General features: G+C 60.1%; 223 protein-coding genes and 1 riboswitch (1 of these 224 cut by a window edge). Of the genes, 64 read left to right on the top strand and 159 right to left on the bottom strand.

Annotated features, from left to right (window positions below):
* Together gmd and ACYP2Q_RS05985 are read right to left on the bottom strand one after the other, a co-directional pair.
* Positions 1-842 carry the 5' portion of a GDP-mannose 4,6-dehydratase gene (gene gmd, locus ACYP2Q_RS05990; protein ID WP_008065180.1) on the bottom strand. It extends 190 nt beyond the left edge of the window, so only the first 842 of its 1032 coding nucleotides appear in the window; its start codon is at positions 840-842; the stop codon falls past the left edge of the window.
* 250 nt (positions 843-1092) lie between these two features.
* The gene (locus tag ACYP2Q_RS05985; RefSeq protein WP_459729666.1) at positions 1093-1221 is read right to left on the bottom strand and encodes a hypothetical protein; all 129 of its coding nucleotides are present in this window, start codon (positions 1219-1221) and stop codon (positions 1093-1095) included.
* Between the two features lie 542 nt (positions 1222-1763).
* Here ACYP2Q_RS05985 and ACYP2Q_RS05980 point away from each other — a divergent pair.
* From ACYP2Q_RS05980 to ACYP2Q_RS05940, 9 genes are all read left to right on the top strand, one after another.
* Entirely contained in the window at positions 1764-3125 is a 1362-nt protein-coding gene (locus ACYP2Q_RS05980; RefSeq protein ID WP_459729665.1) for a hypothetical protein, read from the top strand.
* 832 nt (positions 3126-3957) lie between these two features.
* Positions 3958-4758: an ABC transporter permease gene (locus ACYP2Q_RS05975; protein ID WP_459729664.1), complete on the top strand. Its 801-nt coding sequence runs from the start codon at positions 3958-3960 to the stop codon at positions 4756-4758.
* Between the two features lie 12 nt (positions 4759-4770).
* A complete protein-coding gene (locus tag ACYP2Q_RS05970) occupies positions 4771-5514 on the top strand; it encodes an ABC transporter ATP-binding protein (RefSeq protein WP_459729663.1) in 744 nt (247 codons plus the stop codon).
* A gap of 6 nt (positions 5515-5520) precedes the next feature.
* Entirely contained in the window at positions 5521-7347 is a 1827-nt protein-coding gene (locus ACYP2Q_RS05965) for an FkbM family methyltransferase (RefSeq protein ID WP_459729662.1), read from the top strand.
* Entirely contained in the window at positions 7344-7970 is a 627-nt protein-coding gene (locus ACYP2Q_RS05960) for an acetyltransferase (protein WP_459729661.1), read from the top strand. The genes ACYP2Q_RS05965 and ACYP2Q_RS05960 overlap by 4 nt, the downstream gene beginning before the upstream one ends.
* An 11-nt stretch (positions 7971-7981) precedes the next feature.
* Positions 7982-9082: a DegT/DnrJ/EryC1/StrS family aminotransferase gene (locus ACYP2Q_RS05955; RefSeq protein ID WP_459729660.1), complete on the top strand. Its 1101-nt coding sequence runs from the start codon at positions 7982-7984 to the stop codon at positions 9080-9082.
* 2 nt (positions 9083-9084) lie between these two features.
* The gene (locus ACYP2Q_RS05950) at positions 9085-10119 is read left to right on the top strand and encodes a glycosyltransferase family 4 protein (protein WP_459729659.1); all 1035 of its coding nucleotides are present in this window, start codon (positions 9085-9087) and stop codon (positions 10117-10119) included.
* On the top strand, positions 10116-11150 hold the full coding sequence (locus ACYP2Q_RS05945; RefSeq protein ID WP_459729658.1) for a glycosyltransferase family 4 protein: 1035 nt from the start codon (positions 10116-10118) through the stop codon (positions 11148-11150). The genes ACYP2Q_RS05950 and ACYP2Q_RS05945 overlap by 4 nt, the downstream gene beginning before the upstream one ends.
* Positions 11147-12454, top strand: coding sequence for a glycosyltransferase (locus ACYP2Q_RS05940; protein ID WP_459729657.1), 1308 nt, complete (start codon positions 11147-11149; stop codon positions 12452-12454). Before ACYP2Q_RS05945 ends, ACYP2Q_RS05940 begins: the two co-directional genes overlap by 4 nt.
* A gap of 152 nt (positions 12455-12606) precedes the next feature.
* On the opposite strand, the gene ACYP2Q_RS05935 is transcribed toward ACYP2Q_RS05940, so the two are convergent.
* The 18 genes from ACYP2Q_RS05935 to mtnA all read right to left on the bottom strand — a co-directional run bounded on the left by ACYP2Q_RS05935 (position 12607) and on the right by mtnA (position 37182).
* Positions 12607-13002: a GtrA family protein gene (locus ACYP2Q_RS05935; protein WP_459729656.1), complete on the bottom strand. Its 396-nt coding sequence runs from the start codon at positions 13000-13002 to the stop codon at positions 12607-12609.
* Complete coding sequence (locus ACYP2Q_RS05930; protein ID WP_459729655.1) at positions 12999-13943, bottom strand: glycosyltransferase family 2 protein; 945 nt, start codon at positions 13941-13943, stop codon at positions 12999-13001. The genes ACYP2Q_RS05935 and ACYP2Q_RS05930 overlap by 4 nt, the downstream gene beginning before the upstream one ends.
* Positions 13940-15580 carry a DUF6311 domain-containing protein gene (locus tag ACYP2Q_RS05925; protein ID WP_459729654.1) on the bottom strand — a complete coding sequence of 547 codons (1641 nt, stop codon included), beginning with the start codon at positions 15578-15580 and terminating at the stop codon, positions 13940-13942. Before ACYP2Q_RS05925 ends, ACYP2Q_RS05930 begins: the two co-directional genes overlap by 4 nt.
* Before the next feature lie 43 nt (positions 15581-15623).
* Positions 15624-18158, bottom strand: a complete 2535-nt coding sequence (locus tag ACYP2Q_RS05920) for a glycosyltransferase family 4 protein (protein WP_459729653.1) — start codon at positions 18156-18158, stop codon at positions 15624-15626.
* Positions 18158-19507 (bottom strand): class I SAM-dependent methyltransferase, encoded by a 1350-nt coding sequence (locus ACYP2Q_RS05915; protein WP_459729652.1) that lies wholly within the window; start codon positions 19505-19507, stop codon positions 18158-18160. The genes ACYP2Q_RS05920 and ACYP2Q_RS05915 overlap by 1 nt, the downstream gene beginning before the upstream one ends.
* A gap of 733 nt (positions 19508-20240) precedes the next feature.
* The gene (locus ACYP2Q_RS05910) at positions 20241-21605 is read right to left on the bottom strand and encodes a phosphohexomutase domain-containing protein (RefSeq protein WP_459729651.1); all 1365 of its coding nucleotides are present in this window, start codon (positions 21603-21605) and stop codon (positions 20241-20243) included.
* A 122-nt stretch (positions 21606-21727) separates the two neighbouring features.
* Positions 21728-23170 (bottom strand): mannose-1-phosphate guanylyltransferase/mannose-6-phosphate isomerase, encoded by a 1443-nt coding sequence (locus ACYP2Q_RS05905; RefSeq protein WP_459729650.1) that lies wholly within the window; start codon positions 23168-23170, stop codon positions 21728-21730.
* Positions 23171-23592: 422 nt separating this feature from the next.
* Positions 23593-23832, bottom strand: coding sequence for a LapA family protein (locus tag ACYP2Q_RS05900; protein WP_459729649.1), 240 nt, complete (start codon positions 23830-23832; stop codon positions 23593-23595).
* Positions 23833-23859: 27 nt separating this feature from the next.
* The gene (gene ihfB, locus ACYP2Q_RS05895) at positions 23860-24156 is read right to left on the bottom strand and encodes an integration host factor subunit beta (RefSeq protein WP_002554561.1); all 297 of its coding nucleotides are present in this window, start codon (positions 24154-24156) and stop codon (positions 23860-23862) included.
* Positions 24157-24257: 101 nt separating this feature from the next.
* A complete protein-coding gene (locus tag ACYP2Q_RS05890; RefSeq protein ID WP_459729648.1) occupies positions 24258-24536 on the bottom strand; it encodes a hypothetical protein in 279 nt (92 codons plus the stop codon).
* 215 nt (positions 24537-24751) lie between these two features.
* The gene (rpsA, locus tag ACYP2Q_RS05885) at positions 24752-26449 is read right to left on the bottom strand and encodes a 30S ribosomal protein S1 (RefSeq protein ID WP_046819431.1); all 1698 of its coding nucleotides are present in this window, start codon (positions 26447-26449) and stop codon (positions 24752-24754) included.
* 118 nt (positions 26450-26567) lie between these two features.
* Positions 26568-27257 carry a (d)CMP kinase gene (cmk, locus tag ACYP2Q_RS05880; protein WP_046819430.1) on the bottom strand — a complete coding sequence of 230 codons (690 nt, stop codon included), beginning with the start codon at positions 27255-27257 and terminating at the stop codon, positions 26568-26570.
* Positions 27254-29461: a bifunctional prephenate dehydrogenase/3-phosphoshikimate 1-carboxyvinyltransferase gene (locus tag ACYP2Q_RS05875; protein WP_459730080.1), complete on the bottom strand. Its 2208-nt coding sequence runs from the start codon at positions 29459-29461 to the stop codon at positions 27254-27256. Before ACYP2Q_RS05875 ends, cmk begins: the two co-directional genes overlap by 4 nt.
* Positions 29462-29489: 28 nt before the next feature.
* Complete coding sequence (hisC, locus tag ACYP2Q_RS05870) at positions 29490-30602, bottom strand: histidinol-phosphate transaminase (protein ID WP_459729647.1); 1113 nt, start codon at positions 30600-30602, stop codon at positions 29490-29492.
* 13 nt (positions 30603-30615) lie between these two features.
* Positions 30616-31710: a prephenate dehydratase gene (gene pheA / locus ACYP2Q_RS05865; protein WP_007939916.1), complete on the bottom strand. Its 1095-nt coding sequence runs from the start codon at positions 31708-31710 to the stop codon at positions 30616-30618.
* A complete protein-coding gene (gene serC / locus ACYP2Q_RS05860) occupies positions 31710-32795 on the bottom strand; it encodes a 3-phosphoserine/phosphohydroxythreonine transaminase (protein ID WP_459729646.1) in 1086 nt (361 codons plus the stop codon). Before serC ends, pheA begins: the two co-directional genes overlap by 1 nt.
* A gap of 230 nt (positions 32796-33025) precedes the next feature.
* Positions 33026-35680: a DNA gyrase subunit A gene (gyrA, locus tag ACYP2Q_RS05855; RefSeq protein ID WP_459729645.1), complete on the bottom strand. Its 2655-nt coding sequence runs from the start codon at positions 35678-35680 to the stop codon at positions 33026-33028.
* A 425-nt stretch (positions 35681-36105) separates the two neighbouring features.
* Complete coding sequence (gene mtnA, locus ACYP2Q_RS05850) at positions 36106-37182, bottom strand: S-methyl-5-thioribose-1-phosphate isomerase (RefSeq protein ID WP_459729644.1); 1077 nt, start codon at positions 37180-37182, stop codon at positions 36106-36108.
* A gap of 108 nt (positions 37183-37290) precedes the next feature.
* Here mtnA and ACYP2Q_RS05845 point away from each other — a divergent pair, with 108 nt between their 5' ends.
* The 5 genes from ACYP2Q_RS05845 (at position 37291) to ACYP2Q_RS05825 (ending at position 42192) form a co-directional block, all read left to right on the top strand.
* Positions 37291-38625 carry a TRZ/ATZ family hydrolase gene (locus ACYP2Q_RS05845; protein WP_459729643.1) on the top strand — a complete coding sequence of 445 codons (1335 nt, stop codon included), beginning with the start codon at positions 37291-37293 and terminating at the stop codon, positions 38623-38625.
* 57 nt (positions 38626-38682) lie between these two features.
* Positions 38683-39381, top strand: a complete 699-nt coding sequence (gene ubiG, locus ACYP2Q_RS05840; protein WP_008065228.1) for a bifunctional 2-polyprenyl-6-hydroxyphenol methylase/3-demethylubiquinol 3-O-methyltransferase UbiG — start codon at positions 38683-38685, stop codon at positions 39379-39381.
* Between the two features lie 4 nt (positions 39382-39385).
* On the top strand, positions 39386-40057 hold the full coding sequence (gene mupP, locus ACYP2Q_RS05835) for an N-acetylmuramic acid 6-phosphate phosphatase MupP (RefSeq protein ID WP_459729642.1): 672 nt from the start codon (positions 39386-39388) through the stop codon (positions 40055-40057).
* 107 nt (positions 40058-40164) lie between these two features.
* A complete protein-coding gene (locus tag ACYP2Q_RS05830) occupies positions 40165-40905 on the top strand; it encodes a YciK family oxidoreductase (RefSeq protein ID WP_459729641.1) in 741 nt (246 codons plus the stop codon).
* Positions 40906-41265: 360 nt separating this feature from the next.
* Complete coding sequence (locus ACYP2Q_RS05825) at positions 41266-42192, top strand: GGDEF domain-containing protein (RefSeq protein ID WP_459729640.1); 927 nt, start codon at positions 41266-41268, stop codon at positions 42190-42192.
* A gap of 14 nt (positions 42193-42206) precedes the next feature.
* Here the strand turns inward: ACYP2Q_RS05825 and ACYP2Q_RS05820 are convergent, their stop codons facing one another.
* From ACYP2Q_RS05820 to ACYP2Q_RS05810, 3 genes are all read right to left on the bottom strand, one after another.
* Positions 42207-44081 carry an MFS transporter gene (locus ACYP2Q_RS05820; protein WP_459729639.1) on the bottom strand — a complete coding sequence of 625 codons (1875 nt, stop codon included), beginning with the start codon at positions 44079-44081 and terminating at the stop codon, positions 42207-42209.
* 105 nt (positions 44082-44186) lie between these two features.
* The gene (locus ACYP2Q_RS05815; RefSeq protein WP_459729638.1) at positions 44187-45338 is read right to left on the bottom strand and encodes a TDT family transporter; all 1152 of its coding nucleotides are present in this window, start codon (positions 45336-45338) and stop codon (positions 44187-44189) included.
* A gap of 87 nt (positions 45339-45425) precedes the next feature.
* Positions 45426-46616, bottom strand: coding sequence for an MFS transporter (locus ACYP2Q_RS05810; RefSeq protein ID WP_459729637.1), 1191 nt, complete (start codon positions 46614-46616; stop codon positions 45426-45428).
* Positions 46617-46743: 127 nt separating this feature from the next.
* Between ACYP2Q_RS05810 and ACYP2Q_RS05805 the strand changes: the two genes are divergently transcribed.
* Positions 46744-47280, top strand: a complete 537-nt coding sequence (locus tag ACYP2Q_RS05805) for a TetR/AcrR family transcriptional regulator (RefSeq protein ID WP_459729636.1) — start codon at positions 46744-46746, stop codon at positions 47278-47280.
* 223 nt (positions 47281-47503) lie between these two features.
* Positions 47504-50974: a hybrid sensor histidine kinase/response regulator gene (locus ACYP2Q_RS05800; protein ID WP_459729635.1), complete on the top strand. Its 3471-nt coding sequence runs from the start codon at positions 47504-47506 to the stop codon at positions 50972-50974.
* Positions 50975-51064: 90 nt separating this feature from the next.
* Here ACYP2Q_RS05800 and ACYP2Q_RS05795 read toward each other — a convergent pair whose 3' ends face one another.
* Both ACYP2Q_RS05795 and ACYP2Q_RS05790 read right to left on the bottom strand, forming a co-directional pair.
* A complete protein-coding gene (locus tag ACYP2Q_RS05795; protein WP_459730079.1) occupies positions 51065-52429 on the bottom strand; it encodes a DNA recombination protein RmuC in 1365 nt (454 codons plus the stop codon).
* Positions 52430-52604: 175 nt separating this feature from the next.
* Entirely contained in the window at positions 52605-52928 is a 324-nt protein-coding gene (locus ACYP2Q_RS05790; protein WP_459729634.1) for a sel1 repeat family protein, read from the bottom strand.
* A gap of 990 nt (positions 52929-53918) precedes the next feature.
* Between ACYP2Q_RS05790 and ACYP2Q_RS05785 the strand changes: the two genes are divergently transcribed.
* The 3 genes from ACYP2Q_RS05785 (at position 53919) to ACYP2Q_RS05775 (ending at position 56322) form a co-directional block, all read left to right on the top strand.
* The gene (locus ACYP2Q_RS05785) at positions 53919-54143 is read left to right on the top strand and encodes a hypothetical protein (protein WP_007898912.1); all 225 of its coding nucleotides are present in this window, start codon (positions 53919-53921) and stop codon (positions 54141-54143) included.
* Between the two features lie 263 nt (positions 54144-54406).
* Entirely contained in the window at positions 54407-54889 is a 483-nt protein-coding gene (locus ACYP2Q_RS05780; protein ID WP_046819412.1) for a hypothetical protein, read from the top strand.
* 146 nt (positions 54890-55035) lie between these two features.
* Positions 55036-56322, top strand: a complete 1287-nt coding sequence (locus ACYP2Q_RS05775) for an OmpP1/FadL family transporter (protein ID WP_459729633.1) — start codon at positions 55036-55038, stop codon at positions 56320-56322.
* A gap of 146 nt (positions 56323-56468) precedes the next feature.
* On the opposite strand, the gene ACYP2Q_RS05770 is transcribed toward ACYP2Q_RS05775, so the two are convergent.
* The 14 genes from ACYP2Q_RS05770 to cobO form a co-directional block, all read right to left on the bottom strand.
* Entirely contained in the window at positions 56469-57038 is a 570-nt protein-coding gene (locus ACYP2Q_RS05770) for a glutathione peroxidase (RefSeq protein ID WP_459729632.1), read from the bottom strand.
* Positions 57039-57111: 73 nt separating this feature from the next.
* Positions 57112-57234 (bottom strand): hypothetical protein, encoded by a 123-nt coding sequence (locus ACYP2Q_RS05765; protein WP_459729631.1) that lies wholly within the window; start codon positions 57232-57234, stop codon positions 57112-57114.
* The gene (locus ACYP2Q_RS05760; RefSeq protein WP_459729630.1) at positions 57231-58439 is read right to left on the bottom strand and encodes an MFS transporter; all 1209 of its coding nucleotides are present in this window, start codon (positions 58437-58439) and stop codon (positions 57231-57233) included. Before ACYP2Q_RS05760 ends, ACYP2Q_RS05765 begins: the two co-directional genes overlap by 4 nt.
* Positions 58440-58491: 52 nt before the next feature.
* Positions 58492-58896 carry a MarR family winged helix-turn-helix transcriptional regulator gene (locus ACYP2Q_RS05755; RefSeq protein ID WP_459729629.1) on the bottom strand — a complete coding sequence of 135 codons (405 nt, stop codon included), beginning with the start codon at positions 58894-58896 and terminating at the stop codon, positions 58492-58494.
* Between the two features lie 21 nt (positions 58897-58917).
* Positions 58918-59649 (bottom strand): adenosylcobinamide-GDP ribazoletransferase, encoded by a 732-nt coding sequence (locus ACYP2Q_RS05750; protein WP_459729628.1) that lies wholly within the window; start codon positions 59647-59649, stop codon positions 58918-58920.
* Between the two features lie 2 nt (positions 59650-59651).
* Positions 59652-60227 (bottom strand): alpha-ribazole phosphatase family protein, encoded by a 576-nt coding sequence (gene cobC, locus ACYP2Q_RS05745; protein WP_459729627.1) that lies wholly within the window; start codon positions 60225-60227, stop codon positions 59652-59654.
* Positions 60224-61279 (bottom strand): nicotinate-nucleotide--dimethylbenzimidazole phosphoribosyltransferase, encoded by a 1056-nt coding sequence (gene cobT, locus ACYP2Q_RS05740; protein WP_459729626.1) that lies wholly within the window; start codon positions 61277-61279, stop codon positions 60224-60226. Before cobT ends, cobC begins: the two co-directional genes overlap by 4 nt.
* Positions 61276-61797 (bottom strand): bifunctional adenosylcobinamide kinase/adenosylcobinamide-phosphate guanylyltransferase, encoded by a 522-nt coding sequence (gene cobU, locus ACYP2Q_RS05735; RefSeq protein WP_459729625.1) that lies wholly within the window; start codon positions 61795-61797, stop codon positions 61276-61278. The genes cobT and cobU overlap by 4 nt, the downstream gene beginning before the upstream one ends.
* 120 nt (positions 61798-61917) lie before the next feature.
* Complete coding sequence (locus tag ACYP2Q_RS05730) at positions 61918-63369, bottom strand: cobyric acid synthase (RefSeq protein WP_459729624.1); 1452 nt, start codon at positions 63367-63369, stop codon at positions 61918-61920.
* The gene (gene cobD / locus ACYP2Q_RS05725) at positions 63366-64358 is read right to left on the bottom strand and encodes a threonine-phosphate decarboxylase CobD (RefSeq protein WP_459729623.1); all 993 of its coding nucleotides are present in this window, start codon (positions 64356-64358) and stop codon (positions 63366-63368) included. Before cobD ends, ACYP2Q_RS05730 begins: the two co-directional genes overlap by 4 nt.
* Positions 64351-65259 carry an adenosylcobinamide-phosphate synthase CbiB gene (gene cbiB, locus ACYP2Q_RS05720; RefSeq protein ID WP_459729622.1) on the bottom strand — a complete coding sequence of 303 codons (909 nt, stop codon included), beginning with the start codon at positions 65257-65259 and terminating at the stop codon, positions 64351-64353. The genes cobD and cbiB overlap by 8 nt, the downstream gene beginning before the upstream one ends.
* Complete coding sequence (gene bluB / locus ACYP2Q_RS05715) at positions 65256-65906, bottom strand: 5,6-dimethylbenzimidazole synthase (RefSeq protein ID WP_459729621.1); 651 nt, start codon at positions 65904-65906, stop codon at positions 65256-65258. Before bluB ends, cbiB begins: the two co-directional genes overlap by 4 nt.
* Complete coding sequence (locus tag ACYP2Q_RS05710; RefSeq protein ID WP_459729620.1) at positions 65903-67264, bottom strand: cobyrinate a,c-diamide synthase; 1362 nt, start codon at positions 67262-67264, stop codon at positions 65903-65905. Before ACYP2Q_RS05710 ends, bluB begins: the two co-directional genes overlap by 4 nt.
* Positions 67261-67872: a cob(I)yrinic acid a,c-diamide adenosyltransferase gene (gene cobO, locus ACYP2Q_RS05705; protein WP_459729619.1), complete on the bottom strand. Its 612-nt coding sequence runs from the start codon at positions 67870-67872 to the stop codon at positions 67261-67263. Before cobO ends, ACYP2Q_RS05710 begins: the two co-directional genes overlap by 4 nt.
* Positions 67873-67955: 83 nt before the next feature.
* Positions 67956-68190, bottom strand: a riboswitch (cobalamin riboswitch).
* Between the two features lie 144 nt (positions 68191-68334).
* Here cobO and ACYP2Q_RS05700 point away from each other — a divergent pair.
* Together ACYP2Q_RS05700 and ACYP2Q_RS05695 are read left to right on the top strand one after the other, a co-directional pair.
* Entirely contained in the window at positions 68335-68919 is a 585-nt protein-coding gene (locus ACYP2Q_RS05700) for a hypothetical protein (protein WP_459729618.1), read from the top strand.
* A gap of 67 nt (positions 68920-68986) precedes the next feature.
* Positions 68987-70300, top strand: a complete 1314-nt coding sequence (locus tag ACYP2Q_RS05695; protein ID WP_459729617.1) for a PQQ-dependent sugar dehydrogenase — start codon at positions 68987-68989, stop codon at positions 70298-70300.
* A 131-nt stretch (positions 70301-70431) separates the two neighbouring features.
* Here ACYP2Q_RS05695 and ACYP2Q_RS05690 read toward each other — a convergent pair whose 3' ends face one another.
* From ACYP2Q_RS05690 to ACYP2Q_RS05665, 6 genes are all read right to left on the bottom strand, one after another.
* On the bottom strand, positions 70432-71085 hold the full coding sequence (locus ACYP2Q_RS05690; protein ID WP_459729616.1) for an O-methyltransferase: 654 nt from the start codon (positions 71083-71085) through the stop codon (positions 70432-70434).
* Between the two features lie 18 nt (positions 71086-71103).
* Positions 71104-71640 carry a C40 family peptidase gene (locus ACYP2Q_RS05685; protein WP_459729615.1) on the bottom strand — a complete coding sequence of 179 codons (537 nt, stop codon included), beginning with the start codon at positions 71638-71640 and terminating at the stop codon, positions 71104-71106.
* Between the two features lie 164 nt (positions 71641-71804).
* Positions 71805-72452 carry a C40 family peptidase gene (locus tag ACYP2Q_RS05680; protein ID WP_459729614.1) on the bottom strand — a complete coding sequence of 216 codons (648 nt, stop codon included), beginning with the start codon at positions 72450-72452 and terminating at the stop codon, positions 71805-71807.
* Positions 72453-72679: 227 nt separating this feature from the next.
* Positions 72680-73384: a DnaA regulatory inactivator Hda gene (gene hda, locus ACYP2Q_RS05675; protein WP_008063324.1), complete on the bottom strand. Its 705-nt coding sequence runs from the start codon at positions 73382-73384 to the stop codon at positions 72680-72682.
* 197 nt (positions 73385-73581) lie between these two features.
* Positions 73582-74655: an AI-2E family transporter gene (locus ACYP2Q_RS05670; protein WP_459729613.1), complete on the bottom strand. Its 1074-nt coding sequence runs from the start codon at positions 74653-74655 to the stop codon at positions 73582-73584.
* Positions 74656-74692: 37 nt separating this feature from the next.
* Complete coding sequence (locus tag ACYP2Q_RS05665; protein WP_459729612.1) at positions 74693-75766, bottom strand: DUF2066 domain-containing protein; 1074 nt, start codon at positions 75764-75766, stop codon at positions 74693-74695.
* Positions 75767-76152: 386 nt separating this feature from the next.
* Between ACYP2Q_RS05665 and purM the strand changes: the two genes are divergently transcribed.
* The 5 genes from purM to ACYP2Q_RS05640 all read left to right on the top strand — a co-directional run bounded on the left by purM (position 76153) and on the right by ACYP2Q_RS05640 (position 80068).
* Positions 76153-77211: a phosphoribosylformylglycinamidine cyclo-ligase gene (gene purM / locus ACYP2Q_RS05660; RefSeq protein WP_459729611.1), complete on the top strand. Its 1059-nt coding sequence runs from the start codon at positions 76153-76155 to the stop codon at positions 77209-77211.
* Positions 77211-77861: a phosphoribosylglycinamide formyltransferase gene (gene purN, locus ACYP2Q_RS05655; RefSeq protein ID WP_459729610.1), complete on the top strand. Its 651-nt coding sequence runs from the start codon at positions 77211-77213 to the stop codon at positions 77859-77861. The genes purM and purN overlap by 1 nt, the downstream gene beginning before the upstream one ends.
* A gap of 8 nt (positions 77862-77869) precedes the next feature.
* Positions 77870-78583 carry a DUF3108 domain-containing protein gene (locus tag ACYP2Q_RS05650; RefSeq protein ID WP_459729609.1) on the top strand — a complete coding sequence of 238 codons (714 nt, stop codon included), beginning with the start codon at positions 77870-77872 and terminating at the stop codon, positions 78581-78583.
* Positions 78584-78728: 145 nt separating this feature from the next.
* Positions 78729-79145, top strand: coding sequence for an OsmC family protein (locus ACYP2Q_RS05645; protein ID WP_459729608.1), 417 nt, complete (start codon positions 78729-78731; stop codon positions 79143-79145).
* Positions 79146-79207: 62 nt separating this feature from the next.
* Complete coding sequence (locus ACYP2Q_RS05640) at positions 79208-80068, top strand: pirin family protein (RefSeq protein ID WP_459729607.1); 861 nt, start codon at positions 79208-79210, stop codon at positions 80066-80068.
* A gap of 114 nt (positions 80069-80182) precedes the next feature.
* On the opposite strand, the gene ACYP2Q_RS05635 is transcribed toward ACYP2Q_RS05640, so the two are convergent.
* The 4 genes from ACYP2Q_RS05635 to ACYP2Q_RS05620 all read right to left on the bottom strand — a co-directional run bounded on the left by ACYP2Q_RS05635 (position 80183) and on the right by ACYP2Q_RS05620 (position 83890).
* Complete coding sequence (locus ACYP2Q_RS05635; protein ID WP_274074905.1) at positions 80183-80911, bottom strand: dienelactone hydrolase family protein; 729 nt, start codon at positions 80909-80911, stop codon at positions 80183-80185.
* A gap of 67 nt (positions 80912-80978) precedes the next feature.
* The gene (gene htpG, locus ACYP2Q_RS05630) at positions 80979-82883 is read right to left on the bottom strand and encodes a molecular chaperone HtpG (RefSeq protein ID WP_459729606.1); all 1905 of its coding nucleotides are present in this window, start codon (positions 82881-82883) and stop codon (positions 80979-80981) included.
* Between the two features lie 81 nt (positions 82884-82964).
* Positions 82965-83417, bottom strand: coding sequence for a PaaI family thioesterase (locus tag ACYP2Q_RS05625; RefSeq protein ID WP_459729605.1), 453 nt, complete (start codon positions 83415-83417; stop codon positions 82965-82967).
* Complete coding sequence (locus ACYP2Q_RS05620; RefSeq protein ID WP_459729604.1) at positions 83414-83890, bottom strand: PaaI family thioesterase; 477 nt, start codon at positions 83888-83890, stop codon at positions 83414-83416. Before ACYP2Q_RS05620 ends, ACYP2Q_RS05625 begins: the two co-directional genes overlap by 4 nt.
* A 157-nt stretch (positions 83891-84047) precedes the next feature.
* Here ACYP2Q_RS05620 and ACYP2Q_RS05615 point away from each other — a divergent pair, with 157 nt between their 5' ends.
* On the top strand, positions 84048-84284 hold the full coding sequence (locus ACYP2Q_RS05615; protein WP_034146354.1) for a hypothetical protein: 237 nt from the start codon (positions 84048-84050) through the stop codon (positions 84282-84284).
* Between the two features lie 65 nt (positions 84285-84349).
* Here the strand turns inward: ACYP2Q_RS05615 and ACYP2Q_RS05610 are convergent, their stop codons facing one another.
* From ACYP2Q_RS05610 to sdhC, 12 genes are all read right to left on the bottom strand, one after another.
* Entirely contained in the window at positions 84350-84751 is a 402-nt protein-coding gene (locus ACYP2Q_RS05610; protein WP_459729603.1) for an MAPEG family protein, read from the bottom strand.
* The gene (locus ACYP2Q_RS05605) at positions 84751-85488 is read right to left on the bottom strand and encodes a DUF599 domain-containing protein (RefSeq protein ID WP_180202787.1); all 738 of its coding nucleotides are present in this window, start codon (positions 85486-85488) and stop codon (positions 84751-84753) included. Before ACYP2Q_RS05605 ends, ACYP2Q_RS05610 begins: the two co-directional genes overlap by 1 nt.
* 275 nt (positions 85489-85763) lie before the next feature.
* On the bottom strand, positions 85764-87077 hold the full coding sequence (gene brnQ, locus ACYP2Q_RS05600; protein ID WP_323627666.1) for a branched-chain amino acid transport system II carrier protein: 1314 nt from the start codon (positions 87075-87077) through the stop codon (positions 85764-85766).
* Positions 87078-87466: 389 nt separating this feature from the next.
* On the bottom strand, positions 87467-88348 hold the full coding sequence (sucD, locus tag ACYP2Q_RS05595) for a succinate--CoA ligase subunit alpha (protein WP_003223019.1): 882 nt from the start codon (positions 88346-88348) through the stop codon (positions 87467-87469).
* Complete coding sequence (gene sucC, locus ACYP2Q_RS05590) at positions 88348-89514, bottom strand: ADP-forming succinate--CoA ligase subunit beta (RefSeq protein WP_003223015.1); 1167 nt, start codon at positions 89512-89514, stop codon at positions 88348-88350. Before sucC ends, sucD begins: the two co-directional genes overlap by 1 nt.
* A gap of 196 nt (positions 89515-89710) precedes the next feature.
* Positions 89711-91147 (bottom strand): dihydrolipoyl dehydrogenase, encoded by a 1437-nt coding sequence (gene lpdA / locus ACYP2Q_RS05585; RefSeq protein WP_046819379.1) that lies wholly within the window; start codon positions 91145-91147, stop codon positions 89711-89713.
* A 98-nt stretch (positions 91148-91245) separates the two neighbouring features.
* Positions 91246-92466, bottom strand: a complete 1221-nt coding sequence (gene odhB / locus ACYP2Q_RS05580; RefSeq protein WP_459729602.1) for a 2-oxoglutarate dehydrogenase complex dihydrolipoyllysine-residue succinyltransferase — start codon at positions 92464-92466, stop codon at positions 91246-91248.
* Between the two features lie 42 nt (positions 92467-92508).
* Positions 92509-95340, bottom strand: coding sequence for a 2-oxoglutarate dehydrogenase E1 component (locus tag ACYP2Q_RS05575; RefSeq protein ID WP_459729601.1), 2832 nt, complete (start codon positions 95338-95340; stop codon positions 92509-92511).
* Positions 95341-95601: 261 nt separating this feature from the next.
* On the bottom strand, positions 95602-96306 hold the full coding sequence (locus tag ACYP2Q_RS05570) for a succinate dehydrogenase iron-sulfur subunit (protein ID WP_008063297.1): 705 nt from the start codon (positions 96304-96306) through the stop codon (positions 95602-95604).
* 11 nt (positions 96307-96317) lie between these two features.
* Positions 96318-98090: a succinate dehydrogenase flavoprotein subunit gene (gene sdhA, locus ACYP2Q_RS05565; protein ID WP_459729600.1), complete on the bottom strand. Its 1773-nt coding sequence runs from the start codon at positions 98088-98090 to the stop codon at positions 96318-96320.
* 3 nt (positions 98091-98093) lie between these two features.
* Positions 98094-98462, bottom strand: a complete 369-nt coding sequence (sdhD, locus tag ACYP2Q_RS05560; protein ID WP_034146346.1) for a succinate dehydrogenase, hydrophobic membrane anchor protein — start codon at positions 98460-98462, stop codon at positions 98094-98096.
* Entirely contained in the window at positions 98456-98830 is a 375-nt protein-coding gene (sdhC, locus tag ACYP2Q_RS05555; protein ID WP_016773673.1) for a succinate dehydrogenase, cytochrome b556 subunit, read from the bottom strand. Before sdhC ends, sdhD begins: the two co-directional genes overlap by 7 nt.
* Positions 98831-99193: 363 nt before the next feature.
* Between sdhC and gltA the strand changes: the two genes are divergently transcribed.
* The gene (gene gltA, locus ACYP2Q_RS05550) at positions 99194-100483 is read left to right on the top strand and encodes a citrate synthase (protein ID WP_007977501.1); all 1290 of its coding nucleotides are present in this window, start codon (positions 99194-99196) and stop codon (positions 100481-100483) included.
* A 269-nt stretch (positions 100484-100752) separates the two neighbouring features.
* On the opposite strand, the gene ACYP2Q_RS05545 is transcribed toward gltA, so the two are convergent.
* From ACYP2Q_RS05545 to ACYP2Q_RS05535, 3 genes are all read right to left on the bottom strand, one after another.
* On the bottom strand, positions 100753-102411 hold the full coding sequence (locus tag ACYP2Q_RS05545) for a cation acetate symporter (protein ID WP_459729599.1): 1659 nt from the start codon (positions 102409-102411) through the stop codon (positions 100753-100755).
* Positions 102408-102719 carry a DUF485 domain-containing protein gene (locus ACYP2Q_RS05540; RefSeq protein WP_459729598.1) on the bottom strand — a complete coding sequence of 104 codons (312 nt, stop codon included), beginning with the start codon at positions 102717-102719 and terminating at the stop codon, positions 102408-102410. Before ACYP2Q_RS05540 ends, ACYP2Q_RS05545 begins: the two co-directional genes overlap by 4 nt.
* 238 nt (positions 102720-102957) lie before the next feature.
* Positions 102958-103809 (bottom strand): glycine betaine ABC transporter substrate-binding protein, encoded by an 852-nt coding sequence (locus ACYP2Q_RS05535; protein WP_323608815.1) that lies wholly within the window; start codon positions 103807-103809, stop codon positions 102958-102960.
* 287 nt (positions 103810-104096) lie between these two features.
* On the opposite strand from ACYP2Q_RS05535, the gene ACYP2Q_RS05530 reads away from it, so the two are divergent.
* Positions 104097-105692, top strand: a complete 1596-nt coding sequence (locus ACYP2Q_RS05530) for a glycoside hydrolase family 17 protein (protein WP_459729597.1) — start codon at positions 104097-104099, stop codon at positions 105690-105692.
* A gap of 107 nt (positions 105693-105799) precedes the next feature.
* On the opposite strand, the gene ACYP2Q_RS05525 is transcribed toward ACYP2Q_RS05530, so the two are convergent.
* Positions 105800-106168 (bottom strand): hypothetical protein, encoded by a 369-nt coding sequence (locus ACYP2Q_RS05525; RefSeq protein WP_459729596.1) that lies wholly within the window; start codon positions 106166-106168, stop codon positions 105800-105802.
* A gap of 224 nt (positions 106169-106392) precedes the next feature.
* On the opposite strand from ACYP2Q_RS05525, the gene ACYP2Q_RS05520 reads away from it, so the two are divergent.
* Both ACYP2Q_RS05520 and ACYP2Q_RS05515 read left to right on the top strand, forming a co-directional pair.
* Complete coding sequence (locus tag ACYP2Q_RS05520; RefSeq protein ID WP_459729595.1) at positions 106393-107691, top strand: serine/threonine protein kinase; 1299 nt, start codon at positions 106393-106395, stop codon at positions 107689-107691.
* A complete protein-coding gene (locus tag ACYP2Q_RS05515) occupies positions 107684-108472 on the top strand; it encodes an MlaA family lipoprotein (RefSeq protein WP_459729594.1) in 789 nt (262 codons plus the stop codon). The genes ACYP2Q_RS05520 and ACYP2Q_RS05515 overlap by 8 nt, the downstream gene beginning before the upstream one ends.
* A 132-nt stretch (positions 108473-108604) precedes the next feature.
* Here ACYP2Q_RS05515 and ACYP2Q_RS05510 read toward each other — a convergent pair whose 3' ends face one another.
* A complete protein-coding gene (locus ACYP2Q_RS05510) occupies positions 108605-109519 on the bottom strand; it encodes a DUF808 domain-containing protein (RefSeq protein WP_459729593.1) in 915 nt (304 codons plus the stop codon).
* Between the two features lie 134 nt (positions 109520-109653).
* Between ACYP2Q_RS05510 and ACYP2Q_RS05505 the strand changes: the two genes are divergently transcribed.
* Positions 109654-110259 carry a TetR/AcrR family transcriptional regulator gene (locus ACYP2Q_RS05505; RefSeq protein WP_459729592.1) on the top strand — a complete coding sequence of 202 codons (606 nt, stop codon included), beginning with the start codon at positions 109654-109656 and terminating at the stop codon, positions 110257-110259.
* A gap of 103 nt (positions 110260-110362) precedes the next feature.
* Here ACYP2Q_RS05505 and ACYP2Q_RS05500 read toward each other — a convergent pair whose 3' ends face one another.
* Positions 110363-110803: a GlcG/HbpS family heme-binding protein gene (locus tag ACYP2Q_RS05500; protein ID WP_459729591.1), complete on the bottom strand. Its 441-nt coding sequence runs from the start codon at positions 110801-110803 to the stop codon at positions 110363-110365.
* Between the two features lie 268 nt (positions 110804-111071).
* Between ACYP2Q_RS05500 and gcl the strand changes: the two genes are divergently transcribed.
* From gcl to ACYP2Q_RS05460, 8 genes are all read left to right on the top strand, one after another.
* Positions 111072-112847, top strand: coding sequence for a glyoxylate carboligase (gene gcl / locus ACYP2Q_RS05495; protein WP_459729590.1), 1776 nt, complete (start codon positions 111072-111074; stop codon positions 112845-112847).
* Between the two features lie 138 nt (positions 112848-112985).
* Positions 112986-113768, top strand: coding sequence for a hydroxypyruvate isomerase (hyi, locus tag ACYP2Q_RS05490; protein WP_459729589.1), 783 nt, complete (start codon positions 112986-112988; stop codon positions 113766-113768).
* 153 nt (positions 113769-113921) lie between these two features.
* The gene (locus ACYP2Q_RS05485) at positions 113922-114812 is read left to right on the top strand and encodes a 2-hydroxy-3-oxopropionate reductase (RefSeq protein WP_046819363.1); all 891 of its coding nucleotides are present in this window, start codon (positions 113922-113924) and stop codon (positions 114810-114812) included.
* A 152-nt stretch (positions 114813-114964) separates the two neighbouring features.
* Entirely contained in the window at positions 114965-116245 is a 1281-nt protein-coding gene (locus ACYP2Q_RS05480) for a glycerate kinase type-2 family protein (protein ID WP_459729588.1), read from the top strand.
* Positions 116235-117650, top strand: coding sequence for a pyruvate kinase (pyk, locus tag ACYP2Q_RS05475; protein ID WP_459729587.1), 1416 nt, complete (start codon positions 116235-116237; stop codon positions 117648-117650). Before ACYP2Q_RS05480 ends, pyk begins: the two co-directional genes overlap by 11 nt.
* A 103-nt stretch (positions 117651-117753) precedes the next feature.
* Positions 117754-118668 carry an urea transporter gene (locus ACYP2Q_RS05470; RefSeq protein WP_459729586.1) on the top strand — a complete coding sequence of 305 codons (915 nt, stop codon included), beginning with the start codon at positions 117754-117756 and terminating at the stop codon, positions 118666-118668.
* Positions 118669-118689: 21 nt separating this feature from the next.
* Entirely contained in the window at positions 118690-119514 is an 825-nt protein-coding gene (locus ACYP2Q_RS05465) for an ion transporter (protein ID WP_459729585.1), read from the top strand.
* 104 nt (positions 119515-119618) lie between these two features.
* Positions 119619-120614 carry a sulfate ABC transporter substrate-binding protein gene (locus tag ACYP2Q_RS05460; RefSeq protein WP_459729584.1) on the top strand — a complete coding sequence of 332 codons (996 nt, stop codon included), beginning with the start codon at positions 119619-119621 and terminating at the stop codon, positions 120612-120614.
* 182 nt (positions 120615-120796) lie between these two features.
* Here the strand turns inward: ACYP2Q_RS05460 and ACYP2Q_RS05455 are convergent, their stop codons facing one another.
* Together ACYP2Q_RS05455 and ACYP2Q_RS05450 are read right to left on the bottom strand one after the other, a co-directional pair.
* The gene (locus ACYP2Q_RS05455) at positions 120797-121240 is read right to left on the bottom strand and encodes a hypothetical protein (RefSeq protein ID WP_459729583.1); all 444 of its coding nucleotides are present in this window, start codon (positions 121238-121240) and stop codon (positions 120797-120799) included.
* 98 nt (positions 121241-121338) lie between these two features.
* The gene (locus ACYP2Q_RS05450) at positions 121339-121968 is read right to left on the bottom strand and encodes a hypothetical protein (protein WP_459729582.1); all 630 of its coding nucleotides are present in this window, start codon (positions 121966-121968) and stop codon (positions 121339-121341) included.
* Positions 121969-122202: 234 nt separating this feature from the next.
* On the opposite strand from ACYP2Q_RS05450, the gene ACYP2Q_RS05445 reads away from it, so the two are divergent.
* On the top strand, positions 122203-123408 hold the full coding sequence (locus ACYP2Q_RS05445) for an MFS transporter (protein ID WP_459729581.1): 1206 nt from the start codon (positions 122203-122205) through the stop codon (positions 123406-123408).
* A gap of 57 nt (positions 123409-123465) precedes the next feature.
* Here ACYP2Q_RS05445 and ACYP2Q_RS05440 read toward each other — a convergent pair whose 3' ends face one another.
* The 25 genes from ACYP2Q_RS05440 to ccmA form a co-directional block, all read right to left on the bottom strand.
* The gene (locus ACYP2Q_RS05440; protein WP_459729580.1) at positions 123466-123870 is read right to left on the bottom strand and encodes a type II toxin-antitoxin system HicB family antitoxin; all 405 of its coding nucleotides are present in this window, start codon (positions 123868-123870) and stop codon (positions 123466-123468) included.
* Complete coding sequence (locus ACYP2Q_RS05435; RefSeq protein WP_459729579.1) at positions 123870-124082, bottom strand: type II toxin-antitoxin system HicA family toxin; 213 nt, start codon at positions 124080-124082, stop codon at positions 123870-123872. Before ACYP2Q_RS05435 ends, ACYP2Q_RS05440 begins: the two co-directional genes overlap by 1 nt.
* 129 nt (positions 124083-124211) lie before the next feature.
* Complete coding sequence (gene phnP / locus ACYP2Q_RS05430; protein WP_459729578.1) at positions 124212-124961, bottom strand: phosphonate metabolism protein PhnP; 750 nt, start codon at positions 124959-124961, stop codon at positions 124212-124214.
* Entirely contained in the window at positions 124952-125521 is a 570-nt protein-coding gene (gene phnN / locus ACYP2Q_RS05425; protein ID WP_459729577.1) for a phosphonate metabolism protein/1,5-bisphosphokinase (PRPP-forming) PhnN, read from the bottom strand. The genes phnP and phnN overlap by 10 nt, the downstream gene beginning before the upstream one ends.
* A complete protein-coding gene (locus tag ACYP2Q_RS05420) occupies positions 125521-126666 on the bottom strand; it encodes an alpha-D-ribose 1-methylphosphonate 5-triphosphate diphosphatase (protein ID WP_459729576.1) in 1146 nt (381 codons plus the stop codon). Before ACYP2Q_RS05420 ends, phnN begins: the two co-directional genes overlap by 1 nt.
* A complete protein-coding gene (phnL, locus tag ACYP2Q_RS05415) occupies positions 126656-127375 on the bottom strand; it encodes a phosphonate C-P lyase system protein PhnL (RefSeq protein WP_459729575.1) in 720 nt (239 codons plus the stop codon). The genes ACYP2Q_RS05420 and phnL overlap by 11 nt, the downstream gene beginning before the upstream one ends.
* 28 nt (positions 127376-127403) lie before the next feature.
* Entirely contained in the window at positions 127404-128210 is an 807-nt protein-coding gene (phnK, locus tag ACYP2Q_RS05410) for a phosphonate C-P lyase system protein PhnK (RefSeq protein ID WP_459729573.1), read from the bottom strand.
* The gene (locus ACYP2Q_RS05405) at positions 128207-129079 is read right to left on the bottom strand and encodes an alpha-D-ribose 1-methylphosphonate 5-phosphate C-P-lyase PhnJ (protein ID WP_223595159.1); all 873 of its coding nucleotides are present in this window, start codon (positions 129077-129079) and stop codon (positions 128207-128209) included. The genes phnK and ACYP2Q_RS05405 overlap by 4 nt, the downstream gene beginning before the upstream one ends.
* The gene (locus tag ACYP2Q_RS05400; RefSeq protein ID WP_459729572.1) at positions 129072-130148 is read right to left on the bottom strand and encodes a carbon-phosphorus lyase complex subunit; all 1077 of its coding nucleotides are present in this window, start codon (positions 130146-130148) and stop codon (positions 129072-129074) included. Before ACYP2Q_RS05400 ends, ACYP2Q_RS05405 begins: the two co-directional genes overlap by 8 nt.
* On the bottom strand, positions 130148-130738 hold the full coding sequence (phnH, locus tag ACYP2Q_RS05395) for a phosphonate C-P lyase system protein PhnH (RefSeq protein WP_459729571.1): 591 nt from the start codon (positions 130736-130738) through the stop codon (positions 130148-130150). Before phnH ends, ACYP2Q_RS05400 begins: the two co-directional genes overlap by 1 nt.
* Positions 130738-131187: a phosphonate C-P lyase system protein PhnG gene (gene phnG, locus ACYP2Q_RS05390; RefSeq protein WP_459729570.1), complete on the bottom strand. Its 450-nt coding sequence runs from the start codon at positions 131185-131187 to the stop codon at positions 130738-130740. The genes phnH and phnG overlap by 1 nt, the downstream gene beginning before the upstream one ends.
* A gap of 11 nt (positions 131188-131198) precedes the next feature.
* Positions 131199-131903 carry a phosphonate metabolism transcriptional regulator PhnF gene (gene phnF, locus ACYP2Q_RS05385; RefSeq protein ID WP_459729569.1) on the bottom strand — a complete coding sequence of 235 codons (705 nt, stop codon included), beginning with the start codon at positions 131901-131903 and terminating at the stop codon, positions 131199-131201.
* Between the two features lie 37 nt (positions 131904-131940).
* Positions 131941-132723, bottom strand: a complete 783-nt coding sequence (gene phnE / locus ACYP2Q_RS05380) for a phosphonate ABC transporter, permease protein PhnE (RefSeq protein ID WP_459729568.1) — start codon at positions 132721-132723, stop codon at positions 131941-131943.
* Positions 132724-132789: 66 nt separating this feature from the next.
* Positions 132790-133800: a phosphonate ABC transporter substrate-binding protein gene (phnD, locus tag ACYP2Q_RS05375; protein WP_459729567.1), complete on the bottom strand. Its 1011-nt coding sequence runs from the start codon at positions 133798-133800 to the stop codon at positions 132790-132792.
* A gap of 44 nt (positions 133801-133844) precedes the next feature.
* Positions 133845-134678 carry a phosphonate ABC transporter ATP-binding protein gene (phnC, locus tag ACYP2Q_RS05370; RefSeq protein ID WP_459729566.1) on the bottom strand — a complete coding sequence of 278 codons (834 nt, stop codon included), beginning with the start codon at positions 134676-134678 and terminating at the stop codon, positions 133845-133847.
* Between the two features lie 303 nt (positions 134679-134981).
* A complete protein-coding gene (locus ACYP2Q_RS05365; protein WP_459729565.1) occupies positions 134982-135389 on the bottom strand; it encodes a hypothetical protein in 408 nt (135 codons plus the stop codon).
* Between the two features lie 28 nt (positions 135390-135417).
* Entirely contained in the window at positions 135418-136620 is a 1203-nt protein-coding gene (ccmI, locus tag ACYP2Q_RS05360; RefSeq protein WP_459729564.1) for a c-type cytochrome biogenesis protein CcmI, read from the bottom strand.
* Positions 136617-137087, bottom strand: coding sequence for a cytochrome c-type biogenesis protein (locus tag ACYP2Q_RS05355; RefSeq protein ID WP_459729562.1), 471 nt, complete (start codon positions 137085-137087; stop codon positions 136617-136619). Before ACYP2Q_RS05355 ends, ccmI begins: the two co-directional genes overlap by 4 nt.
* Entirely contained in the window at positions 137084-137620 is a 537-nt protein-coding gene (locus ACYP2Q_RS05350; protein WP_459729561.1) for a DsbE family thiol:disulfide interchange protein, read from the bottom strand. Before ACYP2Q_RS05350 ends, ACYP2Q_RS05355 begins: the two co-directional genes overlap by 4 nt.
* Positions 137617-139605 (bottom strand): heme lyase CcmF/NrfE family subunit, encoded by a 1989-nt coding sequence (locus ACYP2Q_RS05345; RefSeq protein ID WP_459729560.1) that lies wholly within the window; start codon positions 139603-139605, stop codon positions 137617-137619. The genes ACYP2Q_RS05350 and ACYP2Q_RS05345 overlap by 4 nt, the downstream gene beginning before the upstream one ends.
* 3 nt (positions 139606-139608) lie before the next feature.
* Positions 139609-140064, bottom strand: coding sequence for a cytochrome c maturation protein CcmE (gene ccmE, locus ACYP2Q_RS05340; RefSeq protein WP_027621048.1), 456 nt, complete (start codon positions 140062-140064; stop codon positions 139609-139611).
* The gene (ccmD, locus tag ACYP2Q_RS05335) at positions 140061-140237 is read right to left on the bottom strand and encodes a heme exporter protein CcmD (RefSeq protein WP_008055370.1); all 177 of its coding nucleotides are present in this window, start codon (positions 140235-140237) and stop codon (positions 140061-140063) included. Before ccmD ends, ccmE begins: the two co-directional genes overlap by 4 nt.
* Positions 140234-140989, bottom strand: coding sequence for a heme ABC transporter permease (locus ACYP2Q_RS05330; RefSeq protein ID WP_415265340.1), 756 nt, complete (start codon positions 140987-140989; stop codon positions 140234-140236). The genes ccmD and ACYP2Q_RS05330 overlap by 4 nt, the downstream gene beginning before the upstream one ends.
* Before the next feature lie 92 nt (positions 140990-141081).
* Positions 141082-141750 (bottom strand): heme exporter protein CcmB, encoded by a 669-nt coding sequence (gene ccmB, locus ACYP2Q_RS05325; RefSeq protein ID WP_459729559.1) that lies wholly within the window; start codon positions 141748-141750, stop codon positions 141082-141084.
* On the bottom strand, positions 141747-142382 hold the full coding sequence (gene ccmA / locus ACYP2Q_RS05320) for a cytochrome c biogenesis heme-transporting ATPase CcmA (RefSeq protein WP_459729558.1): 636 nt from the start codon (positions 142380-142382) through the stop codon (positions 141747-141749). Before ccmA ends, ccmB begins: the two co-directional genes overlap by 4 nt.
* A gap of 199 nt (positions 142383-142581) precedes the next feature.
* Here ccmA and fliK point away from each other — a divergent pair, with 199 nt between their 5' ends.
* Positions 142582-144150, top strand: coding sequence for a flagellar hook-length control protein FliK (gene fliK / locus ACYP2Q_RS05315; RefSeq protein ID WP_459729557.1), 1569 nt, complete (start codon positions 142582-142584; stop codon positions 144148-144150).
* The gene (locus ACYP2Q_RS05310) at positions 144147-144476 is read left to right on the top strand and encodes an EscU/YscU/HrcU family type III secretion system export apparatus switch protein (RefSeq protein ID WP_459729556.1); all 330 of its coding nucleotides are present in this window, start codon (positions 144147-144149) and stop codon (positions 144474-144476) included. The genes fliK and ACYP2Q_RS05310 overlap by 4 nt, the downstream gene beginning before the upstream one ends.
* 67 nt (positions 144477-144543) lie before the next feature.
* On the opposite strand, the gene ACYP2Q_RS05305 is transcribed toward ACYP2Q_RS05310, so the two are convergent.
* The 50 genes from ACYP2Q_RS05305 to ACYP2Q_RS05060 all read right to left on the bottom strand — a co-directional run bounded on the left by ACYP2Q_RS05305 (position 144544) and on the right by ACYP2Q_RS05060 (position 195825).
* On the bottom strand, positions 144544-144813 hold the full coding sequence (locus ACYP2Q_RS05305) for a hypothetical protein (RefSeq protein ID WP_459729555.1): 270 nt from the start codon (positions 144811-144813) through the stop codon (positions 144544-144546).
* Between the two features lie 297 nt (positions 144814-145110).
* Positions 145111-145506 carry a DUF2802 domain-containing protein gene (locus ACYP2Q_RS05300; protein ID WP_459729554.1) on the bottom strand — a complete coding sequence of 132 codons (396 nt, stop codon included), beginning with the start codon at positions 145504-145506 and terminating at the stop codon, positions 145111-145113.
* The gene (locus tag ACYP2Q_RS05295) at positions 145507-145992 is read right to left on the bottom strand and encodes a chemotaxis protein CheW (RefSeq protein ID WP_007946765.1); all 486 of its coding nucleotides are present in this window, start codon (positions 145990-145992) and stop codon (positions 145507-145509) included.
* Between the two features lie 42 nt (positions 145993-146034).
* On the bottom strand, positions 146035-146901 hold the full coding sequence (locus ACYP2Q_RS05290) for a CheW domain-containing protein (RefSeq protein ID WP_459729553.1): 867 nt from the start codon (positions 146899-146901) through the stop codon (positions 146035-146037).
* Between the two features lie 130 nt (positions 146902-147031).
* The gene (locus ACYP2Q_RS05285) at positions 147032-147820 is read right to left on the bottom strand and encodes a ParA family protein (protein ID WP_459729552.1); all 789 of its coding nucleotides are present in this window, start codon (positions 147818-147820) and stop codon (positions 147032-147034) included.
* Positions 147821-147862: 42 nt separating this feature from the next.
* Entirely contained in the window at positions 147863-148753 is an 891-nt protein-coding gene (motD, locus tag ACYP2Q_RS05280) for a flagellar motor protein MotD (RefSeq protein WP_459729551.1), read from the bottom strand.
* Between the two features lie 15 nt (positions 148754-148768).
* Positions 148769-149509 carry a flagellar motor protein gene (locus ACYP2Q_RS05275; RefSeq protein ID WP_459729550.1) on the bottom strand — a complete coding sequence of 247 codons (741 nt, stop codon included), beginning with the start codon at positions 149507-149509 and terminating at the stop codon, positions 148769-148771.
* Positions 149509-150639, bottom strand: coding sequence for a protein-glutamate methylesterase/protein-glutamine glutaminase (locus tag ACYP2Q_RS05270; protein WP_459729549.1), 1131 nt, complete (start codon positions 150637-150639; stop codon positions 149509-149511). Before ACYP2Q_RS05270 ends, ACYP2Q_RS05275 begins: the two co-directional genes overlap by 1 nt.
* A gap of 49 nt (positions 150640-150688) precedes the next feature.
* Positions 150689-152953 carry a chemotaxis protein CheA gene (locus tag ACYP2Q_RS05265; RefSeq protein ID WP_459729548.1) on the bottom strand — a complete coding sequence of 755 codons (2265 nt, stop codon included), beginning with the start codon at positions 152951-152953 and terminating at the stop codon, positions 150689-150691.
* A gap of 37 nt (positions 152954-152990) precedes the next feature.
* Positions 152991-153779 (bottom strand): protein phosphatase CheZ, encoded by a 789-nt coding sequence (locus ACYP2Q_RS05260; protein WP_459729547.1) that lies wholly within the window; start codon positions 153777-153779, stop codon positions 152991-152993.
* Between the two features lie 19 nt (positions 153780-153798).
* Complete coding sequence (locus ACYP2Q_RS05255) at positions 153799-154170, bottom strand: chemotaxis response regulator CheY (protein WP_162488921.1); 372 nt, start codon at positions 154168-154170, stop codon at positions 153799-153801.
* A gap of 166 nt (positions 154171-154336) precedes the next feature.
* A complete protein-coding gene (gene fliA, locus ACYP2Q_RS05250) occupies positions 154337-155077 on the bottom strand; it encodes an RNA polymerase sigma factor FliA (protein WP_046819336.1) in 741 nt (246 codons plus the stop codon).
* A complete protein-coding gene (fleN, locus tag ACYP2Q_RS05245) occupies positions 155074-155904 on the bottom strand; it encodes a flagellar synthesis regulator FleN (protein WP_007975361.1) in 831 nt (276 codons plus the stop codon). The genes fliA and fleN overlap by 4 nt, the downstream gene beginning before the upstream one ends.
* A gap of 115 nt (positions 155905-156019) precedes the next feature.
* A complete protein-coding gene (gene flhF, locus ACYP2Q_RS05240) occupies positions 156020-157345 on the bottom strand; it encodes a flagellar biosynthesis protein FlhF (RefSeq protein ID WP_459729546.1) in 1326 nt (441 codons plus the stop codon).
* A gap of 11 nt (positions 157346-157356) precedes the next feature.
* Positions 157357-159486 carry a flagellar biosynthesis protein FlhA gene (gene flhA / locus ACYP2Q_RS05235; RefSeq protein WP_046819334.1) on the bottom strand — a complete coding sequence of 710 codons (2130 nt, stop codon included), beginning with the start codon at positions 159484-159486 and terminating at the stop codon, positions 157357-157359.
* A 194-nt stretch (positions 159487-159680) separates the two neighbouring features.
* The gene (gene flhB / locus ACYP2Q_RS05230) at positions 159681-160820 is read right to left on the bottom strand and encodes a flagellar biosynthesis protein FlhB (RefSeq protein ID WP_459729545.1); all 1140 of its coding nucleotides are present in this window, start codon (positions 160818-160820) and stop codon (positions 159681-159683) included.
* 3 nt (positions 160821-160823) lie between these two features.
* A complete protein-coding gene (fliR, locus tag ACYP2Q_RS05225; RefSeq protein ID WP_432669179.1) occupies positions 160824-161609 on the bottom strand; it encodes a flagellar biosynthetic protein FliR in 786 nt (261 codons plus the stop codon).
* A gap of 3 nt (positions 161610-161612) precedes the next feature.
* Complete coding sequence (gene fliQ, locus ACYP2Q_RS05220; RefSeq protein ID WP_007948918.1) at positions 161613-161882, bottom strand: flagellar biosynthesis protein FliQ; 270 nt, start codon at positions 161880-161882, stop codon at positions 161613-161615.
* On the bottom strand, positions 161879-162637 hold the full coding sequence (fliP, locus tag ACYP2Q_RS05215; protein ID WP_459729544.1) for a flagellar type III secretion system pore protein FliP: 759 nt from the start codon (positions 162635-162637) through the stop codon (positions 161879-161881). The genes fliQ and fliP overlap by 4 nt, the downstream gene beginning before the upstream one ends.
* Positions 162637-163089, bottom strand: a complete 453-nt coding sequence (fliO, locus tag ACYP2Q_RS05210) for a flagellar biosynthetic protein FliO (protein WP_459729543.1) — start codon at positions 163087-163089, stop codon at positions 162637-162639. Before fliO ends, fliP begins: the two co-directional genes overlap by 1 nt.
* Positions 163090-163548: a flagellar motor switch protein FliN gene (fliN, locus tag ACYP2Q_RS05205; protein WP_459729541.1), complete on the bottom strand. Its 459-nt coding sequence runs from the start codon at positions 163546-163548 to the stop codon at positions 163090-163092.
* Between the two features lie 64 nt (positions 163549-163612).
* On the bottom strand, positions 163613-164581 hold the full coding sequence (gene fliM, locus ACYP2Q_RS05200) for a flagellar motor switch protein FliM (RefSeq protein ID WP_459729540.1): 969 nt from the start codon (positions 164579-164581) through the stop codon (positions 163613-163615).
* Between the two features lie 9 nt (positions 164582-164590).
* The gene (gene fliL / locus ACYP2Q_RS05195; protein WP_459729539.1) at positions 164591-165091 is read right to left on the bottom strand and encodes a flagellar basal body-associated protein FliL; all 501 of its coding nucleotides are present in this window, start codon (positions 165089-165091) and stop codon (positions 164591-164593) included.
* A gap of 188 nt (positions 165092-165279) precedes the next feature.
* Positions 165280-166572 carry a flagellar hook-length control protein FliK gene (locus tag ACYP2Q_RS05190; RefSeq protein ID WP_459729538.1) on the bottom strand — a complete coding sequence of 431 codons (1293 nt, stop codon included), beginning with the start codon at positions 166570-166572 and terminating at the stop codon, positions 165280-165282.
* 101 nt (positions 166573-166673) lie between these two features.
* Positions 166674-167024 (bottom strand): Hpt domain-containing protein, encoded by a 351-nt coding sequence (locus tag ACYP2Q_RS05185; protein WP_459729537.1) that lies wholly within the window; start codon positions 167022-167024, stop codon positions 166674-166676.
* Between the two features lie 30 nt (positions 167025-167054).
* A complete protein-coding gene (locus tag ACYP2Q_RS05180; protein WP_459730078.1) occupies positions 167055-168761 on the bottom strand; it encodes an ATP-binding SpoIIE family protein phosphatase in 1707 nt (568 codons plus the stop codon).
* A gap of 5 nt (positions 168762-168766) precedes the next feature.
* Positions 168767-169066 (bottom strand): STAS domain-containing protein, encoded by a 300-nt coding sequence (locus tag ACYP2Q_RS05175; protein ID WP_459729536.1) that lies wholly within the window; start codon positions 169064-169066, stop codon positions 168767-168769.
* Positions 169067-169160: 94 nt separating this feature from the next.
* Positions 169161-169610 carry a flagellar export protein FliJ gene (fliJ, locus tag ACYP2Q_RS05170; protein ID WP_046816900.1) on the bottom strand — a complete coding sequence of 150 codons (450 nt, stop codon included), beginning with the start codon at positions 169608-169610 and terminating at the stop codon, positions 169161-169163.
* A 6-nt stretch (positions 169611-169616) separates the two neighbouring features.
* Positions 169617-170975 (bottom strand): flagellar protein export ATPase FliI, encoded by a 1359-nt coding sequence (fliI, locus tag ACYP2Q_RS05165; RefSeq protein WP_046816899.1) that lies wholly within the window; start codon positions 170973-170975, stop codon positions 169617-169619.
* Positions 170965-171747: a flagellar assembly protein FliH gene (gene fliH, locus ACYP2Q_RS05160; RefSeq protein WP_459729535.1), complete on the bottom strand. Its 783-nt coding sequence runs from the start codon at positions 171745-171747 to the stop codon at positions 170965-170967. Before fliH ends, fliI begins: the two co-directional genes overlap by 11 nt.
* A 4-nt stretch (positions 171748-171751) precedes the next feature.
* Positions 171752-172771 carry a flagellar motor switch protein FliG gene (fliG, locus tag ACYP2Q_RS05155; RefSeq protein WP_459729534.1) on the bottom strand — a complete coding sequence of 340 codons (1020 nt, stop codon included), beginning with the start codon at positions 172769-172771 and terminating at the stop codon, positions 171752-171754.
* Positions 172764-174551: a flagellar basal-body MS-ring/collar protein FliF gene (gene fliF / locus ACYP2Q_RS05150; protein ID WP_459729533.1), complete on the bottom strand. Its 1788-nt coding sequence runs from the start codon at positions 174549-174551 to the stop codon at positions 172764-172766. The genes fliG and fliF overlap by 8 nt, the downstream gene beginning before the upstream one ends.
* Positions 174552-174566: 15 nt before the next feature.
* Entirely contained in the window at positions 174567-174896 is a 330-nt protein-coding gene (gene fliE / locus ACYP2Q_RS05145; RefSeq protein WP_459729532.1) for a flagellar hook-basal body complex protein FliE, read from the bottom strand.
* Positions 174897-175010: 114 nt separating this feature from the next.
* A complete protein-coding gene (locus ACYP2Q_RS05140; RefSeq protein WP_459729531.1) occupies positions 175011-176390 on the bottom strand; it encodes a sigma-54-dependent transcriptional regulator in 1380 nt (459 codons plus the stop codon).
* A gap of 5 nt (positions 176391-176395) precedes the next feature.
* Entirely contained in the window at positions 176396-177619 is a 1224-nt protein-coding gene (locus tag ACYP2Q_RS05135; protein ID WP_459729530.1) for a sensor histidine kinase, read from the bottom strand.
* A gap of 112 nt (positions 177620-177731) precedes the next feature.
* Positions 177732-179207 (bottom strand): sigma-54 dependent transcriptional regulator, encoded by a 1476-nt coding sequence (locus ACYP2Q_RS05130; protein ID WP_110746134.1) that lies wholly within the window; start codon positions 179205-179207, stop codon positions 177732-177734.
* Between the two features lie 173 nt (positions 179208-179380).
* Positions 179381-179677: a flagellar protein FliT gene (gene fliT / locus ACYP2Q_RS05125; protein ID WP_459729528.1), complete on the bottom strand. Its 297-nt coding sequence runs from the start codon at positions 179675-179677 to the stop codon at positions 179381-179383.
* A gap of 15 nt (positions 179678-179692) precedes the next feature.
* Complete coding sequence (gene fliS / locus ACYP2Q_RS05120) at positions 179693-180091, bottom strand: flagellar export chaperone FliS (RefSeq protein ID WP_459729527.1); 399 nt, start codon at positions 180089-180091, stop codon at positions 179693-179695.
* 145 nt (positions 180092-180236) lie between these two features.
* Positions 180237-181586 carry a flagellar filament capping protein FliD gene (fliD, locus tag ACYP2Q_RS05115; protein ID WP_459729526.1) on the bottom strand — a complete coding sequence of 450 codons (1350 nt, stop codon included), beginning with the start codon at positions 181584-181586 and terminating at the stop codon, positions 180237-180239.
* 83 nt (positions 181587-181669) lie between these two features.
* Positions 181670-182011, bottom strand: coding sequence for a flagellar protein FlaG (locus ACYP2Q_RS05110; RefSeq protein WP_459729525.1), 342 nt, complete (start codon positions 182009-182011; stop codon positions 181670-181672).
* A gap of 75 nt (positions 182012-182086) precedes the next feature.
* Positions 182087-184147, bottom strand: a complete 2061-nt coding sequence (locus tag ACYP2Q_RS05105; RefSeq protein ID WP_459729524.1) for a flagellin N-terminal helical domain-containing protein — start codon at positions 184145-184147, stop codon at positions 182087-182089.
* A 242-nt stretch (positions 184148-184389) separates the two neighbouring features.
* Positions 184390-185316: a ketoacyl-ACP synthase III gene (locus ACYP2Q_RS05100; protein WP_459729523.1), complete on the bottom strand. Its 927-nt coding sequence runs from the start codon at positions 185314-185316 to the stop codon at positions 184390-184392.
* Positions 185317-185667: 351 nt separating this feature from the next.
* The gene (locus tag ACYP2Q_RS05095; protein ID WP_459729522.1) at positions 185668-187257 is read right to left on the bottom strand and encodes a flagellar hook-associated protein 3; all 1590 of its coding nucleotides are present in this window, start codon (positions 187255-187257) and stop codon (positions 185668-185670) included.
* A gap of 14 nt (positions 187258-187271) precedes the next feature.
* The gene (gene flgK / locus ACYP2Q_RS05090; RefSeq protein WP_459729521.1) at positions 187272-189296 is read right to left on the bottom strand and encodes a flagellar hook-associated protein FlgK; all 2025 of its coding nucleotides are present in this window, start codon (positions 189294-189296) and stop codon (positions 187272-187274) included.
* 16 nt (positions 189297-189312) lie between these two features.
* On the bottom strand, positions 189313-190593 hold the full coding sequence (gene flgJ, locus ACYP2Q_RS05085; RefSeq protein WP_459729520.1) for a flagellar assembly peptidoglycan hydrolase FlgJ: 1281 nt from the start codon (positions 190591-190593) through the stop codon (positions 189313-189315).
* A gap of 11 nt (positions 190594-190604) precedes the next feature.
* Positions 190605-191693, bottom strand: coding sequence for a flagellar basal body P-ring protein FlgI (locus tag ACYP2Q_RS05080; protein WP_459730077.1), 1089 nt, complete (start codon positions 191691-191693; stop codon positions 190605-190607).
* A gap of 27 nt (positions 191694-191720) precedes the next feature.
* Positions 191721-192416: a flagellar basal body L-ring protein FlgH gene (flgH, locus tag ACYP2Q_RS05075; protein WP_459729519.1), complete on the bottom strand. Its 696-nt coding sequence runs from the start codon at positions 192414-192416 to the stop codon at positions 191721-191723.
* A 52-nt stretch (positions 192417-192468) separates the two neighbouring features.
* Entirely contained in the window at positions 192469-193254 is a 786-nt protein-coding gene (gene flgG / locus ACYP2Q_RS05070; RefSeq protein ID WP_008055493.1) for a flagellar basal-body rod protein FlgG, read from the bottom strand.
* A gap of 45 nt (positions 193255-193299) precedes the next feature.
* Positions 193300-194040, bottom strand: a complete 741-nt coding sequence (locus ACYP2Q_RS05065; RefSeq protein WP_459729518.1) for a flagellar basal body rod protein FlgF — start codon at positions 194038-194040, stop codon at positions 193300-193302.
* A gap of 225 nt (positions 194041-194265) precedes the next feature.
* Positions 194266-195825 (bottom strand): sigma-54-dependent transcriptional regulator, encoded by a 1560-nt coding sequence (locus ACYP2Q_RS05060; RefSeq protein ID WP_459729517.1) that lies wholly within the window; start codon positions 195823-195825, stop codon positions 194266-194268.
* 371 nt (positions 195826-196196) lie between these two features.
* Between ACYP2Q_RS05060 and phhA the strand changes: the two genes are divergently transcribed.
* From phhA to ACYP2Q_RS05030, 6 genes are all read left to right on the top strand, one after another.
* Positions 196197-196988, top strand: a complete 792-nt coding sequence (gene phhA, locus ACYP2Q_RS05055) for a phenylalanine 4-monooxygenase (RefSeq protein ID WP_459729516.1) — start codon at positions 196197-196199, stop codon at positions 196986-196988.
* A gap of 105 nt (positions 196989-197093) precedes the next feature.
* Positions 197094-197450 carry a 4a-hydroxytetrahydrobiopterin dehydratase gene (locus ACYP2Q_RS05050; RefSeq protein ID WP_046816880.1) on the top strand — a complete coding sequence of 119 codons (357 nt, stop codon included), beginning with the start codon at positions 197094-197096 and terminating at the stop codon, positions 197448-197450.
* The gene (locus ACYP2Q_RS05045) at positions 197450-198643 is read left to right on the top strand and encodes an amino acid aminotransferase (RefSeq protein ID WP_459729515.1); all 1194 of its coding nucleotides are present in this window, start codon (positions 197450-197452) and stop codon (positions 198641-198643) included. The genes ACYP2Q_RS05050 and ACYP2Q_RS05045 overlap by 1 nt, the downstream gene beginning before the upstream one ends.
* Positions 198644-198903: 260 nt before the next feature.
* The gene (locus ACYP2Q_RS05040) at positions 198904-199035 is read left to right on the top strand and encodes a hypothetical protein (RefSeq protein ID WP_459729514.1); all 132 of its coding nucleotides are present in this window, start codon (positions 198904-198906) and stop codon (positions 199033-199035) included.
* A 73-nt stretch (positions 199036-199108) separates the two neighbouring features.
* Positions 199109-199294, top strand: a complete 186-nt coding sequence (locus ACYP2Q_RS05035) for a hypothetical protein (RefSeq protein WP_459729513.1) — start codon at positions 199109-199111, stop codon at positions 199292-199294.
* 100 nt (positions 199295-199394) lie between these two features.
* Complete coding sequence (locus tag ACYP2Q_RS05030; protein WP_459729512.1) at positions 199395-200594, top strand: MFS transporter; 1200 nt, start codon at positions 199395-199397, stop codon at positions 200592-200594.
* On the opposite strand, the gene arfB is transcribed toward ACYP2Q_RS05030, so the two are convergent.
* The 7 genes from arfB to ACYP2Q_RS04995 all read right to left on the bottom strand — a co-directional run bounded on the left by arfB (position 200591) and on the right by ACYP2Q_RS04995 (position 208175).
* Complete coding sequence (gene arfB, locus ACYP2Q_RS05025; RefSeq protein WP_008055510.1) at positions 200591-201004, bottom strand: alternative ribosome rescue aminoacyl-tRNA hydrolase ArfB; 414 nt, start codon at positions 201002-201004, stop codon at positions 200591-200593. The two genes, ACYP2Q_RS05030 and arfB, sit on opposite strands and share 4 nt — an antisense overlap.
* A 91-nt stretch (positions 201005-201095) precedes the next feature.
* Positions 201096-202508 (bottom strand): amino acid permease, encoded by a 1413-nt coding sequence (locus ACYP2Q_RS05020; RefSeq protein ID WP_459729511.1) that lies wholly within the window; start codon positions 202506-202508, stop codon positions 201096-201098.
* 858 nt (positions 202509-203366) lie between these two features.
* Positions 203367-204587 carry a 23S rRNA pseudouridine(2605) synthase RluB gene (gene rluB, locus ACYP2Q_RS05015; protein WP_459729510.1) on the bottom strand — a complete coding sequence of 407 codons (1221 nt, stop codon included), beginning with the start codon at positions 204585-204587 and terminating at the stop codon, positions 203367-203369.
* A 273-nt stretch (positions 204588-204860) separates the two neighbouring features.
* Positions 204861-205838: an SMC-Scp complex subunit ScpB gene (gene scpB, locus ACYP2Q_RS05010; RefSeq protein WP_459729509.1), complete on the bottom strand. Its 978-nt coding sequence runs from the start codon at positions 205836-205838 to the stop codon at positions 204861-204863.
* Between the two features lie 11 nt (positions 205839-205849).
* Positions 205850-206548, bottom strand: a complete 699-nt coding sequence (locus ACYP2Q_RS05005; protein WP_178134427.1) for a segregation and condensation protein A — start codon at positions 206546-206548, stop codon at positions 205850-205852.
* A 120-nt stretch (positions 206549-206668) separates the two neighbouring features.
* Positions 206669-207298 carry an L-threonylcarbamoyladenylate synthase gene (locus ACYP2Q_RS05000; RefSeq protein ID WP_046816873.1) on the bottom strand — a complete coding sequence of 210 codons (630 nt, stop codon included), beginning with the start codon at positions 207296-207298 and terminating at the stop codon, positions 206669-206671.
* 13 nt (positions 207299-207311) lie between these two features.
* Positions 207312-208175: a PHP domain-containing protein gene (locus ACYP2Q_RS04995; protein ID WP_459729508.1), complete on the bottom strand. Its 864-nt coding sequence runs from the start codon at positions 208173-208175 to the stop codon at positions 207312-207314.
* An 87-nt stretch (positions 208176-208262) separates the two neighbouring features.
* Between ACYP2Q_RS04995 and ACYP2Q_RS04990 the strand changes: the two genes are divergently transcribed.
* The 6 genes from ACYP2Q_RS04990 (at position 208263) to ACYP2Q_RS04965 (ending at position 212571) form a co-directional block, all read left to right on the top strand.
* Complete coding sequence (locus tag ACYP2Q_RS04990; RefSeq protein WP_033041940.1) at positions 208263-208859, top strand: septation protein A; 597 nt, start codon at positions 208263-208265, stop codon at positions 208857-208859.
* Position 208860: 1 nt separating this feature from the next.
* A complete protein-coding gene (locus ACYP2Q_RS04985; protein ID WP_008156126.1) occupies positions 208861-209160 on the top strand; it encodes a YciI family protein in 300 nt (99 codons plus the stop codon).
* Positions 209161-209270: 110 nt separating this feature from the next.
* Positions 209271-209684, top strand: a complete 414-nt coding sequence (locus ACYP2Q_RS04980) for a translation initiation factor 2 (protein ID WP_459729507.1) — start codon at positions 209271-209273, stop codon at positions 209682-209684.
* A 7-nt stretch (positions 209685-209691) separates the two neighbouring features.
* Positions 209692-210369, top strand: a complete 678-nt coding sequence (locus ACYP2Q_RS04975) for a response regulator transcription factor (RefSeq protein WP_459729506.1) — start codon at positions 209692-209694, stop codon at positions 210367-210369.
* Positions 210370-210599: 230 nt separating this feature from the next.
* Entirely contained in the window at positions 210600-211049 is a 450-nt protein-coding gene (locus tag ACYP2Q_RS04970; protein WP_459729505.1) for an LTXXQ domain protein, read from the top strand.
* A gap of 178 nt (positions 211050-211227) precedes the next feature.
* A complete protein-coding gene (locus ACYP2Q_RS04965) occupies positions 211228-212571 on the top strand; it encodes a sensor histidine kinase (protein ID WP_459729504.1) in 1344 nt (447 codons plus the stop codon).
* A gap of 90 nt (positions 212572-212661) precedes the next feature.
* Here the strand turns inward: ACYP2Q_RS04965 and ACYP2Q_RS04960 are convergent, their stop codons facing one another.
* Positions 212662-213222, bottom strand: a complete 561-nt coding sequence (locus ACYP2Q_RS04960) for an NAD(P)H nitroreductase (RefSeq protein ID WP_459729503.1) — start codon at positions 213220-213222, stop codon at positions 212662-212664.
* A gap of 119 nt (positions 213223-213341) precedes the next feature.
* Here ACYP2Q_RS04960 and ACYP2Q_RS04955 point away from each other — a divergent pair, with 119 nt between their 5' ends.
* Positions 213342-214796, top strand: coding sequence for a TrkH family potassium uptake protein (locus tag ACYP2Q_RS04955; RefSeq protein WP_110752672.1), 1455 nt, complete (start codon positions 213342-213344; stop codon positions 214794-214796).
* Here the strand turns inward: ACYP2Q_RS04955 and ACYP2Q_RS04950 are convergent.
* Complete coding sequence (locus ACYP2Q_RS04950) at positions 214753-215814, bottom strand: AraC family transcriptional regulator (protein WP_459729502.1); 1062 nt, start codon at positions 215812-215814, stop codon at positions 214753-214755. The two genes, ACYP2Q_RS04955 and ACYP2Q_RS04950, sit on opposite strands and share 44 nt — an antisense overlap.
* A 161-nt stretch (positions 215815-215975) precedes the next feature.
* Here ACYP2Q_RS04950 and ACYP2Q_RS04945 point away from each other — a divergent pair, with 161 nt between their 5' ends.
* The gene (locus ACYP2Q_RS04945; RefSeq protein ID WP_459729501.1) at positions 215976-216287 is read left to right on the top strand and encodes an Mpo1-like protein; all 312 of its coding nucleotides are present in this window, start codon (positions 215976-215978) and stop codon (positions 216285-216287) included.
* Between the two features lie 18 nt (positions 216288-216305).
* Positions 216306-216878 (top strand): HD domain-containing protein, encoded by a 573-nt coding sequence (locus ACYP2Q_RS04940; protein WP_459729500.1) that lies wholly within the window; start codon positions 216306-216308, stop codon positions 216876-216878.
* Positions 216879-217006: 128 nt separating this feature from the next.
* On the opposite strand, the gene ACYP2Q_RS04935 is transcribed toward ACYP2Q_RS04940, so the two are convergent.
* Positions 217007-217816 carry a UDP-2,3-diacylglucosamine diphosphatase gene (locus ACYP2Q_RS04935; RefSeq protein WP_459729499.1) on the bottom strand — a complete coding sequence of 270 codons (810 nt, stop codon included), beginning with the start codon at positions 217814-217816 and terminating at the stop codon, positions 217007-217009.
* A gap of 150 nt (positions 217817-217966) precedes the next feature.
* Here ACYP2Q_RS04935 and ACYP2Q_RS04930 point away from each other — a divergent pair, with 150 nt between their 5' ends.
* Positions 217967-218725 (top strand): helix-turn-helix transcriptional regulator, encoded by a 759-nt coding sequence (locus tag ACYP2Q_RS04930; protein WP_459729498.1) that lies wholly within the window; start codon positions 217967-217969, stop codon positions 218723-218725.
* Between the two features lie 76 nt (positions 218726-218801).
* Positions 218802-219695, top strand: coding sequence for a DMT family transporter (locus tag ACYP2Q_RS04925; RefSeq protein ID WP_459729497.1), 894 nt, complete (start codon positions 218802-218804; stop codon positions 219693-219695).
* On the opposite strand, the gene ACYP2Q_RS04920 is transcribed toward ACYP2Q_RS04925, so the two are convergent.
* From ACYP2Q_RS04920 to recQ, 4 genes are all read right to left on the bottom strand, one after another.
* Complete coding sequence (locus tag ACYP2Q_RS04920; RefSeq protein ID WP_459729496.1) at positions 219689-219976, bottom strand: Rdx family protein; 288 nt, start codon at positions 219974-219976, stop codon at positions 219689-219691. The two genes, ACYP2Q_RS04925 and ACYP2Q_RS04920, sit on opposite strands and share 7 nt — an antisense overlap.
* Before the next feature lie 50 nt (positions 219977-220026).
* Entirely contained in the window at positions 220027-221196 is a 1170-nt protein-coding gene (locus ACYP2Q_RS04915; RefSeq protein WP_459729495.1) for a FimV/HubP-related protein, read from the bottom strand.
* A 130-nt stretch (positions 221197-221326) separates the two neighbouring features.
* The gene (locus tag ACYP2Q_RS04910; RefSeq protein WP_459729494.1) at positions 221327-221761 is read right to left on the bottom strand and encodes a MarR family transcriptional regulator; all 435 of its coding nucleotides are present in this window, start codon (positions 221759-221761) and stop codon (positions 221327-221329) included.
* 120 nt (positions 221762-221881) lie between these two features.
* The gene (gene recQ, locus ACYP2Q_RS04905; RefSeq protein WP_459729493.1) at positions 221882-224008 is read right to left on the bottom strand and encodes a DNA helicase RecQ; all 2127 of its coding nucleotides are present in this window, start codon (positions 224006-224008) and stop codon (positions 221882-221884) included.
* A 324-nt stretch (positions 224009-224332) separates the two neighbouring features.
* On the opposite strand from recQ, the gene ACYP2Q_RS04900 reads away from it, so the two are divergent.
* The 4 genes from ACYP2Q_RS04900 to lapD all read left to right on the top strand — a co-directional run bounded on the left by ACYP2Q_RS04900 (position 224333) and on the right by lapD (position 228072).
* Positions 224333-224920 (top strand): YecA family protein, encoded by a 588-nt coding sequence (locus tag ACYP2Q_RS04900; protein ID WP_274074808.1) that lies wholly within the window; start codon positions 224333-224335, stop codon positions 224918-224920.
* Between the two features lie 10 nt (positions 224921-224930).
* Positions 224931-225326, top strand: a complete 396-nt coding sequence (locus tag ACYP2Q_RS04895) for a YbaN family protein (RefSeq protein WP_459729492.1) — start codon at positions 224931-224933, stop codon at positions 225324-225326.
* 75 nt (positions 225327-225401) lie between these two features.
* A complete protein-coding gene (lapG, locus tag ACYP2Q_RS04890; protein WP_459729491.1) occupies positions 225402-226109 on the top strand; it encodes a cysteine protease LapG in 708 nt (235 codons plus the stop codon).
* 22 nt (positions 226110-226131) lie between these two features.
* Positions 226132-228072, top strand: a complete 1941-nt coding sequence (gene lapD / locus ACYP2Q_RS04885) for a cyclic di-GMP receptor LapD (protein WP_459729489.1) — start codon at positions 226132-226134, stop codon at positions 228070-228072.
* Positions 228073-228146: 74 nt separating this feature from the next.
* Here the strand turns inward: lapD and ACYP2Q_RS04880 are convergent.
* The coding region (locus ACYP2Q_RS04880) for a type I secretion C-terminal target domain-containing protein (protein ID WP_459729488.1) at positions 228147-230686 on the bottom strand (2540 nt) is incomplete at its 5' end.

The raw sequence follows: 230686 nt of genomic DNA, 5'->3' as shown, positions 1-230686 counted from the left end.
GCATCAGTGCCCTGCTCGTCTTCCGCAGTACCGGCCCAGGAAATGGTGATACCCACTGCCTTGAATGCCATGGAAACGAAGTCGCGAACAGTTTCGGTGCGATTGGTCGCCAACACGAAAGTATCCGGCTCATCGGCCTGCAGCATGCGCCACATACCTTCCACGTACTCCTTGGCAAAACCCCAATCGCGCTTGGCGTCCAGGTTGCCCAACTCCATCTTGTCCATCAGACCCAGTTTGATCTTGGCTACGGAGTCGGTGATTTTGCGAGTTACGAACTCACGGCCACGCAGCGGAGACTCGTGGTTGAACAAGATGCCGCTGGTAGCGAAAATCCCGTATGACTCACGATAGTTGATGGTCATCCAGTGAGCGTAGAGCTTGGCCACGCCATAAGGGCTGCGCGGGTAGAAAGGCGTGCTTTCGATCTGCGGGATAGCTTGCACCTTGCCGAACATCTCGGAGGTAGATGCCTGGTAGAAACGAACCTTCGGATTAACGATACGAATGGCTTCAAGCAGGTTTACCGCACCCAGACCGGTGATTTCCGCGGTAGTGAGCGGCTGCTCGAACGAAACCCCTACGAAGCTCTGCGCTGCAAGGTTATAGACCTCGGTAGCTTCTGTGGTTTGAAGCAGACGGATGCTGGCCGACAGGTCAGTCAGGTCATACTCAACCAAATGCAGATTAGGGTTGGACTGAATGCCCAATTCCTCGATACGCCAGAAATTGACAGAGCTGGTACGACGGTAAGTACCGTATACGGTGTACCCCTTCTCCAGCAGCAGTTCCGCCAGGTAGGCGCCGTCTTGACCTGTAATACCAGTGACAATTGCTTTCATTCGAGCTTCTTAACTCCATTTTCGACGCCGTTAAGGCATGCCAGACCAATTTCATTCCGCGTAGCACGGTGTTGAACAGCGCAGCGAGACCACGCGACCCGTCATCATACAGATTAGAATGGCGCCCCTCGACCTCAACATCAAGATGAACGCCATAAAATATAGCGACGGATCTTTTTCGTCGCCCGGCGTTTAGCCCTGACCAACGCTAGTTCGTCATCGGCCGCCAACGCGCCGAAATAGCGCCTGGTCAGATGGCCGAGACCCGCGGGAGCAAGCCACCCAGCGCAGCGCGCTGCTGCTCGGACGCGCAACGAGCCTTTTTGTAGGTCGAGATGCTGCGCAGATCTTCCAACCGTGGCTTGGGATGCAGCGCCATCAGGTCAACCGAATAATCATTGGCTCTGCACCGCGCTTTCCTGCAGGGGTGCTGCTTGAAACTGACGAACCGATAATCCATGGAACACAAGAGGTAACAAACCCACACTCATTCCTGGCCCATTGACTGGGCGAGCATGTTCGCGAGCTCGCTTCAGGAGGTTTCGCAGCATGCCTAAACAATCCGCCCACTCGCACCAGTGGAAAGTACACGCACAGAAATCCTCCTTCCCCCCCGATTACCGCAGCGAAGAAAATCATTGTAAGGTAAGGTAGGCAGGCGAAATCAACGGAAGACTGCTGAAACCTTCTGCATTACAAATAAATATCACCACGATATTTTTCCGGCCTCAGGTTCAACGCCCTCAATAAACGAATAATTAAACTAAAAACATGACCAACATACCCGAACAAATAAACCTGATCCCAGCGCAATCGAGAGACATTAACTGTCGCCTTCTGATAGCACTTGAAGCTTTCACGATACTCATCTTATCAGCTCTAACTTTCTGGTCCGTTAGACCTTTGGTTGAAGAGTGGGACATGTTCGTAGCCTTCAACAACCGTGGACTCGGCCTTCTCACGGAATTTCTCCCTTCCACTGCGATGCGACCACTGCATTTCACGGCTTTTGCCCTTCAGTGGATTATGGGTCACGGGCAAACTTTCGGGGTAGCTGCGGGCACCGCCGTAATATTGGTGGCGCGCTATTTCGTCACCCGCTGGGCCGTATCTCCACTTTTAATTGGGTATGAGCGCTGGATTATTTCAACGCTCGCTGCAGCGCTTGTATTATGGCCAGGCGTCTGGCTTGGACGTTATGGTCCGGCACAACTAGCTGCTGTTCTTTTTTTTGCGGCCCTGGGCTTTGCAATCCGGTTATCTCACAGATGGTCCATCAAGATGGCTATCGGCTGCGCCACCTCCGTATTGCTACTGTTATCAATGTATCAGGGCTTGGTTTTATGCTTGCTCGCAATACCGCTATTTTCGTTTATGTGGTGCAACAGCGATAATTCACTACTGCCTGATCTCCGAAAGAAAATCATCAATGCATTGCGCCTTTGGGTTACGCTTGGAGTAGGATTTGCCCTGTATGGCGCGTACTGTTTATTTATTTCCAGCAAAATTGGCAGTGACGGCTATGAAGCGACACTGGCAGGCGACGGCGCCAGACTGCTTACCATCGTAGGACTTTTCACCCATATCAAGTCAGCATTTATTACCGCATTCGGAAACTCGCTCCTCCTGCCATTATTTTTATCTATAGCTCTATATTTGAGTAGAGATGCAATAATTCATCTGCCAACATTAAAATCCAAAGCATCCACTTTCGCATTTATCAATTTGCTTGTAATTTCATTACCCCTGTTTTCGCTAATCTACGTTAGCTCATTGCACATTCACGACATCGATCGGGTTCTTTACCCTGTTTCAGTAGCCTTCGTTCTCGTGTGCCTTTCAGTCTTGAGCAGCTTTAGAAAAAACAAAACAATCAAATCAAGCCCAAGCACTGCCTCGGTTGCCGTAATAGTCCTTATAGCCGCCAGCACCTCGATTGCATTCGGAACACGACAATACGGAGAAATACAACAAAGTGTTCTAAGACAGACATTGGTTGCATCTGAAAAAAACAACAACTCGTCGATAGTCATCCGGGACACTACTGGTGTGCTCGGAGATGTCTATACTTTATATGTAGGCGCCCTGAGTAGTGCAATGTCCGCCCTTGGCAAGAGCATCAACGGCACAGTATGCACCCCTATATCGGTTGACCGCATACATCCGGTAGCCCAACGTTTTCCAGTTGTATCCACACCTCGATGTGAAGAGATGCCACCCCCCCCCACGCCCCCCCTCGTTCTAACCGCTCGATGGGAGAACGGGAGCATCATTGTTGAATAGCAAGCCTGACATTTTCCAGTAGCCTAATGAAACCAGACATCCATTTAGGCGAAAATGCTCGCCAAACAGAAGTGTCTGATGAACAGGTAGTGCCATATTTTTTGATGAAGCTCGAGGCCGCAAGGCCTCGTGCTCAATCGAGACTATAGCGCTACCTAATCCTGCAGGTCGCCCGGCGCGCCGGTTGACTGATTCCAGCAGCCACAAGGTACATATCGCAGAGCAGCGCATTCATGCCTTCGCAGCAGAAGTAGAGGATTGCAAGCCTGGAAACGTCACGGACCACTCTGATCACGCTGCCCCATAAAACTTGACCGAAGGGACCGACCTCGTTGATGGTGGCGCGGTTTGCGGCCTCCGCTTAGGTGGTAAGTTTATACCCCCCCAGTTATTCATGACCGTGCGGCAGGCATTGCTATTAATTCCTGCTTTCTTGCTGCTGCTTCCAAAGGCCTCGCCACAGAGGCCGCGCAAACCTTCAAGGCTGGCACCTCCGTCCTCGAGCGCATGTCCAACAGAATGGCAAGTCCCGCAATAGTCTATGCCCGAGAGACCCACATTGTGCCGGAACGCAAAAGTGACGCGCATGACGCGCAGCGATACCGATTCAACAGTGGGACGGAACAGGCTCAAGCCGAAAAAAACCGTTGTGTCGGGGTTCAGGTGGCCCACTACAGCCGGACGCCGGGGACGAATAGTGAATCAGCTGCCGAAGGCGAATCAGACTATGCTGCGAGCAACCGACTGAAAGCTGCAAAGAAAAAACTAGAAAGGGTGACACGCCCTTGCCTCCCACCTAAAATGGCATGTTTTTTATAAACTGGTGTTTTTAATGCGCAATGATTCGGTAAGTATCGCCCTGTCAGACATCATCGCCGCGACAAGGCGATACGCTTTGGTAGGAATGCTTGGCTGGCAAGACGTTCGTCAGCGTTATAGAAGGTCTGCACTGGGGCCGTTCTGGCTGACCATCAGCATGGGCGTGATGATCGGCACCATCGGTGTCGTTTTTGGGCAGATATTCAAATCACCCATCCAGGAGTTCCTACCTTTCCTGGCGGTTGGCATGATTATCTGGAGCTTCATCTCAACCGTCATAATTGATGGATGCTCCGGCTTCATTGCTGCCGAAGGGATCATCAAGCAACTGCCGATTCCCTTATTCACCCACATACTGCGCTTGATTTGGCGAAACATGTTGATTCTGGGTCACAACATCGTGATCTTCCCGCTGGTGCTGCTCGCCGTCGGAAAACCGCTGACGTGGATTGCGCTAGCCAGCCTCCCCGGTTTGGTCCTCGTACTGATAAATTTGGCATGGATCGCATTGCTGCTAGCCGTCTTGTGCGCACGTTATCGCGATCTTCCACAGATTATCGCCAGCCTTTTGCAGGTTGTTTTCTATCTTACACCAATCATGTGGATGCCAAGCTTGCTGCCAGAACGTGCAGGTCTTTATCTGCTAGACCTGAACCCGGCCTATCATCTAATTTCCGTGGTACGCTCGCCGCTTATAGGGGAGATGCCAACCGACAGCAACTGGTGGGTTTCGCTCGGCATGGCCGCCGTTGGATGGCTCATCGCACTCGCAGTCTATGGCCGATACAAGCGCCGTATTGCTTACTGGCTCTAAGAAGAAATATTAATGTCCTCTATTGAATTCAAAAATGTTTGCGTGGACTTTCCGATCTACAACGCCAACGGCCGTTCTCTGAAGAAACGACTGATCCAGGTCGCAACAGGCGGACAACTGGGCTCTGACCAGCAAGGTCGTGTAGTCGTCCGAGCCCTGGAAGACCTGACATTCACATTCAACAAAGGTGATCGTGTCGGTCTGCTCGGACATAACGGCGCTGGTAAAAGCACCCTGTTGCGCTTGCTGAGCAGCGTTTACGCACCCTCTTCGGGCACCGCTCGAATCAATGGTGAAATAGGATCGCTCATCGACATCTCCCTGGGCATCGACCCGGAAGCGACAGGCAGGGAAAACATCTTTCTGCGTGGCGGCCTCCTGGGAATGACCAAGGCCGAAATAGCTGAAAAACTCGATGAAATTATCGAGTTTTCGGAGTTGGGTGATTTCGTGGACATGCCTTTGCGCACTTACTCCACCGGCATGCACTTGCGCCTGGCGTTCGCCGTATCTACCACCGTGAGGCCAGAAATCCTGCTAATGGATGAATGGCTATCGGTAGGCGATGAAGGCTTCAAGCAAAAAGCCGAAGAAAGAATGAATGAGCTTGTGAAGTCGACCAATATTCTGGTCATTGCCAGCCACTCCCGTGAACTGGTCATGCACACTTGCAATCGAGTGCTATGGCTGGAACACGGAAAGATAAAGATGGACGGCGATGTGGAAACAGTTACTGCCGCCTATTTTGGAGCCTAAGCACTGATGAAGACGATAAAACGCGAAAGCATCGATGTCGGCACCGTACTTTCATCTGCCTCCAAAAGAATGCAAAGTGCCAGCGGCATTTTGCCGAAAGAGGACCACTCCGCGGATCTACCCGTAGAGCCTCAAACCGTCGTTGAGAACCCTCAACTCGTCACCGAGAAGCCCCGTGCGCACCGCACCAGAATCAAGGCCGGAACTAAACGAACAATGCGATTTATTGCAAAACACGTTTATAAGTGCTTGAAGCCGCTGGTCAAGCCAATCGCCTTTCGTACTCGCCAATATTTTCTTGCTGGTTTTAACGATGTATCCATCAACTTTGCCCAGCAACAACAAGCAAGCACTCAAGCGCTACTCTCACAATTCGAAGCGCTGGAACACCGGATTGCCTCAATTGCAGCGACCCAGCGACTGACTGCACAGCAATTAGATCAAATCTCACGCACTCAGCAAGAAGTACCTGTTGATCTGCTTCAGCAAATGAAAAGAATTGAAGAACTCGCAAGTGCTCAGCTAGGAGCGCCCGGGGATCTGCTTCAGCAAATCAAAAGAATTGAAGAACTCACCAGTGCTCAACTAGGAACGCCCGGAGATTTGCTTCAGCAAATGAAAAGAATTGAAGAACTCACCAGTGCTCAGCTAGGAGCGCCCGGGGATCTACTTCAACAAATCAAAAGAATTGAAGGACTCATCGGTGCCCAGCTAGAAGTACCCGCCGATCTACTTCAACAAATCAAAAGAATTGAAGAACTCATCGGTGCGCAGCGAGAAGCACCCGCCGATCTGCTTCAGCAGATCAAAAGAATTGAAGAACACATTGGTGCTCAGCTAGAAGCCCCCGTGGATCTGCTTAAGCAATTCAAAAAAATTGAAGAACTCATTGGTGCTCAGCTAGACGCACCCGTGGATCTTCTTCATCAAATCAAAAGAATAGAAGAACTCCTTGGTGCTCAGCTAGACGCACCCACGGATCTGCTTCAGCAAATCAAACGAATCGAAGAATACACTTACGCCTCTGCCCGACGCATCGCCGTGAATTGTGGCCCCGATGAAATAATGATCAGGAGCGAAATCGGTTTTGTTCTTTGCTCAGCAAGCGATCATGCATTGATCTCGATTCTGCTCGAGGCCGGGGAGCTAGAACCCGGCACGCGTAAGCTTATCCAAAAGATACTGAGGCCTGGTGATAGCTATATCGACGTGGGTGCCAACATAGGCATGCACATGCTCGCGGCTGCTCGGGCCATGCAGGGTTCCGGCAAGATAATTGGCTTCGAACCGTTTGGCCCCACGAAAGCCTTGATCGACAAAACGATGTGGATCAATGGATTTTCGAATATCGCTGAAACCCATCAAGTGGCCGTATCGAACAAGTCAGGTTCGCAGTTACTTAATATGGGAGCAACAAGTGGCCACCACTCTCTATTTGAACTTGACACCCCGACAGCCCTTGCAAAACCGCCCGTGCAAGTCGACTTGACCTCACTGGATGAAATCATAGATCCAGATCTTACGATTCACCTTCTGAAAATTGATGCAGAAGGCGCAGAACTGGACGTTATTGATGGAGCCGCACGACTGCTGAATAGCAATCCGCAAATCAAACTAATCGTAGAGCTAGGCCTTTCTCATCTGGAACGAGCAGGCCATACCATTGAAGATTGGCTTGAAAAATTCAGAAAACTGGGTTTCGACTACCAAATCATCGATGCCAATTCCGGTGAACTTGAGGCTTACAGCTTTGAGAAACTCAAAGCTTCGGAATCAGTAAACCTGTTTTTCGCTAAGGCAAAAAACGCCCAATCTAGTGGAACCAAAGCATGAAGAATGAAATCATTGTTCTAGGCGCTGGCGGTCATGCTAAAGTTTGCATTGAGCTGCTAAGGGCACAAGGCGACGTAGTCGCTTTTTGCATCGGCTCCTCCGACAGCTCAGACACTTGCGTGGGCGTCCCAGTACTTAAATCCGATGATCACCTTGAAACACTGAGGAAGGAAGGGTATTGGAAGGTGTTCGTGGCCCTTGGCTCCAACGCGTTGAGAAGTCGACTGGCTCAGGCGGCCATTGACCTGGGCTTCGAGTTAGTCAATGCACTCAGTCCAAGTGCCGTTATTTCCCCGTCCGCCAAGATAGGCAAAGGTGTGGCCGTAATGGCTGGCGCCATTGTGAACGCCGAAGCCTCAATTGGTGACTTGTGCATTATTAATACTGGAGCGACGATTGACCACGACTGTAAAATCGGACGTGCTGTTCATATCGCCCCACAAGCAGCCCTTGCAGGCAATGTAGAGATCGGTAAAGAGTCATTTGTGGGTATCGGTACCAAAATCATTCCAACAATTTGCGTTGGTGAATTCGTGATGATTGGTGCAGGAAGTGTGGTTATTTCGAATGTCAACTCGAAGACCACAGTCGTTGGCGTTCCAGCCAAAACTATTAACACTTGAAGGACGAAGGCATGACACGTATTTCTGTCGCACAACCAAAACTGGCTGGAAACGAACGCAAGTATGTACTCGACTGCCTTGACACCAATTGGATCTCATCAAACGGAAAATACATCGGTGCATTTGAAGAGAGCTTTGCCAAATTCTGTGACGTCAAACATGCAATAGCGACGAATAATGGTACGACTGCACTCCATCTCGCACTGGTAGCTCTGGATTTGCAACCCGGGGATGAAGTCATCATTCCGACCGTTACCTATATCGCCACGGCAAACGCTGTACGTTATTGCGGCGCAATCCCTGTTCTAGTCGACGTCTGCACCGAGACCATGAACATCGACCCACTAGAAATCGAAAGTAAAATAACAAACAAAACCAAGGGCATTATTCCTGTTCATTTGTATGGTCACCCGGCCCAAATGGACCAGGTTAACGAAATCGCTCACAAGCACGGGCTCTGGGTTGTCGAGGATGCTGCAGAAGCACACGGCGCCGAAGTAAATGGCAAGAAAGTCGGCACCTTGGGCACATGTGCCACCTTTAGCTTCTTCGGTAACAAGATTATCACCACTGGTGAGGGTGGGATGGTCACCACCAATGACGATGAGCTGGCAGCAAAGCTTCGACTGCTACGTGGACAAGGAATGGACCCGCATCGTCGCTATTGGTTCCCGGTGGTCGGTTACAACTACCGAATGACGAATATCCAGGCCGCTATTGGCTTGGCTCAAATGGAAAACATCGACACTGCCCTGGCTGAGCGCAACCGACTCGCCGTCTGGTACAATGAGGCACTTCACGACCTGCAAGACAAGATCGTACTTCCAACTCAAGCCAGCTGGGCGAAGCAAGTATTCTGGATGTACAACATTTTCTTGCGCGACGGAGACGAGAATAAGCGCGATACCGTAATGAAGATGCTGGACGATATGGGCATCGAAACGCGGCCGGTGTTCTACCCAATGCACGTACTGCCACCTTACAAAGAAGAAGGCATTTACCCAATTGCAGATCTATGGTCCGGCCGTGGCATTAACTTGCCAACACACCAGGATTTGACTCAGGAAGATATCCTTCGCATTGCGGATAGCTTGAAAAAGGTCCTATTGTAAAAATGAAAATCGCACTGTGTTCTACAATGGTGCCATTTGTTTTCGGCGGAGGCCGAAACATCGTGGATTGGCTTGCGGCCACACTAAAGGAAGCAGGCCACCAAGTTGAAATTGTCTATCTACCAGAGATAGACAACCCCGACACATTGTTTCAGCAGATGATGGCATTCCGCTGGATAGACCTTCAGTCGGCCGATCGGATAATATGCTTCCGACCGCAAGCTCACTTGATTCCGCATCCACATAAAATTCTGTGGTTCATACATCACGTGCGCATTTTTTATGACCTCTGGGACTCCGAGTATCGCCCTTATCCCGACGACGAAAAGTTTCGCGGCTTTCGCGACGCATTGTATTCCGTTGATGATCTAGCTTTGCGTGAAGCAAAAACTGTGTTCACCAACTCGCAAGTTGTATCGGCAAGGCTTAAACATTACAACGGGGTGGATAGCGAAGTTTTGTATCCTCCGGTTTTTCAACCTGAGCGCTACCATTGCTCCGGTCAAAACGATGAAATAGTTTATATATGCCGACTGGAACACCATAAACGCCAGCACTTGCTGGTAGAGGCTATGGCGCTTACCAAGACACCGGTACGATTAAGGCTTTTAGGCTCAAGTGCCGGGGCCGATTATCCCAGGTCGATAGAAGAAAAAATCAACGAAACCGGCCTATCCGGTCGGGTTTTTCTGGAAAATCGTTGGATCACCGAAGAAGAAAAAGTCGAGCAGTTTTCAAAATGTCTAGCGGCCGCCTATTTACCGGTAGACGAAGACTCCTACGGCTATCCTAGCCTGGAAGCCAGCCACTCCTCAAAAGCGATTTTGACCACGACGGATTCTGGCGGAGTTTTGGAACTGGTACAGGATGGTTTCAATGGCCTTATTGCTGATCCGACTCCAGAATCCCTCGCAATAGCAATGGATAAACTTTACCTGAGTCGGGCCAATACTGAAGCCATGGGCATCAATGCCAAACAACGGTTGACTGACTTGAATATTTCCTGGAAACACGTTCTAGAGCGACTCCTAGCATGAAAGTTTTGGTTGTCAACAACATGGCGCCTTTTCTATGGGGTGGTGCCGAGGAACTCGCTGCCAATTTGCAGAAGCAGTTGATAATTGCAGGACACGAGTCCGAAATCTTGCGCATTCCATTTCAATGGGAGCCTTCGACCACGATACCCTCACAGATGTTGATGGCGCGCGCACTTGAGCTGATGAATGTAGATCATGTAATCGCTCTTAAATTCCCGGCCTACTTGATTCAGCACCCACGCAAAACGTTATGGCTTGTGCACCAGTATCGCCAAGCCTACGATCTGTTTGATGTAGGTCAAACAAATCTACCACCTGGGCAAAGTGGGCACGATATTCGCTCCACCATTCAGAATGCAGATAACGAATGCTTTGCCCAGAGCAGGCATATCTACAGCATCTCTGAGAACACCCGCCAGCGCCTTCTGAAATACAACGGGTTTGACTCCACTGTGTTGGTCCCTCCCGTAAATGATCCAGAATCATTCGTTAACGGCACCTACGGCGACTATATTTTCGCTGGCGGTAGAGTCAATAGTATGAAGCGTCAGTATCTGCTCCTGCAGGCTTTAGCCAAGACAGATAAACGCGTCAAATTAATTATTGCCGGGCCACCGGACTCTCCAGCAGATGCGGCGAAATTGATTGATATGGTCCAGGCACTGGGCGTAGCGGACCGCGTTCGCCTGGATTTACGCTTTTTACCACGCGCCACCTACGTTGAGTACGTAAATGGTGCGATGGCTGTTGCCTATATACCATTCGATGAAGAGATGGGGTATGTGACCATGGAAGCTGCTACTGCCTCCAAGGCACTAATCACCACCAATGACAGCGGTGGCGTACTAGCATTGGTCAAGGACCGTGTAACCGGTTGGGTGGCAGAACCTACCGTTGAAAGCCTAGCCGCTGCCATGAGCGCTGTAGTCGCAAGTAAATCCATCACTGTCGAATACGGGGCTGCCGCAAACGCACTCTGGAATAGCCTGGGAGTCAATTGGAATGAAACCATCGAGGCGTTGCTGAAATGAAGTTTCTAATTTTCACCCCAGCCATTCAGACCTCGGCCATTGGCCGAATGACTAGCCTAGTCACACATGCTCTATTATCTCAAAAACATGAAGTCGTTGTTGTACGCACGGAAAAGACCGGCCATCTGGACTCCGCAACACATGACTTCGGCTGCAATATTATTTCTTGGTTAGACACGGCCGAAGTCGAGGCCAATATAGTTCGTGCCGACATCTGCATTCATCAAATTGGAGATAACTACGAATTTCACCAGGGCAATATTGAGTGGCTAGCGCGCTTTAGTGGCATTGTTTGCCTACATGATTTTTACTTGGGCCATCTTTTTTGGGACTGGTCTCAACACAACACCGAGCAGGCTCAAAAAGTACTGAAGACTTATTATTCGGACGAGACCGCGGAGCGCTTTTATAGCGTTAATGGTCATGAAGAATTCATCGAGTTTACCAAAAATCATTCCCCGATGACGGAGTGGGTTTGCTCGATGGCAACCGGCGTTGTAACTCATAGCAACTGGGGTTGCGATAGAGTATTGAGTTCTTGCCCCGGGCCTGTACGAGTAGTGCCCTTGGCTTACAACTCTCCTGGCCTTGCATTAGCTGGAACAAAGCAAAAGCGCTCGCCAACGACCAAGCTCAAGCTGCTGACTATTGGCCATGTGAACCCCAATAAGAGAGTTGAAAGCTGCATCAAGGCCATAGGCGGCAACCCGACGCTTCGAGAGACAGTGTCTTATCGACTGGTCGGGGCCATTCAGCCTGAAATGAAAGTTAAAATCCTCGAACTCGCGCAAAGTCATGGCGTAGACGTCGAGATTTCTGGTGAGGTTGACGCGGACACTTTGGCAAACGCCATCATTGATGCAGACCTGGTAAGCTGCTTGCGCTGGCCTAGCCTGGAGGCGGCATCTGCCTCGGCAATCGAAGCGATGCTTTACGGAAAAACCACAGTTGTCACCAATACAGGTTTTTACAGCGAGCTCCCCGACCAATACGTTTTAAAAATAAACCATGTCAATGAAATTGAAGAGCTTGAAGCAACGCTACTGTCTCTTCATGCAAACCCTGACCTCTTGGAAGTAAAAGGCCAGCAAGCGCAGGAATGGGCAAAATCGACCTTCACGGCTGAAAACTACGCACGTCAATTAGTCGATATGAGCGCCGCCAGCATTAGAACCAGCTCCACCCTGAAGGCGGCATCGTATTACGCCGCCATACTTCATGGTTGGGGTGCTGACACCAGTCTTTTACAAAACAATGAATCACTTGCCCCACTGGCTATCTTTAACGAGTGCTACCAGCACTAATCATCTGCTGTACCTCTAGTTGATCGACGGATGTTGAACCGTCGATCAACTATAAGCAGTCTTCAGCCTTTGAATAACTTACGATCTTGTCTTTCCAGCTGAGGGATAGGCACGTCCATGGGTCCGGCTATCCCGCGATCAAGCCGCCTCAGTCATCGTGCGGGGGCAAATGCCCAGACCTTCATGACCAAGTAGTTCAATACCGGCACCACAAGGATCACCATTACCAAACCAATACTGTAATGCCAACCCAGGTATTCAACTATCGAGGTGATCAGAAGGGTGAGCGCCAAAGATACCAGGGACACGAAAAGGAAGCGCCGGTAACCCAGGAAGCTCACGGGGATCTTGAATGTAAACCGGCTGTTGAGCGTGTAAGACATCAAATTGGCAAATACAAATGCCACACCATTAGCGACAAAGGCTGGTGGCGCGAAGACCTCCATCAATGCAATGACGATACCGGCATGCACTGCTGTGTTCGCTACGCCAACCAGACCGAAGCGTATGAATTCATGGTACTTCGCAGGAATGATCACGTTATTCACTTGATCACGTCACGGACAATATATACCGGCCGATTCTTGGACTCTGCAAAGATCCTGCCCACATACTCGCCGAGAACGCCAATCCCGATCAGCTGCGCACCACTGGCGAACAGCACGGTAATCATGATTGAGGCGTAACCAGGAGTGTCAGCGCCAAAGAACAATGTCTTGATTAACAGATAGCCTGCGTAAAGGAATGACAAAGTTGAGACCGCAAAGCCCAGATAGGTCCACACTCGAAGAGGCACAGAACTGAAGCTAGTAATACCTTCGAGCGCGAAGTTCCACAACTTCCAGGTGTTGAAGCTTGTGGTGCCGTGCTCGCGGGGGGCCACCTTGTACTCCACCGTAGTGGTACGGAAACCTACCCAGGCGAACAGGCCTTTCATGAAGCGGCGGGTCTCAGGCAACGTCTTCAACGCTTCGACCACCTTGCGATCCATCAAGCGAAAATCGCCGACATCGGCCGGGATATCGATGTCGGAAATACGGTTGTGGAATTTGTAGAAGTAGTTGGCACTCAGCTTTTGAATGGCACGGTCGGTTTCACGGTCGACCCGCTTGGCCAGAACCACCTCAGCGCCCTCCTCCCATTTTTCAATGAGTTCAATGACCACTTCCGGTGGATGCTGAAGATCGGAGTCAATCGGAATCACCGCATCACCGGTCGCGAAGTCCAGCCCTGCAGAAATGGCAGCCTCCTTACCGAAATTACGCGACAGGTCGACAATTGTCAGGTATTGGTTTTTCGCTTTGGCCTTGATCAGTTCCTCGTAGGTCTGATCACGGCTTCCGTCGTTAATGGCGATGACTTCAAGATCGTACCGGTCTGCAAGCGGCTCAAACACTTCATTGATTCGATTGAAGAATGCCTGCACGCCCTTTTCTTCGTTGTAAAAAGGAGACACTAGGGAAATTTTGCGTTTTTCTAAAGTTATCATTGAGTTTCACGCACCCGGTGATTTAGACGGCAGATATGGGCAAAGTCGATTTCGGTACATGTTGGCTGATCATTATCAGGAAACAAGGCTTTCACCTGTTCCACTTGCGGATAGTCGCCTTTGACGAACACATACAAGGAGTGGTCCGGTGCTGATGCAGCAATTTCAGCCTTTGTGCTCTCGACGCTACAATTGGAGTTCGCGCGAGATACATAGCCAGTATTGATCTTGATGCCATGCACAACGGCATAGCGCATAGTGGGCATCAAGGTGTTGAGAATCAGCTCGGAACGCCCACAGCGGAACTTTGGAAAGAAGTACAGATACTGAATGTCGCTGGTGACTTGTTCATCCCACGCAGACTGCGTCAATACAAGAGAAGCCGGACGTTTGGCGGTATCGACAAGTCGATGGCGCAGGTTAGTCAGGTCAGCCATTTGCAGCAGCACCAACAAAACCATGCACACCGAAAATAAAACCGGGCTAAGTTTCTTGTACAGGGTCGCGATTGCAAAGATAACGACACAGTATCCGACCGGCCAAAAGAAACGCCCGGAGGCCCGGAACTGGGAAGTGATTCGATCCATGAACGACGGATAGTGAATGGTTACTACTTGGTGGACGCCGTAATAGACGGTGTCGGACAACGCATAGGCAGCAAACAGAAACATTAGCCATGTCAATGCCCGGTGTTGCGAAAAACTCCCCACAGCGGCCTTGCGGTTGAGCACGACGCTCAATGCAAATGCCAGGAGTACGCCGAGGCCGATGTAGTTGAATCCTTCATACTGGCCCGGCATTTCCGGGTCGGGAAAGTTCAGGTATTTTCCGCCGTGAAAGGGCGATAGCAGATTCATCGAATAAATGCCAAAGCCCCCCTCCTTGCCTACTGAAGTCTGATCCATAGGCAGTATGGTAAGGAATAAGCTCGCGCCGATTATCAGGAACGGAATTAGCGCCCGACCCATTTCGGCTGGCTGGAATCTCGCACGATTGCACAGGCAACTGACCACATAGATGGCGCTGGCCATTACAAATAAGTAAATGTTGATATAAAAAGCAACTACCAGCAGCAGTGACCAGGCAATTCGCTGTGGTTCGCTGGTCCTCCTGCACCGGATGTACAGTGCCAAAGAGGATAATAGGATCCAGTGCGACATCAGCGAGATATGGCCCAACCGCGTCGTCAGCGCCGGGAACGTCAGCAAGCACACGACCAAGGCTAGCAAAGCAAGCCATGACTTTATCTGCAGCTCCCGGAGTATCCACCACGCGCATATTGCCTGACCGACGAATGCCAAGGCCACCCAGGCTCCGAAGGGGTTGAATGGAGCAAAACTGGCAGGTACGAAGAGCTTGAGTAAAAGCGCATACAGGGGTATCGCGTCTACAAACGTTGCCCGGGTGCCTTGTGGATAATTGATGCTATCGAAGCTCAGCAGCGGATAGCTGAACGGCGCGCTGAAAAACGCATTGAAACCAGCAAAATATTGAGTGACGTCATCAACTTCGGTCAACCAATAAGAAGAGGTCCCTAAGACGAAACCGGTGGGAAAGTACCGCCAGACAAAAAATAATCCAATCGCCAGAGCCACTGCAAAGCCGGCCCTCCCCGTTGAGTCAAGCTTGAAATCCATAATCAAAAGGTCCTGAAATTCATACTAAATAATGGCTGGCGCGTTAGAACGCGCACTTATCAATCTCGCCAATGAGCTGCTGCGCACTGCCTTTCCAGGTCAGCCAAGGCATTTCTCCGGACTGCGGATGCTGGTTGTGTTCATACAACTTCAGCCATTCGGTCAAGCGATCAGCAATATCCTGCGCAGTGGTCCCCTTGAAGTACCAGGCGAACTCGCCCGCCACTTCATTGAATACAGGCAGATCCCTTGCGATTATAGGAAGCTTGTATTGTGCCGCTTCGATCAATGGCAAGCCAAAGCCTTCGCCATATGAGGCGGCCACCAAGCAGTCGCAGTGGGTATAGAGGTGTTCCAGGTATTCGTCGCTTACCCCTTCGAGCCAGAGTAGCCGTCTTCCCAATTCTGGATGATTTACAAGTCTGGTCGCAAGGTCATCCACCAGCCAGCCATGCTTGCCCACAATGATCAGGTTTGCCTGAACACCAGCAGCCCAAAGCAGCTCAAATGCATCAAGGGTCTGCGCATGCCCTTTGCGGGGCTCCAATGTACCGACCATCAGAAAGTTCGGGGATGCCTCCAGCGACTCGATCCGCAGCGCAGGATTTTCCGGAAAACCAGTGGAAGGCATTGACTGATCAATATCGGCGCCCAGATGGAACGCACCAATACGAAATGGACGCTTGCGTGGTGGCGCATTTTTGTCCAGCCACTTGCCTAGGTCGTCAGCGACTGCATGGGATATACAGATCGCGCCGTCGTACTGGGCTACGGCATGAATCCATTTCATATAGTGCGCTTGCAGACTTTCAACAAAACAGTGAGGAAGCTGCAGAATCAGGAGATCGTAGACCACGAAAAAGATGCTGACCCCATGGGCGCGCATCGTATCAAGGTACGTTTGTTTGTACGGAAGCACGTCCATGAGTAGATCCAGACACAGGTAGACGTCCCCTGCCCGGTAGCTGATCGCCTCGTCGTGGCCTGCTTCGCTAACGTCTTTACCCATGAACATTGTGGTGAAATGCGTCGCGTGGCGGTAAAAAGTCTCCCCCACCTTGGTGTACACGGGCTTGATTTCATAACCTTCGGGAGGATTGTTCAACCATTCCGCCAAAATGCTGCGCACTACTCGCTGAATCCCACTCTTGCCATCATGCTTGCACAACTCCGAGATATCGACGAACAGAGTTGGCTTGCCGGCCAGACCTTGCAGCGAATAATCGATTACCTTGGCTAGCCGCTGAATGTCCACAGCGCCTGTGTGCAGGTGCCCGGTATCCACCAGCGCGTCGATCAGCGCTCGTGTACCGTCTCCTGTTGACCGGGAGGTATCACTGCGATTCTCTAGCCGCTTAAATTTCGCCAAAGCTTGCTCAAACGCCGCTACAGCTGCCTTTCCGGTACGGTCCCAGGAGAAATGTTCTGCGCGCTGCAAGCCATGTGTTACCAGTGCAGCGCTGAAAGTATCGTCTGTCAGCGCCTGACGAAGTTTTCCGGAAATGGCATGGATATCAAACGGGTCGAAGGTCGCCTCTTCCCAGCCAATCACTTCCGGCACGCTGGACGTATTGGCACCAATCACTGGAGCACCACACTTCATGGCCTCAAGCGGTGGCAAGCCAAAACCTTCATGCCATGAGGGGAACACGTACACATTGCACAAATTGTACAGGGCGACCAACTCAGCGTCGGTAATGTAGCCCGTAAACACCAGGTCGGTCTGGCTCAGGCCTTGCTCATGGGCAAGTTTCTGGAAGTTGTAGATGTGGGACTCGGGCATTTTTCCCGCAAACACCAACTGAACATCTTGCAGTTCCGTCTTTATGACGGCGAAGGCCTTGATCAGTTGCGGCAGGTTCTTACGGTCATCGGCGCCACCGGAATACAGCACGAATTTTTGTCGCAGGCCGAATTTTTTATCGAGCGCGTCACGCTCAGCCATGCTGAGAGAAATCGGCCGGAAGACATCGTCCGCCGCAGTGGAGACGTTGACTATGTTCGCGCCGTCCAGCGGCAGCAACGACAACGCTTCTTCTCGGGCGAAATCGGAGATGGAAAGCAGCAAACCGTAATCCTTGAAAGTAGCCACTTTTTCCAGGTAAAGCTTTTTATAGCCGGGGTTGCTGTCCAGATACTGCTTCGGGGTGACCATCGGGATCAGGTCATAGATGGTGGCGCTGACAAGAGCATGAGTGTCCAGTAGAGGACTGCCGATGACCGCATCGTCCACGTAGCCTTCTATCGCGCTGGTGACATGTACAACGTCAGGTTTCAGGTCATCGATACAAGCTTGTCGAATCCGTTGCGCCATTTCTTTTCTGGCAGTGTTTGCTGGATCGTGTTCACAAACAGGCCCTTGGCTATACCACACACGAATGTGGCTTTGCGGCAGTAGCCCGATGAAGGCGGTGCGGATGCTGTCAAGGCTCTCGCCGAGCATACCGTTGAGCACCAGGTAAACTTCATTTTCACCACGATTACGCACGATAGCTTGCGCCAGGGACAAGCTGTAGCGACCAATACCACGGAACTGGTTTTCAGTCTGTGCGCCCTGCATGTCAATTACGATACGCATTATTTCTGGTCCTTAATCATGGCTTCCCTGAGGGCACTCTCGATAGTCCGGCCCCGTTGAGTCAGTGGTGCGTGATCAATCGCACCATCTGGAAGTCCATTGGCAGTCGCTGCCGCAACGGCGTTAAGAGTGCGCTGATGCAAATGACGCAGCTTGGCCAGCAGCCATGGGCTGCGATTCAAGATCGCCATAAGCCGGCGCTGGATTACAGGACGGCGAGCCAGATAGAGCCGAGCGTGGGGAACTGCGCGGAGCAACACTTGGCTCAGCGAAGACCTGCTGGAACGAAATGGCCAGCGGATGGCGCGAACCATGAAGCGGAATGGCGCCGTAATGCGCCACGACGTGCTGCTGCGCACGGCTTCAAGTTGCTGCTCGTACGTAGTGGCGCGCAGTTGCCAGCTGTTTGCATTGCCCAGTGCTTTATTGAGTTCAGCCTGCAATACATCCGTCTTGGCCAGTGCTGAATCCAAGCTGTTTTTGTAACGCTCCTGCATTTGCAGTAGCTGTTCGACTTGAAGACGCTGGATGCTGTCCAATGCTTTCAGGTAATCCGCACGGCCTGTCGACATCTCATCCTCTATTCCTGAAAGTTGGCTTCCCAAAACGCAGTCATCGTGAACTGCCAATGGACCGAACGGTGCGCCATAGGTCGCATCAAACACACAATTGAATACGCGGAGCAGTTCGGGTGGTGCCTGCTTTTGCGCCACGACGGCACAGTCGGGGCGGGTAGTCGACAGCAATTGCCACAAATCAACCTTGCTACTTTCACCCTGTAGCACGGATGCTTCCTGAAAAAGCACGATCCTGGATTTGGCAAAACCACTGTGCTCAGCCAGAAACGACAGCAGCAGGCTCGGCAACGGGCGCTGGTGGGCCGGGTCCATGTAGAAATGGTCGGCACCCACCACCACGCTTTCGACGCTGGGGCTTTCAAGGATCAAAACCCCGGCAGGACGCAGCACCCTCAGCGCTTCAGCGATCAGCTGTTGCAAGACAGGGAATTCAACATGTTCGGCGATTTGGAAGCCGGTTACGGCAACGAGACTGTTATCAGGCAGCTTCTGCAAAGCGCTGAGCGCGTCATCCTTGCGCACTGGCAGCTCCAGCATGCGACATGCTTCAAGCATACCGTCATCGAGATCTACCCCTGAAGGCGCATAGCCCTCGCGACCAAGCAGCTCAAGCCACTCGCCGCGTCCACAACTCAGAGCCAGGATGGGGTAGTCTTGATAAAGCTCTTTCAAAGGCGCAAGAAATGGAAGGTACGCTTCAAGTCGTTGGCTGATCAATTCTCTGGAACCGCGATTCTGCCCTTGAAAAGCTCTCGAAAAACCATAACCCATCAATTGCACTCCACGGCAGGAGGCATCATGGAAAATCCGACAAACGTGCTTTGCGAACTATTGACTACGTTAAACACCTGGATTAAACCCACCCACTCGTAATGTGATAAATGATTGTCCGCTGTATGTATTTCGACGGCCATAGAATACGATCCCGTAGCCGAATTCGTGATCCGCTTCGAGGTCATCAGCTTTGGAGGCCAAATGCTGCGTGTTGTTGCCAAGCACTGGCTGCCCCCCAGCCTGTCCTTGGTCGGATAACCAATGACCACCTCCGGGCTGGCACTGTGCAACCCTTTGCCGATGGGCAAGGAAACGCTTTCTCCGGCCGACAGGTACTCGATACTAACATCACCGCTGTCGAATCGGGTCTGTATGGAGCCGAGGTGCAGCTCGTGCACCGGTATCATTGCGTTCAATTTTTGGCAATCAAGGCGTGTGGAAGACTTCTTTTGTGCTGGAAGTAGCAGTCAGTGATCGACAGCGCTTCGCCCTCGATTAGAATTCCAGGACGAATTGTGCCGTGTCCACGACGAAAACAACATGCCTTGCATGCCACTGGAGTGGGTGTGGACAGGCTCATCGAAATAATCACCTGTCCCACCCCAACGCCCGATGCGCCACATCGGGCGAGGCGACTCACTGAAGTGTTTCCCTAAGCATGTGCGGGTCACCACCTGGCAGGTGCGCCAGGTCGTGTATCGACCATCGAAGAGCGAAGAGCGAAGAGGCATCAGGCCTCTACAATTAGCAACTCGATCTCTTTCAAGCGAGCCCACATCAGGTCCTGATTCCCCTTGGCCTCGACGTTCAGTCGCAACAATGGCTCAGTATTAGAACCCCTCAAGTTGAAACGCCAATCCGCAAACGAGATGCTGATGCCGTCTGTCCTATCGAGCTCAGGATTCTCAGGCAGGTAATGAGCCAATACTTTCTGCAAGGTAGCAGCCACATCTTCAACCCGGTAGTTGATCTCACCGGTGCATGGGTACGCCTCAATACGTTCATCTACCAACTGAGCCAGAGTCTTACCCGTTGTGGACATCAAAGCCGCAACCAACAACCATGGAATCATTCCACTGTCGCAGTACGCAAAGTCACGGAAATAGTGGTGAGCGCTCATCTCCCCACCGTAAACAGCATCCTCGGCCCGCATGCGTTCCTTGATGAAGGCGTGCCCGGTCTTGCTCTGCACCGCAATGCCACCGGCCTGTTGAACTTGTTCGATGGTGTTCCAGGTCAGGCGTGGATCGTGGATGATCTTGCTGCCTGGGTGCTGTTTCAACAGCATCTCTGCCAAGAGACCCACCAGGTAGTACCCTTCGATGAAGCGACCATCGGCATCGAAAAAGAAGCAGCGATCAAAGTCGCCGTCCCAAGCCAGCCCCATATCGCACTGGTTTGCCAGCAACGCCTGGCGCGTCAGCTCGCGGTTTTCCGGAAGCAATGGATTGGGCACGCCGTTAGGAAAGTTTCCATCCGGCTCGTCATTGATAAATACCCACTGAAACGGGAGCTTGGCAGCCAAGGCATGCAATACGGGACCCGCCGCACCGTTGCCCGGGTCTGCGAGGATCTTGAGCGGCTTTAATGTACTCACGTCCACGTAGCCGATGAGATGGTCAATGTAAGCAGTCTTGTCGAAAGCTTCACGAACCAGGCCCGGAGCATCGGCTACGACTCCCAGATCACCGTTTTCCACTCTGACGCGCACTGCATCCAGACCGGTATCACCGCTGATTGGACGGGATTCGGCCTTGACCAGCTTCATGCCGTTATAACCCTTGGGGTTATGGCTGGCGGTGATCATTACACCGCCGTCGACCTTGTAGTGACTGGTGGCGAAGTAGACTTCCTCGGTGCCACAGAGCCCAATGTCGATTACATCGGCACCGGCCTCGGTTATGCCGCGTATCAATGCGGTTGCGAGGGGCGGGCTTTCGAGCCGCATGTCCTGGCCCACAACAAATGTTTTACCTTGCAATTCAGCAACGAGGGCACGCCCTATCCGATAGGCGATTTCTTCATTGAGTTGCGAGGGGACCTGGCCACGGATGTCATAGGCTTTAAAGCATTGCGTCACGATAGGAGGGTACATACTGCTCACTAACTGAAATGTCCAATGCCGCCCGGAGGCGGCAACGGCAAGAATGGACCGCCAGGGCCTGATGCCGCTAGCGCGCTGACCCCGCAAAGCGCGGGATTTCAGGTCCAGTGTCGTTACTTATCGACGCGACCGTAGTTGTCCTCGAAACGAACGATGTCGTCCTCGCCCAGATAATCACCGCTCTGTACTTCGATCAGCACCAGATCAATCACACCCGGGTTTTTCAGGCGGTGTTTGTGACCTGCGCGAATGAAGGTCGATTCATTGGTATGGAGCATCAACTCTTTCTGATCGTTGACGACGACTGCAGTACCGCTGACCACGATCCAGTGCTCACTGCGGTGGTGGTGCATCTGCAGCGACAGGGATGCGCCAGGCTTGACCACGATACGCTTGATCTTGAAGCGCTCACCGTTTTCCAGTGTCGTATAGGTACCCCAGGGACGGTGCACAGTGCGGTGGAGCAAATGTACGGTGTGGCTGGATGCCTTGAGCTGGTTGACGATATGTTTTACGTCTTGTGCGTGATCCTTGTGGGCAATCATCACCGCGTCAGGTGTATCGATCACCAGCAGGTCTTGCACGCCAACCAGCGCAGTCAGGCGCCCTTCACTGTTCACGTAGTTGTTACGCGAGCCGTGGGACAGCACTTCACCTTCAAATCGGTTGCCGTTCTCGTCAGCATCGGTCAATTCACTGACCGCATTCCAGGAGCCGATGTCGCTCCAACCGATATCGCACGGAACGGTAGCTACTTTGGACGAACGTTCCATCAACGCATAATCAATGGAAATATCTGGAACTTCCGCAAACGAGTCTGCATCAAGCGCCAGACAACGGTACTTGTTGGAAGAGGTCAGCCGCGAAACTTCGATCGTTCTGCTAACTGCCTCTACGACTTCCGGAGCATGCTGGCGCAACTCTTCCAGCACCGTGCCCACCCGGAAACAGAACATCCCGGAGTTCCAGAAGTAATTACCTGCGCTGACATAGCTTTGTGCAGTATTCAGATCCGGCTTTTCAACGAAGCGCGCAACCTTCAAACCACCCTTCAGTGGCGCGTCCTTTTGCGCTTCAATGTAACCAAACCCGGTTTCAGGATATGTCGGCTGAATACCGAACGTTACCAGCCAGCCTTCGGCTGCAAGCTTCGTAGCGCTGACCACTGCCTCGGCAAAGGCTTTTTCGTCCTGGATCAGATGGTCGGCAGCCAACACCAGCATCTGCGCATCCGGGCCATGGGTGGCTTCCAGCTGCAGCGCAGCAGCGGCGACGGCAGCCGCTGTATTACGGCCGAAAGGTTCCAGAATATAGCCCTGAGCGAGCTTGGCTTTGTTGACCGCACCGTACTCGTCTTCGGTCTTGAACAGGAGCTCACGGTTGGTCACCGTAAGAATCTCCACAACACCTTCCAGGCATGAAGCGCGCAGGAAGGTTTTCTGGATCAGATTCTGACCATCTGGGAGCTCCATGAACGGCTTGGGATGAGCTTCTCGAGAAACAGGCCACAACCGGCTACCTACTCCACCAGACAAAATTACGGGAATCAGTTCCATGCTCTAAGTCCTTAATCCCCCTTCTGGCAGATGCAACCAGCAAGCGGGGCTCAGTTATGTTTCCAGTCATTCCTGCATCATAGTCTCTAGCAGGATTGACAGCTCTAAGTCGTTCCAAACCTTTTATAGGCTACCCGCAGTCGCTTTTCTGGCGTTCCTGCACGGCTCCTCAACTCTGTGGAGGCTGCTCGGCAATGACGCCCTTCTCAAGAAAAAACAAGTCAACTGAGATCGAAATGTAGCGCCGGACCAGGGTCGAATACTTCTGCTGGCCATTCTACAGCTAGTACTGGGAATTAATAACTCATGCGCCGACAGGAGACAAAAAAATCATTTGAAAACAAATAAATACTACCCCTTCGAGCATCCGAAATTGCAGATCTATCCGACGACGCCATAAGTGATGACTTTGTACAACGCGATCAAACAAGACGCTTGCGCGAGGCTCTGGAGGAGCGTGCCAGCAACCAGCCAATAACCGGACCAATCACCATGCCAGCCAACAACGCAATCACCGTCACCACCGAAACAGGCAGTTGCGGGCCCGCCCATCCCAGGAACAGCAGCGTAACCGATTGCTGGTTCTCGAGAACGAACGCCAGGATTGCCAAAATCAGCAATAGAATGAATACCGCGAGCAATACGCGCTTGAGGTTACGCATCAGCGCCTCCTTGAAGTGCAACTGATATCAAAACCCCTCCTCCTCATCCTCGTTCACACGATCACGCAGTTCCTTACCCGGCTTGAAATGTGGAACGAATTTACCGTCAAGGCTGACGGACTGGCCGGTTTTTGGGTTGCGGCCTACGCGCGGCGCGCGGTAGTGCAAGGAGAAGCTGCCAAAACCACGGATCTCGATACGATCGCCGGTGGCCAGGCATTGGGACATTTGCTCAAGCATGGTCTTGATGGCCAGCTCCACATCCTTGGATGAGAGCAGCCCTTGATGGGTGACAATTCGTTCGATCAACTCCGACTTCGTCATAATTTTCCCTTCTTTTTCAAGCAGCTAGATCAGCGCTTCAAAGGTTTTAGCACGCTCTGACAAATTTGAACAGCCCCATCCCGTACCCTGTTTTTTCTCCTTTACCTGCAAATAACCAGCATCGTCCGCGTGAGAAAGCCCGCAGGATTGAAGCCGAAGAAAAATCCCTCCTCTTCCTTGGCGTCATCTGACCTTGCCACGACTTTATAGCCAGCACCTTTGCATTCTTTGGCTGCGCGCTTTTGACACCGCTCCCATCCCGACCCCAGCCCCGAGCAATCGATCTCGACACCGCTGACCCCACGCACGGCATGCGTTCTTGCACTGGTGGCACACCCTGCCAATGCCAGCACCGCTATGACGACTACGAGCCTTTTCATTCACATCCTTATGCCAGGCACTCTGCCTGACCGTCGTTTACCCCAAGCTAAGACTAGCTGCAAATAAGCGATTGATCCCACTAAAGAAACAGACAGTTTTGGCGAATTAATGTTTCGCGGCTTGCGCACAGAAGATCGTGACCAAGGGACAGGGACCAAATTTCAGGCACAAAAAAGGGCGACCGAAGTCGCCCTTTTTTACAGAAAGTCAGAACTTAGTTCTGTTTTTCCGCTTGTGCAGCACGCAGCAGGTCACCCAGGGTGGTGGCTACTGGAGCATCCGAACCAGCTTGCGGCTTGTCGCGCAGGCTTTGGATGGCTTCTTTCTCTTCTTCAACGTCTTTCGACTTGATCGAGAGCTGGATTACGCGGCTCTTGCGATCAACGCTGATGATCTTGGCTTCTACTTCTTCGCCTTCTTTCAGAACGTTGCGCGCGTCTTCAACGCGGTCACGGCTGATTTCGGAGGCTTTCAGAGTCGCTTCGATATCGTCGGCCAGGGTGATGATGGCGCCTTTGGCGTCAACTTCTTTCACGATGCCCTTAACGATTGCGCCTTTGTCGTTCTCTTGAACGTACTCGGAGAACGGATCGCTTTCCAGTTGCTTGATGCCCAGGGAGATGCGCTCGCGCTCTGGGTCAACCGACAGGATAACGGTGTCCAGCTCGTCGCCCTTCTTGAAACGACGAACAGCTTCTTCGCCAACTTCGTTCCAGGAGATGTCGGACAGGTGAACCAGGCCGTCGATGCCGCCGTCCAGACCAATGAAGATACCGAAATCGGTGATCGACTTGATGGTGCCGGAGATTTTATCGCCCTTGTTGAACTGGCCAGAGAAATCTTCCCATGGGTTAGATTTGCACTGCTTGATGCCCAGGGAGATACGACGACGCTCTTCGTCGATGTCCAGAACCATAACTTCCACTTCGTCGCCGACTTGTACGACTTTCGAAGGGTGGATGTTCTTGTTGGTCCAGTCCATTTCGGAAACGTGTACCAGACCTTCAACGCCTTCTTCCAGCTCAGCGAAGCAGCCGTAGTCGGTCAGGTTGGTTACACGAGCGGTAACGCGAGTGCTTTCTGGGTAACGGGCTTTGATAGCAACCCATGGATCTTCGCCCAGTTGCTTCAGGCCCAGGGAAACACGATTGCGCTCGCGATCGTACTTCAGAACCTTGACATCGATCTCGTCGCCAACGTTGACGATTTCGGAAGGATGCTTGATACGCTTCCAAGCCATGTCGGTAATGTGCAGCAGGCCATCGACGCCACCCAGATCGACGAATGCGCCGTAATCGGTGAGGTTCTTGACGATACCTTTGACTTGCTGGCCTTCCTGCAGGGATTCCAGCAGAGCTTCGCGCTCGGCGGAGTTCTCGGCTTCCAGGACGCTACGACGGGAAACGACAACGTTGTTGCGCTTCTGGTCCAGCTTGATGACCTTGAATTCCAGCTCTTTGCCTTCCAGGTGCGTGGTGTCGCGCACTGGACGGACGTCAACCAGAGAACCTGGCAGGAACGCACGGATGCCGTTAACGTCGACAGTGAAGCCGCCTTTAACCTTACCGTTGATAACGCCCTTGACCACTTCTTCGGCTGCGAAGGCTGCTTCCAGAACAATCCAGCATTCAGCGCGCTTGGCTTTTTCACGGGACAGCTTGGTTTCGCCAAAGCCGTCTTCTACCGAGTCCAGCGCAACGTGAACTTCGTCACCGACGTTGATAGTCAGGTCGCCAGCGTCGTTGTAGAACTGCTCAAGCGGGATGAGTGCTTCAGACTTCAGGCCAGCGTGAACGGTTACCCAGCGAGCTTGGTAATCGATATCAACGATAACACCGGTGATGATGGAGCCTGCCTGAAGGTTCAGGGTTTTTAGGCTTTCTTCAAAGAGTTCCGCAAAGCTTTCGCTCATTTTAATTCCTGTTGATGAGGGCGAAGAATACGCCCATCTCCACACCCCAGACGGTGTGGGTTAGTTTCATTTAGAAGAAGCACCACAGGACTATGACTGGTCCCCTGCAGCCTTCTTGTCACCCGGCGATATCGCGAATGGCGATCTCGCTCATGATGCGTTCCAGCACCTGGTCGATGGATAATTCCGTGGAATCCAGCTGTATGGCGTCAGCCGCCGGCTTGAGCGGGGCTACCGCTCGCTGGGTGTCACGCTCGTCGCGAGCACGTATCTCATCTAGCAGACTAGACAGACTAACACCCTCGACCTTGCCCTTCAACTGCAAATATCGACGACGTGCCCGCTCCTCGGCGCTGGCGGTCAGGAAAATCTTCAGCGGCGCATCCGGAAACACCACCGTGCCCATGTCGCGACCGTCGGCCACCAGGCCCGGCGCTTCCTGGAAAGCACGCTGGCGCTGCAGCAGCGCCTCACGCACCGCGGGCAATGCAGCCACCTGGGAGGCACCCGAGCCGACGCTTTCGGTACGGATCACATCGCTGACTTCGTCACCTTCCAGGATGATGCGCTGCAGTTGACCTTCGGTCGCCGCGATGAACTGCACATCCAGGTGAGCGGCCAGTTTCTTCAGCAGCTCTTCATTGGTCAGGTCGACGCCGTGGTTGTGGGCAGCGAATGCCAACAGGCGGTAGAGCGCACCGGAATCCAGCAGGTTCCAGCCCAGGCGCCTGGCCAGTATCCCGGCTATGGTGCCTTTGCCCGAGCCGCTTGGCCCATCAATGGTAATGACCGGTGCAATGCTCTTCACGACTGAGCCTCTTGGGCAACGCGGATTCCAACCTGCGCGCACAGCGCGAGGAAGTTGGGGAACGAGGTCGCGACGTTGGCGCAGTCATGGATGCGGATCGGCGCAGTGGCGCGCAGCGAGGCAACGCTGAAGGCCATGGCAATCCGATGGTCGCCGTGACCATGGACTTCACCGCCACCGATCGAACCGCCGTCGATGATGATGCCATCCGGGGTCGGTTCACACTTGACGCCAAGCGCCAGCAAGCCGTCCGCCATGACCTGGATCCGGTCCGACTCCTTGACCCGCAGCTCTTCGGCGCCACGCAGCACGGTACGCCCCTCGGCGCAGGCAGCGGCGACGAACAACACCGGGAACTCGTCGATCGCCAACGGAACCAGCGCCTCGGGAATCTCGATACCCTTGAGTTTAGCTGCTCGTACGCGCAGGTCCGCTACCGGCTCTCCGCCGACTTCACGCTGGTTTTCCAGGGTGATGTCTGCGCCCATCAGGCGCAGGATGTCGATCACGCCGGTGCGGGTCGGGTTGATGCCGACGTGCTCCAGCACCAGCTCCGAACCTTCGGCGATCGACGCAGCCACCAGGAAGAACGCCGACGACGAAATGTCGCCCGGCACTTCGATGTGGGTCGCGGCCAGCTTGTTGCCGGACTCGACCGATGCGGTGGCTCCGTCGACGCTGACCGGGTAGCCGAAGCCGCGCAGCATGCGCTCGGTGTGGTCGCGAGTCGGTGCAGGCTCGGTGACGGTGGTCTTGCCTTCGGCGTACAGACCCGCCAGCAGCAGACAGGATTTAACCTGGGCACTGGCCATCGGCATGGTGTAGGTCAGGCCCTTGAGTTTGTTGCCACCACGAATGGTCATCGGCGGACGGCCTTCAGCGGCGGTCTCGATCACGGCGCCCATCTCACGCAGCGGGTTGGCCACGCGATTCATCGGGCGCTTGGACAGCGAAGCGTCACCTGTCAGGGTGCTGTCGAAGTCCTGTGCCGCCAGCAAGCCGGACAACAGGCGCATCGAGGTACCGGAGTTGCCCAGGTAGATCGGGCCCGGCGCTGGTTTCAGGCCATGCAGGCCAACACCGTGAATGGTCACACGACCATGGTGCGGGCCTTCGATGACCACGCCCATGTCACGGAACGCCTGCAGGGTCGCCAGGGCGTCTTCGCCCTCGAGGAAGCCTTCGACTTCGGTGACGCCTTCGGCCAGGGAGCCCAGCATGATCGAACGGTGGGAAATCGACTTGTCACCTGGTACGCGAATCCGACCGGACAGGCGGCCACCAGGTTGAGCCAGGAAAATCAGATCGTTGGAATTCATAGCGTCCACATAGGCCCGACGGGCCAGGATTTTACTGAAATGCTCGCGGGCAACCCGGGCGCGGGTGAAAACGCCCAACAATTGGTGCCCATCCCCTGCATCGACCGCGTCGCGCAAGGCGTCGAGGTCGCTGCGAAATGTATCGAGTGTGCGCAGGACAGCTTCGCGGTTGGCGAGGAAGATGTCATGCCACATGACCGGGTCGCTCCCGGCGATTCTCGTGAAATCGCGGAAACCGCCCGCAGCGTAACGGAAGATCTCAAGATTTTCATTGCGCTTGGCCAGCGAGTCGACCAGGCCAAATGCCAGCAGGTGCGGCAGATGACTGGTGGCCGCCAACACTTCGTCGTGGCGCTCGACCTGCATGTGCTCGACATCGGCGCCCAGCTCGCGCCACAGGCGATCGACCACGGCCAGGGCTTGCGGATCGGTCTGCTCCAGCGGCGTCAGGATCACTTTATGGCGACGGAACAGTTCGCCATTGGAAGCTTCTACCCCGCTCTGCTCGGAACCGGCGATCGGGTGGCCCGGCACGAAACGCGCCGGCATGCCGCCAAAAGCTTCGCACGCCGCACGCACGACATTGCCCTTGGCGCTGCCGACGTCAGTCAGGATCGCTTGCCCCAGATCCATGCTGGCCAAACGGCCGAGCATTTTTTCCATGGCGAGGATCGGCACAGCCAGCTGGATCACGTCGGCGCCCTGGCAAGCCACCGCCAGGTCATCTTCGCAACGATCCACCACGCCCAGCTCAACCGCCAGTTTGCGCGACTGTGGGTCGAGGTCGACCCCGACCACTTCGCGGCACAGGCCACTTTCACGCAAACCCTTGGCAAACGAACCGCCGATCAACCCCAGGCCGACCACCACCAGGCGTCCGATCATGGGCTCAGCAGATTGCAATGCAGTGACATCAACCACGGGCCAGGACCTTGGCCAGCGCCTCGAGGAAGCGGCTGTTTTCCGCCGGCAGGCCAATGGTGATGCGCAGGTGGTTCGGCATGCCGTAGTTGGCCACCGGACGCACGATCACGCCTTCGCGCAGCAGTCCCTGGAAGACCGGGGCCGCCACCTGAGCGAGGTCAACGCAAATGAAGTTGCCTTTGGATGGAATCCAGGCCAGTCCCAGATCACGGAAACCCGCTTCCAGTTGCTGCATGCCGGACTCATTCAAACGACGGCTTTCAGCCAGGTATTCGGCGTCCTGCAGCGCAGCGCAAGCAGCGGCCAAGGCCAGGCTGTTGACGTTGAACGGCTGGCGCACGCGGTTCAGCACATCGGCCACCACGGCGGTGGACAAGCCATAGCCGACGCGCAACGCCGCCAGGCCGTAGGCCTTGGAGAACGTGCGCGAAACCAGCAGGTTCGGGTAAGCCGCGAGGAAGTCCAGGCCGTCCGGCAGGTCGCTGCCTTCGGCGTATTCGATGTAGGCCTCGTCCAGCACCACCAGCACGTGCTCCGGCACGTCCTGGAGGAATTCGTCCAGCGCCTCGGTATCGAACCAGGTCCCGGTCGGGTTGTTCGGGTTGGCGATGAAGACCACACGAGTATTGGCGTCGATGGCCGCGAGCATCGCAGGCAGGTCATGCCCCCAGTCCTTGGCCGGGATCACTTTGGCCTGGGCGCCGACGGCCTGGGTCACGATCGGGTAGACCGCAAACGCATGCTCGCTGAACACCGCGTTGAGGCCCGGCGCCAGGTACGCGCGGGCGACCAGCTCCAGGATGTCGTTGGAACCATTGCCCAACGTCACCTGGCTCAGTTCGACACGGCACTGCTCGGCCAGCAAGGTCTTGAGCGCAAAGCCGTTACCGTCCGGATAACGGGTCAGTTCGGCCAGCGCATCACGGATGGCGGCCAGGGCCTTGGGGCTGGGGCCCATCGGGTTTTCATTGCTTGCCAGCTTGACGATGCTGGCCGGATCGAGATCCAGCTCACGCGCCAGTTCGTCCACGGGCTTGCCCGGAACGTATGGCGAAAGTTGTTGCACGCCCGGCTGTGCCAGAGCGAGGAAATTGCCACTCATTTGCTACCGCCCCTTAGAGAACTGCTTTCGGGTAGGAACCCAGCACTTTGAGTGCCACTGCTTCCTGACTGATCTTTTCCAGCACACCTTTTACCAGCGGATCGCGGTGGTGGCCGACAAAGTCGATGAAGAACACGTAGGTCCATTTGCCGCTGCGCGAGGGACGAGTCTCGATTCGCGTCAGGTCGATGCCGTTGTCATGGAACGGCACCAGCAATTCGTGCAGCGCGCCCGGCTTGTTGCTCATCGAGACGATGATCGACGTCTTGTCGTCGCCGGTCGGCGGCACTTCCTGGTTACCGATCATGAGGAAGCGCGTGGAGTTGTCCGGACGGTCCTCGATCTTCTCGGCCAGACGGGTCAGCCCGTAGAGGCCGGCCGCCATGTCACCGGCAATCGCTGCCGAGTTCCACTCACCCTTGACCCGCTTGGCCGCTTCGGCGTTGCTGGAAACCGCCACGCGCTCGACATTCGGGTAATGGGCGTCCAGCCACTTGCGGCACTGGGCCAGGGACTGGGCATGGGAGTAGATGCGGCTGATGCTGTCGGTCTTGGTGTTTTCGCCAACCAACAGGTGATGGTGAATCCGCAGCTCGACTTCACCGCAGATCACCATGTCGTGCTCAAGGAAGCTGTCGAGGGTGTGGTTGACCGCGCCTTCGGTGGAGTTTTCCACCGGGACCACGCCAAAGTTCACTGCACCGGCCGCCACTTCGCGGAACACTTCGTCGATGGCCGCCATCGGCTTGCTGATCACGGCGTGGCCGAAGTGCTTCATGGCCGCCGCCTGGGTGAAGGTGCCTTCAGGGCCGAGGTACGCCACTTTAAGCGGCTGCTCGAGTGCCAGGCACGAGGACATGATTTCGCGGAACAGCCGCGCCATCTCTTCGTTGCCCAGCGGCCCCTGGTTGCGCTCCATGACTCGCTTGAGCACCTGAGCTTCGCGCTCGGGACGATAGAACACCGGCACTTCGCCTTCGGCCAGCGAGGCCATCTTTACTCGCGCAACTTCCTGGGCGCAACGTGCGCGCTCACTGATCAGCTCCAGGACTTTTTCGTCCAGGGCATCAATGCGCAGGCGCAGTGCCTTGAGTTCTTGCTCAGACATTAGCCGTGTTCCTTCTCGAACTCTGCCATGTACGCCACCAGCGCGTTGATCGCATTGATGTCGACGGCGTTATAGATGGAGGCGCGCATGCCACCCACGGAGCGGTGGCCCTTGAGGTTCAGCAGGCCACGCTCGTCGGCACCGGCCAGGAACGGCTTGTCCAGACGGTCGTCTGCCAGGCGGAACGGCACGTTCATCCACGAGCGGTCCGACTTGTTGATCGGGTTGCTGTAGAGGCCGCTGGCGTCGATGAAGTCGTACAGCGTGCGCTGCTTGACGTCATTGAGCTTGCCGATGGCCTCGACACCGCCCTGCTCCTTGAGCCACTCGAACACCAGGCCGGACAGGTACCAGGCCAGGGTCGGCGGAGTGTTGTACATCGAGCCGTTGTCGGCCGCGACCTTGTAGTCGAGCATGGTCGGGCACTGGGAACGGGCGTGACCCAGCAGGTCTTCACGCACGATGTTGACCACGATGCCGCTCGGGCCGATGTTCTTCTGGGCGCCGGCGTAGATCATGCCGAAGCGCGAGACATCCACAGGACGCGAGAGGATGTCCGAGGACATGTCGGCCACCAATGGCACGTCACCGGTCTCGGGAATCCACTGGAATTCCAGACCGCCGATGGTTTCGTTCGGGGCGTAGTGAACGTAGGCCGCGTCTTTCGACAGCTTCCATTCGTTCTGGCCGGGAATGGCGAAGTAGTCGTACGGCTTGGCGGTGGCGGCAACATTGACGCGGCCAAAGCGCGACGCTTCTTCGATGGCTTTCTGCGACCAGATACCGGTGTCGATATAGTCCGCGCAGCCGTTTTCCGGCAACAGGTTCAGGGGAATCTGGGCAAATTGCTGGCTGGCGCCACCTTGCAGGAACAGCACCTTATAGTTCGAGGGGATATTCAGCAGATCACGCAGATCCTGCTCGGCCTTGGTGGCGATGGACACGAACTCATCGCTGCGATGGCTCATTTCCATGACCGACAGGCCCTTGCCGTGCCAGTCGAGGAGTTCACCCTGGGCGCGCTGCAGGACAGCTTCGGGAAGCGCCGCAGGACCGGCACAGAAGTTATAGGCTCTCTTGCTCACATCCAATCTCGCTCTGATTTGGTGGTATCACGCAATAAATCGCAACATCAATCAACACCCTGTAGGAGCGAGCCTGCTCGCGAAAAACCCGAGGACGCCGCGGGATGCCAGGCCTCCCGCGTTATCGTTAACGTCCATCGCGAGCGAGCTCGCTCCTACAGAAGGGACATAATTATTCAAAGGGACAAACAACAAGGGGGCGAATTTTCATCCGCCCCCTGTTTACCCGCTTATTCCTGTGGTTCTTCGTCAGCGGCGGCGTCGAGTTGCTGGTCCTCGACGATGTCGTCGATCACGACATTGCCTTCGAACCCGGCACCTTCTTCGCCTTCCAGCTCTTCACCTTCGACTTCCGACGGCTCCTGGACCCGCTCCAGGCCGACCAGCGTTTCATCGCTGGCCAGCTTGATCAGGGTCACGCCCTGGGTGTTACGACCCAGGCTGGAGACTTCGTCGACACGGGTACGCACCAGGGTACCCTGGTCGGAAATCAGCATGATCTCCTCGCCATCGAGCACCTGGACCGCGCCGACCAGACGGCCATTACGATCGTTGCTGACCATGGCGATCACGCCCTGGCCGCCACGCTTGTACTCAGGGAACTCGGTGATCGCGGTGCGCTTGCCGTAGCCACGCGCCGAAGCGGTGAGGATCTGGCTGCCTTCTTCCGGGATCAGCATGGAAATCAGCTTCTGCCCTTCCGGCAGACGCATGCCGCGCACACCGCGGGCGGTACGGCCCATGGCGCGAACATCGGATTCCTTGAAGCGAGTGACCTTGCCGCCGTCGGAGAACAGCATGACTTCGCGCTCGCCATCGGTAATGGCCGCGGAAATCAGCACATCGCCTTCGTCCAGCTCCAACGCGATCAGGCCGACGCTGCGTTGACGGCTGAAGGATTCCAGCGGGGTCTTCTTCACGGTGCCGTTGGCGGTGGCCATGAAGATGAAGTGACCTTCGGTGTATTCCTCGACCGGCAGCATGGTGGTGATGTATTCACCGTCATCCAGTGGCAGCAGGTTGACCAGCGGACGACCACGGGCCGCGCGGGATGCTTCAGGGATTTCGTAGGTTTTCAGCCAGTACACCTTGCCCTTGCTGGAGAACAGCAGCAGCGTGGTATGGCTATTGGCAACCAGCAGGTGAGCGATGTAGTCCTCATCCTTGACGCCGGTCGCCGACTTGCCTTTACCGCCACGACGCTGGGCCTGGTACGCAGCCAGTGGCTGGGTCTTGGCATAACCACCGTGGGAGATGGTCACGACGCGATCTTCTTCCGGGATCATGTCGCCCAGGGTCAGGTCGAGACGGGCATCGAGGATCTCGGTGCGACGCACGTCGCCGTATTCGGCGCGGATCACTTCCAGCTCTTCGCGGATCACTTCCATCAGGCGCGTGGCGCTGTTGAGGATGCGGATCAGCTCGCCGATCTGGTTGAGGATCTCTTGATACTCGGCCAGCAGTTTTTCGTGTTCCAGGCCGGTCAGGCGGTGCAGGCGCAGTTCCAGGATGGCCTGGGCCTGCTCTGGCGACAGGAAGTACTTGCCGTCGCGCAGGCCGTATTGCGGGTCGAGGTTTTCCGGACGGCACGAATCGGCGCCGGCACGTTCGACCATCGCAACCACCGCAGTCGATTCCCAAGGCGTGCTGATCAGCGCTTCCTTGGCTTCCGACGGGGTTGGCGAAGCCTTGATCAGGGCGATGACCGGGTCGATGTTCGACAGGGCAACCGCTTGACCTTCCAGGATGTGACCACGTTCGCGCGCCTTGCGCAGTTCGAACACGGTACGGCGGGTAACGACTTCGCGACGGTGGCGGACGAAGGCTTCCAGCAGGTCCTTGAGGTTCAGGATGCGTGGACGGCCGTCGATCAGCGCGACGATGTTGATGCCGAATACCGCCTGCAGCTGGGTCTGGGCGTAGAGGTTATTGAGGATCACCTCAGGCACTTCGCCACGACGCAGCTCGATCACGACGCGCATACCGTCCTTGTCGGACTCGTCGCGCAGTTCGGTGATGCCTTCGAGTTTCTTCTCTTTTACCAGCTCGGCGATCTTCTCGATCAGACGGGCCTTGTTCAGCTGGTAAGGCAGTTCGGTGATGACGATCTGCTGGCGACCACCGACCTTGTCGATGTCTTCGATCATCGAGCGGGCGCGCATGTAAATGCGTCCGCGACCGGTGCGGTAGGCTTCGATGATACCGGCACGACCGTTGATGATCGCGGCGGTCGGGAAGTCCGGACCAGGGATGTATTGCATCAGCTCGTCGACGGTCAGCTCGGGATTGTCGATGAGCGCCAGGCAACCGTCGATGACTTCACCGAGGTTGTGCGGCGGAATGTTGGTCGCCATGCCCACGGCGATACCGCTGGAGCCGTTGACCAGCAGGTTGGGAATACGGGTCGGCATGACCGCCGGGATCATTTCGGTGCCGTCGTAGTTCGGCACCCAGTCCACGGTTTCCTTATGCAGGTCGGCCAGCAGCTCGTGCGCCAGCTTGGTCATGCGCACTTCGGTGTATCGCATGGCCGCGGCGTTGTCGCCGTCCACCGAACCGAAGTTGCCCTGGCCGTCTACCAGCAGGTAGCGCAGGGAGAATGGCTGCGCCATCCGAACGATGGTGTCGTACACCGCGGTATCACCGTGCGGGTGATACTTACCGATCACGTCACCGACAACACGGGCAGATTTCTTGTACGGCTTGTTGAAGTCGTTGCCCAGCTCGCTCATCGCGAACAGCACGCGCCGGTGCACGGGCTTCAAGCCATCGCGCGCATCCGGCAGTGCCCGCCCGACAATTACGCTCATCGCGTAGTCGAGATAGGACTGCTTCAGCTCGTCTTCGATATTGACCGGGAGGATTTCTTTGGCCAGTTCGCCCATGAGAAGCCTGATTCCTTTTTCTGGTGAAACTTCGTCACATCCATATGGGACGAACGAAGCTCGCCGCTGCAGGCTGAGTGCCGTGCACCGACTTACGACAAATCAACGAGTTATGCCATGGATCTGCGCAGTAAAGGTCGCCCCGCGGGACAACCTTGGAAACCGCCGGATGTTATCACAAGAGCCGCCACGCACCTATCCCCCTGATGCGCATGGAGCATAGTTAGTTGACCGATGACAGGCTTGAAGGGGATCTGAGAGGCTTAGAGCCGAGTTGAATGCTGAATTGGGGGTTGATTCAGGCTAATTCACTGGCTTTCAGGGCCTCTTCGCGGGCAAGCCCGCTCCTACAGGGATCTGTGTCGATCACAAACCCTGTGGGAGCCAGCCTGCTGGCGATGGCGTCCTTTCGAACACCACGGCAATCAATGCAGGCGCTTGCGGCACATCAACTGGGTCATCTTCGCCGTATCCGGGCGCTCGACGATGCCTTTTTCGGTGACGATCGCATCGATCAGGTCCGCCGGGGTCACATCGAACACCGGGTTGAACGCATCGACATCGGCGCCGAGCCGCTGGCCGCCCACCTCCAGCAACTCACGCCCGTCCCGCTCCTCGAGCACGATGTCGTCGCCACTGGCCAGGTTCATGTCGATGGTCGAGCTCGGCGCCACCACCATGAAGCGCACGCCGTGGTGCATGGCATTGACCGCCATTTGATAGGTGCCGATCTTGTTGGCCACGTCGCCATTGGCTGTAATGCGGTCCGCGCCGACGACGACCCAGGTGACACCCTTGATCTTCATGATGTGCGCCGCGGCGGAGTCGGCATGCAGGGTCACCGGAATGCCTTCGTTGGCCAGCTCCCAGGCCGTCAGTCGCGAGCCTTGCAGCCATGGACGGGTTTCGCTGGCATACACGCGCTCGACCATGCCCTCGATGAAGGCACCGCGAATCACCCCCAGCGCCGTGCCAAAGCCACCGGTGGCCAGGGCGCCGGTGTTGCAGTGGGTCATGATCGCCTGGGCGTTGCCCTGGTGTTTGCGGATCAGGTCGACACCCAGTTGCGCCATGGTCAGGTTGGCTTCGCGGTCGCTTTCATGAATGGCCAAGGCTTCGGCTTCCAGCATAGCCAACGGGTCCGCGTGTTTTTTCAGGCGATCCAGACGCTCGCGCATGCGACCCAGTGCCCAGAACAGGTTGACCGCGGTCGGACGGGAATCGGCGAGCAGCGCAAAATCCTCCTCCAGCGCCGCCTGCCAGTGGCCGCCCTCGGCAAAACGGGCACGCGCGGCCAGTACAACACCATAGGCGGAACTGATGCCAATGGCGGGCGCGCCGCGCACCACCATCGTGCGTATGGCCTCGGCCACTGCTGCCGCACTGGTGCAGGCGATCCAGGTTTCCTCGAACGGTAGAACACGCTGGTCCAGCAGGTACAGGGTGCCATCACGCCAATCGATGGCCTTCACCTTCTCAGCAGCCAACAGTCGATCGCGCATCAAACACCCCGCAGTCAGAAACAAAAGCCGCCGATTATAGCGATCCCCCGGCGAAGACGCTCGGGTATACTTCGCCATCCTTTACAAAAGCCCTGGAACCGATCCTCGATGCCCAACACTGCCCCTGCGCTCGATCTGTTGTTGCTGCCGACCTGGCTGGTACCCGTCGAACCCGCTGGCGTCGTGCTCAAGGATCATGCCCTGGGCATCCGCGATGGGCGCATCGCCTTCATCGGTCCACGCAGCGCTGCCCTGCAGCTTAACGCAACCGAAGTGCGCGAATTGCCGGACATCCTGCTCAGCCCCGGCCTGGTCAATGCCCATGGGCATGCGGCAATGACCCTGTTCCGCGGCCTGGCCGACGATCTGCCGCTGATGACCTGGCTGGAAAACCACATCTGGCCGGCCGAAGCCAAGTGGGTCGACGAGGATTTCGTCAGCGACGGCACGGACCTGGCCATTGCCGAGCAACTCAAGGGCGGCATCACCTGTTTCTCTGACATGTATTTCTTCCCGAAGGTTGCCAGCGAGCGTGTCCATAACAGCGGCATTCGCGGGCAAATCGCGATTCCGATCCTCGACTTCCCGATCCCGGGCGCCAGCACGGCGGACGAGGCGATCCGCCAGGGCGTCGAGTTGTTTGGCGACCTCAAGCATCATGAGCGCATCAAAATCACCTTCGGCCCCCATGCACCCTACACCGTGGGCGATGAAAACCTGGAGAAAATCCGGGTGATCGCCGAAGAGCTCGACGCGTCGATCCACATGCATGTGCATGAAACCGCCTTCGAAGTGCAGCAGGCGCTCGAACAGCGTGGCGAACGCCCGCTGGCCCGCCTGGCGCGCCTGGGCTTGCTGGGGCCGCGCTTCCAGGCGGTTCATATGACCCAGATCAGCGAGGAAGACCTGGCGATGCTGGTAGAAAGCAACACCCATGTCATTCACTGCCCGGAGTCAAACCTGAAGCTGGCCAGCGGTTTCTGCCCGGTGGAGCGCTTGTGGCAGGCCGGCGTCAACGTGGCCATCGGCACCGACGGCGCCGCCAGCAACAATGACCTGGACCTGCTGGGCGAAACCCGCACCGCCGCCCTGCTGGCCAAGGCCGTCGCGGGCTCGGCCACGGCACTGGGCGCCCACAGCGCCCTGCGCATGGCCACCCTCAACGGTGCACGCGCACTGGGGATCGAAGCCGAGGTGGGCTCGCTGGAAGTCGGCAAGGCCGCCGACATCGTCGCGTTCGACCTCTCGGGCCTGGCCCAGCAGCCGGTCTACGACCCGGTTTCGCAGCTTATATATGCATCCGGTCGCGATTGCGTGAAACACCTATGGGTCGCGGGCAGGCAACTGCTCGACGACCGCCGCCTGACGCGAATGGACGAACAGCAACTCGTCGCCACCGCCAAGGCCTGGGGCCAGCGCATCAGCGGCCGCAAAGAATCGTAAGCCCCCCGGACTCAACCCGGGGCTACAGGATTTTTCAAGTTTTAGAGGACTTAAACCATGAGCAACGTCGACTACGCCGAAATCGCCAAATTCGAAGCCCTGGCCCATCGCTGGTGGGACCGCGAGAGCGAATTCAAACCGCTGCACGACATCAACCCGCTGCGGGTCAACTGGATTGACGAGCGCGTCAACCTGGCTGGCAAGAAAGTCCTCGACGTCGGTTGCGGTGGCGGCATCCTCAGCGAAGCCATGGCCCAACGCGGCGCGACCGTGACTGGCATCGACATGGGTGAAGCGCCGCTGGCGGTGGCACAACTGCATCAGCTGGAATCGGGCGTGAACGTCGAGTACCGGCAGATCACCGCCGAAGCCCTGGCCGAGGAAATGCCGGAGCAGTTCGACGTGGTCACCTGCCTGGAAATGCTCGAACACGTTCCGGATCCGTCCTCGGTGATCCGCGCGTGCTTCCGTATGGTCAAGCCGGGCGGCCAGGTGTTCTTCTCCACCATCAACCGCAATCCGAAGGCGTACCTGTTCGCCATCGTCGGTGCCGAATACATCATGAAGTTGTTGCCGCGCGGCACCCACGACTTCAAGAAATTCATCCGCCCTTCCGAGCTCGGTGCCTGGAGCCGCATGGCTGGCCTGACCGTCAAGGACATCATCGGCCTGACGTACAACCCGTTGACCAAGCATTACAAACTGGCGTCCGACGTGGACGTCAACTACATGATCCAGACCCTGCGCGAGGAGTAAGCCGATGCGTATCAGAGCAGTTCTTTTCGACATGGACGGCACCCTGCTCGACACCGCGCCGGACTTCATTGCGATTTGCCAGGCGATGCGTGCCGACCGCGGTTTGCCGCCAATCAACGACAAGCACATCCGCGACGAGATCTCCGGCGGTGCCAAGGCGATGGTCGCCGTGACTTTCGCCATGGACCCGGAGTCGCCGGGTTTCGAGGAGTTGCGCCTGGAGTTCCTCGAGCGCTACCTGGTTGGCTGCGCGGTCCACAGCAAGCTGTTCGACGGCATGGGCGAACTGCTGGCCGACATCGAGAAGGCCAAGCTGATCTGGGGCGTGGTCACCAACAAGCCACTGCGTTTTGCCGAGCCGATCATGCAGCAGCTGGGGCTGGCCGAGCGCTCGGCGCTGCTGATCTGCCCGGATCATGTGAAGAACAGCAAGCCCGACCCGGAGCCGTTGATACTCGCCTGCAAGATGCTCGACCTCGACCCGGCCAGCGTGCTGTTCGTGGGCGATGACCTGCGCGATATCGAATCGGGGCGCGATGCCGGTACCAGGACGGCGGCCGTGACGTTCGGCTACATCCACCCGGACGACAACCCACGGCATTGGGGCGCGGACGTGGTGGTCGATCATCCGCTGGAGTTGCGCAAGGTGCTCGATAGCGCCCTTTGTGGCTGCTGAACCGCTTTTGTAGGAGCCCGGCTTGCCGGCGATGGCAATCTGAAGCCGCCATCGCCGGCAAGCCGGGCTCCTACAAGGCCCGCGTATTCTGATTGGTAGAGGTTTTTATGTTTAATTATTCCGCCCGCCCCGATCTGCTCAAGGACCGGGTCATCCTGGTGACCGGCGCTGGCCGTGGCATTGGTGCCGCTGCTGCCAAAACCTACGCCGCCCATGGCGCCACCGTCCTGCTGCTGGGCAAGACCGAAGCCAACCTGACCCAGGTCTACGACGAGATCGAAGCCGCCGGCCATCCGCAACCGGCCGTAATCCCGTTCAACCTGGAAACCGCCCTGCCCCATCAATACGATGAGCTGGCCGCGATGATCGAGAGCGAATTCGGCCACCTCGATGGCGTGCTGCACAATGCGTCGATCATCGGCCCGCGCACCCCGATCGAACAGCTGTCCGGCGAAAACTTCATGCGCGTCATGCAGGTCAACGTCAACGCCATGTTCATGCTGACCAGCACCCTGTTGCCACTGCTCAAGCTGTCCCAGGATGCCTCGGTGGTGTTCACCTCCAGCAGCGTCGGCCGCAAGGGTCGCGCGTATTGGGGCGCTTACGGCGTCTCGAAATTCGCCACCGAAGGCCTGATGCAAACCCTGGCCGACGAAGTCGACAACGTGGCACCAGTACGCTCCAACAGCATCAACCCGGGGGCCACCCGCACCAGCATGCGCGCCCAGGCGTATCCGGGTGAAAACCCGCTGAACAACCCGACACCCGAGGAGATCATGCCGGTCTACCTCTACCTGATGGGGCCGGACAGCACCGGCATCAACGGCCAGGCGTTCAACGCCCAGTAATACCGTACGTCGCATTTGTGCCGCGTCGACTTCCCGACGCGGCGTTGCCGTAACAGTGTCTTTTCAGTCAAACAACCGTCGCAGATTTTCTCTCGCCCAGTTTAGTGCTTATCAACCTATTGATTTAGAAAGGATTTCCTAAAAATTAGGGAAATGGCACGACTTTCGCTCTGAATTTGCCCCGACTAGCTGCGGAAAAGCAGAGGGGGCGATGCCAAATCGCAGATTACTAATCTGCGATAAAGCAGATTAAGCTTGTACGAAATGTCCTACGGGACTGACGGACCAGTATGACGCGCAGCCCAGCACTGCTCGCACCCAGCTTGTAAGACAGCCTTACTGCTCAAGGGCGCACGCCATATGAAACCACCTTCCCAGACCAACGCAATTGACTTCGACAGCGCCAAATTGCAACGCCTGGGTTTTGGTCAGCAGCCCCCGATTCTGGAGAGGCCCGTCAGCGTTGCGCAATTGCGCCAGCAATTGAACCTGCAACTGCAAACCAGCCTTGAGCCGCAACGCATACTCGGGCTGTTCTACCGAGAAATCCAGCGACTGGTACCGCTTGATGCCTTGAGTTACCAGCACAAGAGCAGTGACTTGCGCCTGGAATTCGGCCAGCGGGGCCACCACTCGATCAGCTACAGCCTGAGCCACGAAGGCGAGCACCTGGGCGAACTGGTCTTTCGCCGAAACCAGCGATTCAGCGAGCAAGAACAGGCCAACCTCGAGTCCCTGCTGGCCGCGCTGCTCTACCCGATGCGCAATACCCTGCTGTACCGCGCCGCCACCCAAAGCGCGTTGCGTGACCCGCTGACGGACACCGGCAATCGAATCGCCATGGACCAGACGCTGCAGCGGGAAATCGAACTGGCGCGACGGCATATGCAACCCTTGTCCCTATTGATGCTGGACATCGATCACTTCAAGCAGATCAACGACACCCATGGCCACGGCGCCGGTGATGACGTGCTCAAGGCGGTGGCCGCCTCGATCAAGAATCAATTGCGCAACGTCGACATGGTGTTTCGCTACGGTGGCGAAGAGTTCCTGATCCTGCTGTCCAACACCAGCCGGGAAGCGGCGGCCCTGGTCGGCGAACGGCTGCGATGCGCAGCGCAGACCGAGGATTATCCGGCCGATGGCTGCACGGTTGAGCTGACCGTCAGCCTTGGCTGCTCGACCCTGCTGCCCGGAGAATCCGCGGAGAGCCTGCTGCGCAGGGCCGACAGCGCATTGTATGTGGCCAAGCGCGAGGGGCGTAATCGCTTGACGATGGCGGGGTGATATCCCGGCACAACCTACCGCACCGCGCCACGCAGCTCACCCACCATGGCCTGCAGCCTGGCCGGCTGCGCCGCTTCAACGGCCACCACAGGCCCCGCCACCAACGTCACTCGCGACCACAACCGACGAAACAGCCCCTTGCCCGGATCGCGGCTGAAGAAGCTCCCCCACAAGCCCTGCAATGCCAGGGGAATGACCGGCACCGGGGTTTCCTCGAGGATGCGCGTCAGCCCGCCCTTGAACTCATTGATCTCGCCATCGGCGGTCAATTTGCCCTCGGGAAAGATGCACACCAACTCGCCGTCCTTCAGATATTGGGCGATGCGCTTGAAGGCCTTTTCGTAGATCTGGATGTCTTCCTGACGGCCCGCGATCGGAATCGTCCCGGCGGTGCGAAAGATGAAGTTCAGTACCGGCAAGTTATAGATCTTGTAATACATCACGAAGCGGATCGGCCGACGCACCGCACCGCCAATCAACAAGGCATCGACGAACGACACGTGATTGCACACCAGCAACGCCGCCCCCTCATCGGGAATCAGGTCGAGGTTGCGATGCTCCACGCGGTACATGGAATGGCTGAGCAACCAGATCATGAAACGCATGGTGAACTCGGGCACGATCCTGAAGATGTAGGCGTTGACGCCGATGTTGAGCAACGACACCACCAGGAACAACTGCGGGATCGACAGCTTGGCCATGCTCAGCAGGATGATCGAGACAATCGCCGACACCACCATGAACAGCGCGTTGAGAATGTTGTTGGCGGCAATCACCCGGGCCCGTTCGTGCTCGGCGGTGCGTGACTGGATCAGGGCGTACAGCGGCACGATGTAGAAACCACCGAAAACGCCCAGGCCGAGAATGTCGAGCAACACCAGCCAGGTATGGCCAAAACCGAGAATTTCGATCCAGCCATGGCCGTCGATGCTGTCCGGGATACCACCGGAATGCCACCACAGCAACAAGCCGAAAACAGTCAGGCCGAACGAGCCGAACGGCACCAGGCCGATTTCCACTTTGCGCCCGGAAAGCTTTTCGCAAAGCATCGAACCCACGGCGATGCCCACCGAGAACACCGTCAGGATCAAGGTCACCACGGTTTCGTCGCCGTGCATCCACTCCTTGGCATAGGCCGGGATCTGCGTCAGGTAAATCGCCCCGACAAACCAGAACCATGAGTTGCCGACAATCGAACGCGACACTGCCGGGGTCTGCCCCAGGCCCAGTTTCAGCGTGGCCCAGGACTGGCTGAAGATATTCCAGTTAAGGCGCATCTGCGGCGTGGCCGCGGCCGCCCGCGGGATACCGCGGCTGGCCAGGTAACCGAGTACGGCGATGGCGATGATCGCAGTGGACACGATCGGCGCGTAATGACTGGACGACATCATGATCCCGGCGCCGATGGTCCCGGCCAGGATCGCCAGGAAGGTGCCCATTTCCACCAGGCCGTTGCCACCCACCAGTTCGTCTTCATGCAAGGCCTGGGGCAGGATCGAGTATTTCACCGGCCCGAACAGCGCCGAGTGCGTGCCCATGGCGAACAGCGCCACCAGCATCAACGACAGGTGATCGAACAGGAAACCCGCCGCGCCCACTGCCATGATGGCGATTTCCCCGAGCTTGATCAGGCGGATCAGCGCGTCCTTGGCGAACTTCTCGCCGAACTGCCCGGCCAGCGCCGAGAACAGGAAAAACGGCAGGATGAACAGCAACGCACACAGGTTGACCCAGATCGAACGGTCGCCTTCGATCGACAGCTTGTACAGGATGGCGAGGATCAACGACTGCTTGAAGATGTTGTCATTGAACGCCCCGAGGGACTGGGTCACGAAGAACGGCAGGAACCGCCGGGTGCGCAGCAAGGTGAATTGCGAAGGGTGACTCATCGTCCATGTGTCCCTGAAGCTTGAGAGTGGGTAGCGAGTGGCGTGGATACAGTGATTGGAATGTCGCACGTCGATCCAGGCCACACATTACCTAAACTTTGCCGGTTATTTCTTCAATCCTGCAATGCACGGCGAGACAAACAGCTCGCCGCGCCAGGCACCCTGCACCGTACGCCTGGCGACGATCAGCCACATCACGATCAGCAGGCTCACCAGCACACAACCGAAAACACTGAAAAATGTCAGGTGCAGCGTGCTGGCCAGTTTCAACGTTGCCAGAGAATAGACGCCCAATGGAAAGGTGAAACCCCACCAGCCGAGATTGAAAGGAATGCCGGCGCGCAGATAACGCAGGGTGATCAGCACGGCCATCAGCATCCACCACAGGCCAAAACCCCATAACGTGATCCCGGCGACCAGGCCCAGCCCCGCCGCAATTTCACCGACGCCAGGCAAACCGTTGGCGGCGAAGATTGCCGGCGCATCGGCGCCCAGCAGCAACATGCCCAGGGCACCAGTACCAATCGGCCCGAGCGCCAGCCAGCTCGAAGCAGCCATGTTTTCGTGGGGCAGCTTATGCAGCGCCATGCGCAGCAGCAGAATGGTCAGGATGCTGAATGCCACCGGCAGGGAAAATGCCCAGAGCACGTAGCTGGTCACCAGCATCACCAGTTGCGAGTGGGCATCGACCAGATGCGGCGCCAGCAGGCCTCCGCTGGCCGCCGCCACTTCCGCCGCGACTACCGGCAATAGCCAGACGGCCGTCATCTGGTCAATGCTGTGTTCCTGGCGGGTGAACATCAGGTAGGGGATCAGTACCCCGCACGCCAGCGACATCGCCACATCCAGCCACCACAGCGTCTCGGCCAGGGCAATCACGCCGTCGCCCCAGCGCGGCAAGCCGAACACCAGGAAACCGTTGATGATGGTCGCCAGGCCCATGGGAATCGTGCCGAAAAACATCGAGACCGTGGAGTGACCGAAAATCCGCCGCGCCTCATCGAAAAACAGCGCCCAGCGCGCCGCGTACAGCAGTGAAAACAACAGGAATAGAACGATATTGAACAGCCAGAGGCCTTCGGCAACGGCGTGCAGAACGGGATTGGCGATGGGCAATTGCGCCAGGGCCAGGGCCAGCACGCCGGTGCCCATGGTGGCGGCGAACCAGTTAGGGGTGAACTGGCGAATGACCTCGCGCGGGTGCTGCAAATGGCTGAACGGTTTGATACCGGGCTTGATGGTGTTGGGGCATGTCATGGCGAACTCCTCTTCCTCTGGTGAGGTGGAGTCCATCATAGATCCGGATCGAATATCGATATAACGGGTAATATCTCTAACTGTTATCTATTTTGTAGATAAGCACTCAATTGCCGCACCTTGGCGCCGCGCCATCAGCAAGGCGCCGACGGACAGGATGATCAGCCCCGCACCATAACCATCGGCAGTCGCCACCAGGCCGAAGGTATGGGTCAGGTTCCCGGCCAGGAACGACGGCAGGCAGAACGCAAGGTAACTGAGCGCGTAATACGCCGACATCAATCCGGCCCGCTCATGGGGCAAGGCCAGCGGCACCAGACTGCGCACGGCACCGAGGAATCCGGCACCGAAGCCACAACCGGCGACGAGTGTGCCAAGGAAAAACAGGGGCAGACTGGCACTGTGTACGCCCAGCAGGATCAGCATGATGCCGATTGGCAGCAAGCCTGTGCCCAAGCGCAGCGCCTTGGCGGCGGATTGATTGCGCAAGGTGAAAATCATCAAAGCACCGGTCAAGGTCAAGGCCGCGACCGTTGCTCCGCCAATCAGGTTCGAGGTCGAACCGGTGGCCGTACGCACCAGCGACGGCGCCAGTGATGCGTAGAAACCGCCGAGGGCCCAGGTCGCCACATTGAGCGGCAACACCCGCCACAGGGTCGAGCGCGCTTGCACGGGTACATGCAGTGTCGGGCGCAACGATGCCCATGCCCCGGGCTGTGGCGATACGCTCTCTGGCAAACGCCAGACATACACGGCCTGCAACACAAACAAGGCGAGCAGCAGCCAGTAGGTCAACCGCAGGGGCGCGGGCGCGAACTCCGCCAGCAGGCCACAACCCATGCCGCCCATGGCCATGCCGAGCAAGGGCGCAACGCTATTGATCAGCGGCCCGTGCTGGCGATCGACATCCAGCAAGGTGGCGCTGAGCACGGCTGTCGCCATGCCGGTGGCGAAACCTTGCAGCACCCGGGCACCGATCAGCCAGGCGACGTTATCGGCGTAAATGAACAGCAGCATCGCCACGCTGTTGAGCACGACAGCCGTGAAAATCACCGGCTTGCGCCCCAGGTAATCCGAGAGCGAACCCACCGTAAGCAGCGCGGCCAGCAGGCTGAGGGCATACACACCAAAAATCAGGGTAAGCATGGCGGCGGAAAACTGCAGCTGCTCCTGATACAAGTGATACAAGGGCGTTGGCGCCGTGGAAGCCGCCAGGAAACCGAGCAAGGTGATGGCCAGGAACCACAGGCTTGCACGGTTTGAATGAGAACGCGACATGAGCAATACTCCGCAAAAGCTAATTTTTTGCTTTTGCGGAGTGTGCTACTGGTTTGCGCTTAAAGCAAATTCTTTGTGTTAAGGTCCGATGCATGGCCCTGGGGCTCCGCGAAACAGGAAACATGCGATGACAGCGCCCACTTTACGTCCCGGCGGCCGCAGCGCCCGGGTCCAGGAATCGATCCACACCGCCGTGCGCGAACTGCTCGAAGAGCAGGACCGCGCCAACGTCACCGTGCCGCAGATTGCCGCGCGCGCGGGCGTCACGCCCTCGACCATCTATCGGCGCTGGGGCGATTTGTCGGCGCTGCTGGCAGACGTCGCCCTGGCCCGCCTGCAGCCGGAAACCGAGGCAGCGAATACCGGCAGCCTGGCGGGCGATGTGCGAGCCTGGGCAGATCAATACCTGGACGAGATGAGTTCCGCTCCCGGGCGCAACATGCTGCGCGATGTGCAAGCGAGCCTGAAACCGAGCTATTGCGCGACCATCATTGGTGGGCAACTTCAGGTGATTCTGGATCGCTACCCGGACGAGCCGAAGCCCGGTGTCGATCGGCTGATCAATATGGTCGCGGCGCCTATCGTGTTTCGCATCCTGTTTTCCGAGGCGCCGCTGGAGGGTGACGAGCTGCATCGGTTGATCGAGATTGCGTTGGGTCAATAAAGCCGCCTTCGCGAGCAAGCTCGCTCCTACAAGGGATCGCGGCCCCCTGTAGGAGCGAGCTTGCTCGCGAAGAGGCCCGGTCAGACACCCGAGATCCAAGGCCTTTATCCCTGCGACACCCCGCCACTCCACGACCTTGGTCGACACTGACTAACACCGGCCATCGTGCGAGACTGTCTGTCCGGGCGGGAGGCCCGGGTGTCTTTGGTTGTCTGGAGTTCCCATGTCGCTGTCCAGCGGGCTGATCGCTATCGTCGCCCTGGCCTATATGGCCATCATGTTCGCCATCGCCTTCTACGGTGACCGTCGCAGCGCGCCCTTGCCGCCGCGGGTGCGAGCCTGGGTGTACAGCCTGTCGCTGGCGGTCTACTGCACCAGCTGGACATTCTTCGGTGCGGTGGGTCAGGCCGCCGAACAGCTCTGGTCCTTTCTCCCAATCTACCTCGGGCCGATCCTGTTGTTGATCGGCGCGCCGTGGGTCCTGCAGAAAATGGTGATGATCAGCAAGCAGGAGAACATCACCTCGATTGCCGACTTCATTGCCGCGCGCTATGGCAAATCGCAATCCCTGGCGGTGGTAGTGGCACTGATCTGCCTGGTCGGCGTGCTGCCCTACATTGCGCTGCAGCTCAAGGGCATCGTGCTCGGGGTGAACCTGCTGATCGGTGCTGGCGCCGATGCCATGGGGGTTCGTGCGCAGGACACCGCGCTGGTGGTGTCCCTGGTCCTGGCGCTATTCACCATTGTCTTCGGCACGCGCAACCTCGACGCCACGGAACACCACCGCGGCATGGTGCTGGCGATTGCGTTCGAGTCGCTGGTCAAGCTGTTCGCTTTCCTCGCGGTCGGCGCCTACGTGACCTTCGGCCTGTACGACGGCTTCGACGACCTGTTCGACCAGGCCATGCTCGCCCCGCGCCTGGAAGAATACTGGAAGGAAACGATCAACTGGCCATCCATGGTGGTACAGACCGGCGTGGCCATGATGGCGATCATCTGCCTGCCGCGGCAGTTCCATGTGACCGTGGTCGAGAACATCGACCCGCAGGATCTGCGCCTGGCCAAATGGGTGTTCCCGGCCTACCTGGCCCTGGCGGCCTTGTTCGTGGTGCCGATCGCACTGGCGGGCCAGATGATGCTGCCCAGTTCGGTGCTGCCGGACTCCTTCGTCATCAGCCTGCCGCTGGCCCAGGCTCACCCTGCCCTGGCGCTACTGGCTTTCATCGGCGGCGCATCGGCGGCCACCGGCATGGTGATCGTGGCCAGCGTGGCGCTGTCGACCATGGTCTCCAACGACATGCTGCTGCCCTGGCTGCTGCGCCGCAACAACGCCGAGCGCCCGTTCGAGGTGTTCCGCCAGTGGATGCTGTCGGTGCGCCGGGTCAGCATCGTGGTCATCCTGCTGCTGGCCTACGTCAGTTATCGCCTGCTGGGATCGACCGCCAGCCTGGCGACCATCGGCCAGATCGCCTTCGCCGCCGTGACGCAACTGGCACCGGCGATGCTCGGCGCGCTGTACTGGAAACAGGCCAACCGCCGCGGCGTGTTCGCTGGCCTCGCCGCCGGTACGTTCCTGTGGTTCTACACGCTGATCCTGCCGATCGCCGCCCACAGCCTCGGCTTGTCCCTGAGCAGTTTCCCGGGCCTGGCCTGGTTGCACAGCAACCCGCTGAACCTGCCGATCACCCCGCTGACCCAGGGCGTGGTGCTGTCCCTGGCCGGTAACTTCACGCTGTTCGCCTGGGTCTCGGTGTTGTCTCGCACCCGCGTGTCGGAACACTGGCAGGCAGGCCGCTTCATCGGCCAGGAAATCAGCGCCCGGCCCAGCGCCCGCTCGATGCTCGCGGTACAGATCGACGATCTGCTGCAACTGGCCGCACGCTTCGTCGGTGAAGAACGCGCCCGGCAGAGCTTCATTCGCTTCGCCTACCGCCAGGGCAAAGGCTTCAATCCAAACCAGAATGCCGACGGTGAATGGATCGCTCACACAGAACGCTTGCTCGCCGGTGTGCTGGGGGCTTCATCGACTCGCGCCGTGGTAAAGGCCGCCATTGAAGGCCGGGAAATGCAGCTTGAGGACGTGGTACGCATCGCCGACGAAGCCTCGGAAGTCCTGCAGTTCAACCGCGCGCTGCTGCAAGGGGCGATCGAGAACATCACCCAGGGCATCAGCGTGGTCGACCAGTCACTGAAGCTGGTGGCCTGGAACCGGCGCTACCTGGAACTGTTCAACTACCCGGACGGCCTGATCAGCGTCGGCCGGCCGATTGCCGACATCATCCGCTACAACGCCGAGCGCGGTTTGTGCGGCCCCGGTGAAGCGGAAGTGCACGTCGCCCGCCGCCTGCACTGGATGCGCCAGGGCCGTGCCCACACCTCCGAACGCCTGTTCCCCAACGGCCGGGTGATCGAGTTGATCGGCAACCCGATGCCCGGTGGCGGCTTCGTCATGAGTTTCACCGATATCACCGCGTTCCGCGAAGCCGAGCAGGCGCTGACCGAGGCCAACGAGGGCCTGGAGCAGCGCGTTACCGAGCGCACCCACGAGCTTTCGCAACTCAATGTGGCCCTGACCGAGGCCAAGGGCACCGCCGAGGCCGCGAACCAGTCGAAAACCCGGTTCCTCGCGGCGGTCAGCCATGACCTCATGCAACCGTTGAACGCCGCGCGCCTGTTCTCCGCCGCCCTCTCCCACCAGGACGACGGCTTGTCCACCGAGGCGCAAAAACTGGTCCAGCACCTGGACAGCTCGCTGCGTTCGGCCGAAGACCTGATCAGCGATTTGCTGGATATTTCCCGCCTGGAAAACGGCAAGATCAATCCGGATGTCAAGCCGTTCGCGGTCAATGAGTTGTTCGCCACCTTGGGCGCCGAGTTCAAGGCGCTGGCGCAGGACCAGGGGCTGGAGTTTCGCGTCAGGAGCAGCACGTTGCGCATCGACAGCGACATCAAGCTGTTGCGACGCATCCTGCAGAACTTCCTGACCAACGCTTTCCGCTATGCCAAAGGGGCGATTCTGCTGGGCGTGCGCCGTCGCCAGGGTGAATTGTGCCTGGAAGTCTGGGACCGAGGGCCCGGCATTCCAGAGGACAAGCAGCAAGTGATCTTCGAAGAATTCAAACGCCTCGACAGCCATCAGACCCGCGCCGAGAAAGGCCTTGGGCTGGGGCTGGCGATCGCCGACGGCTTGTGTCGCGTGCTGGGGCACAAGTTGCGGGTGCGGTCGTGGCCGGGGCGCGGCAGCGTGTTCAGCGTCAGCGTGCCCCTGGCCCGCGCACAGGCCGCGCTGCCGGCCAAGGCGGCGCAACTCAATGGCAAGTTGCCCAGCGGCGCCCAAGTGCTGTGCATCGACAATGAAGACAGCATTCTGATCGGCATGAACAGCCTGCTCACCCGCTGGGGGTGCCAGGTCTGGACCGCGCGTAACCGCCAAGAGTGCATGGCCCTGCTCGACGATGGCTTGCGCCCGCAACTGGCGCTGGTGGATTACCACCTGGACGATGGCGAAACCGGCACCGAGTTGATGGCCTGGCTGCGCACCCGACTGGGCGAGCCGGTGCCCGGCGTGGTGATCAGCGCCGACGGACGACCCGAGACGATGGCCCAGGTGCACGCGGCGGGGCTCGACTACCTGGCCAAGCCGGTGAAACCGGCAGCGTTGCGGGCGTTATTGAGTCGGCATTTGCCGTTGTAGGAGCGAGCTTGCTCGCGATGAACCTGAGAGCACCACGGGGTGTCAGGCAACAAGCGTCATCGTTCACGTCCATCGCGAGCAAGCTCGCTCCTACTCTGGTAACTCGACCAACCCGTCCACATCGGTCATCGCCCGTTCCAGCAAATCCGCCGGCAAACTCTTGCTCGCCCGCGCGCCCAGCAACTTGAGCTGTTCGCTGCGGCTGACCAGGTTGCCGCGTCCTTCTGTCAGCTTGTTGCGCGCCGAGCTGTAGGCCTTATCCAGTTGCTGCAAGCGGTTGCCGACTTCGTCCAGATCCTGGATGAACAGCACGAACTTGTCGTACAGCCACCCGGCCCGCTCGGCGATTTCCCGGGCGTTCTGGCTTTGCCGCTCCTGCTTCCACAGGCTGTCGATGACCCGCAGGGTCGCCAGCAGAGTGGTCGGGCTGACGATCACGATGTTGCGGTCGAAGGCTTCCTGGAACAGCGTCGGCTCAGCCTGCAACGCAGCGGAAAACGCCGCTTCGATCGGCACGAACAGCAGGACGAAATCCAGGCTGTGCAAACCGTCGAGGCGCTTGTAGTCCTTGCCGGCCAGGCCTTTGACGTGATTGCGCAACGACAGTACGTGCTGCTTGATGGCGATCTGGCCGATGGCTTCGTCTTCGGCCGCCACGTACTGCTGATAGGCCGTCAGGCTGACTTTGGAGTCGACCACCACCTGCTTGTCGCCCGGCAGGTAGATGATCACGTCCGGCTGGAAACGCTCGCCATCCGGGCCCTTGAGATTGACCTGGGTCTGGTACTCGCGCCCCTTCTCGAGCCCCGCATGCTCAAGCACGCGCTCCAGGATCAACTCGCCCCAATTGCCTTGGGTTTTCTGTCCTTTCAGGGCGCGGGTCAGGTTGGTGGCTTCGTCGCTCAGGCGCAGATTGAGCTGTTGCAGGCGCTCCAGCTCCTTGGCCAGGGAGAAGCGCTCCCGGGCTTCGGCCTGATAACTTTCCTCGACGCGCTTTTCAAAAGACTGGATGCGCTCCTTCAACGGATCGAGCAATTGCCCCAGGCGTTGTTGGCTGGTCTCGGCAAACCGCTGCTCGCGCTCATCGAAGATTTTCCCCGCCAGCTCGGCGAACTGCGCACGCAGCTCGTCTCGCGAGCCCTGCAGGTCGTTGAGGCGCTGCTGATGGCTTTCCTGCTGCTCACGCAGCTCGGCCTTGAGTGACGCGGCCTGGGCGTCGAGGCGGCGCAATTCGACGTCTTTGCCGGCGCGTTCGATGTTCCAGGCATGGGCCGCATCGCGGGCATCGTCGCGCTCGATTTGCAGCAGCTCGACTTCACGTCGCACGGCGGCCAGGTCCGCCTGTTTGGCGGCGTTGGCTTGACCCAGATCGGCGATTTCATCGCGACAGGCCTCGAGCTGCGCATTCAAGCCATCCTGCGCCAGATGCGCCGTGGCCAGGCGCTCTTCCAGCAACGTCGCCTGGGCCTGGGCGGTGCTCGCCCGGCGTTGCAGTTGCCAGGCCAACACCAGCAACGGCAACGCCGCACCCGCCAGCCCCAGCAATGCGCTGGTCAAGTCCATAGCCATAGCCACTCCTGCCATTGAAATAAAGCTTGAAGGTTAACCAAGGCGTCAGGTCTTGGACAGCTCAGTCTTCGATCAGGCCCAGTTCCTGTTGCGCGCGCAAGTCCCCTGCCCGCGCGGCCTGACGCAAGAGATCCTGGCCAATGCGGCGATCCCGGGCATTGCCGCATTCTCGGCACATCAACTGGCCCAGACGGCTCTGTGCCGCGACGATGCCTTCACGGGCCGGTTGCTTGAGCAAACGTCCGGCGATGTGCTTGACGTTCGGGTTTTCGCCCAGGCGCGGGCTGTCCAGCAGCCACTCGGCCACCCGCATCGAAAAGCGCTTGGGCGAGGCAACCTTGGACGAATTGTCGGATGAGCAAGGAGGTGGTGTACGAAACTTCATAAAGCACTGTGGGCAGATCGGAAGGCGCGCCACTCTACTCTCTTTTTCTTACAGGTAAAGCCGAAAAAAACCCGGCACGCCCGTCCTAGAGCAAGCGCTCGGGACAATCCACAGAAGCTGTGGATAACTCAGTGGACAACCGCCATTGAACTCGCGCAAAGGCTTGTGGAACGGGGCCTGCAGTCAAACTGACGATTTTTTCACCAGTTAAAAAAAGCGATGTTTTTCATTGACTTAAATTTTGGTTACAGGCACCCACTGCGTTTGAAGGCTGCATGACAGCGCGGTGACAGTCTGCGCAACTAATGTGCACAACTACCTTTGCGACGGTTATATCGCTGTGCTTTTTCGGCGCATTTTTCTTCGATTGCCGGGGATAACCCCCGCTAAACCCGTGTCCCAGGCTGCTTGCGCCGGGCTGAATGATGATGACCATCGGTCGGATTCCGGGCGATTACGGGGCAGCTCCCAGGCATCGCCAAGTTGCCGGCGGACGACGAAGCCAAGCGAGCATTGCAAGTTTTTTTGGCTGTACACTTCCCTTAACCAGTTCAATCCGTTAGTATCCGCGGCGTTAGTACCAAGCTGAAAGTCAATTCTGGTCGAACAAATCCCCCCGGGACAGCCTTCCAACAGGAAGCCCTCACCGAAAAAGCGGGATCGGCCACCTCGATGGTTTCCAGGTAAATCTTGCGCCAACACAGCCTTTGAATCGAACGCAAAGGGTGTTGCCAGGCTCATTTACTCTGACCGAACCAGCCTGCAAATTGATCAGGATCTTCACCCCGGGCCCAGAACCTTTGCCCTCGATGTGTTGCCTGCCCTCCTAAGTACCTACCTGCCAGCCCAAGCGCGCCAATTATCAGCGCTTCAAACTGGCTGCTTTGTTCCAGTCGGGTTCTTCGTTCGACCAACGGTGGTCGTCGTCACTGGAACGTTTTAATTTTGCACGGCTCTTATCCGTGTCGCTTGTAGGAACACCCAATGACTATGTCTACTCAAATCCACACTCAGGATGCTATCCGCACCCTCACCAATGCCTTTGCACCGATGAACTGCCTGATCATGGCCGCTCGCAAAGGCTGTTTCAGCTTCACCCTGGTCAACGAACACGGCATCGCCCGTCACAGCGAACGCCTGTACCCCGATCAGTACTCCAGCGCCGAGCCGCTGCAGGCGGTGATCGAGCGTACGCGCCAGGCCCTGGTGGCCTGAAACGCCAGCTCGGCTGAAACACCAGAAGCCCCGCCCCGAAAAGCGGGGCTTTTTGTTGCCCGACGTTTCACGATGACTAAGTACGGATAGATATAAGGTTTATAACTCGCAGGCGGAAATATTTTAAAAACAGTCCTTTACGCGGTGAATATGACACTAGACTTCAACTCAAGCGGCCGTGAACCGCTTCCGACGAGCCTGAGTCGATTCACCGCTGCCAAAGCCGTTCAGGTTCGTCGCCAAATTGATGTATCGAGGGTTTTATGGGTATCGCTGCCAGCGAACTGTGCCGTTATGTGATCCGTCCGACCTTGATCTACCTTGGACGCCATAGCGCAACCGCCGAATCCCTGCTGCTAGGCATCGCCGCCAGCCAGTCAGCCCTTGGTTCCGCCCTGCATGACCGCCGTGGACACGGCCTGTACCGAATCGCCGAACCCCGCCACCAGGCGCTTTGGGATCACTACCTGGCACTCGACCCGGAACGCGCGAGCCTGGTTCGGGGCCTGGCCAGCCAGCATGCATTCCTCAGTGGCCCGCACCTGGAATTGACCGTCAACCTGCGTTACGCCACTGCCATCGCCTGGCTGCTGGTCGAAGAACAGAACACCCCCCTCCCCGAAGCAGACGACCTGCTGGGCATGGCCCGAATCTGGCGCCAGACCTTCCAGCCCCAGGGACGCCTGCGAGACTTCACCTGCGCCTGGCAAACCTGTGTATCACCGCTGAATCAGGTCGCCTGCTGAACCCTCTGGATCCAATGATCGCTCAACTTGCAGCGAATCTGGTCGGATTGTCCTACAAAACCGCTCTAAATCAAGCATTACAGCCTATGGCGCTGGGACGAAAATGTTGGTAATTTTCGCCCCGGTGATCACCAGGAGTTCTAATAATGAAAAAAGTAATGCTCAAAACCACCATTAGCCTCGCCGTTGCCATGGCATCCACCCAAATCTTCGCCAGTGGCTTTGCCCTCAACGAACAAAGCATCAGCGGGATGGGGACAGGTTTTGCCGGGCGATCTTCTTCTGCCGACGACGCATCCACCGTATACGGTAACCCTGCCGGTATGTCTCGCCTCAAAGGCCAGCAAATCACTGGCGGTATCGCAGCGATCGATGCCTCGAGCGATATCAGCGATACCAGCGGCCGTTCAACCGGTTCCAACAAAGGCGATATGGTTCCGTTCACTTCAGTACCGATGGGTTTCTACACAAATAAACTCAACGATGAATGGTCTGTTGGTTTTGGTGTCTACGCTCCGTTCGGGCTGATCACCGACTACGAAAGTGGCTATCAGGGTCGCGCATTCGGCAGCAAGAGCGAAGTTAAAGTCATCTCGCTGCAGCCAACTGTCAGCTACGCCTTCAACGACAAGGTATCGATCGGTTTTGGCCCTACCATCAACCGTATTTCCGGCACCCTGGAATCGGACATTGCGCTCCCTGTCCGCGGGACTGGCGACAACAATATCCAGATCAAGGGCGACGATACGGCTTGGGGCTTTACCGCCGGCGTCCTGGTGCAAGCCACCGACACCACCCGCGTGGGCCTGACCTATCACTCGAAAGTGAACTACAAGCTCGACGGCCACACCGAAGTGACTGCCGGCAGCAATGTGCCGCCTCAGCTACTCAAATCCAACCGTTACGATGCGTCGTTGAAGATCGAAACACCTGAGTCCTATGACCTTTCCGTGACTCAGGATATCAACGATGCCTGGAAGCTCTATGCCGGCGCGACCTGGACTCGCTGGAGCCGCCTGAAAGACATCACGGTCAACAACGAAGGCGTAAGCGCACTCAGCGGTGGCGCACTGGCCCCACAAATCGTTGGCACCATCAAGGAAGACCAGAACTGGCATGACACCTGGGCCTACGCCGTGGGTACTTCCTACCAGCTGAACAAGCAGTGGGTACTGCGTACCGGTCTCACCTTTGACCAGTCGCCTACCAACAACACTGATCGTTCGCCACGCATTCCTACCGGCGACCGGACAATCTTCAGTGTCGGTGCGGGCTTCAACCCAACCGACGACTGGACCATCGATGTGGCTTACTCCTACCTCAAGGAAGAATCTGTCACTGTCGCTCGACAAAACGGTCTGGGTCAGTCCTACAACGCCAAGTACGAAAACAGTGCGAACGGTTTCGGCGTTGGTGCCACTTACCGCTTCTGATGATTTGCGGGGAGCCTGAACCCCTCGCCGACCGAATCAAAAAAGCCCCGCTCTCTGGCACAGAGGCGGGGCTTTTTCATTTCAACCCGATAACGCAATACCCGGAGCTGCCGCAGGGTTGCGTCATGTTCGGTAATGAGCGTCGATCAGGGCGTGGCAGCCAACGGCGGCGAAGCCAGCGCTTTCTCCACCGCCGCAATGAAGTCCGGATCATCCGGCTTGGTCAGGCTGGAGAAACTGGCGATCAGCTTGCCCTGGCGATCGACCACGTACTTGTAGAAGTTCCACTTCGGCGCGCTGTCGGCCTGTTTGGCGAGCTCCTTGAACAGAGGCGTTGCATCGTCGCCACGGACTTTCTGCGGCTCGGTCATGGTGAAGGTCACGCCATAGTTCACATAACAGACCTTGGCCGTCTCGGCGCCATCCTTGGACTCCTGCTTGAAGTCATTGGACGGGACACCGATCACCTCCAGGCCCTGCGCCTTGTATCGCTGATTGAGCGCCTCAAGGCTTTTGAACTGTGGGGCAAACCCACAGAAGCTTGCGGTATTGACCACCACCAGCGGCTTGCCGGCGAAGCGCTGGCACAGATCGATGGATTCGTTGGCGCGCAACTTGGGCAACGAACCTTGCAGCAACGCCGGGCAATCGTCTGCCTGGGCCAATCCGGCAAAGACTACCAGTAACGCAGGAACCGCCAGCCAGCGCATCAGCATATCGGTACTTCCTTTGTAGGAGCGAGCTTGCTCGCGATGGACTTCAAGACAACGCGTTTATTCACGCCTCCTTCTAGCACGCCCCCATACCCAACTGCATCAGCGCCAGGCCTCCCTGGTGCCAGCCCCACCATGCCAGCGCCAGCAGCAAGGCGCAGACAGCGCCGAGCATGATCCGCGGCCAGAGACTGTTCATGTCGCACTCATCTGGCTTTGCAGGCGCGCCACTGGCCGCTCACGCACGGGCCAGTTCAGGGCTGCGGCCATCAGGCTCAAGAGAATCGCCACCTGCCAGATCAAGTCGTAGCTCCCCGTCCGGTCATACACCACCCCGCCCAGCCAGCCACCGAGAAACGACCCCAGCTGGTGAAACAGGAACACAATCCCACCAAGCATGGACAGGTTTCGTACGCCGAACAAGGTCGCGACCGTGCCGTTGGTCAAGGGCACGGTCGACAACCACAGCAAACCCATGGCCATCCCGAACAGGTACGCGCTGGTGGTCGTCACCGGCGCCCACAGGAACAGCGCGATCACCACCGCTCGCAACAGGTACAGGGCAGTGAGCAAACGTGGTTTAGACATGCGCCCGCCAAGCCAGCCGGCGGTATAGGTACCAAAGATGTTGAACAGGCCGATCAGCGCCAGCACCGTGGTGCCCACGGTCGCCGGCAGATGTTGATCCACCAGGTAGGCCGGCAGGTGCACGCCAATGAACACCACCTGGAACCCACAGACAAAAAAGCCGAACGCCAACAGCCAGAACCCCGAATGGGAACAGGCCTCGCGCAGCGCTTCAGAGAGGGTTTGCTCGTGGCCGAGCACCGGCAGCGGCTTGTCCTTGAGCATGCCCACCAGCGGCACGATCAGCGCCACCAGCAGCCCCAGCACCAGCAAGGCCGCGGACCAGCCGAGCCAACCGATCAACCCGAGCGTGCCGGGCAGCATGGCGAACTGGCCGAACGAACCGGCGGCGCTGGCGATCCCCATGCCCATGCTGCGTTTTTCCGGCGGCACCGCGCGCCCGACTACGCCGAGGATCACCGAGAAGGACGTGCCGGACAGGCCGATCCCGATCAGCAGGCCGGCGCTCAGGGACAAGGTCACCGCCGAGTCGGAAAGCCCCATGCACACCAACCCCGCCGCGTACAGGACACCGCCGACCAGCACCACTTTCGCCGCGCCGAAGCGGTCGGCCAGGGCGCCGGTGAACGGTTGCGCCAGGCCCCAGATCAGGTTTTGCAGGGCGATGGCGAAGGCGAAGACTTCACGCCCCCAGCCGAACTCCGCGCTCATCGGCGCCAGGAACAGCCCGAAACCGTGCCGCACCCCCAAGGACAACGCCAGGATCAGCGCACTGCCCACCAACACCCAACCGCACGTACGCCACATCGAGGTCATTCTTGTTCTCCGGTCGCGGGTATATACCCGCTTATGATCGTACAAACCGGCTTCATGCCAGTTCGTCCAGCAATTTGAGTAACGTTTCACGCTTTTCCGCGCCGAGGCGATCAATCAATCGCTGTTGCGCCGCCTCCCACGCCGGCAAGGCGGCTGCCAGGCGCTCGGCGCCCGCTTCAGTCAGCAGGACGATGCGATTGCGCATGTCCTCGCCCTCGACCAGCATCACCAGGCCCTCACCTTCCAGCACCCGCAAATTGCGTCCCAGGGTACTGCGATCCAGCCCCATGGCCTCGGCGAGGGTGGAAATACTCGGTTGATCGAGGCGCTGCAGATTGCACAGCAAAGAATACTGGGCAACGTTGATCCCGAAGCCATCGAGAGCGCCGTCGTAATGCCTGCTGACGCCACGGGCGGCGCGACGCAGGTTGATGCATAAACATTGGGAGTCGAGCATGATGCGTGTATATACCCGTGGTTAAATAAGTGCAAGTCCTGCGAGGATCGCAACTTCCAGCAATTCCAGCAACGCCCCCGCCGTGTCTCCCGTCGTGCCGCCCAATCGACGCAGCATCACCTGCCGGAGCCAGACGAAAATCAACGCCGCCAGCACTAGCGCCCAAACACCATTGAGGCCAGCGATCAGTACACACAACAGGCTACTTGCCGCCATCACCTGCTTGCCCGCCAACCGCGGAAGATGATCGGCCAGGGCCTGACCCAAGCCACCGGGACGTACGTAAGACGTGGTGAGGAATAACCCCAGCAATGCGCTGCGGCTGATCAAGGGAACCATAATCAGGGCCAGTGCATGCTGCTGTTCGATCAGCGCAACCAGTGCGGCAAATTTCAACAGCAACACCAACACCAGTGTGACCACTGCGATCGGCCCGCTGCGAGGATCCTTCATGATCGTCAACGTACGCTCACGATCACCGAATCCGCCAAGCCAGGCATCAGCGCTATCGGCCAGACCGTCCAAATGCAGCGCGCCGCTGAGCAGCACCCATACCGCCAGCAACAATGCCGCGTGAAGCAGCAATGGCGTGCCCAGCAACAGCCAGTTCATCCCCCACAGAATCAAGCCGAACAGCAATCCCACCAGCGGGTAAAACAGCAGCGAGCGCCCCAGCTCCTCAGGCGTCGGCATGCCCGGCAGGCGAATGGGCAGGCTGCTGAGAAATTGCAGGGCGATCCAGAATGGCAACATGTTCAGCGCACTTCCCTTAATGCGCCACCGGGCTCGACCGCCAGCGAGAACAGCGCCCCATGCGCCACTTCAACATTCAGCAGTTGCTCCCGTGGCAAGCCCCGGGCATGGGCCAACAACAATCGCATGACCCCGCCATGACTGATCAGCAGCACACGCTCCCCGGCATAGGCCACGTGCAAACGCGCCACCGCCGCCAACACCCGCGCGGAAAAGTCCGCAACCGGCTCGCCTTCAGGCGGGGTAAAGGAATAGGGATCCGCCCAGAACAACCCCAGGGCCTCGGCGTCGGTTTCCATCAGCGCCGCGGCACTCTGCCCTTCCCAGGCACCGAAGTGCAGTTCTTGCAGATGGCTGTCCAGCTCGACCGGCAGTCCTGATTGCACCGCCAGTTCTTCGGCGAATCGCGCACAGCGCTGCAACGGTGAACTGACCAGGCGATCCCAGGGTCCCTGCTGCGCCACCGCTGCGCGCATCTGCGCCCAGCCGGTGTCCGTCAGCGCGTCATCGAGGCTGCCGCGCAAGCCGCCGCCGAGTTCGGTTTCACCGTGGCGCAGCAGATCCAGATGCAAGATCATGCAGGACGATCCGCCACCGCCGCTTCGGCGAACGTCGCCATCTGCCCGTGCAGGTCGCAGGCCAGGCGCAGCAATGGCACGGCCAACGCGGCGCCACTGCCTTCGCCCAGGCGCAACCCGAGGTCCAGCAAGGGTTGGGCATCCAGGGTTTCCAGCACATGGCGATGCCCCGGCTCGGCCCCGCGATGACCGAACAACAGCCATTGCCGGCACGCCGGGTTCAAACGCACCGCCACCAACGCCGCTACGCAGCAAATGAATCCGTCCACCAACACCGCGATGCCGTGTTGGGCGCACGCGAGGTAGGCGCCGACCAGTGCGGCAATTTCAAAACCACCGAGATTGAACAGGGTCTGCAACGCATCGTCACGCTGAGCGCCGTGCAAGGCCAACGCACGCTCGATCACTTGCGCTTTATGACTGACACCCGACGCATCCAGCCCGGTGCCCGGCCCGGTCAGATGCGCTACCGGACAATCGAGCAAGGCACAGGCCAAGGCGCTGGCCGCCGTGGTGTTGCCAATACCCATTTCGCCGCCGATGAACAGTTGCGCACCCATCGCGATGGCCCGCTGCACGCTCTCGCGACCGGCCTGCAACGCACGTTCGCCTTGCGCCACGCTCATTGCCGGCCCCTGCACGAAATTCGCCGTGCCCGGGCCGATGTTGAGGTGACGCACCCCCGCCAAGTTCAACGACGAGGTGATGGTGCCGAGATCGACCACTTCCAGGGAGGCGCCCAAATGCCGCGCCAACACGCTGATCGCCGCACCGCCGTTGACGAAGTTGTGCAGCATCTGCCCCGTGACTTCCTGGGGATAGGCCGAGACTCCCTCGGCCACCACACCATGGTCACCGGCAAAAATCGCGATCCACAACCGTTCAAGGCTTGGCTTGACCTGCCCCTGGAGCCCGGCCAGTTGCACCGCCACCGACTCAAGCTGACCGAGGGAGCCAGCCGGCTTGGTCAGTTGCTGTTGACGGGCTTGCGCCTGCTCGACCGCCTGGGCGTCGATCGGTTGGCACGGGTTCAGCCACCAGGATGGGTTCATAACGCAGTTCCTTTCAAAGTCAGGGGCAGGCCGGCGACGGTCAGGATGACGCGCTGACAACGCTCGGCCAGGGCTTGATGCAGCCAACCGGCTTCATCGACATAGCGGCGAGTCAATTCGCCCAGCGGCACGACACCCATTCCGGTCTCGTTGCTGACAAAAATGATTTCACCCGGCAACGATGCCAGGCATTCGAGCAAGGCTTCGCGCTCGGCGTTCAGGCGCTCGGCATCTTCAAGCATCAGCAGGTTGGTCAGCCACAGCGTCAGGCAATCCACCAGCAGACAACGGTTAGCGCTGGCGTTTTCGCGCAGGACGCGGGCCAGTTCCAACGGCTCTTCGATAAGCGCCCATTCGGCGGGACGGCGGGCGCGATGATGGGCGACCCGTTCGTTCATTTCACCGTCCAGGGGTTGGCTGGTGGCGATGTAGGTCACTTGGAGCTGACTGTCAGTTGCCAGCTTTTCAGCCAGGCGACTCTTGCCGGAGCGGGCGCCGCCGAGGATCAGTTGGAGCATGGTTCATTCCTTCAAATAGGCGGTGAGGCCGATTCCGTCTTCGCGAGCAAGCTCGCTCCTACAGGGAACGCGGTCACCTGTGGGAGCGGGCTTGCCCGCGAAGAGGCCAGCACAGCCACCTCAAATCCCGCAGAGCTCACGCAGCAGCGCGGTATCCAGATGCTTCTCCACCAGATCCGCCAACCGCTCGATATCCCGCTCGCGCAACCCGTGGTAATCCACGTCCTGCACATCCTGCAATCCTGCCCAACGCAACAGCGCACTGCACGCCGCCGGGGATTCGAACAAGCCATGCAGGTAGGTGCCGAAAACCTGCCCGTCAACACTTTGCGCGCCATCGCAGCGCCCGTCGTCCAGCTGCACGGCAGCATGCTCCAGGGCCGGGCCGGTGGTGACGCCAGCGTGGATTTCATAGCCGCTGACCTCAGCATTCTCCAGGGCCAGGCGCCCACGCACGTTGCGCAGTTGCTTGTGCTCTTCGAGCTGCGTCTGGAAGGCCAGCAAGCCCAAACCGGCACTGGAGCCCGGCGCGCCTTCAAGCCCCAGGGGATCATGCACCTGCTCACCGAGCATCTGCAGGCCGCCGCAAATGCCCAGCACTTTTCCACCGTAGCGCAAATGCCGGGAGATCGCGGCATCCCAACCGTTGGCGCACAGGTACGCAAGATCGCTGCGCACGCTTTTCGAGCCCGGGAGAATGATCAGGTCGGCAGATGGAATCGCCTGGCCGGGGCCGATGAATTGCAGGTCCACTTGCGGGTGCAGGCGCAGCGGATCGAAATCGGTGTGGTTGCTGATGCGCGGCAACACCGGCACCACCACTTTCAACAATTGCCCGGTCTTGTCGGCCTGGCGCTGATCGATGCCGTCCTCGGCCTCCAGGTGCAGGTCCATCACATACGGCAGCACGCCGATCACCGGCTTGCCGGTGCGCGCCTCGAGCCAGTCGAGACCGGGTTGCAGCAGCGCGATGTCGCCACGAAAGCGGTTGATGATGAAGCCTTTGACCCGCGCCTGTTCGCTCGGCGACAGCAGCTCCAGGGTGCCGACCAGGTGGGCGAAAACCCCGCCCCGATTGATGTCGGCGATTAGCACCACCGGGCAATCCACCGCTTCGGCAAAGCCCATGTTGGCGATGTCGCCGGCACGAAGGTTGATCTCGGCCGGCGATCCCGCGCCTTCGACCATCACCAGCGGATACGCCGCGCTCAAGCGCTCATGGGAGGCCAGCACCGCTTGCATGGCGATAGCCTTGTAGTCGTGATAGGCCACGGCGTTCATGGTCGTGACCGCACGCCCATGAATGATCACCTGGGCGCCGGTATCGCTGTTGGGCTTGAGCAGCACCGGGTTCATGTCGGTGTGGGGCTCAAGCAAGGCAGCCTGGGCTTGCACCGCTTGCGCGCGCCCGATTTCGCCACCGTCGGCCGTCACCGCGCTGTTGAGCGCCATGTTCTGCGGCTTGAACGGCACCACCCTGACACCCTGGCGCGTCGCCCAGCGGCACAGGGCCGTCACCAGGGTGCTTTTACCGGCGTCGGAGGTGGTGCCCTGCACCATCAGCGTGGTCATGGGTGTTCCTTGGCGAAGGCGTCCAGCGCCGATGCGAGGCGTGCCCAGTCGACTTCATCGCCAGGCAGGCCAAAACGCAGGCTGCTGTTGTGGGTGAACAGGCGCAGCAGAATGCCGCGCCGGGCCATGAAGTCGTGAAGCAGTTCGGCACGCTCGGTGATCAGCCATTGGAACAGGGCGCACCCGCCCTGGGGCTCGAAGCCGTATTGTGTCAACAAGGTGGCCAACCGCGCGCTGGCCTCATCGGCGCGCTCCCGCTGGCGCGTGTGCCCTTCGGTGTCGCGCAGGCACGCCTGGCCCAGCACCCGGGTCGGCCCGCTGACCGCCCACGGCCCGACTTGCTCGGCGAGCAACTTGAGCAGCCTGCGCTCAGCCAGGACAAAACCCAGGCGCACCCCGGCCAGGCCGAAAAACTTGCCAAAGGAGCGCAACACGATCAAGCCGACCTGATGGGCAAACGGCGCCACGCTCAGGTGCGGCGTGTTGTCCATGAAGGCCTCGTCCACCACCAGCCAGCCACCGCGCGGGGCCAGGCGCGAATGCCAGTCGAGCAGGCGCGCGGGCGTCAGGTTCAGCCCTGTCGGGTTGTTCGGGTTGACCACCACCAGCACGTCGAGGCTATCGACGAAAAAGTCGACCTCCTGCTCCAGCACCTCGCGCACGATGTAGCCATTGCGCCGCCATGCCTCGGCGTGCTCGGCATAACAGGGCGACAGTACGCCGACCTTGCCCGCCCTGCGCAAACGCGGCAGCAACTGGATGGCCATCTGCGAGCCGGCCACCGGCAATGCCTGCAGAGTGCCGTAATAGTCGCAGGCTGCCTGCTCCAGGCCGTCATCGGTTTCCGGCAACCGCGCCCAGGCGCGCAGCGGGATGTCCGGCACCGGAAACGGCCAGGGCGCCAGGCCGCTGGACAGGTCGAGCCATTCGGCTTCGTCGATGCCGTAATCGTGCGCCGCCTTGCGCAGTCGTCCGCCGTGTTCAAGCATAAAATTCAGCCCCCACGCACAAAATCAGCAGCCACAACCATACCCCTCGCTGGACCAGCTGCCAGCCGCGGTCGATGGCGTCGGCATCGGCCGGCACGCCCTCGCCCAGCTGCGGGCGCTGATGCAGTTCACCGTGATAAATCGCCGGCCCGCCCAACTCGACCCCCAACGCACCGGCACCCGCCGCCATCACCGGGCCGGCATTCGGGCTATCCCAGGTCGGCCCCTGGGTGCGCCAACATTTCAACGCCAGACGGGTCTTGCCCAGCAGCGCGTAGGTCAACGCCACCAGGCGCGCTGGAATGTAGTTGAGCACGTCGTCGATCTTCGCCGCCGCCCAGCCGAAACGCTCGAAGCGTTCGTTGCGATAGCCCCACATCGCGTCCAGGGTGTTGCTCAAACGATAGAGCACCACGCCCGGCGCACCGGCCACGGCAAACCAGAACAAGGCGGCGAACACTGCGTCACTGCCGTTTTCCAGCACCGATTCGGTGGCGGCGCGGGCGACGGCGGTTTCATCCAGGTCGCTGGTCTTACGGCTGACCAGATAACTCACGCGTTGGCGCGCTTCTTCAAGATTACCGCTGCGCAGGGCCTTGGCCACAGGTTCGACATGCTCGCCGAGGCTGCGCATGCCCAGGGCGCAATAGAGCGCGAGGATCTCGACGACCCAGCCGACGTAGGGTGCCCAGGACAATGCCGTGGCCAACAGGGTCAGTGGCAACACGGCGATCACCCATGCGGTGACCCCATGGCTGCGCCAGCCGCGACCGCCACCGTTGAAACGTTGCTCGATGCGCTCGGCAAATCGGCCGAACGCCACCAGCGGATGCCAGCGTTTGGGTTCACCCAGCAGCGCATCCAGCGCCACTGCGGCGATACTCAACAACGCCACACTCATTGACTCACTCCCCAATAGTTTTCATACAACAGCTCACTCAGCGGACGCGCCTGCGCCCAGCCTTCGAGTACCAGCATCGGCGCCGGATAAAAGGCCTTGACCGGTCCCAGGCAGAGAATCGCCAGGGGCTTGGCACCCGGCGGCAGGCCCAGCAGGTCCGCCAGGGCTTGCGGTTCGAACAGCGAGACCCAGCCCATGCCCAGCCCTTCGGCGCGGGACGCCAGCCAGAGGTTCTGGATTGCGCAGGACAACGAGGCCAGGTCCATTTCCGGCAAGGTCCGACGACCGAAGATATGCCGCTCGCGATCGTCCATCAGCGCGGCGACCAGTACTTCGGCGCAGTCGTTGATGCCCTCGACCTTGAGCTGCATGAATTCGTCGGTGCGCTCACCGAGGGCCTCGGCGGTGCGCACGCGCTCCTGTTCCACCAGGACCTGGATCTGGCTGCGCAAGGCGCGATCGCTGATGCGGATGAAGCGCCAGGGCTGCATCAGGCCGACACTCGGCGCCTGATGCGCGGCTTCGAGCAGGCGCCGTAGCAATTCGGGCTCGACGGTGCCGCCAGCGAAGTGACGCATGTCGCGGCGCTCGGCGATGGCGCGGTAGACCGCATCGCGTTCGGCTTCGCAGAAGGCGTTGTCGGTCATGGCCTCTTCGCTGGCAAGCCAGCTCCTACAGGAGCGAGCTTGCTCGCGATGGCGGCTTCAAGGTCGGGCACAAATAGAGCAGCAATCGCCGATGGATTGGACGGAAAATAAAAATGCACATAAGAGGCCGTCATCCGCCCCTCACGATAAACCGCCTCCGCCCCGCGCCCGCCGTTAGGGCTCAAGCCACGGGCAATCGGTGTCAGTTCGGTGGTGGTCAGAGAATGATGATAAGTGTGCCCACGCAGCGAACCTTCCGGCAGCTCCACCGCTTGCAACGCCAATGCAGCGAGGCGCTTTTGCATCACCGCATCGCCCTTCAACAAGCCGACCAGTTCCGCGCGCGTACCCTCGACATCGGTCAGCGAATCGAGCAGATAAAGCATCCCGCCACATTCCGCCAGCAAGGGTTTGCCCGCCGCGTGGTGCGCGCGGATCGCCGCCAGCATCGAGGTGTTCTGCGACAGCGCTACGTGGTGCAATTCCGGATAACCACCCGGCAGATACAAGCTGTCTGCCTCGGGCAAACCAGCGTCACGGATCGGCGAGAAAAACCGCAGCTCGGCGCCCATCGCCCGCAGCAAATCCAGGCTGGCGCCATAGGTAAACGCAAACGCTTCGTCACGGGCCACGGCAATACGCACGCCAGCCAGAAGCGGTTCGGCCGCGATCACATCCGGCGCGGCGAAGGTCACCGCCGGTGGCAGCGCGACTTCGCAACTGCTGGCCAGGGCGTCGGCCGCCGCATCGAGGCGCACGTCCAGGTCGTTCAACTCGCTGGCCTGCACCAGGCCCAGGTGGCGGCTCGGCAACTCGATCCCGGTTTCCCGGGACAGGGCGCCGTACCAGCGCAGGCCTTCGGTCAGGCTGCCTTCGAGCAGTTGCGCATGGCGCAGGGTGCCCACGCGGTTGGCCAGCACGCCGGCAAACGGCAAGTCCGGCTGATAGCGCGCCAGGCCCAGGGCCAGCGCGCCAAAGGTCTGGGCCATGGCCGTGCCGTCGATCACCCCGAGCACCGGCACGCCGAAATGCCGCGCCAGATCGGCGCTGGACGGCGTTCCGTCGAACAGCCCCATAACGCCTTCGATCAGGATCAGGTCAGCCTCGGCGGCGGCCTCCCACAACAGGCGACGGCTTTCCTGCTCGCCGACCATCCACATGTCCAGTTGATAAACCGGCGCACCACTGGCGCGCTCGAGGATCATCGGGTCGAGAAAATCCGGGCCACACTTGAATACCCGCACCTTGCGGCCCTGGTTGCGATGCAAGCGGGCCAGCGCGGCGGTCACGGTGGTCTTGCCCTGGCCGGAGGCCGGCGCGGCAATCAGTACCGCCGGGCAATGTCGAGGTTGATTCACAGCTCGACGCCTTTTTGCGCCTTGATACCGGCCTGGAAGGCGTGCTTGATCATGCCCATTTCGGTGACGGTGTCAGCCAGTTCGACCATCTCCGGCTTGGCGCCGCGACCGGTGACCACCACATGCTGCATGGGCGGACGCGCCTGCAGATCACTGAGCACCTGATCGAGATCGAGATAGCCGTGCTTGAGGGCGATGTTCAGTTCGTCCAGCACCACCAGGCCGATCGATGGGTCGCGCAGCAGTTGCTGCGACACCGCCCAGGCCGCTTCGGCCGCCGCGATGTCGCGCTGGCGATCCTGGGTCTCCCAGGTGAAGCCCTCGCCCATCACATGAAAACGCACCTGCTCGGGGAAGCGCCGGAAGAACAACTCTTCGCCGGTGCTGTTGCACCCCTTGATGAACTGCACCACACCGCACTGCATGCCGTGCCCCATGGCACGGGCAAGCATGCCGAAGGCCGAGCTGCTCTTGCCTTTGCCGTTGCCGGTCAACACCAGCAGCAGGCCGCATTCGTTCGGGGAATTGGCGATGCGTTCGTCGATCACGGCTTTTTTGCGCAGCATGCGCGCCAGGTGGCGTTCGTCACGATCAGGGGTATCAGACATGGGGGAGCTCTCCGTTGAGGCAGGATTAACGGCGGGCAGGCACAAGAATAGACGGCAAGAAGCCTGGCATCGCCCACCGTGATGCCGCTTGGATGGATCAGGCCGGTCTCCGGGCTCATGAGCGGCGTAATGCCGGACTGCGCGCCTTCCCGCATCAACGATCGACACAGTGGCTTCAGACGCAGTTTTCACTCATTTACCGTTGCGGGGGCAGCGCCGGGATCGCAGGGCTTCATCGACTGAAGCGCTCAACTCACCGGCTTCCCTGTTTCACTCTGTCGACCCAAGTCACAGAGCACCTGAAACAAGCGGCGAAGGTTAGAGGGTTGGGGGTGGAGCGTCAATTGAAGACGCGGTGGCGCAACGAATAACTGCCACCCCTCAATAAAGTGACGTCAATCTTGTGCCACACTCACGGCAGTGATATCAAATAGCCACAACACAATAACAAGGGTGAACCCCATGCAAGGCATGATCATCAGCAATCCGAAACTGGAATTCCTGCGTCCGGTCCTGGAACGCTGGTTCGACTGTATCGACCGCTACAACGCCGTGCGCGGCGACAACGAGACGCCCTACTGGCTCGACGAAAAAGCCAACCTCGGCCTGCTGTCCGCCGCGGCCTGGATGGCCGAGATGATCACCCTGCAACAATCGCCCACCCGTAAACAGACCGAAGAAGGCGAACGCAACGGCCGCGCGGATCTGTTTATCGCCACGCCCGAAGCGCGCGCCTGGCTGCAGACCACGCAACGCTGGCCACGGGTCAACAGCCTGAACCTGACCCAGGCCCTTCTGGACATCACCAGCGACGCGAAAAAAATCAGCTACGCCAGCGACCTGAAAATCGGCTGCCTGTTCGTCGCACCGCACAAGAGCCAGCAAGGTGCTACTCCGGAAGAACTGCAGGACATGGTCGATGACCTGCAAAAGGAGCACAGCTGCGCCGTGGCCTGGTATTTCCCTTATGCCTATCGCAAATTGCGCAACGAAGCCGGTCACTACCACCCCGGTGTTGCCCTGCTGCTCAAGGAAGCTCGCGGCTGAGGTTGAACCATCGGGCCGCCGCGCTTCTCTATGATTTAAGTCACCTCATTCATAGGGAAGGTCAGCAATGCGCACGTCCCAGCTGGTTTTCGTTATCGCGCTGGCGGGAGGGCTCGCCGCCTGTGGCGAATCCGCCCGCCTGCAAGTCACCGACGGCATCGGGCCATCCCCCAAGCTCCCGGAACCCAACAAGACACTGTTTCCGACGATGAACATCGCCCCGGCCATCGGCTGGGCGGACGGCGCCAAACCCGTGGCGGCCAGTGGCACCCAGGTCGGCGCATTTGCCGAGAACCTCGATCACCCGCGCTGGCTGTACGTGCTGCCCAATGGCGACGTGCTGGTCGCCGAAACCAACGCCCCGCCCAAACCCGATGACAACAAAGGCATCAAGGGCTGGATCACCAAGAAAGTCATGGGGCGCGCCGGTGCCTCCGTGCCAAGCCCGAACCGCATCACGCTGCTGCGCGACAGCAACCATGATGGCATCGCCGAAACCCGCACGGTGTTCCTGGAAAACCTCAACTCGCCCTTTGGCATGACCCTGGTCGGTAATGACCTGTACGTGGCCAACACCGACCGACTGTTGCGCTTTCGCTATGTAGAGGGCGACACGGCGATAAAGTCACCACCGATCAAAGTCGTCGACCTGCCAGGTGGGACCCTGAATCACCACTGGACCAAGAACGTCATCGCCAGCAAGGACGGCAGCAAGCTGTACGTGACGGTGGGTTCCAACAGCAACGTCGGTGAAAACGGCCTGGACCAGGAACAAGGACGCGCGGCTATCTGGGAAGTGGACCGTGCCACCGGCAACCACCGGATCTTCGCTTCAGGCCTGCGCAACCCCAACGGCATGGCCTGGGAGCCACAAAGCGGTGCGCTGTGGACGGCCGTCAACGAGCGCGATGAAATCGGCAGCGACCTGGTGCCGGACTACATCACCTCGGTCAAGGATGGCGCCTTCTATGGCTGGCCATTCAGCTATTACGGCCAGCACGTCGATGTTCGCGTCGAACCGCAAAACCCCGGCCTGGTGGCCAAGGCGATTGCCCCGGACTACGCGGTCGGCCCGCACACGGCCTCACTGGGCCTGACGTTTGCCGAAGGCAACACGTTGCCGGCGCAGTTCAAGGAAGGCGCCTTCATCGGCCAGCATGGCTCATGGAACCGCAAGCCGCACAGCGGCTACAAAGTGATATTCGTACCGTTCAGCGCCGGGAAGCCGAGCGGACAACCGGTGGAGGTGCTCAGCGGTTTTTTGAATGACGAGGAAAAGGCCATGGGCCGGCCGGTGGGCGTGGTGATCGATCAGCAAGGGGATTTGCTGGTGGCCGATGATGTGGGGAACAAGGTGTGGCGGGTGTCAGCCGTGCAATGACCTGCACACAAACACCTGTAGGAGCGAGCTTGCTCGCGATGGAGGTCAACGATGACGCGGGGAGCCTGACACCCCGCGGTGCTCTCTGGTTTTTCGCGAGAAAGCTCGCTCCTGCAGGATGCATGCGATCTTTAGCGTTTACGACAGAGCGTCAAGCCATCCCCCAACGGCAACAGCGACAAATCCACCCGCGCGTCATCCTTCAAGGCACGATTAAGCGCCTGGATAGCGCGGGTATCGGCGCTTTCGGGGTTACCCTCAAGCACCCGACCACTCCACAGCGTGTTATCGAATACTGCCAGCCCGCCGGTACGCAACAGCCGTAGCGCATGCTCCAGGTAGGCCGGGTAATTGGCCTTGTCGGCATCGATGAACACCAGGTCGAACTGGCCTGGCTCGTCCAGACTGCCCAGGGTTTCCAGCGCCGGCGCCAATCGCAGATCGATGCGCCCGGACAGACCGGCCTCCTGCCAATAGCGGCGGGCGGTGGCGTTGTAGTCGCCGGGCATGTCACAGCAGATCAGCCCACCGTCATCCGGCAATGCCGCCGCCATGCACAGGGCGCTGTATCCGGTGAAGGTACCGACTTCCAGCACACGCCGTGCGCCGATGAGCTTCACCAGCAAGGCGAGAAACTGCCCCTGTTCCGGAGCCACCTGCCAGCGCGCCATGGGTAGCGCCTGGGTTTCGTCGCGCAAGCGCTTGAGCACTGGCGTTTCGCGCAGGGAAACGTCGAGCAGGTATTGATAGAGCGAATCGTCGAGGTTGAGCGTGCGGGCGGTCATGACAACTCCCTCTGGCGATTACGGATTGCGCGCCAGATGCTCGGGGTGCAGTACACGCTTGGCGCTCAGGTAGGCCCTCTGCCAATAAGCCTTGGACAAGCTGTCGAGCTTGACCGTGCCACCCGTGGCCGGCGCATGGACGAAACGCCCTTCACCGACATAGATCCCGGCATGGCTGACCTGGGAGCCACCATTGGTGGCGAAGAAAATCAGGTCACCGGTTTGCAGGCCTTCCTTGCCGACATTGGCCGCCTGCATGGAAATCATTTCGCGGGTGGTGCGCGGCAGGGAAATTCCGGCAACGTCTCGGTAGACGTAGCCAATCAGGCCACTGCAATCGAATCCGGAGTCCGGTGTATTGCCGCCCCAGCGATAAGGCGTACCGACCAACCCCAACGCGCGAAACAGTACGTCTTCCGCTTCCGGAGAAAAGGCCTGGGCGGGACCGAACACGATGGGTGCGCGCACCACTGGCGCGGGTGGCGGGGTACGGCTGGCGCAAGCGCTGAGCAGCGCTGCGAACAGCATGATTGCGAGGCGGGCCGACATCGTCATAGCAGAGCATCCTGATCAGGGCTGCGGCTTTTTTCTGCGCGAGTGCAGAAAAGAAAACCGCCTGCGGAGTACGCAGGCGGTTTGCCATCATTCATGATCAGAATTTTAGCGCTTATCAGCCAAACTTCAAGTAAGACTTTAAGTTCGCCTCACGAAAAGTACGCTTACTTGCGGGCAGTGACGATTGGAGTCGCTGCAGGCGCCATCGCGAGAGCACGCTTGGCTTCGATGAAGGTCTTGCTCCAGTAGCTGTCGCCCAGGCTATCGATGCGCACACCGCCGCTGCGGCGGCTGCTGGAGTGGATGAACTGGTTGTCGCCCAGGTAGATTCCGGCGTGACTCACACGACCGCGACGACCGTTGGTGGCGAAGAACAACAGGTCGCCTGGCTCGAGCTTGCTGCGCGAAACCAGCGGTGCGTCCACGTTGATCATTTCGCGGGTAGAGCGTGGCAGGTTCATGCCCGCTTCTTCACGGAACAGATAACCGATGAAACCGCTGCAGTCGAAGCCAGCTTCGGAGGTACCGCCGAAACGGTAACGGGTACCGATCAGGGACATGCCGCGTTCGAGGATGCTGTCGGCCAGGACCGGAAGCTGGTACGACTTGCCGTTGGCAAAGCTGGCCAGTTCTTTTTCGGTGGCCGCTTCTTCCTGTTCAAGCGCTTGCTGATAAAGCGCGGAAGACTGGGCGGTAGCGGAATTTTGAACCTGCTGTTGATGTGCTTGCTCGGACACTGGCGTGTGGGCAGCGCAACCGAACAACAGGGTAACGAGTGCGAGGGGCACGAGGGGTGCAAAGCGATTTAGCATGGGCACGACCGTGGCTGATTAATGTCAAGAAGCCGAGACTATGCCCGCTATCATCCTCATTTGCAAATTCAATCGAACTTTTTGTGACTTCTTGGTTTCTCGCTGACATCTAAGCGCTAAAGCCCATTCTAGACACTTACGCAGTCTGCGCTGCGCAGAAAAGCGGATTTTTTGCCGTCCGAAATTTTTGATATATCGCCGCGGGCCTTGGATTTACGGGGCCTTGGCTACCAGCCCAACGTCTCTTTGAGGAACGGGATGGTCAGCTTGCGCTGGGCTTGAAGGGAGGCCTGGTCGAGTTGCTCAAGCAGTTCGAAAAGCGCACTCATGCTGCGGGTACCGCGGGTCAGGATAAAGTGTCCAACTTCGTCGGTCAGGTGCAGGCCGCGACGTGACGCACGCAGTTGCAGGGCGCGCAACTTGTCTTCATCGGAGAGTGGGCGCATCTGGAAGATCAGCGCCAGGGTCAGGCGCGACTTGAGATCCGCCAGCTTTACCGGCAGCTCACGCGGCGAAGTCGATGCGGCGATCAGCAGACGCCGACCACTGTCACGCAGCCGATTGAACAGGTGGAACAACGCCTCTTCCCAGTCAGCCTTGCCTGCCACCGCCTGCAGGTCGTCCAGGCAGACCAGTTCGTATTGCTCGAGGTTGTCGAGAATTTCGATGCCGCGATCCATCAACTCGGCCAGCGGCAGGTACACCGCCGGTTCGCCCATCTGTTCAAAACGCAGGCACGCGGCCTGCAACAGATGCGTGCGCCCTACCCCGTGCTTGCCCCAAAGGTAAATCAGGCTTTCGGTCCAGCCGGCGTCGGCTTCGCACAGACGTTCGACATAGCCGAGTGCAGCGGCATTGGCGCCTGGGTAGTAGTTGATGAAGGTGGCGTCGTCACGCAGACGCACACCTAGGGGCAGCTGAATCGGTTTCATGCTGACTGAACAGTTCCAAAGGAACCGTTAGTGGCCTCTGTGTAAAGTTTGCGAAGTTTATACCCGTGAAGCCGACCGCACAATGCGACAGACCACAAGCAAAATCAAAGGTTTGCGTTAGCGCACCGGTTTTATGACAGATTCTTTGGCGCTGCGGGCAGCCCGCCGGGGTCTACCCGGGCTGCCCGTGACCCCGTCTACAGCTCTGGATCGTCAACACCACTGTACATATCAGAATCCTTATACAAATCATGCACATGGCGCAGCAGCACCATCACGACCGCCGCCACTGGCAACGCCAGTAAAATGCCAGTAAACCCAAAGAGTTCGCCCCCTGCCAGAATCGCGAAGATCACCGCCACCGGGTGCAGGCCGATACGGTCCCCCACCAGCAACGGCGTCAGCACCATGCCCTCCAGAGCCTGACCGACCATGAACACCGCGACGATGCCCATCATGGGATACAACTCGCCACCAAACTGGAACAGGCCGGCAATCAGCGCCGCGCCAATGCCAATGATGAAGCCCATGTACGGCACGATCGCCGCCAGACCGGCAATCATCCCGATCAACAGGCCCAGCTCCAGGCCCACCAACATCAGGCCCGCGGCGTAGATCACGCCCAATGCGACCATCACCAGTAGTTGCCCGCGGACGAAGGCGCCGAGCACTTCATGGCACTCTTCGGCCAGTGACACCGCACGCTCTTCGCGATCGCGCGGCAACAGGCTGCGGATCTTGGCCACCATCAGGTCCCAGTCCCGCAGCAGGTAGAAACTCACCACCGGAATCAGCACCAGGTTCGCCAGCCAGCCAATCAACGCCAAACCCGACGCAGTCGCCTGACTCAACACCACCCCAACGATGTCGGTGGTCTGCCCCATGTGCTCGCTGATCGCCGCCTTGAGTTTGTCGAACTTCCAGAAGCCCTCCGACAAGCCAAACTTCGACTGCGCCCATGGCAATGCCGTGTGCTGCAGCCAATCGAGCATCTGCGGTGCCAGCTCATACAAACGAAACAGCTGCTTGGCGAGCATCGGCACCAACACCAGCAACAGTGTGGTGAAGATCAGGGTGAACAGGGCAAATACCGCAATCACGCCCCAGGTCCGTGACAGGCCGGCCTTTTCCAGCCTGTCCACCAGGGGGTCGAACAGATAGGCCAACAACAACGCCACCAGGAACGGCGTGAGGATCGGGTGCAACAGCCAGACAAACGCGCAGAGCAGGAGCACTCCACCCAACCAGAACCAACGCCGCGTATCGGCCATGAACCACTCCATTGCTTCTATATAAAGAAAGAAAATCCTACCAGCGGAAACGCAATTGCGGCGTCGGGGCCGGCGCAGGCGCGACCGCAGGGGCCGCACCACCTGCTACTGGCTGGACGGGTACCGCGGGCGCCGGTACTGGCACCTGCTCCGCGGCGACTTCCTGCAACCTGGCCAGCGACAACTGCGCGCGCAATTGATCGGTACTGCCGTTGACTCGATAAAGAATCCGGTCGCCATCGACACTTTGCGGACGTCCACCGAAAGGCTCGAGCAAACGCCCAAGACTCGCATAACGCTCCAGATTCATGCCCTGGACTTCCAGCAACTGCGCGGAAGAAGCCCCAGGCTTGGCGACAAATCGCGGCGCCAGTCGCTGGTTCACCGCCAGCATCACCGCGTCCGCCAAAGCGGCTTGATCGGCGCCCTGGGCACTGCCGGCTTCTTTCTGATCGCCCAGCCATAACTGCCACTTGGCTTGCCACTGACCACCCTCTTCCCTGGCATGCACCGCCAGCAAGGCGTCGGCATTGTAACGTTGCGATGCATTGCGCAGTGCCGACGGATCGGCACTTTCCAGATTCGGCGCGGTGGCGACGATTTGTTCGTTCAGGTCCGCCAGCGGTAGACGCAGGGGCAGACCACGGTGCTGCGCGGCGCGGCGCAGGGGTGTCGCCCCGGCCTGGCCATCGCCCACCAGGCTCGCACCCTCGGTGTAGTCGTTCAGCCACCAGCCGAGGATCGACGGCCGATTGGCACCCCACATCGCCAACCCGGCCCGGCGCAAGGCCTGCTCGGTGGTACCGGGGTCGAAATCGACTTTTAACACTTCCGGCGGGCCGGCCTCGAAGCCGTACTGGCTGATGATTTGCTGGGGGTCCTTGCGAATCGCCGCCAGCCCTGGATTCTGCGGCGCCTTGGGATCGCCGGTCAGGCGCAATACCAGCGTATCGAGTGCCCGTTGTGTCGCTTCGTCTCGCTCTTGCGGCGACTGGCCGTTGACCGGTTCGCGCACTTGATAAAGGCCTTTGACGGTTTCAGCCCGGCTTACCTGGCTGGCAAGACTGACCAGTGACAAGCAGCCCACAAACAAGAATTTACAAAAACCCATGGAAGATTCCTGAGGACAAAAGCGGCTGGAACAGACCGCATGAAGACGAACGAGCAAGGCTGTGACCATCGCCCGACGCAAAACATTCACACGCCCTGGGTAAGTTTTCGCACTGTGATAACGATAGACGGTTAATGACGACAACTTGTGCGGGCGAGCAGGATGTCAGTTACAGGGCGTGATAGCGGTTTTTTTTCGGCCGATATGCCCCCTGCCGTCGGCCTGAGGATGGCCGCTGACCGTCAAGCCTGATAAAATCGCGCGCCTTCGCAGACCGGCAACAGCCGGGCACCCTCGAATATCGCGTGAGGCAATCACCTTCGTCGATTTTGGCGGTCCCGCTGGACTCGGTCGTTACCCAGAAATCCCCCCTAAAGGCCTGGATCATGAGCAAGCAACCCTCCCTGAGCTACAAGGACGCCGGTGTAGACATCGACGCCGGTGAAGCATTGGTCGAACGCATCAAGAGCGTCGCCAAGCGCACTGCGCGCCCGGAAGTCATGGGCGGCCTGGGCGGTTTCGGCGCCCTCTGCGAAATCCCGGCCGGCTACAAGCAGCCCGTGCTGGTTTCCGGTACTGACGGCGTCGGCACCAAGCTGCGCCTGGCATTGAACCTGAACAAGCACGACAGCATCGGCATCGACCTGGTTGCCATGTGCGTCAACGACCTGGTGGTGTGCGGCGCCGAGCCGCTGTTCTTCCTCGACTACTACGCCACCGGCAAACTCAACGTCGAAACCGCGACCCAGGTCGTGACCGGCATCGGCGCCGGCTGCGAACTGTCCGGCTGCTCCCTGGTGGGCGGCGAAACCGCTGAAATGCCTGGCATGTACGAAGGCGAAGACTACGACCTGGCCGGCTTCTGCGTCGGCGTCGTGGAAAAATCCGAAATCATCGACGGCTCCAAAGTCGCTGCCGGCGATGCCCTGCTCGCCCTGCCGTCTTCCGGCCCGCACTCCAACGGCTACTCGCTGATCCGCAAGATCATCGAAGTATCCGGTGCCGACATCGAAAACATCCAGCTCGACGGCAAGCCGCTGACCGACCTGCTGATGGCCCCGACCCGCATCTACGTGAAGCCGCTGCTCAAGCTGATCAAGGACACCGGCGCCGTCAAAGCCATGGCCCACATCACCGGTGGCGGCCTGCTGGACAACATCCCGCGCGTTCTGCCAAAAGGCGCACAAGCGGTGGTTGACGTGGCAAGCTGGAACCGCCCTGCGGTGTTCGACTGGCTGCAGGAACAAGGCAACGTCGACGAAAACGAAATGCATCGCGTGCTGAACTGCGGCGTGGGCATGGTCATCTGCGTGGCTCAAGAGCACGTTGAAACCGCGCTGAACGTGCTGCGTGAAGCCGGCGAGCAGCCTTGGGTCATCGGCCAGATCGCTACCGCCGCCGAAGGCGCTGCCCAGGTTGAACTGAAGAACCTCAAGGCTCATTGATGTCTCAGACCTGTGATGTCGTGGTGCTGCTCTCCGGCACCGGAAGTAACTTGCAGGCCTTGATCGACAGCACGCAGACCGGCGACAGCCCGGTCCGCGTCGCTGCGGTGATTTCCAACCGCGCCGATGCCTATGGCCTGCAACGCGCCAGGGACGCGGGTATCGACACCCGCACCCTGGATCACAAGGCTTTCGAGGGCCGCGAGGCCTTCGACGTCGCGCTGATCGAACTGATCGACGCCTTCAATCCCAAACTCGTGGTCCTGGCAGGATTCATGCGCATTCTCAGCGCTGACTTCGTACGCCATTACGCGGGCCGCCTGCTCAATATCCATCCCTCGCTGCTACCCAAATACAAAGGGTTACACACTCATCAGCGCGCGCTGGAAGCCGGTGATGCCGAACACGGCTGCTCCGTACACTTCGTCACCGAGGAACTCGATGGCGGACCACTGGTCGTACAAGCAGTAATACCGGTAGAGTTGCATGACTCGCCGCAGAGTCTGGCGCAGCGGGTCCATGTACAGGAACACCTGATCTACCCCATGGCCGTACGCTGGTTTGCCGAAGGCCGGTTATCCCTCGGCGAACAAGGTGCTTTACTGGATGGACAGTTACTCGCGGCCAGCGGCCACTTGATTCGACCCTAGGAGATTTTATGCGTCGCGCCCTGCTCTTCGCTTGCGCTCTGCTTGCCTTGCCCTTCGCACAGGCTGCAGACCTTCAACCTTTCTCCGCCAGCTACACCGCCGACTGGAAACAGTTGCCCATGAGCGGCACGGCTGAACGCAGCCTGACCAAGCAAGCCAATGGCATCTGGAAGCTTAACTTCAAGGCTTCGATGATGATCGCCAGCCTGTCCGAAGAAAGCACCCTGACCGTCGACAAGGACACCCTGCTGCCCCAGTCCTACCACTTCGAGCGCGGTGGCCTGGGCAAAGCGAAGAAGGCTGACCTGGACTTCGACTGGACCGCCAAGAAGGTCACGGGTACTGATCGCGGTGACGCCGTCAACATCCCGCTCAACCGCGGCATGCTCGACAAATCCACCTACCAACTGGCGCTGCAGCATGACGTGGCCGCCGGCAAGAAAAGCATGAGCTATCAGGTCGTGGACGATGGCGAAGTCGATACCTATGACTTCCGCGTGCTGGGTTCGGAAAAAGTCGACACCAAGGCCGGCCAGATCGACGCGATCAAGGTCGAACGCGTACGCGACCCGACACAAAGCAAGCGCATCACCGTGCTGTGGTTCGCCAAGGATTGGGATTACCTGCTGGTTCGCCTGCAACAGGTCGAGACCGACGGCAAGGAGTACAACATCATGCTCCTGGATGGCACCGTGAACGGCAAGACCGTGAAAGGCAGCTGATCCGCACCTGTTTGAAGAAGCCTCGCGATTGCGGGGCTTTTTTTTGAAGATCTAAAAAACCAGGAACGCACAGCAGGCGCAATGCTCTATACCTTCAAGGTCTTTTTTGATCGAATGCGTTTTCCAGCCGCCTGCGAGGTTTCCCATGACTGTCACCGTCAACACCGTTTCCGCCGAAGGTCTTCGCCACACCGTCCAGATCGATGACCACGAACTCTTTGCCGATGCCCCGCAATCGGCAGGTGGCGAAGGTTCGGCCCCGGAGCCGCACGATTACTTCGATGCCGCGCTGGGCGCCTGCAAGGCCCTGACCTTGAAGATGTACGCAAAGAAAAAGGACATTCCGCTGACCGGTGTTGGTGTGGAGGTCAAACGCGACAACAGTGAAGAGCAGAAAGGTAAATACGCCCTGCATGTGAAACTGACCCTCAAGGGCGTGCTCACTGACGCCCAGCGCGACGAGCTGCACCGGGTGGCCGATCGCTGCCCGGTGCACAAGCTGATGACCACTTCTGAAGTCAGCATCGAAACCCATCTGGCCGAAGGCGCGTTCAGCCAATAGCGGCAAAGGCTACGCAAGCGGGTTATGCTCGAACGCATAACTCGCTCAGTCTGGAACGCACCATGAACACTCCGCTCGTGATCCGCCCCCGCGCAGAAGATGTCGAAGGCCAGCCGATTCTTCGCCCGTTGCCGTCAGCCAAATGCCGCAATGTCGGGCCCTTCGTGTTTTTCGACCATATGCTCGAAACCCGTTATGCACAGGGGACGGGCATGAACATCCGCCAGCATCCGCACATCGGTCTTTCTACGCTCACCTACCTGTTTGAAGGCCAGTTGCAGCACAAGGACAGCATCGGCTCGGACCAGGTGGTCAACGCCGGTGATGTCAGCTGGATGACCGCTGGCAGCGCCATCGCCCATGTCGAGCGCACGCCCGAGGCCCTCAAGGAAAGCGGCTTCACGATGCACGGCTTGCAGATCTGGCTGGCTTCTCCAAAAGACCAGGAACAGGGTCCGGGACTCTACAGCCACCACCCCGCCGCCACGCTGCCGGTCAGCGAAAACCTCGGGGTGAAGATCCGCATGATCGCAGGCTCGGGCTTTTGCCTGGAATCGCCAGTGCCAGTGCTTTCTCCGACCTTGTATGCCGAGTTGAATCTGCAAACGGCGACAACTTTGCTGATTCCCACCGAGCATGAAGAGCGTGCGCTGTATGTGTTGAGCGGCGATGTGCAGCTGGATGGCGAGTCAATTGAGCCGCATTCGCTGGTGGTGTTGCCGCCAGGGGAAGAGATGACGCTGTTCGCCGAGAGCGACAGTCATGCGGTGTTGTTCGGGGGTGCGCCGCTGGATGGGCCACGGCGGATCAACTGGAATTTCGTGGCGAGCGATCCGGCAGCCATCGATGAAGCGCGTCGGCGCTGGGCGGCCGGGGAATGGCCGACGGTGCCGGGGGAAGTTGAGCGGATCGAACTTCCTTAAGGCTTTTTGTGAATTTCACATCGCCTTCGCGAGCAAGCCCGTTCCCACAGTTGACCGCATTCCAATGTGGGAGCGGGCTTGCTCGCGAAGAGGCCGGCACAGGCAGCGACTGAGTCAGCCCTTGAACACTTCATCCAGCAGATTGTGCATCGAAGTGAAGGCCCGGGCGGCGACCTTGGCGTCGTACATCATCATGCCCGGAACATTGGCATGGGGATCGGTGAACGAGTGGAACGCGCCGCCGTAGCTCAGCAGCTGCCAATCCACGCCCGCAGCGTTCATCTCATCTTCAAACGCCGGCAGCTGCTCTTTCGGCACCAACGGATCGGAAGCGCCGTGCAGCACCAATACCGAGCCCTTGATGTTTTTCGCATCGTTGACGTCCGGGGTATCGAGCGTACCGTGGAACGACACCGCCGCCTTCACTGGCGCCCCCGTACGGGCGAACTCCAGCGCGCAGCAACCGCCGAAACAGAAACCGAAGGTTGCCAGTTTCGACGTATCGACAGCGGCCTCACCCTGGCTTTGCAACTGCTCGAACGCCACTTGCATGCGCTTGCGCAGCAATGGCCGGTCATTCTTCAACGGCATCATTGCCGCGCCGGCCTCATCGTTGTTCTGCGGACGAACCGATTGGCCATAGAGGTCCGCGATCAGCACCACGTAACCCTTGGCCGCGACCGACTTGGCGATCTCCTCGGCACCAGCACCGACGCCCATCCAGTTCGGCGCCATCAACAGACCCGGGCGCGGGCCTTTGTGGTCGGCGTCGAACGCCAGGCGGCTTTCGTAGGATTGGCCATCAATCTGATAGGCAACAGAACGTACAGTGATTTGGCTCATTTCTGACTCCTGATTTTTTTACACCAGAATGAAAAAACCCGCCGAAGCGGGTTTTTCTACAACCTTGTTAAGCCGACAGCTCAACCAGCAGCTTGTTCAGACGGCGCACATAGGCCGCCGGGTCTTTCAAGCTGTCGCCGGCCGCCAGGGCCGCCTGGTCGAAAAGGATGTGCGACAGGTCGCCAAAGCGCTCGTCGCTCTGCTCGTTGTCGAGCTTCTCGATCAGTGGGTGAGCCGGGTTGAATTCGAAGATCGGCTTCGAATCCGGAACCTTCTGCCCGCTGGCTTCGAGGATCTGACGCATCTGCAGGCCCAGGTCCTGCTCGCCGATGGCCAGGATCGCCGGGGAATCGGTCAGACGATGGGAGACCCGTACTTCAGCAACGGATTCGCCCAGCGCTGTCTTCAGACGCTCGACCAGACCTTCCTTGGACTTGGCGACTTCTTCCGCAGCTTTCTTGTCCTCTTCCGAGTCCAGGTTGCCCAGGTCCAGGTCACCGCGCGCCACGTCGACAAAGCTCTTGCCGTCGAAATCGCTGAGGTAGCTCATCAGCCACTCGTCGATGCGATCGGTCAGCAGCAGCACTTCGATGCCTTTCTTGCGGAAGACTTCCAGGTGCGGGCTGTTCTTGACCTGCGCGTAGGTTTCGCCGGTCAGGTAGTAGATCTTGTCCTGGCCTTCCTTGGCGCGTGCCAGGTATTCGGCCAGAGCGACAACCTGTTCGCCGTCATCACCGTTGGTCGATGCAAAACGCAGCAGGCCGGCGATTTTCTCTTTGTTGGCGAAATCTTCTGCCGGGCCTTCTTTCATGACCTGGCCGAAGTTTTTCCAGAAACCTTTGTATTGCTCTGGATCGTTCTTCGCCAGTTTTTCCAGCATATCCAGCACGCGCTTGGTCAGCGCCGACTTCATGGAGTCGATGATCGGGTCTTTCTGCAGGATTTCCCGCGACACGTTCAGCGACAGGTCGTTGGAATCGACCACGCCTTTGATGAAGCGCAGGTACAGCGGCAGGAAGGACTCGGCCTGATCCATGACGAACACGCGCTGCACGTACAGCTTCAGGCCTTTCGGCGCTTCACGCTGGTACAGGTCGAATGGCGCACGGGCCGGCACGTACAGCAGCGAGCTGTATTCCAGCTTGCCTTCGACCTTGTTGTGGCTCCAACTCAGCGGGTTTTCGAAGTCATGGGCGATGTGCTTGTAGAACTCCTGGTATTCCTCGTCCTTCACTTCAGTGCGAGGGCGAGTCCACAGGGCGCTGGCGCGGTTGACGGTTTCCCACTCAACGGCTGGTTTCTCTTCACCTTCGGCAGCGGCCGCTTCTTTCGGCAACTCGATCGGCAAGGCGATGTGGTCGGAGTACTTCTTGATGATGTTGCGCAGGCGCCAGCCATCGGCGAACTCGTCTTCACCGGATTTCAGGTGCAGGACGATGCGAGTGCCACGGTCAGCCTTGTCGAGGGTGGCGACTTCGAAATCACCCTCGCCTTTGGACGACCAGTGCACGCCTTCGCTGGCCGGGCTACCGGCGCGACGGCTGAACACGTCGACTTTGTCGGCGACGATGAAGGCGGAGTAAAAACCGACACCGAACTGACCGATCAGGTGCGAATCTTTCTTCTGGTCGCCCGTCAGGTGTTTCATGAAATCAGCGGTGCCGGATTTGGCGATGGTGCCCAGGTGGGTGATCGCGTCTTCGCGGCTCATGCCGATGCCGTTGTCTTCGAGGGTGACGGTCTTGGCGTCCTTGTCGAAGCTCACACGGATTTTCAGTTCAGCGCCGCCTTCCAGCAGCTCTGGCTTGGCCAGGGCTTCGAAACGTAATTTGTCTACGGCGTCAGAGGCGTTCGAGATCAGTTCGCGAAGGAAAATTTCCTTGTTGGAATACAGCGAATGGATCATGAGGTGCAGCAGTTGCTTCACCTCGGTCTGGAAGCCCAGGGTTTCCTTTTGAGTTTCCACACTCATGGTCATCAAACTCCAATCAGATGGCATAAGCCGCGACCATGAGGGTCGGCGGCGGGTTGTCATCAGAGTTGGGGGCAGCATTCAGGATTTCAAGGGCTCATCAAGTTTGAAATGCGCCCGGGCCGTGGCGATGGGTTCCGCTTCGGTGCTTTGCCAGGCGGTAATCGCCACGTTGGCGACCCGGCGACCCTGTCGGCACACCTGGCAGCGGGCCCAGGTATCGCGGAACTGTCCGGCGCGCAGGTAATCGAGGGAGAAGTCGATGATCTTCGGCACGCCCGGCGAACCGGTCGCCACCAGCAGGTGCAGCGCGGCGGACAGCTCCATGAAACCGGCGATCACGCCGCCATGGATAGCCGGCAATAACGGGTTGCCGATGTTGTCCTTGTTGGCCGGCAGGCGAAACAGCAACTCATCCCCCACCCGCGAACATTCGACACCAATCAATCCGGCGTAGGGAATGAGCTTCAACAGCGGCGCGTACTCGCCCTGTTCATGGGTCTGTCGCAGTTGCTCCTTGAATGACTCGCTCACTTCGCACCTCCGGCGATGGCGCCTGCAAAACCCTTGGTCCCCTTGATGCCCTTGCCCATGCGCATGAAAGTGCCCACGACATGGGCAATGGGCTGCTCGGGATCATCCTGATAGGCAAAACCACGGGCGAATATCACGTCAGTGGTCACCCGATAGCACTGGGCGAAGCCGTAGACATCCTTATGAGGTTCGGCGGCGTGCATGTAGTCGATGCGCAGGTCGAGGGTCGGGCACACTTCGAACTCCGGCAGCACACAGAGGGTCGACATGCCGCAAGCGGTGTCCATCAAGGTGGTCAGGGCGCCGCCATGAATCACGCCGCTCTGTGGATTGCCGACGATCTGCGGGCTGTACGGCAGTATCACGGTGAGCCCTTCGGCACTGGCGCTGTGAACGCGCAATCCGAGCACGGAACAATGTCGCAGCGCCGACAGGAACCGTGTCGCACGCTCAAAAACGGGGTTTTCGGCCATGTTGATAAAGACTCTTGTTTAGTAGGCAGTGAAGTAGACGCCCGGGTAAAAGTTCCGTTTTAGAACAAACTTATATATCTGAGCGATTTGAGGAACTTAACCCTGATGGCTGTGCTCTTAAAGCCAGTAGATAATTTTCCATAAGGAGAAACACCCCATGCGTAAGACTTTAGCTATTGCCTTGATGTTGACCGCTTCCCTCGGTCTCGCTGCCTGCGATAAAAAATCCGAGGACAAAGCTCAAGATGCTAACCAACATGCTGAGCAAGCCCAGCAAGACATGAATAAAGCTCAGGATAAAGTGAACGACGCTGCGAAAGAAAATGCCGAAGCCGCCAAAGCTCAGGCTGAATCGAACGAAGCAGCAGCAAAAGAAGCCGCGCCTAAGAACTGATTCAGTTTTTTCGTGTAAAAAGAAACCCGCCAAGTGCGGGTTTTCTTTTGCCTGCGATTTAATGGTTAGAGCAAAATCGTTCGAAAAGTCGGACTAATCATCAGCAACAAGGAACAGATCAAACCCACCAGCCAGACCAGGCTGCGTTGCCAGGCCAGGTCTTTCCAGTAACACAGCAGGTAGAGAACCCGCGCGATCACAAAGATGATCGCCAGGCAGTCGATCAGCCAGCCCGCCGTTTGTGTGGTGTGGGCCATCAACACCCCCGCCGCAAACAATATGAAGGCTTCGAAACTGTTCTGGTGCGCCGCCACCGCGCGCGCACCCAGCCCCGTGAGTTGCGCCTGCTGCTGGCGCGGCAGGTGATTGTTGTAACCGCCCTGCTCTTTCATGGCCGTGGTCACGGGCAGGCGCGCCACATAAATCAGTACGGCACTGATAAACACGCACCAGAATGGAATACTCATCAAGCGGCCTCTTTATTCACCTCGGGCAACGGTGCCTCTGTAGGGGTATAGACCATGACGTCGAGAACGTCGGAGTGAAACTCGCGACGGTAAAGCACGAATACGACGCCGGCACTCATCAACATGAACAACCAGGGACTAACGAACCAGGCCAGCATGGTCATGCCGAAGTAATAGGAGCGCAGGCCGAAGTTGAACTGGTTGGCGGCCATGGAAATAACCCGGGCTGCCCGGTTGGCAAAGGCTTTGCGCTCCTGCTCCGACACATGGCGCTCTCCGACCATGGGTGCCGAACCCACCAGGATGGCGGCGAAGTTGTACTGGCGCATGCACCAGCTGAAGGTAAAGAACGCATAGACGAACACCAGCGCCAGGCACAGCAACTTGATCTCCGACATCCCCTGGGACGCCTGTTGCACCATCGGGATATCCGCCAACAACGACACCGCCCTTTCGGATGCCCCAAGTACCGTGAGAATGCCGGCCAGGATAATCAGGGTGCTGGAGGCGAAAAAAGATGCGTTGCGCTCCAGGTTGCCGATCACGCTGGCATCGGCGATGCGGTTGTCACGCAGCAGCATGCGGCGCATCCAGTCTTCGCGATACAGATGCAGCACACTGGCCAGGCAGGCGGTATCACGGCCTTTCCAGGTCGCATAGCGGGTGTAACCGCCCCAGCAGATGACGAACCAGATGGCAGCGAGGATGTGGATCAGGTTGGCTTGGATGAACGACATGCAGGTCCTTGTGATGGAGTGGCAGGAACACCGGAAACCTGTAGGAGCGAGCTTGCTCGCGAAGGTCGCGAATAATGGCGCGTGTTACCTGGATAAACGCGTCGCTCTCCGGTTCTTCGCGAGCAAGCTCGCTCCTACAGGTGGATTGCGCAGTCTTTCGACGTTAGCGCAGAAGAAAAGACACCGCATCACCCCATAAAAAAATGCCCCGTATCGATTGATACGGGGCATTTCTGTTTTTGCCCGCAGGCCCGCTCGTGGCGGGCCGGCAACGCTTAAGCCAGCGCTTCCTCGCGCTTGCCCAGCAGGCGGTCGCAGACCACGGCGACCACCAGGGTCATCACCGAAGGCACCAGCCACGCCAGGCCTTGCTCGCTGAGCGGCAGGTGGGACAGTTGTGTCGGCATCCAGTCCGCCAGGCCGGCGCCCTTGAGAGCGTCGATCAGGCCGAAGAGGAACGATACCAGCATCACCGGACCGACGATGCGGCCTTGTTCATGCCAGAAGTCCTTGCAGAAGCTCAGGGCCACCAGGGCGATGCACGGCGGGTAGATCGCGGTCAGTACCGGGATCGAGAACGCGATCAGCTTGGTCAGGCCCAGGTTGGACACCAGCAGCGAGAACGCCGCGAGGATGATCACCAGCGTCTTGTAGGACAGTGGCAGCACCCGGCTGAAGTACTCGGCGCAGGCGCAAGTCAGGCCGACCGCCGTGACCAGGCAGGCCAGCGAGATCAGGACGGCAAGGAAACCGCTACCCAGGGAGCCGAAGGTGTGCTGCACGTAGGCGTGCAGCACGGCCGCGCCATTGGTGGCGCCAGCGGCGACTTCATGGCTGCCCGAACCCAGGCGGAACAGGCTGATGTAGACCAGCGCCAGGCCCACGCCGGCAATCAGGCCGGCGATGATCGCGTAACGGGTGATCAACGCCGGCGACTCGACGCCGCGCGAGCGGATGGCATTGACGATGACGATGCCGAACACCAGTGCACCCAGGGTATCCATGGTCAGGTAACCGTTGATGAAGCCCTGGGAGAACGGCGCCGCGACGTATTCAGGCGTGGCATGGCCAATGTCACCCGCAGGCAATGCGAACGCGGCGATGCCGAGCGCGGCCAGGGCGATGATCTTCAGCGGCGCGAGGAAACGTCCGACGGTATCGAGCAAACGGCCCGGGTACAGCGAGATGAAGAACACCACCAGGAAGTACACGGAACTGTAGAGGAACAACGCCAGCGGGCTTTCGCCGGTCAGCGGTGCCAGGCCGACTTCGAACGACACTGTCGCGGTACGTGGCGTGGCGAACAGTGGGCCGACAGCCAGGTAGCACGCCGCAGCGAGCAGGCCACCAGCGATCTTGCCGATCGGGCTGCTCAAGGCATCCATGGCGCCACCGACCTTGGCCAGGGCCACGACGGTCACCACGGGCAGACCGACCGCGGTAATCAGGAAGCCCAGCGCCGCCATCCAGACGTGAGGCCCGGACTGCAAACCGACGATAGGCGGGAAGATGATGTTGCCAGCCCCGACGAACAGGGCAAACGTCATAAAACCAAGTGCCAGGATGTCCTGGCCTTTCAACACTTTCATTAAGGAAATACCACACTACTGAATCGGAATTTAGAGAGGGATTTCCCTATGGGTGAGGGAAATGCTGTCGGTCCGTATGGGACCAACCCTTTTAGCGCGTTGCAGCCTTGTGGGCCGCGGACGCAAAAATGGCGCGTAGCCTAACGAATTTGGGCGGTGAACGCACTGTTAAAGGGCAAACTATCCGATACACGACATTTCCGTGTCGCGTTTACGCATCTAATTTACCTACACCAACCCCTGTAGGAGCTGGCTTGCCAGCGAAGGCGCCATGCCTGACACACCGCGTCGTCCCTTTCGCCGGCAAGCCGGCTCCTACAGATCCAGGAAACGACAAACGCCACCCGAAGGTGGCCTTTGTCTGGTGAAGCGTCAGCTAAGCGCGAGGCTTACTTGACAGCCCAACCAGTCAGCTCGGCCAGGGCCTTGCCGATGTCTGCCAGCGAACGCACGGTTTTAACGCCTGCGTCTTGCAGAGCAGCGAATTTCTCGTCTGCAGTGCCTTTGCCGCCAGAGATGATTGCGCCAGCATGGCCCATGCGCTTGCCCGGAGGAGCAGTCACACCAGCGATGTAGGAAACAACCGGCTTGGTCACGTGTGCCTTGATGTAGGCAGCCGCTTCTTCTTCAGCCGAACCGCCGATCTCACCGATCATCACGATCGCCTCGGTCTTCGGGTCTTCCTGGAACAGCTTCAGGATGTCGATGAAGTTCGAACCCGGGATCGGGTCACCACCGATGCCGACGCAAGTCGACTGACCGAAACCGGCGTCAGTCGTCTGCTTCACAGCTTCGTAGGTCAGGGTGCCGGAACGGGAAACGATACCGACCTTGCCTGGCAAGTGAATGTGACCTGGCATGATGCCGATCTTGCATTCGCCTGGGGTGATCACGCCTGGGCAGTTAGGGCCGATCAGGGTAACACCCAGCTCGTCGCACTTAACTTTAGCGTCCAGCATGTCCAGGGTAGGAATGCCTTCGGTGATGCAGACGATCAGCTTGATGCCGCCGAAAGCAGCTTCCAGGATCGAGTCTTTGCAGAAAGGAGCCGGAACGTAGATCACGCTGGCGGTAGCGCCAGTGGCAGCTACTGCGTCTTTAACGGTGTTGAACACTGGCAGGCCCAGGTGCTCGGTGCCGCCTTTGCCCGGAGTTACACCACCAACCATCTTGGTGCCGTACTCGATGGCTTGCTGGGTGTGGAAACTACCTTGCGAACCGGTAATACCCTGGCAGATAACTTTGGTGTCTTTATTGATCAGGACGCTCATTATTTGCCCTCCGCAGCTTTGACAACTTGTTGAGCAGCGTCGGTCAGGCTGGTAGCAGCGATGATGTTCAAACCGCTTTCTGCCAGTACTTTAGCGCCCAGCTCAGCGTTGTTGCCTTCAAGGCGAACAACAACCGGGATTTTCACGCCGACTTCTTTCACGGCGCCGATGATGCCTTCGGCAATCATGTCGCAACGAACGATGCCGCCGAAGATGTTAACCAGTACTGCAGCGACGTTGGTGTCGGACAGAATGATCTTGAACGCTTCGGTAACGCGTTCCTTGGTTGCACCGCCGCCCACGTCGAGGAAGTTGGCTGGTTTGCCGCCATGCAGGTTGACGATGTCCATGGTACCCATGGCCAGGCCAGCACCGTTGACCATGCAACCGATGTTGCCTTCCAGTGCTACGTAGTTCAGTTCGAACTTGGCAGCGTGCGCTTCGCGCGGATCGTCTTGCGACGGATCGTGGAAAGTCTTCAGCTTAGGCTGACGGTACATGGCGTTGGCGTCGATGTTGATCTTGGCGTCCAGGCAGTGCAGATCGCCGTCAGCCTTGATCACCAGCGGGTTCACTTCCAGCAGGGCCAGATCGTGATCCTGGAACAGTTTGGCCAGACCAACGAAGATCTTGGCGAACTGGGCAACTTGCTTGCCTTCCAGACCCAGTTGGAATGCCAGCTCGCGACCCTGGAATGGCTGAGCGCCAACCAGTGGATCGATAGTGGCCTTCAGAATTTTTTCTGGAGTGTCGTGAGCGATTTTCTCGATGTCCACGCCACCTTCGGTGGAAGCCATGAACACGATGCGACGGCTCGAACGGTCAACGACAGCGCCCAGGTACAGCTCTTTAGCGATATCAGTGCACGATTCAACCAGGATCTTGGTGACTGGCTGACCATTGGCGTCAGTCTGGTAAGTCACCAGACGCTTGCCCAGCCACTGCTGTGCGAAGGCTTTGGCGTCTTCTTTGTTGCGAACCAGCTTTACGCCGCCCGCTTTACCGCGACCACCGGCGTGGACCTGGGCTTTGACAACCCACTCGCTGCCGCCGATTTTGTCGCAAGCTTCTGCTGCTGCTTCCGGGGTGTCTACCGCGTAACCGGTGGAAACTGGCAGGCCGTATTCAGCGAACAGCTGCTTACCCTGATACTCGTGAAGATTCATGCTTATTACCGTCTTCGTTAGGTACTGCGCATTCGGTGCTGCACTTGTTCAAGTGCCGCACCACCTGTGACTGCTGCTTGCGTAGCCTTTCCGGACAACCGGTGCAGCTACGCAAGACTGCGTCCAGCGGATATTCCGCGGTGAGTCTTGCATGCAAGGCTCACGACGGGCCAAACCGCCGTGGTTTCTTATTGTCTTAACGCTTCTTGCGGTTGGCGATGTGGATGGCGCCGCCATTCACTGCCAGAGCAGCTTCGTGCAAGGCTTCAGACAGGGTCGGATGGGAGAAAACCATCATGCCCAGGTCTTCAGCGCTGGTGCCGAATTCCATACCGATCGCGCCCTGCTGAACCAGTTCTGCAGCGCTTGGGCCAATCACGTGGACGCCCAGTACGCGGTCTGTCTTGGCATCAGCGATGACCTTGACGAAACCACCGGTGTCGTTGGCAGCCATGGCACGGCCGGAGGCTGCAAACGGGAAGGTGCCGACGTTAACTTCAACGCCTTCAGCTTTCAAGGCCTGCTCGGTTTTACCCACCCACGCGATTTCCGGGTGAGTATAAATAACCGAAGGGATCAAATCATAGTTCATCTGGGCCTTGTGGCCCTTGATGCGCTCGACAACCATGATGCCTTCTTCGGACGCCTTGTGCGCCAGCATCATGCCGCGAACCACGTCACCAATGGCGTAGACGCCCGGTACAGTGGTGGCGCAGTGATCATCGACGTGCACGAAACCGCGCTCGTCCAAGGTCACGCCGCAGTCGGCAGCCAACAGATCAGTGGTCACTGGACGGCGACCAACGGCTACGATCAGCTTGTCGAAAGTGATGTTCTGCTCGCCCTTGGCATCGGTGTAGTTCACCACGACTTCGTCGCCGTTCACTTTGGAGCCGGTCACGCGAGCGCCCAGCTTGATGTCCAGGCCCTGTTTGGTCAGGGTTTTCAGCGCTTCCTTGGAAACAGCGGCGTCAGCGGCCATCAGGAAGGTGTCCAGGGCTTCCAGGACAGTCACTTCTGCACCCAGACGCGACCAGACCGAACCCAGTTCCAGACCGATCACGCCAGCGCCGATCACGCCCAGACGCTTAGGCACGGTCTGGAATTCCAGTGCGCCAGTCGAATCAACGATCACATTCTGGTCGACCGGAGCCGGTGGAATGTCGATCGGACGCGAACCTGGAGCCAGGATCACGTTTTCGGCCTGGATGATTTCTACCGAGCCGTCTGGCTTGGTGACTTCAACTTGCTTGCCAGCCAGCAGCTTGCCGTGACCTTCAATGGAAGTCACACCGTTGGCTTTGAACAGGGTCGCAACGCCAGAGGTCAGGCCTTTGACGATGGTGGCCTTGCGGCCGACCATTGCTGGCACGTCCATGGTCACGCCAGCGTGATTGATACCGTGGATCGCGAAGCCTTCTTTGGCTTCCTTGTATTTCCAGGAGCTGTCCAGCAGCGCCTTGGATGGAATGCAGCCGACGTTCAGGCAAGTACCGCCCAGAGCCAGTTTGCCTTCCTTGTCGGTGTACTTCTCGATGCAGGCGGTCGAAAGACCCAGCTGTGCGGCCTTGATGGCAGCTACGTAACCGCCAGGGCCTGCGCCGATCACTACTACGTCAAATTTCTGCGACATTCAAAAAATCCTCTTTAGCGAAAAGCTTCAAGCCGCAAGCTGCAAGCCAAGCCGCGGGTTTTCCGCCAGCTCGGGCTTGCAGCTCATGGCCGCTTCTATCAGATATCCAGCAACAGACGAGCCGGATCTTCCAGCAGGTTCTTGATGGTCACCAGGAAAGTCACAGCTTCTTTGCCATCGATCAGACGGTGATCGTAGGACAGTGCCAGGTACATCATCGGGCGGATAACAACCTGGCCGTTGATGGCCATAGGACGCTGGATGATGTTGTGCATGCCCAGGATGGCTGCTTGTGGCGGGTTGACGATCGGGGTCGACATCATCGAACCGAAGGTACCGCCGTTGGTGATGGTGAAGGTACCACCGGTCATTTCGTCCATCGACAGTTTGCCGTCGCGGGCTTTCTTGCCGAAGGTGGCGATGCCGCCTTCGATTTCAGCCAGGCTCATCAGTTCGGCGTTACGCAGAACCGGTACAACCAGGCCGCGATCGCTGGAAACTGCAACGCCGACGTCAGCGTAGCCGTGGTAAACGATGTCGCCGCCGTCGATCGACGCGTTGACAGCCGGGAAGCGTTTCAGTGCTTCGGTAGCTGCTTTCACGAAGAACGACATGAAGCCCAGGCGCACGCCGTTGTGGGACTTCTCGAACAGATCCTTGTACTTCGAACGCAGGGCCATGACTTCGGTCATGTCGACTTCGTTGAAAGTGGTCAGCATCGCCATGTTCGACTGGGCTTCTACCAGGCGCTTGGCCACGGTAGCGCGAACGCGGGTCATCGGAACGCGCTTCTCGATGCGGTCGCCTGCAGCGAACACAGGAGCAGCGGCGGCAGGTGCGGCAGCCTTGGCAGGCGCGGCAGCCGGAGCGGCTTTCTTGGCAGCAACGGCTGCAACCACGTCTTCCTTGGTCACGCGACCGCCTTTGCCGGTGCCGGCAACGGAAGCGATGTTGATGCCGTTTTCTTCAGCCAGCTTGCGCGCAGCCGGTGCAGCAACAGGATCGTCTTCGCCTTCAGCGGCAGGAGCAGCAGCTTGAGCAGCGGCGGCCGGAGCAGCAGCGGCTGGAGCGGCAGCAGCGCCGCCCGCTTCGATGGAACCCAGCACTTCGTCGGACAGGACGGTTTCGCCCTCGCCTTTGACGATAGCGCCCAGCACGCCGTCAGCGGTAGCCAACACTTCCAGTACGACTTTATCGGTTTCGATGTCGACGATCAGTTCGTCGCGCTTGACCGCGTCGCCCGGTTGTTTGTGCCAGGTGGCAACGGTGCCATCGGCAACCGATTCCGGAAAAGTGGGGGCTTTGATTTCGATAGCCATTATCTGTGGGTCCTTAAATTCGGTTTCAGGTGCGCGAAGGCGTTAAACAGTAAAGGCGTCTTGCAGCAGTTTTTCCTGCTGCTCAGCGTGCATCGATGCGTAACCGCATGCCGGTGCAGCAGAAGCCTCACGGCCCGCGTACTCGAGTACGAGAGACTTGTTGAGGTTGCTGATGCTGCGACGCATGTGGTGTTGGCTGCAGTACCACGCACCCTGGTTCATCGGCTCTTCCTGGCACCAGACGGCAGCTTTGACGTTGGTGTAAGGCGCCAGGACTTCTTTCAAGTCGTCCTCAGGGAATGGGTACAGCTGCTCGATACGCACGATGGCGATATCGTCACGGCCTTCGGCACGACGTTTTTCCAGCAGGTCGTAGTAGACCTTGCCGCTACACAGGACAACGCGCTCGACCTTTTTCGGGTCTTGGGCATCGATTTCCGGGATAACGGTCTGGAAGGAACCTTCGGCCAGATCTTCCAGGGTCGAGATGGCCAGCTTGTGGCGCAACAGCGACTTCGGAGTCAGGACTACCAGAGGCTTGCGCAGCGGGCGAATCACCTGACGGCGCAGCAAGTGGTAGATCTGTGCCGGCGTCGTCGGCATGCACACCTGGATGTTGTGCTCGGCGCACAGCTGCAGGTAACGCTCCAGACGAGCCGAGGAGTGCTCCGGCCCCTGACCTTCATAACCGTGCGGCAGCAGCATGGTCAGACCGCACAGACGGCCCCACTTGTGCTCGCCACTGGTAATGAACTGGTCGATAACCACCTGGGCGCCGTTGGCGAAGTCGCCGAACTGGGCTTCCCAGATAACCAGGGCATTTGGCGTGGTGGTCGAGTAACCGTACTCGAACGCCAGCACCGCTTCTTCGGACAGGAACGAGTCGTACAGGTCGAAACGTGGCTGACCGTCGTACAGGTTTTGCAACGGGACGTAGGTGCCCGCGTCCTTCTGGTTGTGCAACACGGCGTGACGGTGCGAGAACGTACCGCGGCCGATGTCCTGGCCAGTCATGCGGATCGGGTGACCTTCGAACGCCAGGGTCGCGTACGCCATGGTTTCGGCGTAACCCCAGTTGATCGGCAGGCCGCCGGCTTGCATCTTCTGACGGTCTTCGTAGATCTTCGCAACCTGGCGCTGAACCACGAAGCCTTCCGGGATTTCCAGCAGCTTGGCGGACAGTTCCTGCAAGGTCTTGAGGTCGAATCGAGTGTCGTGACGCGCGGTCCAGGCGTGGCCCAGGTACGGACGCCAGTCCACGAACAACTCTTTGTTCGGTTCCTTGACCAGGCTTTTCACTACGTGCAGACCGTTGTCCAGCGCGTTGCGGTATTCGTCGACCTTGGCCTGAACACGCTCTGCGTCGAGTACACCGGCCTGGGTCAGGCGATCGGCATACAGCTCACGGGTGGTGCGCTGCTTGGTGATCTGCTGATACATGATCGGCTGGGTGCCGCTTGGCTCGTCGGCCTCGTTGTGGCCGCGACGACGGTAGCAGACCAGGTCGATCACCACGTCACGCTTGAACTGCATGCGGTAGTCGATGGCCAGCTGGGTCACGAACAACACGGCTTCCGGATCATCGCCATTCACATGGAGGATCGGCGCCTGGATCATTTTCGCAACGTCGGTGGCGTACTCGGTGGAACGCGAGTCCAGCGGGTTGCTGATGGTGAAACCAACCTGGTTGTTGATCACGATGTGCACGGTACCGCCGGTCTTGAAACCGCGGGTCTGCGACATCTGGAAGGTTTCCATCACCACGCCTTGACCGGCGAATGCCGCGTCACCGTGGATGGAGATCGGCAGGACCTTCTCACCGGTCAGGTCGTTGCGACGGTCCTGGCGGGCGCGAACCGAACCCTCGACCACCGGGGAAACGATTTCCAGGTGGGACGGGTTGAACGCCATGGCCAGGTGAACTTCACCGCCGGTGGTCATTACGTTGGACGAGAAGCCCTGGTGGTATTTAACGTCACCGGAACCCAGCTCGACCTTCTTCTTGCCTTCGAACTCGTCGAACAGCTCGCGCGGGTTCTTGCCGAAGGTGTTGACCAGCACGTTCAGACGGCCACGGTGGGCCATGCCGATGACGATTTCCTTGGTGCCGTAGGAACCGGAACGCTGGATCAGCTCGTCGAGCATCGGAATCAGGCTCTCGCCGCCTTCCAGGCCGAAACGCTTGGTACCCGGGTATTTGGTGCCCAGGTATTTTTCCAGGCCTTCGCCGGCGGTCACGCGCTCGAGCAGGTGGCTCTTGATGTCGGCGGAGTACGTCGGACGGCCACGCACGCTTTCCAGACGCTGCTGGAACCACTGGCGCTGCTCGGAATCGGTGATATGCGTGAACTCAGCGCCGATGGTGCGGCAATATGTCTGCTGCAACGCTTCGTGAATTTCGCGTAGGCTCGCTTCCTCTTTGCCGATGAACAGGTCGCCGGCACGGAAGGTCGTATCAAGATCGGCATTGGTCAAGCCGTAATGATTGATCGACAGGTCTGCAGGTGCAGGACGCTGCCACAGCCCCAGCGGGTCAAGCTGGGCTGCCTGGTGGCCACGCATACGGTAGGCCTGGATCAATCGCAGCACTTCAACTTGCTTCTTCTCGTGCTCACTGCTCACGCTGCCGGCGGAAACCGGTTGGGCGCGGCGCTGGTTCTTTGCCAGCAAGACGAAATGATCGCGAATTGTGGAGTGCGAAACATCGGTGGCAGAGTTGCCGTCAGCAGGCAACTTCTGGAAGTAGGTGCGCCACTCTTCTGGCACAGCGTTAGGGTCGTGCAGGTAGAGCTCGTAGAGCTCTTCCACATAGGCAGCGTTACTACCGGATAGGTAGGCGCTGTTCCACATGCGCTGCATCACGCTTTCTTGCATGCTTGGTCACCCTCGGTTAGGGGAACACCACCGGTGTCGACACCGAGCAAACTTGCAGAAGTCCGAATGCAGCGACCAAAACAAGCCACTAGGATCACACTGATAGTCCGGGTACCAGCCCGGATGCCCCTGCTTGTCTCATTTCTTCAAAATAAGAGCCGCAGCCTTTTAGGCTGCTGCTCAGGTTAAAACTACGGCGCCGGTTGAAGCCTGCGCCGCAGCATCCACGGGTACAGCGGTCTTGCGGGTACTACAGCTGAATCACACGCCGCTCGAGAGCAGCATGTTACGGATGTGACCGATGGCCTTAGTCGGGTTCAGGCCTTTCGGACATACGTTGACGCAGTTCATGATCCCGCGGCAGCGGAATACGCTGAACGGGTCATCCAGCGAAGCCAGACGCTCGGACGTCTTGGTATCACGGCTGTCTGCCAGGAAGCGATACGCTTGCAGCAGTGCAGCTGGACCCAGGAACTTGTCCGGGTTCCACCAGAAGGACGGGCACGAGGTCGAGCAGCAGGCGCACAGGATGCACTCGTACAGACCGTCGAGCTTTTCACGCTCTTCAGGGGACTGCAGACGCTCGATGGCCGGAGCCGGCGTGTCGTTCTGCAGGTAAGGCTTAACCTTTTCGTATTGCTTGTAGAAGATGCTCATATCGACGACCAGGTCACGGATAACCGGCAAACCTGGCAGAGGACGAACGATCAACTTGTTACCTTTTACAACAGCAGACAGCGGCGTGACGCACGCCAGGCCGTTTTTGCCGTTGATGTTCATGCCGTCGGAACCGCAAACACCTTCACGGCAAGAGCGACGATAGGAGAAACCTTCGTCCTGCTCTTTGATCAGGGCCAGCACGTCCAGCACCATCAGGTCTTTACCACCGGTATCAACCTGGAATTCCTGCATGAACGGCGCAGCGTCCTGATCAGGGTTGTAACGATAAACACTGACTTGCAACATGGCGGCCACCCTTAATAAGTCCGAATCTTAGGTTCAAAAGTCGGAACAGTCTTCGGCGAGAAGTTCACGGCACGCTTGGTCACGCGCTTGTCACCCGGGAAGTACAGGGTGTGGCACAGCCAGTTTTCGTCGTCACGATCTTCGAAGTCTTCACGGGCGTGAGCGCCGCGGGACTCTTTACGTACTTCGGCAGCGATGGCGGTAGCTTCGGCCACTTCCAGCAGGTTCTGCAGTTCCAGAGCTTCGATACGCGCAGTGTTGAACGCCTGCGACTTGTCGTTGATCTTCACGTTGGCGATGCGCTTGCGCAGATCAGCCAGCTGGGCAATACCCTTCTGCATGTATTCGCCGGTACGGAATACACCGAAGTAGTTCTGCATGCAGTTCTGCAGCTCGCGACGCAGGGTTGCCACGTCTTCGCCATCGGTACGCTCGTTCAGGGCGGACAGGCGCGCCAGGGCCGCAGTGATGTCGGCGTCGGTGGCGTCGTCGTATTCGATACCGTCGGTCAGCGCCTTTTCCAGGTGCAGGCCGGCAGCACGGCCGAAGACCACCAGGTCGAGCAGCGAGTTGCCGCCCAGGCGGTTGGCGCCGTGAACCGATACGCAAGCCACTTCGCCTACAGCGAACAGGCCCGGGATGATGGTGTCTACGCCTTCGGCGTCCTGGGTGATCGCCTGACCGTGAATGTTGGTGGCAACGCCGCCCATCATATAGTGGCAGGTCGGAACAACAGGAACCGGAGCAACCACCGGGTCAACGTGAGCGAAAGTCTTCGACAGTTCGCAGATGCCTGGCAGACGGCTGTGCAACACTTCCTCGCCCAAGTGGTCGAGTTTCAGCATTACGTGGTCGCCATTCGGGCCACAGCCGTTACCGGCGATAATCTCTTTAACCATCGAACGGGCAACAACGTCACGACCGGCAAGGTCTTTCGCGTTCGGAGCATAACGCTCCATGAAACGCTCGCCGTGCTTGTTGATCAGGTATCCACCTTCACCACGGCAACCTTCAGTTACCAGTACACCGGCGCCGGCGATGCCGGTCGGGTGGAACTGCCACATTTCGATGTCTTGTACCGGCACGCCAGCACGCAGCGCCATGCCAACGCCGTCACCGGTGTTGATCAGGGCGTTGGTGGTGGATGCGTAGATACGACCTGCACCGCCGGTGGCCAGAACGGTAGCCTTGGCACGAATGTAGGTGGTTTCGCCGGTTTCGATGCAGATGGCGATCACGCCGACGAATTCGCCTTGACCGTTCTTCACCAGGTCAACAGCGTAGTATTCATTGAGGAACGTGGTGCCGGCTTTCAGGTTGCCCTGATAAAGGGTGTGCAGCAGGGCGTGACCGGTACGGTCGGACGCCGCGCAAGTACGCGCAGCCTGGCCACCTTTACCGTAGTCCTTGGACTGACCGCCGAACGGACGCTGGTAGATACGGCCGGTTTCGGTACGCGAGAACGGCAGACCCATATGGTCCAGCTCGAAAACCGCAGCCGGGCCTTCCTGACACATGTATTCGATAGCGTCCTGGTCACCGATGTAGTCGGAACCCTTGACGGTATCGTACATGTGCCAGCGCCAGTCATCGTTCGGGTCGGCGGACGCGATGGCGCAGGTGATGCCGCCCTGGGCGGATACAGTGTGCGAACGGGTCGGGAAAACCTTGGTGATTACAGCAGTCTTGTGACCGCCTTGCGCCAGTTGCAGCGCTGCGCGCATGCCGGCACCGCCACCACCAATAATGATGGCGTCGAAAGAAATCGTTGGAATGTTAGCCATGAATCAGATACCCCAGAGAATCTGCACACCCCAGACGAAGTAAGCGAACATCGCAACGCCGCATACTGCCTGGAAGAGGAAACGTATAGCCGTCGCGGACTTGCCGAACGCCATTGGCGTCAGGTAGTCGGTCGCGATGGTCCACATGCCGACCCAGGCGTGAGCGCCCAGAGCAACAAGGGCCAGCAGGCTGAAAATACGCATCCAGTTATTGGCGAACAGTTCATGCCATTGGGCGTACTCGAGGCCAGGGTGGGCCACGACGTATCCGATCAGGAAAATGAAGTAAGCCGCGAGAACGACCGCAGACACACGTTGCGCCATCCAGTCATAGAGGCCCGAACGCGACAGGTTCGTGACGTTAGTTACCATATCCAAACTCCTGCCAGAACGATTACCACCACGGAAACGGCGATAACGATTTTCGAGCCCAGTTTTCCGCCTTCCAGCGTCTCACCGATGCCCATGTCCATGATCAAATGGCGCACACCGGCAACCAGGTGATACAGCAAGGCGGACAGGATGCCCCAAATCACTAGCTTGGCTAGCGGACTGGTCAGACACGCTTTCACCTGACCGAAGCCTTCCTCGGAGCTCAGCGACTTGTCCAATGCATAAAGCATGATGGCAAGGCACACGAAGAGGATGACACCGGAGATACGGTGAAGAATGGACGTGTAAGCAGTGACTGGGAGTTTGATGGTCCTTAGGTCTAGGTTTACAGGTCGTTGGCTTTTCACGGCTTTTTTTTCACACTGAAGAGCCCCTAACAATCAGGGCAAAGTTGTTGGGGAGTGCACTGGTCAGGTAACCACCACCCAGGGAGGCGACCCCCAATAACGCAAGCCCAAAAGCCCTTGGCGGTCGGCTGCCGAGTATAGACAGTTAGGCTACTAATGACAACGCAAAGACCTCACCCAAACAGCTGATTGCACTACGGACATAAAAGGCGTAAATGGCAGGCAATTTCGAGAAAAAAGTAGGGTTAAAGCCTTCTGGAGCAAGACTTTAGGCAAATTGACATTCGGATTTATCTCACTATAGTGGTGCGGGCCCTGCGTGGGGGGTCTGTCTGATGATTTCAAGCATAAATAGGAGGCCACATGGCTGACAAAAAAGCGCAGTTGATCATCGAGGGCGCAGCCCCCGTCGAGCTGCCCATTTTAACCGGCACCGTTGGTCCCGATGTTATCGATGTTCGGGGTCTTACGGCCACGGGCCGCTTCACCTTTGACCCTGGTTTCATGTCGACCGCTTCCTGCGAGTCGAAGATCACCTATATTGACGGTGACAACGGCATTTTGTTGCATCGCGGTTACCCGATCGAGCAACTGGCTGAAAAATCGGACTACCTGGAAACCTGCTACCTGCTGCTCAACGGCGAACTGCCAACCGCAGAGCAGAAGGCCCAGTTCGTCAGCACCGTGAAGAACCACACCATGGTTCACGAGCAGTTGAAGACCTTCTTCAACGGCTTCCGTCGCGACGCTCACCCGATGGCCGTCATGTGCGGTGTAGTCGGCGCCCTCTCGGCCTTCTACCACGACTCCCTCGACATCAATAACCCGCAGCATCGCGAAATCTCCGCGATCCGCCTGGTTGCCAAGATGCCGACCCTGGCAGCGATGGTTTACAAGTACTCCATGGGCCAACCCATGATGTACCCGCGCAACGACCTGTCGTACGCGGAAAACTTCCTGCACATGATGTTCAACACCCCGTGCGAGATCAAACCGATCAGCCCGGTGCTCGCCAAGGCCATGGACCGGATCTTCATCCTCCACGCCGACCACGAGCAGAACGCATCGACCTCTACCGTCCGTCTGGCCGGCTCTTCGGGTGCCAACCCGTTCGCCTGTATCGCCGCCGGTATCGCTGCACTGTGGGGCCCTGCCCACGGCGGCGCCAACGAAGCCGTTCTGACCATGCTCGATGAAATCGGCGATGTCTCGAACATCGACAAGTTCATCGCCAAGGCCAAGGACAAGAACGATCCGTTCAAGCTGATGGGCTTCGGTCACCGCGTCTACAAGAACCGCGACCCACGCGCCACCGTGATGAAGCAGACCTGCGACGAAGTGTTGAAGGAACTGGGCATCCAGAACGATCCGCAACTCGAACTGGCCATGCGCCTGGAAGAGATCGCCCTGACCGACCCGTACTTCATCGAGCGCTCGCTGTACCCGAACGTCGACTTCTACTCGGGGATCATCCTCAAGGCGATCGGCATTCCAACCAGCATGTTCACCGTAATCTTCGCCCTGGCGCGGACTGTCGGCTGGATCTCCCACTGGAAGGAAATGCTCTCCAGCCCGTACAAGATCGGCCGTCCGCGCCAGCTGTACACCGGCTACGAGTCGCGTGACATCACCAAGCTGGAAGACCGCAAGTAAGATCAGTCTTGCTGTAGCGTGTTGAGTTGTACCGGGAACGGCCTCCTGCTTTTTATATAGAGCAGGAGGCCGTTTTTGTTTGCCCGGGGTTCATGCAGTGACTGAAGCACCACCATCGCCAGCAGGCTGGCTCCCACAGGGAGCACGCATTCCAATGTGGGAGCCAGCCTGCTGGCGATGAGGCCAAATCCGGCGACACACACCCTTCAGACAGAAAAAAATGCCCCGATCTCTCGACCGGGGCATTAGCTTGCAGCTTCTAAGTGCTCTTAGTGCGAAACCGCCCCACTAGCGCCCAGACCCGTCTGCGAGCGAACGAACTGCGGGAAGAACAGCGCCCGCTCGTTATCAGCCGCAGTCGACTTGTCAGTAATCGAGAAGAACCAGATCCCGACAAAAGCAATGATCATCGAGAACAGCGCCGGATACTCATACGGGAAGATAGCCTTCTCGTGATGCAGGATCTGCACCCAGATGGTCGGGCCAAGGATCATCAGGCCCACAGCGCTTACCAGGCCCAGCCAGCCGCCGATCATCGCACCGCGAGTGGTCAGCTTTTTCCAGTACATGGAGAGCAGCAGGACCGGGAAGTTGCAGCTTGCCGCGATGGAGAACGCCAGGCCCACCATGAACGCGATGTTCTGGCTTTCGAACAGGATGCCCAGGCCGATCGCCAGCACTGCCAGGGCGATGGTGGTGATTTTCGAGACGCGGATCTCATCCTTCTCGTTGGCCTTGCCCTTCTTGATCACGCTGGCGTACAGGTCATGGGACACCGCCGAGGCACCCGCCAGGGTCAGGCCGGCAACCACTGCCAGGATCGTCGCGAACGCTACCGCCGAGATGAAGCCCAGGAAGATGCTGCCACCGACCGCATTGGCCAGGTGCACCGCCGCCATGTTGTTACCGCCCAACAGCGCGCCAGCCGCATCCTTGAACGCAGGGTTGGTGCTGACCAGCAGGATCGCGCCGAAGCCGATAATGAAGGTCAGTATGTAGAAGTAACCAATGAAGCCGGTTGCATACAGCACGCTCTTGCGCGCTTCTTTCGCGTCACTCACGGTGAAGAAGCGCATCAGGATGTGCGGCAGGCCAGCGGTACCGAACATCAGCGCCAGGCCAAGGGAGAACGCCGAGACCGGATCTTTCACCAGGCCGCCCGGGCTCATGATCGCTTCACCTTTAGGGTGAACCTTGATCGCCTCGGAGAACAGCATGTTGAAGTCAAAGTTGACGTGCTTCATCACCATCAGCGCCATGAAGGACGCGCCGGACAGCAGCAGGACAGCCTTGATGATCTGCACCCAGGTGGTCGCCAGCATGCCGCCGAACAGCACATACATGCACATCAGGATACCGACCAGGATCACGGCAACGTGATAGTCGAGACCGAACAGCAGCTGGATCAGCTTGCCGGCACCGACCATTTGCGCGATCAGGTAGAACGCCACCACCACGAGCGAACCGCAAGCGGACAGTGAGCGGATCTGGGTTTGCCCGAGGCGGTAGGACGCCACGTCGGCAAAGGTGTATTTACCCAGGTTACGCAGGCGTTCGGCGATCAGGAACAGGATGATCGGCCAGCCCACCAGGAAGCCGATCGAGTAGATCAGGCCGTCGTAGCCGGAGGTGAACACCAGCGCGGAAATACCCAGGAAGGACGCCGCGGACATGTAGTCACCGGCAATCGCCAGACCGTTCTGGAAACCGGTGATCTTGCCGCCCGCCGCGTAGTAGTCGGAGGCCGACTTGTTTTTCTTGGACGCCCAGTAGGTGATGCACAGGGTTGCACCGACGAATGCGATGAACATCAGAATCGCGGAAACGTTGAGCGGTTGTTTCTGTACCTCGCCGGTCAGGGCTTCAGCCGCCCAGGCGCCCGGTGCGAATGCTGCGATGCTCAATAGAGCCATTAGACGCCGGATCATTGCTGAGCCTCCTTGAGAATCGCATTGTTCAGGTCGTCGAATTCGCCATTGGCGCGTCGTACGTAGATCCCGGTCAGGACGAAGGCCGAAACAATCAGCCCGACACCGATCGGTATGCCCCAGGTAATCGATGACTCAGGGCTGAGTTTCGCCCCCAGTACATGCGGCCCGTAAGCAATCAAAAGGATGAATCCGGAGTAAAGCCCTAGCATGATCGCCGAAAGAATCCAGGCGAATCGTTCCCTCTTGCTAACCAGCTCCTTGAAGCGCGGGCTGTTTTGAATCGAGAGGTAAATGCTGTCGTTCATTGTTTTTATCCTCGCAGCACAGATTTAGTTGGAACGTATCCACTCTATGCGGCTGCGGGGCAGGTTCCAGACGACCTTAGTCTTAGAACCACGTGACGATCTCGCCAATCTCAAGCACTACTGAATAAATGTGGGAGCTAGCCTGCTGGCGATTGCGGTCTGTCAGTCAACACTTCAGTTAATTGACAGATCGCAATCGCCAGCAGGCTAGCTCCCACAGGGTACAGCGGAGTAACTATTACTTGGTCCAGTCAGCCACACGCTCCGGGTGTTTGGCTACCCAGTCCTTCGCCGCCGCTTCCGGCTTGGCGCCTTCCTGGATCGCCAGCATGACTTCGCCGATCTCGTCTTTCGAAGCCCACTGGAAGTTCTTCAGGAACTTGGCCACTTCCGGCGCCTTGGTCGCCAACTCTTTGCTGCCGATGCTGTTCACGGTTTCAGCTGCGCCATACACGCCTTTCGGGTCTTCCAGGAAACGCAGTTTCCACTTGGCGAACATCCAGTGCGGCACCCAACCGGTCACGGCAATGGATTCGTTCTTTTTCTCGGCACGGGTCAGCTCGGCAATCATGCCAGCGCCGGAACTGGCCTTGAGTTGATAGCCGGTCAGGTCGTAGTCCTTGATCGCCTGCTCGGTCTTGAGCATCACGCCTGAACCGGCGTCGATGCCAACGATGCGTTTCTTGAAGCTGTCGTCGGTTTTCAGGTCTTCAAGCGACTTCGCCTTGACGTACTCGGGCACGATCAAGCCGATCCTGGCGTCCTTGAAGTTCGGACCGTAGTCGACGACCTGGTCCTTGTTCTTGGCCCAGTAATCGCCGTGGGTCACTGGCAGCCAGGCCGACAGCATGGCATCGAGTTTGCCGGTGGCCACGCCCTGCCACATGATCCCGGTGGCGACGGCTTGGAGCTTCACGTCATAATTGAGCTTCTGCTTGATCACTTCGGCGGCCACGTGAGTGGTCGCGACGCTGTCGGACCAGCCGTCAACGTAACCGATGGTCAGGGTCTTGTTCTCGGCATTGGCGAATGTGGAGCCAATCGCAAGCACCAGAGCGGCACCCGCGCCTAAAAGTCGTCGCATCTTCATCGTTACTTCCCCGAAAGTGCTGCGCTCGACGGATGCCGAGTCGCGTCAACGTATAGTTATAGTGCACAGCGCCCCCATCACGCCCCACCCGCAAACCCTGGATCATCAGCGGAGTACTGATGAGTGCGATAATCAACCTGACGCTGATGGCGACCTGCTCTGCCAGCGACCTCAAGGCATCGAGAAACGACATCAGAACGCCATGAGTCTAGAGCAGCGCACAGGTTCCGGCCGATCCGCCCGAACTTTGCATGTCAAAATCATGCAGGCCACCAAGCACGGGACAAATGCAGGTAACATGCGCCGCTTTGCTCCCAGACGGCCTGACCATGCCCGCGACATCCCGCTTTCCTTTTTTTGCTTATCTTTTTGCCTGTCTGTTGGGGCTGTTTGCCCTCGGCGGCTTTTGGTACGGCCTTGGTAAACCGGTGATCCTGCCGGATGTCGCCAGCGCGACGCACAAGCTGCAATGCGCCTCCTACACTCCATTCGACAAGGACCAGTCGCCGTTCGATGTGCCGTTCAACCTTCGTCCCGAGCGCATGGACGCGGACCTCGCGTTGCTGGCAACCCGCTTCGAATGCATCCGAACCTACTCGATGACGGGACTCGAAGCCCTACCGGACCTGGCGCGAAAGCACGGGTTGAAAATGATGATTGGCGCCTGGGTCAACAGCAGTCCGGTAGACACTGCCAAGGAAGTAGAGCTGCTGATCGCCGAAGCCAATGCCAATCCGGACGTGGTAACGGCGGTCATCGTCGGCAACGAGGCCCTGCTGCGCAAGGAAGTCACCAGCACACAGCTGGTGAAGCTTATTGAAAGAGTCAAAAGCCAGGTCAAACAGCCTGTCACCTATGCCGACGTGTGGGAGTTCTGGCAAAAGCACCCGGAGATCGCCCCGGCGGTGGACTTCATCACCATCCACTTGCTGCCGTACTGGGAAGATCACCCTTCGAACATTGACGTCGCCCTGATGCAAGTGGCCGCCGTGCGCCAGTCATTTGGCAGCATGTTTGCGCCCAAGGACGTGATGATTGGCGAAACCGGCTGGCCGAGCGAAGGCCGTCAACGCCAGACCGCCCTGCCAAGCCGGGTCAACGAAGCCAAATTCATGCGCGGATTTGTCGCCATGGCTGAGCAGCATGGTTGGCACTACAACCTGATCGAAGCCTTCGACCAGCCGTGGAAGCGTGCCAGCGAAGGTGCGGTGGGTGGTTACTGGGGGCTGTTCGATGCGGATCGCCAGGACAAGGGCGTGCTGGCCGGGCCCGTGTCGAACGTGCCGTATTGGTCGCAATGGCTGGTAGTCGGTGGATTTATCTTCCTTGGCACACTGATTCTCGGTGGACGCGTACGCAGCACTCGCGCCGCGCTGGTGCTGCCGCTGCTGGGAGCCCTGGCCGCTTGCTCGATGGGTGCCTGGGGCGATCTGGCACGGGTCACCACACGCTTTGCCAGTGAATGGCTGTGGGTTGCCCTGCTGACCGCCTTGAATGTGCTGGTGCTGGCCCATGCCGCGCTGACGCTGAGCCCTCGCACCGGCTGGCGTGGCTGGGCGTTCAATGCGCTTGAGCGTCGGGCAGGCTGGATCCTGGCAGTGGCAGGATTTGCCGCTGCGGTGACGATGCTGGAGCTGGTATTCGACCCGCGCTATCGCAGCTTCCCGAGCGTCGCCTTCATCCTGCCAGCGCTGGTTTACCTGTGCCGCCCGGTGAGCGCGCCGCGCCGGGAGATCGCCCTGCTGGCCTTCATCATCGGCGCCGGTATTGCGCCGCAACTGTTTCGTGAAGGTTTGCAGAACCAGCAGGCCTGGGGTTGGGCGCTGGTGAGCGGGTTGATGGTGGCGGCGTTGTGGCGTTGTTTGCGGGTTCGCAAGGACTGATCTTCAGCGCCGCCTCCGGCCTCTTCGCGAGCAAGCCCGCTCCCACATTTGATCTGCGTCGCTCACAAATCGAATGTGGGAGCGGGCTTGCTCGCGAAGGCTATCTATCAGGCGCTACGGGACGCCCTGACCAACCGCAACCCTGCAATCACCACCGCAAACACCGCCATCGTCGTGTTGTACAACGCCAGCGCAGGAAACCCGAACACCAGCGCCACCATCGCCAGCCACCACCCTGCCCGCCCAGGCAGCACAAAACCGACTACCGCGGCGACCAGCGCCGCCCAGCCCAATACCTGGAAGTGAATCATCAGGCCCAGGTTCGAACGCACCTGGCATTCCCAGCGGCTGGCCTCATCCACGCAAATCCCGACCCACTGCGCATCTTCCATGAAGCCATAACGCGCGCCATAGCTGGCGGCCAACCATAAGGGCAGCAAAACAAGCAGCACAATCACAGGCAAACGGCGGGACATGGAGCACTCCAATACGCGAAAACGGCGGCCAGCTTAATCGCCCGACAGCCTTACGCAAGCGATAACAACTGATAACTGGTCATTCAATCACTGCAAAGTGTATCGTCGAGCTACTATTACTTGGAATTCAGGCCTGTTTGGTGCCGATGCATGGCACTTTGGCGCAAATCCAGTGGTCATAGCCTGCGAACTTCATTCGGCACCTTTTTCTAAGGGATCTAGTCATGCTCCGTTCCTTGCGCTTCGCCGCCCTCTTTGGCGGCCTTATCTTGAGTGCGTCCGCACTGGCGGTCGATATCGACGCTGCCAGTTATGGCTATCCCTTGACCAACCCATTCGAGGCAACCATTGCCACCACGCCACCGGACCTGCGCCCCGAGCTGCCGCTGGATGAGGACATCAATCAGTCGGATCGCAGCGTCACCTTGCGTCCGGAACGCGCTTTCGAACTGCCGGACAACTTCTGGGCAGTGAAGAAACTCACCTATCGGATTGCCACCCAGGATAAACCTGCGCCGTTGATCTTCCTGATCGCCGGCACCGGCGCGCGCTACGACAGCAGCCTCAACGAATACCTGAAGAAGCTTTACTACAAGGCCGGCTACCACGTGGTGCAACTGTCGTCGCCCGCCAGCTTCGACTTCATAAGCGCCGCCTCACGTTTTGCCACGCCCGGCATCAGCAAGGACGATGCTGAAGACATGTACCGGGTGATGCAGGCCGTACGGGCGCAAAACCCCAAACTGCCGGTCACCGAGTACTACCTGACAGGCTATAGCCTGGGTGCACTGGACGCGGCATTCGTCGCGCACCTGGACGAAACCCGCCGCAGCTTCAACTTCAAGAAAGTGCTGCTGCTCAATCCTCCGGTCAATCTCTACACCTCGATCACCAACCTGGACCGACTGGTGCAAACCGAGGTCAAGGGCATCAACAACACCACCACCTTCTATGAGCTGGTGCTGAACAAGCTGACCCGTTACTTCCAGCAGAGAGGCTACATCGATCTCAACGACGCACTGCTTTATGACTTCCAGCAGTCCAAGCAGCACCTGAGCAATGAACAGATGGCCATGCTGATCGGCACCTCGTTCCGTTTTTCCGCGGCCGACATTGCCTTCACCTCGGACCTGATCAACCGTCGTGGCCTGATCACGCCACCGAAAACGCCCATTACCGAAGGCACCAGCCTGACGCCGTACCTCAAGCGTGCGCTGCAGTGCGACTTCGACTGCTATATCACCGAACAGGTGATTCCGATGTGGCGTGCTCGCACCGACGGCGGCAGCCTGCTGCAACTGATCGACCAGGTGAGTCTGTACGCACTGAAGGACTACCTGCACGACAGTCCGAAAATCGCCGTGATGCACAACGCTGACGATGTGATTCTCGGCCCTGGAGACCTGGGTTTCCTGCGCAAGACTTTTGGCGATCGCCTGACCGTTTACCCGCTGGGCGGCCACTGCGGCAACCTTAACTACCGCGTCAACAGCGACGCCATGCTGGAGTTCTTCCGTGGCTAAATACCTCCTGCTTATCGCCGCATTACTCTGTGCAAGCGCTGCCAATGCCGACAACAGCAAGGCCAACGCACCGGTGGTCGTCGACAGCGACGGCTTCAAGGAGCCACTGAGCAAACTCAAGTTCAACCCGGGCCTGGACCAGCGCGAATTCGAACGCTCGACGCTCAGCGCACTGAACGTCTATGACCCGCTGGAAGAGTGGAACCGCCGCGTTTACCACTTCAACTACCGTTTCGACCAATGGGTGTTCCTGCCGGTGGTCGACGGCTATCGCTACATCACGCCGAGCTTCCTGCGTACCGGCGTGAGCAACTTTTTCAACAACCTTGGCGACGTGCCGAACCTGATGAACAGCTTGTTGCAGTTCAAGGGCCAGCGTTCGCTGGAGATCACCGGACGGCTGCTGCTCAACACCACCATCGGCATCGCCGGCCTGTGGGATCCGGCCACCTCCATGGGCCTGCCACGCCAGAGCGAAGACTTCGGCCAGACCCTGGGCTTCTATGGAGTTCCGGGCGGCGCCTACTTCGTACTGCCGATCCTCGGCCCATCGAACCTGCGTGACACTGGCGGGTTGTTGGTCGATTTCAGCGCCGAGAACGCCATCAACTTCCTCAACGTTGCCGAAGTCAGTTCCAACCATCCGGAAGTCTGGATCCTGCGTGGCATCGACAAGCGCAATCAGACCAGCTTCCGCTATGGCCAGCTGAACTCGCCGTTCGAGTACGAGAAGGTGCGTTACGTGTACACCGAGTCGCGCAAATTGCAGATTGCCGAGTAAATACCAGTAGGCACAAATCAAATGTGGGAGCGGGCTTGCTTGCGAAGAGTGCATGACAGTCGACATCAATGTTGGATGTGATGCCGTCTTCGCGAGCAAGCCCGCTCCCACACTTGATCGTATTGCCAGGTCTTAGCCTTTCAGCGTCTTCCAGACTTTTCCAACAATGAAAACCCCCACCAACACCACCGCCCCCGCCACGATCCCCGCCACCGCATTAAGCAACGTCGGCACGATAAACCCGGCACCGCCGGCTGCGGCGCTGACACTTTCGATCCAGTGATGCACCACCGGCACGCCGTGGGTGAGGATGCCGCCACCGACCAGGAACATCGCCGCCGTACCAATCACCGACAGGCTTTTCATCATGTACGGTGCCGCGCGCAGGATGCCACCGCCGATGCTCTTGGCCATCTGCCCCGGCTTCTGGGTCAGCCACAGGCCCAGGTCGTCGAGCTTGACGATGCCCGCCACCAGGCCGTAAACGCCGATGGTCATGACGATGGCGATGCCCGAAAGCACGACGACTTGCTGGGTCAGCGCCGAATCGGCCACGACACCAAGGGTGATGGCGATGATTTCCGCCGAAAGAATGAAGTCGGTACGGATCGCACCCTTGATCTTGTCCTTTTCGAAGGCCACCAGATCGACCGCCGGATCCGCCACTGCCTCGACCAGTTCGGCATGTTCGGCCTGGTCTTCGGCCTTGCTGTGGAGGAATTTATGGGCGAGCTTTTCAAACCCTTCAAAACACAGGTAGGCGCCACCGACCATCAACAACGGCGTGACCAGCCACGGGATGAACGCACTGATGGCCAATGCCGACGGGACCAGGATCAGTTTATTGACGAACGAGCCCTTGGCGACCGCCCAAACCACCGGGATCTCCCGCTCCGCGCGCACACCGCTGACCTGCTGGGCATTGAGCGCCAGGTCATCGCCCAACACGCCGGCGGTCTTCTTGGCGGCCATTTTGGTCATCAACGCCACATCGTCCAGCACGGCGGCGATGTCGTCGATCAGCACGAGCAAACTGCTTCCTGCCATGAATCGGCTTTCCTTCTTGAATGAATGCCGTGCAGCATAGCGCGGCCGAGCGCCGCACGGAGCATTCTTGAGCGTCGCCGAAGGCCGGTGCTACCATGCGCCACCGCCAGTACAGGCAAGGAACCCCCTGGTTTATGAGCACCATCCGCGAGCGCAACAAACAACTGATCCTGCGTGCCGCCAGTGAAGAATTTGCCGACAAGGGCTTCGCTGCGACCAAAACCAGTGACATCGCAGCCAAGGCGGGATTGCCCAAGCCCAACGTCTACTACTACTTCAAATCCAAGGAAAACCTCTATCGCGAGGTCCTGGAAAGCATCATCGAGCCGATTCTGCAGGCCTCGACGCCGTTCAACCCCGACGGTGTGCCCAGCGAAGTGCTGAGCGGCTATATTCGCTCGAAAATCCGCATCTCCCGCGACCTGCCCTTCGCCTCCAAGGTATTTGCCAGCGAAATCATGCACGGCGCCCCGCACCTGAGCCCCGACCTGGTCGACCAGCTCAACAGCCAGGCCAAGCACAACATCGACTGTATCCAGACCTGGATCGACCGTGGCCAGATAGCGCCAATCGACCCCAATCACCTGATGTTCAGCATCTGGGCCGCAACCCAGACCTACGCCGACTTCGATTGGCAAATCACCGCCATCACCGGCAAGACCAAGCTGGATGAAGAAGATTACGAAGCGGCGGCGCAGACGATCATTCGGTTGGTGCTCAAGGGGTGTGAGCCGGATTGACGCCATCGCCAGCAGTCTGGCTCCCACAGTTGATCTCTGACACTCAGATAGTCCCCTGTGGGAGCCAGCCTGCTGGCGATAGCGGTATCAGTCACCCATTAAATCAAGCCACCACCCCAGCATCCGCCCTCAACCCCAGCGCCTCGATCGCATTGATCGCGCACTGCTCATCAACATCCGACAGATCCCCGCTGATCCCCACCGCCCCCAGCACGTTCCCGTCCTGATCCCGCACCAGCACACCCCCCGGTGCCGGCACGACGCTGCCCTGGCCCAGGCTATTCAATGCCGCGATAAAGGCCGGGCGTTGTTGGGCGTCCAGTGCCAGCAGGCGTGAGCCCTTGCCCAGCGCGATGGCGCCCCAGGCTTTGCCGATGGCGACGTGCGGGCGTAGCAGGCTGGCGCCGTCTTCGCGTTGCAGGGTGACCAGGTGCCCGCCGGCATCCAGTACCGCGATGGTCAGTGGCGCCGCGGAGATGGCCCGCCCTGCGCTGATGGCTTCGTTGACCAGGTTGACTGCGACTTTCAAGGTTAAAGCGCTCATGGTGCCGTCCTCATTTTGTTTTTCGGAAAGCCGTTGGGATGCGCCGTTGTGCCGCAGCCCGATGCAACAAATAGAACACAATGAATTATTTTTTTGTATACAATAATTATCGAAAAGCGCCACATGCGACGAAAAGCCACAGTAGACCGGGCTTCCGACGAATGAAACAAGCGCTTGAGAAAATGGATTGACCTGCGCCGTCCGCCGTGAATACACTCTGCGCAAAGCCACTTGTATACAATTACAAAACGTAAAGAGGCACAAAACCATGAGCAAAATGAGAGCAATCGAAGCCGCCGTTCTGGTGATGCGCCGTGAAGGGGTTGATACCGCTTTTGGCATCCCCGGTGCCGCCATCAACCCGCTGTACTCCGCCCTGCAAAAGGTCGGCGGCATCGATCACGTACTCGCTCGCCACGTTGAAGGCGCCTCGCACATGGCCGAGGGCTACACCCGCACCAAGGCCGGCAACATCGGCGTGTGCATCGGTACTTCCGGCCCTGCCGGTACCGACATGGTCACCGGGCTCTACAGCGCCTCGGCCGACTCGATTCCAATTCTCTGCATTACCGGCCAGGCACCCCGCGCCCGTATGCACAAGGAAGACTTCCAGGCTGTCGACATCACCAGCATCGTCAAGCCAGTCACCAAGTGGGCGACCACTGTTCTCGAACCGGGCCAGGTGCCTTACGCGTTCCAGAAAGCTTTCTATGAAATGCGCTCCGGCCGTCCAGGCCCCGTGCTGATCGACCTGCCGTTCGACGTACAGATGGCCGAAATCGAATTCGACATCGATGCTTACCAGCCGCTGCCTTTGGCCAAGCCGACCGCTACCCGCGTTCAAGTCGAGAAGGCTCTGGCCCTGCTCGATCAGGCTGAGCGTCCACTGCTGGTTGCGGGTGGCGGCATCATCAACGCCGACGCCAGCGACCTGCTTGTGGAGTTCGCCGAACTGACCGGTATCCCGGTCATCCCTACCCTGATGGGCTGGGGCACCATCCCGGACGATCATCCGCTGATGGTCGGCATGGTCGGCTTGCAGACTTCGCACCGCTACGGCAACGCGACCATGCTCAAGTCGGACGTGGTGCTGGGTATCGGTAACCGTTGGGCCAACCGCCACACCGGTTCGGTTGATGTCTACACCGAAGGCCGCAAGTTCATTCACGTCGACATCGAAGGCACTCAGATCGGCCGCGTGTTCACCCCGGACCTGGGTATCGTGTCCGACGCCGCTGCCGCGCTGACCGTGTTCATCGAAGTCGCTCGCGAATGGCAAGCCGCCGGCAAGCTGAAGAACCGCAGCGCCTGGTTGCAAGACTGCCAGCAGCGTAAAGCCAGCCTGCAGCGCAAGACCCACTTCGACAACGTGCCGGTCAAGCCGCAACGCGTTTACGAAGAAATGAACCAGGTATTCGGCAAGGACACCTGCTACGTCAGCACCATCGGTCTGTCGCAGATCGCCGGCGCGCAGTTCCTGCACGTCTACAAGCCGCGTCACTGGATCAACTGCGGTCAGGCAGGCCCTCTGGGCTGGACCATTCCGGCGGCGCTGGGCGTGGTCAAGGCTGATCCGAACCGTAAGGTCGTGGCCCTGTCGGGGGACTATGACTTCCAGTTCATGATCGAGGAATTGGCGGTGGGCGCGCAGTTCAAGCTGCCGTACATTCATGTGGTGGTGAACAACTCGTACCTGGGCCTGATCCGTCAGGCACAGCGCGGTTTCGACATGGATTACTGCGTACAGCTGTCGTTCGACAACCTGAACGCTCCGGAACTCAACGGTTACGGTGTCGACCACGTCGCGGTTGCCGAAGGCCTGGGTTGCAAGGCGCTGCGCGTGTTCGAACCGGCCCAGATCCAGCCTGCCCTGCGCAAGGCCCAGGAGCTGATCGAAGAGTTCAAGGTGCCGGTCATCGTCGAGATTATCCTGGAGCGCGTGACCAACATCTCCATGGGTACCGAGATCAACGCCGTCAACGAATTCGAAGACCTGGCGCTGGTCGGCAACGACGCACCGACTGCGATTTCGTTGCTCGATTAAATAGCTGCTCGTTCCCCCTGTAGGAGCCGGCTTGCCGGCGATAGCGATACATCAGCCACATCAATGTCGATTGATACACCGCTATCGCCAGCAAGCCGGCTCCTACAAGGGGACCTCATACATACACGGGAGACCACCATGCCGCGTTTCGCAGCCAACCTGTCCATGCTGTTCACCGAACAGGACTTTCTCGCCCGTTTCGAAGCGGCCGCCAAGGCCGGTTTCAGTGGTGTCGAATACCTGTTCCCGTACGACTTCAGCTCTGCCGAAATCAAGGCCAAGCTTGACGCCAACGGTCTGACCCAAGTGCTGTTCAACCTGCCGGCCGGTGACTGGGCCAAGGGCGAGCGCGGTATCGCCTGCCTGCCGGACCGCGTTGAAGAGTTCCGCGCTGGTGTCGACCTTGCCATTGCCTACGCACAAGTACTGGGCAATACCCAGATCAACTGCCTGGCCGGTATCCGCCCACAAGGCGTCGACGATGCCACCGTGGAAAAAACCTTCGTCGCCAACCTCAAGTACGCCGCCGACAAGCTGCAAGCGGCAGGCATCAAACTGGTGATGGAAGCGATCAACACCCGCGACATCCCGGGTTTCTACCTGAACAACACGGCGCAAGCCCTGTCGATTCGCGAGCAGGTCGGCAGTGCCAACCTTTTCCTGCAATACGACATCTACCACATGCAAATCATGGAAGGCGACCTGGCCCGCACCCTGCAATCGCACCTGGGCGAGATCAACCATGTGCAGCTGGCAGACAACCCGGGGCGTAACGAACCAGGCACCGGTGAAATCAACTACCGCTTCCTGTTCGACCACCTGGACCGCATTGGTTATCAGGGCTGGGTCGGCTGCGAATACAAGCCGCTGACCACCACGGAAGCAGGCCTGGGCTGGTTGAAAACCCACAACGCAATCTGACACAGCGCCCTTGTAGGAGCTGGCTTGCCAGCGAAGGCAATGTCACTGCCAATAAAGAGGCTGGATGTGATGGCCTCTTCGCCAGCAAGCCGGCTCCTACAAAAGCAGTTCCCAATTTGTTTGAAGCAGCAATAAAAACAAGAGGATTTTCTCATGGCTAAAATCGGATTCATCGGCACCGGCATCATGGGCCACCCTATGGCGGCGAACCTGCAAAAAGCCGGTCACAGCCTGTTCCTGTCGGCGCACCACGATGCCGCCCCTGCCGACCTGGTCGCCGCCGGCGCGGTCGCCCTGGCGAACCCGAAAGAAGTTGCCCAGGAAGCCGAATTCATCATCGTCATGGTCCCGGACACCCCGCAGGTCGATGACGTGCTGTTCCGCGCCGACGGCGTGGCTGCAGGCCTGGGCAAAGGCAAAGTGGTGATCGACATGAGCTCGATCTCGCCGACCGCCACCAAGGCCTTCGCCGCCAAGATCAATGAAAAAGGCGCCCAGTACCTCGACGCGCCAGTGTCTGGCGGTGAAGTCGGCGCCAAGGCTGCGACCCTGAGCATCATGGTCGGCGGCGATGCCGATGCCTTCGAACGCGCCCTGCCGCTGTTCCAGGCCATGGGCAAGAACATCACCCTGGTCGGTGGCAACGGCGACGGTCAGACCGCCAAGGTGGCGAACCAGATCATCGTCGCGCTGAACATCCAGGCGGTGGCCGAAGCCTTGCTGTTCGCGGCCAAGAACGGTGCCGACCCAGCCAAGGTGCGTGAAGCGCTGATGGGCGGTTTCGCTTCGTCGAAGATCCTTGAAGTGCACGGCGAGCGCATGATCAAGGGCACCTTCGATCCGGGCTTCCGCATCAGCCTGCACCAGAAGGACCTGAACCTGGCCCTGCAAGGCGCCAAGGAGCTGAACATCAACCTGCCAAACACCGCCAACGCCCAGCAAGTGTTCAGCACCTGCGCGGCCATCGGTGGCAGCAACTGGGACCACTCGGCGCTGATCAAGGGCCTGGAACACATGGCGAATTTCTCGATTCGCGATAAATAACGCAACACCCCCTGTAGGAGCTGGCTTGCCAGCGATTGCCTCGACACGGTCTGCCTGACATACCGAGGCGTCTGGATCGCTGGCAAGCCAGCTCCTACAGAGGCATCACCGCTGCAACGTCAACCCAATAACAAGAATTCCGGGAGCCCGCCATGTCGGTCGATCCGCAACAATTCCTGCGCGAGCTGTTCAACACAGCCATTGACGCGGCCCATCCGCAGCAAGTCCTCGAAGCCCATCTGCCTGCCGACCGCAGCGGTCGGGTGATCGTCATTGGTGCCGGCAAGGCCGCGGCCGCCATGGCCCAGGTGGTCGAGCGCTGCTGGCAGGGTGAAGTGTCCGGTCTGGTGGTGACGCGTTACGGTCACGGCGCCCCTTGCGAAAAAATCGAAGTGGTCGAAGCCGCGCATCCGGTTCCGGACGCAGCCGGCCAAGCGGTGGCCAAGCGCGTATTCGAACTGGTCAGCAACCTGACGGAAGCCGACCGCGTGATCTTCCTGCTGTCGGGCGGTGGTTCGGCGTTGCTCGCCCTGCCCGCTGCCGGCATCACCCTGGCCGACAAGCAATCGATCAACAAGGCCCTGCTCAAATCCGGCGCGACCATTGGCGAGATGAACTGCGTACGCAAGCACCTCTCGGCGATCAAGGGCGGCCGCCTCGGCAAGGCCTGCTGGCCAGCCACTGTCTACACCTATGCGATTTCCGATGTGCCGGGCGACCTCGCCACGGTCATCGCCTCCGGCCCCACGGTGGCCGACCCGAGCACCTCGGGCGAAGCGCTGGGGATCCTCAAGCGTTACAACATCGACGTGCCTGCCGCCGTGCGCAACTGGCTGCAAAGCGCGGAATCGGAAACGGTCAAACCCGGCGATCCGAGCCTGGCCCGCAGTCACTTCCAGCTGATCGCCCGCCCGCAGCAATCCCTGGAAGCCGCGGCGGTCAAATGCCGTCAGGCCGGTTACAGCCCGTTGATCCTGGGTGACCTGGAGGGTGAGTCCCGGGAAGTGGCGAAAGTCCACGCTGGCATCGCCCGCCAGATCGTCCAGCACGGTCAGCCACTGGCCGCGCCCTGCGTGATTCTCTCTGGCGGCGAAACCACGGTCACCGTTCGCGGCAACGGCCGTGGCGGGCGCAACGCCGAGTTCCTGCTGAGCCTGACCGAGAGCCTCAAGGGCTTGCCCGGCGTCTATGCCCTGGCCGGTGATACCGACGGCATCGACGGCTCCGAAGACAACGCCGGGGCAATCATGGCCCCGGAAAGTCATGCCCGCGCCGCCGCCCTCGGCCTGAGCGCCAGCGACGAGTTGGACAACAACAATGGCTACGGCTATTTCGAGGCGCTGGACGCGCTGATCGTCACCGAGCCGACCCGCACCAACGTCAACGACTTCCGCGCCATTCTGATCCTTGAGAGCCCTAAACATGACGCCTGACAAAAAGGTCAAGATCCTCGCCACCCTCGGTCCCGCCACACACGGGATCGATGACATTCGCGAACTGGTGCAGGCCGGGGTGAATATCTTTCGCCTGAATTTCAGCCACGGCGATCACGCCGACCACGCCAAGCGCTACCAGTGGATCCGTGAAGTCGAGCGCCAGCTGAATTATCCGCTGGGTATCCTGATGGACCTGCAAGGACCGAAACTGCGGGTCGGTAAATTTGCCGCGGGCAAAGTGCAACTGCATCGTGGTCAGGCACTGCGCCTGGACCTCGATACCACGCCGGGTGATGAACGCCGGGTCAACCTGCCGCACCCGCAAATCATCGCGGCGCTGGAGCCAGGCATGGACCTGCTGCTGGACGACGGCAAGCTGCGCCTGCGGGTGGTCACCAAGTACGCCGACGCCATCGACACCACCGTGCTTAACGGTGGCGAACTGTCGGACCGCAAGGGCGTGAACGTGCCGCAAGCGGTGCTCGACCTGAGCCCCCTGACCGCCAAGGATCGCCGCGACCTGAGCTTCGGCCTCGAACTGGGGGTGGACTGGGTGGCGCTGTCGTTCGTCCAGCGTCCAGAGGACATCCGCGAAGCCCGCGCGCTGATCGGCGACAAGGCGTTCCTGATGGCCAAGATCGAGAAGCCGTCGGCGGTCACGCAATTGCGCGAAATCGCCGAGTTGAGCGACGCGATCATGGTCGCCCGCGGTGACCTGGGCGTGGAAGTGCCGGCCGAAAGCGTGCCGCAGATCCAGAAGAACATCATCAGCACCTGCCGCCAGCTGGGCAAGCCGGTGGTGGTGGCGACGCAGATGCTCGAATCCATGCGCTTCTCCCCGGCGCCCACCCGCGCCGAAGTCACCGATGTCGCCAACGCGGTGGCCGAAGGCGCCGACGCAGTGATGCTGTCGGCCGAGACCGCGTCCGGCGAATATCCGCTGGAAGCCGTGCAGATGATGAGCAAGATCATCCGCCAGGTGGAAAACGGCCCGGACTATCAGAACCAACTGGACGTCAGCCGTCCGAAAGCCGAAGCGACCGTCAACGATGCGATCAGCTGTGCGATCCGCCGTATCAGCAATGTGTTGCCAGTGGCGGTGCTGGTCAACTACAGCGAGTCCGGCACCTCGAGCCTGCGCGCGGCACGTGAACGGCCGACGGTGCCAATCCTCAACCTGACGCCGAACCTGCAAACCGCTCGTCGCCTGACCGTGGCCTGGGGCGTGCACTCGGTGGTCAACGATCGCCTGCGCCAGGTGGACGAGGTGTGCTCGACGGCGCTGGAGATCGCCCAGGCCCAGGGCATGGCGCAGCGTGGCGATACGTTATTGATCACGGCGGGTGTGCCGTTTGGGCAGCCGGGGTCGACTAACTCTTTGCGCATCGAGACATTGATCTAGCGCCTATACCGGCCTCTTCGCTGGCAAGCCAGCTCCTACAGGGTGTAGGAGCTGGCTTGCCAGCGATGCAGGCGACTCGGTCCCTTTGACTCACAGAATTAAAATGCCTGCCAACCACTTCAACACCCACTGCCCCGACTGGGCCGAAGCCTTGCTCAACGGCTTCAGTCAGATATTCCTCCAGCGCAATCCGCTGTGCGGTTTGCTGATTCTTTCGGCCATCCTGTTCACCGCCCCTGCCCTGCTCGGCGGCGCATTGCTCGGCGGTGTCGCCGGATTGCTCACCGCGCAACGTCGCAACTATGCCAAGGCTGATCGTCAAGCCGGGCTGTTCAGCTACAACGGCGTGTTGCTCGGCCTGCTGCTGAGCCTGTATTTCCCCTGGTCGGCGATGATGCCACCGCTCATCCTGGCCGCCGGCGGCCTGAGTGCGATGATCACTCAACAATGGCTCAAACGCGTCCGGTTCAGCCAATTCCTCCCCGCGTACACCGCGCCATTCGTCGTGTTGAGCTGGGTGCTGCTGTGTTTCGCCACGCCCTCGACAGAGGCGCACTTGATCGAGGTCAGCACACTGAACATGCTCGCCGCGCCCCTCAAGGGCCTCGGCCAGGTGATGTTCCTCGGTCATCCGTTGGCCGGGGCCATGATTGCCGCCGGTTTGCTGATCGCCGATCGTCGCGCCTTCTGCTGGGCGTTGCTGGCGTCTATTGCCGGCATGGGTTGGAGCCTGTTGCACCATGACTTCTACACCGCATTGCTGGGCCTGGGTGGCTATAACGCCGTGCTCGCCGCCCTCGCCTTCAGCACCCAGCGCCAGCAGCCGTGGCTGCCACTGCTGGGTATCGCCGCAGCGCTGCTGCTGACGCCGATGTTTGCCGCTATCGGCCTGCCCACCCTGACTGCGCCGTTCATCCTCGCCGGCTGGCTGATCCGAACGGTGGCCCAAGTGCTCGGCAAAGCGCGGGGCGCCAGTGCGCCTTGCGCTCCTGGGGAGAATCAACCTAGGCTGCGCTGATCATTGAGTCAGGCGTTATCCATGGACAGCAGCAAAAACTGGCGTGAAGACCTTTACGTCATGATTTTCCAGAGCGACACCAAGGCGGGTCGGCGCTTCGACGGCATCTTGCTGTTGATCATCCTCGCCAGCCTGGTGATCGTGATGCTCGACAGCATCGATACCGTTCACCGCAACTACGCCGACGTGCTGGCGTATATCGAGTGGGGCTTCACCGTCATCTTCGCCATCGAATATGGCCTGCGCCTGTACTGTTCGCCCAAGCCCCTGCGCTACGCCTTCAGTTTTTATGGACTGGTGGATCTGCTGGCGATCGTGCCCGGCATCCTCGCGCTGTATTACGCCGATGCGCAGTACCTGTTGATTATCCGGATCATCCGGATGCTGCGGATTTTCCGCGTGCTCAAGCTGAGCCCCTACCTGAAACAAGCCAACTACCTGATGTCCGCGCTGCGCGGCAGCAAGCAGAAGATCGTGGTGTTCCTGGTGAGTGTCTGCACCCTGGTGACGGTATTCGGCACGCTGATGTATGTGATCGAAGGCCCGGAGCACGGCTTTACCAGCATTCCCAAGGGCATCTATTGGGCGATCGTGACGCTGACCACCGTGGGCTTTGGCGACATCGTGCCGAAGACGCCATTGGGCCAGGTGATTTCTTCGCTGGTGATGATCACCGGCTACTCGATCATCGCCGTGCCGACCGGTATTTTCACCGCCGAACTGGCCAACGCCATGCGCGGTGAGCAGTTGCAACACGACTGCCCGGTGTGCCAGAAAAACAGCCATGAACACGGCGCCGCGTTTTGCTCGCGTTGCGGCAATGCGTTATTCAAGAAACTGGAATAAGCAAAGAGCTTTTTAATCTTTAAACGACTATGCGAGCCCGGCTATAGTCGCTGGCAAATTGCCTGTTTTTAAATAAAAACATCTTCTCGAACAAGGAATTCGCAGTGAAAAAACTCTTTGGCGCCTCACTTCTGGCCGCTGGCCTGGCACTGTCAAGCATGGCTCACGCCGCACCGACCCTGCTCAACGTTTCCTACGACGTGATGCGCGATTTCTACAAGGACTACAACACTGCGTTCCAGAAACACTGGCAAGCCGAACACAATGAAAACATCACCCTGCAGATGTCCTTCGGCGGCTCCAGCAAACAGGCGCGTTCGGTCATCGATGGCCTGCCCGCTGACGTGATCACCATGAACATGGCCACCGACATCAACGCCCTGGCCGATAACGGCAAACTGGTTCCGGACAACTGGGTGACCCGCCTGCCGAACAACAGTGCGCCGTTCACCTCAGCCACCGTGTTCATCGTCCGCAAAGGCAACCCGAAAGCCCTGAAAGACTGGCCCGACCTGCTCAAGGACGGCGTGCAGGTCATCGTGCCAAACCCGAAAACCTCGGGTAACGGCCGCTACACCTACCTGTCGGCCTGGGGCTACGTGCTGAAGAACGGCGGCGACGAGAACAAGGCCAAGGACTTCGTCGGCAAGCTGTTCAAGCAAGCCCCGGTGCTCGATACCGGTGGCCGCGCCGCGACGACCACGTTCATGACCAACCAGATCGGCGACGTGCTGGTGACCTTCGAAAACGAAGCGGAAATGATCGCCCGCGAGTTTGGCCGCGATCAGTTCGAAGTGATCTACCCAAGCGTCTCCGCCGAAGCCGAGCCTCCGGTGTCGGTGGTCGACAAGACCGTCGACAAGAAAGGCACGCGCGCCGCTGCCGAGGAATACCTGAAGTACCTGTGGTCGCCAGAAGGCCAGGAAATCGCTGCCGCCAACTACTTGCGTCCACGTGACCCGGCCGTGCTGGCCAAGTACACCGACCGCTTCCCGACAGTGGACTTCCTGTCGGTGGAAAAAACCTTCGGTGACTGGCGCACCGTGCAGAAGACCCACTTCAATGATGGCGGGGTTTTCGATCAGATTTACGCCCAGTAATCCCTGAGCCCGAAAAAAAGGCGACCTAAAGAGGTCGCCTTTTTCATGGGCACAACACCTGACCACTGTAGGAGCGAGCTTGCTCGCGAAAAACCAGAGGCCTCTGCTGGGCATCTGGTTTTACACGTTATCGTTCACGACCATCGCGAGCGAGCTCGCCCCTACAGTGGATCGATGGTTACTCAGCTCAGGTTGCCGCAGAAAATAGCCTGGTGACCATCGGCAGGGCTTTCACGCACGACCAGGGCATAGCTGCCCGCTCGCAGCGTTTCCACGGCGACCGGCGCGCTTTTCCAGAAGTACTGGTGCGACGCCGCCGAATAGAACCGCGCATTCGGACCGTCGTTCATGTCATAGGCCGGTTTCGCACCCAGGCTCGTACAGCTTCCTGAATAGATATAGGCCTCCAGACGGCCCGGCAAAGCGCTTCCCATGCTTTCGCCACTGACCGCGAACCAGAACACCGTTGCTTTACCGTCGGACATCATGATGGGCCGGGCGATGTTCCCGGCGTTGATGGAAGTAGCGTTCAGGGGAACGTTGGAGACCTGACTATCAGGCACTGTCGAGCACCCGAAGATCGACCCAACCGCTACCACCAACGCCAGCGAAGATACGATTTTCATCGTGATACTCCCGCTTTGTAAGGACACGTTGAAGTGATCCCCCTGTAGATTCTAGCTGTCAGGGCAAAGCGGGTGCTTCTTCGGATGGTCGGTAGGCGTTACATCGGCGGTGTCACGCCATCCTTGCCCGCCGAGATCGACTGCGCCGTCAGCGTGCCGTCGACACTTTGGCTCACGAATGACACGATTTTCACGCCGACCTTGAGCAAGCTGCGATCGCCCGGAACCAGATTGACGATCGGCACGTCTTCCGGCACCAGGATTTTCTGTTGGCCGCCCTTGTAGTTGACGGTCAACACCCGGCCATTGCTGACCACCAGGTCGCCAACGCTGCCGTTGGTCATGCTGCTGCCCTTGACCAGGTCGAAGGGCCGATGGCCGTCGCCACTGCCCGCCAGCTCCGGTGGGAAGACGTGGACTTCCAGCGCCTTGAGGGTGCCGTCTTCTTGAGGAATGGCTGCCGAGCCGATGTAGCTGCCGGGCTTGATGTCTTCGATATTGGCCAGGGTGACGGCGCGAACCTTGGTGTCCTTGGTCAGGTTGATGACCAGGTTTTCGCCGCTGTTGGCGTGGACTTTCAGCTCGTCCGGGCTTGCGCCCGTGATCTCGCCGCGCACCCCGATGCGCATGCCTGGTGCATCCTCGGCCAAGGCCATGCTTGCAGCGATCAAGCTGATCAGGGTGACAACCGAAACATCGCGAATCAGGTGACGAACCATCGTATTCATGGAATGGCCTTCCTGTGGTCGAACGTGAGAGAGAACATAAGCACGCTATCGAACAAGATGTAAGTGAATGTATTATCGGAGCCCGATATTCTGACGCAACGGTCATCGGTGCACGGCACGCGCGTTCGTCAGTCATTACGCAATGTAATGATCACTATCACTCCAATCTCTCTTCCGTCGTTCCGGCCCGGCCTTTAGCCTGCGCGCTTTCCCTTCTGTTCAGCGAGACACGTTATGAACCCAGCGACCCAGGTGCCCCACGGCACCGCGACAATGACCCGAGGCATGGTGCTGCTGTTTGCCTTCTGCTGCGGTGCGATCGTCGCCAACATCTACTATGCGCAGCCGATCATCGGCCTGATCGCACCGGACATCGGCCTGACCAGCACCATGGCCAGCCTGATCGTGTCGCTGACCCAGATCGGCTATGCCCTGGGCCTGTTCTTCCTCGTGCCCCTGGGTGACCTGCTGGAAAACCGCCGGCTGATGATCATCACCACCCTGGTGGCGATCGCCAGTCTGCTGGGCGCGGCGTTCACCGATCAGCCGAACGTGTTTTTGCTGATTTCGCTGCTGGTAGGCTTCAGCTCGGTGTCGGTGCAGATCCTGATTCCGCTGGCCGCGCACCTGGCACCGGAAGAATCCCGTGGCCGCGTGGTCGGCGGGATCATGGGAGGGTTGTTGCTGGGGATCTTGCTGGCGCGACCGGTGTCCAGCGTGGTGGCCGATTATTTCGGTTGGCGGGCAATGTTTGTGATTGCCGCGCTATTGATGGCAGCGATCAGCATCGTGCTGGCGCTGACTATCCCCAAGCGCCAGCCTGACCATAGCGCGTCCTACGGCCAATTGCTGGGTTCGCTCTGGTCGCTGCTGCGCCAACAACCGGTATTGCGCCAGCGGGCATTTTACCAAGGGTGCATGTTCGCCACGTTCAGCCTGTTCTGGACCGCCGTGCCGCTGGAACTGGCGCGCAACCATGGTCTGTCGCAAAGCCAGATCGCGATCTTCGCTTTGGTCGGCGCAATCGGCGCCATTGCCGCACCTATCGCCGGACGCCTGGCCGACGCCGGTCATACCCGCATCGCGTCATTGCTGGCCCTGCTGTTCGCCAGCCTGAGCTTTCTGCCCGCCTTCATCCATCCGGCCTACAGCGTGATCGGCCTGGCAGTGACCGGCGTGGTCCTGGACTTCTGTGTGCAAATGAACATGGTCCTCGGCCAACGCGCGGTCTACGCCCTGGACGCCAAAAGCCGCAGCCGCCTGAATGCCTTGTACATGACCAGCATTTTCATCGGCGGCGCGTTTGGCTCATCCATAGCCAGTGCGGTGTATGAGCACGGCGGCTGGTTGTGGATCGTGGTGGTCGGCAGTGCGTTTCCACTGGTGGCGTTGTTGCGCTTTCTCAGCGTTTCGCAGAAAACATCGCTGGCGACGGCATAACTCGAGTGCCAGGCGGGCAAGCCGGTTCGCCCGCCAAGGCGCTGTCACCAGTACCCGTCAATTGCGAACCAGTTTCTCCATCGCCGCATCCGCCAGGAATGACGAACGGCTTTTGACATTGTGCTCGCGCACATAGCGGTCGATGCGCTGGATCACGTAGCCGGGCAACGTTACGTTGACCTTCTCGGTCTTGCCCAGGTACGGCGAGATGTCCAGCTCCAGCATGCCCCAGCCCATCTCGGCGAACTCGCGATTGCTGCGATGCACCGTCGCCGAAGTCGGCATCGGAATCGACTCGCCATCCGCCGCCAGCTCCTGCAGCATGATGTGGGCAATTTCGACGGCCGCGTTGTACGCCTCTTCAAAGCTATCCCCGGCGGTTACCGCACCTGGAATATCGGGGATCTGGATACCGATGGCGGTGTGCTCGTCGCCCCATTCGATACAGATTGGATATTGCATTATGGATCTCCTGCGTAACTGGCTGGCGGGCAGAACAGCCCGGCTCGCCTCCTGATGCTCTTGACCGTCCCGACCGGTAAATCCTTCTTCGGATGGGGGACGGGGATGGTGTACGGGTTGTAACGGTGGGTGAAGATGTGATGACTGCCAATGACCCGGTCCAGGGTCCAACCCGCCTCCATCAACTCCTTGATCAATAGCCTGCTCTGCACCACCAGCCTCCTTGCTTTGGCCTGATAAAAATAACCCTAGAGTTATATTTACTCAAGCACAAAAATCGAAGGCATGACGTTTGGTTGTGTTTCGGGGTGTGATGAATGAACAATCAGATCTTTCTGCAGCTAGAGCACACACCCGTCAAATCCCACACTGACATTGCGCGGTAATTCACCCCGATGCTCAATCAACCACGCATCCAGCGTGTGCCCGACATGGGTCAACACCGCTGACTGGGGCTGGAGTTGATCAATACACTGCAAAGCCAGGTTCAGGTCATTGTGGTTACGCGGCGCTTGAGGTTGTGGCGGCATCGAGCAATCGAGCACCAGTAAATCCAGCGGTTCGCGCTGCAGCCAGGTCAATGTGTCCGTCGGCAAACCCACTGTATCGGTCAGGTAGGCGATCCGCCGCCCTTCGCCTTCGAGCAGGTAGCCGAGGGTCGGTCTTGAGTGCAACAGGGGCAGCGCGGTAACGCTCAATGTGCCGAAGGCGCGGGTTTCAAAAGCCTCGAACGGCTGGCTGAAATCCAGAATGCCGGGATGCTTGTAGAGGTCGGCCAGGCCATCCGTGTCGAACGGCCCATGCACCGGGATCACCAACCCCTGCCCCCAGCGCAGATGCAACAAGCCCTGGGCATGATCGGCGTGGTAGTGGGTCTGGAGGATGCCGCTGAAGCTGCGTGGCGGGAACCGTTCGCACAGGTCGCACAGGCCGCTGTCGATCAGCCAGCGTTGGTCGCCGCATTCGATCAGCGCGCAGCACGGGCGACGTTGCCATCGCCCGTCGATGCGTGCCTGCGTACAGGCCACGCACTCACAGCCATAGACCGGAACCTGTCGTGCATCACCGGTACCCAGTAACGTCAGGCGCATGCAGACTGCTCGTCAATGCAGGCGAGCAGGCGCTCCACCGTATTCTCCAATGCTCCGGAGTTGTCGAGCACCAGCAGCCTCGGGTCGTTGTCGGCAAGGACGTGTTTGTTGAAACGGGCATTGCGCGCCAGCCGTGCATCGATTTCCGCCACGGATTCCCGTCCTCGCGCCAGCAAACGCTCGCACAACACCGCTTGGTCCACGGTCAACAACACCACCAGCATGTGCGGATAACGCTCGCGGGCGTTGTGCAAATGCCCGCGCGAGCCATTGACCAGCACGTCATTACCCGCGGCCAGCCAGCCGTCGATTTCCTTCGGGATGCCATAGGACAGGCCATTGGCATGCCAGCTCAGGGCGAACGCGCCCTGGGCCTGCATCTCGGCGAACTGCTGCGCACTGACGCCCAGCGCTGCCTCGCCCACAGCTTCCGCCGAACGCGTGATGACCCGCCGCACGATGCGGCAGCCGCGTTCGGCCAAGCGTGCCCGCGCGGCATCGAGCAGGCTGTCCTTGCCCGAACCCGAAGGCCCGATGAGATAGATCAACCTGCCTGCCATCAAAACACCCTCTTCGCTTGTCGCCATACTTGCTGGACCACCGGTAAACCATCCTGACTGCGCGCCTGGATCAGGTCGGCGCGCAAGCCTACTGCAATCTCGCCGCGATCATTGAGCCCGGCAGCCCGCGCCGGGTTCAGGCTGACCATGCGCACGGCCTCGGGCAAGCCGATCCGGTCGCTCTGCGCCGCCAGCGCGAACGCCGATTGCAACAGGCTCGCCGGGTAGTAGTCGCTGGACAGGATATCCAGCAGCCCTTCAGCGGCCAGTTCGGCGGCGGCGACGTTACCCGAGTGCGAACCCCCGCGTACGATGTTCGGTGCGCCCATCAACACGTTCATGCCCCGCTCCCGGCAACCGCGCGCCGCTTCGAGGGTGGTCGGGAACTCGGCAATGGTCATGCCGTAGCGCGCCGACTCTTCGACGTGGGCCAGGGTCGCGTCGTCATGGCTGGCCACGGACAACCCGAGGGCCAGGCAATGTTCGACAATCGCGGCGCGATAACGGTCACTGTAGGTGCGCGAATTGGCCATCTGCAAGGCGATGAATTCATCCATCTGCGTGGTGGTCAGGTGGTACTTGCCCATGTAGTACTCACGGTACTTGGATTCCAGCACGAACTGGCGCTGACCCGGCGAGTGGTCCATCACCGACACCAGTTGCACCAGCGGGTTTTCCACCAGGTCACGGAATACGCTCAGGGTGTCCGGGTGGCACAACTCGCAGCGCAAGTGCAAACGGTGCTCGGCGCGGGTCAAGCCGGCGTCGCAGGCCTTGGCAATCGCATCGAGCATCGCAGGCAATTTCTGCATGCGATTGCCTTTGGGGTTCACGTCGCCAATGGACACCGCGTCGAACACCGTGGTGATACCGGCCGCGATGATCTGCGCATCGTGGCTGAGCACCGCCGGCACCGACGGCCAGTCCACACCGGGACGCGGGGTCATGTGGCGTTCCAGATTGTCGGTGTGCAACTCCACCAGGCCGGGCAGCAAGTAATCGCCGTTGAGGTCCACGGCCTGGGCCACGCGGCTCGGGCCTTCGGCCACTTCGGCGATCAAACCGTCGCGCAGCACCACGGTGCCGTAGAACACCCGGTCAGCGCTGACCACTTGAGCGTTGCTGAGGATCTGTTCAACGGGCATCGGCGTATTCCTTTTCGGTCACAGCGGCGCAAGTCATGTCGAGATGGCGATCGGCAACCGCCTCGCGGGCGACGCGGTCGTGGAAGATGCCGATCAGTGCGGCACCGGCTTCCTTGGCTTCATTGATCAGTTGCAGCACCACTTGACGATTGCTGTCGTCGAGGGACGCCGTCGGCTCGTCGAGCAACATCACCGGCCACGCCACCATGAAACCGCGGGCGATGTTGACCCGTTGCTGCTCGCCCCCGGAGAAGGTGCCGGGCGCCAGTTGCCACAGGCGTTGCGGGATGTTCAAGCGCGTGAGCAACAGTTCGGCACGCGACTGCGCCAGGTGCCTGGACCAGCCACGGGCCAGCGCCGGCTCCATCACCACGTCCAGGCACGCCACCCGCGGAATCACCCGCAAGAACTGACTGACATAACCCAGGGTGCGCTGACGCACTTGCAGGATGTCCCGGGGTTCGGCACCGACCAGTTCCAGCTTCTGGCCGTCATGCTGCACGCGAATGCTGCCGCCCGCCGGCAGGTAATTGCCATACAAGGTGCGCAGCAAGGTGCTTTTGCCAGCGCCGGACTGGCCGTGCAGCACCAGGCATTCACCGGCCGCCACGCTGAAATCCACCCCACGCAGCACATTGAGGACCACGCCATGCTGTTGATGCAGGGTGAAGGTTTTCGAGAGGTCACGGACCTCGATCAAGGTATTCATCGCTCGGTTTCCACAGTTGGACGGGGCTTCACGGCTGCAACACCGAAGACACCAGCAGTTGCGAATAAGGGTGCTGCGGATCGTCGAGGATCTGGTCGGTCAGCCCGGTCTCCACCACCCGCGAGCGGCGCATCACCATCAAGCGATCGGCCAGCAGCCGCGCCACCGCCAGGTCGTGGGTGACGATCACCACGGCCAGGTCCAGCTCACGCACCAGGCCGCGCAGCAAGTCGAGCAAGCGCGCCTGCACCGACACATCGAGGCCACCGGTCGGTTCGTCCATGAACACCAGGCGCGGGCTCGACACCAGGTTGCGGGCGATCTGCAGGCGCTGCTGCATGCCGCCGGAAAAGGTCCGGGGCAAGTCGTCGATGCGCTGCGGGTCGATTTCCACCTGGCTCAGCCAATCCAGCCCGGCCCCGCGCAATTGCTGGTAATTGCGCACACCCTGGGCCATCAGGCGCTCGCCGATGTTGGCGCCGGCGGACACGCCCATGCGCAAGCCGTCGCGCGGGTTCTGCTCGACGAAACCCCATTCGGTGCGCAGCAGGGTCCGCCGTTCGGCTTCGCTGGCGCTGTAGAGGTCCAGCCATTGGCCGTGTTTGTCGCGATACCCGATACGACCACGCTGCGGTGGCAGGCGTCCGCTGAGCAGCGAAAGCAAGGTCGATTTACCCGAGCCGGATTCGCCGACGATCCCCAGCACCTCACCGGGGTACAAATCGAAGCTGACGTCCTGGCAGCCCTTTTCCGCACCGTACAACAGCGACAGGTCACGCACTTGCAGCAAGGGCTCGGTGGCTACGGACAGATCGTTTTTCAGCGCCTGGTTCATTGGCCCTGCTCCTGCTGGCTGACGCGCTGGGCGCAGTAATACGTGTCGGAACAGACGAAGCTCTGGGTGCCGGCGTCGTCGAGGATCAGCTCGTCGAGGAAGGACTCACGGCTGCCGCAGATGGCGCAGCACTCTTCCCACTTCTGCGCTTCGAACGGGTGATCCTCGAAGTCGAGGCTGGTCACCCTGGTGTACGGCGGTACCGCGTACAGGCGCTTTTCCCGGCCAGCACCGAACAGCATCAGCGCCGGGCTCATGTCGAGTTTCGGGTTGTCGAATTTGGGGATCGGCGACGGGTCCATCACGTAGCGCTCGTCGACCATCACCGGGTAGGCATACGCGGTCGCGATATGGCCGAAGGTGGCGATGTCTTCGTAGAGCTTGACGTGCATGACCCCGTAGTCGTTGAGGGCGTGCATGGTCCGCGTCTCGGTTTCCGAGGGCTCGATAAAGCGCAGCGGCTCGGGAATCGGCACCTGGTAAACCATGATCTGGTCGGCGTGCAGCGGCGTTTCCGGGATGCGGTGGCGGGTCTGGATCACCGTCGCGTCGGGCGTGCTTTCAGTGGTGGCAACGCCAGCGGTGCGGGCGAAAAACCTGCGGATCGACACGGCGTTGGTGGTGTCGTCCGCGCCCTGGTCGATCACCTTGAGCACGTCGTCGTCACCGAGAATCGCCGCAGTCAACTGCATGCCACCGGTGCCCCAGCCATAAGGCAACGGCATCTCGCGGCCGCCGAACGGCACCTGGTAACCGGGGATCGCCACGGCCTTGAGCAAGGCGCGGCGGATCATGCGCTTGGTCTGTTCATCGAGGTAGGCAAAGTTGTACGCCGCATCGCGCACGGGGGCCTGGCTCAGGTCATTCATGGTTGTTGCCCTCGGCAGGCTTGCGCAGTTTGCGGATCAGTTCCAGTTCGGCCTGGAAGTCCACGTAGTGAGGTAACTTGAGGTGCGAGACGAAGCCGGCCGCCTCGACGTTGTCGCAATGCATCAACACGAACTCTTCCTGCTGTGCTGGCGAGACGATCTCTTCGTTGTACTCGTCGGCGCGCAATGCCCGGTCGACGAGCGCCATGCCCATGGCCTTGCGCTCGGCATGCCCAAAGGCCAGGCCGTAGCCGCGGGTAAACTGCGCCAGCTCCGTGGCCGAGCCGACGAACTGGTTGACCATCTCGCACTCGGTGACTTCGATGCTGCCCAGGTTGATCGGGAAACCCAGTTCTTCCGGATCGATCCACACCTGGACTTCGCCGATGCGGATCTCCCCGGCAAAGGGATGGTTACGGCCATAACCGCGCTGAGTGGAATAACCCAATGCCAACAGAAAACCTTCGTCACCACGGGCCAGGGCCTGCAGGCGCTGGGCGCGGCTGGCCGGCAGTTCCAGCGGGTCGCGGGTGATGTCCGCCACGCTTTCTCCATTGTCGGATTCGGTCTTGATCAAGCCTTCCTGCGCCAGCAAACCGAGGACGCGCGGACAGGCTTCGAGGCGGGCATCGGGCGTGACTTGCGGCCCCGGATACTCGCCTTCGGCCAGCAGCGCAAAATCCAGCAGACGATGGGTGTAGTCAAAGGTCGGGCCGAGCAGTTGCCCACCGGGCACGTCCTTGAACGTTGCGGACAAGCGCCGGCTCAGTTGCATGTCCTGGGTGTCGATCGGCAGGCTCGGGCACAAGCGCGGCAACGTGGTGCGGTAGGCACGCAACAGGAATATCGCTTCCACCAGGTCCCCCGCCGCCTGCTTGATCGCCAGCGCGGCCAGTTCTTCGTCGTACAGCGAGCCTTCGCTCATCACCCGCGCCACGGCGAGCGGCAGTTGCTGGCGGATCTGCTCGACGCCGAGCTCGGCAACCGAGGTATCGCCCCGGCGTTTTTTCGCCAGCAGGCGGTGGGCATTGTCGATGGCCTGTTCGCCACCCTTGACGGCTACGTACATCAGGCACGCTCCTCTGCGATGCGGGTGCTGCGGGGCAGGCCGATCAGGTCATGGTCGGCGGTAAAAAACAGGTCCAGGCCACGGGGAAATTCGTTGCTTCTTTCACGTTCGCACCAGAAGCCCTCGGCGACTGGCAGCGCTACGGCGTGTTCGGTTTCGATCCCCGGTCCGCGCCACTTCAGCCCTGCCCCGCCGTCGAGGCTCGGCAGCTGGACCAGCAAGGTGCAGGACTGATCGGGGTAACGGTCGTTGCCGGTATCGAAGCCGCTCAGGTCCGCCAGATCGTCAGCGGCGAGCAAGGCAAACCGTGCGTCTTCACGCTTGCCGGACAGCGGGCAACCGCAATGGAACGCCAGGTTGGCGCGAATCAATGGCGTGTCGAACGACGGCGCCAGCCACAGCGGCGTGTCGACATCCAGCAGCGCCAGGCACAGCGCGTAGGTCGCTGGCGCCAGGCCTTCGAGGCTCGGTGTGGCGTGCAGAGTCTGGATCAGACCGGGGCCGGCCAAGGCCTTGAGTGCCGCGCGAAAACCGCGCTGGGCGTCCAGCACCGGATCGCTGAAGGCCGGTAACAACAGCTGTGCGCTCATCAGTTTTCTCCTCGCACGAGGGTGAAGAATTCGACTTTGGTGGCGGCGGTTTGCGCCTCTTTTTGCGCCCGGCGTTCGGCCTGGACAGTCGCCAGCGGCGTGATCATGTCCGCCAGCCAGCGACGCTGTTGCGCGCCCTGCAAATGCGCGTCGGCCAGGGCGGCGAGTTCCGCATGGACCTTGTCGCGCCCCGCCAGGTAGCTGTAGCCGGTACGGCCATCGGCCAGGCGCACCACGCAGCGGGTCACGCTCATTTCGCCGACGTTGAACGGCGCGCCGTTACCGCCCATGCGGCCACGGACCAGGGTCATGCCGATTTCCGGGGCGCGGATCAGTTGGTATTCGATGTCGCGCAGGGCGGCTTCGAAGGGCTGCATTTCACGGCGACTGGCGCGGGCCAGCACACCGATCCAGTGCTGCCGTTCGGTGTGAGGAACTGGGTTTTGCATTGAGTTCTCCATCAGGTGACGACCTGGTACTGGAAGCGATCCGAACGACTGGTGGACTGGGCCAGCTCCACCGCACGGCCATCGCGATCGCGGGAAAGGGTGAACACACTCAGCGCCGGCAAATGCCGGGGCATCAGTAGCAGCGCGGCTTCTTCGCGGTTGGGCAAGCGGGCGCCGATCAGGCTCTGGGTGCGGGTCAGCGGCAGGTCGCGTTCGCGCAGGTACTGACGCAGCGAGCCGCCGTTGTAGTCCGCCAGCAGCGGCGCGTGACTGGCGCAGTAGCGATGGCGGATCAGGCTGACCGGCTGGTTGTCGAGCTTGCGCAGGGTCTGCAACTCGATCATCGGCGCCATCTCGGCGATCCCCAGGTGCTGCGCTTCTTCACGGCTGGCGAAGCAGTAACGGCGCTTGAGCAGCAGCGCCTCGACGCCCAGGCCCTGGGCCGACAACGACTGGCTGTAGGCGCTGTCCGCGGTCATCGAATAAATCAGCGGCCGTTCCAGCACCTGGGTGCCCTTGCCCTGGCGCCGCAGCAGGCTGCCTTCGAACACCAGCTCATCGATGGCGCGGCGCAAGGTATGGCGATTGACCCCGAAGCGTTCGGCCAACTGCACTTCCGCCGGAAGGAAATCGCCGGCGCGGTATTCCGCCAGCTCCCGACGCAGGATGTCGGCCAATTCGCGGTACACCGGCTCATCTTGTCTAGACAACTGCATGCTTTAAAAAAAGCGCCCGCAGGCACCCCTCCGAAAATCAGATGAACTGCTTGCGCAGGCGTTGCGACAGGATGTCGATCAGGCTGACGACGACGATGATCACCAGCAGTACGGCGCAGGTCTGGACGAACTGGAAGGCGCGGATGTTCTCCCAGAGAATCACGCCGATCCCGCCGGCCCCGACCATCCCCACCACCGTCGCCGAGCGCACGTTGGCCTCGAACCGATACAGCGCGTAGGACACCCACAGCGGCATCACTTGCGGGATCACCCCGTAGATCACTTCTTGCAAGGCACTGGCACCGGTGGCTCGTACGCCTTCGACCGGGCCTGGGTCAATCGCCTCGATCGCTTCGGCGAACAGCTTGGCGAGTACGCCGGTGGTGCTGATCCACAGCGCCAGCACGCCGGCAAACGGGCCCAGGCCGACGGCCACCACGAACAACATGGCGAACACCATTTCGTTGATCGAACGGAAGGCGTCCATCACCCGGCGCAGCGGTTGGTGTATCCACCAGGGGGTGATGTTTTCCGAGCAGAGAATGCCCAGCGGCACCGAGCAGATGATTGCCAGCACCGTGCCCCACAGGGCGATCTGAACGGTGACGAGCATTTCCTTGAGGTACGCGCGCCATTCATGGAAGTCCGGTGGGAAGAAATCCGCGGCGAAGGTCGCCATGTTTCCCGAGTCGCGGTACAGCGCCATCGGGTTCATCTCGGCGCCATGCCAGGCCCAGGCCAGCAGGACCAGGAACAGGCCCCAACCGGCGTACTGCGGCCAGGAACGCTTGCCGACAGCTTCAGCGTGCATTGTGGTCATGAGGTTTTCTCTAAAATTTTCCGATTGCATTGGCTGACGCAGCCCCCTGTGGGTCCGCGTAATGGATCAGCCAGCGTTGGCGGTCTTTTTGTCGCTCTTCTCGAGCAAGGTGATGCGCTCCTGCAGCTTGGCCAGTTCGGCATCGATTTGCGCGAGCTTCCTGGCCTTGTCCGCCTCTTCAAGCTTGCTGTCGGCACTGATCGTGCTGCGCTGCTTGAACAGTTCGAGCTGGCGGATCGGCAGCAACTGGTCGTCGCTGGATTTGAGGAACTTGCCCAGCTGCATACCCGCCAGCACGGCTTTCTCGGAGTCGGTATCGCCATAGCTGAAGATGAAATCGCGGATCTTCTGCTTCTCGCTGTCGCTCAGCGCCTTGCTCCATACCAACGGGTCGGCAGGAATCAGCGGCGACTTCCAGATCACCTTGAGCAGTGCAGCCTTGTCCGGCTGGGTGACTTCCAGGCGATCCCAGCTTTCGGTGTTGAAGGTCGCCACATCCAGTTGCCCCTTGGCCACGCTCAAGGCGTTGACCTCGTGGCTGGAGTTGAGGGTGCGCTTGAACGCGGTGGCGGCATCGACGTTGTTCTTGGCGAACACGTAGTAGCCCGGCACCAGGTAGCCCGAGGTGGAGTTCGGGTCGCCGTTGCCGAAGGTCAGGTTCCTGGCGTTCTTGAGCATGTCGTCGACGGAATTGATCGGGCTGTCCTTGCGCGCGATCAACAGGCTCCAGTAGCCGGCGGCACCGCTGGCCGCGGCGGTCTGGGCGAAGATCTCGCCGTTGGAGCGGTCCACCGCTTCGATGGCGGCCTTGTTGCCCAGCCAGGCAACGTCGACCTTGTTGAAGCGCATGCCCTGGATCAGCCCGGCATAGTCGGACGCGAAAGTGGCGTTGATCTTCAGGCCGGTCTGCTTGTGCATGTCATCCAGGAACGGCTGCCAGATGCTCTTGAGGTTCTGCGAGGACTCGGTGGACATGATGCCGAAGTTGATGGCTTTTTCTTCAGCCTGGGCGGTGCCCAATACACAGGTGGCGAGCAGTGCTGCGCCAGCAAAAACGCGACCGATACGGTTCAACATGGAAGGGTTTCCTGAGGGTGAACGGTTGGGAAAAAGAACGCTGATCACGCGCGTGCCAGCACCAGCCGGGGGGCGGATTCGGCGGCGCTGATGTGCTCGGAACACATGAGGCTGGTGTCGATGTCGGCACCGTACAAATCGTTGAGGAACTGGCCGCTCAGGTCGGCGGCGCGGCCGTCGAAATGAATGCGTCCGCCCTTGAGCGCCACGGCACGCGGGCAATAACGGGTGGCGTAGTCGACTTGATGCAGGGTCACCACCACGGTCTTGCCGTCGCGGCGATTGATATCGGCGAGGATCTCCATGACCTTGCGTGCGGACTCCGGGTCCAGGGACGCGATTGGCTCGTCTGCCAGGATCACTTCGGCACGCTGGGTCAGGGCGCGCGCAATCGCCACGCGCTGCTGCTGGCCACCGGACAGGGTCGAGGCCCGCTGCAAGGCCAGGTCGGCCAGGCCAACACGATCCAAAGACTCCAGGGCAAACTGTTTTTCTTCGGCATTGAACAGGCTCAAGTTGCCACGCCAGCGCGGCATGCGCCCCAGGCAACCGAGCAGTACGTTGTCGAGCACGCTCAGGCGATTGACCAGGTTGAACTGCTGGAAGATGTAGCCGATGTCGGCACGCAGGCGCCGCACCTTGCCATTGAGCCGCCCGCTGGCCTGCACTTCGCGACCCAATACCTTGACGCTGCCGCCGTTGTTGCGATCGCAACAGGCCAGGCCGGCCAGATGGCGCAGCAAAGTGGATTTGCCGGAGCCGGACGCGCCGATCAGCGCGACCATCTCACCGGCCGCGATGGTCAGTTCGAGGTCGACCAGTGCGGTTTTACGCGCAAAGGTCTTGTTCAGATGATCGACATGGATAGCTGCGTTCATGGGCTTCTCTGTCTGGTTGAACAGCCATCCGTGGCCGCATTTGAGTTCAACCGACTTTAGGCACCGGGCGTGTCAGCCCTATGACTCGCACAAGTCGCTGGAATAACTATTTGATGAAGGTTTTGTGAAAGGTTGAGAAAGGATCGGGTGGTTAAATGCACTTCCTGTAGGCGCCGGCTTGCTGGCGATCCGATAGTGGCCGTTATGCCGCCATCGCCAGCAAGCCGGCGCCTACAGGTATTGCGACTATCCCGACATTTTTCGTATGCACAAAAAAGGCGACCCCGAAGGTCGCCTTTTGCATTACTGCCCGAACTGCCGTCCCAAACCACCCGGCACGCCGTGGATGTCTGTCTCTTCCCACGGCCCTTGCGGGCTGATCGAGCGGCTCCAGCCGTTATCCCAGCGGTAGTAGGTGCGCTGGCGGTAGAAGGTGTTCGGTTGATCGTCGAGCACATACACACCGAGTTTCGGGTCCCAATGACTATTGCCACCCGGTGGCGGCGCAAAGCTTGCCGAGGTGCGCGGCAACGGCTTGGCCGGTTTGGCCGGCGTGGTCGGCTTGCTCGGTGCCGTCGAGGGCGCCGGCTTGGTACTCGGCTGCGACGGCGGGATCGGCGGCGGGGTCGTCTGCTCGGGTGGCCGTTGGACCGCACAAGCGCTCAGCCCCAAAACAACGCTGAGCAGGGTAATGCGAGCAATGGCGGTCATGGTGGCGTTTCCTGTTATTTATCCGGGCTTATTTATCCGGGCTATCGATGGTCAGTTGTTGCGGCGCAGTGGTGCTGCTGGCCAGGGGCTGGCTGCGACCGATCCACTCGCCTGCCGTCGGCTGGCCGGCACGGGAGATGCGCGCAACCAGTTGGACTTCAGGGAAGTTCGACAGTTTCAACTGCGGCATCATTGCATCGCCATCACCCAGCTCCACAGTCGCAGGCAGGTCAGCCACGGTCAGGCGCTTGGCCGCCAGCGGTGCCGGTGGGCCCGAGGTGGCGCGAGCGAAGATGAACACGCTATCACCGGGCAGAACCTTGGCCTTGAGGTCCGGCGCCAGATCGACACTGACCTTGAGCAACGCTGCCGGCTTGGCGACTGCAGCCTTGGCAACCTGACCGCCGCTGGCCACCAGTTTCTCGGTAGCGCGAGTAATACCACCCTGCAGCGCGACGCGGGATTTGTCCTCCGGCGGCAGTTGCTCCAGCAGGCGATTCCAGTAATCGATCGCTTCCTGGTAACGCTGGCCTTCGAAGGCGGCGATGCCCAGCAGGCCAAGGCTGGTAACTTCCTTCGGATCAGCCTTGAGCGCTTCGTCGGTCAGGGCCTGGACCTTGTCCGACCACTTCTTGCCATCGGCGAAGTACTGGGCCTGCGCCCACTGCCCAAGCAGTTCAGGCTGACGACCGGCGAGGTTGACGGTGCGCTCGAAGGCCTTCGCCGCGTCACCCGGACGATCCTGGGTCATGTAGGTGCGACCGAGGAAGTACAGGGCTTCGGCGGAATCCGGCTGCGCCGCGACCGCGCGCTCCAGGCGTCGGGTCATTTCTTCCATCGACTGCGGCGCCTGGGAAAATTCCCGGGTCAGCTCGACCTTGTCGCTGGCACCAAAATGCAGGTACAGACCCAGGCCCAGCACCGGCACCAGGACTGCCGCCAGCAACGGCGCCGGCTTGCCCAGGCGCGTTATCCGAGGCGCGGCAACGCCCTCGGTGTCGGCGAGCAATTCACGGGCGGCTTCGGCGCGACCGGCGTCCATTTGCGCGGCATCAAGAACGCCCTCTGCCTGCTGAACCTGCAGCTCAGCCACGCGCTCCTGATACAGCGCCACGTTCAGGGCAGTACGATCCTCTTCGAGCTGGGCGCGACGACTACGCAGAACGGGGATCAACAGAAAACTCAGGGCCACCAGGAGCAGCAGACCTGCAGCGAGCCAGAAATCAATCATTCTTGGTTTTTATCCAACAGTTGGTCGAGGCGCTCGCGCTCCTCGGCAGAAAGCGAGCCCTGTGTCTCGGCGCGTTGCGCGCGACGACGGCGGACGATCACCGCAATGACCACAAAACCGCCCAGCAGCAAGCCGGCCGGGCCGAACCAGAGCAAGGCGGTCTTGGCGTTCAGGGCCGGTTTGTAGCGGACAAAATCACCGTAGCGATCGACCATGAAGTCGATGATCTGCTGGTTGTCCTTGCCCTCGCCGAGCATGCGGAAAATCTCTTTGCGCAGGTCGGCGGCGATCGGGGCGTTGGAGTCGGCGATGTCCTGGTTCTGGCACTTGGGGCAACGCAGTTCCTTGGTCAACTCGCGAAAACGCTCGCGATCGCCTTCCTTGGCGAACTCGTAGGTGTCGATGGCAGCGTGGGCCACGCCGGCCAGGCTCAAGCCCAATACCACAGCGGCTAGAAAGCGCTTCATGGCTTGGCCTCATCGACCAGTGCCTGGTACTTGGCCGCCAGTTTTTCGCGCCAGACCTGCTCGTCGATCACACCGACGAACTTGTCGCGGATGATGCCCTTGGCGTCGATGAAGAAGGTTTCCGGGGCGCCGTACACACCGAGGTTCAGGCCCAGGGTGCCGGCATCGTCACGGATGTCCAGTTGATACGGGTTGTGGAATTCCGCCAGCCACTTCAAGGCGTCGGCGTTGACGTCCTTGTAGTTGATGCCGTAGATCACCACGCCCTTCTCGGCCAGCTTGTTCAGCACCGGGTGCTCGACCCGGCAGGAAATGCACCAGGTGCCCCAGACGTTGACCAGTGCCGGCTTGCCGAGGATGTCGGCGCGGGTCAGGGTCTTGTCGCCCTGCACCGCCGGCAGGGAAAACTCCGGAAACGGTTTGCCGATCATCGCCGAGGGCAACTCGGCGGGGTCCAGGTACAGGCCGCGATACAGGAAAACAGCCACCACCAGGAAAATCGCCAGTGGCAACAGCAACAACCAACGTCTCATGCAGTAGCTCCAGACATGCCCAGTGCTTCACGCACGCGGCTTTTCACCTTGACCCGATATCGGCCATCCAATGCCGCCAGCAACCCGCCGAGACCGGTGAGCAAACCACCGAACCAGATCCAGCGCACGAACGGCTTGACGTGCACGCGCACCGCCCAGGCGCCATCCCCCAGCGGTTCGCCGAGGGCGACGTAGAGGTCACGGGTGAAACCGGCATCGATCCCGGCTTCGGTCATCACCGAGTTCTGTACCGTGTAGAGACGTTTTTCCGGGTGCAGGACGCTGACTTCCTTGCCGTCCTTGATCACCCGTACCGTGCCCTTGTCGGACGTGAAGTTCGGGCCTTCGAAGTGTTTGGCGCCTTCGAAGATGAACTGATAACCGCCCAGGGCCATGGATTCACCCGGCGCCAGGCGCAGGTCGCGCTCGGCACTGTTCTGGCTCGACAACACCACGCCGAGGGCGCAGACGGCGATACCCAGGTGGGCCACCTGCATGCCCCAGTAGCTGCGGGTCAGGGTCGGCAGGCCCTTGACCAGGCCTTTGTGGCGGGTCTTGTCGAAGATGTCACGCACACCGGCCAGCAACACCCAGGCCGCGAGCATGAAGGTCGCCAGCACCGCCCAGTTGAAATCGCCGTAGGCAACGCCCGCCACCACCGCCAGCGCGGCGCTGCCGAGCAACACCGGGGTCAGCATGCCCAGCAGCCATTTCACCGGGGTGTCTTTCCAGCGCACGATCACGCCGACCGCCATCACCAGCATCAACAACGCCATCAACGGAATGAACAGCGCGTTGAAGTACGGCGGGCCGACCGACAGCTTGGCACCGGTCATGGCATCCAGGATCAACGGATACAAGGTGCCCAGCAGGATCATCGAAGCCGCCACCACCAGCACCAGGTTGTTGCCCAGCAACAGGGTTTCCCGGGACCAGAGGTTGAAACCGACCTGGCTCTTGACCACCGGTGCGCGCAAGGCGAACAGGGTCAGCGAACCGCCCACCACGAACAGCAGGAAGATCAGGATGAACACACCGCGCTCGGGGTCCGAGGCAAAGGCATGCACCGAGGTCAGCACGCCGGAGCGCACGAGGAAGGTGCCCAGCAGGCTCAACGAAAAGGCGGCAATGGCCAGCAACACGGTCCAGCTCTTGAACACGCCACGTTTTTCCGTGACCGCCAACGAGTGAATCAGCGCGGTGCCCACCAGCCAGGGCATGAACGAAGCGTTTTCCACCGGGTCCCAGAACCACCAGCCGCCCCAGCCGAGTTCGTAGTAGGCCCACCAGGAGCCCAGGGTGATGCCGATACCGAGGAAGGCCCAGGCGACGATGGTCCACGGACGCGACCAACGCGCCCACGCAGCATCAAGACGACCGCCCATCAACGCGGCGATAGCGAAGGCGAACGCCACCGAGAACCCGACGTAACCCATGTACAGCATCGGTGGGTGAACGATCAGGCCGATATCCTGCAGCAATGGATTGAGGTCGGCGCCATCGCTGGGTATTTGCGGCAGGATGCGCTTGAACGGGTTCGAGGTGAGGATCAGGAACAGCAGGAAACCGGTACTGATCATGCCCATCACCGCCAGCACCCGCGCCAGCATCACTTGCGGCAACTGGCGGGAGAACACCGACACGGCGAACGTCCAGCCGCCGAGGATCAACGCCCAGAGCAGCAACGAACCTTCGTGCGCGCCCCACACGGCGCTGAACTTGTAGTACCAGGGCAATGCGCTGTTGGAGTTGCTGGCGACATAGGCGACGGAGAAATCGTCGGCCATGAACGCGTAGGTCAGGCAACCGAAGGCGAACAGCAGGAAGGCGAACTGGCCCCACGCGGCCGGCTGGGCCAGGCTCATCCACAAGCGGTCACCGCGCCAGGCGCCAACCAACGGCACCACGGCCTGAACCAGGGCGAAGCACAGCGCCAGGATCATGGCCAGGTGGCCCAGCTCCGGGATAAAGATTCCAGATGTCATCAGTTAGCCCTCTTTCGCGGGAGTGGGTGCCGACTGGCCGCTGTCTTTCAGGGCCTTGGTCACTTCCGGCGGCATGTACTTTTCATCGTGCTTGGCCAGCACTTCATCGGCCACTACCACGCCATCGGCATTGAGCTTGCCCAGGGCGACGATGCCCTGCCCTTCGCGGAACAGGTCTGGGAGGATGCCGCGATACGTGATGGTCACGGATTTGTTGAAATCGGTGACGACGAACTTCACGTCCAGCGAGTCGCTGGAACGCTGCAGGGAGCCCGCCTCGACCATGCCTCCGGCGCGGATGCGCGTGTCCTGCGGGGCTTCGCCATTGGCGATCTGGGTCGGTGTGTAAAACAGGTTGATGTTCTGCTGCAGGGCGCTCAGGGCCAGGCCCACGGCGGCGCCGACCCCGACCAGGATCGCCAGAATGATGATGAGACGCTTTTTACGCAGCGGATTCACTTGCCGTTCTCCCGGCGCAGACGACGCGCCTCTTGTTGCAGATACCGCTTGCGGGCCAGGATTGGCGCCGCCACGTTGAGGGCCAGCACCGCCAGGCAGATGCCATAGGCCGACCAGACATACAGGCCATGATGGCCCATGGCGAGGAAGTCGCCGAATGAAGCAAAACTCATCGAGCGACCTCCAGGCTGTGTTCGACTTCGGCCTTGACCCAGCTGGCCCGGGCTTCGCGCTTGAGCACTTCGAGGCGCATGCGCAGCAGCAACACCGCGCCGAAGAAACAGTAGAAACCCAGCGCCGTCAGCAGCAAGGGCAGCCACATCTCGGCGGGCATCGCCGGTTTTTCCGTGAGGGTGAAGGTCGCGCCCTGATGCAGGGTGTTCCACCACTCCACCGAATACTTGATGATAGGGATATTGATCACGCCGACAATCGCCAGCACCGCGCACGCCTTGGCCGCGCTGTCACGATTGCTGATGGCGTTGCCCAGCGCAATAAGACCGAAGTACAGGAAAAGCAGGATCAGCATGGACGTTAGGCGTGCATCCCAGACCCACCACGAGCCCCAGGTCGGCTTGCCCCAGATAGCCCCGGTGACCAGCGCCACGGCGGTCATCCAGGCTCCGATGGGCGCCGCGCACTGCAGGGCAACGTCGGCCAGCTTCATTTTCCACACCAGCCCGACGATGCCGCACACGGCCAGCATTACGTAGATGGACTGGGCCAGCATCGCGGCCGGGACGTGGATATAGATGATGCGAAAGCTGTTGCCCTGCTGGTAGTCCGGCGGCGCGAAGGCCAGGCCCCAGACCACGCCAACGCCAATCAGCAGCAACGCCGCGACGCTCAGCCAGGGCAGCATTTTGCCGCTGATGCCGTAAAACCATTTGGGCGAGCCGAGCTTGTGAAACCACGTCCAGTTCATACTTTGTTTCCGTCACGGTTGCTCTTTACTGTGAAGAGCCAGGGCCTGCCTTTCTTCCAAAGAAGTGATCAAAAAATGATCAGGCCTCATTATTATTCGCCGACGCTGATCTTCAGGCCAGCAGCTATTGCAAAAGGTGTCAGGGTTATCGCCAGGGCGGTCAGGCTACCAAGCCACAAGAGATAACCAGTCGCCGGCATGCCCTGCAAGGCCGCCTGCAAGGCGCCACTGCCAAGGATCAACACCGGGATGTACAACGGCAGGATCAGCAACGCCAGCAACAGGCCACCGCGCTTCAAACCGACCGTCAGGGCCGCGCCCACCGCACCGAGCAGGCTCAGCACCGGTGTACCCAGCAATAGGGAAAGCAGCAACACTGGCAGACAGGCGGCAGGCAAACCGAGCATCAACGCCAGCAAAGGCGCGAGCAAAACCAGTGCCAGGCCGGAAAACACCCAGTGTGCCAGCACCTTGGCCAATACCAGAAGAGCCAGCGGGTGCGGCGAAAGGACCCACTGTTCCAGCGATCCATCCTCGAAATCACTGCGGAAGAGCCCGTCCAGCGAGAGCAGGACCGACAAAAGGGCCGCCACCCAGACCAGTCCCGGCGACAAGGTTTGCAACAATTGAGACTCAGGACCGACCGCCAGCGGGAACAGCGAAACGACGATGGCAAAGAACACCAGCGGATTGGCCAGCTCAGCCGGACGGCGGAACAGCAAACGGGCCTCGCGGGCGACCAACAGGCCGAAAACACTCATACGGCCCAGTTCCCCAGATCAATGTCGCGATAGCTCGCCGGCACGCGGCTCAGTGTGTGGTGAGTGGTCAGGACCACCATGCCGCCGCGCTCGCAGTGGCCGGCCAGGTGTTCCTCGAGCTGCGCCACGCCTTGCTTGTCGAGGGCGGTGAACGGCTCATCGAGGATCCACAGCGGTGGGCTGTCCAGATACAGCCGCGCCAGAGCCACGCGGCGCTGTTGACCGGCGGACAGCGTATGACATGGCACATCCTCGAAACCGCGCAGCCCGACAGCCGCCAAGGCCTGCCAGATCGCCTCATGGGACGCGGGTTGATGCAGGGCGCACAGCCAGCTCAGGTTCTCCTGCGGGGTCAGCAAATCCTTGATCCCGGCGGCATGGCCGATCCATAAAAGATTGCGTGCAAGCTCGGTGCGCTGCTCGCTCAGCGGTTGACCGTTGAGCAGCACTTGACCGGCCGTCGGGTGCATCAGGCCCGACAACAGGCGCAACAGGCTGGTCTTGCCACTGCCGTTGGGGCCACTGATTTGTACCATTTCGCCACTGGCCATTCTCAAATCGAGATTTTCGAAGAGCAGCCGAAGGTCTCGCTCACAGGCAAGGGCAACGGTTTGCAGGACTGGACTGGTCAAGGGTTCACGGGCCTTATACGGTTCAAGTCGGCGCTGGAGCGGCCGTTAAAGAGATGCAGAATAAAGGTATTGGCGGCCCGAACGAGAGAGCTGCGTCAAATAACTGCGAAAAATTACCGCACTCTGTATACAACGGAGCGGCATTATACATGCCATTTCCTACTCTCAAGCGTGCAATTTCCCAAGGTTGTGACCGCGTATGACCGGCGAAATGAACATCCTCCCGCTACCGCAGGCCGCCCCGGCGACCTCGCGCCCGCAGGCGGTCAACGGCGAACTGCTCAAGCTACTGACGCCGATGGAGGGCCTGATCAGCGCAGGGCAGACTGCCAAGGCCGAAGTGCTGTCGCTCAAGCAGGCGGACCAGGCGTTTCAATTGTTGCTCAAGCTCACCCTGGAAAGCGGCCGACAGACCACGCTCCAGGCCCTCAGCAACCAACCCTTGGCCCAAGGCACCAGCGTCGCGGTCACCCAGCCTTCGGCGGGCAACCTGGCGATCACCGTGCAGCAAGCTCTCGCCGCCAGCGTCGCCACCCTCACCCGCATCGACACGGCGCAAATGCCGGTCGGCACCCTGCTGCAGGGTAAGGTGCTGACTTCCCAGGTGTTGCCACAAGTGCCGGGGCAACCCACGGTGTTTCGCTCGATGGTCAGCCTGCTCAACACAGCGCTGAGCGGCAGCACGCTGAGCCTCGACAGCGCGCAGCCGTTGCGCATCGGCACCTTGCTCAGCGCCCAGGTGCAGGATGCTCAGACCTTGAAGTTCGTGCCCTTGAGCAGTCGCCAGGAACAATTGGCCGTGACCCAGCAACTGCTGAGCCAGCGAAGTCGCCAGGGCTCGCTGGACGGCTTGCTCAAACTGCTGCAAAACCTGCCGACCTCGGACCAGACCTCCAGCGACCTGCGCGCGGCCGTGGACCGATTGCTCGCGGGCCTGCCGGACATCCAGCAATTGAGCAGCGCCAAAGGCCTGGCCCTGGCGCTGGCCAGCAGCGGCGCATTCCTCGAATCGAAATTGCTGGGCGGTCAGAACCTGGCGCCCGACATGAAGGGCGACCTGCTCAAACTGATCGGCCAATTGTCCTCCGGGCTGCCGGCCAGCACTCACCTCAGCGCGATCATCGCCGGCAACACCCTGGCCCAGGCCATGCCGAGCTTCGTGCGCAATGCCCTGGGCATGCTCGGGCAGGTCAGCGCCAAACCGTCGCCGAACGGTTTTCCGCTGCCTGAGCGGCAGCTACAAAGCGCCGAAGGCGAAGACGATCTGGAACACCTGCTGCGCCTGGCCGCCGCAGCGGTTTCCCGCCTGCAGAGTCACCAGCTGTCCGGTCTCGAACAGACCGGCGTCACCTCGGACGGACGCCTGATGAGTACCTGGCAGCTGGAGATCCCGATGCGCAACCTGCAGGACATCGTGCCACTGCAGATCAAGTTCCAGCGCGAGGAAGCACCCGAAAGAGAACAAGCCAAGGAACGCCCTGAAGAACGCACGCCCAAGCAACAACTCTGGCGCATCGAACTGGCGTTCGACATGGAACCGCTAGGTCCGTTGCAGGTTCAGGCACAGCTGATCCAGGGCAGCCTCAGCAGCCAGCTGTGGGCCGAACGCGCCTACACCGCCAGCCTGATCGAAAGCAACCTGGCGGCACTGCGCCAACGAATGCTGGCAGCGGGGCTGAACGTCGGCGATCTCGACTGCCACCTCGGCAAACCGCCCCAAGGCCCACAAACCCGCCTCGAACAACGCTGGGTCGACGAAAACGCATGAAAAACCCCACCCCCCCACGCCAGGCCATCGCCCTCAAATACGACGGCACCCACGCTCCGACCCTCACCGCCAAGGGCGACGAAGAACTGGCAGAAGAAATCCTGCGCATCGCCCGCGATTGCGAAGTGCCGATCTATGAAAACGCCGAACTTGTGAGTTTGCTGGCGCGGATGGAATTGGGGGACAGTATTCCCCAGGAGCTTTATCTGACGATTGCCGAGATCATTGCGTTCGCGTGGAATTTGAAAGGGAAGTTTCCGGCGGGGCAGGATCTGGATTCGATGATAGTGGAACGCGATATCACCGGGCAGGGAGACGATTATTGAAAGGGCCAAGTGCTGACTGCCCCCATATAGAGAGGCAGCCAACACACGACTGACAGCAATACCTCAATCAGGCATCGCGATCTCTGTTTTCCAGGCGAATATCACCCGCGGTCACTTTACCGTCGTTCCACCGGACCAGCACAAAAGAAATACGCACGCCTACAAGGGGTAACAGGCGCTCCATCCCCATGAAGTCACGTCCGCGAAGATCGTATAGATTATTATCAAGTGCGGATCGAACCGTTCCTTTTGCCGCTGGTGTTATGACTGGCCAACCTGGATCTTCCAACTGAAAAGACGCAATGATTCCGGTATGACGATTTCGTTGCTGTTCCATGCGATACATTCCTTGAAGTTTGAACTTCACATATGAGTGATCGAGCCTGCAAGACAGGTTCGAATTCAAACTAAGGTTTTCGACAAAACGACTCAACTATCAAAAGTAACAGGATTCAAACGTTTGAAATTCGAATTAACAAATTGACATTTGCTCTATCAAATAAAACTATAAATGGCGGTGATCTTTCGAAGGTCTTCGCTGGCAAGCCAGCTCCTACAGGTGAACGTAACCCCTGTAGGAGCTGCCGAAGGCTGCGATCTTTTGCTGTTGCTTAAAGCTTGCCACTTGAAGCTTCTAGCTGCCCTTGTGCAACTTGCTCATCAACTCCGCCTCAGCCTGGGTCAAACCGCAGGACTGGGTCAGTTCGTCGACGCTGGCGCCCATCCCGACCAGTTTCGCCGCCTGTTCAAACGACAGGCTCGACGGATCACGCTGTTCCAACCGGGCCAGTCGGTCCGGCAAGGGCGTGACGATCGCGCGCAATTCATGCAGGTCTTCGCCCATGCTCACATTGCCGTTCTGGTAATTGTCGACGCGCCGGCCCAGGTCCTTGATGCGCTGGTCACGCTGCGCATCGCCCTGGGCCTGTTGCGCAGCGATCAACTTCTGGCCACGCACGTAAGACAGAAACATTGCCAGCGTGCCTGCCCACAACAGGAACAGGACAATGACCGCTACCTCGAGGATCAATCAGATGTTCTCCAGGTCCGACCATTCTTCTTCGCTCATCATCTTGTCCAGTTCGACCAGGATCAGCAGTTCGTTGTTCTTGTTGCACACGCCTTGGATGAACTTGGCGGATTCTTCGTTACCGACGTTCGGCGCCGTCTCGATTTCCGACTGACGCAGGTAAACCACTTCGGCCACGCTGTCGACCATGATCCCGACCACTTGCTTGTCGGCTTCGATGATGACGATGCGGGTGTTGTCGCTGATTTCGGCATTCATCAGGCCAAAGCGCTGGCGGGTGTCGATCACGGTGACCACGTTGCCACGCAGGTTGATGATGCCCAGCACGTAGCTCGGGGCGCCCGGTACCGGGGCGATTTCGGTGTAGCGCAGGACTTCCTGGACGCGCATCACGTTGATGCCGTAGGTTTCATTGTCCAGCTTGAAGGTGACCCATTGCAGGATCGGATCTTCGGAACCCTTTGCCGCCGTTGCCTTGTCATTCATACCCTGATCCCCTCAAGAAACCGCCCTGGCGGTGTTGTTCTGTTATGTAGGTTTATGGGCCGGCTTGCTGCCGCCCATGTGCCTGGCCCCACCACTGGCGATCAACTCGGCCAGTTCGGATACATCGAGCAATGCACACATGTGTTCTATCACGGTGCCCGCCAGCCATGGCCGTTGGCCGCGGTGGCTGCGCCATTTGATTTCGTTCGGGTCCAGGCGCAACGAGCGACTGACCTGGTGCACCGCCAGCCCCCACTCGTAGCCTTGGACGGAGATCACGTACTGCAAGCCCTGCTTGAAGTCCTCGCGGTACCGATCGGGCATGACCCAACGGGCCGTGTCCAATACCTTCAGGTTGCCCGCCTGGCTCGGCAGGATGCCGAGGAACCAGTCCGGCTGACCGAACAGCGACGTCAGCTCATGACCCGCCAATGGATAGATCGAGCCCAGGCATACCAGCGGCACCGCCAGGGTCAGCCCGGCGACATCGAACAACAGGCATTCGAAAGGTTCGGCCGCCCAGGCCGGACGACCGTCGTTTTCTACCGGTGGCGGCGTGCTGGCCGGTGGCAGATGCACTTCGACGACCGGAGGCACCAGGGCCTGCAGCAACGGCGCGATGGTCGATACCGGCGTCAGGACCGGTGGCGGCGCTTCGATTACAGCAACCTCGGGCTTCGCCACAGGTACGACAGGCGCAACATCCGGGACAGCGCCCTTCTGTGCATCCCGGGCCTGCTCCTCGAGCACAGCGGCCTGGAACTCGTCGAGCGCAGCTTCGGCCTCGACTACTTCCGACGCGGCTTCGATGTCCACCGAGAGTTCCTCGGTGACTTCCTGCAACAAGCTGTCCAGATACGACTGCAGCGCCAGTTGCGGGCGCGATGTGACCTTTACCGGACGATTCACTGACTCACCCCTAATGTAGGAGCGAGCTTGCTCGCGAAGAACATCGGAGCGCCGCGGGGTGCCAGGTTTCCAGCGTTATCGTTGACGACCATCGCGAGCAAGCTTGCTCCTACAGGTATCGGGCTCATTCTTATGCCACCTGCGCGACAAGCTGCGCCGCCAGCAGATGCTTGAGCAACGCGCGGTAGGCGACGACGCCACGGCTCTTGCCGTCGAATTGCGAAGGCGTCAGCCCCGCCCGGCTGGCATCGCGCAAGCGCGTGTCGACCGGGATGTAGCCCTGCCAGATTTCTTCCGGGAATTTATCGCGCAACACCCGCAGCGTACCGAGGGAGGCCTGCGTGCGGCGATCGAACAGGGTTGGCACGATGGTGAACGGCAAGGCCTGTTTGCGCGACCGATTGATCATCGCCAGGGTGTTGACCATGCGCTCCAGGCCTTTGACCGCCAGGTGTTCGGTCTGCACCGGGATTGCCAGTTGCTGGCTCGCCGCCAAGGCATTGACCATCAGTACCCCGAGCAACGGCGGGCTGTCGATCACGGCGTAATCGAAGTCCTGCCACAACTGCGCCAGGCTCTTGGCGATCACCAGGCCCAGGCCACTCTGGCCCGGCGACTGGCGCTCAAGGGTGGCCAGCGCGGTGCTCGAGGGCAACAGGGAAATGGATTCGTGACTGGTGGGCAGCAACAACTGGCCAGGCAGTCCCTGGGGCACGCTGCCTTTATGCAGGAACAGGTCGTAGCAGCTGTGTTCCAGGCTGTCGGGGTCGTAACCGAAATAGCTGGTCATGGAGCCGTGGGGGTCGAGATCGACCACGACCACGCGCTTGCCCGCCTCGGCCAGCAACCCGGCTAAAGCGATGGAGGAAGTGGTTTTACCGACACCACCTTTTTGATTGGCGACTGCCCAGACTCTCATTCGATTGTTCCTCCCGGCCGAACGGATCGGCCGAGAATTAGCTCAACGTGTTAATGCGGGTGACGGAGAATTGACGGCGTTCTCCCGTACCGGCGACATGACCTTGGTCGGTGCAGTTTGTGTGCCAGCACGCTTCAATGCGGCATCCGGTTGTGCATTGGCCGCGCCGGTCGCGGTGAGGCTGCGGCGCACGTCCAGGTTGCGCGACACCACCAGCACCACGCGACGGTTGCGCGCCCGGCCCTCGGCCGTGGCGTTATTGGCCACTGGCTGGAACTCGCCATACCCCACCGACGCCAGCCGACCGGGATTGACCCCCTGCATCGCCAGCATGCGAACGATGCTGGCCGAGCGGGCCGAAGACAGCTCCCAGTTGGTGGGGTACTGCGAGGTGCGGATCGGTTGATCGTCGGTGAACCCTTCGACGTGGATCGGGTTGTCGAATGGTTTCAGGATCTTCGCGACCCTGTCGATGATGTTGAACGCAATGTCGCTGGGCATGGCATCGCCGCTGCCGAACAACAGGCTGGAATTGAGTTCGATCTCGACCCACAACTCGTTGCCGCGAACGGTCATCTGGTTGGAACTGATCAGGTCGCCGAAGGCCGCACTGATATCATCGGCGATGCTTTTGAGCGGATCGCTGGCACCCGAGACACCCGCATCGACCTGGTCACTGTCCTTGACCAGCGGCTTGGCCGGGGTCACGGTCTTCGGTCGTTCGTCACCGATGGGAATCGGCTTGAGCGCGCGATCGGTGTCGGTGAAGACGCCGATCAATGCCTCGGAAATGACTTTGTACTTGCCTTCGTTGATCGACGAAATCGAGTACATCACCACGAAAAACGCGAAGAGCAACGTGATGAAGTCGGCGTAGGAAACGAGCCAACGTTCATGGTTTACATGTTCATCATGTTGACGACGACGAGCCATGGTCCATTACCCCCATCAATCCATGAAGCCCTGAAGCTTCAACTCGATAGAGCGTGGGTTTTCACCTTCGGCGATCGACAGGATCCCTTCCAGCAACATTTCGCGATAACGCGACTGGCGCAACGCGATGGACTTGAGCTTGGCGGCAATCGGCAGCAACACCAGGTTGGCACTGGCCACGCCATAGATGGTGGCGACGAAGGCCACGGCGATGCCATTGCCCAATTGCGACGGATCCCCCAGGTTACCCATGACATGAATCAGGCCCATCACCGCACCGATGATGCCGATGGTCGGCGCATAACCACCCATGCTTTCGAAAACCTTGGCGGCTTCGATGTCGCGGCTTTCCTGGGTGTAGAAATCCACCTCGAGAATGCTGCGGATCGCTTCCGGCTCGACGCCATCGACCAGCAGCTGCAAGCCTTTACGCGAGTAACTGTCGGGCTCGGCATCGGCCACCCCTTCCAGCCCGAGCAAGCCTTCCTTGCGGGCGGTCAGGCTCCAGTTGACGACCCGGTCAATGCCACCGGCCAGGTCGACCCGTGGCGGAAACAGGATCCACGCCAGAATCTGCATGGCCCGTTTGAAGGCGCTCATGGGCGATTGCAGCAACGCCGCGCCAATGGTCCCGCCCATCACGATCAACGCGGCCGGACCGTTGGCCAGCGCACCGATATGTCCGCCTTCGAGGTAGTTGCCGCCTATGATGGCGACGAACGCCATGATGATGCCGATGAGACTTAAAACGTCCATCAGACACAGGCCTCGACGATGTGCCGGCCGATGTCATCCAATGCATACACTGCGTCGGCCAGTTCGGCCTTGACGATGGCCATGGGCATGCCGTAGATCACGCAGCTGGCTTCATCCTGGGCCCAGATCGAACTGCCGCTTTGCTTGAGCAGGCGCGCGCCTTCACGGCCGTCGGCGCCCATGCCGGTCAGTACCACCGCCAGAACTTTGTCGCCGTAGGACTTGGCCGCCGAACCGAAGGTGATGTCCACGCACGGCTTGTAGTTCAAGCGCTCGTCGCCGGGGAGGATTTTCACCGCGCCCCGGCCATCGACCATCATCTGCTTGCCACCGGGCGCCAACAGCGCCAGGCCCGGACGCAGGATGTCGCCGTCCTCGGCTTCCTTGACGCTGATCCGGCAGAGCTTGTCCAGGCGCTCGGCAAATGCCTTGGTGAAGGCCGCCGGCATGTGCTGGACCAGTACGATGGGGGCCGGGAAGTTCGCCGGCAGTTGGGTCAGTACCCGCTGCAGGGCAACCGGGCCGCCGGTGGACGTACCGATGGCCACCAGTTTGTAGGCTTTGCGTTTTGGCGCGGGTGACGACGGCGCGTGCACGGGGGCACGGGTCGGGAGTGGAGCCGGTGCCGGACGCACAGGCGCACTGCTGCCATAACCGATGGTGCTCACAGGCGTTGGTGTCAGTGCCGGCGCGGCCACCGGCGCTGGTGCGCTGTAGCTGCTGACACGACGATTGCTGCGCGAGATGCTCAGAATCTTCTCGCACAGCAGTTGCTTGACCTTCTCGGGGTTGCGCGAGATGTCTTCGAAGTTCTTCGGCAGGAAGTCCACCGCGCCGGCATCCAGCGCATCCAGGGTGACCCGGGCGCCTTCATGGGTCAGCGAGGAAAACATCAGCACCGGGGTCGGGCAGCGCTGCATGATGTGCCGTACTGCGGTGATGCCATCCATCATCGGCATCTCGTAGTCCATGGTGATCACGTCCGGCTTGAGGGCCAGCGCCTGATCGATCGCCTCTTTGCCGTTGGTCGCCGTGCCGACGACCTGGATATTCACATCCGCTGAAAGAATTTCCGAGACGCGGCGGCGGAAAAACCCCGAATCGTCCACCACCAGGACCTTGACTGCCATAAACACTCCATTAGACGCAGCGGGGCATCAGTGGCCCCGCGCGGCAGAATCAAATACGCCGTGTGGCGTAACGCTTGAGCATGCTCGGGACATCGAGAATCAGCGCGATGCGACCGTCACCGGTAATGGTGGCGCCCGACATGCCCGGGGTTCCCTGGAGCATTTTGCCCAATGGCTTGATGACCACTTCTTCCTGGCCCACCAGCTGGTCGACGACAAAGCCGATTCGCTGGGTGCCCACCGAAAGGATCACCACATGGCCTTCGCGCTGCTCTTCGTGAGCGGCGGAGCTGACCAGCCAGCGCTTGAGGTAGAACAACGGCAGCGCCTTGTCCCGCACGATCACCACTTCCTGGCCGTCCACCACGTTGGTGCGCGACAGGTCGAGGTGGAAGATCTCGTTGACGTTCACCAGTGGGAAGGCGAACGCCTGGTTGCCGAGCATGACCATCAGGGTCGGCATGATCGCCAGGGTCAGCGGCACCTTGATGACGATCTTCGAGCCCTGGCCCTTGGCCGAGTAGATGTTGATCGAGCCGTTGAGCTGGGAGATCTTGGTTTTCACCACGTCCATGCCCACGCCACGACCCGACACGTCGGAGATCTCGGTCTTGGTCGAGAAGCCCGGGGCGAAGATCAGGTTGTAGCACTCGGTATCGCTCAGGCGATCGGCCGCGTCCTTGTCCATCACGCCGCGTTTTACCGCGATGGCCCGCAGGACGTTCGGGTCCATGCCCTTGCCGTCGTCGGAGATCGACAACAGGATGTGATCGCCCTCTTGCTCGGCCGCCAGGATCACCTTGCCGCCACGGGCCTTGCCCGAGGCTTCGCGTTCTTCCGGCGATTCGATGCCGTGGTCGACCGCGTTGCGCACCAGGTGGACCAGCGGGTCGGCCAGGGCTTCGACCAGGTTCTTGTCGAGGTCGGTGTCTTCGCCGACCAGCTCCAGGTTGATCTCTTTCTTGAGCTGGCGCGCCAGGTCGCGAACCAGGCGCGGGAAGCGCCCGAAGACTTTCTTGATCGGTTGCATCCGGGTCTTCATGACCGCGGTCTGCAGGTCGGCCGTGACCACGTCGAGGTTCGAAACGGCCTTGGACATGGCTTCGTCGGCGCTGTTGGCACCCAGGCGGACCAGGCGGTTACGCACCAGCACCAACTCGCCGACCATGTTCATGATCTCGTCGAGCCGCGCGGTATCGACCCGCACGGTGGTCTCGGCTTCGCTGGCGGTTTTTTCCGCGGGCGGCGCGGCCGGGGCACGGGCCGCAGCCGGTACAGCGGCGGCAACGGGTGCCGGCGCTGCGGCTTTCGGTTCGGGCGCCTTGGCCACAGGCTTGGGTGCGACGACCTTGGCAGCCGGCACCGGCACCGAGGCGCTAGCGCCGCTCGCCGCTGTCGCGGTGCCCACTTCGCTGAACTTGCCTTTGCCGTGCAATTCGTCGAGCAGGGCTTCGAACTCATGATCGCTGATCAGATCACTGCCGGCCGCTGCTGCAGTGGGCGCTGCCGGTACAGGCACCGATGCGATGGCCGACTCCAGCGCCTCGACCGCAAAGTTGCCCTTGCCGTGCAGTTGATCGAGCAGCGCTTCAAATTCTTCGTCGGTGATGTCCGAGCTATCGCCGGCGGCTTTCGGCTCTGGCGGCGCGACGGGCGCCGGGGCCACTGCATTGACGGCGAATTTGCCCTTGCCGTGCAGTTGATCGAGCAATGACTCGAACTCGGCGTCGGTGATTTCGTCGCTGGCAGGCACTTCGCTGGCAGGTGCTGGAGCAACGGCTGGCGCCTCGGCCTGGGCCTTGACGGCGTTCAGCGAGTCCAGCAATTGCTCGAATTCGTTATCGGTAATATCGCCTGAATCGGCTTCAACCACTGGTGCTTCGGCCACTGCAGCAACCGGTACGACAGGCGCCTCGTCGGCCGATTGCGGCTCGGCCAGACGCGCCAGTGCCGCCAGCAACTCAGGAGTTGCCCCCGTGACCGGGCTGCGCTCGCGTACTTCGCCGAACATGCCGTTCACCGCGTCCAGCGCTTCGAGGACCACATCCATCAATTCCGAGTCAACGCGACGTTCGCCCTTGCGCAGGATGTCGAACACGTTCTCGGCGATGTGGCAGCACTCCACCAGCTCGTTGAGCTGGAGGAAGCCGGCGCCCCCTTTTACAGTGTGAAAACCGCGAAAAATTGCATTGAGCAAGTCCGCGTCATCCGGACGGCTTTCCAGCTCGACCAGTTGCTCGGACAGTTGCTCCAGAATTTCGCCGGCCTCAACCAGGAAATCCTGAAGGATCTCTTCATCGGCGCCGAAGCTCATTAAGGGGGTGCTCCTAAAGGTCTAAAAACCCGAAAACCTAGAATCCAAGGCTCGATAGCAAATCGTCCACATCGTCCTGACCGGACATAACGTCTTCTCTTTTATCGGCATGAATCTGCGGACCTTCACCCTTCGAGAGATGTTTTTGTGGATCTTTTTCTGCAAGCATCGCTGCACGGTCATGTTCGATGCCCGCAAAGCGATCCACCTGGCTGGCCATCAGCACGAGCTTGAGCAGGTTGCTTTCCACTTCGGTGACCAATTGAGTCACGCGCTTGATCACCTGGCCCGTGAGGTCCTGGTAATCCTGGGCGAGCAGGATGTCGTTGAGGTTGCTCGACACGGCGCGGTTGTCCGTGCTGCTGCGCGCCAGGAAGCCGTCGACGCGCCGGGCCAGTTCTCGAAACTCCTCAGCCCCGACTTCGCGCCGCATGAACCGTCCCCAGTCGGTGCTCAAGCCCTGGGCTTCGTCAGCCAGGCTGTTGACCAGCGGCGTGGCGTTTTCCACCAGGTCCATGGTGCGGTTGGCGGCGGCTTCGGTCAGCTTGACCACATACCCCAGGCGCTCGGTGGCGTCGGTGATCTGTGACACTTCCTCGGCTTGCGGCATGTGCGGGTCAATCTGGAAATTGACGATCGCGCTATGCAACTCGCGGGTGAGCTTGCCCACTTCCTGATACAGGCCACGGTCACGGGTCTGGTTGAGCTCATGGATCAATTGCACAGCATCGCCGAACCTGCCCTTTTCAAGGCTCGCGACCAATTCGACGGCGTGTTTTTTCAGGGTCGATTCAAAATCGCCCTGGGATGATTCGTTATGCCCCATAGCTCCCCCGTGGCGCAGTTCAACCGATGCGTTCGAAAATCTTCTCGATTTTTTCTTTCAACGCCTGGGCCGTGAAGGGTTTGACCACATAGCCGTTTACGCCGGCCTGGGCTGCTTCGATGATCTGCTCGCGCTTGGCTTCGGCAGTCACCATCAGCACTGGCAGGTGCTTGAGCCTTTCATCGGCGCGCACGTGGCGCAGCAGATCGATACCGGTCATGCCAGGCATGTTCCAGTCCGTCACCAGAAAGTCGATGCTCCCGCTGTTGAGTACCGGAATGGCGCTAGTGCCATCGTCGGCCTCGACCGTGTTGGTGAACCCAAGGTCACGCAACAGGTTTTTTATGATCCGCCGCATCGTTGAGAAGTCATCAACGATGAGGATTTTCATGTTCTTGTCCAATTCGACCTCCAAGCAGACTAAAACGCGCCCAGCACCTGGACGCGCCATTTCGATCAATCTGGCGAAACACTCGATGACTGTCTGGAGTACAACGGATCGAGACCGGCGCGGTTCATCACCCCACCAGCCGCGTCGCAGTGCCCCCACACTGCCTTCAGCGCGCTCGCCACTCTCCCAGACGCCCCCGCAAACGGGCCGCGCACTGGCTGTGTAACTGGCTGACCCGGGATTCGCTGACCCCCAGGACCTCGCCGATTTCCTTGAGATTCAACTCTTCGTCGTAGTAGAGCGCCAACACCAATCGCTCACGCTCCGGCAAATTGGCGATCGCATCCGCCAGTGCCGCCTGGAAGCGTTCATCTTCCAGATCACGAGACGGTTCCATATGCGCACTCGCGCCGTCCTCGTGCAGCCCTTCGTGTTCGCCGTCCTGCAACAGGTCGTCGAAACTGAACAGGCGACTGCCCAACGTGTCGTTCAAAATCCCGTAATAATCGTCAAGACTCAATTGGAGTTCGGCCGCAACTTCGTGATCTTTAGCGTCACGGCCGGTTTTCGCTTCAATCGAGCGAATGGCGTCGCTGACCATCCGCGTATTGCGGTGGACCGAACGAGGCGCCCAATCCCCCTTGCGCACCTCATCGAGCATGGCCCCGCGGATGCGGATGCCGGCGTAGGTCTCGAAACTCGCGCCTTTGCTGGCGTCGTATTTGGTAGAGACTTCCAACAGGCCGATCATCCCGGCCTGGATCAGGTCTTCGACCTGGACACTGGCCGGCAGACGCGCCAGCAAGTGATAGGCAATGCGTTTAACCAGCGGCGCGTAACGCTCGATCAGCTCGTACTGCGCATCACGCGCCGATGCCTTGTAGAGGTTGTAACCGCTTGCGGTCATAGCACCGGTCCTGCCGTTTGTTGCACGAGGCGCTCGACGAAAAACTCCAGGTGCCCGCGCGGGTTGGCGGGCAGCGGCCAGGTGTCGACCTTCTGCGCGATCGCCTTGAATGCCAGCGAGCACTTGGAGCGCGGGAAGGCCTCGTAGACGGCGCGCTGCTTCTGCACGGCCTTGCGCACGCTTTCGTCGTAAGGCACGGCGCCGACGTATTGCAGGGCGACGTCGAGGAATCGGTCCGTGACCTTGGTCAACTTGGCGAACAGGTTGCGCCCTTCCTGCGGGCTCTGCGCCATGTTCGCCAGCACGCGGAAACGGTTCATGCCGTAATCGCGGTTGAGCAACTTGATCAACGCATAGGCGTCAGTGATCGAGGTCGGCTCGTCGCAGACCACCAGCAACACTTCCTGGGCCGCGCGCACAAAACTGACGACCGACTCACCAATGCCCGCAGCGGTGTCGATCACCAGCACGTCGAGATTGTCGCCGATGTCACTGAAGGCCTGGATCAGGCCGGCGTGCTGGGCCGGGCTCAAATGAACCATGCTCTGGGTGCCGGACGCGGCCGGAACGATGCGGATGCCGCCGGGACCCTGCAGCAGCACATCGCGCAGCTCACAGCGGCCTTCGATCACGTCGGCCAGGGTACGTTTGGGTGTCAGCCCCAACAGAACGTCGACATTCGCCAGGCCCAGGTCCGCGTCCAGCAGCATGACGCGCCGGCCAAGCTCGGCCAAAGCCAGGGACAAGTTCACTGACACGTTAGTTTTGCCGACGCCACCTTTGCCGCCGGTCACCGCGATCACCTGTACAGGATGCATGCTGCCCATGTTATTTCTTTACCTTGTTCTGCATAGACGGGGCCACATAACTGGCTGCGCGTTCACAACCGGAACAATGCATGGCAGGCCATCGATGTAGGTACAAAAACTATTCATTTTTACCTCAGCCAACCTGCTTGGTCGGGCTGTGATAGATATCAGCGAACATGTCAGCCATGGCCTCTTCGCTGGGTTCTTCCTGCATTTGCACGCTGACGGCCCGACTGACCAATTGATGACGGCGCGGCAGATGCAAATCATCTGGAATCCGCGGACCGTCGGTCAGGTAGGCCACCGGCAATTCATGGCTGATGGCCAGACTCAACACTTCGCCCAGGCTTGCCGTTTCATCCAGTTTAGTCAGGATGCAGCCAGCAAGCCCACAACGCTTGTAACTGTGATAAGCGGCGGTTAGAACCTGTTTCTGGCTGGTGGTTGCCAGGACCAGGTAATTCTTTGACTTGATGCCGCGACTGGCCAGGCTTTCGAGCTGCATGCGCAGGGCCGGGTCGCTGGCTTGCAGGCCGGCGGTATCGATCAGCACCACGCGTTTGCGCAGCAAAGGGTCCAGCGCCTGGACCAGCGACTGGCCCGGATCGACGTGGGTCACCGACACGTTGAGGATCCGCCCGAGGGTCTTGAGCTGCTCCTGGGCACCGATGCGGAAGCTGTCCATGCTCACCAGGGCGATGTTCTGCGCGCCGTACTTGAGCACGTAGCGGGCCGCCAGCTTGGCCAGGGTGGTGGTCTTGCCCATGCCGGCCGGGCCGACCATGGCAATCACGCCGCCCTCTTCCAGCGGTTCCATTTCCGGGGTGGCGATCATCCGCGCCAGGTGCGCCAGCAACATGCGCCAGGCCTGACGGGGTTCTTCAATTTCACTGACCAGCGCCAGCAGGTCTCGCGACAACGGGCCGGACAGGCCGATGCGCTGCAGGCGACGCCACAGGTTCGCCTGGGCCGGACGGCTGCCTTGCAGCTGGTTCCAGGCGAGGGATCCAAGTTGCACTTCCATGAGTTCGCGCAGGCTGTTGAGTTCCGAACGCATCGAGTCGAAAGCCCGCATATCGATACCGGCCGCCGGCGCAGGTGCAGGGGCAGGTCGCGGTGGCTCGACCAGGGTCGGTTCGATCAGCGGTTCGGCAGCCGTCAGCGGCAAGCCGGCAAACAACTGGCGATTGGTGCCCTTGTCACTGTCGCCCTCGCCTCGCAGGCTCAGTTCGGCCTGAGCGGTAACGATCCGCGATTGGGTCTTGCGCAGCTCGTCCTCGAGTTCCATGTTCGGCACACGCGGGGCCAGCGCCGACAGCTTGTAATCCAGGGCAGCCGTCAGCTCGACACCGCCGGCGATGCGGCGGTTGCCAATGATGGCGGCGTCGGCGCCCAGCTCATCACGAACCAGCTTCATGGCCTGACGCATATCGGCGGCGAAAAAACGCTTAACTTGCATGAACCACTACCTCAGCCGTTGGGCCCTACTGTCGCAACGATGGTCACTTGCTTGTTGTCAGGAATTTCCTGATACGCCAACACATGCAAACCCGGGACTGCGAGCCGGCCAAATCGCGAGAGCATCGCGCGAACCGGACCGGCCACCAGCAGAATCACCGGCTGACCTTGCATCTCCTGCCGCTGCGCCGCATCGATCAACGAGCGTTGCAGCTTCTCAGCCATGCTTGGCTCCAGCAGGACGCCCTCTTCCGAGCCTTGCCCTGCCTTCTGCAGACTATTGAGCAATATTTGTTCCAACCTTGGCTCCAGCGTGATCACTGGCAGCTCGGAGTCAGTGCCTACAATGCTTTGCACGATTGCGCGGGATACGCCAACCCGCACCGCAGCCACCAGCGCGGCGGTATCTTGACTCTTGTTGGCATTGTTCGCGATGGCTTCGGCAATGCTGCGAATGTCGCGTACCGGCACCTGCTCGGCCAACAGCGCTTGCAGGACCTTGAGCAATTGCGACAGCGACAACACGCCCGGCACCAGCTCTTCGGCCAGTTTCGGCGAGTTTTTCGCCAGCAATTGCATGAGTTGCTGGACTTCTTCGTGGCCGATCAGCTCGCTGGAGTGCTTGTACAGGATCTGGTTCAAGTGGGTGGCCACGACGGTACTGGCATCGACCACGGTGTAGCCAAGCGATTGCGCCTGGGCGCGCTGGCTGATTTCGATCCACACCGCCTCCAGGCCGAAAGCCGGATCTTTGGCGGTAATGCCATTGAGCGTGCCGTAGACCTGCCCCGGGTTGATCGCCAGCTCGCGATCCGGGTAAATCTCCGCCTCGGCCAGGATCACCCCCATCAGGGTCAGGCGATAGGCGCTCGGTGCCAGGTCGAGGTTGTCGCGGATGTGCACCGTGGGCATGAGGAAACCCAGGTCCTGGGACAGCTTCTTGCGCACGCCCTTGATTCGCGCCAGCAACTGACCACCCTGGTTGCGGTCCACCAGGGGAATCAGGCGATAGCCCACTTCCAGGCCGATCATGTCGATCGGCGTCACGTCATCCCAGCCCAGCTCCTTGGTTTCCTGGGCGCGGGCCGGCGATGGCAGCAGCTCCTGCTGACGCTTGACCTCTTGCAGCGCCTGCACCTTGGCGGTGTTCTGTTTTTTCCAGAACAGGTACGCGCCACCCGCGGCCAGGGCCGCCATGGACAGGAAGGAGAAGTGCGGCATGCCCGGCACCAGCCCCATCACCGCCATCAACCCCGCCGACACCGCCAACGCCTTGGGCGATGCGAACATCTGCCGGTTGATCTGCTTGCCCATGTCTTCGGAGCCCGAAGCACGGGTCACCATGATCGCCGCCGCTGTGGATAACAACAGTGATGGCAATTGCGCCACCAAACCGTCACCGATGGTCAGCAGTGCATACACCTTGCCGGCATCGGCGAAGGACATGTTGTGCTGGAAGATACCGACCGCCATGCCGCCGATCAGGTTGATGAACAGAATCAGCAGGCCGGCGATGGCGTCACCGCGCACGAACTTGCTGGCACCGTCCATGGAGCCGTAGAACTCGGCCTCCTGGGCCACTTCCGAACGCCGCGCCTTGGCCTGGTTCTGGTCGATCAGGCCGGCGTTGAGGTCGGCGTCGATCGCCATCTGCTTGCCGGGCATCGCATCGAGGGTAAAACGCGCGCTCACCTCGGAAATCCGCCCGGCACCCTTGGTCACCACGACGAAGTTGATGATCATCAGGATCGCGAACACCACGATACCGACCACGTAGTTACCGCCGATCACCACCTCGCCGAAGGCCTGGATCACCTTGCCCGCAGCAGCATGGCCGTCCTGGCCGTGAAGCATCACCACCCGGGTAGAGGCCACGTTCAACGCCAGGCGCAACAAGGTCGCCACCAGCAAAATGGTCGGGAACACCGCAAAATCCAGCGGCCGCAGGGCGTAGACGCACACCAGCAGCACGACGATCGACAGGGCAATGTTGAAGGTGAAAAACACGTCGAGCAGGAACGGCGGCATCGGCAACATCATCATCGCCAACATGACCAGCAGCAACAGCGGCACGCCCAGATTGCCTCGACTGAGGTCTGCCATGTTCGTGCGGGCACTGTTGATTAACTGAGAGCGATCCACCGGTATTCCCCGTTCCTTTGAAGCAAAACTTTTGACGCCAGAAGCGGGCGCGGGGTGGGTACTGCAAGAAGCTTTCCAACTTTTGTGCAGGGTTGGAATAGAGGGGTTACCCGGAGTTTCGCGCTGTTTCGACTGACGCCTTCGCGGGCAAGCCCGCGCCCACAGGGTTTTGTGTGTTGGCTGAAATGTGGGTATCAGGAATCGCGGCGCAGGTCCGGCGGAATTGGCAAGTCATCCTTGAGCGGATCCGGGCGCTTGCCCTTGCCGGCGCGGTACTGGCGAATCTGGTAGACGTAGGCCAGTACCTGGGCGACGGCGAGGTAGAGGCCGCCAGGGATTTCCTGCTCAAGCTCGGTTGAGTAGTAGATCGACCGCGCCAGCGCCGGTGATTCCAGCAGCAGGATCTCGTTGGCTGCCGCGATTTCACGGATTTTCAGGGCCAGGAAGTCGCTGCCCTTGGCGATCAGCATCGGCGCGCCGCTCTTGTCCGGGTCGTACTTGAGGGCCACGGCGTAGTGGGTCGGGTTGGTGATGACCACATCGGCGTCAGGCACCGCCGCCATCATCCGGCGCTGGGACATTTCGCGTTGCAGCTGGCGGATCCGCTGCTTGACCTCCGGTCGTCCTTCCTGGTCCTTGTGCTCGTCGCGGATTTCCTGCTTGGTCATCTTGAGCTTCTTGATGCTTTCCCAGATCTGGATCGGCACGTCGACGGCGGCGATGATGATCAGCCCGCAGGCCATCCACAGGGTGCTCCAGCCGACCACTTGCAGGCTGTGGGTGATGGCCCGATCCAGGGGTTCGTGGGCGATGCGCAGCAGGTCGTCGATGTCCGCCGACAACACCGCCAGGGCCACGAACAGGACGATGAAGAACTTGGCCAGGGCCTTGAGCAGTTCGGTCAGGGCCTTGGCCGAGAACATGCGTTTGAGACCCGCACCGGGGTTCATGCGGCTGAACTTGGGCGCCATGGTGCCGGCGGAAAACAGCCAGCCGCCGAGGGAAATCGGGCCGATCAGCGCTGCCAGCAGCAGGGTGATCATCACGGGCTGAATCGCCAGCAGGGCGATCTGCCCCGAGTGCAGCAGGTAGGTGCCCATTGCGCGCTGATCCAGCACCACCTCGCGGGACAGGGAAAAATTCAGGCGCATCAGGTCCATCATGTCCTGGGCCAGGGCGCCCCCGAAGACCAGCAGCGCACCCGCCCCGGCGAGCATGATCGCCAGGGTGTTGAGCTCCTTGGAACGGGCGATCTCACCCTTCTCACGGGCGTCCTTTTTCTTTTTTTCCGTGGGGTCTTCTGTCTTGTCCTGACCGCTTTCGCTCTCAGCCATGACTCAGCGCGCCTGTGCCAGTTCGCGTAAAAACTGCAGGGCCTCGGAGGCCAGCGGTTGATACTGGTTGAGAATGTCCGCCAGTCCGACCCAGAGGATGAACATGCCGAGCACCAGGGTCAGCGGGAAGCCGATGGAGAAGATGTTCAGTTGCGGTGCCGCCCGGGTCATCACGCCAAACGCGATGTTGACCACCAGCAGCGCGGTGATCGCCGGCAGCACCAGGAGCAGCGCCGCGCCGAGCACCCAGCCGAGCTTGCCGGCCAACTCCCAGTAGTGGTTAACCATCAGGCCGCTGCCGACCGGCAACGTGGTAAAGCTCTCTGTCAGCACCTCGAACACCACCAGGTGGCCGTTCATGGAGAGGAACATCAGCGTCACCAGCATGGTGAAGAACTGCCCGATCACCGCCACCGACACGCCGTTGGTGGGGTCGACCATCGACGCGAAACCCATGCCCATCTGGATCGCGACTATCTGCCCCGCCACCACGAAGGCCTGGAAGAACAGTTGCAGGGAGAAGCCCAGGATCGCGCCGACGAGGATCTGCTCGGCGATCAGCAGCAGGCCGCTGAGGTCCAGCGCATTCACCGGCGGCATCGGCGGCAGGCCCGGCGCGATGACCACGGTGATGGCCAGGGCGAAATACAGGCGGATACGCTTGGGCACCAGGGTCGTGCCGAACACCGGCATGACCATCAGCAAGGCGCCGACGCGAAACAGCGGCAACATGAAGGTCGCCACCCAGGTGCTGATCTGGGTATCGGTCAGCTGCAGCAGCGACGACATGGTTTAGCCGATGACCTGCGGAATGCTGCCGTACAACTGCAGGATGTATTCCATGAAGGTCTGCACCAGCCATGGGCCGGCGACGATCAGGGTCACCAGCATCACCAGCAGGCGCGGCAGGAAACTCAAGGTCTGTTCGTTGATCTGGGTGGCGGCCTGGAACATCGCCACCAACAGGCCCACGAGCAGGCTCGGAATCACCAGCACCGCAACCATCATGGTGGTCAGCCACAACGCTTCGCGAAAGATGTCGACGGCGACTTCAGGCGTCATGGCGAGACACCGCCGAAGCTGCTGGCCAGGGTGCCGATGATCAGGGCCCAGCCATCGACCAGCACGAACAGCATGATCTTGAACGGCAGGGAAATGATCAGCGGCGAAAGCATCATCATGCCCATCGCCATCAGCACGCTGGCCACGACCAGGTCGATGATCAGGAACGGGATGAAGATCATGAAGCCGATCTGGAACGCGGTCTTGAGCTCCGAGGTAACAAACGCCGGCACCAGGATGGTCAGCGGCGCCTGATCCGGCGTGGCGATGTCGGTGCGCTTGGACAGGCGCATGAACAGCTCCAGGTCACTGGTGCGCGTCTGTGCCAGCATGAAGTCCTTGATCGGCACCTGGGCCTTGGCCACGGCATCCTGGGCGGTCATCTTTTCCGCCAGGTAGGGCTGCAAGGCATCCTGGTTCACCCGGTCGAACACCGGCGCCATGATGAACAGGGTCAGGAACAGCGCCATGCCGGTGAGGATCTGGTTCGACGGCGTCTGCTGCAAGCCGAGGGCCTGGCGCAGGATCGAAAAGACGATGATGATCCGGGTGAAACTGGTCATCAGCATGACGAACGCCGGGATGAAACTCAGCGCGGTCATGATCAGCAGGATCTGCAGGCTGACCGAGTATTCCTGGGCGCCTTCGGCGTTGGTGCCCAGGGTGATGGCCGGGATCGACAATGGATCGGCGGCCAGCGCCAGCGGCGCGGCCAGCATCAGGGCCAGGGTCAAGAGGATGCGCAGCGCAGCCATTACTTCTTATCCTTGTGATCCTTGCCCATCAGCTCCATCAGGCGCTGGGCGAATTCTGGGGTGTTTTTTTCGGTCGTGCTCGGCACCTGCACCGGCTCCTTGAGCACATGCAGCGCCGTGATGGTGCCCGGGCTCAGGCCGAGCAGGATCTGCTCGTTGCCGACCTGCACCAGCATCAAGCGATCACGGGGCCCCAGCGCGCGGGAGCCAATCAGTTCGATCACTTGCCCCTTGCCGGCCGGCCCGGCCTGCTGCACCCGGCGCAATAGCCAGGCGAGGAAGAAAATCAGCCCCAGCACCAGCAACAAACCGAACACCAGTTGCGTCAACTGCCCGGCCACGCCGCTGCTCACCACAGGCGCGGCGGCGGCGTTGGCGACAGGCTCGGCGGCCAGCACGCTGCAGGGCAACGCCAGCGCCCATACCGAGAACACCCCCAGAAACCTCTTCACTCAGCGCAGCTTCTTGATGCGTTCGCTTGGGCTGATCACGTCGGTCAGGCGGATGCCGAACTTCTCGTTGACCACCACCACTTCGCCATGGGCAATGAGGGTGCCGTTGACCAGCACGTCCAGCGGCTCACCCGCCAGGCGATCGAGTTCGATGACCGAGCCCTGGTTAAGCTGCAGCAGGTTACGGATGTTGATGTCGGTGCTGCCGACTTCCATGGAGATCGACACCGGGATATCGAGGATCACGTCCAGGTTCGGGCCTTCCAGGCTCACCGGGTCGTTGTTCCTCGGCACGCTGCCGAACTCTTCCATGGGCAGGCGGTTGGACGAAGAACGACCAGCATCGGCGGCCAGCAAGGCGTCGATATCGGCCTGCCCGGCGTCGCCGGTTTCTTCCAGGGCCGCAGCCCATTCATCAGCCAGCGCCTGGTCGTCCTGGGTATTCATGTGGTCAGCCATCATTTGTCCTCGGCGAACAACTTCTCAATCAGAAAAGTTAATTAATAGGGGTGGTTGCGCCGCTTCAACGACGCTCGATCGGCTCGATCACTTGCAGCGCAAGGTTGCCCTTGTGCGAGCCCATCTTGACCTTGAAGGCCGGCACGCCGTTGGCGCGCAGGACCAGTTCCTCCTGCATGTCCACCGGAATCACGTCCCCCGGCTGCATGTGCAGGATGTCGCGCAGCTTCAGCTGGCGACGGGCGACCGTGGCGTTGATCGGTACGTCGACATCCAGTACGTCCTGGCGCAAGGCGTTGACCCAACGCTCGTCCTGGTCGTCGAGATCGGACTGGAAGCCGGCATCGAGCATTTCGCGCACCGGTTCGATCATCGAATAGGGCATGGTCACGTGCAGGTCACCGCCACCGCCGTCGAGTTCGATGTGGAAGGTCGACACCACGATGGCTTCGCTCGGGCCGACGATGTTGGCCATGGCCGGGTTCACTTCCGAGTTGATGTACTCGAAGTTGACTTCCATGATCGCCTGCCAGGCCTCTTTCAAGTCGACGAAGGCTTGCTCCAGGACCATGCGCACCACGCGCAACTCGGTCGGGGTGAATTCACGCCCTTCGATCTTGGCGTGCCGGCCATCGCCGCCGAAGAAGTTGTCCACCAGCTTGAACACCAGCTTGGCGTCGAGGATGAACAGTGCAGTGCCGCGCAACGGCTTGATCTTGACCAGGTTGAGGCTGGTCGGCACGTACAGCGAGTGCACGTATTCGCCGAACTTCATTACCTGCACGCCACCGACCGCCACGTCTGCCGAGCGGCGCAGCATGTTGAACATGCTGATGCGCGTGTAGCGGGCAAAACGCTCGTTGATCATTTCCAGGGTCGGCATGCGTCCACGGACGATGCGATCCTGGCTGGTCAGGTCGTAGCTCTTGACGGTGCCGGGTTCGGCAGCAATATCGGTCTGTACCAGACCATCGTCGACGCCATGCAGCAGCGCGTCGATCTCATCCTGGGACAGCAGGTCCTGCACGGCCATGTCGTGTTCCTACTGCAGTACGAAATTAGTGAAAAGCAACTGATCGATCACCACTTTGCCGAGCTCTTTCTGCGCCACTTCCTGGACGCTGGCGGTGGCCTTCTGACGCAGCATTTCCTGGCCGACCGGCGAGGCGAGGGTCGCGAAATCCTGACCGGAGAACAGCATCACCAGGTTGTTGCGGATCACTGGCATATGGACTTTGAGCGCGTCCAGATCCGCCTGGTTGCGCGCGAGCATGGTGATGCTCACTTGCATGTAGCGCTGGCGACCGTTCTGGGTGTAGTTGGCCACGAACGCCGGGAGCATCGGCTCGAAAACCGCCGGCTGCTTGCCCAAAGGGGCGGTTTCAGCCACGACGGCAGGCTTGCTCTGAGCACTGTGCATGAAGTACCAGGTCGCGCCCACGGACAGGCCGATCGCCAGCAGCAGCGCCACCACGATCAAGATGATCAGCTTGAGTTTGCCTTTGGTTGCGGGGTCTTTTACTGCTGCGTCGCTCTTCGCCATGCCAATAATCCGTCACTATTCGATTTTTCACAGTCGCACGGCAAGGCAAGAGCAAGTGTTATGCCATGTAGGAGCTGGCTTGCCAGCGAAGGCGTCGTATCAGACAACTCCTGCAGCGACTGACAGGACGCATTCGCTGGCAAGCCAGCTCCTACAGGGGCGTCGTGTCAGTTGATGCTCGGTGGTGGTCAGGCGTAGTAGTCGACGGCGCTGGAGCCAATCACCCGCGTAGCCGTTGCGGCCACTTCGGTCACGCTCGGGGCGATCTCCTCATCCATGGCATCAAGGCGACCGCCGTCGGCACTGGCACGCCCGCTCTGCGCCTGCTGGTTCTGCCCCTGATCCTGCGATCCCCGGGACTGGTCGGAGACGTTGACGTCCACCTGGCCCATGCCCTGCTGGGCGAACATGTCGCGCAAACGATGCATCTGCCCGTCCAGCGCTTCACGCACGCCCGGATGAGCACTCATGAACGTCACCTGGGTTTGCTGGTCGGGCACCATGTTGACGCGAATGTCGAGGCGGCCAAGCTCGGCTGGCTGCAACTGGATGTCGGCCGCCTTGAGATTGGCGCTGGACAGGTACATGACCCGGTTCACCACTTCTTCGGTCCAGCCGCTCTGATGCATCGCGATGGGCTGGTTGACTGGCACGGCGTTGGCGGTTTTCGGCGTGGCCGCCTGGGTCAGTGCCGCCAGACGGTTGGCAAAATCGTCGACCCGGGTATCGCTGCTGGCAGACGTGAGGTCCTTGAGTCCCGCATCGATCAACCCACTGAAGGCTTTTTCGCCGCCCTGGTCGGTACTGTCCTGGTCGGCTTGCACATCGAGCATGTTCGCCATGCCGGCGGCAAAGGTCTGCGCCGCGGTGAGTTCGCCGTCGGCCTGTATCGGTGCCGCCTTGGGTTGTGCCTGACTGGACGCCGAGACATGCCCGCTCTGTTCCATGGCCATGCGCAGGGCTGGCAAGGCATCGAGCGGGTCGGCTTCGGGATCGAAACCGGTGTCGGTGGCGGGGGCGGCTGGCGGGATGGCCGACGCGACGATCGCTTCAACGGGTGGCGACTCAGGCGCAGCAGGCGTCGCGACCGCAGATGCCGAGGCAGGGTCGACAGGCGCAGCATCGGTTACCGCTGCCTGCCCGGCATCAGTCGAATCGACGTCGTCCTGCTTGTCGTCGGCTTGCGCCGGTTTATCGGCGGGCAAGCTTTTGCCGCTATCGGCAACGGCGGGCTTCCCGGCGGCAGCGTTATCATCCTTTTGACCGACGCTGCTTTCGACTTTGTCCCGCGCTGGCTTGGAAGGTGCTTGAGCGGCTACGCAGGTGTTGCGAGCCTGCCTGGCATACACCTGGGAGAAGCTGGACGCCTTGTCCATGGGCTCGGCGGCCACTGTCGTGGCAGGGGCAGAGACGGCCTGGTTCTTAGCCTGGCTATTGGCCTGAGTAGCGGCCTGGAGCAGTGATTGGGGCGTAAGGGGCATTAAACGGTCTCCGCTGCACTGGGATCGTAGGTACAGTTGAAGAGTTGGCTGCAAGGGTCGAGCCAGATTCGCTCGGATGTCGACGAAAAGCGCCTTGTGCCTCAGCTTTCCGCCAGGGACCGCTGTCGCTCAGCTTCGTAAAGGGGTCGCACGATCGCGAACTCAATGTCGATTGCAGCGATCAGCTCTTGGATTTGCGAGGGCGAAAGCTTTTCCGCATTTTTCTCAAGCTCGCCACAGAGCGCGACGAGCTTGAGGGCCCCCATGTTGCTGCTGCTGCCTTTGAGGCTGTGAGCCACGTCTACCAGCTGCGCAGCCTTGTCTGCCTCTCGCAGCGATTGGAGGCGCTGTTCGGAATCGTCGAGATAGGTATCCAGCAACTGCGGATACGCGTCCTCCATGACCTCGCGCAACGCGCTCAGCGCGTCCAGGTCCAGATGTTCGTCAGTCACTTGTTCGCTCCCTGATCAAGAATCTACGGATTATGCCAGAGCCTTCCAGTAAAACTCCACGCGGGCACTGCGACCATCGTCGGACCAGCTGGCGTTGCGCCCCAATTGACGGATCAGACTGATGCCGCGCCCCGACAGACGGACAGGATCAAGGGGACGGGCCAGCACCCGCCCGACGTCGAATCCCTTGCCGCTGTCTTCGACGCGAATCGCCAGGCAACCACCCTCGCCCTCTGGCGTGACCTGCAAATGCACCCGGACATAACCGTCCTGCAGCTCGTCCAGGCGAGCATTGCGTTGTTGATAATAGCGGGTAAAGCCCGACACATCGCGCTTGAGGCTGGAGTCCAGGCCCAGCACCCCATGCTCCAGGGCGTTGGAGTACAACTCCGCCAGGACACTGTAGAGCGCCCCGCTCTGCGCCCGCAGACCGTGCACTTCCTGGAGCAATTGCAACAGATAGGGCAAAGGGTTGAAGCGCTTGAGGCTCGCGGCACGAAACTCGAAACTGGCCGACCAGTCCAGGGGGCAGGACTGGCCGCTGTCGGAATAGACCGGTACCGGCGGACTCGCATGCGCGGGCGCCGTCAGGATGACCTCGACCATGCTGACATCGTCGCGGGTTATCCCTTGAAAGTCCCGAAGCGCCTGCCCGATATCCTCGAACAAGGTGTCGGGCTGACGATTGGCGGCAAATACCTGATGCAACCGCTGCACACCAAACAGCTGATCATCGGCATCGCAAGTGTCGATCACCCCGTCGGACAACAGGAACACCCGATCACCTACGGCCATCGGAAACACTTCGGTCCGATCATCGAAGGTTTGCGGGCTCAGCACACCCAGGGGCAAATGCCGCGCCGTCAGTGGCGTTCGTGCCCCGCTGGCAATGCTGTGCAGGTAGCCGTCCGGCATGCCGCCGTTCCAGACCTCCAGCGAACGGCTCTGGAAACCCAGGCGCAGCATGGTGGCGCAGCAGAACATGTCCACCGGCAGGATGCGCTTGAGCTTGGCATTCATCTCGCGCAGGGTCTCGGCGAGGCCGTAGCCCTTGGCGGTCATGCCGTAGAAGACTTCGGCCAGGGGCATGGCGCCAACGGCAGCGGGCAGGCCGTGGCCGGTGAAGTCACCGAGCAATACGTGCATGTCCCCGGCCGGGGTGTACGCGGCCAACAGCAAGTCGCCGTTGAACAATGCATAGGGCGATTGCAGGTAGCGGATATTGGGCGCATTCAGGCAACCGGAATGGGCCACCTTGTCGAACACCGCCTTGGCCACCCGCTGCTCGTTGAGCAGATACTCGTGGTGCCTGGCGATCTGGTCGCGCTGTTGCAGGACGGTGGCCTGCAATCGCCGCAAGCGGTCCATCGCCTTGATTTTGGCGGCGAGGATCACCTGGTTGTAGGGCTTTGCCAGAAAGTCGTCACCCCCGACCTCCAGGCAGCGGGCCAGCGCCTGGCTTTCGGACAGCGAGGTGAGGAAGATGATCGGCACCAGGGTTTCACCGGCCAATTCCTTGATGTGCGCGGCCGCCTCGAAGCCGTCCATCACCGGCATCATCGCATCCATCAACACCAGTTGCGGGCGTTGCTGGCGAAACACCTCGACCGCTTCGGCACCGTTGGCGGCCGTCAGTACCTGATGGCCCTGGCGGCGGACGATGCTCGACAACAGCATGCGGTCGGCCGCGCTGTCCTCCGCGATCAGGATCGTCAGCGGTTCGAGGACCACCTGCACGGTGATCAACTGATGTCGAACAGCTTGTCAAAGTTGGAAATGGCGAGGATTTTCCTCACGTCGCAACTGCTGTTGACCACGCGAATATCGGAATCGTCGCCACCGGCATGGTCACGCAACAGCAGCAACATGCCCAGGGCGGAACTGTCGAGGTAGGTGGCCTCTTTCAGATCGACCACGACCGCCTTGAGTTCTTTGTGTTCGTAGGAGGCGCGGAAATCCTGATGCTTGGCGAAATCGAATCGCCCCTTGACCGATATCGTCAGCTTTTTTCCGTCCGGGGAGACTTCTGTAACGACTGACATGTCATGGCTTCCTTGTCATTGGTAAACCTGCTTGTACAAGGTTTAGCATCGTGTAGAGGTTGGGGCAAGGTTGCGATCTTTCCCCAGGCAACGATCAATACGCATCATGGCGCGGCAAGCGCTGGGACAATTCATCCAGCAGCTTCTGCTCGCGTTTGTCTTCCAGCGCCCGCGCCTCGTCCTGGTAGCGCTGGACCAGTTTGCGCAAGCCTTCGACCCGGGCGAACGCCTGTTGCCAGGTGTCCCGCGCCTTGTTCAGGTTGTTCTGGTGCCAGGCCAGGCTTTGCCGCTGTTGATCGATGGCCGTACCCAACTGCGCGAGAAAGCCCTGGTACCCCAGTAGCCATTGGCCGGACACGCCGGCACTGCCGCGCACGATCCACTGCTCCTGATAGTCGAGCCGAAAGGCTTCAAGGTCGGCCAGTTTGCTTTCGGCCAGCCGCACCTGCCCCTGGAAGTGCCCCAGGCGCTGGACCGCGGTTTTCTCCGCCTTCTCGGCCATTTCCACCACGGGGGCCAGGCGCCCCGCCCGACTCTGGGCCATGGCCGGTTAACCGCCCGCCGCGGGCGCGAAGATCGAGGCGAGGTACGCTTCGCTTTCGCCCAGGCTGATGCTGTCGTTGAGGCCCTGGCGCAGGTATTTGACCAGCTGCGGCTGCAGGGAAATCGCCAGGTCGGTCTCGCGGTCGCCGCCGGCGACATAGGCGCCGACGCTGATCAGGTCGCGGCTCTGTTGATAGCGCGACCACAACTGTTTGAAGTACTGCGCCCGGGCCATGTGCTCCGGCGACACCACCGCCGGCATCACCCGGCTGATGGAGGCCTCGATATCAATGGCCGGGTAATGGCCTTCCTCGGCCAGTCGCCGCGACAGCACGATGTGCCCGTCGAGCACGCCCCGCGCCGAGTCGGCAATCGGGTCCTGCTGGTCGTCGCCCTCGGACAACACGGTATAAAAAGCCGTGATCGAGCCACCGCCCTTCTCGGCATTGCCGGCGCGCTCCACCAGTTTCGGCAACTTGGCGAACACCGAGGGCGGATAACCCTTGGTCGCCGGTGGCTCGCCGATGGCCAGGGCAATTTCCCGCTGGGCCTGGGCGAAACGCGTCAGTGAATCCATCAGCAACAGGACGTTCTTGCCCTTGTCGCGGAAATACTCGGCGATTCGCGTGCAGTACATCGCGGCGCGCAGACGCATCAGTGGCGCATCGTCGGCGGGCGACGCCACCACCACCGAGCGCTTGAGCCCTTCTTCACCGAGGATGTGCTCGATGAACTCCTTGACCTCACGACCCCGCTCGCCGATCAGCCCGACGACGATAATGTCCGCCTCGGTAAAGCGCGTCATCATGCCCAGCAGCACGGATTTACCGACGCCGGTACCGGCGAACAAGCCGAGCCGCTGACCGCGCCCGACCGTCAACATGCCATTGATGCAACGAATGCCCACGTCCAGTGGTTCGCTGATCGGCTCGCGCTTGAGCGGGTTGATGGTCGGGCCGTCCATCGGCACCCAGTCTTCGGCTTTCATCCCGCCCTTGCCGTCCAGGGCACGGCCGGCACCATCGAGCACGCGCCCGAGCATGCTCATGCCCATCGGCAAGCGGCCACTGTCGGACAGGGGAACCACCCGGGCACCGGGGGCGATGCCGGCCACGCTGCCGACCGGCATCAGGAATACCTTGCTGCCGGAAAAGCCCATGACTTCGGCTTCGACCTGCACCGGATGGTAGCTGTCATCGTTGATGACCATGCAGCGACTGCCCATGGCCGCGCGCAGGCCCTCGGCTTCGAGCGTCAGGCCGACCATGCGCAGCAGGCGGCCTTCGAGGATCGGTGCGCCAGCCAGTGTAGTGGCCTCGGCATAGCTGCCCAGGCGCTTGGCGAAACTGGTGCGTTCAAGGCGCATCAGGGGCGGCCACTGGTTTGCCTGCGCTTGACAACTCAACGCTCAGATCCGCCGCGGCCGGGTGCAAGGCCTGCTCGTGAAGCTGGTCGAACAGTTTATCCATCACCTGGGCAACACGGGTTTCGACCGTGGCATCGATACGGCTGTGCTCGGTTTCAACCCGGCAACCGCCGGGCAACAGCGCCTCGTCCTCGACGATGCGCCAGGTTTCCTCATGACGTTCGCGCAGGGCTTTGACCTGGGCGAAATCCTGAGGATTGATGTACAGCCGCACGTTTTCAACGCCCAACGGCAACAGCTTGAGGGCTTCGCGCATGACGTGTTCGATCTGCGTCGAGTCCATGGCCAGTTCGCGCTGGATCACCTGTTTGGTCATGTGCCGCACCAGCTCGACCAGGGACTTTTCAATCTGCGTGTCCTGTTCGGCGATGGGCTCGAACAGATGCGCCATCAATTTTTCAAGACTGGCGATCTTGGTCGCCAACGCCACTTCAGCTTCCTGGCGAACCTTGAGCGTGGTGCTATGGAACCCTTCTTTCTCGCCCACCGCGAAACCTTCGTTGTAGGCTTCCTGGCGAATGCTCTCGAGCTCTTCGAGGGTCAGTGGCTGGACTTCCTCCAGCGGCACCTCCTCCATTTCCGGCGGCTCGGGTTCGGGCTCGGACTCAGGCTCGGGTGCCGGCGGATCGAAGCTGGGCAGCGCCCAGGACTCGAAACCACCGACATCCTTGGCCCGGATCAGGTCAGAGGACTGCTCATCGTTCTTGGCCATGGTGTCAGATCATTTCCTCGGCGCCCTTGCCGCCGAGCACGATTTCGCCCGCCTCGGCCATGCGACGGGCGATGGTGAGGATTTCTTTCTGCGCGGTTTCCACATCGCTGACGCGCACCGGGCCCTTGGCCTCGAGATCGTCGCGCAACAGTTCGGCCGCACGCTTGGACATGTTCTTGAAGATCTTCTCCTTGACGTTTTCGTCCGAGCCCTTGAGGGCCAGCACCAGCACGTCGGAGGACACTTCACGCAGCAACGCCTGGATGCCGCGGTCATCGACATCGGCCAGGTTGTTGAACACGAACATGAGGTCTTCGATCTGACCGGACAGGTCTTCATCGACTTCGCGGATCGAGTCCATGAGCTGGCCTTCGATCGAGCTGTCGAGGAAGTTCATGATGTCTGCCGCGCGCTTGATGCCGCCCAGGGTGGTGCGCGAAGCATTGGAGTTACCGGAGAACTGCTTCTCGAGAATCTGGTTGAGTTCCTTGAGGGCCGCCGGCTGCACGGTGTTCAGCGAGGAAACCCGCAGGATGATGTCCAGGCGCACCTTGTGATCGAAGTTGCCCAGCACTTCACCGGCTTGATCCGGGTCGAGATACGCCACCACGATCGCCTGGATCTGCGGGTGCTCGTACCGGATCACGTCGGCGACCGCGCGCGGCTCCATCCACTTCAGGCTGTCCAGACCGCTGGTATTGCCGCCCAGCAGGATGCGATCGATCAGGCCGTTGGCCTTGTCCTCGCCCAGGGCCTGGGTGAGCATCTTGCGCACGTAGTCATCGGAACCGACGCCCAGGCTGGTCTGGTCGCCGACGATGTCGACGAACTCGCTCATCACCTGCTCGACCTGCTCGCGGTGTACGTTCCCCATCTGCGCCATGGCCATGCCGACCCGCTGGACCTCTTTGGGCCCCATGTGGCGCAGCACCTGGGCAGCATCGGTTGAGCCCAGTGACAGCAGCAGGATCGCGGCTTTGTCGACCTTGCTCAGTTTGGCGGCAATGGCTCGGTTATCACTCATCTGCGTTAATCCACTCTTTCACGACCTGGGCGACACGACCCGGGTCTTCTGCCACCAGACTCTTGATTGCGTTCAACTGCGCGTCATAGCCTTCGCTCGGGCTCGGCAACAGGATGCTGGTCGGGCCACCGAGGCTGATACGGTCGTTGGCCAGCTCGCCATCCAGGCCACCCATGCCACCGAGCTCGACGTCACTGCCGATACCCGCCAACTGCTTGCCCTTGCCGCCACCGGTGATGTTGTTGAGCACTGGACGCAACACACCGAACACCAGCACCAGGATGAACAGGATGCCCAACAGCTGCTTGACGATGTCCCAGAACCACGGCTGGGAGTAGAACGGAACATCGGCAATCACTTCACCGCGCTCGGCGGAGAACGGCATGTTGATCACGCTGACGCTGTCGCCACGGCTGGCGTCGAAACCGACCGCATCCTGGACCAGGCGGGTGAAACGGGCCAACTCATCGGCACTCCACGGCGCACGGGTCATTTCACCGTTGGCCGGGTTGATCTTGACCTGGTCATCGACCACCACCGAGACCGACAGGCGATTCAATCGGCCCTGCTGTTGCTTGGTGTGGCTGATGGAGCGATCCAGTTCGAAGTTCTTGGTCGACTGTTGGCGCTTGTCCGCCGGATACGGCGCGAGCATCGGCTGGCCGGTGGCCGGGTCCATGACCTGCTGGCCGTTGGCATCGAGCAATGGCTGGCCGGGCTGCACCATGCCGGCCGACGCGGTGGCGCCACCGGTGGTTTGCGGTGCCGAGGCCGGCGACGGTGGCTGGTTGCTCAGGGCACCCGGCACACCTTGCGGGCCGTTGCTGGCGGTACGCTGTTCGTTGACTGACTGCTCGCTGCGCAATGCCGGCTGGTCCGGGTTGAATTGCTCGGAGGTGGACTCGACGGCGCTGAAGTCGACATCGGCCGAAACTTCGGCCTTGTAGCGGTCGTTGCCCAGCACCGGTTGCAGAATGTTGTGCACGCGCTGGGTGAGCATGCTCTCCATGCGACGGCTGTAATCGAATTGCTTGCCGGCCATGGTCAGTTCGGAGTTCTCCGCCTGATCGGAGAGCAGGTTGCCTTTCTGGTCGACGACGGTGATCTGCGACTTGCTCAGTTCGGGAACACTGGTCGCCACCAGATTGATGATGGCCACGACCTGGCCCGGCTCCAGCGAACGCCCGGAGTACAGCTCGACCAACACCGAAGCGCTCGGCTTGCGCTCGTCGCGCACGAACACCGAACTTTTCGGGATCGCCAGGTGCACCCGCGCGCCCTTGACGTTGTTCAGGCTGGAAATGGTGCGCGCCAGTTCGCCTTCGAGGCCGCGACGATAGCGGGTCGCCTCCATGAACTGGCTGGTACCCAGGCCCTGTTCCTTGTCGAGGATTTCAAAACCGATGTTGCCATCGCTGGGCGTGACACCCGCGCCCGCGAGCTTGAGACGCGCGCGGGACAGGTCTTCGGCCTTGACCAGCAAGGCACCGGAATTGGGTTCGACGGTATAGGCAATATCGGCGGCAGCCAGGGTATCCATCACCTGCTTGGCGTCCATGCCGGCAAGGCTGCCGTACAGCGGACGGTAGTCCGGTTGCTGGGACCACAACACCACGGCAAAGCCAATCGCCACGCTCGCGGCCAGGCCGACCATCAGGCCCACCTGACGCAGCATGGTCATCTCGGAGAGGTTTTCCAGGAAGGACAATCCGAACAGCGGTGGCTTGCCGTCTACGGAATTGGCCTTGGCCGGAACATTGTCAGCGATTGCATCTGCCATGACTCAATCTCGTCCTTAAACCGGCATCTGCATGATGTCTTGGTAAGCCTGAACCAGCTTGTTGCGCACTTGGGTCAGCGCCTGGAAAGACACGCTGGCCTTCTGCGAGGAAATCATCACGTCCGTCAGGTCGACACCGCTCTTGCCGATCTCGAAGGCATTGGCCAGCGATGTGGAAGCCTGCTGGGTGTCGTTGACCTTGTTGACGGCCTGACCGAGCATGTCGGAAAAGCTGCTGCCATTCAGCTCAGGAACGGCGGCAGTCGATTTCGGCGCAGACATGGCGTCCATTTGCATGGCGCGCATGTCCAGCATCAACCGATTGAATTCAATACCTTGGCTCATGGTCTACTCTCTTTGACGAGCTGCGTCTCTGGCGGCCCGCATTTTTTTGACGCTCACTCAGCGGGTAACGAGGTGTTAGCAACAAGGGTGCCAGCTCCGCGGGTACCCGCCGAATCAGGTCGCAAACAAATACGCCTCCACGTCCATGCCGGCATCGCGCATTTGCGCCAGCTTGTAGCGCAGGGTACGTGGGCTGATGCCCAGGCGCTCGGCGGCTTCTTTGCGGCGGCCGCGTTCGGTGCGCAGGGTGTCGATGATCATCTGGAACTCGCGGCGCCGCAGATCCTCGCCCAGCGCTCCCGCAGACTCGGCCTCTACTTCCACCGCCCGCACTGGCGCCAATGCCGGCAACGGTGCGCAAGCAACTGGCCCGGTGAGACAGAAATCCTCAGGCTCAATCACGCCACCCTGTTGCAGGATCAAGGCGCGCTGAATCGCGTTATCCAGCTCGCGCACATTGCCCGGCCACGGATAACCGATCAGGCATGCTTGCGCCGCAGGCGACAATCGCGCCGCTGCATGCTTCATTTTATTGACGTGCTTGGCCAGCAGGCGCTCGGCCAGCGGCAGGATATCGGCCGTGCGCTCGCGCAAGGGTCGCCAGGCCAGCGGGAATACGGACAAGCGATAGTACAGGTCTTCACGGAAACGCCCCGCCGCCACCTCACCGGCCAGGTCCCGGTTGGTGGTCGCGACCACGCGGATATCCAGCGCGATCGGCTTGCGCGCACCGACTCGCTCGACCTCGCGCTCCTGCAGCACCCGCAGCAATTTGGCCTGCAGGCCCAGGGGCATTTCGGAAATCTCATCGAGCAGGATCGTCCCGCCATCGGCCTGTTCGAACTTGCCGGCCTGCGCCGCGATGGCGCCGGTGAACGAGCCCTTTTCGTGACCGAAGAGCGTGGCCTCCAGCATGTTGTCCGGAATCGCCGCGCAGTTGATCGCAATAAACGGCTGGTTGGCGCGATGGGAGTGCTGGTGAATGTAGCGTGCCAGCACTTCCTTGCCGGTGCCGGATTCTCCGGAGATCAGTACCGTGGAATCGCTGCGCGCCACCCGCGCGGCCAGTTCCAGCAACTGCGCACTGGCCGGCTCGAACGCTACAGGCCCTGCGTGATCGCTGCTGCCGACATTGCCCAGCGCATGGCGCGCCACCAGGTCGAGCAACGCCTTGGGCTCGAACGGCTTGACCAGGTAATCCGCAGCGCCCTGGCGCATTGCATCGACCGCCCGTTCGACGGCACCGTGCGCCGTCATCAGCAACACCGGCAGTTGCGGCTGGCGCGCCCGCAGCAACGCGAGCAATTGATGACCGTCCATGCCCGGCATGTTGACGTCGCTGACCACCAGGTTGAACGCCTCGGCCCCCGCGGCCTCCAGGGCTTCCTGCGCCGAAGCCACGGCCTTGTAATCGTGCCCGGCCAGCAACAGCGTGTCCGCCAGCGCTTCGCGCAAAGCGCGGTCATCCTCGACCAGTAGAACCTTGATAGTCATGAGTTTCACTTCACTCCCTGGGCGCTGCTTTTTTCATTGTCAAAAAGCGGCAGGAGCACCTGCGCACAGGTGCCGCGACCGATCCGCGAGCGCAAGCGCAACTCGCCCTGATGCGCCCTGGCGACAGCCTTGACCACGGTCAGGCCGAGGCCGGTGCCGGTGGTCCTGGTGGTAAAAAATGGCTCCCCGAGGCGCGCCAGCACAGCGCCGTCGATACCGCTGCCGCTATCGCTGACGCACAACCGCAGGTTATTTCCACGGCTGTACAGGTGCACCTTCAAGCGCACCTCGCCGGTACTGGCCTGAATGGCGTTCTCGATCAGATTGAGGATCGCACCGACCAGGGTGTCGCGATTGCACAGCAATTCACCGGCATGACTGTCGCATTGCCAACGAATCGGCAGGTCCTGCACGTGCGTCAGCGCCGCCGCCTGCAGTGATTGCATCAGCTGCGCCGGGGTCACGCGGTCGGTCAATGGCAACTCGCCGCGGGCAAACACCAGCATGTCGCGCACCTGATGCTCCAGCTCGTGCAGGCGCTCCTTGAGCCGGCCGGCGAAACGTTGCTGGGTGTCTACCGGCAGCGTTTGCTCGGTCAAGTGACTGGCGTAGAGCAAGGCCGCGGATAACGGCGTGCGAATCTGATGCGCCAGCGACGCCACCATGCGCCCCAGGGAAGACAGGCGCTCGTGGCGCGCCAATTGATCCTGCAGATGGCGGGTTTCGGTCAGGTCGTTGAGCAGCACCAACTGCCCAGGCTCGGCATCCAGCGAACGCGTGGCAATCGACAAGCGCCGACCATCCTTGAGGGACACTTCATGACCATCGTCTTCGCGGGGCGCAAAGCAACGGGCAATCACCTGCCGCCACAGCTCACCTTCGAGGGGCAGGCCGAGCAGTTCGCAAGCCGCCGGGTTGGCTTCGCGCACGATCCCCTGGGCGTCGATGACGATGACGCCACCGGGCAGGAGATCGAGCAGATGTTGCAGGCGATTGGCCAGGCGTTCTTTTTCCGCCAGCTCCTGCATGCGCTGGGCGCTGACCACCGCCAGCTCCCCCTTGAGCTCGGTGACCCGGGCTTCGAGCATGCTGTAGGAGTCGGTCAATTGGCTCGACATCTGGTTGAACAGGGCAAACGCCTGCTCGAGGCCAAGCCGGCTCGCCTGCTCTACGGACGACGATTGCCCCGAGGCACTAGGGACAGAAGACAGGGGGGCGGCTTGGGGCATGATGTGCTCTCTCGCTTGGCTAACCGTCAGTGAAACGGAACGTTGCGAGGGCTATAGCAATACCCGTGCCTAAAAAAAACTGCTTGAAAATGAACGAGTTGAAAAACAGGCGTCAATCATCCGCCTGCTCATCTCCATCACGACGGCTCATGCCGTACTTGCGCATTTTTTCCACCAGCGTGGTACGGCGGATGCGCAGGCGTTCGGCCGCGCGCGCGACGATGCCGTTGGCATCATCCAGCGCCTGCTGGATCAGGCCCTGCTCCAGGCCACCGAGGTAATCCTTCAGGTCCAGGCCTTCAGGCGGCAGCATGGCGTGGGTGGTGAAGTCCGGGGTATGGCCGTTGATTGCCACGCGCTCTTCGAGATCGCTGCGCAGGGTGTCGACCAGTTGCTCGTCTTCATCGTCGACGTAGCGGAATTTCTTCGGCAGCTCGACCACGCCGATCACCCCGTACGGATGCATGATCGCCATGCGCTCCACCAGGTTGGCCAGCTCGCGGACGTTGCCCGGCCAGCCGTGACGGCACAGCGACATGATGGCCGCGGAGTTGAAGCGGATCGAACCGCGCTTCTCGTGCTCCATGCGCGAGATCAGTTCGTTCATCAGCAACGGGATGTCTTCGACGCGCTCGCGCAGCGGCGCCATCTCGATCGGGAACACGTTCAGGCGGTAATACAGGTCTTCGCGGAAAGTGCCGATCTCGATCATGCTTTCGAGATTCTTGTGGGTCGCGGCAATGATGCGCACATCGACGCTCTGGGTCTTGTTGCTGCCCACGCGCTCGAACGTACGCTCCTGCAACACGCGCAGCAGCTTGACCTGCATCGGCAGCGGCATGTCGCCGATTTCGTCGAGGAACAGCGTACCGCCGTTGGCCAGTTCGAAGCGCCCGGCGCGACTGGTGATCGCCCCGGTGAACGCGCCCTTCTCATGACCAAACAATTCACTCTCCAGCAGCTCGGCCGGGATCGCCCCGCAATTGACCGGCACGAACGGTGCCTCGCGGCGCTTGGAGTGATAATGCAGGTTGCGCGCGACCACTTCCTTGCCGGTCCCGGACTCGCCGAGGATCAGCACGCTGGCATCGGTGTCGGCCACTTGCTGCATCATCTGGCGCACGTGCTGGATCGCCCGGCTGGTGCCGACGAGGCTGCGGAACAGGTTGGGTTCGCGATGCCGACCGCGCTCACGGGCCTGGTCGTACATCTCGCGATAGACTTGGGCACGGTGCAGCGAATCGAGCAATTTGCTGTAGCTGGGTGGCATTTCGAGGGTCGACAGCACGCGACGACGCTGGTCTTCCGGCAGGTCGATGGAAGAATTATCGCCCATCAGCAAAATCGGAAGGAACTCATCCCATGTCGACAGTGTCTTTAACAAGCCCTGAAGCGAACCCGGAGCATTGACCGTCCCGATGAGGACACAGATCACTTCACGACTAGAAGACAAGGAGACGACAGCCTGCTGCCAGTCGTGGCTACCGCAGGGTAAATTTTCTTCGCCGAGAAAATTTAAAATCACCGCCAGGTCGCGGCGGCGAACACTATCGTCATCGATCAGCAGAATTTTGGTTTCACGCCACATGCAATCGCAACTTCCCTAGTCAACCCGGTGCCCGAAATGAGTGGGCAAGCTAGACGCTTGCAGACCGTTAATGCCTGTAGACGCCTGAAATCTGGAAACAGCCACTAGTAAAGTCAAAAAACCGTTCACAGTCAAATTTATGGCGCAATCTGACTGGATCCAGCAGAAATTAATTAACCAAACAGATGGTAAACCTTTGCGGCGCTCTTCGCTTGGTTGATCTGCGACATCTCATCAACAATTGCCTGACGCTCACCCATCGTCACCGTCAATAAATCTTTATAGACCGCCAGCAGGCTTTCCAGATTGCTGCGAAGCGCCTCTTCGTCGATGGGTGCCTCACTGAGCACTTCGTCGACACATTCACGACAAGCCACATCGAGTTCACCGATCGCATCCCAGTTACGCTCGGCCAGCGCATCGATGAGCGCTTCGCGTGTTTCTTCGATCCGTTGCAGTGCCTGACTCATGGCGTCATCCTCAAACTAGACAGCTTGTTGATCGGCAATCGCATCCCAACCGCTCTTGACGGTAACCAACAGCCCCATCACTTCATCGATGATCTGCGGGTCATTCTTCATATTGGCGTTGGTCAACCGCTGAATCATGTAGGCGTAGAGGCTATCAAGCTGCTGCAGGGACTCATCTTCCTTGGCCCTTTCGGCATCGATGCCTTCGCGCAATCCACCGATGATATCGACAGCCTTGCCGATCATCAGGCCCTTGTGCGCAATGTCGCCACGTTCCAGAGCACCCTTGGCCTGGGCCATACGATCGAGACCGCCTTCCATCAGCATTTGCACCAGACGATGGGGACTCGCCTCGGATATCTGCGCATGGGAGTTGACCTTCTGATACTGGCGAAGGGCTTTCATCGGATTCATGGTTCTACCTCGTTCAACGCTCAAACAGTAATTGGAATCGACACCTAGCTGTTATGTCGACGTCGTCACAGAAAACTTTAGACACCCACTAGCTGATCACGACCAACCAACCCGAGCACCTCGCGACCAGGCTATGCCCTGAACGTTAATCATCCTTGCGGTTGTTCATGGCATTGAGGGTGGTCATGACGCTGGAGCTGGTGGCGTTGAGCTGGGCAACCAGGGTGTCCATGGCGTTGTACTTGGCAGAAAGTGTGGTGGTGAGCGATTCGATACGCCGATCGAGCGCTTCCTGCTGATCGGTCAAGTCGGTCAATTTGTCGTTCAGGCTGGTGGTTCGCGAAGCCAGGATACCTCCCGTCCCCGCATAGGCATCAGTGGCCGCGGTCATACGCTTGATCAAGCCATTATCGCCCGTGAAGACCTTGGCGATGTCTCCCGCATTTTTTGCGACTGCCTTGTCCCACTTGGCGCTGTCCAGTTCGAGCAGGCCAGTGGTTTGCACAGTATTGATGCCCATCTGCGAGAGCATGGTCATGCTGCCGGAGCCCGTGCTTTTCACCAGCTCGTTACGTACCGACGTGATCAGCGAACGCATGGAGGCATCCCCTGTCAGTGCAGCCCCTTTGGTGGTATCGCCTACCGCGCTCACCTTTGTTTGACTGGTGATGGCCGTGATCAGGGCGTTATACGCAGTGACAAACGACTGCACCGAAGTCTTCAGGGTATCGGTATTGGCGCCAACGCTGATTGTCGACTTGCCCACGGCAACCAAATCGAAATTGACGCCACTGATCGCCGATGTAACGGTATTACTGGTCGACTCCAGGGCAATGTCATCGATGGTGTATTTAGCGTTTTGCGCAGGAGCACCCGCCTTGGCATTCACCGCGAGCGCGGAATCGCCGCCCAAGGTAATGTCGGTCCCGGCCCCCGTGGTCGAAGAACTGATCACCATGCGCGCGCCCTTGGCATCGGTGATGATGTTGGCGCTCAAGCCCTTGGAATTGAGCTGGGTATTGATGGCGTCTCGCGCCTGCTGCAGGGTTGCCCCGGCAGCAATGCTGACGTTGTAATCAGTGCCCGACTGAGAAATCTTCAGCGTCTGAGATTCAGAGCTGCTGTTGACGGTCGCTGATGCACCGTCCAGGAAGACATCCGATGTCACCTTGGAGGACGTCGCCAATTGCGTCACCTCCAGCGCATATTTGCCAGCAGAGGCCGTGGCATTCACGGTGGCCTTGACGATCTTCTCATCGGAGGATGTACCGGCCAAGCCGGTGAAGGCCGAGGCCGTGTTCAGTTTGGCAATGGCGGAACGGTAGGTATCCAGCGCGTTCTTGATGCTGCCAACGGCGGAAATCTGGGTGGTCGTGTCCGTCTGCTGCGCAGTGATCTGTGTCTGCTTCGGGGCCTTTTCCGCAGCAACCAAAGCCTTGACGATCGACTGCGTATCGACCCCCGAGCCAATACCACTTACCGTTGAACTCGCCATCGCTTCTCTCCTTTTCTAGGCGGCTGCCGCTTATTTGACGAACCAGACGTCAAGCGCCAACTGCAACAAAACCCGTGCCAGTTTCAAGCCTTGCCATCAAACAGCAGGCTGCTCGCATCACTTAAACTCTGCGCCAGTTTCAACGCCGCTTCCGATGGAAGCTGCCGTATCAGTTCGCCACTGTCCGTGGCAATGACCTTGACCACGACCAGACCGGTCGAATCATCGATCGAAAAATTCAGTTGACGCCGTGTGGACTGTACAAAGTCCTGGATATTTTTTACCGCGTTTTCCAGCTCGGGCCGCAGAGTTTCCTTGTCCTTCTCGACGTTCAGGGCAGGCGCAGCCTCCTGGGTCTTGGCGGCAGGGTTACCTTGTGCAGCCACCGCAGGGTAAGACAGGCTCAGCTTTACACTCATGTCCATGGTGATGATCCCTCACAATCAAAAAAACGGAAGAGCACGTCGCCGCGCCCTTCCGTCATTCACCTGGCGCCGGAATTACTGAAGCAGCTTCAGTACCGAGGACGACAGCTGGTTGGCCTGGGACAGGATCGCGGTGGACGCCTGTTGCAGGGTTTGTTGCTTGCTCAGCTCAGCGGTTTCAGACGCGAAGTCAGCGTCCTGCACGCGGCTACGTGCTGCGGTGGAGTTTTCCGAGATGGACTGCAGGTTGGCTACGGTGCTGTCGAAACGGTTTTGCACGGCACCCAGTTGCGAACGCTGGGAGTCCAGTTCCTGCATGGCACCGTCCAGTACCTGGATGGCCTGTTGAGCGCTGGCGCCGTCCAGGATGCTCAGGTTGGCGACGGTGCTTTCCATTGTCACGGCAGCAGTGGTGCCAGCACCCAGACCCAACGCAGTCAGACCGCTCCCGCCGCTGCCATCGGCGATGGTGATGTCCTGGTCTGCGAACAGGGACAGGCTGCTACTGCCATTGGTAGTTACTTTGCTTGCAGTCACACCGGTACTGGCGGCGTTGATGGTAGCGGCGATGCTATCCATATCGTCGCCCTTCTTGAACTTGACTTCGACACCGTTAAGCGTCACGGAAGTGTCGCCCAGCAGACCAGCTTTGGTTGTACCGGCATTAAGGCCAAGCTTCTCGAGCGCACCAGCGCCATTGCCAGGGAGACCAGGACCGTTATCCAACTTAATGTCCTTACCATCAGCAGAGGTCAGCACAAGACGGCCATTGTTATTCGACGCAGCGACACCCGTCGCTAACGTACCAAGGCCTGAGTTAGCAGCACCAAGACCATCGTTGATTTTAGCTACAACGGCATCCAGATCATCATTGGCCCCGAAGCTGAAACTCGATCCATTGATAACGATATCTGCAGCCGAACCCAGACCAGCAAGCTGAGGAGTGATCGAAACAGCAGTGCCAGCAGCAGGCAGACCCAGAGCAGTCAGAGTGGTACCTGTACTACCAGCGCCGATCGCGAAACCTGCCGGGGAGCTCAACTTGAGATCCCCAGTAGAGTCAACCGATGCACTAACACCAGTAGTCCCAGAGACCTCATTGATCTTGGTCATAACCTTTGAAAGAGTATCGGTCGCAAGCAAAGTAATGTTAGTTCCGCCGATCTGCAGCGTACCGTTATTACCAGTACCCAGAGTACCGTCTCGCAGGTTTGCTGTTCCGGTCGTAGACATCTGGGCGGTGCCGCCCTCAGACAAGCCCAAAGCAGCAACCGTTAAATCATTAGAAGTGCTATCTATGGTAAAGGCGGACGTGCCCGAAAGCTTGAGCGCCCCAGTGGTGCTGTCGATGCTGGCAGTAACGCCCGTGAGCGCAGTATAGTTAGTGTTAATGTCATCGACGATGGTTGCCAGATCATCACCGGTATTGATTGCAATGGTGGTCTTAGTAGTACCAACGTTCAGAACCAAGTTACCGGCATCTGCACCAGCAATGGTCGGCGCTGCGAATTGGCCACCAACGACAGATGCAGAAGCACTGCTAGCGCCAAACTTGCCAGCTGCTCCAGTCACACCGGCCGCAAGTGTAGCAACCCCACCAGCTACGCTAGCTTCATTATAGCTACCCTTCATGGCAGTAGAGCTAACATCTTTCATACCAAACGAAATGCTTTCGTTGGAGTTCGCGCCCACTTGGAAGCTGCTGCCGGAGAAAGAACCGTCCAGCAGGTTACGACCACCGAAGGTGGTGGTGTTGGCGATACGGGTCAGTTCGCCCGACAGTGCGGTGAATTCCTGCTGCATGGAGGTACGGTCGTCATCGCTGTTCGAGCCGTTGGCCGATTGCAGGGCCAGTTCACGCATACGCTGCATGATGTTACCGGAGGTCGCCATGGCGCCTTCAGCGGTTTGCGCGATGGAGATACCGTCGTTAGCGTTCTTGACCGCAACACCCAGGCCTTTGATCTGAGTGGTCAGACGGTTGGAGATCTGCAGGCCGGCGGCGTCGTCTTTAGCGCTGTTGATTTTCAGGCCGGAAGACAGGCGACCCATCGTGGTGCCCAGAGCGTCGGAAGCCTTGTTCAGGTTTTTCTGAACCGATAGAGAGGTGATGTTGGTATTAACGGTTAACGACATGACGAATTCCTCGTGGGTTGGGTGCTGCGGCTTCCGGCCCTGGCAACCGCCGGGTGTGGCCTAGAGAACCTTCGTAATGGTTATCGTCGTGAAAGCAGGTTGCTTGAGGGTTTTTTTGAATATTTTTACTAGCACCGTGCCACCCCTTGAGTTTCAAGGCCTTAGATGCACACCCCAGAATGCAAAAACGCCCATGACCTCGCGGCCATGGGCGTTTTTTTTGGCGTTAGTTAACTGGCGCGTCAGGTGCGATGAATCAGCGCCGAGCCCCAGGACAGGCCCACACCAAAACCACTGATCGCCACGCGCGTCCAGCTGGAGTCGAACATGTGCTTTTCCAGCAGCAGCGGAATGCTCGAAGACACGGTATTGCCAGTCTCGACCATGTCCTTGATGAACTTCTCCGGCTCGTTTTCAAAGCGCCGTGCCACGGCATCGACGATGGCCGCGCTGCCCTGGTGAATGCAGAAGGCATCGATGTCCTGGGACGTGAGGCCGGACTGATTGAGCAATTCGTGCAAGTGCGCCGGCACCTTGAGCAGGGCGAAGTTGAACACCTGGCGTCCGTTCATGAAGAACACGCCATCGGTGACCTTCAGGTGCGGAGCACCGGAGCCGTCGGTGCCGAACTTGGCCTTGCCCAGTTGCCAGATGGCGTCTTCGCCCATCCAGGTGGCGGTGGCGGCATCGCCGAACAGCATGGTGGTGTTGCGGTCTTCCGGGTCGACAATCTTGGAGTACGGGTCTGCAGTGATCAGCAGGCCGTTCTTCAGTCCGGCAGCTTCCATGAAGCCCTTGATTGCGTAGATACCGTAGACGTAACCGGAGCAACCCAGGGAGATGTCGAAAGCGGCGACGTTGGTCGACAGGCCAAGTTTGTCCTGGACGATGGCCGAAGTGTGCGGCAAGCCCTCTTCGTCACCGTTCTGGGTGACGACGATCAGCACGTCGATGGATTGACGGTCGAGCTGAGGGTTGTTGGCGAACAACGCATTGGCCGCTTCGACACACAGGTCGGAGGTTTCCTGTTCAGCGTCCTTGCGCGGCAGGAACGCCGAACCGATTTTCCCGAGGATGAACTCTTCATCCTTCTCGAACTTCGCACCCTGCGCATAGTTATCCAGCCCACTCGCTGGCACGTAGCTGGCAATGCTTTTTATGCCAATCATTGTGGCTTCCCAATACTAGATAGCTGGAGATCACCGCTCGCATGACCGAGCGGTACGACAATACTGGATTTCACCGAGCGAAAAAAATACGGCACAGACGCTCCAGAAACCCTGAAAACACGCCTGGCAAGGGTCGATCCCCTGCCCATCCTTTTTGACACAATACAGTGAAGATGCACTTCATGACTCGCAGGTCACGCATTATGCGTGCCTGGCGCAAAACATCCAGCCACAAACAAGCGATCATCCGCCCGAAGAATGACGAAAAATACACCAGTGACTGAGTCGATAAGAAAATTACAGACAGGCGAGACACTGCCGGCATCGCAGATACCGGCAATCGAGAGGGAATCAAAGCTTGTTGAACAGGCTCAGCTGGGCAATTTTCACGAAGGCCAGTTGCGAGGCCTGCAACAGCGACTGCTGGAACGCCAGGTCGATCGATGCCGTTGCGACATCCGTATCACCAATAGCCGCCTGGGTGCTGGTGTTAGCCAGGCCCATGCTGACGTTTTCGGCGCTCTGGATATCAATGGCGTTCAATCGCGCACCGATGGTCCCGCGAACGATATCGACCTGCTCACTGGCATTGGAAAGGTTACTGATCGCCGCATTCACCGAGTCCCTCAGCTTGATCTGCGCCAGATCATTGCCATCGGCGGGTGTTTCCAACGCCTGGCGTAACTGACTCAAGGTGTCCAGGGCGCTTTGCGTCTGGTGGCTACTAGCCCCTACCACGAACTGATCGTCTGCTTGCGGGGCGCCGGTAAAATCAAGCTTCACCCCCGCGAACGTGATCGAGCCCCCCGCCATTGCGCCCCCACCGATTGCCTTGCTGTCTGCGCCCATTGGCTGGGCATAGACCTGATAATTGCTGGCATCGGTGAATTTGATCACCACCCCGCTGTTGGGGAACCCGTTGACGTAGTCGTCCTGGTCAGTGACCCCGGACCCGGTGACCTGAGCCGTCGAACCGTTGCTCGGCGTGCGGGATGTATTGAAGCTGTCAGGCTTGGTGCCCAGCGAAAAGATGTGATCCTTGACCTCTTCATCCGGGGTCATTGGCAGCGTGGTCGCGGGATCCACAGGGGCCTTGAGGCGCAACGAGATGTCGAACTCCACGCCTCGCAGGCTGATGGTCGCCCCACCCTCTTTAGTCGAATCGAACGTGCCATTGCCAGACACCTCGCTGGTGACATCGTTACCGTCCTTGTCCGCGATGGTGTAATGGGTGCTGTCTACAAACTTCAGTTCGTAGGGCTCTCCAGCGGTAAATTTCTTGATGTAGGCCGCATTCGACTGCACCAGGCCAGCCGTCACGGAAACGGTACCGTCATTGGGTTTCGACGGGGCGAGGACCGCCTGAGTGCGCCCCGAATTCATCGCCGACTCAAGGATGCTTTTACCGGTATCGTTGGTGGCCATGGACAAGGTGTCCGACACCTGCAAGCTCAACTGCGTGTCGTCACCCTGATAGGAGTAGGTGCCGTCGTTGTTACGCACATAGGGCGGTGTCGAGGTTTTCGAGCCCGCAAACATGTAGTTGCCCGACGAGTCCTTGCTGTTGAGCAAACCCAGGACCTGCTCTTCAATCTCGCCTATTTCACTGCCGATGGATTTTCGATCAGCATCACTGATACCACCATTACCCGCCTGAAGCGCCAACTCACGCGCACGCTGCAACGCCGTGTTGACGCTGTCCAGCACACTTTCCTGGTTGGTCAGCGAATTCTTGATACTGCCCATGTTGGTGCTGTACTGCCCCAGCAAGTCTTTCTGCTGTTGCAACATCAGCAACTTTGCAGCGCCAACAGGATCATCACCGGCACTCTGGATCCGCACGCCCGAAGTGATCTGCTCCTGAGTCTTCACAATCGAGGAGAAGTTGTTCTGGTACTTGGCCGCACTCGTCTCAAAGTACTGGGCTGTAGAAATTCGCATCGTCGAAGACTCCCTTAAAGACTGTTGATCAGCGTGCTGAAGGTTTCTTGCGCGGCCTTGATAATCTGCGACGACGCGGTGTAGTACTGCTGGAACTTGACCAGGTCGGCGGCTTCGTCGTCCAGGTTGACCTGGGAGACCGACGCGACTTCGGATTTGGCCCGGGACAGAATCGCGCCACTGGCCGTGCTGTCGCCCAGGGCCTGGCTGGCCTTGGCACCCACCTGCTCGACAAGGCGGCTGTACGCAGTGGTCATGCTCATCCCGGCGTTGCCGCCCGTCACGCCCACCGTTGCCTTGGTTTGCAGGGCCAACAGTTGGTTGGCGTTGCTGTTGTCCTTCTTGCCGCCCACGTTGAACGCGACTTCGTACTTGTCATTCTTCGACGGCGAGCCACTGACGGTCGTGTTGAACGAAAACGACTTGCCGGGGATCGGCGCGCCCGAGGCATCAAGCATCGGCACATTGATCGTCAGGTCATTGCTTTGGCCGGGGACGATGGTGCCCGTGCCAATGCTCTGCCCTTTCGAGTTGAACACTTCATAGGCTTGACTGCCGCCCGCCGCGTCCTTGAAGGCCAGGGTCACCGGCGTGGAGTCCTTGATGCCCGCCTGCAGGGCGGCCAGATCGGCACCGCCATAGATATCCAACGGCGTGGACAGCACCGGAGGGGTCAATGCGCCGGTTCCGCCATTGCTGGTGCTGCCGGTCGCCACCAGCGGGCCGGCAAAGGCGAGCTTGTTCGAGTCGGTCATCTGGGTGGTGATGGTGCTCGCGGCGTTGCGGGTCGGCGTCACCTTGAACGCGTCGCCGGCCTGGAGGCCGCCGCCATTCAGATCAAGCTTGAAACCATCGATTTCCGCGGCCGGCGACAGATCGAAAGAGCCCATGTCCTTGCCGTCGGAACGCTTGACTGTGTACTTGTCGGCAGCGGTAAAGGTCACCGAATAATCGAAGGTGGTCAGCGCGCTGGAGTTGGTGATGGTGACATTCAGATTGCCCGAGCCGGTACTGTTGTTCGACGACCCCAGGCTGCGCTGGCTGATCGCGGCCGCACTGTTGATGTTGGAGAACAGCGAAGCACCGAACTCGCCATTGGCATCCAGCCCCTGCCCCAACTGGCTATTGATCTTGTCAGCCATCACCAGGGCGGTACGGCCCAGGTCATTCTGCGCCGGCACCAGCACGTCTTCACGGTAGCGCAGCAGGCCGCCAATCTTGCCGCCGCTGATGACCGAGGTAATGTCGCTGCTGGTAGACGGCGAGTTGACCTGAATATTCAGCTGGCTTTTGTCGATCCCGGTGCGGGCGGTCGAGAGGGTGTTCGATGTGTTGCCCAACACCAGGGACTGGCCGTTCCCCAGGGAGACGTTGTAGCTGCCGTTCTGCTCCTGGACCGTGACGCCCACCAACTCGTTAAGCGAGCGCACGGCTTCGTTGCGGGCATCGAGCAAGTTGCTCGGGCCACTGCCGGAAGAATTGCTGGACTGGGCAATCTGCTGGTTCAACGAGGCAATCGACGCCGTCAACTGGTTGACCTGCCCGGTCAACGTCGTCAACTGACTGTTGATCCCTTCGTTCTGTTGCGTCATCTGCGACGCCAGGGCGTTGAAGCGATTGCTCAGGGTTTGCGCATTGGTCAGCAGCAGTTGCCGGGAGGCCGTGTCACTCGGCGTAGCGGCGGCCGTCTGGACCGAGGAGAAGAAGCTGCTCAACACCGCACTGATCCCCGTGGTCTTGTCGGAGAAGAGCTTGTCGAGCGGGTTCACCTGATCGAGGTAGGCGTTGGCGTCGCTGCTCAGCGATGTGGAAGTTTGCAACTGGTTGTCGAGGTAGGCGTTATAGACCCGACGCACGTCGGCAAGGGTGGTACCGCTGCCGATGAACACGCCGCCATACAGGTTCGACGCATTGCTCACCTGAGTGGTTTGCTGACGTGAATAGCCCGCGGTGTTGGCGTTGGCAATGTTGTTGCCAACGGTAGCCAACGACACCTGGCTCGCGTTGAGACCCGACATTCCGATGTTGAGCAAACTCATGGTTCAAACCCTTAGTCTATAAAGGCGTGGTGGGCACGCCCGCCGCAGCGTAGTTCTGATAACTCGTCATCTGCCTGGCTATCTGCGAAATCTTGCTGGCGTAAGCCGGGTCGGTTGCGTAACCGGCCTTTTGTAGCTCGCGCACAAACTGTTCGGGGTTATCGGCCGACTTCACGACATCTTGATAGCGATTGTTGGTTTGCAGCAGCGTTACCAGGTCATGGAAACTGTCCTTGTAGGAGTCGTAGGAGCGGAACTCGGCCGTCTCCTTGACCATCTCGCCATTCCTGAATTCGCTGGTGATCGCCCGTGCCGATTCACCCTTCCAACTGCTGCCGGCCTTGATACCGAACAGGTTGTGGCTGCTGCTGCCGTCCTGGGCCCGCATGACCGATTTGCCCCAGCCGGTTTCCAGGGCGGCCTGGGCCACCAGGTAACGCGGATCGACACCAATGCGATCGGCCGCTTCCTTGGCCATCGGCAGCATGGTGTTGACGAATTCGTCGGCGCTGCTGAAGGCTTTTTTCGCTGGCGCCAAGGGGATTTGCGCGATGGCGCGTCCCTGGATCTGCAGGGACCCGCTCGTTGCCGCCTGGGCATTCGCCAGCCAGTCGCCGTTGTACAAGGGTCCGGAACCTGTGGTCGCGACACGCTCGGGCAATGCCGTCTTGTTGACCGCGGTTGTGGCCTGCGTGGCGGAAGGCACCAGGCCTGCGAGCAAGCGGTCGGCCAGTTTTGGCGGCAGGGCCAGGCGCCGCTGATTGATCAACGCCATGTCATTGCGATGCGCGCCCTCGCCTGTCGGTGCACTGAGCGAACGCGAAGCCCACAATGGGCGCTCGCCATTGACCCGCGACAGTGGCCCGTTGATCGCCACCGTGCCAGCGGCCAGCGGTGTCTGCGCAGCCGCTTTCGCCGCCTCCTGCTTGGCCGCCGACAGCGTCGCCGCTTCACCCGGCGCCAGCGGCTTGTTCTTCGACATCTGCCGCATCAGCACGTCCGCCAGGCCGATACCGCCGCCTTCGCGGGACATGGAAACCGCCAGTTGCTGGTCGTACATTTCCTGGTACTGCTTGGCCTCGGCGGTGTTCATCGGGTTGTCCTTGCCCAGCGCCTCGGTGGCCGAGCGCATGGACTTGAGCATCTCGCCGAGGAACAACGACTCGAATTCCTGCGCCACCTTGCGCATGTTGGCGTCGCTGTTCTTGTCGCCAACCTTGAGCTGGTTCAGGCGGTTGAGGTCGGAAAACGCACCGGAATCGCTGCTGCTGACCCGACCGCTCTTGTTCATGTCCATGGTCGCCGTCCTCAGATCACGATCAGGTCGGCTTGCAAGGCGCCAGCCTGTTTCAGCGCTTCGAGGATCGCCATCAGGTCGCCCGGCGCCGCGCCGACCTGGTTCACCGCACGGACGATTTCGTCGAGGGTGGTGCCCGGGCCGAACTTGAACATCGGCTTGGCTTCCTGCTCGGCGTTGACCCGCGAGCGCGGCACGACGGCGGTCTGGCCATTGGACAGAGGGCCGGGCTGGCTGACGATCGGGTCTTCGGTAATGGTCACGGTCAGGCTGCCGTGGGTGACGGCGGCCGGAGAAACCTTGACGTTCTGGCCGATCACGATGGTGCCGGTGCGCGAGTTGATGATGACTTTGGCCACCGCCTGGCCCGGATCGATTTCGAGGTTTTCCAGGATCGACAGATAGTCGACACGCTGGCTCGGGTCCAGCGGCGCCGTGACGCGCACCGAGCCGCCGTCGATGGCCTGGGCCACGCCAGGACCGAGCATGTCGTTGATCTTGTCGACGATGCGCTTGGCCGTGGTGAAGTCGGAACGGTTGAGGTTCAGGGTCAGGCTGTTGCCCTGGTTGAACCCGCTTGGCACCGCTCGCTCGACCGAGGCACCGCCCGGGATGCGCCCGGCCGACGGCACGTTGACCGTGATCTTCGAACCGTCGCGACCCTCGGCATCAAAACCGCCGACCACCAGGTTGCCCTGGGCCACCGCATAGACGTTGCCGTCGATACCCTTGAGCGGCGTCAGCAGCAAGGTGCCGCCGCGCAGGCTCTTGGAGTTACCGATGGACGACACGGTGATGTCGACCTGCTGCCCCGGCTTGGCGAACGCCGGCAAGTCGGCACTGATCGACACCGCCGCGACGTTCTTCAACTGTACGTTGCCCGAGCCCGGCGGCACCTTGATGCCGAACTGCGAGAGCATGTTGTTGAAGGTCTGCAGGGTGAACGGGGTTTGCGTCGTCTGGTCGCCGGTGCCGTTGAGCCCGACCACCAGGCCGTAGCCGATCAATTGGTTGGAACGCACGCCGGAAATGCTGGCGATGTCCTTCAGGCGCTCGGCTTGAACGTTGAAGGCGGCAGACAACATCAATGCAGCCACCATCAGATGTTTAAGATTCAACGTAGCCACCTAGAAAGGGAACAGCGGGCTGAGGAAGAAACGGTCGAACCAGCCTGGCTGACTCGCATCGGCAAACGAACCGGTGCCCGAGTAGGTGATGCGCGCATCGGCGACGCGAGTCGACGACACGGTGTTATCGGTGGAGATATCGTCAGCCCGGACCAGACCGGCAATGCGCACTAATTCATCGCCGGTATTGAGGGTCAGCCACTTCTCGCCGCGCACGGCGATGATGCCGTTAGGCAAGACATCGGCGACGGTCACGGTGATCGAACCGGTGAGGCTGTTGCCCTGCCCGGCCTTGCTGTCACCCTTGGTCGCGCGGTCGCCTTCATAGCTGGCGTCCAGGCTCAGGTCACCACTGCCAAACGGATTGTTGGTGCTGGGCGTGGAACCGAACAGCGAGCTCAGGCCGATGCTGGCCTTGCTGTTCTTGCCAATTTGCGAGTTGGCGTTTTTGCTGGCCTGGGTCTTTTCGTTCAGGGTGATGGTGATGATGTCACCGACCCGGAACGCCTTGCGGTCGCTGTACAGGTTCTGCTCGAAACCGGCCTGGTAGATCGAACCGTTGTTGGCCGCAGCCGGCAACGGCGTGCGCGGCAACACCGGGGCGTAGTAAGGGTCATTGGGCTTGGGCGACACAGGCACGCAGCCCGCGAGCGCGGTGATCCCACTCAGTGCCAGAACAGAGACGAAGCGTTTCATGACCCTACCTCACGGTGTTGCAGGCGACCTCAGGGCCGCCCCAAAGACTTGATTACAGATTCTGCGTTACGAACGAGAGCATCTGGTCGGCGGTGGAGATCACCTTGGAGTTCATCTCGTAGGCGCGCTGAGTGGTGATCATGTTGACCATCTCTTCAACGGTGCTGACGTTGGAAGTTTCCAGGGTGTTCTGCAGCGTGGTGCCGAAACCGGCCAGGCCCGGGGTGCCGACTTGCGGCGCGCCACTGGCGGCGGTTTCCAGGAACAGGTTGTTGCCCACGGCCTGCAGGCCGGCCGGGTTGATGAAGTCGGCGGTCTGCAGGTTGCCGATCACCTGGGAGGCCGGGTTGCCGGCGACGGTGATGGACACGGTGCCGTCCTTGCCCACGGTGAAGGTCTGGGCGTCGTTCGGAATGACGATCGCCGGCTCCAGGGCAAAGCCGCTGGCGTTGACGATCTGGCCGTTGGAGTCCAGGTGGAACGTACCGTCACGGGTGTAGGACGTGGTGCCGTCCGGCTGCAGGATCTGGAAGAAGCCGCGACCGTCGATGGCCATGTCCAGGGGTTGCTCGGTGGTTTGCAGGCTGCCGGCGTTGAAGTTTTTCTGGGTGCCGACAATGCGCACACCGGTACCCAGTTGCAGGCCCGACGGCAGTTCGCTGTCCTGGGTCGACTGGGCACCTGGCTGACGCTTGATCTGGTACAGCAGGTCCTGGAACTCGGCGCGGTCTCGTTTGAAACCCGTGGTCGAGACGTTGGCCAGGTTGTTGGAAATGGTGGTCAGGTTGGTGTCCTGGGCGGACAGGCCGGTTTTGGCAACCCATAGAGCCGGAAGCATTCGATTCTCCTCGTGCGCCTGTTTTACGGCGCGACGTTCTGGTAATTAGCTGATCTGCAAGACCCGAGCCATGGCCTGGTCGTCTTCTTTGGCGGTGTTCATCATCTTGATGTGCAGCTCGAACTGCTTCGACAGGGCCAACACCTGAGTCATCTCGTCCACCGCGTTGACGTTGCTCGACTCGAGGAAACCGGACACCAGCTTGACGTTGGCATCGGCTTGCGCAGGCTGGCCATCCTTGGTGTGGATCGAACCGTCCAGGCCCTTGGTCATGTTCTTGATGTCCGGGTTGACCAGCTTGATGCGGTCGACTTCGGCCATGACCCGCGGGCCTTCGCCCATCGCGCGAATGCTGACGGTGCCGTCCTCGCCCACTTCGATCTGCTGCTCGGGCGGCACGGCGATTGGTCCGCCATTGCCGATCACCGGCATGCCGTTGCCCGCTCGCAGCACGCCCAGGGCGTCCACCACCAGGCTGCCGGTACGCACGTAGCTTTCGCCGCCATCGGGGTTCTGCACCGCCAGCCAGCCGTTGCCTTGCACGGCGACGTCGAGGTCGCGGCCGGTCTGTACCAGCGAGCCTGGGGAAAAGTCGGTGGCCGGGCGTTCGGACAGGGCAAACGCACGCGCCGGAAAGCTGTCGCCGAACACCGGCATCGAGCGGGCCTGCTCCAGGTCTTTCTGGAAGCCGCTGGTAGAGATGTTCGCCAGGTTGTTGGCATGGGCCTTTTGCGCCAGCGCATTCTGGCTGGCGCCGGTCATTGCCACATAAAGGTACTTGTCCACACGCTTTCCTCTGCCTGCCGGACGTTTGCCGCCCGATGCTGTACTGAGGTGGCATAAGCAATTTGCAGACCAAGTTGGTTTTGGCGGCGCGAGGCCCGGCAAACAAAGGACTTTGAGGATTCAGGGGGGATTTGTGATTTGTCTCAGAGACGAAAAACCGGCGGTGTCATGCCGTTTGGTGGCAAGGCATGGCCTGGAGGTTGGCACAATCACAACAAAAGTCAGCTAAGGCTCAGTCTTGCCCACCTCATAATCACGCAACTTGTTGGCAATGGTGGTATGCGAAACCCCCAACCGCTTGCCCAGCTGCCGACTACTCGGATGCTCGGAATACAACCGCTCCAGCACCGCTTTCTCAAAACGCCCGACGATCTCGTCCAGCCCGCCCTCCAGGGAAAAATCGCCAAGCGGCTGGCGCACGCCATAGTCCGGCAGACGAATATGCTCGGCCTTGACCGTCCCGCCGTCGCACAGGGAAACCGCCTGGAACAGTACGTTCTCCAACTGCCGTACGTTGCCCGGCCAATGGTAATGACTGAGCCGGTCCATGGCCGCTGGCGCGAGCTTGGGCAGCGGGCAACCGATCTGCCGGCTGGCCTGATCAAGGAAGTGCTCCACCAGCGGGGTCAAGCCGTCGAGGCATTCACGCAGCGGCGGGATGTGCAACGAGAGCACGTTCAAACGGTGATACAGATCCTGGCGAAACTCTCCGCGGGCACAGAGTTCGGAGAGGTCGACCTGGGTCGCACAGATCACCCGCACGTCGAGGTACACCTCTTCATCGCTGCCTACGCGGCGGAAGCAGCCGTCCTGCAGGAAGCGCAGCAGTTTCACCTGCAGGCGCGGGCTCATTTCCCCGACACCGTCGAGAAACAGCGTACCGCCTGCCGTCAATTCCAACAGCCCGAGCTTGCCCTCGGCCCGGGCACCCTCGAATGCGCCAGGGCCATAGCCGAACAACTCGGTCTCGGCCATGGATTCCGGTAGACCGGCGCAGTTGAGTGCCATCAATGGCGATTGCCCGCGCGGGCTGGCCAGATGGCAAGCCCGCGCCAACAACTCTTTACCGGTACCCGTTTCGCCTTCTATCAATAGCGGCGCATCGAGCGGGGCCATGCGCCGGGCCTCGCGCACCACCGCCGCCATCACCTTCGAGCTTTGAAAGATGCTGTCGAAGCCGCGCAATTCCTGCTTGCGCACGTTATAGATGCGCTCGCCGACCCGGTCGGCGCGATGCAGGGTCAACACCGCCCCGGCCATGGCTTCGCTGTCGTCATGCTCCGATTGCAGGGGCGCGATGTCGGCCAGGAACACATCGCCCTTGACCTTGACCCGCAGCCCGTTGATTCGCGATTTGTTGGCGCGCACCAGCTCCGGCAAATCGAAATCCTCGGCATAACGCGACAGCGGAATGCCCGGCACCTCATCCACGCGCACGCCGAGCAACTGCGCCGCGGCGCGATTGGCCGCGACGATGGAGCCACCCATGTCGATCGACAGCACCGGAAACTCCAGGGCGCCGAGCAACGCGTTGAGTTCCATGTGCCGACGCTCGCTGGGCATGAGCCCTACGCGCTTGACGCCAAAAACCCCGGCAATCGCCTCGAATTTCGCACGCAATGCCTGGAACTGGATGTTGATCAGGTTCGGACAGTGCAGGTAGATGGCATTGCCATGCTCGCCACCCACCTCGCCCCGGGCGACGTTGATGCCGTACTCGACCAACAGGTTGAGAATGTCGCGCAGGATGCCGATGCGGTTCTGGCAGTGGACTTTGATACGCATGTAAAAGACCTGATAAACGATGATTGACCTGTGGGAGCCAGCCTGCTGGCGATGGCGTCGCATCAGGCCCTATTGATGTCAAATGACGCACCGCTATCGCCAGCAGGCTGGCTCCCACAGGGTTAGCGCCCCGACTTTTCTGATTAGGCGCTCAGATAGTCGTCAAGATTATGTGACAGATGTAGGGCTTTTCCCACCCGCCAATCTCAACATTTACGCGATGACGGCCAATACGTAACGAAAACTTTACGATAATCCAGGGATTTTCCCGCACAAGACGCCGCTCACCTGCTGCAACGCTGCAATTGATGGGGTATCTCTAGGTCCATAGCAGTACATAACAAGAACGAATCCCCTAGCAGGAGAGCAGCATGAAGCAGACGCAATACGTGGCTCGCGAGCCCGATGCGCATGGTTTTATCGACTACACCGCCGAAGAACACGCGGTGTGGAACACGCTGATCACTCGTCAACTGAAAGTGATCGAAGGGCGTGCGTGCCAGGAATACCTGGACGGCATCGAAAAACTCGGTCTGCCCCACGACCGCATCCCGCAACTGGGCGAGATCAACAAGGTCCTCGGTGAAACCACCGGCTGGCAAGTTGCCCGCGTACCGGCGCTGATCCCCTTCCAGACCTTTTTTGAATTGCTCGCCAGCAAGCAGTTTCCGGTGGCCACCTTCATTCGTACCCGCGAAGAGCTGGATTACCTGCAGGAACCGGACATTTTCCACGAGATCTTCGGCCACTGCCCGCTGCTGACCAACCCCTGGTTCGCTGAATTCACCCACACCTACGGCAAACTCGGCCTCAAGGCTTCCAAGGAAGAGCGTGTGTACCTGGCGCGCCTGTACTGGATGACCATCGAGTTCGGCCTGCTCGACACTCCGCAAGGCCAGCGCATCTACGGTGGCGGCATCCTGTCTTCACCCAAGGAAACCGTGTATTGCCTGTCGGACGAGCCTGAGCATCAGGCATTCGATCCGCTGGAATGCATGCGCACGCCTTACCGCATCGACATCCTGCAACCGCTGTATTTCGTTCTGCCGAACCTCAAGCGCCTGTTCGACCTGGCCCACGAAGACATCATGGGCATGGTCAAGCAAGCAATGCAGATGGGTCTGCATGCGCCGAAATTTCCACCGAAACCCAAAGCGGCCTGAACCGCCGCTTTTTCGATCAAGTGAGTCTGTCAGGAACCGACGCTTTGCTTTAGCGTGGTGTTATTGACGGTCGATTTCCCTTTATCCCGATTTCAGGAATCCATCATGTCCACATTGAACCAAGCCCACTGCGAAGCCTGCCGCGCCGATGCCCCACAAGTCAGCGACGAAGAATTGCCGATCCTGATCAAGCAGATCCCGGACTGGAACATCGAAGTTCGCGACAGCATCATGCAGCTGGAAAAGGTTTTCCTGTTCAAGAACTTCAAGCATGCCCTGGCGTTCACCAACGCCGTCGGTGAAATCTCCGAGGCCGAAGGTCATCACCCGGGCCTGCTGACCGAATGGGGCAAAGTCACCGTGACCTGGTGGAGCCACTCGATCAAAGGCCTGCACCGCAACGACTTCATCATGGCCGCGCGCACGGACATCGTTGCCAAGGACGCCGAGGGCCGCAAATAATGCATTTCGACGCCATCGGCCGGGTGCCCGGCGACCCGATCCTCGGTCTGATGGACGCGTATGCGCAGGACCCCAACCCGCGCAAATTCGACCTCGGCGTGGGTGTCTATAAAGACGCCCAGGGCCTGACCACGATTCCCCAGGCGGTGAAACTGGCCGAGGCGCGGCTGGTGGATCGCCAGACCACCAAGACCTACATCGGCGGTCACGGCGACGCGGCCTTCGGCAAGGTCATCAGCGAACTGGTGCTCGGCGCCGACTCGAAGCTGCTCAGCGAACAGCGCGCCGGCGCCACCCAGACCCCGGGCGGTACCGGTGCGTTGCGCTTGAGCGCGGACTTCATCGCCCAGTGCCTGCCGGGCCGCGGTGTCTGGCTGAGCAATCCGACCTGGCCGATCCACGAAACCATTTTCGCCGCGGCCAAGGTCAAGGTCAGCCATTACCCGTACGTGGGCAGCGACAACCGTCTCGACGTCGAGGCCATGCTCGCCGCGCTCGAGCAAGCCCCCAAGGGCGACGTGGTGCTGCTGCACGCCTGCTGCCACAACCCGACCGGCTTCGATCTGCCCCATGACGACTGGCGCCGGGTACTGGACGTGGTGCGTCGGCGCGAGCTGCTGCCGCTGATCGATTTCGCCTACCAGGGCTTCGGAGATGGCCTGGAACAGGACGCCTGGTCGACTCGACTGTTCGCCGCCGAGTTGCCGGAAGTCCTGATCACCAGTTCCTGCTCGAAGAACTTCGGCCTGTACCGCGACCGCACCGGCGCGCTGATCGTCTGCGCAAAATCCGCCGACAAGCTGACCGACGTCCGCAGTCAACTGGCCCACATCGCCCGCAACCTGTGGTCGACGCCGCCGGATCACGGCGCTGCCGTAGTGGCGACCATCCTCGGCGACCCGGAACTGAAAAACCTCTGGGCCGACGAAGTGGAAACCATGCGCCTGCGTATCGCGCAACTGCGCAGCGGTTTGCTCGAAGCGCTGGAAGCCTACGGTTTGCGCGAGCGTTTTGCGCACATTGGTGTGCAGCGCGGGATGTTTTCCTACACCGGTTTGTCGCCTGAACAAGTGAAAGCGCTGCGGGACCACCATAGCGTGTACATGGTCAGTTCGGGTCGGGCGAACGTTGCCGGCATTGATGCTACGCGCCTGGATTTGCTGGCCGAGGCGATCGCCAGCGTCTGCAAATAACCGCCTACTGTGGGAGCCAGCCTGCTGGCGATAGCGGTCTATCATTCAACATCACCGTTGAATGACACTCCGCTATCGCCAGCAGGCTAGCTCCCACAATTGATTTGTGTTGCTTCTGCGGACCTGTCTAGACAATCCCATTCGTCGAAACAAATGGATATAAAAGTCCGTTTGTCATTTTTACTCCTGTATCCTGCCCAGGCTTTTTTGAAAGCGCGGATCTACCAGATCTATCAACAGACTTAGCGAGGAGCGCGACCATGCACGAGATTCCTAATCTCCCCTTCCCAAGCCTGCACGTACCTGAGCAGACGACCACGCAACAAGCCGGTGCCCAACAGCCCGAGCCGAAAGAAGCCACTGACCGCCGCCAGGCAGACAGAGAAGACTGAAACACCCGCCGTACAGACTGTGTGGAAAGCGCTAACATGCGCTTTCCACACCGCCTGAACAGTGACCCCGCCCATGACCGACGAATTCAACGAAGCCCAGGCCAGTCTCCTGATCGGCACCGCCGAGAAAATGATCGAGATCTGGAATCGCCTCTCCCCCGAGAAACAGGCCGCCTTGCTCGCCCGCTTCGGCAGCGAAGAAAATGCGTTGGCCGCCCTGGTCACCACGCAACTGGTCGCACCTGCCAAACCCGATTGATCCCTCCCGGCAAATAGTTTTACTTTTTCCACGACCCGCGACCACTCGCGCCGGTATCATAAGCAGCCTATCTATCCTGCTTTCCCGTGGACCTTTACCCATGTCTGAAAACCAGCGCCCCCTGGCGGTCACGCTGCAAGTCGTTTCCATCGTCCTGTTTACCTTTATCGGCTACCTCAATATCGGCATTCCATTGGCGGTACTGCCGGGCTATGTGCATAGCGACCTGGGTTTTGGCGCCGTGATCGCCGGGCTGGTGATCAGCGTGCAGTACCTCGCCACCCTGCTCAGCCGCCCCTACGCCGGGAAAATCATCGACAACAAGGGCAGCAAACTGGCGGTCATGTATGGCCTTGCCGGCTGCGGCCTGAGTGGCGTGTTCATGCTGATATCGGCCTGGACCCAAAGCCTGCCGATGCTCAGCCTGATCAGCCTGTTGATCGGCCGCCTGGTGCTCGGCAGCGCCGAAAGCCTGGTGGGCTCAGGTTCCATTGGCTGGGGCATCGGCCGGGTCGGCGCGGCGAACACCGCCAAGGTCATCTCCTGGAATGGCATCGCCAGTTACGGCGCCTTGGCCGTGGGTGCCCCGCTGGGCGTGTTGCTGGTCAGGCAAATGGGCTTGTGGAGCATGGGCGTGAGTATTGTGCTGTTGGCGCTGCTTGGCCTGCTGCTGGCCTGGCCGAAAACCGCCGCGCCCATCGTTGTCGGTGAACGCCTGCCGTTCATGCACGTGCTTGGTCGGGTGTTGCCCCACGGTTGCGGTCTCGCCCTGGGTTCGATCGGCTTTGGCACCATCGCCACCTTTATCACCCTGTACTACGCCACCCAGCACTGGGACAACGCCGTGCTGTGCCTGAGCCTGTTCGGGGCGAGCTTCATCGGTGCGCGCCTGTTGTTCGGCAACCTGATCAACCGCCTCGGTGGTTTTCGCGTGGCGATTGCCTGCCTGTCGGTGGAAACCCTGGGGCTGTTGCTGCTGTGGCTGGCACCCGACGCGCATTGGGCATTGGCGGGCGCGGCCTTGAGCGGGTTCGGTTTCTCGCTGGTGTTTCCGGCGCTGGGTGTCGAAGCGGTCAACCTGGTGCCTGCCTCCAGCCGCGGGGCGGCGGTCGGCGCCTACTCGCTGTTCATCGACTTGTCGCTGGGAATCACCGGCCCGCTGGCGGGTGCGGTTGCGGCCGGCTTCGGCTTTGCCTCAATCTTCCTGTTCGCCGCCCTCGCCGCCTTGAGCGGTTTGGCATTAAGCGTTTACCTGTACCGGCAGGCACCGAAGCAACGCCAGGCGCGGGATTCGCGCTAAAAGTCGACCTTGCCGCGCCCGGCCTTGATGTTGCCGCGCTTGCTCTTGGACTCGAGTCGACGGGTCTTGGAACCGAGGGTCGGCTTGGTCGGCCGGCGTTTCTTCTCGACCTTGGTGGCGCTCTGGATCAACTCGACCAGACGCTCCAGCGCATCGGCACGGTTCTGCTCCTGGGTGCGGTATTGCTGGGCCTTGATGATCAACACGCCTTCGCTGGTGATGCGACTGTCGCGCAGCGCCAGCAGCCGCTCCTTGTAGAACTCGGGCAAGGACGAGGCCGGAATGTCGAAGCGCAGGTGCACGGCACTGGAGACCTTGTTGACGTTCTGCCCTCCCGCACCCTGGGCGCGAATCGCCGTCAACTCGATCTCGGCATCCGGCAGATGCACGTTGTTGGAAATCACCAGCATGGAAAAGCGTCCGTATTCAGAGTCGCCAGAATACTCTGCATTGCCCACAAAAAACCCGACACATGGCCGGGTTTGTTGTTTCTGCGCGGAATTATTCCACTGCTGGCTGCAAGGCGCGCTGTGCGCTGCGCTTGTTCTTGATGCCGTAGCAGACCCACATGAACACCAGCCACACCGGAATCGCGTACACCGACGTCTGGATCCCCGGAATCAACAACATCACACCGAGAATGAACAACACGAACGCCAGGCAGATGTAGTTGCCGTACGGATACCAAAAGGCCTTGAACAGCGGCGTCTGTTTGGTCGCGTTCATGTGCTGGCGGAACTTGAAGTGCGAGTAGCTGATCATCGCCCAGTTAATCACCAGGGTGGCCACTACCAGCGACATCAGCAGTTCCAGCGCGTTCTGCGGGATCAGGTAGTTGAGCAGCACCGCGATCAGGGTCACGGCGGCCGAGGCCAGGATCGAACGCACCGGCACGCCGCGCTTGTCGATCTTCGCCAATGCTTTGGGCGCATCGCCCTGCTCGGCCATGCCCAGCAGCATGCGGCTGTTGCAGTAGGTGCCGCTGTTGTACACCGACAACGCCGCGGTCAGGACCACGAAGTTGAGGATGTGCGCAGCGGTGTTGCTGCCCAGCATCGAGAACACTTGCACGAACGGGCTGCCGCTGTAGGAATCGCCGGAGGCGTTCAGGGTGGCCAGCAGGCTGTCCCAGGGGGTCAACGACAGCAGGATCACCAGCGCACCGATGTAGAAAATCAGGATCCGGTAGATCACCTGGTTGATCGCTTTCGGGATCACGGTTTTCGGCTTGTCGGCTTCGGCTGCGGTGAAACCGAGCATTTCCAGGCCGCCGAAGGAAAACATGATGAACGCCATGGCCATCACCAGGCCGTTGACACCGTTCGGGAAGAAGCCGCCGTGGGACCACAGGTTGCTGACCGCCGCTTGCGGGCCGCCATTACCGCTGACCAGCAGGTAGCTGCCCAGGGCAATCATGCCGACGATCGCCACGACCTTGATGATCGCGAACCAGAACTCAGCCTCGCCAAAGACTTTGACGTTGGCCAGGTTGATCGCGTTGATCAACACGAAGAAAGCAGCTGCAGAGGCCCAGGTCGGGATGTCCGGCGCCCAGTAGTGGATGTATTTACCGACCGCCGTCAGCTCCGACATGCCGACCAGGATGTACAGGATCCAGCAGTTCCAGCCCGACAGGAAGCCGGCAAAGCCGCCCCAGTACTTGTGCGCGAAATGGCTGAAGGAGCCGGCCACCGGATCTTCGACGATCATTTCGCCCAGCTGGCGCATGATCATGAAGGCGATAAAACCGCAGATGGCGTAGCCGAGGATCATCGACGGGCCGGCGGATTTCAGTACCCCGGCCGAGCCGAGGAACAAACCGGTACCGATCGCGCCACCGAGGGCAATCAGTTGAATGTGGCGATTTTTCAGGCCGCGTTTCAGCTCGCCTGAATGCGAGTTTTGTCCACTCATGAAAAGGGTCTCACGCAAGGTTTGATGATGTTCAGTAGGCGTTGCTGCTCAGGACAGACGTTAAGCAGCGCCGATCAAACCCCAGCGCAGGCACCAGGAGTTCAGCGTATTTACAACGGTCATGCGTCACCTGTTTGTTTTTATCTGTGACGAAATCGAACCCGACGCGCTTGTGACGCGGCGGAGTGAACAAGGCGGATAGCCTTGAGGTTTGCGCATTTGCGCAGGAGGTCACAGGTAAAACGCGGCGCATTGTACACCTGTAACCCCCTGTTGCCAGACCCCGCTGGATCAGCGTGTCGGTAGCCGGGATTGCATGTGTCCGCCTCGAAGGGCTCGGGCGGCAGCAAAAAGGAGGTCAGACCTTTGCAGGTCCAGGACCGGGACGGCGCAAACACCGGCCCGCGATGGGAGATGGATATGGATTGCGGCGTTCATTGCGCCTCCTTTTTGTTATGCACCTGCACGACAGGCATGGCGCGCATAACACCTTGCATGGGGTTGGGAAACAAGCGGGATAGAGCGGCGGGAGAAGGACATAAGCCAAAGGCGCGTAAGAATTTTCTTACGGAATAAAGGGGAAGGCGATTTAATGGGGTTTACCCGTGGATTTCGTCATGAATTCTTTACAGCATGTAATTTTGGCTTTCCACGTCGGAGATCCCTATGCTGCGACTGACGCTTTCGCGGGCAAGCCCGCTCCCACAGGAATCTTCAGTGAACGCAATTTTCGTGTACGAAACAGGCCACTGTGGGCGGGCTTGCCCGCGAAGAGGCCCTGGAAACACTCCATCATTAAAGCCAGACCAAAAAAAACGCCAACCCGAAGGTTGGCGTTTTTCATGAAGCGCTTACCGATTACTCAGGCTTGCGACGACCAAAGCCCGGACGCTGACCGGAACCGGCCGGTGCGCCACGGCGCTTGCCCGAAGGCGAATCACCGTCGACCAGCTTGATCCCTGGACGCTTCGGCGCCGGCTTGGCCGGGCGCTTGGTGTCGGCAGGACGATCGGCTACCGGCGTACCACGGCCTTCACCACGCTCGGTACGGCCATTGGCCGGACGCGGCGTGCGTGGACCGCGCTCACCGTCCTGACGGGCAGCTGGCTTGCGCGCTGGACGCTCGCCTTCGATCTGCGGCTCGCGGCTGGCACGGGGTGCGGCAGGCGCGGCAGCTGCGCCAGCGGCTGGACGCAGGGTCCGTACGCGCTCGGTCTTGGCCATCGGACGCGACGATTTACGCTGCATCCGCTCCAGCTTGTCCTTGCTCTTGGCGTTCATCTGCGGCATCGCGACCGGCGTCAGGCCGACCTCGGCGCTCAGGATGTCGACTTCGTACTGGCTCATTTCGCGCCAGCGGCCCATCGGCAGGTCCGAGTTGAGGAACACCGGACCGAAACGCACGCGCTTCAGGCGGCTGACCACCAGGCCCTGGGATTCCCACAGGCGACGTACTTCGCGGTTACGACCTTCCATCACCACGCAGTGGTACCAGTGGTTGAAACCTTCGCCGCCCGGCGCCTGCTTGATGTCGGTGAACTTGGCCGGGCCGTCCTCGAGGACCACGCCGGCTTTCAGACGCTCGATCATCTCGTCATCGACTTCGCCACGCACACGTACCGCGTATTCACGGTCCATTTCGTAGGAAGGGTGCATCAGGCGGTTGGCCAGCTCACCGTCGGTGGTGAACATCAGCAGGCCGGTGGTGTTGATGTCGAGGCGCCCGATATTGATCCAGCGGCCTTCTTTCGGCTTTGGCATCTTGTCGAACACGGTCGGACGGCCTTCCGGGTCGACGCGGGTGCAGATTTCGCCATCGGGCTTGTTGTACATGATCACGCGGCGGACCGACTCGGCGGCCTCTTCACGCTTGATGACCTTGCCGTCGATGGTGATGGCGTCGTGCATGTCGACGCGCTGGCCAAGGGTGGCGTCTTTGCCGTTGACCTTGATCCGGCCGTGGCTGATCCAGGCTTCCACGTCACGGCGCGAGCCGACGCCGATACGGGCGAGGACTTTCTGCAGCTTCTCGCCTGCTGGGCCGATTTCCTGGTCGTCTTTCTGGTCTTTGATACTCATCTGGGCACCTCCCGGTGTGTTCTGAAAACTGGGTACTTGGGCGAAGGGATCGCCGAAGGGTCGCGAATCATACGCGCATGTGGGCGTTTGCGCATCAGAGACTAGCTGATCAAGGCAAGGTTACTGGTTTTTCCGCCGACCGGTGGCACAACACACATCCCTGTAGGAGCCGAGCTTGCTCGCGATGAACTCAAGGTCACCGCGGGGCATCTGGTTTCCCGCGTTATCGTTCACGACCATCGCGAGCATGCTCGCTCCTACAGGGGGCTTGTGTCAGTCTTCGAATTCGCGGCGTTCGGCTTCGATGGCTTCGGCCAGTGCCAAGGCTTCGGCCTCTTCGTCGCTAAGCTCGGATTTCGGCTGTTCCAGGGCAGCGACGGCGGCCAGGAGTTTTTCCCGGGCTTCGGCAACGCCGAGGATGTCGTCCTCTTGCTCGGGCTCGGCTTCAGGTTCTGCTTCTGGTTCAGGTTCAACCGGCAAATCCACCTGTTCCGCTTCGATGTCGTTCTGCTCCGGATCAATCTCCGGCACCCCACCATCACGCAACAAATCGTCGAAATCGGTCTTGATCCCCTCCTCCATGCTGTCCAGTTCCAGCAACAGCGTATGGAAACTGGTCTCTTCCTTGGGCTCTTCCGGCTCGGCGCTGGCGTCGGCCAACTCCTGCAGCCCGGCGGGTACGGGCGCGTCGTCGAAATCGAGCACCGGATCCGGCTCCAGCTCGCGCACCTCGGCCAGCGGCGGCAGGTCATCCAGGTTCTTCAGGTTGAAGTGATCGAGGAACGCCTTGGTGGTCGCGAACATCGCTGGTTTGCCGGGCACGTCGCGGTAGCCGACGATGCGGATCCACTCGCGCTCCATCAGCGTCTTGACGATCTGGCTGTTGACCGCCACGCCCCGCACATCTTCGATCTCGCCCCGGGTGATCGGTTGGCGATAGGCGATCAAGGCAATGGTTTCGAGCATGGCCCGCGAGTAGCGCTGCGGCCGCTCTTCCCATAAGCGCCCGACCCACGGCGAAAACTTCTCACGGATCTGCAGGCGATAGCCGGAAGCAACTTCCTTCAACTCGTAGGCGCGGCCATCGCAGGACTTGCCCAGGATGGTCAGGGCTTTCTTGAAGACCGCCGGCTCCGGGCGCTCGCCCTCTTCGAAGAGTTCGAACAGGCGCTCCAGCGATTGCGGTTTTCCGGAGGCCAACAGAAAGGCTTCGAGCAGTGGCGCCAGCTCGCGGGGTTCACTCAGGTTCATGATTGGACTCGTTATTCGGCTCGTGCTCGGACGTGGATCGCGGCGAACGGCTCATTCTGCACCAGCTCGACCAAGGATTCCTTGACCAGCTCGAGAATTGCCATGAAGGTCACGACAACCCCCAGGCGCCCTTCCTCGGCGGTGAACAGCTCGACAAAGGGCACGAAGCCGCCACCCTTGAGCCGCTCCAGCACATCGCTCATGCGTTCACGGGTGGACAGCGCCTCGCGGCTGACCTGGTGGCTTTCGAACATGTCGCCCCGGCGCAGCACCTCGGCCATGGACAGCAGAATCTCGGACAAGCGCACATCCGGCAACAGTTTGCGCGCCCGCGCCTCCGGGGCATCGAGCTTGGGTACCACTACGTCGCGACCGACCCGGCTCAGGCCATCGATACCTTCGGCGGCGGCCTTGAAGCGTTCGTATTCCTGCAAGCGGCGGATCAGTTCGGCGCGCGGGTCTTCCTCCTCGTCCTCGACGGTTTCGGCCCGCGGCAGCAGCATCCGCGACTTGATCTCGGCCAGCATCGCCGCCATCACCAGGTATTCGGCGGCCAGTTCCAGGCGCACCGACTGCATCAACTCGACATACCCCATGTACTGACGGGTAATTTCCGCCACCGGGATGTCGAGGATATTGATGTTCTGCTTGCGGATCAGGTACAGGAGCAGGTCGAGAGGGCCTTCGAAGGCTTCGAGAAAGACTTCCAGCGCATCCGGCGGGATGTACAGGTCCAGCGGCATTTCCAGGACCGCCTGGCCGTAGACCATGGCGAAAGGCAGCTCTTGCTGGGCCCCGGCCTGACTGTCGACGGGTTCAACTGCGGACATCTAGGCCTCGACCATGAACGGCGCAGGGTCGCCGCAACCGACACGTATTACTTCCGGCTCGCCGTCGGCGAGGTTGATCACGGTGGAAGCCTTGATCCCGCCGAAACCGCCATCGATGATCAGGTCGACCTGATGCTCGAGCAATTGGCGCATTTCGTAAGGATCGGTCAAAGGATCCTCGTCGCCCGGCATGATCAGCGTCACGCTCATCAGCGGCTCGCCCAGCTCTTCGAGCAGCGCCAGGGCGATCGGATGGCTAGGCACCCGCAGGCCGATGGTGCGTTTTTTCGGATGCAACAGCAGGCGCGGGACTTCGCGGGTGGCATTGAGGATGAAAGTGTAGGGCCCGGGAAGATGGGCCTTGAGAATGCGGAAGGTGCCGGTGTCGATCTTGGCGAACAGCCCCAGCTGCGACAGATCGCTGCAGATCAGTGCAAAGTTGTGCTTTTCGTCGAGCTGGCGCAGGCGGCGAACGCGCTCCACGGCAACCTTGTCGCCGATCTGGCAACCAATGGCGTAGGAGGAGTCCGTGGGATAAATCACCACCCCGCCCTTGCGAATGATCTCGACAGCCTGCTTGATCAGGCGCGCTTGCGGGTTTTCCGGATGAATCTGGAAAAATTGACTCACATTCTCTACCTGTTCAGACGACGGCAATAATTGGGTCATGTTTGAATCGACACCACAGTGGTGGCAGATCCTCCGGAAGCGGGCGGTATTCACCGATCTCGGACCAGCCTCCAGGGCCATGAAAATCACTGCCGGCGCTGACCAGCAGACCGAATTCGCGGGCCAGAATGGCCAGGCTGCCCACTTGCTCGGCAGGCTGATGGCCATTGACCACCTCGATCGCGTGGCCCCCTGCTTGAATATAGTCGGCAATCAGCCGGCGGCGCTTGCTGCGAGTGAATTCGTAATGCCAGGGGTGGGCCAGACTGACCCAGGCCTTGGCTGCGCGCAGGGTTTCGACGGTTTCTTCCAGGGTCGGCCAGTGTTGCTTGACGTCCCCCAGCTTGCCGGCCCCCAGCCATTTGCGGAACGCTTCGGCGCGATCCTTGACGAAACCTTCGCGCACCATCCAGTCGGCAAAGTGCGGGCGGGCCGGTGCGTTGCCGCTGTCACCCAGGGCCTGCTGGACTTCCCGGGCGCCTTCCAGCGCCCCCGGCATGCCTTTCAACGCCAGTTTGCGGCTGATTTCCTCGGAACGTAGCCAGCGGCCATCGCGTAATTTGGCAATCGCCTCGACCAACGGCGCGGCGTTGACGTCGAAACCGTAGCCCAGCACGTGAATAGTCGCGCCGCCCCAGGTGCAGGACAGTTCGACGCCATTGACCAGTTGCATCCCCAGCGCGTTAGCCGCGTGGCGGGCCTCGTCGAGGCCTTCGAGGGTGTCGTGATCGGTCAAGGCCAGGACTCGCACGCCTTTCTCGAACGCACGCGCAACCAGAATCGCAGGCGCCAGGGCGCCATCGGAGGCCGTGCTATGGCAGTGCAAATCAACATTCACAGGGCTTTGTAACCTCAAATCAGCTGGCGCTATCGCGCGCCCATATGTTTGTTATTATGCCGCCACATCCTGCTTCTGGCTGCCACTGTGAAACAATTCATCGATTTCATCCCGCTCCTGCTGTTTTTCATTGTCTTCAAGATCGATCCACGGGTCGTCGACATTGCTGGCCACGAGGTCACTGTAGGCGGTATCTACAGCGCCACCGCGATGCTGATCATCAGCTCCCTGGTGGTCTACGGCACGCTGTTCATCAAGCAGCGCAAGCTGGAGAAGAGCCAGTGGCTGACCCTCATCGCCTGCCTGGTCTTCGGCAGCCTGACCCTGGCCTTCCACAGCGAGACCTTCCTGAAATGGAAAGCCCCGGTGGTCAACTGGCTGTTCGCCCTGGCGTTCATCGGCAGTCACTTCATCGGTGACCAACTGCTGATCAAGCGCATCATGGGCCACGCACTGACCCTGCCGGAGCCGGTGTGGACGCGCCTGAACATCGCCTGGATCGCGTTTTTCCTGTTTTGCGGTGCCGCCAACCTGTTCGTCGCTTTCACTTTCCAGAGCTACTGGGTCGACTTCAAGGTCTTCGGCAGCCTGGGCATGACTTTGCTGTTCCTGGTCGGCCAGGGCATCTACCTGTCCCGCCACCTGCACGACGCCGATACCACAACGCCGAAAACCGAGGACTGACATGCTTTACGCAATCATTGCCACAGACGTCGCCAACTCCCTGGAAGCCCGCCTGGCCGCACGGCCTGCGCACCTTGAGCGCCTGCAGGTGCTCAAGGGCGAAGGCCGGATCGTATTGGCCGGCCCACATCCGGCGGTCGACAGCAATGATCCGGGGGCTGCGGGTTTCACCGGCAGCCTGATCGTCGCCGAATTCGATTCCCTGAGCGCCGCACAGGCCTGGGCCGACGCCGATCCGTACATCGCCGCAGGCGTCTACGCCAACGTGTCGGTCAAGCCTTTCAAGCAAGTCCTCCCATAACGCCTCTTCGCGCGGTGAACCTTATCGGTTCATCGCGTTCTCAATCGCTCATTATTCTCGTTTGCCTGCCGACAAACTCCCCAATATCCGTATTGGAATCAGGAGTCGCGATGCGCAAGGGTCCGTTGTGTCTGATGTTGGTCACGTTGTCGATCGTGGCGACCGCCCACGGTGAAGAAGCCACCGAGGGCGCGAACTCCACGCCGGTGTCCTTGAGCGCCGGCAGCCAGATCAACGAACTGCAGCAACGCTTGAAGGAAAGCGAGCGGCAACGAGAAGAACTGGGCAAACAACTGAACAATGCCGATGGCGAACGCGAAAGCGTCCAACTGGTCCGGTTGCGCCAGGAGAATCAGCGCCTCAAGCTGCAACTTCGGGAAGTACAGGCCGGCAGTTCGATCCCGCGCTTGCTGACGGATCAGCAACAGTGGTTCGTCGTTGGCGCCGGGGTGGCGCTATTGGCCCTGCTCTGCGGTATCTTCGCCAGTGGTGCAAGTCGAAAACGTCGACAATGGCTAAATTGAGTGATTCATGAGCGAGCTGTTACTAATTGATGATGACCAGGAGCTGTGCGAGCTCCTGAGCAGCTGGTTGAGCCAGGAAGGGTTTCAGGTGCGCGCCTGTCACAATGGCCAGAGCGCCCGGCGCGCACTGGCCGAAACCTCGCCGGCGGCCGTGGTGCTGGACGTGATGTTGCCGGACGGCAGTGGCTTGGAACTGCTCAAGCAACTGCGCAGCGATCACCCGGACTTGCCGGTACTGATGCTTTCAGCCCGGGGCGAACCCCTGGACCGTATCCTCGGCCTGGAGCTCGGTGCCGACGACTACCTGGCCAAACCCTGCGACCCACGGGAACTGACAGCCCGCCTGCGCGCCGTGTTGCGCCGCAGCCATCCGGCGCCGGCGTCCAGCCAGATGGAGCTGGGCGACCTGTGTTTCAGCCCGGTGCGCGGCGTGGTCAGCATCGATGATCAGGAATTCACCCTCACGGTTTCCGAAAGTCGCCTGCTCGAAGCCCTGCTCAAGCAGCCCGGCGAACCACTGGACAAACAGGAACTGGCGCAAATCGCCCTCGGCCGCAAGCTGACCCTGTATGACCGCAGCCTCGACATGCACGTGAGCAACCTGCGCAAAAAGATCGGCCCGCATCCCGATGGCCGCCCGCGCATCGTGGCCCTGCGCAGCCGTGGCTACTACTACAGCCTCTGAACCTACGCTCCCCTTGTAGGAGCCGGCTTGCCGGCGAAGGCGTCCTTGAATAACGCGTCGTTCTTTCGGAAGCCTTCGCTGGCAAGCCAGCTCCTACAAGGGTTGCTTTTGTCAGCTTGGCGCAAAACCATCTTTACCCAAGCTTTACGTACCGCTGACCGCCGCTGACCTTGATCTGCGTAATCTGAACTCATCCGGAACGTACCGGGAATGAGACAAGGAGATTCACCATGCGCAAGACTCTTATCGCTCTGATGTTCGCCGCCGCCCTGCCGACCGTTGCCATGGCCATGCCTGAAGGCGCAGGCCCGATGGGTGGCCCGATGGACGGTTCGCGCCACGGCGGTCAGATGCACGGCATGCACGGTAAAGGCCCGTACAGCCAACTGGACCTGAGCCGCGAGCAGCGCGAGCAGATCCGCAAGATCATGGGCGAGCAGATGCACGAGCGTAAGCAAGTGGTCGACAAGTACCTGGAAAAACTCTCGCCTGCCGACCAGAAAGCCATGAAAGACGAAATGGCTGCCAACCACAAGAAAGCTGAAGCCGACGTGCGTGCCTTGCTGAAACCGGATCAACAGAAGAAATTCGACGAGATCCAGAAAAAACAGGCTGAACGTCGCGCAGAGTGGGCTGAATTCAAGGCCTGGAAAGCGCAACAGGCACAAAAAGCGCAATAATGCGCTAACCCCAGGCCCAACGGTTAACCACCGTTGGGCCCCATTGCTTTTGATCCACTGTAGGAGCCAGCTTGCTCGCGAAAAGCGCATAGACAACGCATGTTGCCTGATGCCGCGCGTTATCGTTGACGTCCATCGCGAGCAAGCTCGCTCCTACAGGTCTGTTCGAGGATTTTCTGTGCGCTCATTGTTCTGGCGGATCCTGGCCAGCTTCTGGCTGGCCATCGCTCTGGTTGCAGGGCTTTCCATTCTGCTCGGGCACATGCTCAATCAGGACGCGTGGATACTCAGTCGCCATCCGGGCCTCAATACCCTGGCCGAGCAATGGACGCAGACCTACGAATCCCAGGGCGAAGACGCGGCCCAGGACATTCTGCAACAGCGCAAGCGCCAATATCACATCGACGTCCAGGTGCTCAACGAGAGCGGCGACCCGGTGGTGCGCGGCACCTTCCCACGGCGTGCGGCGGCGTTTGAAGCGCGGCAGAACAACGATGACCGTCGTCTGCCCTGGCGGCGCCTGACCGATGAATTCACCAGCGACAAAAGCGGTGACACCTACCTGTTCATCTACCGCATCCCTCACCCGGAACTCGACGCCTGGCACCGCGAAAGCCTGCTCTGGCCGTTGAGTGCGCTGGGGATCGCCCTGGTGGTACTGACCCTGTTCAGCCTGCTGGTGACCTTCTCCATCACCCGCCCGCTCAGCCGCTTACGCGGCGCGGTGCATGACCTGGGACAAACCACCTACCAACAGAACAGCCTGGTCAAGCTGGCCAATCGCCGTGATGAATTCGGCGTGCTGGCCAACGACTTCAACCGCATGGGCGCGCGCCTGCAAAGCCTGATCGGCAGCCAACGGCAATTGCTGCGCGATGTCTCTCACGAACTGCGATCCCCCCTCGCCCGCCTGCGTATTGCCCTGGCATTGGCCGAACGGGCCAGCCCGCAAGAACGGGAAAAACTCTGGCCGCGGCTCACCCGCGAGTGCGACCGTCTCGAAGCGTTGATCAGTGAAATCCTCGTGCTGGCGCGGGTCGATGCCGATAACGCCAGTGCCGAAGAAGTGGATCTCAACGCCCTGCTCACGACCGTGCAGAAAGATGCACAACTGGGTTCACCCGATCAGCTCGTTCACTTGGAAGCCGAATCACAGCTGACCCTCAAGGGCTGGCCGACCATGATCGAACGTGCCGTGGACAACCTGCTGCGCAATGCCCAGCGCTTCAACCCGGCGGGCGGCCTGCCGATTGAAATGCAGGCCTTGCGCCAGGGGGAGCGGATTGTGGTGACCGTGCGTGACCATGGGCCGGGGGCGGAGGCTGAACATTTGCGCCAGCTGGGCGAGCCGTTCTATCGCGCGCCCGGGCAGACGGCGGCCGGGCATGGCCTGGGACTGGCGATTGCGCGCCGTGCGGCGGAACGGCATGGGGGAAGCCTGGTGCTGGCCAATCACCCGGAAGGTGGATTTATTGCAAGCCTGGAATTTCCTCTCGTCCCAGGAGCAGTGGTCCAACCCTGACCCCCTGTAGGAGCGAGCTTGCTCGCGAAGAGGCAGTGTCAGTCGATATTGCAGCCGACTGATCCACCGCTTTCGCGAGCAAGCTCGCTCCTACAGTGGCCAGGCGCTGACGAACCCGGCCAGTTCAACCTTCTCCGCCACCCGCGGCTCTTTGAGCGGTGTACCGAGGTACAGGAAGGCAATCACCTCTTCGCCTTCAGCCAGGCCCAACCCCTTGGCAACATGCGGCGAATAGGCCAGGTCACCGGTGCGCCATACTGCGCCGATGCCCTGCGCATAGGCCGCCAGCAAAATCCCGTGGGCCGCACACCCAGCCGCCAGCAACTGCTCGGACTTCGGATATTTGACGTGATCCTGCACCCGCGCAATCACCACGACCACCAGCGGCGCCCGCAGCGGTCCATTACGCGCCTTGTCGATGGCCGCTTCGGTGACTTCAGCGTCCTGCAGCTTCGCCGCTTCGGCCAGCAACTCGCCCATTTGCTCACGCGCCGCGCCTTCGACCGTCAGGAAACGCCAAGGCTGCAAATGGCCGTGATCCGGGGCGCGCATGGCCGCGCCAAACAGCACTTCGCGTTGCGCCTGGGTAGGTGCCGGTTCGACCAGGCGCGGCACGGAAACACGGTTGAGCAAAACGTCGAGAGCCTGCATCGGCCACCTCCAGAAAAAAATGTGCGGCTATTCTAGCTGTAACTACTGTGGCAGTGCGGTTTACATGCCCTGCCCCGCAGGTAGAATGGCGCCCTCCTTACTTCAGCCGAGCGGATTTCATGGCGTTGCCGACCTTACGTCTCATTGGTTTCATCATCGGCATCTTCCTGATAACCCTGGCCATCGCCATGGTCGTGCCCATGGGCACGCTGGTGATCTTCGATCGCACCGGCGACCTGCCGTCGTTCCTCTGGGCCAGCATGATCACCTTTGTCGCCGGCCTGGCCCTGGTCATTCCCGGGCGCCCCGAGCATGTACACCTGCGCCCACGGGACATGTACCTGCTGACCGTCAGCAGCTGGCTGGTGGTGTGTATCTTCGCCGCACTGCCGTTCCTGCTGACCCAGCACATCAGCTACACCGATTCGTTCTTCGAAAGCATGTCCGGGATCACCGCCACCGGCTCGACCGTGCTCAATCACCTGGACGACATGTCCCCCGGCATCCTGATGTGGCGCTCGCTGCTGCACTGGATCGGCGGCATCGGGTTTATCGGCATGGCGGTAGCGATCCTGCCGCTGCTGCGCATCGGTGGCATGCGGCTGTTCCAGACCGAATCGTCAGACCGTTCGGAAAAAGTCATGCCCCGTTCGCACATGGTGGCGCGCCTGATCGTGGCGGCCTACGTCGGCATCACCATTTTCGGCAGCCTGGCGTTCTGGTGGGCCGGGATGAGCCCGTTCGATGCGATCAACCATGCGATGTCGGCGATCTCCACCGGTGGGTTCTCCACCTCGGACCAGTCCCTGGCCAAGTGGACGCAACCGGCGGTGCATTGGGTGGCCATCGTCATCATGATTCTCGGCAGCCTGCCGTTCACCCTGTACGTGGCGACCCTGCGCGGTAACCGCCGGGCGCTGATCAAGGACCAACAGGTCCAGGGCTTGCTCGGCATGCTGCTGGTGACCTGGCTGGTGCTCGGCACCTGGTATTGGTGGACCACCCAGCTGCACTGGCTTGAGGCGTTGCGGCATGTTGCGCTGAACGTGACGTCGGTGGTCACCACCACCGGTTTTGCACTGGGGGACTACAGCCTGTGGGGCAATTTCTCGCTGATGCTGTTCTTCTACCTGGGCTTTGTGGGCGGCTGTTCCGGTTCGACCGCTGGCGGGATCAAGATTTTCCGCTTCCAGGTCGCCTACATCCTGCTCAAGGCCAACCTTAACCAGCTGATTCACCCACGTGCGGTGATCAAGCAGAAGTACAACGGCCACCGCCTCGATGAAGAGATCGTGCGCTCGATCCTGACCTTTTCGTTCTTCTTCGCCATCACCATCTGCGTGATCGCGCTGTTGCTGTCACTGCTCGGGGTGGACTGGATGACTGCCCTGACCGGCGCCGCCAGCACCGTGTCTGGCGTCGGCCCGGGACTGGGCGAGACCATCGGCCCGGCAGGCAACTTCGCTTCCCTGCCGGACGCGGCCAAGTGGATTCTCTCGTTCGGCATGCTGCTGGGTCGACTGGAGATCATTACCGTGTTTGTGCTGTGTATTCCGGCGTTCTGGCGTCACTGACCGGCGCCGGCGTTTCCATCAGCCGCGCCCGGTACTCACCGGGGGTGGTGTCGAACCAGCGGCGGAAGGCCCGGAAGAAATTGCTCGGATCAGCGAACCCCAGCAGGTAGGCGATTTCCAGCAGGGTCATGGTCGGTTGCGCCAGATACTGCTCGGCCAGTTCACGACGGGTGTCGTCGAGCAACGTCTGGAAACTCGTGCCCTCCTCCTGCAGACGCCGTTGCAAGGTGCGTTGCGACAGGTGCAGCGTCTGCGCCACGGCATCGCGCTTGGGTTCGCCCTGGGGCAGCAGGCGGCACAGCACCTGGCGCGCCTTGTGCGTGACCCGACTCTCGGAAAACCGCGCCAGGTATTCGCCGGCAAACCGGTCATGCAACAGCGCCATGGCCTCGTTGGCCGTCGGCAGCGGCGCTTCCATGTCCGCGCGTTCAAAAATCAATGCGTCGTAAGGCGCGTTGAACACCAGCGGCGCATGGAAGGCTTGTTTGTAGGGTTCCAGATTGGCCGGTTGATCACCCTGCACCAGCACCTTGCGCGGGTGCAGCGTGCGCCCGGTCAGCCAGCCGCACAGTGCCAGGGCGCAGGCCAACGAGGCTTCGGCGCTTTGCCGGGTGGGCGGCAAATGGTCGCCGTGCACCGTCAGAATCAGCGCATACCCTTCATCCAGCAGGCGGAAACTCAGGTCGGCGCTTTCGGCAATGATCCGCTGGTAACGCACCAGTCGCCTGAAACCTTCAGCCAGGGTCTGGCTGGACATCAAGGCGTAGCCGGTCACATGGAACTGCGCCGGTCGCACCACCTTGCCCATGTTCAGGCCAATCGCCGGGTTGCCGGACAGTTCAACCGCCCGTTGCCACAGTCGAGTCATGGAATCCTGCGGGAAGCGCGCATCCGGATCATCCAGTGCCGCGTAGTCGAGCCCCAGCTGATTGAACAGAACCCGGCAATCCAGGCCGTCCATTTCCAGTGCTTTGACAATCCCCATCGCCCAGCTTGCAGAAGTCGTTCGTTCGCTCATGGCGTCTACTGTCTTGGTGAGCCGTCTGTCGCGGCAAATTTTCCGAAGGATACTAAAGTGGCGCCTATTGTCACTGGCTCGCGCCAATGATCACTCTAGACTCAAATAAGCTACCCGCAGAACAACTTGCAGCCAGAACAATAACCACAGAGATCGCGGTCGTGGAAAACATCAAGCGTTTCAACAGCTTCGCTGAGTTTTACCCGTATTACCTCAGCGAACACAGCAACAGTACCTGCCGACGATTGCACTTCATCGGCACCACGCTGGTAATTTTCATTGTGGCGCTGACCGTCGGTCGTGGCGCCTGGGCGCTGATGTGGGTATTGCCGGTGGCGGGTTACAGCTTCGCCTGGGTCGGACATTTCTTCTTCGAGAAGAATCGTCCTGCAACCTTCCAGCACCCTTTCTACAGCCTTCTCGGCGATTTCGTCATGTATCGCGACATGATCCTGGGACGCGTGCCGTTCTAGATCAGCAGAGGATTGCCGATGAATGCCAATGCCCGTTTTACCCACATGAAGGATGGCACGCAAGAAGACTGGGCGATCATCGCCGCGGACTTCAGCGCCTACGCCCGCCAATTGCCGATTCGGATCGTGGCGCACCTGAAGCTGCTCGAGGGTGACTTCGGCGGTTTCCCCGTGGACCGCCTGACCCACTCGCTGCAAACCGCTACCCGCGCCTGGCGCGATGGCCGCGATGAAGAGTACGTGGTCTGCGCCCTGCTCCATGACATCGGCGACACCCTGGGGTCCTACAACCACCCGGACATCGCCGCGGCCATCCTCAAGCCGTTCGTCAGCGCCGAGAACCTGTGGATGGTGGAGAAACACGGGATTTTCCAGGGCTACTACTTCTTCCATCACCTGGGCATGGACCGGCATCTGCGCGAACAATACAAGGATCATCCGCAGTACCAGGCGACCATTGAGTTTTGTGCCAAATACGATGCAGCGGCGTTTGATCCGGGATATGACACGCTGCCGCTGAGCTTCTTCGAGCCGATGATGGAGCGGTTGTTTGCGCAGCCGAAGAATTCGATCTACAAGGCGGCGATGTAGGAGCGAGCTTGCTCCGGGCGGCGTTCCGACGAAAAACCTGAGGTCGCCGCGGGGTGTCTGGTTTCCCGCGTCATCGTTGAATTCCATCGCGAGCAAGCTTGCTCCTACAGCGAAGGCTCCGGACCTGCCTACGCAGGCTCTGCCATTTTAACTGCCTTCAATTGCGCCTCCTGCGCATCCGCCAGCCGATACAACTCGATCGTGCCATCCCAATGCTCGATCAGCGCCGTGCACGACTCCACCCAGTCGCCACAATTGAGATAATCGACCCCGCCCACCTTGCGAATCTCGGCATGGTGAATGTGCCCGCACACCACACCGTGGAGTTCGCGCTTGACGCACTCATGGGCGATGGCTTCTTCAAAATCGCTGATGAAACTGACCGCGGTCTTGACCTTGTGCTTGAGGTACGCCGACAGCGACCAGTAGCCGTAGCCATACCGAGCGCGCCAGTGGTTGAGCCAGCGATTGAGGGTCAGGGTGAATTCGTAGGCCGAGTCGCCGAGAAACGCCAGCCAGCGGTGATAGCGGGTAATCACATCGAACTGATCGCCGTGGATTACCAGCAAGTGCCGGCCATCGGCGGTCACGTGCACCGCTTCGTCCACCAACTGAATGTTGCCCAGGATCAGCTTCGAATAGCGGCGCAGGAATTCGTCGTGGTTGCCGGTAACGTAGATCACCTCCGTGCCGCGCTTGGCCATGGTCAACAGGCGGCGGATCACATTGGTGTGCGCCTGGGGCCAGTACATGCCGCCGCGCAGTTTCCAGCCGTCGATGATGTCGCCGACCAGGTAGATTTTGTCCGCGTGATAGCCCTTGAGAAACTGCGACAGGTGCTCGGCCTGGCAATCGCGCGTACCCAGGTGCACGTCGGAAATCCACAGGGTCCGCACTCGTTGCTTACGACTGGGTTTGGCGAGCTCGGCGCTGGTCATGGGCAACCCTCAGGACAAGTTTTGGCAAGCTTGCCCCGTTCGGGTTAATGGCCCATGACAGCGCCAAGTCAGTCCTGTGACAGGCGGTGTCGGTGTAGACTGCGACCTGATGCATCAACCCTGCGACGAGAGCCCGTAACGAGAGCCACGATGAGACCGATCCTCACCCTGCGCCAGTACACCAAAGACCTGATCGTCCACAGCCATGAGCATGCGCAACTGGTGTTCGGGCTGTCGGGTGCGCTGGATTTCGAAGTCGACGGGCAAGGCAGCCAGGTGGTCCAACAAAGCTTCGTGGTGATTCCCTGCGGTTTTCATCATGCCTGCGGCAGCCCCAACGGCAGCCGTTGCCTGGTCCTGGACGTGCCCGGCGATCAATGGCTTGGCCAGTCCCTGGGCGGTCATGCCGATGCCAGTCGACGCCTGCTCGATAGCGCCGGGCGCTTGTCGCTGGACGCGGGTCAGAGCCAGTTGGTCGAGTGGCTGGCCAACAGTCAGGTCGATGACCCGGTCATTGCGCAACAGGGCGCGGTGCTGTTGCTGGCCAGTCTCAACAACGCCAGGCCCGACTCGCTCGGCGGCCGGCGCCTGCCCTACGCCGCACTGAACGCGCACATCGACCAATACGCCGCCTACCCGCTGCAAGTCGCGGATCTGGCGCGCGTGGCCGGTCTTTCCAGCGCCCGTTTGCATGCCCGGTTCGTGGCCGAATGCGGGCAGACGCCGATGGACTACATCCGCAGCCGACGCCTGCACAAGGCCGTGGGGTTGCTGCGCAATTCGGCGCTGCCCATTGGCGAGATTGCCTGCCGGGTCGGCTACAGCTCCCAAAGTGCCTTTGCCGCCGCGGTGCTGCGCGAGTTCGGCGCATCGCCGGGTAAGCTGCGACGCGAGGCTGGCGACAAATAACGCGAGTCTGGCGACAGACGCGGCGGTAGCAGGCACGGTTAAATGACCGGGCTCATTACCTTTATCAAGGATTGCCATGACTCCCCGTACCGCCCTGGGCGCCCTGCATATCGGCGCATTGATGTTCGGCCTGACCGGCGTGTTCGGCAAACTCGCCGCCGCCTCTCCTGCGATCATCGTCTTCGGCCGGGCGGCGTTCGCGGTGCTGGCGCTGGCGTTCTTTGCACGCTTTGCCAGCCAGAGCCGTTGGCAAAAACTCGAAGCGGTGGATGTGCGCCGACTGTTGCTCAGCGGTTTGCTGCTGGCCGGGCACTGGGTGAGTTTCTTCATATCGGTGAAGGTCGCTGGCGTGGCCATCGCGACCCTGGGCTTTGCCAGTTTCCCGGCCTTTACCGTGATTCTTGAAGGGCTGATTTTCCGTGAGCGGATCCGCGCCAATGAAATCCTCCTGGTGGCGCTGGTGAGTGTCGGGCTGGTGCTGGTCACGCCTGAGTTCGATCTGGGCAGTGGCGCCACCACCGGCCTGCTCTGGTCGATCGCCTCGGGCCTGCTGTTTTCCCTGCTGTCGCTGACCAACCGCGCCAGCTCCGCGCGCATCCCGCCAGTGCAGGCGGCGTTATGCCAGAACGTGGTGGTCGGATTGTGCCTGCTGCCGGCGGCGGCCCCGCACCTGAGCGACGTGCGCGCCATCGACTGGCTGTGGATCGGCCTGCTCGGCGTGTTCTGCACCGGCGTCGCCCACAGCCTGTTTGTCGCCAGCCTGGCGGTGATCAAGGCACGGACCGCCGCCGTGGTCTTTGCCCTGGAGCCGGTCTATGGGATCACCATCGCCTGGCTGTTGTTCGATGAAAACCCGACCCTGCGCATGCTGCTGGGCGGCGCATTGATCATCGTCGCGATTGTGGTGTCCAGCAGGCTTTCCAGCGGTACGAGCAAGAAAACCGTTGCCGCCGAGGCGGTGTCTCACTGAGTACGGTCGTTGTGCCCCAGGTCACGGTCCGGATCAATCTGATCGCGGACCCGCTGCTTGAGCACCTTGGCCTCGGGGAAACCGCCATCAGCCTTGCGTTCCCAGAGCTGCACCTGATCACAGTAAATGTGAAAGACGCCGCCCGTGCCGGGTACCAGGGACACCTTGCCCAGGTCATCGCCAAAGGTGCTGAGCAGCTCCTGGGCGAGCCAGGCCGCACGCAACAGCCACTGGCATTGGGTGCAATAGGTGATGACGATTTCCGGTTTGCTGACGGTCATGATCGGAGAAACTCCTGAGGCAGAGGGCGCCACCATGATAACGGTGTTTATTACCTGCTACCCGGTTCGACGGGTTCGATGACCCATTCAATCTCAGGCTCGGGCAGCGCTGGCGCTTTCGGCGGCTGGTGGGTGGCAGGAAGATGGTCCATCGGGCCCAGATCCCAGTTCGCATCCATCGACAAGTCGTCCAGATTCAACTGGAACTCATCGGCGGGTAATGGCGGCGTGGGAGTCACCAGGGGCAAAAGCGCTGATGATGCAAACGCAACCGGCGCAACCGGCTCTATCGGCAAATGGCGGGCGTGGACTTCCTGAAGGGGCTGCCCATCGGGCTGCAGGTCTGGTTGCGATGGCTCCAGCGATACCTGGTCCTGCTGCCGTTGACGACGAATCCACACCAGCAGCAACGCCAACGCCACCAGCGCCAGCAACCCACCGATCAATAACCAGTTCGGCCCAGGCTCCACGACTGGCGCTGGTGCCATGTCAACCGGCGCAACCGGCTCAGTCGATGCCGGCTTGACCTCGGTCAAGCGGCTTTGCAGCTCGGCCATCTGTTGTTTCTCAGCGGCGATTTGCTCGTCCTGGGCCTGAAGTTTCGCGTTGAGTGCATCGACGGTCGCCTGCAGCTGCTGGTTGTGCAGGACGCTGGCGGCCAGTTGTTCGGCCAGAGGATCGCCGTCAGACTTTGCTGCCAATTCCGTGCGTGCAGGTAATGGGGCGACCGCCGGCTCGACACTCGGGAATGCAGAAGAGGGACGGTTCACCGGTGGCTCATCAACGACCGGTGCACTGTCTTCGGCACCCGGAGGATCGATGAGTACGGTGTACTCGCGCAACAAGCGGCCATTGGGCTGGTCGAGTTGCACCAGGAAATCCAGGTAGGGTTCCTTGACCGGTTTGGTCGAGCTGACCCGGATCAGGCTGCGATTGCCCCGCAGGATGGGCGTGAACGTCAGGTCGTTGAGAAAGGCCACGCGCTCGACCCCGGCACGGCTGAACTCGTCCGCCGTCGCCAGGCTGACCGCCAGCTCGTCCTGCTCAAGTCCGGCAACATCCACCAGGGCGATGTCGGCGCGCAGCGGCTGATTCAATGCCGAGTGCAGGGTGATTTCACCCAGGCCCAACGCCGGCACCCAGGCCGAGTAAGTGACAGCGATACTGGCCAGCAACAGCCTGGCGCCAAACCGTACAACCAATAGCCGACTCTGGAGCATGAACATCCCTTAGGTAAACCAAAAACCAATCTGCACGTGTTAGCACCCCCGGTACGAACACGATATTGCCGACTAGTTCTTATAGTCCGCCCAATGCCCTGGCTCAGAAGCCTGGGCGGGAGGTTGTGTCTCAGGATTTTTCGAGGTTGGCCAGGATGTGCCCGTGAACCCGCATGCAGACCTTTACATCCGCCTCATCGACCCCTTCGAAGAGTTCATGGCGCAGCTGGGTGGCAATGGTTTCAATTTGTTCGATCAGGGGCAGCGCCGGCGCACACAGGACGATTTTTTTCGCCCGACGGTCTTCCACCACCGCCTGACGTTGCACCAGGCTCTGGCTTTCCAGACTGTCGAGCAGCCGAGCCAGGGTCGGCCCCTCGACACCGACGCTTTGCGCCAGCTCACGCTGGGTCGGGGCTTGCTCGAAGCGCGCAAGGTGCAGCAGCACCAGCCAGCGGGCCTGGGACAAGCCGAGTCCGGCAAGGCGACGGTCGAGTTCGGCACGCCAGCCACGGGACATCTGGGCCAGCTGCATGCCAAAACGGTGTTGATCGGTCAACGGCATAAAACACTCATGATCAGGCTGAAATAAGAGAAATACTAATAATTAGTCAGCTAAGCATGAGCCTTGGCTGGAGGCAAGGCTTGTTCTGTACTGAATCGTTACATCAGTGAGACCGGTCACTCAAAGTTCAAATTCGGACTGCAAAGCGGCCCGAATACAGTACAGGACCCCTTCCGGCACCCTCCCTGCGAACAGCTCGGAAATTTCCGACACGGGCGGCAGTTCGCCCTCGCCGTCGAGGAACGCATCCTGGACTTCGCCCATCAAGTCCTCTGGCAGATCCAGCGCCTGCTCCAGCGACAGCTGCTGCTTGCCGATTGCCTCGGCGAGCAGGGTGTAGACGTTCTTTTCCGAGCATTGCAACTGACCGGCGATCTGCAACGGCGTCATGCCGGCACGCGCCAGGGTAATCAGCTCGTGGCGCAGGTCCGCGACAACTTTCGGCGCTTCGACCTGGCCGCCGAGGACTTCGAGGAACGCCTCGCCATAACGCTCCAGCTTGCGTGCACCGACACCGCTGACCCGGGCCATCTGCGCCAGCGAGGTCGGTTGGCTGCGCAGCATTTCCAGCAAGGTCGAGTCGGGGAAAATGACGTACGGCGGTACGCCATGTTCTTCGGCCAGCTTGCGCCGCAGGGCACGCAGGGCTTCCCACTGTTCGCGCTCTTCGCCCCGCACCAGCTGGCTCGCCTGGCTCTTGCTGCTCTTGGCGGTGGTTTGCGCCTTAAGGTCGCGACGCAGTTCCAGGGTCACTTCGCCCTTGAGCAACGGCCGGCAGGTGTCGCTCAGGCGCAGGCCGCCGTAGCCTTCCAGATCGATATCGGCCAGACCGCGCGCCACCAACTGGCGGAACAGCGAACGCCACTCGCCTTCGGCCATCGCCTTGCCAACCCCGTACACCGAAAGGTGCTGATGCCCGAAGTTGCGCACCTTTTCGTTGTCCTTGCCCAGCAGGACATCCACCAGGTGCCCGACACCATAGCGCTGGCCTGTGCGGTAGATCGCCGACAGTGCCTGGCGGGCGGGCTCGGTGGCGTCCCAGGTCTGCACGCCGTCGACACAGTTGTCGCAGTGACCGCAGGGCTCGGGCATGTCTTCGTCAAAATAGGCCAGCAGGGTCTGGCGGCGGCAGCGGGTTTCCTCGCACAGGGAAAGCATGGCATCGAGCTTGTGTTGCTCCAGACGCTTGTGGCGTTCGTCGCCTTCGGAATTCTGCAGCATCTGCTTGAGCATCACCACGTCCTGCAGACCATAGGCCATCCAGGCATCGGCGGGCAGACCGTCACGCCCGCCGCGACCGGTTTCCTGGTAATAGGCCTCAAGTGACTTCGGCAAGTCGAGGTGAGCGACAAAACGCACGTTCGGCTTGTCGATGCCCATGCCGAAGGCCACGGTGGCGACCATGATCAGGCCTTCCTCGTTGAGGAAGCGTTTCTGATTGTGGGCCCGCAGATCATTGGGCAGGCCGGCGTGATACGGCAGCGCCGGGAAGCCTTGCTCGCTGAGGAAGGTTGCCACTTCCTCGACTTTCTTGCGCGACAGGCAATAGACGATACCGGCATCGCTGCGACGCTCGGCGAGGAACGCCAGCAACTGTTTGCGCGGCTGTTCCTTGGGCACGATGCGATAAAAAATGTTCGGCCGGTCGAAACTCGACAGGAAGCGCTCGGCATTCTGCAGGTGCAGGCGGGTAACGATCTCTTCGCGGGTACGCTTGTCGGCGGTGGCGGTCAGGGCGATGCGCGGTACGTCGGGGAACAGTTCCGCCAACTGGCCCAATTGCAGGTATTCCGGGCGGAAATCATGCCCCCATTGGGACACGCAATGGGCTTCGTCGATGGCGAACAGGGAGATGTTCAGCCCTTGCAGGAAGCTCAGCATGCGCGGCTGCACCAGACGCTCCGGCGCGAGGTAGAGCATTTTCACTTCGCCGCGGCGGATCCTTGCCGCCAGGTCACGCTGTTGCTCGGCACTGAGCGTGGAGTTCAATGCCGCGGCGGCCACACCCAGTTCTTCCAGGGTCGCGACCTGATCGTCCATCAACGCGATCAGCGGCGATACCACCACCGCCAGGCCATCGCGCAGCAGCGCCGGCACCTGGAAGCACAGGGATTTACCACCACCGGTAGGCATCAGGACCAGGGCATCGCCGCCACTGGCCACGCGCTCAATGATCGCACCCTGGCGGCCACGGAAACTGTCGTAGCCGAAGATGTCCTTGAGGACGCGCTGAGCCTGTTCGAGCATAAAAACTCCAAAAATCACCGAAACATCCCTGCAAGGCTGGTGCAGAACCCGCAACCCTGCACTGACAAATCGTAAGTGCGCATTGCATGTCGCTTCACATTCCAGCCGTGATACCAGCAGGGCATCACAAAACGCGCGAGTATACCCGAGCCCTCCCTCGCGCAGGGCACCGCTGATAAGAGCGAATGGAGATGAACCCCTGCAGGAGCTGCCGAAGGCTGCTCCTGCAGGGGAGGTGAAGTGGCAAATATGCCGCGCGGCTGGCCCAAGCGCTCAAGAAGGCCTAGAATTCCCGCATCGAATATTCCCCAAGGTAGCCCTTTAATGTCCTTCGCTGAGCAACTAACCCGCCTGCAAGTCTTCCTCGACGCCGATGAACTGCATGACGAGGCGCTGGACTACGTGGCCGCCCACGGCTACCTCACTGCGCTGTCGATCTGTTCCGAAGACGTTCCCGACCGTGAATGGATCGACGCCCTTTTCGCCGAAGAGCCGCACTACAGCGGCGAAGCTCAGCGCGAAGAAATCGAAGCCACGCTGATCGGCCTCAAGGCTCACATCGCCCGCCAGCTGGCCTCCGATGAAGAGTTCGAACTGCCGTGCGACCTCGACCTGGGCGACGATCCGGACGATTCCGAATTGCGCGGCTGGTGCATCGGTTTCATGGAAGGCGTGTTCCTGCGCGAAGAAGCCTGGTTCGAAACCGCCGAAGACGAAGTCAGCGAAATGCTCCTGCCGATCATGGTCGGTTCGGGCCTGTTCGACGAGCAACCGGAGTTCTCCGACATCGCCGCCGACGCCAACCTGATGGACGACATGATTGTGCAGATCCCGGAAGCCCTGACTGCGTTGTACCTGCTGTGCAACGCACCAGACGAAAAACCGGCGATCCTCAAGCCACGCCATCACTAAGGTCCTGCCTATGGACAACCCCATAGGCAACCGCTCCCTGATGTTGCGCTACGTGCTGCTGGCCATCGGCTGGCTGAGCGTGGCGCTGGGAGTGATCGGGATTTTCCTGCCGGTGCTGCCCACCACGCCCTTCCTGTTGCTGGCGGCCGCCTGTTTCGCCCGCAGTTCGCCGCGTTTTTATCAGTGGCTGGTCAATCACCCGCAGCTCGGGCCGTGGATTCGTGACTACCTCGAGGGCAACGGCATTCCGCTCAAGGGCAAGGTCTATGCCATTGGCCTGATGTGGGCCAGCATCCTGTTCTCCTGCTACCTGGTGCCGATGCCTTGGGCACGGGGCTTCATGCTGACCAGTGCGGTGCTGGTGACCCTGTACATCCTCAAGCAGAAAACCCTTCGCAAGTCCTGAGATTCCCGCGCCTGCAGGTCGACGCTGACCCGACCACCACCTAGACTTCAGGTCTCTGCACTCGAGCAGCCAGTCATGCCGCGCAGTCCGGGTAGTCCAGGATGGCCAACACTCCGACTTCGGTTTGGCGGATGGCTGCTGCTGGCCAGCTTTCCGCTGGCTGGGCTTGGCAGCGCCTGGCCCGCCTGGGATTTCGCGCAGATTTCGCAAACCGCGCAAAAACGCTATGCCAGCCAGGGGCCGACCCAGGGACGAATCCGGCCCTGGAATGAAATGCTGCAAGCCGAACGCAACCTGCCCGAGCAGGAGCAATTGATTGCGGTCAATCGTTTTTTCAACCAGCAACTGGATTTCCAGGACGACGCCCGCATCTGGCGTCAGACCGATTACTGGGCCACGCCCGTCGAGGCGCTGATCAAGGCCGCGGGCGATTGCGAAGACTATGCCCTGGCGAAATATTTCAGCCTTCGCCAGTTGGGCATTCCCAGCGACAAGCTGCGCATTACCTACGTCAAGGCCCTGACCCAGAACCAGGCGCACATGGTGCTGACCTATTACAGCAGCCCTGGCGCCGAACCGCTGGTGCTCGACAACCTGATCGGCGAAATCCGTCCCGCCTCGCAGCGCAAGGACCTGCTGCCGGTGTATGCCTTCAACGCCGAAGGCCTGTACCTGCCCGGCAAGCCTGGCAACACGCGCAGCGGCGACTCGAAAAAACTGTCGCGCTGGCAAGACGTCTTGAAAAAAATGCAAACCGAAGGATTCGCCGTCGGCGACGGTTAGCCGCCACGCCAAGGAGCGCTCGATGAAGCTGCGCAACCAGTTGTTCCTCGCCATCTGCCTGTTCTTGCTGGTGGCGTTCAGCGGCAGTTTTTATGCCAGCCTGGAAAGCTCTCGCGAGCAGACGCTGGGCCAGCTGCGCGCCCATGCCCAGGACGCCGCGACCGCCCTGGGCCTGACCTTGACCACCCAGGTCGACGACCCGGCCATGATGGAGTTGATGGTCAGCTCGATTTTCGACAGCGGCTACTTCAGCGACATCCGCGTCACCCACCTGGAGAATCGGCAGGTGTTGGTGCAGCGCAGCATCCCCGAGCAAATCGACGGCGTGCCCGGCTGGTTCGTCAACCTGGTGAATTTGCGCCCTGAAGGCGGCGATGCACTGATCACCCGTGGCTGGCAACAGGTGGCGCGGGTCGAAGTGTTGAGCAATCCACAATTCGCCCTGGCCAAACTCTGGGACAGCACACTGGGAAGCCTCGTCTGGCTGCTGCTCTGCGGACTGCTCAGCGCGGTGTTCGGCGGCTGGCTGCTGCGTCGTCAACTACGCCCGCTGGACACCATGGTCCGGCAGGCCGAAGCCATCAGCCAACGCGAGTTTCTCAGCCTGCCGACGCTGCCGCGCACACCGGAGTTGAAACGCGTGGTGCTGGCGATGAACCAGATGGTCGAGAAGCTAAAGACGTTGTTCGCCGAAGAGGCTGCGCGCAGTGAAAAACTGCTCAGCGAGTCCTATCGGGACGGCCTGACGGGGCTGGCCAACCGCCGATTGCTCGATGAACAACTGGCCGATCAATTACGGGTCGCCGAGCAAAATGGCGACGGTCACCTGCTGATGCTGCAGCTCAACGACCTTGCCGGGCTCAATCAACGCCTAGGCGGGCAACGCACCGACGCGTTGATTGGCGCCGTCGGCGAATTGCTCAAGCGCCTGACCCAGGTTGCGGAGCGTCGTACCTGGCTGGCAGCGCGCAATCGCGGCGGCGAATTCAGCCTGCTGGCACCGGACCTCGATACCGAGGAGGCGACGCGCCTGGCCGCCGAGCTCAGCGCCACCCTGGAGAACCTGCGCCTGACCGGTGCCAGTGATTGCATGCCCGTCGCCCATCTGGGCATTGTCGCGTTTCACCCCGGCGACCTGGCGAGCCACGTCCTGCATCAACTTGACCAGGCACTGAACGAAGCCCGGCAACAACCCGAGCGCCCCTGGGCCGTGTTGGGACGCAGCGACAGCGCGCCCAAGCAGGCCCAACACCACTGGCACACCTGGCTCGACGATGCCCTGAACGAAGGCAAGCTGCAGTTGTATTTTCAACCGGTGGTGAAATGCGCCGACACCGCTCAGGTGCTGCACCACAAAGTCCTTGCTCGCCTGCTCGACCCACAGGGCGAAGCGATTGCCGCCGGCCAGTTCCTGCCGTGGATCGAACGGTTTGGCTGGTCGGCGCGATTCGACCTGGCGATGCTCGACGCCACCCTCGAATACCTCGTCACCAACCGGCGGCCCCTGGCATTGAGCCTGTCCGGCAGCACCTTGCGCGATCAGGCGCCGCTGCGACTGATCCTCGACATGCTCGAATCCCTGCCGGAACTGGCGCCCTTTCTGACCCTGGAAATCGATGAGCGCCAACTGCCCCCACCAGACCAGTTGCAACGCTTGAGCCACAGCCTGCTCGCCACCGGTTTCCGTATCGGGCTGCAGCATTTTGGCGGCCACTTCAGCCAGATTGGCAACCTCACGCAGCTGGGGCTGGCGTACCTTAAAATCGACGGCGCCTACATTCGGGGCATCGATGCCGAGCGTGATAAACGGCTGTTCATCGAGGCGGTTTGCCGCACGACCCACAGCATCGACTTACCCTTGATAGCCGAGAAAGTGGAAACCCAGGGGGAGTTGGAAGCGATCCGTACATTGGGAGTGTTTGGCGTGATGGGGCGCTTGATCGGTGAGCCGAAGCCGATGTGACCTGCGGACGGTCGCGGGAAAAAAAACCGCCCTTCCTGTTGCAGGGAGAGCGGTTTTTTCATGACGGTTTCAGGTCACACGGTATCCACCTTCAATGAATGATCATTGAGCATGCCGTTGATGATGGTTGCCGCATCCGCTGAGCCAACGACCCCGCCCGCCCCCGGCATGACCCCATAGTGACTGGCCAGGTTGACACCGGCCAGGTCGATGGTCTGGTTCGGCGCGGCGCCGGCCATGGCGCTGACGTCGATGCTGGTCACCAGTGACGCGCCGCTGCCACTGACGGTGAAGTGCAGATAGTCATCCAGTGAGGCTGCGGTGTTGGTCTCTCCTTGCAGCAGTTGCGACAGGTCGAGCTTGTCGGCACCCGGGGTGAAATCGGTGATGAGGTCGTGGCCGCTGTTGCCGCTGAGCCACTGGAAGGTGTCGGCGCCACTGCCGCCGGTGAGGGTGTTGTTGCCCAGGCCACCGATCAGGAAGTCGTCGCCACCTTCTCCGTTTAGCACGTCGTTGCCCAGGCCGCCGGTGATGATGTTGCTGTCGTGGTCGCCGGTGAGTGAGTCATTGAAGTTGGAGCCGACCAGATTTTCGATGCCAGTCAGGGTGTCGCTGCCGGCACCGAGGGTGTTCTGTGCTCCGGTCTCGCCGAGATTGACCGTGACCCCGGCGGTGGCGTGGGCATAGCTCGCGGTGTCGATGCCCGTGCCGCCATCGAGCAGGTCGTCGCCCGGTCCGCTGTAGAGCAAATCGTTGCCGGCCCCACCGTGCAACTCGTTGTTGCCGGTGTCTGCGACCAGCACGTCGTTGCCATCACCGGCATTGATCAGGTGCTCGCCATTGCCGGCGACCAGTGTGTCATCGCCCGCCGTCCCGGTGAGGGTGTGGCCATCCTGGTAGCTGATGATCATGCTGTCGCTGCCGCCATGGTGGTCGCTGGCGCTGTAGGCGTGGTCTGGCGCGGTGTCCTTGGTCGCGGAGTAATCGACGGTCATCTTCAACTCGTAATTTTCAGCGCCGCTTGCGCCTCTGTCCGAGCCGTCGGGGATGTTGGTGAGGTGGATGTGATAAGTCGCATCCTCCTTCGCCGTAAGGGTCTGGCCGTCAGCGATGGGGGTGTAGGCGCCATCGTTGATCGAGTACTCCATGCCGACATGGCCGGCGGCGAGGTTGTGATCCAGGTTGAGGGTTTCCCCTTGCTTGAGATTGACGGTGATCAGGTCATCGCTGTTGTGACCGTTGACCGCACCCAGCGCTCCGCTGACCACCAGGAACGCGGTCATGGCCGCCGTATTCGCGACGAAGGCACTGCGGGCTATATCGGCATTGTTGCCGGACACACTGTAGTTCGGTCTGGTCCCGGTAAAGTCCACCCCTTTTGCGATCAGGTCCTGGTGATTCGGCTCCGAGGCGTTTTCGTGGACGCTTGTACCGCTGTCGCGGGCCGTCACCATGCAGCTGTTCTGCACGTCGATGGTGATGGTGGTGGTGCTTTCATCACCGTCGCCATCGCGCAGGGTATAGGTGAACACATCGCTCACGCCCGGGCCGCTGACCGAGTTCGGATAGCTGTGATACAGCGCGTTGCCCGCCGCATCCAGGGTCAGGTAGCCATGGGTGCCATTGATCTGGCTGTTCAGGCCGCCATACACCGGGGTAGAGGTGTCGTCGCCAGCGCGTACGCCGACCACGCCACCGCCCGCAAACTGGCCATCAGCCCCCACGTGGTCATTCCACAGCACATTACCGCCCATGTAGCCGCCCTCTCCCACCGAGGCTACGTCGGGAGTTGCGGTCGGTACGTCATCGACGATGTTGACCACGATGGTGCTGGTGGCAATGTTGCCCAGGCCGTCGATGGCCTGGTAGGTGAAGCTTTCGTGCAGGACGTTGGCGCCATCGTTGGCCGGTGGGGTGGAGCTGGCTGGCGAAGTGAGGGTGTAGGTGTAGCTGCCGTCAGGGTGCAGCAGCAATTGGCCGTAGGTGCCGATGGCATTGCTGACCAGGCTGTAGGTGATTGCACCGCTGCCACCGTGGACCGCGCCGACCAGGGTGCCGCTGGCGGTTTCGCCAGTGTCGCACGGCTGCTCCAGGGCTTTTTCGTAGACGGTCACGTCCTGGTCGCTGGCCGCCACCAGGCAGCTGTTGTGCACGTCGACGGTGATGGTGGTGGTGCTTTCATCACCGTCGCCATCGCGCAGGGTGTAGGTGAACACGTCGCTCGCGCCCGGGCCACTCACCCCGTTCGGGTAGCTGTGGTACACGGCGTTGCCCGCCGCATCCAGGGTCAGGAAGCCGTAGGTGCCGTTGATCTGGCTGTTCAGGCCGCCATACACCGGGGTCGAGGTGTCGTCGCCAGCGCGTACGCCGACCACGCCACCGCCCGCAAACTGGCCATCAGCCCCCACGTGGTCATTCCACAGCACATTACCGCCCATGTAGCCGCCCTCTCCCACGGAGGCTATATCGGGAGTTGCGGTCGGCACGTCATCGACGATGTTGATCACGATGGTGCTGGTGACCACGTTGCCCAGGCCATCGACGGCCTGGTAGGTGAAGCTTTCGTGCAGGGTGTTGGCGCCGTCATTGGCCTGCGGCGCGGTGCTGGCCGGTG

The organism is Pseudomonas sp. MHK4, from assembly GCF_054600775.1.
This window is presented reverse-complemented; position numbering and strand designations above follow the sequence as displayed.

Coding starts and splice junctions, on each gene's coding strand:
- ACYP2Q_RS05985 (WP_459729666.1), bottom strand. CDS start 1,221: ATGGCGCTGCATCCCAAGCCACGGTTGGAAGATCTGCGCAGCATCTCG.
- ACYP2Q_RS05980 (WP_459729665.1), top strand. CDS start 1,764: ATGTTCGTAGCCTTCAACAACCGTGGACTCGGCCTTCTCACGGAATTT.
- ACYP2Q_RS05975 (WP_459729664.1), top strand. CDS start 3,958: ATGCGCAATGATTCGGTAAGTATCGCCCTGTCAGACATCATCGCCGCG.
- ACYP2Q_RS05970 (WP_459729663.1), top strand. CDS start 4,771: ATGTCCTCTATTGAATTCAAAAATGTTTGCGTGGACTTTCCGATCTAC.
- ACYP2Q_RS05965 (WP_459729662.1), top strand. CDS start 5,521: ATGAAGACGATAAAACGCGAAAGCATCGATGTCGGCACCGTACTTTCA.
- ACYP2Q_RS05960 (WP_459729661.1), top strand. CDS start 7,344: ATGAAGAATGAAATCATTGTTCTAGGCGCTGGCGGTCATGCTAAAGTT.
- ACYP2Q_RS05955 (WP_459729660.1), top strand. CDS start 7,982: ATGACACGTATTTCTGTCGCACAACCAAAACTGGCTGGAAACGAACGC.
- ACYP2Q_RS05950 (WP_459729659.1), top strand. CDS start 9,085: ATGAAAATCGCACTGTGTTCTACAATGGTGCCATTTGTTTTCGGCGGA.
- ACYP2Q_RS05945 (WP_459729658.1), top strand. CDS start 10,116: ATGAAAGTTTTGGTTGTCAACAACATGGCGCCTTTTCTATGGGGTGGT.
- ACYP2Q_RS05940 (WP_459729657.1), top strand. CDS start 11,147: ATGAAGTTTCTAATTTTCACCCCAGCCATTCAGACCTCGGCCATTGGC.
- ACYP2Q_RS05930 (WP_459729655.1), bottom strand. CDS start 13,943: ATGATAACTTTAGAAAAACGCAAAATTTCCCTAGTGTCTCCTTTTTAC.
- ACYP2Q_RS05925 (WP_459729654.1), bottom strand. CDS start 15,580: ATGGATTTCAAGCTTGACTCAACGGGGAGGGCCGGCTTTGCAGTGGCT.
- ACYP2Q_RS05920 (WP_459729653.1), bottom strand. CDS start 18,158: ATGCGTATCGTAATTGACATGCAGGGCGCACAGACTGAAAACCAGTTC.
- ACYP2Q_RS05915 (WP_459729652.1), bottom strand. CDS start 19,507: ATGGGTTATGGTTTTTCGAGAGCTTTTCAAGGGCAGAATCGCGGTTCC.
- ACYP2Q_RS05910 (WP_459729651.1), bottom strand. CDS start 21,605: ATGTACCCTCCTATCGTGACGCAATGCTTTAAAGCCTATGACATCCGT.
- ACYP2Q_RS05905 (WP_459729650.1), bottom strand. CDS start 23,170: ATGGAACTGATTCCCGTAATTTTGTCTGGTGGAGTAGGTAGCCGGTTG.
- ACYP2Q_RS05900 (WP_459729649.1), bottom strand. CDS start 23,832: ATGCGTAACCTCAAGCGCGTATTGCTCGCGGTATTCATTCTATTGCTG.
- ihfB (WP_002554561.1), bottom strand. CDS start 24,156: ATGACGAAGTCGGAGTTGATCGAACGAATTGTCACCCATCAAGGGCTG.
- ACYP2Q_RS05890 (WP_459729648.1), bottom strand. CDS start 24,536: ATGAAAAGGCTCGTAGTCGTCATAGCGGTGCTGGCATTGGCAGGGTGT.
- rpsA (WP_046819431.1), bottom strand. CDS start 26,449: ATGAGCGAAAGCTTTGCGGAACTCTTTGAAGAAAGCCTAAAAACCCTG.
- ACYP2Q_RS05875 (WP_459730080.1), bottom strand. CDS start 29,461: ATGATCGGACGCCTGGTGGTGGTCGGCCTGGGGTTGATCGGCGGTTCG.
- hisC (WP_459729647.1), bottom strand. CDS start 30,602: ATGAGTGGCAATTTCCTCGCTCTGGCACAGCCGGGCGTGCAACAACTT.
- pheA (WP_007939916.1), bottom strand. CDS start 31,710: ATGTCTGAGCAAGAACTCAAGGCACTGCGCCTGCGCATTGATGCCCTG.
- gyrA (WP_459729645.1), bottom strand. CDS start 35,680: ATGGGCGAACTGGCCAAAGAAATCCTCCCGGTCAATATCGAAGACGAG.
- mtnA (WP_459729644.1), bottom strand. CDS start 37,182: ATGCGCGATCGACTGTTGGCTGCTGAGAAGGTGAAGGCCATCGATTGG.
- ACYP2Q_RS05845 (WP_459729643.1), top strand. CDS start 37,291: ATGCCCAACACTGCCCCTGCGCTCGATCTGTTGTTGCTGCCGACCTGG.
- ubiG (WP_008065228.1), top strand. CDS start 38,683: ATGAGCAACGTCGACTACGCCGAAATCGCCAAATTCGAAGCCCTGGCC.
- mupP (WP_459729642.1), top strand. CDS start 39,386: ATGCGTATCAGAGCAGTTCTTTTCGACATGGACGGCACCCTGCTCGAC.
- ACYP2Q_RS05830 (WP_459729641.1), top strand. CDS start 40,165: ATGTTTAATTATTCCGCCCGCCCCGATCTGCTCAAGGACCGGGTCATC.
- ACYP2Q_RS05825 (WP_459729640.1), top strand. CDS start 41,266: ATGAAACCACCTTCCCAGACCAACGCAATTGACTTCGACAGCGCCAAA.
- ACYP2Q_RS05820 (WP_459729639.1), bottom strand. CDS start 44,081: ATGAGTCACCCTTCGCAATTCACCTTGCTGCGCACCCGGCGGTTCCTG.
- ACYP2Q_RS05815 (WP_459729638.1), bottom strand. CDS start 45,338: ATGACATGCCCCAACACCATCAAGCCCGGTATCAAACCGTTCAGCCAT.
- ACYP2Q_RS05810 (WP_459729637.1), bottom strand. CDS start 46,616: ATGTCGCGTTCTCATTCAAACCGTGCAAGCCTGTGGTTCCTGGCCATC.
- ACYP2Q_RS05805 (WP_459729636.1), top strand. CDS start 46,744: ATGACAGCGCCCACTTTACGTCCCGGCGGCCGCAGCGCCCGGGTCCAG.
- ACYP2Q_RS05800 (WP_459729635.1), top strand. CDS start 47,504: ATGTCGCTGTCCAGCGGGCTGATCGCTATCGTCGCCCTGGCCTATATG.
- ACYP2Q_RS05790 (WP_459729634.1), bottom strand. CDS start 52,928: ATGAAGTTTCGTACACCACCTCCTTGCTCATCCGACAATTCGTCCAAG.
- ACYP2Q_RS05785 (WP_007898912.1), top strand. CDS start 53,919: ATGTCTACTCAAATCCACACTCAGGATGCTATCCGCACCCTCACCAAT.
- ACYP2Q_RS05780 (WP_046819412.1), top strand. CDS start 54,407: ATGGGTATCGCTGCCAGCGAACTGTGCCGTTATGTGATCCGTCCGACC.
- ACYP2Q_RS05775 (WP_459729633.1), top strand. CDS start 55,036: ATGAAAAAAGTAATGCTCAAAACCACCATTAGCCTCGCCGTTGCCATG.
- ACYP2Q_RS05770 (WP_459729632.1), bottom strand. CDS start 57,038: ATGCTGATGCGCTGGCTGGCGGTTCCTGCGTTACTGGTAGTCTTTGCC.
- ACYP2Q_RS05765 (WP_459729631.1), bottom strand. CDS start 57,234: ATGAACAGTCTCTGGCCGCGGATCATGCTCGGCGCTGTCTGCGCCTTG.
- ACYP2Q_RS05760 (WP_459729630.1), bottom strand. CDS start 58,439: ATGACCTCGATGTGGCGTACGTGCGGTTGGGTGTTGGTGGGCAGTGCG.
- ACYP2Q_RS05755 (WP_459729629.1), bottom strand. CDS start 58,896: ATGCTCGACTCCCAATGTTTATGCATCAACCTGCGTCGCGCCGCCCGT.
- ACYP2Q_RS05750 (WP_459729628.1), bottom strand. CDS start 59,649: ATGTTGCCATTCTGGATCGCCCTGCAATTTCTCAGCAGCCTGCCCATT.
- cobC (WP_459729627.1), bottom strand. CDS start 60,227: ATGATCTTGCATCTGGATCTGCTGCGCCACGGTGAAACCGAACTCGGC.
- cobT (WP_459729626.1), bottom strand. CDS start 61,279: ATGAACCCATCCTGGTGGCTGAACCCGTGCCAACCGATCGACGCCCAG.
- cobU (WP_459729625.1), bottom strand. CDS start 61,797: ATGCTCCAACTGATCCTCGGCGGCGCCCGCTCCGGCAAGAGTCGCCTG.
- ACYP2Q_RS05730 (WP_459729624.1), bottom strand. CDS start 63,369: ATGACCACGCTGATGGTGCAGGGCACCACCTCCGACGCCGGTAAAAGC.
- cobD (WP_459729623.1), bottom strand. CDS start 64,358: ATGCTTGAACACGGCGGACGACTGCGCAAGGCGGCGCACGATTACGGC.
- cbiB (WP_459729622.1), bottom strand. CDS start 65,259: ATGAGTGTGGCGTTGTTGAGTATCGCCGCAGTGGCGCTGGATGCGCTG.
- bluB (WP_459729621.1), bottom strand. CDS start 65,906: ATGACCGACAACGCCTTCTGCGAAGCCGAACGCGATGCGGTCTACCGC.
- cobO (WP_459729619.1), bottom strand. CDS start 67,872: ATGTCTGATACCCCTGATCGTGACGAACGCCACCTGGCGCGCATGCTG.
- ACYP2Q_RS05700 (WP_459729618.1), top strand. CDS start 68,335: ATGCAAGGCATGATCATCAGCAATCCGAAACTGGAATTCCTGCGTCCG.
- ACYP2Q_RS05695 (WP_459729617.1), top strand. CDS start 68,987: ATGCGCACGTCCCAGCTGGTTTTCGTTATCGCGCTGGCGGGAGGGCTC.
- ACYP2Q_RS05690 (WP_459729616.1), bottom strand. CDS start 71,085: ATGACCGCCCGCACGCTCAACCTCGACGATTCGCTCTATCAATACCTG.
- ACYP2Q_RS05685 (WP_459729615.1), bottom strand. CDS start 71,640: ATGACGATGTCGGCCCGCCTCGCAATCATGCTGTTCGCAGCGCTGCTC.
- ACYP2Q_RS05680 (WP_459729614.1), bottom strand. CDS start 72,452: ATGCTAAATCGCTTTGCACCCCTCGTGCCCCTCGCACTCGTTACCCTG.
- hda (WP_008063324.1), bottom strand. CDS start 73,384: ATGAAACCGATTCAGCTGCCCCTAGGTGTGCGTCTGCGTGACGACGCC.
- ACYP2Q_RS05670 (WP_459729613.1), bottom strand. CDS start 74,655: ATGGCCGATACGCGGCGTTGGTTCTGGTTGGGTGGAGTGCTCCTGCTC.
- ACYP2Q_RS05665 (WP_459729612.1), bottom strand. CDS start 75,766: ATGGGTTTTTGTAAATTCTTGTTTGTGGGCTGCTTGTCACTGGTCAGT.
- purM (WP_459729611.1), top strand. CDS start 76,153: ATGAGCAAGCAACCCTCCCTGAGCTACAAGGACGCCGGTGTAGACATC.
- purN (WP_459729610.1), top strand. CDS start 77,211: ATGTCTCAGACCTGTGATGTCGTGGTGCTGCTCTCCGGCACCGGAAGT.
- ACYP2Q_RS05650 (WP_459729609.1), top strand. CDS start 77,870: ATGCGTCGCGCCCTGCTCTTCGCTTGCGCTCTGCTTGCCTTGCCCTTC.
- ACYP2Q_RS05645 (WP_459729608.1), top strand. CDS start 78,729: ATGACTGTCACCGTCAACACCGTTTCCGCCGAAGGTCTTCGCCACACC.
- ACYP2Q_RS05640 (WP_459729607.1), top strand. CDS start 79,208: ATGAACACTCCGCTCGTGATCCGCCCCCGCGCAGAAGATGTCGAAGGC.
- ACYP2Q_RS05635 (WP_274074905.1), bottom strand. CDS start 80,911: ATGAGCCAAATCACTGTACGTTCTGTTGCCTATCAGATTGATGGCCAA.
- htpG (WP_459729606.1), bottom strand. CDS start 82,883: ATGAGTGTGGAAACTCAAAAGGAAACCCTGGGCTTCCAGACCGAGGTG.
- ACYP2Q_RS05620 (WP_459729604.1), bottom strand. CDS start 83,890: ATGGCCGAAAACCCCGTTTTTGAGCGTGCGACACGGTTCCTGTCGGCG.
- ACYP2Q_RS05615 (WP_034146354.1), top strand. CDS start 84,048: ATGCGTAAGACTTTAGCTATTGCCTTGATGTTGACCGCTTCCCTCGGT.
- ACYP2Q_RS05610 (WP_459729603.1), bottom strand. CDS start 84,751: ATGAGTATTCCATTCTGGTGCGTGTTTATCAGTGCCGTACTGATTTAT.
- ACYP2Q_RS05605 (WP_180202787.1), bottom strand. CDS start 85,488: ATGTCGTTCATCCAAGCCAACCTGATCCACATCCTCGCTGCCATCTGG.
- brnQ (WP_323627666.1), bottom strand. CDS start 87,077: ATGAAAGTGTTGAAAGGCCAGGACATCCTGGCACTTGGTTTTATGACG.
- sucD (WP_003223019.1), bottom strand. CDS start 88,348: ATGAGCGTCCTGATCAATAAAGACACCAAAGTTATCTGCCAGGGTATT.
- sucC (WP_003223015.1), bottom strand. CDS start 89,514: ATGAATCTTCACGAGTATCAGGGTAAGCAGCTGTTCGCTGAATACGGC.
- lpdA (WP_046819379.1), bottom strand. CDS start 91,147: ATGTCGCAGAAATTTGACGTAGTAGTGATCGGCGCAGGCCCTGGCGGT.
- odhB (WP_459729602.1), bottom strand. CDS start 92,466: ATGGCTATCGAAATCAAAGCCCCCACTTTTCCGGAATCGGTTGCCGAT.
- ACYP2Q_RS05575 (WP_459729601.1), bottom strand. CDS start 95,340: ATGCAAGAAAGCGTGATGCAGCGCATGTGGAACAGCGCCTACCTATCC.
- ACYP2Q_RS05570 (WP_008063297.1), bottom strand. CDS start 96,306: ATGTTGCAAGTCAGTGTTTATCGTTACAACCCTGATCAGGACGCTGCG.
- sdhA (WP_459729600.1), bottom strand. CDS start 98,090: ATGGCTAACATTCCAACGATTTCTTTCGACGCCATCATTATTGGTGGT.
- sdhD (WP_034146346.1), bottom strand. CDS start 98,462: ATGGTAACTAACGTCACGAACCTGTCGCGTTCGGGCCTCTATGACTGG.
- gltA (WP_007977501.1), top strand. CDS start 99,194: ATGGCTGACAAAAAAGCGCAGTTGATCATCGAGGGCGCAGCCCCCGTC.
- ACYP2Q_RS05545 (WP_459729599.1), bottom strand. CDS start 102,411: ATGATCCGGCGTCTAATGGCTCTATTGAGCATCGCAGCATTCGCACCG.
- ACYP2Q_RS05540 (WP_459729598.1), bottom strand. CDS start 102,719: ATGAACGACAGCATTTACCTCTCGATTCAAAACAGCCCGCGCTTCAAG.
- ACYP2Q_RS05535 (WP_323608815.1), bottom strand. CDS start 103,809: ATGAAGATGCGACGACTTTTAGGCGCGGGTGCCGCTCTGGTGCTTGCG.
- ACYP2Q_RS05530 (WP_459729597.1), top strand. CDS start 104,097: ATGCAGGTAACATGCGCCGCTTTGCTCCCAGACGGCCTGACCATGCCC.
- ACYP2Q_RS05525 (WP_459729596.1), bottom strand. CDS start 106,168: ATGTCCCGCCGTTTGCCTGTGATTGTGCTGCTTGTTTTGCTGCCCTTA.
- ACYP2Q_RS05520 (WP_459729595.1), top strand. CDS start 106,393: ATGCTCCGTTCCTTGCGCTTCGCCGCCCTCTTTGGCGGCCTTATCTTG.
- ACYP2Q_RS05510 (WP_459729593.1), bottom strand. CDS start 109,519: ATGGCAGGAAGCAGTTTGCTCGTGCTGATCGACGACATCGCCGCCGTG.
- ACYP2Q_RS05505 (WP_459729592.1), top strand. CDS start 109,654: ATGAGCACCATCCGCGAGCGCAACAAACAACTGATCCTGCGTGCCGCC.
- ACYP2Q_RS05500 (WP_459729591.1), bottom strand. CDS start 110,803: ATGAGCGCTTTAACCTTGAAAGTCGCAGTCAACCTGGTCAACGAAGCC.
- gcl (WP_459729590.1), top strand. CDS start 111,072: ATGAGCAAAATGAGAGCAATCGAAGCCGCCGTTCTGGTGATGCGCCGT.
- hyi (WP_459729589.1), top strand. CDS start 112,986: ATGCCGCGTTTCGCAGCCAACCTGTCCATGCTGTTCACCGAACAGGAC.
- ACYP2Q_RS05485 (WP_046819363.1), top strand. CDS start 113,922: ATGGCTAAAATCGGATTCATCGGCACCGGCATCATGGGCCACCCTATG.
- ACYP2Q_RS05480 (WP_459729588.1), top strand. CDS start 114,965: ATGTCGGTCGATCCGCAACAATTCCTGCGCGAGCTGTTCAACACAGCC.
- pyk (WP_459729587.1), top strand. CDS start 116,235: ATGACGCCTGACAAAAAGGTCAAGATCCTCGCCACCCTCGGTCCCGCC.
- ACYP2Q_RS05470 (WP_459729586.1), top strand. CDS start 117,754: ATGCCTGCCAACCACTTCAACACCCACTGCCCCGACTGGGCCGAAGCC.
- ACYP2Q_RS05465 (WP_459729585.1), top strand. CDS start 118,690: ATGGACAGCAGCAAAAACTGGCGTGAAGACCTTTACGTCATGATTTTC.
- ACYP2Q_RS05455 (WP_459729583.1), bottom strand. CDS start 121,240: ATGAAAATCGTATCTTCGCTGGCGTTGGTGGTAGCGGTTGGGTCGATC.
- ACYP2Q_RS05450 (WP_459729582.1), bottom strand. CDS start 121,968: ATGAATACGATGGTTCGTCACCTGATTCGCGATGTTTCGGTTGTCACC.
- ACYP2Q_RS05445 (WP_459729581.1), top strand. CDS start 122,203: ATGAACCCAGCGACCCAGGTGCCCCACGGCACCGCGACAATGACCCGA.
- ACYP2Q_RS05440 (WP_459729580.1), bottom strand. CDS start 123,870: ATGCAATATCCAATCTGTATCGAATGGGGCGACGAGCACACCGCCATC.
- phnP (WP_459729578.1), bottom strand. CDS start 124,961: ATGCGCCTGACGTTACTGGGTACCGGTGATGCACGACAGGTTCCGGTC.
- phnN (WP_459729577.1), bottom strand. CDS start 125,521: ATGGCAGGCAGGTTGATCTATCTCATCGGGCCTTCGGGTTCGGGCAAG.
- ACYP2Q_RS05420 (WP_459729576.1), bottom strand. CDS start 126,666: ATGCCCGTTGAACAGATCCTCAGCAACGCTCAAGTGGTCAGCGCTGAC.
- phnL (WP_459729575.1), bottom strand. CDS start 127,375: ATGAATACCTTGATCGAGGTCCGTGACCTCTCGAAAACCTTCACCCTG.
- phnK (WP_459729573.1), bottom strand. CDS start 128,210: ATGAACCAGGCGCTGAAAAACGATCTGTCCGTAGCCACCGAGCCCTTG.
- ACYP2Q_RS05405 (WP_223595159.1), bottom strand. CDS start 129,079: ATGAATGACCTGAGCCAGGCCCCCGTGCGCGATGCGGCGTACAACTTT.
- ACYP2Q_RS05400 (WP_459729572.1), bottom strand. CDS start 130,148: ATGTACGTAGCCGTCAAGGGTGGCGAACAGGCCATCGACAATGCCCAC.
- phnH (WP_459729571.1), bottom strand. CDS start 130,738: ATGAGCGCACAGCTGTTGTTACCGGCCTTCAGCGATCCGGTGCTGGAC.
- phnG (WP_459729570.1), bottom strand. CDS start 131,187: ATGCAAAACCCAGTTCCTCACACCGAACGGCAGCACTGGATCGGTGTG.
- phnF (WP_459729569.1), bottom strand. CDS start 131,903: ATGCAGTTGTCTAGACAAGATGAGCCGGTGTACCGCGAATTGGCCGAC.
- phnE (WP_459729568.1), bottom strand. CDS start 132,723: ATGACCACAATGCACGCTGAAGCTGTCGGCAAGCGTTCCTGGCCGCAG.
- phnD (WP_459729567.1), bottom strand. CDS start 133,800: ATGTTGAACCGTATCGGTCGCGTTTTTGCTGGCGCAGCACTGCTCGCC.
- phnC (WP_459729566.1), bottom strand. CDS start 134,678: ATGAACGCAGCTATCCATGTCGATCATCTGAACAAGACCTTTGCGCGT.
- ACYP2Q_RS05365 (WP_459729565.1), bottom strand. CDS start 135,389: ATGACCGCCATTGCTCGCATTACCCTGCTCAGCGTTGTTTTGGGGCTG.
- ccmI (WP_459729564.1), bottom strand. CDS start 136,620: ATGATTGATTTCTGGCTCGCTGCAGGTCTGCTGCTCCTGGTGGCCCTG.
- ACYP2Q_RS05355 (WP_459729562.1), bottom strand. CDS start 137,087: ATGAAGCGCTTTCTAGCCGCTGTGGTATTGGGCTTGAGCCTGGCCGGC.
- ACYP2Q_RS05350 (WP_459729561.1), bottom strand. CDS start 137,620: ATGAGACGTTGGTTGTTGCTGTTGCCACTGGCGATTTTCCTGGTGGTG.
- ACYP2Q_RS05345 (WP_459729560.1), bottom strand. CDS start 139,605: ATGACATCTGGAATCTTTATCCCGGAGCTGGGCCACCTGGCCATGATC.
- ccmD (WP_008055370.1), bottom strand. CDS start 140,237: ATGAGTTTTGCTTCATTCGGCGACTTCCTCGCCATGGGCCATCATGGC.
- ACYP2Q_RS05330 (WP_415265340.1), bottom strand. CDS start 140,989: ATGAACTGGACGTGGTTTCACAAGCTCGGCTCGCCCAAATGGTTTTAC.
- ccmB (WP_459729559.1), bottom strand. CDS start 141,750: ATGAGTGTTTTCGGCCTGTTGGTCGCCCGCGAGGCCCGTTTGCTGTTC.
- fliK (WP_459729557.1), top strand. CDS start 142,582: ATGACCGGCGAAATGAACATCCTCCCGCTACCGCAGGCCGCCCCGGCG.
- ACYP2Q_RS05310 (WP_459729556.1), top strand. CDS start 144,147: ATGAAAAACCCCACCCCCCCACGCCAGGCCATCGCCCTCAAATACGAC.
- ACYP2Q_RS05305 (WP_459729555.1), bottom strand. CDS start 144,813: ATGGAACAGCAACGAAATCGTCATACCGGAATCATTGCGTCTTTTCAG.
- ACYP2Q_RS05295 (WP_007946765.1), bottom strand. CDS start 145,992: ATGAATGACAAGGCAACGGCGGCAAAGGGTTCCGAAGATCCGATCCTG.
- ACYP2Q_RS05285 (WP_459729552.1), bottom strand. CDS start 147,820: ATGAGAGTCTGGGCAGTCGCCAATCAAAAAGGTGGTGTCGGTAAAACC.
- motD (WP_459729551.1), bottom strand. CDS start 148,753: ATGGCTCGTCGTCGTCAACATGATGAACATGTAAACCATGAACGTTGG.
- ACYP2Q_RS05275 (WP_459729550.1), bottom strand. CDS start 149,509: ATGGACGTTTTAAGTCTCATCGGCATCATCATGGCGTTCGTCGCCATC.
- ACYP2Q_RS05270 (WP_459729549.1), bottom strand. CDS start 150,639: ATGGCAGTCAAGGTCCTGGTGGTGGACGATTCGGGGTTTTTCCGCCGC.
- ACYP2Q_RS05265 (WP_459729548.1), bottom strand. CDS start 152,953: ATGAGCTTCGGCGCCGATGAAGAGATCCTTCAGGATTTCCTGGTTGAG.
- ACYP2Q_RS05260 (WP_459729547.1), bottom strand. CDS start 153,779: ATGGGGCATAACGAATCATCCCAGGGCGATTTTGAATCGACCCTGAAA.
- ACYP2Q_RS05255 (WP_162488921.1), bottom strand. CDS start 154,170: ATGAAAATCCTCATCGTTGATGACTTCTCAACGATGCGGCGGATCATA.
- fliA (WP_046819336.1), bottom strand. CDS start 155,077: ATGACCGCAAGCGGTTACAACCTCTACAAGGCATCGGCGCGTGATGCG.
- fleN (WP_007975361.1), bottom strand. CDS start 155,904: ATGGGCAGCATGCATCCTGTACAGGTGATCGCGGTGACCGGCGGCAAA.
- flhF (WP_459729546.1), bottom strand. CDS start 157,345: ATGCAAGTTAAGCGTTTTTTCGCCGCCGATATGCGTCAGGCCATGAAG.
- flhB (WP_459729545.1), bottom strand. CDS start 160,820: ATGGCTGAGAGCGAAAGCGGTCAGGACAAGACAGAAGACCCCACGGAA.
- fliR (WP_432669179.1), bottom strand. CDS start 161,609: ATGTCGTCGCTGCTGCAGCTGACCGATACCCAGATCAGCACCTGGGTG.
- fliQ (WP_007948918.1), bottom strand. CDS start 161,882: ATGACGCCTGAAGTCGCCGTCGACATCTTTCGCGAAGCGTTGTGGCTG.
- fliP (WP_459729544.1), bottom strand. CDS start 162,637: ATGGCTGCGCTGCGCATCCTCTTGACCCTGGCCCTGATGCTGGCCGCG.
- fliN (WP_459729541.1), bottom strand. CDS start 163,548: ATGGCTGACCACATGAATACCCAGGACGACCAGGCGCTGGCTGATGAA.
- fliM (WP_459729540.1), bottom strand. CDS start 164,581: ATGGCCGTGCAGGACCTGCTGTCCCAGGATGAGATCGACGCGCTGCTG.
- fliL (WP_459729539.1), bottom strand. CDS start 165,091: ATGGCGAAGAGCGACGCAGCAGTAAAAGACCCCGCAACCAAAGGCAAA.
- ACYP2Q_RS05190 (WP_459729538.1), bottom strand. CDS start 166,572: ATGCCCCTTACGCCCCAATCACTGCTCCAGGCCGCTACTCAGGCCAAT.
- ACYP2Q_RS05175 (WP_459729536.1), bottom strand. CDS start 169,066: ATGTCAGTCGTTACAGAAGTCTCCCCGGACGGAAAAAAGCTGACGATA.
- fliJ (WP_046816900.1), bottom strand. CDS start 169,610: ATGGCCCAGAGTCGGGCGGGGCGCCTGGCCCCCGTGGTGGAAATGGCC.
- fliI (WP_046816899.1), bottom strand. CDS start 170,975: ATGCGCCTTGAACGCACCAGTTTCGCCAAGCGCCTGGGCAGCTATGCC.
- fliH (WP_459729535.1), bottom strand. CDS start 171,747: ATGGCCAAGAACGATGAGCAGTCCTCTGACCTGATCCGGGCCAAGGAT.
- fliG (WP_459729534.1), bottom strand. CDS start 172,771: ATGAGTGATAACCGAGCCATTGCCGCCAAACTGAGCAAGGTCGACAAA.
- fliF (WP_459729533.1), bottom strand. CDS start 174,551: ATGGCAGATGCAATCGCTGACAATGTTCCGGCCAAGGCCAATTCCGTA.
- fliE (WP_459729532.1), bottom strand. CDS start 174,896: ATGAGCCAAGGTATTGAATTCAATCGGTTGATGCTGGACATGCGCGCC.
- ACYP2Q_RS05140 (WP_459729531.1), bottom strand. CDS start 176,390: ATGACTATCAAGGTTCTACTGGTCGAGGATGACCGCGCTTTGCGCGAA.
- ACYP2Q_RS05135 (WP_459729530.1), bottom strand. CDS start 177,619: ATGCCCCAAGCCGCCCCCCTGTCTTCTGTCCCTAGTGCCTCGGGGCAA.
- ACYP2Q_RS05130 (WP_110746134.1), bottom strand. CDS start 179,207: ATGTGGCGTGAAACCAAAATTCTGCTGATCGATGACGATAGTGTTCGC.
- fliT (WP_459729528.1), bottom strand. CDS start 179,677: ATGAGTCAGGCACTGCAACGGATCGAAGAAACACGCGAAGCGCTCATC.
- fliS (WP_459729527.1), bottom strand. CDS start 180,091: ATGAATCCGATGAAAGCCCTTCGCCAGTATCAGAAGGTCAACTCCCAT.
- fliD (WP_459729526.1), bottom strand. CDS start 181,586: ATGGCGAGTTCAACGGTAAGTGGTATTGGCTCGGGGGTCGATACGCAG.
- ACYP2Q_RS05110 (WP_459729525.1), bottom strand. CDS start 182,011: ATGGACATGAGTGTAAAGCTGAGCCTGTCTTACCCTGCGGTGGCTGCA.
- ACYP2Q_RS05105 (WP_459729524.1), bottom strand. CDS start 184,147: ATGTCGTTAACCGTTAATACCAACATCACCTCTCTATCGGTTCAGAAA.
- ACYP2Q_RS05100 (WP_459729523.1), bottom strand. CDS start 185,316: ATGATTGGCATAAAAAGCATTGCCAGCTACGTGCCAGCGAGTGGGCTG.
- ACYP2Q_RS05095 (WP_459729522.1), bottom strand. CDS start 187,257: ATGCGAATTTCTACAGCCCAGTACTTTGAGACGAGTGCGGCCAAGTAC.
- flgK (WP_459729521.1), bottom strand. CDS start 189,296: ATGAGTTTGCTCAACATCGGAATGTCGGGTCTCAACGCGAGCCAGGTG.
- flgJ (WP_459729520.1), bottom strand. CDS start 190,593: ATGGACATGAACAAGAGCGGTCGGGTCAGCAGCAGCGATTCCGGTGCG.
- ACYP2Q_RS05080 (WP_459730077.1), bottom strand. CDS start 191,693: ATGGTGGCTGCATTGATGTTGTCTGCCGCCTTCAACGTTCAAGCCGAG.
- flgH (WP_459729519.1), bottom strand. CDS start 192,416: ATGAAACGCTTCGTCTCTGTTCTGGCACTGAGTGGGATCACCGCGCTC.
- flgG (WP_008055493.1), bottom strand. CDS start 193,254: ATGCTTCCGGCTCTATGGGTTGCCAAAACCGGCCTGTCCGCCCAGGAC.
- ACYP2Q_RS05060 (WP_459729517.1), bottom strand. CDS start 195,825: ATGCGTATCAAAGTCCACTGCCAGAACCGCATCGGCATCCTGCGCGAC.
- phhA (WP_459729516.1), top strand. CDS start 196,197: ATGAAGCAGACGCAATACGTGGCTCGCGAGCCCGATGCGCATGGTTTT.
- ACYP2Q_RS05050 (WP_046816880.1), top strand. CDS start 197,094: ATGTCCACATTGAACCAAGCCCACTGCGAAGCCTGCCGCGCCGATGCC.
- ACYP2Q_RS05045 (WP_459729515.1), top strand. CDS start 197,450: ATGCATTTCGACGCCATCGGCCGGGTGCCCGGCGACCCGATCCTCGGT.
- ACYP2Q_RS05040 (WP_459729514.1), top strand. CDS start 198,904: ATGCACGAGATTCCTAATCTCCCCTTCCCAAGCCTGCACGTACCTGAG.
- ACYP2Q_RS05035 (WP_459729513.1), top strand. CDS start 199,109: ATGACCGACGAATTCAACGAAGCCCAGGCCAGTCTCCTGATCGGCACC.
- ACYP2Q_RS05030 (WP_459729512.1), top strand. CDS start 199,395: ATGTCTGAAAACCAGCGCCCCCTGGCGGTCACGCTGCAAGTCGTTTCC.
- arfB (WP_008055510.1), bottom strand. CDS start 201,004: ATGCTGGTGATTTCCAACAACGTGCATCTGCCGGATGCCGAGATCGAG.
- ACYP2Q_RS05020 (WP_459729511.1), bottom strand. CDS start 202,508: ATGAGTGGACAAAACTCGCATTCAGGCGAGCTGAAACGCGGCCTGAAA.
- rluB (WP_459729510.1), bottom strand. CDS start 204,587: ATGAGTATCAAAGACCAGAAAGACGACCAGGAAATCGGCCCAGCAGGC.
- scpB (WP_459729509.1), bottom strand. CDS start 205,838: ATGAACCTGAGTGAACCCCGCGAGCTGGCGCCACTGCTCGAAGCCTTT.
- ACYP2Q_RS04985 (WP_008156126.1), top strand. CDS start 208,861: ATGCTTTACGCAATCATTGCCACAGACGTCGCCAACTCCCTGGAAGCC.
- ACYP2Q_RS04980 (WP_459729507.1), top strand. CDS start 209,271: ATGCGCAAGGGTCCGTTGTGTCTGATGTTGGTCACGTTGTCGATCGTG.
- ACYP2Q_RS04975 (WP_459729506.1), top strand. CDS start 209,692: ATGAGCGAGCTGTTACTAATTGATGATGACCAGGAGCTGTGCGAGCTC.
- ACYP2Q_RS04970 (WP_459729505.1), top strand. CDS start 210,600: ATGCGCAAGACTCTTATCGCTCTGATGTTCGCCGCCGCCCTGCCGACC.
- ACYP2Q_RS04960 (WP_459729503.1), bottom strand. CDS start 213,222: ATGCAGGCTCTCGACGTTTTGCTCAACCGTGTTTCCGTGCCGCGCCTG.
- ACYP2Q_RS04955 (WP_110752672.1), top strand. CDS start 213,342: ATGGCGTTGCCGACCTTACGTCTCATTGGTTTCATCATCGGCATCTTC.
- ACYP2Q_RS04950 (WP_459729502.1), bottom strand. CDS start 215,814: ATGAGCGAACGAACGACTTCTGCAAGCTGGGCGATGGGGATTGTCAAA.
- ACYP2Q_RS04940 (WP_459729500.1), top strand. CDS start 216,306: ATGAATGCCAATGCCCGTTTTACCCACATGAAGGATGGCACGCAAGAA.
- ACYP2Q_RS04935 (WP_459729499.1), bottom strand. CDS start 217,816: ATGACCAGCGCCGAGCTCGCCAAACCCAGTCGTAAGCAACGAGTGCGG.
- ACYP2Q_RS04930 (WP_459729498.1), top strand. CDS start 217,967: ATGAGACCGATCCTCACCCTGCGCCAGTACACCAAAGACCTGATCGTC.
- ACYP2Q_RS04925 (WP_459729497.1), top strand. CDS start 218,802: ATGACTCCCCGTACCGCCCTGGGCGCCCTGCATATCGGCGCATTGATG.
- ACYP2Q_RS04920 (WP_459729496.1), bottom strand. CDS start 219,976: ATGACCGTCAGCAAACCGGAAATCGTCATCACCTATTGCACCCAATGC.
- ACYP2Q_RS04915 (WP_459729495.1), bottom strand. CDS start 221,196: ATGCTCCAGAGTCGGCTATTGGTTGTACGGTTTGGCGCCAGGCTGTTG.
- ACYP2Q_RS04910 (WP_459729494.1), bottom strand. CDS start 221,761: ATGCCGTTGACCGATCAACACCGTTTTGGCATGCAGCTGGCCCAGATG.
- recQ (WP_459729493.1), bottom strand. CDS start 224,008: ATGCTCGAACAGGCTCAGCGCGTCCTCAAGGACATCTTCGGCTACGAC.
- ACYP2Q_RS04900 (WP_274074808.1), top strand. CDS start 224,333: ATGTCCTTCGCTGAGCAACTAACCCGCCTGCAAGTCTTCCTCGACGCC.
- ACYP2Q_RS04895 (WP_459729492.1), top strand. CDS start 224,931: ATGGACAACCCCATAGGCAACCGCTCCCTGATGTTGCGCTACGTGCTG.
- lapG (WP_459729491.1), top strand. CDS start 225,402: ATGCCGCGCAGTCCGGGTAGTCCAGGATGGCCAACACTCCGACTTCGG.
- lapD (WP_459729489.1), top strand. CDS start 226,132: ATGAAGCTGCGCAACCAGTTGTTCCTCGCCATCTGCCTGTTCTTGCTG.